The 230,686-nt window shown below is 56.6% G+C and carries 217 protein-coding genes, 12 tRNA genes, 1 pseudogene and 1 riboswitch (1 of these 231 cut by a window edge); of the genes and pseudogenes, 128 read left to right on the top strand and 102 right to left on the bottom strand.

All coding sequences use genetic code 11. The annotated features are described in order from the left end of the window. Together F3J31_RS07565 and F3J31_RS07560 are read left to right on the top strand one after the other, a co-directional pair. On the top strand, positions 1–526 hold the 3' portion of the coding sequence (locus F3J31_RS07565; RefSeq protein WP_167212284.1) for a fimbrial protein. It extends 464 nt beyond the left edge of the window; 526 of the gene's 990 nt are visible here — the last part of the coding sequence; its start codon lies beyond the left edge, outside the window; it ends in the stop codon at positions 524–526. Between the two features lie 5 nt (positions 527–531). Next, positions 532–1,035, top strand: a complete 504-nt coding sequence (locus F3J31_RS07560) for a fimbrial protein (RefSeq protein ID WP_048224368.1) — start codon at positions 532–534, stop codon at positions 1,033–1,035. Here the strand turns inward: F3J31_RS07560 and dinG are convergent. Then, a complete protein-coding gene (gene dinG, locus F3J31_RS07555; RefSeq protein ID WP_167212280.1) occupies positions 1,022–3,199 on the bottom strand; it encodes an ATP-dependent DNA helicase DinG in 2,178 nt (725 codons plus the stop codon). The two genes, F3J31_RS07560 and dinG, sit on opposite strands and share 14 nt — an antisense overlap. Before the next feature lie 97 nt (positions 3,200–3,296). After that, positions 3,297–4,676 carry an ATP-dependent RNA helicase RhlE gene (rhlE, locus tag F3J31_RS07550; RefSeq protein ID WP_045909499.1) on the bottom strand — a complete coding sequence of 460 codons (1,380 nt, stop codon included), beginning with the start codon at positions 4,674–4,676 and terminating at the stop codon, positions 3,297–3,299. A 205-nt stretch (positions 4,677–4,881) separates the two neighbouring features. Here rhlE and cecR point away from each other — a divergent pair, with 205 nt between their 5' ends. Genes cecR through F3J31_RS07525 form a run of 5 tightly spaced genes read left to right on the top strand, consistent with a single transcriptional unit; the run spans position 4,882 to position 10,522 of the window. Next, entirely contained in the window at positions 4,882–5,559 is a 678-nt protein-coding gene (gene cecR / locus F3J31_RS07545) for a transcriptional regulator CecR (RefSeq protein WP_167212277.1), read from the top strand. Continuing rightward, positions 5,556–6,551, top strand: coding sequence for a secretion protein HlyD (hlyD, locus tag F3J31_RS07540; RefSeq protein WP_048027006.1), 996 nt, complete (start codon positions 5,556–5,558; stop codon positions 6,549–6,551). The genes cecR and hlyD overlap by 4 nt, the downstream gene beginning before the upstream one ends. Beyond that, complete coding sequence (locus F3J31_RS07535; RefSeq protein WP_090392623.1) at positions 6,544–8,283, top strand: ATP-binding cassette domain-containing protein; 1,740 nt, start codon at positions 6,544–6,546, stop codon at positions 8,281–8,283. The genes hlyD and F3J31_RS07535 overlap by 8 nt, the downstream gene beginning before the upstream one ends. After that, positions 8,273–9,406: an ABC transporter permease gene (locus tag F3J31_RS07530; RefSeq protein WP_045909495.1), complete on the top strand. Its 1,134-nt coding sequence runs from the start codon at positions 8,273–8,275 to the stop codon at positions 9,404–9,406. Before F3J31_RS07535 ends, F3J31_RS07530 begins: the two co-directional genes overlap by 11 nt. Before the next feature lie 9 nt (positions 9,407–9,415). Continuing rightward, a complete protein-coding gene (locus F3J31_RS07525; protein ID WP_063621223.1) occupies positions 9,416–10,522 on the top strand; it encodes an ABC transporter permease in 1,107 nt (368 codons plus the stop codon). On the opposite strand, the gene F3J31_RS07520 is transcribed toward F3J31_RS07525, so the two are convergent. Continuing rightward, the gene (locus F3J31_RS07520; protein ID WP_023334980.1) at positions 10,484–10,894 is read right to left on the bottom strand and encodes a YbhQ family protein; all 411 of its coding nucleotides are present in this window, start codon (positions 10,892–10,894) and stop codon (positions 10,484–10,486) included. The two genes, F3J31_RS07525 and F3J31_RS07520, sit on opposite strands and share 39 nt — an antisense overlap. 133 nt (positions 10,895–11,027) lie before the next feature. Between F3J31_RS07520 and F3J31_RS07515 the strand changes: the two genes are divergently transcribed. Genes F3J31_RS07515 through F3J31_RS07505 form a run of 3 tightly spaced genes read left to right on the top strand, consistent with a single transcriptional unit; the run spans position 11,028 to position 13,986 of the window. After that, complete coding sequence (locus F3J31_RS07515; protein ID WP_111963824.1) at positions 11,028–11,789, top strand: endonuclease/exonuclease/phosphatase family protein; 762 nt, start codon at positions 11,028–11,030, stop codon at positions 11,787–11,789. Then, entirely contained in the window at positions 11,786–13,024 is a 1,239-nt protein-coding gene (clsB, locus tag F3J31_RS07510; protein ID WP_045909491.1) for a cardiolipin synthase ClsB, read from the top strand. Before F3J31_RS07515 ends, clsB begins: the two co-directional genes overlap by 4 nt. After that, positions 13,024–13,986 (top strand): YbhN family protein, encoded by a 963-nt coding sequence (locus F3J31_RS07505; protein ID WP_063621219.1) that lies wholly within the window; start codon positions 13,024–13,026, stop codon positions 13,984–13,986. Before clsB ends, F3J31_RS07505 begins: the two co-directional genes overlap by 1 nt. Before the next feature lie 89 nt (positions 13,987–14,075). On the opposite strand, the gene F3J31_RS07500 is transcribed toward F3J31_RS07505, so the two are convergent. The 6 genes from F3J31_RS07500 to moaA all read right to left on the bottom strand — a co-directional run bounded on the left by F3J31_RS07500 (position 14,076) and on the right by moaA (position 17,555). Next, positions 14,076–14,783 carry a Bax inhibitor-1/YccA family protein gene (locus F3J31_RS07500; protein WP_045909489.1) on the bottom strand — a complete coding sequence of 236 codons (708 nt, stop codon included), beginning with the start codon at positions 14,781–14,783 and terminating at the stop codon, positions 14,076–14,078. Positions 14,784–14,847: 64 nt separating this feature from the next. Next, positions 14,848–15,300: a molybdopterin synthase catalytic subunit MoaE gene (gene moaE / locus F3J31_RS07495; protein ID WP_167212274.1), complete on the bottom strand. Its 453-nt coding sequence runs from the start codon at positions 15,298–15,300 to the stop codon at positions 14,848–14,850. A gap of 1 nt (position 15,301) precedes the next feature. Beyond that, positions 15,302–15,547 (bottom strand): molybdopterin synthase sulfur carrier subunit, encoded by a 246-nt coding sequence (moaD, locus tag F3J31_RS07490; protein ID WP_048222134.1) that lies wholly within the window; start codon positions 15,545–15,547, stop codon positions 15,302–15,304. Further along, complete coding sequence (moaC, locus tag F3J31_RS07485) at positions 15,540–16,025, bottom strand: cyclic pyranopterin monophosphate synthase MoaC (RefSeq protein ID WP_008501142.1); 486 nt, start codon at positions 16,023–16,025, stop codon at positions 15,540–15,542. The genes moaD and moaC overlap by 8 nt, the downstream gene beginning before the upstream one ends. A 3-nt stretch (positions 16,026–16,028) precedes the next feature. After that, positions 16,029–16,541 carry a molybdenum cofactor biosynthesis protein B gene (gene moaB, locus F3J31_RS07480; protein ID WP_045403780.1) on the bottom strand — a complete coding sequence of 171 codons (513 nt, stop codon included), beginning with the start codon at positions 16,539–16,541 and terminating at the stop codon, positions 16,029–16,031. A gap of 24 nt (positions 16,542–16,565) precedes the next feature. Then, positions 16,566–17,555 carry a GTP 3',8-cyclase MoaA gene (gene moaA / locus F3J31_RS07475; RefSeq protein WP_053076358.1) on the bottom strand — a complete coding sequence of 330 codons (990 nt, stop codon included), beginning with the start codon at positions 17,553–17,555 and terminating at the stop codon, positions 16,566–16,568. Further along, a riboswitch (molybdenum cofactor riboswitch) is annotated at positions 17,543–17,677 on the bottom strand. (Overlaps the previous gene by 13 nt.) A gap of 225 nt (positions 17,678–17,902) precedes the next feature. Here moaA and yvcK point away from each other — a divergent pair. Beyond that, positions 17,903–18,811 (top strand): uridine diphosphate-N-acetylglucosamine-binding protein YvcK, encoded by a 909-nt coding sequence (gene yvcK, locus F3J31_RS07470; RefSeq protein WP_045909485.1) that lies wholly within the window; start codon positions 17,903–17,905, stop codon positions 18,809–18,811. A 65-nt stretch (positions 18,812–18,876) separates the two neighbouring features. On the opposite strand, the gene uvrB is transcribed toward yvcK, so the two are convergent. Next, positions 18,877–20,892: an excinuclease ABC subunit UvrB gene (gene uvrB, locus F3J31_RS07465; protein WP_167212272.1), complete on the bottom strand. Its 2,016-nt coding sequence runs from the start codon at positions 20,890–20,892 to the stop codon at positions 18,877–18,879. 752 nt (positions 20,893–21,644) lie between these two features. On the opposite strand from uvrB, the gene F3J31_RS07460 reads away from it, so the two are divergent. After that, complete coding sequence (locus tag F3J31_RS07460) at positions 21,645–22,367, top strand: ATP-binding cassette domain-containing protein (RefSeq protein ID WP_167212269.1); 723 nt, start codon at positions 21,645–21,647, stop codon at positions 22,365–22,367. On the opposite strand, the gene bioD is transcribed toward F3J31_RS07460, so the two are convergent. From bioD to bioB, 4 genes are read right to left on the bottom strand one after another with little or no spacing between them, the layout of a single operon-like run. After that, positions 22,330–23,031, bottom strand: a complete 702-nt coding sequence (gene bioD, locus F3J31_RS07455) for a dethiobiotin synthase (RefSeq protein ID WP_048026995.1) — start codon at positions 23,029–23,031, stop codon at positions 22,330–22,332. The two genes, F3J31_RS07460 and bioD, sit on opposite strands and share 38 nt — an antisense overlap. Then, positions 23,024–23,779: a malonyl-ACP O-methyltransferase BioC gene (gene bioC / locus F3J31_RS07450; protein WP_167212266.1), complete on the bottom strand. Its 756-nt coding sequence runs from the start codon at positions 23,777–23,779 to the stop codon at positions 23,024–23,026. Before bioC ends, bioD begins: the two co-directional genes overlap by 8 nt. Further along, positions 23,763–24,920, bottom strand: coding sequence for an 8-amino-7-oxononanoate synthase (bioF, locus tag F3J31_RS07445; protein ID WP_167212263.1), 1,158 nt, complete (start codon positions 24,918–24,920; stop codon positions 23,763–23,765). Before bioF ends, bioC begins: the two co-directional genes overlap by 17 nt. Next, entirely contained in the window at positions 24,917–25,957 is a 1,041-nt protein-coding gene (bioB, locus tag F3J31_RS07440) for a biotin synthase BioB (RefSeq protein ID WP_008501133.1), read from the bottom strand. The genes bioF and bioB overlap by 4 nt, the downstream gene beginning before the upstream one ends. A 68-nt stretch (positions 25,958–26,025) precedes the next feature. On the opposite strand from bioB, the gene bioA reads away from it, so the two are divergent. Continuing rightward, the gene (gene bioA, locus F3J31_RS07435) at positions 26,026–27,333 is read left to right on the top strand and encodes an adenosylmethionine--8-amino-7-oxononanoate transaminase (RefSeq protein WP_167212260.1); all 1,308 of its coding nucleotides are present in this window, start codon (positions 26,026–26,028) and stop codon (positions 27,331–27,333) included. Positions 27,334–27,381: 48 nt separating this feature from the next. Next, positions 27,382–27,858, top strand: a complete 477-nt coding sequence (locus F3J31_RS07430) for a kinase inhibitor (protein ID WP_008501131.1) — start codon at positions 27,382–27,384, stop codon at positions 27,856–27,858. Positions 27,859–27,942: 84 nt separating this feature from the next. Here F3J31_RS07430 and hutH read toward each other — a convergent pair whose 3' ends face one another. The 5 genes from hutH to hutI all read right to left on the bottom strand — a co-directional run bounded on the left by hutH (position 27,943) and on the right by hutI (position 34,187). Further along, entirely contained in the window at positions 27,943–29,463 is a 1,521-nt protein-coding gene (gene hutH, locus F3J31_RS07425; RefSeq protein ID WP_126535160.1) for a histidine ammonia-lyase, read from the bottom strand. Then, on the bottom strand, positions 29,460–31,148 hold the full coding sequence (gene hutU / locus F3J31_RS07420) for a urocanate hydratase (protein WP_167212257.1): 1,689 nt from the start codon (positions 31,146–31,148) through the stop codon (positions 29,460–29,462). The genes hutH and hutU overlap by 4 nt, the downstream gene beginning before the upstream one ends. Positions 31,149–31,274: 126 nt before the next feature. Further along, positions 31,275–32,009: a histidine utilization repressor gene (locus F3J31_RS07415; protein WP_111967050.1), complete on the bottom strand. Its 735-nt coding sequence runs from the start codon at positions 32,007–32,009 to the stop codon at positions 31,275–31,277. A 19-nt stretch (positions 32,010–32,028) separates the two neighbouring features. Then, positions 32,029–32,967, bottom strand: a complete 939-nt coding sequence (gene hutG / locus F3J31_RS07410; RefSeq protein ID WP_048222112.1) for a formimidoylglutamase — start codon at positions 32,965–32,967, stop codon at positions 32,029–32,031. Next, entirely contained in the window at positions 32,964–34,187 is a 1,224-nt protein-coding gene (hutI, locus tag F3J31_RS07405) for an imidazolonepropionase (protein ID WP_167212254.1), read from the bottom strand. Before hutI ends, hutG begins: the two co-directional genes overlap by 4 nt. A 224-nt stretch (positions 34,188–34,411) precedes the next feature. Here hutI and F3J31_RS07400 point away from each other — a divergent pair, with 224 nt between their 5' ends. Beyond that, a complete protein-coding gene (locus tag F3J31_RS07400; protein ID WP_167212251.1) occupies positions 34,412–35,695 on the top strand; it encodes a putative acyl-CoA thioester hydrolase in 1,284 nt (427 codons plus the stop codon). Between the two features lie 123 nt (positions 35,696–35,818). Here the strand turns inward: F3J31_RS07400 and pgl are convergent, their stop codons facing one another. After that, a complete protein-coding gene (pgl, locus tag F3J31_RS07395; protein WP_167212248.1) occupies positions 35,819–36,814 on the bottom strand; it encodes a 6-phosphogluconolactonase in 996 nt (331 codons plus the stop codon). A 140-nt stretch (positions 36,815–36,954) separates the two neighbouring features. Here pgl and F3J31_RS07390 point away from each other — a divergent pair, with 140 nt between their 5' ends. Further along, a complete protein-coding gene (locus tag F3J31_RS07390) occupies positions 36,955–37,773 on the top strand; it encodes a pyridoxal phosphatase (RefSeq protein WP_167212245.1) in 819 nt (272 codons plus the stop codon). Here the strand turns inward: F3J31_RS07390 and modC are convergent, their stop codons facing one another. The 4 genes from modC to F3J31_RS07370 form a co-directional block, all read right to left on the bottom strand. Continuing rightward, on the bottom strand, positions 37,774–38,832 hold the full coding sequence (gene modC / locus F3J31_RS07385) for a molybdenum ABC transporter ATP-binding protein ModC (protein ID WP_167212242.1): 1,059 nt from the start codon (positions 38,830–38,832) through the stop codon (positions 37,774–37,776). A gap of 2 nt (positions 38,833–38,834) precedes the next feature. Further along, positions 38,835–39,524, bottom strand: coding sequence for a molybdate ABC transporter permease subunit (gene modB, locus F3J31_RS07380; RefSeq protein ID WP_045909470.1), 690 nt, complete (start codon positions 39,522–39,524; stop codon positions 38,835–38,837). Beyond that, positions 39,524–40,297 carry a molybdate ABC transporter substrate-binding protein gene (gene modA / locus F3J31_RS07375; RefSeq protein WP_167212239.1) on the bottom strand — a complete coding sequence of 258 codons (774 nt, stop codon included), beginning with the start codon at positions 40,295–40,297 and terminating at the stop codon, positions 39,524–39,526. The genes modB and modA overlap by 1 nt, the downstream gene beginning before the upstream one ends. 178 nt (positions 40,298–40,475) lie before the next feature. Further along, a complete protein-coding gene (locus tag F3J31_RS07370; RefSeq protein WP_008501118.1) occupies positions 40,476–40,625 on the bottom strand; it encodes an AcrZ family multidrug efflux pump-associated protein in 150 nt (49 codons plus the stop codon). A 127-nt stretch (positions 40,626–40,752) separates the two neighbouring features. Between F3J31_RS07370 and modE the strand changes: the two genes are divergently transcribed. The 7 genes from modE (at position 40,753) to gpmA (ending at position 48,499) form a co-directional block, all read left to right on the top strand. Beyond that, a complete protein-coding gene (modE, locus tag F3J31_RS07365; RefSeq protein ID WP_167212236.1) occupies positions 40,753–41,541 on the top strand; it encodes a molybdenum-dependent transcriptional regulator in 789 nt (262 codons plus the stop codon). Positions 41,542–41,608: 67 nt separating this feature from the next. Next, entirely contained in the window at positions 41,609–43,081 is a 1,473-nt protein-coding gene (modF, locus tag F3J31_RS07360; protein ID WP_167212233.1) for a molybdate ABC transporter ATP-binding protein ModF, read from the top strand. A 201-nt stretch (positions 43,082–43,282) separates the two neighbouring features. Further along, the gene (gene galE / locus F3J31_RS07355; protein ID WP_048026980.1) at positions 43,283–44,299 is read left to right on the top strand and encodes a UDP-glucose 4-epimerase GalE; all 1,017 of its coding nucleotides are present in this window, start codon (positions 43,283–43,285) and stop codon (positions 44,297–44,299) included. A 9-nt stretch (positions 44,300–44,308) separates the two neighbouring features. Beyond that, the gene (gene galT, locus F3J31_RS07350) at positions 44,309–45,355 is read left to right on the top strand and encodes a galactose-1-phosphate uridylyltransferase (RefSeq protein ID WP_167212230.1); all 1,047 of its coding nucleotides are present in this window, start codon (positions 44,309–44,311) and stop codon (positions 45,353–45,355) included. Between the two features lie 2 nt (positions 45,356–45,357). Beyond that, positions 45,358–46,506, top strand: coding sequence for a galactokinase (gene galK, locus F3J31_RS07345; protein ID WP_167212227.1), 1,149 nt, complete (start codon positions 45,358–45,360; stop codon positions 46,504–46,506). Continuing rightward, on the top strand, positions 46,500–47,540 hold the full coding sequence (galM, locus tag F3J31_RS07340; protein WP_167212224.1) for a galactose-1-epimerase: 1,041 nt from the start codon (positions 46,500–46,502) through the stop codon (positions 47,538–47,540). The genes galK and galM overlap by 7 nt, the downstream gene beginning before the upstream one ends. Positions 47,541–47,746: 206 nt before the next feature. Further along, entirely contained in the window at positions 47,747–48,499 is a 753-nt protein-coding gene (gpmA, locus tag F3J31_RS07335; RefSeq protein WP_008501111.1) for a 2,3-diphosphoglycerate-dependent phosphoglycerate mutase, read from the top strand. Positions 48,500–48,559: 60 nt separating this feature from the next. Here the strand turns inward: gpmA and aroG are convergent, their stop codons facing one another. Next, the gene (aroG, locus tag F3J31_RS07330) at positions 48,560–49,612 is read right to left on the bottom strand and encodes a 3-deoxy-7-phosphoheptulonate synthase AroG (protein ID WP_008501110.1); all 1,053 of its coding nucleotides are present in this window, start codon (positions 49,610–49,612) and stop codon (positions 48,560–48,562) included. Between the two features lie 303 nt (positions 49,613–49,915). Between aroG and F3J31_RS07325 the strand changes: the two genes are divergently transcribed. Further along, entirely contained in the window at positions 49,916–50,296 is a 381-nt protein-coding gene (locus tag F3J31_RS07325; protein WP_167213139.1) for a protein YbgS, read from the top strand. 105 nt (positions 50,297–50,401) lie between these two features. Beyond that, the gene (zitB, locus tag F3J31_RS07320) at positions 50,402–51,340 is read left to right on the top strand and encodes a CDF family zinc transporter ZitB (RefSeq protein WP_167212221.1); all 939 of its coding nucleotides are present in this window, start codon (positions 50,402–50,404) and stop codon (positions 51,338–51,340) included. Here zitB and pnuC read toward each other — a convergent pair. The 26 genes from pnuC to sdhC all read right to left on the bottom strand — a co-directional run bounded on the left by pnuC (position 51,337) and on the right by sdhC (position 73,335). After that, positions 51,337–52,056, bottom strand: a complete 720-nt coding sequence (gene pnuC, locus F3J31_RS07315) for a nicotinamide riboside transporter PnuC (protein ID WP_048026975.1) — start codon at positions 52,054–52,056, stop codon at positions 51,337–51,339. The genes zitB and pnuC overlap by 4 nt on opposite strands. A gap of 22 nt (positions 52,057–52,078) precedes the next feature. Next, positions 52,079–53,122, bottom strand: a complete 1,044-nt coding sequence (gene nadA / locus F3J31_RS07310) for a quinolinate synthase NadA (RefSeq protein WP_008501105.1) — start codon at positions 53,120–53,122, stop codon at positions 52,079–52,081. Positions 53,123–53,313: 191 nt separating this feature from the next. Then, positions 53,314–53,389 (bottom strand) — tRNA-Lys (locus tag F3J31_RS07305). A 24-nt stretch (positions 53,390–53,413) separates the two neighbouring features. Further along, positions 53,414–53,489: transfer RNA gene (locus F3J31_RS07300), tRNA-Lys, on the bottom strand. A 46-nt stretch (positions 53,490–53,535) separates the two neighbouring features. Then, a tRNA-Lys gene (locus tag F3J31_RS07295) sits at positions 53,536–53,611 on the bottom strand. A 3-nt stretch (positions 53,612–53,614) separates the two neighbouring features. Further along, positions 53,615–53,690 (bottom strand) — tRNA-Val (locus F3J31_RS07290). Between the two features lie 127 nt (positions 53,691–53,817). Further along, positions 53,818–53,893 (bottom strand) — tRNA-Lys (locus F3J31_RS07285). Between the two features lie 161 nt (positions 53,894–54,054). Continuing rightward, the gene (gene cpoB, locus F3J31_RS07280; RefSeq protein WP_025912850.1) at positions 54,055–54,849 is read right to left on the bottom strand and encodes a cell division protein CpoB; all 795 of its coding nucleotides are present in this window, start codon (positions 54,847–54,849) and stop codon (positions 54,055–54,057) included. Between the two features lie 9 nt (positions 54,850–54,858). Next, positions 54,859–55,380, bottom strand: coding sequence for a peptidoglycan-associated lipoprotein Pal (gene pal / locus F3J31_RS07275; protein ID WP_003858578.1), 522 nt, complete (start codon positions 55,378–55,380; stop codon positions 54,859–54,861). Between the two features lie 35 nt (positions 55,381–55,415). Continuing rightward, positions 55,416–56,708, bottom strand: a complete 1,293-nt coding sequence (tolB, locus tag F3J31_RS07270; protein ID WP_008501103.1) for a Tol-Pal system beta propeller repeat protein TolB — start codon at positions 56,706–56,708, stop codon at positions 55,416–55,418. Positions 56,709–56,837: 129 nt separating this feature from the next. Further along, complete coding sequence (tolA, locus tag F3J31_RS07265; protein ID WP_167212218.1) at positions 56,838–58,109, bottom strand: cell envelope integrity protein TolA; 1,272 nt, start codon at positions 58,107–58,109, stop codon at positions 56,838–56,840. Between the two features lie 28 nt (positions 58,110–58,137). Beyond that, positions 58,138–58,566 (bottom strand): colicin uptake protein TolR, encoded by a 429-nt coding sequence (tolR, locus tag F3J31_RS07260; RefSeq protein ID WP_003858589.1) that lies wholly within the window; start codon positions 58,564–58,566, stop codon positions 58,138–58,140. A 3-nt stretch (positions 58,567–58,569) separates the two neighbouring features. Continuing rightward, positions 58,570–59,262 carry a Tol-Pal system protein TolQ gene (gene tolQ / locus F3J31_RS07255; protein WP_008501101.1) on the bottom strand — a complete coding sequence of 231 codons (693 nt, stop codon included), beginning with the start codon at positions 59,260–59,262 and terminating at the stop codon, positions 58,570–58,572. Then, a complete protein-coding gene (ybgC, locus tag F3J31_RS07250) occupies positions 59,259–59,663 on the bottom strand; it encodes a tol-pal system-associated acyl-CoA thioesterase (RefSeq protein ID WP_003858593.1) in 405 nt (134 codons plus the stop codon). Before ybgC ends, tolQ begins: the two co-directional genes overlap by 4 nt. Positions 59,664–59,811: 148 nt before the next feature. After that, a complete protein-coding gene (ybgE, locus tag F3J31_RS07245) occupies positions 59,812–60,102 on the bottom strand; it encodes a cyd operon protein YbgE (protein WP_008501100.1) in 291 nt (96 codons plus the stop codon). Further along, positions 60,102–60,215 (bottom strand): cytochrome bd-I oxidase subunit CydX, encoded by a 114-nt coding sequence (cydX, locus tag F3J31_RS07240; RefSeq protein ID WP_003858598.1) that lies wholly within the window; start codon positions 60,213–60,215, stop codon positions 60,102–60,104. Before cydX ends, ybgE begins: the two co-directional genes overlap by 1 nt. 14 nt (positions 60,216–60,229) lie before the next feature. Continuing rightward, positions 60,230–61,369: a cytochrome d ubiquinol oxidase subunit II gene (cydB, locus tag F3J31_RS07235; protein WP_048226125.1), complete on the bottom strand. Its 1,140-nt coding sequence runs from the start codon at positions 61,367–61,369 to the stop codon at positions 60,230–60,232. 15 nt (positions 61,370–61,384) lie between these two features. Next, positions 61,385–62,953: a cytochrome ubiquinol oxidase subunit I gene (gene cydA, locus F3J31_RS07230; RefSeq protein ID WP_008501098.1), complete on the bottom strand. Its 1,569-nt coding sequence runs from the start codon at positions 62,951–62,953 to the stop codon at positions 61,385–61,387. Positions 62,954–63,683: 730 nt separating this feature from the next. After that, on the bottom strand, positions 63,684–64,553 hold the full coding sequence (gene sucD / locus F3J31_RS07225; RefSeq protein WP_008501094.1) for a succinate--CoA ligase subunit alpha: 870 nt from the start codon (positions 64,551–64,553) through the stop codon (positions 63,684–63,686). Then, positions 64,553–65,719: an ADP-forming succinate--CoA ligase subunit beta gene (gene sucC, locus F3J31_RS07220; protein WP_006809579.1), complete on the bottom strand. Its 1,167-nt coding sequence runs from the start codon at positions 65,717–65,719 to the stop codon at positions 64,553–64,555. The genes sucD and sucC overlap by 1 nt, the downstream gene beginning before the upstream one ends. Positions 65,720–65,814: 95 nt before the next feature. Beyond that, positions 65,815–67,035, bottom strand: a complete 1,221-nt coding sequence (gene odhB / locus F3J31_RS07215) for a 2-oxoglutarate dehydrogenase complex dihydrolipoyllysine-residue succinyltransferase (protein ID WP_167212215.1) — start codon at positions 67,033–67,035, stop codon at positions 65,815–65,817. Positions 67,036–67,049: 14 nt separating this feature from the next. Then, positions 67,050–69,857 carry a 2-oxoglutarate dehydrogenase E1 component gene (gene sucA / locus F3J31_RS07210; RefSeq protein WP_008501092.1) on the bottom strand — a complete coding sequence of 936 codons (2,808 nt, stop codon included), beginning with the start codon at positions 69,855–69,857 and terminating at the stop codon, positions 67,050–67,052. Between the two features lie 234 nt (positions 69,858–70,091). Further along, complete coding sequence (gene sdhB, locus F3J31_RS07205; RefSeq protein WP_008501090.1) at positions 70,092–70,808, bottom strand: succinate dehydrogenase iron-sulfur subunit SdhB; 717 nt, start codon at positions 70,806–70,808, stop codon at positions 70,092–70,094. Between the two features lie 15 nt (positions 70,809–70,823). Continuing rightward, the gene (gene sdhA, locus F3J31_RS07200; protein WP_063453805.1) at positions 70,824–72,590 is read right to left on the bottom strand and encodes a succinate dehydrogenase flavoprotein subunit; all 1,767 of its coding nucleotides are present in this window, start codon (positions 72,588–72,590) and stop codon (positions 70,824–70,826) included. Then, on the bottom strand, positions 72,590–72,937 hold the full coding sequence (gene sdhD / locus F3J31_RS07195; RefSeq protein WP_008501088.1) for a succinate dehydrogenase membrane anchor subunit: 348 nt from the start codon (positions 72,935–72,937) through the stop codon (positions 72,590–72,592). Before sdhD ends, sdhA begins: the two co-directional genes overlap by 1 nt. Continuing rightward, positions 72,931–73,335, bottom strand: a complete 405-nt coding sequence (gene sdhC, locus F3J31_RS07190) for a succinate dehydrogenase cytochrome b556 subunit (protein ID WP_020684965.1) — start codon at positions 73,333–73,335, stop codon at positions 72,931–72,933. Before sdhC ends, sdhD begins: the two co-directional genes overlap by 7 nt. 639 nt (positions 73,336–73,974) lie before the next feature. Between sdhC and F3J31_RS07185 the strand changes: the two genes are divergently transcribed. Further along, positions 73,975–75,258, top strand: coding sequence for a citrate synthase (locus F3J31_RS07185; RefSeq protein WP_045909567.1), 1,284 nt, complete (start codon positions 73,975–73,977; stop codon positions 75,256–75,258). A gap of 85 nt (positions 75,259–75,343) precedes the next feature. Here F3J31_RS07185 and nei read toward each other — a convergent pair whose 3' ends face one another. From nei to F3J31_RS07150, 7 genes are all read right to left on the bottom strand, one after another. Further along, positions 75,344–76,135 carry an endonuclease VIII gene (gene nei / locus F3J31_RS07180; RefSeq protein WP_045909568.1) on the bottom strand — a complete coding sequence of 264 codons (792 nt, stop codon included), beginning with the start codon at positions 76,133–76,135 and terminating at the stop codon, positions 75,344–75,346. Between the two features lie 18 nt (positions 76,136–76,153). Next, a complete protein-coding gene (gene pxpA / locus F3J31_RS07175; protein ID WP_167212211.1) occupies positions 76,154–76,894 on the bottom strand; it encodes a 5-oxoprolinase subunit PxpA in 741 nt (246 codons plus the stop codon). After that, a complete protein-coding gene (pxpC, locus tag F3J31_RS07170) occupies positions 76,881–77,813 on the bottom strand; it encodes a 5-oxoprolinase subunit PxpC (RefSeq protein WP_045909570.1) in 933 nt (310 codons plus the stop codon). Before pxpC ends, pxpA begins: the two co-directional genes overlap by 14 nt. Beyond that, positions 77,807–78,463, bottom strand: coding sequence for a 5-oxoprolinase subunit PxpB (gene pxpB, locus F3J31_RS07165; protein WP_048226116.1), 657 nt, complete (start codon positions 78,461–78,463; stop codon positions 77,807–77,809). Before pxpB ends, pxpC begins: the two co-directional genes overlap by 7 nt. Before the next feature lie 14 nt (positions 78,464–78,477). Then, positions 78,478–79,221 carry a type 2 GTP cyclohydrolase I gene (locus F3J31_RS07160; RefSeq protein WP_045909572.1) on the bottom strand — a complete coding sequence of 248 codons (744 nt, stop codon included), beginning with the start codon at positions 79,219–79,221 and terminating at the stop codon, positions 78,478–78,480. Positions 79,222–79,231: 10 nt separating this feature from the next. After that, the gene (gene phrB, locus F3J31_RS07155) at positions 79,232–80,644 is read right to left on the bottom strand and encodes a deoxyribodipyrimidine photo-lyase (protein ID WP_167212208.1); all 1,413 of its coding nucleotides are present in this window, start codon (positions 80,642–80,644) and stop codon (positions 79,232–79,234) included. Between the two features lie 593 nt (positions 80,645–81,237). After that, a complete protein-coding gene (locus F3J31_RS07150; RefSeq protein ID WP_008501079.1) occupies positions 81,238–81,444 on the bottom strand; it encodes a YbfA family protein in 207 nt (68 codons plus the stop codon). A 309-nt stretch (positions 81,445–81,753) separates the two neighbouring features. Between F3J31_RS07150 and kdpF the strand changes: the two genes are divergently transcribed. The 9 genes from kdpF to potE all read left to right on the top strand — a co-directional run bounded on the left by kdpF (position 81,754) and on the right by potE (position 93,686). Further along, positions 81,754–81,843 (top strand): K(+)-transporting ATPase subunit F, encoded by a 90-nt coding sequence (gene kdpF / locus F3J31_RS23400; protein WP_014069365.1) that lies wholly within the window; start codon positions 81,754–81,756, stop codon positions 81,841–81,843. Continuing rightward, the gene (gene kdpA / locus F3J31_RS07140) at positions 81,843–83,522 is read left to right on the top strand and encodes a potassium-transporting ATPase subunit KdpA (protein WP_167212205.1); all 1,680 of its coding nucleotides are present in this window, start codon (positions 81,843–81,845) and stop codon (positions 83,520–83,522) included. Before kdpF ends, kdpA begins: the two co-directional genes overlap by 1 nt. Before the next feature lie 18 nt (positions 83,523–83,540). Then, positions 83,541–85,589 carry a potassium-transporting ATPase subunit KdpB gene (gene kdpB / locus F3J31_RS07135; RefSeq protein ID WP_167212202.1) on the top strand — a complete coding sequence of 683 codons (2,049 nt, stop codon included), beginning with the start codon at positions 83,541–83,543 and terminating at the stop codon, positions 85,587–85,589. Positions 85,590–85,601: 12 nt separating this feature from the next. Then, positions 85,602–86,177: a potassium-transporting ATPase subunit KdpC gene (gene kdpC, locus F3J31_RS07130; RefSeq protein WP_167212197.1), complete on the top strand. Its 576-nt coding sequence runs from the start codon at positions 85,602–85,604 to the stop codon at positions 86,175–86,177. Further along, positions 86,178–88,865, top strand: a complete 2,688-nt coding sequence (gene kdpD / locus F3J31_RS07125; protein ID WP_048226107.1) for a two-component system sensor histidine kinase KdpD — start codon at positions 86,178–86,180, stop codon at positions 88,863–88,865. Next, positions 88,862–89,539 (top strand): two-component system response regulator KdpE, encoded by a 678-nt coding sequence (gene kdpE / locus F3J31_RS07120; RefSeq protein WP_008501074.1) that lies wholly within the window; start codon positions 88,862–88,864, stop codon positions 89,537–89,539. The genes kdpD and kdpE overlap by 4 nt, the downstream gene beginning before the upstream one ends. Positions 89,540–89,818: 279 nt before the next feature. Further along, complete coding sequence (gene speFL, locus F3J31_RS07115; RefSeq protein ID WP_003858645.1) at positions 89,819–89,923, top strand: leader peptide SpeFL; 105 nt, start codon at positions 89,819–89,821, stop codon at positions 89,921–89,923. Positions 89,924–90,177: 254 nt separating this feature from the next. Beyond that, positions 90,178–92,376 carry an ornithine decarboxylase SpeF gene (gene speF, locus F3J31_RS07110; RefSeq protein ID WP_167212194.1) on the top strand — a complete coding sequence of 733 codons (2,199 nt, stop codon included), beginning with the start codon at positions 90,178–90,180 and terminating at the stop codon, positions 92,374–92,376. Further along, positions 92,373–93,686, top strand: coding sequence for a putrescine-ornithine antiporter (gene potE, locus F3J31_RS07105; protein ID WP_008501072.1), 1,314 nt, complete (start codon positions 92,373–92,375; stop codon positions 93,684–93,686). Before speF ends, potE begins: the two co-directional genes overlap by 4 nt. Positions 93,687–93,791: 105 nt before the next feature. Here the strand turns inward: potE and pgm are convergent, their stop codons facing one another. Continuing rightward, complete coding sequence (gene pgm, locus F3J31_RS07100) at positions 93,792–95,432, bottom strand: phosphoglucomutase (alpha-D-glucose-1,6-bisphosphate-dependent) (RefSeq protein WP_048026964.1); 1,641 nt, start codon at positions 95,430–95,432, stop codon at positions 93,792–93,794. A 24-nt stretch (positions 95,433–95,456) separates the two neighbouring features. After that, positions 95,457–96,005, bottom strand: a complete 549-nt coding sequence (gene seqA / locus F3J31_RS07095; protein WP_008501070.1) for a replication initiation negative regulator SeqA — start codon at positions 96,003–96,005, stop codon at positions 95,457–95,459. Positions 96,006–96,188: 183 nt separating this feature from the next. On the opposite strand from seqA, the gene ybfF reads away from it, so the two are divergent. The 4 genes from ybfF to fur all read left to right on the top strand — a co-directional run bounded on the left by ybfF (position 96,189) and on the right by fur (position 98,802). Next, on the top strand, positions 96,189–96,962 hold the full coding sequence (ybfF, locus tag F3J31_RS07090; protein WP_167212191.1) for an esterase: 774 nt from the start codon (positions 96,189–96,191) through the stop codon (positions 96,960–96,962). Between the two features lie 128 nt (positions 96,963–97,090). Continuing rightward, a complete protein-coding gene (ybfE, locus tag F3J31_RS07085; RefSeq protein ID WP_023310772.1) occupies positions 97,091–97,378 on the top strand; it encodes a LexA regulated protein in 288 nt (95 codons plus the stop codon). Positions 97,379–97,533: 155 nt separating this feature from the next. Continuing rightward, positions 97,534–98,064, top strand: coding sequence for a flavodoxin FldA (gene fldA, locus F3J31_RS07080; protein ID WP_008501067.1), 531 nt, complete (start codon positions 97,534–97,536; stop codon positions 98,062–98,064). Positions 98,065–98,355: 291 nt separating this feature from the next. Then, positions 98,356–98,802, top strand: coding sequence for a ferric iron uptake transcriptional regulator (gene fur, locus F3J31_RS07075; protein ID WP_014169146.1), 447 nt, complete (start codon positions 98,356–98,358; stop codon positions 98,800–98,802). Positions 98,803–98,893: 91 nt separating this feature from the next. Here fur and chiQ read toward each other — a convergent pair whose 3' ends face one another. From chiQ to nagE, 4 genes are all read right to left on the bottom strand, one after another. Continuing rightward, the gene (chiQ, locus tag F3J31_RS07070; RefSeq protein ID WP_045909866.1) at positions 98,894–99,220 is read right to left on the bottom strand and encodes a ChiQ/YbfN family lipoprotein; all 327 of its coding nucleotides are present in this window, start codon (positions 99,218–99,220) and stop codon (positions 98,894–98,896) included. A 47-nt stretch (positions 99,221–99,267) separates the two neighbouring features. Further along, positions 99,268–100,665 (bottom strand): chitoporin, encoded by a 1,398-nt coding sequence (chiP, locus tag F3J31_RS07065; protein WP_023293022.1) that lies wholly within the window; start codon positions 100,663–100,665, stop codon positions 99,268–99,270. Positions 100,666–101,111: 446 nt separating this feature from the next. Continuing rightward, positions 101,112–102,779: a glutamine--tRNA ligase gene (glnS, locus tag F3J31_RS07060; RefSeq protein ID WP_045909581.1), complete on the bottom strand. Its 1,668-nt coding sequence runs from the start codon at positions 102,777–102,779 to the stop codon at positions 101,112–101,114. A gap of 169 nt (positions 102,780–102,948) precedes the next feature. Then, positions 102,949–104,901 (bottom strand): PTS N-acetyl glucosamine transporter subunit IIABC, encoded by a 1,953-nt coding sequence (gene nagE, locus F3J31_RS07055; RefSeq protein WP_167212188.1) that lies wholly within the window; start codon positions 104,899–104,901, stop codon positions 102,949–102,951. 327 nt (positions 104,902–105,228) lie between these two features. Here nagE and nagB point away from each other — a divergent pair, with 327 nt between their 5' ends. The 12 genes from nagB to F3J31_RS06995 all read left to right on the top strand — a co-directional run bounded on the left by nagB (position 105,229) and on the right by F3J31_RS06995 (position 112,097). Further along, positions 105,229–106,029, top strand: a complete 801-nt coding sequence (nagB, locus tag F3J31_RS07050) for a glucosamine-6-phosphate deaminase (RefSeq protein ID WP_008501061.1) — start codon at positions 105,229–105,231, stop codon at positions 106,027–106,029. Between the two features lie 55 nt (positions 106,030–106,084). Further along, on the top strand, positions 106,085–107,233 hold the full coding sequence (gene nagA, locus F3J31_RS07045) for an N-acetylglucosamine-6-phosphate deacetylase (protein WP_167212185.1): 1,149 nt from the start codon (positions 106,085–106,087) through the stop codon (positions 107,231–107,233). A gap of 8 nt (positions 107,234–107,241) precedes the next feature. Beyond that, entirely contained in the window at positions 107,242–108,462 is a 1,221-nt protein-coding gene (locus tag F3J31_RS07040) for an N-acetylglucosamine repressor (protein ID WP_021242995.1), read from the top strand. Positions 108,463–108,508: 46 nt separating this feature from the next. Further along, a complete protein-coding gene (nagD, locus tag F3J31_RS07035; protein ID WP_008501057.1) occupies positions 108,509–109,261 on the top strand; it encodes a ribonucleotide monophosphatase NagD in 753 nt (250 codons plus the stop codon). Between the two features lie 249 nt (positions 109,262–109,510). Then, positions 109,511–111,175: an asparagine synthase B gene (gene asnB / locus F3J31_RS07030; RefSeq protein WP_021242994.1), complete on the top strand. Its 1,665-nt coding sequence runs from the start codon at positions 109,511–109,513 to the stop codon at positions 111,173–111,175. A gap of 226 nt (positions 111,176–111,401) precedes the next feature. After that, positions 111,402–111,478: transfer RNA gene (locus F3J31_RS07025), tRNA-Met, on the top strand. 8 nt (positions 111,479–111,486) lie between these two features. Then, a tRNA-Leu gene (locus F3J31_RS07020) sits at positions 111,487–111,571 on the top strand. 23 nt (positions 111,572–111,594) lie between these two features. After that, positions 111,595–111,669: transfer RNA gene (locus F3J31_RS07015), tRNA-Gln, on the top strand. A gap of 32 nt (positions 111,670–111,701) precedes the next feature. Continuing rightward, positions 111,702–111,776 (top strand) — tRNA-Gln (locus F3J31_RS07010). Positions 111,777–111,793: 17 nt separating this feature from the next. After that, positions 111,794–111,870: transfer RNA gene (locus tag F3J31_RS07005), tRNA-Met, on the top strand. Between the two features lie 41 nt (positions 111,871–111,911). After that, positions 111,912–111,986, top strand: a tRNA-Gln gene (locus tag F3J31_RS07000). Between the two features lie 36 nt (positions 111,987–112,022). Further along, positions 112,023–112,097 (top strand) — tRNA-Gln (locus F3J31_RS06995). Positions 112,098–112,210: 113 nt separating this feature from the next. Here F3J31_RS06995 and ubiF read toward each other — a convergent pair. Then, positions 112,211–113,386, bottom strand: a complete 1,176-nt coding sequence (gene ubiF / locus F3J31_RS06990; protein ID WP_167212182.1) for a 3-demethoxyubiquinol 3-hydroxylase — start codon at positions 113,384–113,386, stop codon at positions 112,211–112,213. Positions 113,387–113,521: 135 nt separating this feature from the next. On the opposite strand from ubiF, the gene miaB reads away from it, so the two are divergent. The 10 genes from miaB to rihA all read left to right on the top strand — a co-directional run bounded on the left by miaB (position 113,522) and on the right by rihA (position 123,804). Next, positions 113,522–114,946, top strand: coding sequence for a tRNA (N6-isopentenyl adenosine(37)-C2)-methylthiotransferase MiaB (gene miaB / locus F3J31_RS06985; RefSeq protein WP_167212179.1), 1,425 nt, complete (start codon positions 113,522–113,524; stop codon positions 114,944–114,946). A 163-nt stretch (positions 114,947–115,109) separates the two neighbouring features. Next, positions 115,110–116,156, top strand: coding sequence for a PhoH family protein (locus tag F3J31_RS06980; RefSeq protein ID WP_008501053.1), 1,047 nt, complete (start codon positions 115,110–115,112; stop codon positions 116,154–116,156). Beyond that, positions 116,153–116,620 carry an rRNA maturation RNase YbeY gene (ybeY, locus tag F3J31_RS06975; protein ID WP_008501052.1) on the top strand — a complete coding sequence of 156 codons (468 nt, stop codon included), beginning with the start codon at positions 116,153–116,155 and terminating at the stop codon, positions 116,618–116,620. The genes F3J31_RS06980 and ybeY overlap by 4 nt, the downstream gene beginning before the upstream one ends. 89 nt (positions 116,621–116,709) lie before the next feature. Then, positions 116,710–117,588: a CNNM family magnesium/cobalt transport protein CorC gene (corC, locus tag F3J31_RS06970; protein ID WP_021242574.1), complete on the top strand. Its 879-nt coding sequence runs from the start codon at positions 116,710–116,712 to the stop codon at positions 117,586–117,588. Between the two features lie 5 nt (positions 117,589–117,593). Beyond that, the gene (lnt, locus tag F3J31_RS06965) at positions 117,594–119,132 is read left to right on the top strand and encodes an apolipoprotein N-acyltransferase (RefSeq protein WP_167212176.1); all 1,539 of its coding nucleotides are present in this window, start codon (positions 117,594–117,596) and stop codon (positions 119,130–119,132) included. A 409-nt stretch (positions 119,133–119,541) separates the two neighbouring features. Further along, a complete protein-coding gene (locus F3J31_RS06960; RefSeq protein WP_023334902.1) occupies positions 119,542–120,447 on the top strand; it encodes an amino acid ABC transporter substrate-binding protein in 906 nt (301 codons plus the stop codon). A gap of 155 nt (positions 120,448–120,602) precedes the next feature. Further along, entirely contained in the window at positions 120,603–121,343 is a 741-nt protein-coding gene (gltJ, locus tag F3J31_RS06955; RefSeq protein ID WP_008501048.1) for a glutamate/aspartate ABC transporter permease GltJ, read from the top strand. Continuing rightward, positions 121,343–122,020, top strand: coding sequence for a glutamate/aspartate ABC transporter permease GltK (gene gltK / locus F3J31_RS06950; protein WP_063621151.1), 678 nt, complete (start codon positions 121,343–121,345; stop codon positions 122,018–122,020). Before gltJ ends, gltK begins: the two co-directional genes overlap by 1 nt. After that, positions 122,017–122,742, top strand: coding sequence for an amino acid ABC transporter ATP-binding protein (locus F3J31_RS06945; protein WP_014883001.1), 726 nt, complete (start codon positions 122,017–122,019; stop codon positions 122,740–122,742). The genes gltK and F3J31_RS06945 overlap by 4 nt, the downstream gene beginning before the upstream one ends. A 120-nt stretch (positions 122,743–122,862) precedes the next feature. Continuing rightward, positions 122,863–123,804 carry a pyrimidine-specific ribonucleoside hydrolase RihA gene (gene rihA / locus F3J31_RS06940; protein WP_167212173.1) on the top strand — a complete coding sequence of 314 codons (942 nt, stop codon included), beginning with the start codon at positions 122,863–122,865 and terminating at the stop codon, positions 123,802–123,804. Positions 123,805–123,950: 146 nt separating this feature from the next. Here the strand turns inward: rihA and F3J31_RS06935 are convergent, their stop codons facing one another. Further along, positions 123,951–124,433 carry a zinc ribbon-containing protein gene (locus F3J31_RS06935; protein ID WP_023617134.1) on the bottom strand — a complete coding sequence of 161 codons (483 nt, stop codon included), beginning with the start codon at positions 124,431–124,433 and terminating at the stop codon, positions 123,951–123,953. 214 nt (positions 124,434–124,647) lie between these two features. On the opposite strand from F3J31_RS06935, the gene leuS reads away from it, so the two are divergent. The 14 genes from leuS to lipA all read left to right on the top strand — a co-directional run bounded on the left by leuS (position 124,648) and on the right by lipA (position 139,610). Beyond that, positions 124,648–127,230, top strand: a complete 2,583-nt coding sequence (leuS, locus tag F3J31_RS06930; RefSeq protein WP_045909589.1) for a leucine--tRNA ligase — start codon at positions 124,648–124,650, stop codon at positions 127,228–127,230. 14 nt (positions 127,231–127,244) lie between these two features. After that, the gene (gene lptE / locus F3J31_RS06925; RefSeq protein ID WP_008501042.1) at positions 127,245–127,814 is read left to right on the top strand and encodes an LPS assembly lipoprotein LptE; all 570 of its coding nucleotides are present in this window, start codon (positions 127,245–127,247) and stop codon (positions 127,812–127,814) included. Beyond that, positions 127,814–128,845, top strand: coding sequence for a DNA polymerase III subunit delta (holA, locus tag F3J31_RS06920; protein WP_167213136.1), 1,032 nt, complete (start codon positions 127,814–127,816; stop codon positions 128,843–128,845). Before lptE ends, holA begins: the two co-directional genes overlap by 1 nt. Beyond that, complete coding sequence (gene nadD, locus F3J31_RS06915) at positions 128,838–129,503, top strand: nicotinate-nucleotide adenylyltransferase (RefSeq protein ID WP_025912714.1); 666 nt, start codon at positions 128,838–128,840, stop codon at positions 129,501–129,503. The genes holA and nadD overlap by 8 nt, the downstream gene beginning before the upstream one ends. A 269-nt stretch (positions 129,504–129,772) precedes the next feature. Next, complete coding sequence (gene rsfS, locus F3J31_RS06910) at positions 129,773–130,090, top strand: ribosome silencing factor (protein WP_023334893.1); 318 nt, start codon at positions 129,773–129,775, stop codon at positions 130,088–130,090. A 3-nt stretch (positions 130,091–130,093) separates the two neighbouring features. After that, complete coding sequence (gene rlmH / locus F3J31_RS06905; RefSeq protein ID WP_167212170.1) at positions 130,094–130,561, top strand: 23S rRNA (pseudouridine(1915)-N(3))-methyltransferase RlmH; 468 nt, start codon at positions 130,094–130,096, stop codon at positions 130,559–130,561. 28 nt (positions 130,562–130,589) lie between these two features. After that, entirely contained in the window at positions 130,590–132,491 is a 1,902-nt protein-coding gene (gene mrdA / locus F3J31_RS06900) for a peptidoglycan DD-transpeptidase MrdA (RefSeq protein ID WP_008501038.1), read from the top strand. Positions 132,492–132,493: 2 nt separating this feature from the next. Then, the gene (gene mrdB / locus F3J31_RS06895) at positions 132,494–133,606 is read left to right on the top strand and encodes a peptidoglycan glycosyltransferase MrdB (protein ID WP_008501037.1); all 1,113 of its coding nucleotides are present in this window, start codon (positions 132,494–132,496) and stop codon (positions 133,604–133,606) included. Positions 133,607–133,622: 16 nt separating this feature from the next. Beyond that, positions 133,623–134,735: an endolytic peptidoglycan transglycosylase RlpA gene (rlpA, locus tag F3J31_RS06890; protein ID WP_045909591.1), complete on the top strand. Its 1,113-nt coding sequence runs from the start codon at positions 133,623–133,625 to the stop codon at positions 134,733–134,735. 139 nt (positions 134,736–134,874) lie between these two features. Beyond that, complete coding sequence (gene dacA, locus F3J31_RS06885; RefSeq protein ID WP_008501035.1) at positions 134,875–136,086, top strand: D-alanyl-D-alanine carboxypeptidase DacA; 1,212 nt, start codon at positions 134,875–134,877, stop codon at positions 136,084–136,086. A 106-nt stretch (positions 136,087–136,192) separates the two neighbouring features. Continuing rightward, positions 136,193–136,456, top strand: a complete 264-nt coding sequence (gene ybeD / locus F3J31_RS06880) for a DUF493 family protein YbeD (protein WP_003858718.1) — start codon at positions 136,193–136,195, stop codon at positions 136,454–136,456. Between the two features lie 94 nt (positions 136,457–136,550). After that, positions 136,551–137,192: a lipoyl(octanoyl) transferase LipB gene (gene lipB / locus F3J31_RS06875; RefSeq protein ID WP_167212167.1), complete on the top strand. Its 642-nt coding sequence runs from the start codon at positions 136,551–136,553 to the stop codon at positions 137,190–137,192. A gap of 291 nt (positions 137,193–137,483) precedes the next feature. Beyond that, the gene (locus tag F3J31_RS06870; RefSeq protein WP_045909593.1) at positions 137,484–138,437 is read left to right on the top strand and encodes a YbeF family transcriptional regulator; all 954 of its coding nucleotides are present in this window, start codon (positions 137,484–137,486) and stop codon (positions 138,435–138,437) included. A gap of 207 nt (positions 138,438–138,644) precedes the next feature. Continuing rightward, positions 138,645–139,610: a lipoyl synthase gene (gene lipA, locus F3J31_RS06865; RefSeq protein ID WP_013097595.1), complete on the top strand. Its 966-nt coding sequence runs from the start codon at positions 138,645–138,647 to the stop codon at positions 139,608–139,610. A gap of 81 nt (positions 139,611–139,691) precedes the next feature. On the opposite strand, the gene tatE is transcribed toward lipA, so the two are convergent. After that, positions 139,692–139,895: a twin-arginine translocase subunit TatE gene (tatE, locus tag F3J31_RS06860; protein ID WP_023310742.1), complete on the bottom strand. Its 204-nt coding sequence runs from the start codon at positions 139,893–139,895 to the stop codon at positions 139,692–139,694. 125 nt (positions 139,896–140,020) lie between these two features. Further along, positions 140,021–140,809, bottom strand: a complete 789-nt coding sequence (locus F3J31_RS06855; protein WP_167212164.1) for a deaminated glutathione amidase — start codon at positions 140,807–140,809, stop codon at positions 140,021–140,023. 67 nt (positions 140,810–140,876) lie between these two features. On the opposite strand from F3J31_RS06855, the gene crcB reads away from it, so the two are divergent. Next, positions 140,877–141,260 carry a fluoride efflux transporter CrcB gene (gene crcB / locus F3J31_RS06850; RefSeq protein ID WP_024907010.1) on the top strand — a complete coding sequence of 128 codons (384 nt, stop codon included), beginning with the start codon at positions 140,877–140,879 and terminating at the stop codon, positions 141,258–141,260. Positions 141,261–141,479: 219 nt separating this feature from the next. Here crcB and cspE read toward each other — a convergent pair whose 3' ends face one another. Continuing rightward, on the bottom strand, positions 141,480–141,689 hold the full coding sequence (gene cspE / locus F3J31_RS06845; RefSeq protein ID WP_002439184.1) for a transcription antiterminator/RNA stability regulator CspE: 210 nt from the start codon (positions 141,687–141,689) through the stop codon (positions 141,480–141,482). 190 nt (positions 141,690–141,879) lie between these two features. Continuing rightward, entirely contained in the window at positions 141,880–142,497 is a 618-nt protein-coding gene (gene pagP / locus F3J31_RS06840) for a lipid IV(A) palmitoyltransferase PagP (RefSeq protein WP_080474221.1), read from the bottom strand. A gap of 395 nt (positions 142,498–142,892) precedes the next feature. Here pagP and dcuC point away from each other — a divergent pair, with 395 nt between their 5' ends. Both dcuC and rna read left to right on the top strand, forming a co-directional pair. Then, a complete protein-coding gene (dcuC, locus tag F3J31_RS06835) occupies positions 142,893–144,260 on the top strand; it encodes an anaerobic C4-dicarboxylate transporter DcuC (RefSeq protein WP_048026951.1) in 1,368 nt (455 codons plus the stop codon). Positions 144,261–144,354: 94 nt separating this feature from the next. Beyond that, positions 144,355–145,164, top strand: a complete 810-nt coding sequence (rna, locus tag F3J31_RS06830) for a ribonuclease I (RefSeq protein ID WP_167212161.1) — start codon at positions 144,355–144,357, stop codon at positions 145,162–145,164. Here the strand turns inward: rna and F3J31_RS06825 are convergent. Continuing rightward, on the bottom strand, positions 145,158–145,775 hold the full coding sequence (locus F3J31_RS06825; RefSeq protein WP_167212158.1) for a flavin reductase family protein: 618 nt from the start codon (positions 145,773–145,775) through the stop codon (positions 145,158–145,160). The two genes, rna and F3J31_RS06825, sit on opposite strands and share 7 nt — an antisense overlap. Positions 145,776–146,020: 245 nt before the next feature. Here F3J31_RS06825 and rnk point away from each other — a divergent pair, with 245 nt between their 5' ends. Then, positions 146,021–146,431, top strand: a complete 411-nt coding sequence (rnk, locus tag F3J31_RS06820) for a nucleoside diphosphate kinase regulator (protein ID WP_045261020.1) — start codon at positions 146,021–146,023, stop codon at positions 146,429–146,431. Between the two features lie 139 nt (positions 146,432–146,570). After that, a complete protein-coding gene (yldA, locus tag F3J31_RS23500; RefSeq protein ID WP_008501020.1) occupies positions 146,571–146,660 on the top strand; it encodes a small membrane protein YldA in 90 nt (29 codons plus the stop codon). Positions 146,661–146,670: 10 nt separating this feature from the next. Here yldA and F3J31_RS06815 read toward each other — a convergent pair whose 3' ends face one another. Beyond that, a complete protein-coding gene (locus F3J31_RS06815; RefSeq protein WP_045909599.1) occupies positions 146,671–147,909 on the bottom strand; it encodes a zinc-dependent alcohol dehydrogenase in 1,239 nt (412 codons plus the stop codon). Positions 147,910–148,089: 180 nt separating this feature from the next. On the opposite strand from F3J31_RS06815, the gene uspG reads away from it, so the two are divergent. Further along, positions 148,090–148,518: a universal stress protein UspG gene (gene uspG / locus F3J31_RS06810; RefSeq protein WP_023310731.1), complete on the top strand. Its 429-nt coding sequence runs from the start codon at positions 148,090–148,092 to the stop codon at positions 148,516–148,518. A gap of 60 nt (positions 148,519–148,578) precedes the next feature. On the opposite strand, the gene ahpF is transcribed toward uspG, so the two are convergent. Continuing rightward, positions 148,579–150,144: an alkyl hydroperoxide reductase subunit F gene (gene ahpF / locus F3J31_RS06805; protein WP_045909600.1), complete on the bottom strand. Its 1,566-nt coding sequence runs from the start codon at positions 150,142–150,144 to the stop codon at positions 148,579–148,581. Positions 150,145–150,331: 187 nt separating this feature from the next. Then, positions 150,332–150,895, bottom strand: a complete 564-nt coding sequence (gene ahpC / locus F3J31_RS06800; RefSeq protein WP_008501015.1) for an alkyl hydroperoxide reductase subunit C — start codon at positions 150,893–150,895, stop codon at positions 150,332–150,334. 675 nt (positions 150,896–151,570) lie between these two features. Between ahpC and F3J31_RS06795 the strand changes: the two genes are divergently transcribed. The 3 genes from F3J31_RS06795 (at position 151,571) to F3J31_RS06785 (ending at position 154,461) form a co-directional block, all read left to right on the top strand. Continuing rightward, complete coding sequence (locus F3J31_RS06795) at positions 151,571–152,470, top strand: LysR family transcriptional regulator (protein WP_063621137.1); 900 nt, start codon at positions 151,571–151,573, stop codon at positions 152,468–152,470. 156 nt (positions 152,471–152,626) lie between these two features. Then, on the top strand, positions 152,627–153,850 hold the full coding sequence (locus tag F3J31_RS06790) for a phosphoadenosine phosphosulfate reductase (protein WP_167212156.1): 1,224 nt from the start codon (positions 152,627–152,629) through the stop codon (positions 153,848–153,850). After that, positions 153,835–154,461 (top strand): ParB/RepB/Spo0J family partition protein, encoded by a 627-nt coding sequence (locus F3J31_RS06785; protein WP_045909603.1) that lies wholly within the window; start codon positions 153,835–153,837, stop codon positions 154,459–154,461. The genes F3J31_RS06790 and F3J31_RS06785 overlap by 16 nt, the downstream gene beginning before the upstream one ends. Here the strand turns inward: F3J31_RS06785 and F3J31_RS06780 are convergent, their stop codons facing one another. Next, on the bottom strand, positions 154,462–155,622 hold the full coding sequence (locus tag F3J31_RS06780; RefSeq protein ID WP_167212154.1) for a pyridoxal phosphate-dependent aminotransferase: 1,161 nt from the start codon (positions 155,620–155,622) through the stop codon (positions 154,462–154,464). Between the two features lie 123 nt (positions 155,623–155,745). On the opposite strand from F3J31_RS06780, the gene F3J31_RS06775 reads away from it, so the two are divergent. Genes F3J31_RS06775 through F3J31_RS06765 form a run of 3 tightly spaced genes read left to right on the top strand, consistent with a single transcriptional unit; the run spans position 155,746 to position 157,585 of the window. Next, the gene (locus F3J31_RS06775; protein WP_032656195.1) at positions 155,746–156,360 is read left to right on the top strand and encodes a methylthioribulose 1-phosphate dehydratase; all 615 of its coding nucleotides are present in this window, start codon (positions 155,746–155,748) and stop codon (positions 156,358–156,360) included. Then, positions 156,357–157,046, top strand: coding sequence for an acireductone synthase (gene mtnC / locus F3J31_RS06770; protein WP_167212151.1), 690 nt, complete (start codon positions 156,357–156,359; stop codon positions 157,044–157,046). Before F3J31_RS06775 ends, mtnC begins: the two co-directional genes overlap by 4 nt. Beyond that, positions 157,043–157,585: an acireductone dioxygenase gene (locus tag F3J31_RS06765; RefSeq protein ID WP_167212148.1), complete on the top strand. Its 543-nt coding sequence runs from the start codon at positions 157,043–157,045 to the stop codon at positions 157,583–157,585. The genes mtnC and F3J31_RS06765 overlap by 4 nt, the downstream gene beginning before the upstream one ends. Before the next feature lie 140 nt (positions 157,586–157,725). Here the strand turns inward: F3J31_RS06765 and F3J31_RS06760 are convergent, their stop codons facing one another. After that, positions 157,726–157,950 carry a helix-turn-helix transcriptional regulator gene (locus F3J31_RS06760; protein WP_048990019.1) on the bottom strand — a complete coding sequence of 75 codons (225 nt, stop codon included), beginning with the start codon at positions 157,948–157,950 and terminating at the stop codon, positions 157,726–157,728. A gap of 106 nt (positions 157,951–158,056) precedes the next feature. Between F3J31_RS06760 and F3J31_RS06755 the strand changes: the two genes are divergently transcribed. Beyond that, a complete protein-coding gene (locus tag F3J31_RS06755; protein ID WP_045325706.1) occupies positions 158,057–158,329 on the top strand; it encodes a helix-turn-helix transcriptional regulator in 273 nt (90 codons plus the stop codon). A gap of 35 nt (positions 158,330–158,364) precedes the next feature. Here F3J31_RS06755 and F3J31_RS06750 read toward each other — a convergent pair whose 3' ends face one another. Continuing rightward, positions 158,365–158,844 (bottom strand): SRPBCC family protein, encoded by a 480-nt coding sequence (locus tag F3J31_RS06750; protein WP_167212146.1) that lies wholly within the window; start codon positions 158,842–158,844, stop codon positions 158,365–158,367. 42 nt (positions 158,845–158,886) lie between these two features. After that, complete coding sequence (gene mtnA / locus F3J31_RS06745; RefSeq protein WP_167212142.1) at positions 158,887–159,903, bottom strand: S-methyl-5-thioribose-1-phosphate isomerase; 1,017 nt, start codon at positions 159,901–159,903, stop codon at positions 158,887–158,889. 104 nt (positions 159,904–160,007) lie between these two features. On the opposite strand from mtnA, the gene mtnK reads away from it, so the two are divergent. Beyond that, positions 160,008–161,207, top strand: a complete 1,200-nt coding sequence (gene mtnK / locus F3J31_RS06740) for an S-methyl-5-thioribose kinase (protein ID WP_045909608.1) — start codon at positions 160,008–160,010, stop codon at positions 161,205–161,207. Between the two features lie 92 nt (positions 161,208–161,299). On the opposite strand, the gene F3J31_RS06735 is transcribed toward mtnK, so the two are convergent. From F3J31_RS06735 to F3J31_RS06720, 4 genes are all read right to left on the bottom strand, one after another. Next, entirely contained in the window at positions 161,300–162,541 is a 1,242-nt protein-coding gene (locus F3J31_RS06735) for an LVIVD repeat-containing protein (protein ID WP_345790446.1), read from the bottom strand. Between the two features lie 93 nt (positions 162,542–162,634). Continuing rightward, positions 162,635–163,699 carry a sugar ABC transporter substrate-binding protein gene (locus F3J31_RS06730; protein ID WP_167212140.1) on the bottom strand — a complete coding sequence of 355 codons (1,065 nt, stop codon included), beginning with the start codon at positions 163,697–163,699 and terminating at the stop codon, positions 162,635–162,637. A 19-nt stretch (positions 163,700–163,718) separates the two neighbouring features. Next, the gene (locus tag F3J31_RS06725) at positions 163,719–164,714 is read right to left on the bottom strand and encodes an ABC transporter permease (RefSeq protein ID WP_167212137.1); all 996 of its coding nucleotides are present in this window, start codon (positions 164,712–164,714) and stop codon (positions 163,719–163,721) included. Further along, complete coding sequence (locus F3J31_RS06720) at positions 164,711–166,213, bottom strand: sugar ABC transporter ATP-binding protein (protein WP_167212134.1); 1,503 nt, start codon at positions 166,211–166,213, stop codon at positions 164,711–164,713. Before F3J31_RS06720 ends, F3J31_RS06725 begins: the two co-directional genes overlap by 4 nt. A 159-nt stretch (positions 166,214–166,372) precedes the next feature. On the opposite strand from F3J31_RS06720, the gene F3J31_RS06715 reads away from it, so the two are divergent. From F3J31_RS06715 to F3J31_RS06700, 4 genes are all read left to right on the top strand, one after another. Further along, entirely contained in the window at positions 166,373–167,461 is a 1,089-nt protein-coding gene (locus F3J31_RS06715) for an oxidoreductase (protein WP_167212131.1), read from the top strand. Positions 167,462–167,518: 57 nt separating this feature from the next. Then, complete coding sequence (locus F3J31_RS06710) at positions 167,519–168,262, top strand: 3-oxoacyl-ACP reductase family protein (RefSeq protein WP_045909613.1); 744 nt, start codon at positions 167,519–167,521, stop codon at positions 168,260–168,262. Between the two features lie 182 nt (positions 168,263–168,444). After that, the gene (locus tag F3J31_RS06705; RefSeq protein WP_167212127.1) at positions 168,445–168,750 is read left to right on the top strand and encodes a type II toxin-antitoxin system RelE/ParE family toxin; all 306 of its coding nucleotides are present in this window, start codon (positions 168,445–168,447) and stop codon (positions 168,748–168,750) included. Then, a complete protein-coding gene (locus F3J31_RS06700; RefSeq protein WP_045909615.1) occupies positions 168,722–169,126 on the top strand; it encodes a helix-turn-helix transcriptional regulator in 405 nt (134 codons plus the stop codon). Before F3J31_RS06705 ends, F3J31_RS06700 begins: the two co-directional genes overlap by 29 nt. On the opposite strand, the gene F3J31_RS06695 is transcribed toward F3J31_RS06700, so the two are convergent. From F3J31_RS06695 to entC, 7 genes are all read right to left on the bottom strand, one after another. Then, positions 169,123–169,320, bottom strand: coding sequence for a YbdD/YjiX family protein (locus F3J31_RS06695; protein WP_006809671.1), 198 nt, complete (start codon positions 169,318–169,320; stop codon positions 169,123–169,125). The two genes, F3J31_RS06700 and F3J31_RS06695, sit on opposite strands and share 4 nt — an antisense overlap. 60 nt (positions 169,321–169,380) lie before the next feature. Then, positions 169,381–171,486: a pyruvate/proton symporter CstA gene (gene cstA, locus F3J31_RS06690; protein WP_167212124.1), complete on the bottom strand. Its 2,106-nt coding sequence runs from the start codon at positions 171,484–171,486 to the stop codon at positions 169,381–169,383. A gap of 145 nt (positions 171,487–171,631) precedes the next feature. After that, entirely contained in the window at positions 171,632–172,045 is a 414-nt protein-coding gene (gene entH, locus F3J31_RS06685) for a proofreading thioesterase EntH (protein WP_167212121.1), read from the bottom strand. Beyond that, positions 172,046–172,798: a 2,3-dihydro-2,3-dihydroxybenzoate dehydrogenase EntA gene (gene entA, locus F3J31_RS06680; protein WP_167212118.1), complete on the bottom strand. Its 753-nt coding sequence runs from the start codon at positions 172,796–172,798 to the stop codon at positions 172,046–172,048. It lies immediately after the preceding gene. Then, complete coding sequence (locus F3J31_RS06675; protein ID WP_167212115.1) at positions 172,798–173,652, bottom strand: isochorismatase; 855 nt, start codon at positions 173,650–173,652, stop codon at positions 172,798–172,800. The genes entA and F3J31_RS06675 overlap by 1 nt, the downstream gene beginning before the upstream one ends. Positions 173,653–173,662: 10 nt before the next feature. Beyond that, positions 173,663–175,273 (bottom strand): (2,3-dihydroxybenzoyl)adenylate synthase EntE, encoded by a 1,611-nt coding sequence (gene entE / locus F3J31_RS06670; RefSeq protein WP_167212112.1) that lies wholly within the window; start codon positions 175,271–175,273, stop codon positions 173,663–173,665. Positions 175,274–175,282: 9 nt separating this feature from the next. Next, positions 175,283–176,458 carry an isochorismate synthase EntC gene (gene entC / locus F3J31_RS06665; protein ID WP_063621109.1) on the bottom strand — a complete coding sequence of 392 codons (1,176 nt, stop codon included), beginning with the start codon at positions 176,456–176,458 and terminating at the stop codon, positions 175,283–175,285. A gap of 188 nt (positions 176,459–176,646) precedes the next feature. Between entC and fepB the strand changes: the two genes are divergently transcribed. Then, positions 176,647–177,606 carry a Fe2+-enterobactin ABC transporter substrate-binding protein gene (fepB, locus tag F3J31_RS06660; RefSeq protein WP_048226041.1) on the top strand — a complete coding sequence of 320 codons (960 nt, stop codon included), beginning with the start codon at positions 176,647–176,649 and terminating at the stop codon, positions 177,604–177,606. Positions 177,607–177,689: 83 nt separating this feature from the next. On the opposite strand, the gene entS is transcribed toward fepB, so the two are convergent. Next, positions 177,690–178,925, bottom strand: a complete 1,236-nt coding sequence (gene entS / locus F3J31_RS06655; protein WP_167212109.1) for an enterobactin transporter EntS — start codon at positions 178,923–178,925, stop codon at positions 177,690–177,692. 108 nt (positions 178,926–179,033) lie between these two features. Between entS and fepD the strand changes: the two genes are divergently transcribed. From fepD to fepC, 3 genes are read left to right on the top strand one after another with little or no spacing between them, the layout of a single operon-like run. Next, positions 179,034–180,038 (top strand): Fe(3+)-siderophore ABC transporter permease, encoded by a 1,005-nt coding sequence (fepD, locus tag F3J31_RS06650; protein ID WP_167212107.1) that lies wholly within the window; start codon positions 179,034–179,036, stop codon positions 180,036–180,038. Further along, positions 180,035–181,027 carry an iron-enterobactin ABC transporter permease gene (gene fepG / locus F3J31_RS06645; RefSeq protein WP_167212104.1) on the top strand — a complete coding sequence of 331 codons (993 nt, stop codon included), beginning with the start codon at positions 180,035–180,037 and terminating at the stop codon, positions 181,025–181,027. The genes fepD and fepG overlap by 4 nt, the downstream gene beginning before the upstream one ends. Beyond that, entirely contained in the window at positions 181,024–181,818 is a 795-nt protein-coding gene (gene fepC, locus F3J31_RS06640) for an iron-enterobactin ABC transporter ATP-binding protein (protein WP_167212101.1), read from the top strand. The genes fepG and fepC overlap by 4 nt, the downstream gene beginning before the upstream one ends. Before the next feature lie 87 nt (positions 181,819–181,905). Here fepC and entF read toward each other — a convergent pair whose 3' ends face one another. The 3 genes from entF to fes are packed head-to-tail and all read right to left on the bottom strand — an operon-like array spanning position 181,906 to position 187,188. Then, positions 181,906–185,763: an enterobactin non-ribosomal peptide synthetase EntF gene (gene entF / locus F3J31_RS06635; RefSeq protein ID WP_167212099.1), complete on the bottom strand. Its 3,858-nt coding sequence runs from the start codon at positions 185,761–185,763 to the stop codon at positions 181,906–181,908. Continuing rightward, a complete protein-coding gene (locus tag F3J31_RS06630; RefSeq protein ID WP_167212096.1) occupies positions 185,760–185,972 on the bottom strand; it encodes an MbtH family NRPS accessory protein in 213 nt (70 codons plus the stop codon). The genes entF and F3J31_RS06630 overlap by 4 nt, the downstream gene beginning before the upstream one ends. A 10-nt stretch (positions 185,973–185,982) precedes the next feature. Further along, positions 185,983–187,188, bottom strand: coding sequence for an enterochelin esterase (fes, locus tag F3J31_RS06625; RefSeq protein WP_345790456.1), 1,206 nt, complete (start codon positions 187,186–187,188; stop codon positions 185,983–185,985). Between the two features lie 138 nt (positions 187,189–187,326). Between fes and F3J31_RS06620 the strand changes: the two genes are divergently transcribed. The 7 genes from F3J31_RS06620 to F3J31_RS06590 all read left to right on the top strand — a co-directional run bounded on the left by F3J31_RS06620 (position 187,327) and on the right by F3J31_RS06590 (position 196,977). Continuing rightward, complete coding sequence (locus tag F3J31_RS06620) at positions 187,327–189,576, top strand: TonB-dependent siderophore receptor (RefSeq protein ID WP_045909630.1); 2,250 nt, start codon at positions 187,327–187,329, stop codon at positions 189,574–189,576. A 162-nt stretch (positions 189,577–189,738) separates the two neighbouring features. Continuing rightward, positions 189,739–190,392, top strand: coding sequence for an enterobactin synthase subunit EntD (entD, locus tag F3J31_RS06615; protein ID WP_167212090.1), 654 nt, complete (start codon positions 189,739–189,741; stop codon positions 190,390–190,392). A gap of 349 nt (positions 190,393–190,741) precedes the next feature. Beyond that, complete coding sequence (locus F3J31_RS06610) at positions 190,742–190,960, top strand: hypothetical protein (RefSeq protein WP_045909632.1); 219 nt, start codon at positions 190,742–190,744, stop codon at positions 190,958–190,960. 140 nt (positions 190,961–191,100) lie between these two features. After that, the gene (locus F3J31_RS06605; protein ID WP_052714374.1) at positions 191,101–191,343 is read left to right on the top strand and encodes a hypothetical protein; all 243 of its coding nucleotides are present in this window, start codon (positions 191,101–191,103) and stop codon (positions 191,341–191,343) included. Between the two features lie 132 nt (positions 191,344–191,475). Next, positions 191,476–192,750 (top strand): HlyD family secretion protein, encoded by a 1,275-nt coding sequence (locus tag F3J31_RS06600; RefSeq protein ID WP_167212087.1) that lies wholly within the window; start codon positions 191,476–191,478, stop codon positions 192,748–192,750. Further along, positions 192,743–194,875 carry a peptidase domain-containing ABC transporter gene (locus tag F3J31_RS06595; RefSeq protein WP_167212085.1) on the top strand — a complete coding sequence of 711 codons (2,133 nt, stop codon included), beginning with the start codon at positions 192,743–192,745 and terminating at the stop codon, positions 194,873–194,875. Before F3J31_RS06600 ends, F3J31_RS06595 begins: the two co-directional genes overlap by 8 nt. Further along, a complete protein-coding gene (locus F3J31_RS06590) occupies positions 194,872–196,977 on the top strand; it encodes a prolyl oligopeptidase family serine peptidase (protein WP_167212082.1) in 2,106 nt (701 codons plus the stop codon). The genes F3J31_RS06595 and F3J31_RS06590 overlap by 4 nt, the downstream gene beginning before the upstream one ends. Before the next feature lie 46 nt (positions 196,978–197,023). On the opposite strand, the gene betT is transcribed toward F3J31_RS06590, so the two are convergent. Next, entirely contained in the window at positions 197,024–199,057 is a 2,034-nt protein-coding gene (betT, locus tag F3J31_RS06585) for a choline BCCT transporter BetT (protein WP_167212079.1), read from the bottom strand. A gap of 128 nt (positions 199,058–199,185) precedes the next feature. Between betT and betI the strand changes: the two genes are divergently transcribed. From betI to F3J31_RS06545, 8 genes are all read left to right on the top strand, one after another. Beyond that, complete coding sequence (gene betI / locus F3J31_RS06580; RefSeq protein ID WP_023343550.1) at positions 199,186–199,773, top strand: transcriptional regulator BetI; 588 nt, start codon at positions 199,186–199,188, stop codon at positions 199,771–199,773. 13 nt (positions 199,774–199,786) lie between these two features. Beyond that, positions 199,787–201,259: a betaine-aldehyde dehydrogenase gene (betB, locus tag F3J31_RS06575; RefSeq protein WP_032656123.1), complete on the top strand. Its 1,473-nt coding sequence runs from the start codon at positions 199,787–199,789 to the stop codon at positions 201,257–201,259. 13 nt (positions 201,260–201,272) lie between these two features. Next, positions 201,273–202,937: a choline dehydrogenase gene (gene betA, locus F3J31_RS06570; RefSeq protein ID WP_063621087.1), complete on the top strand. Its 1,665-nt coding sequence runs from the start codon at positions 201,273–201,275 to the stop codon at positions 202,935–202,937. A gap of 591 nt (positions 202,938–203,528) precedes the next feature. Further along, the gene (locus F3J31_RS06565; RefSeq protein ID WP_024906966.1) at positions 203,529–204,092 is read left to right on the top strand and encodes a fasciclin domain-containing protein; all 564 of its coding nucleotides are present in this window, start codon (positions 203,529–203,531) and stop codon (positions 204,090–204,092) included. A gap of 43 nt (positions 204,093–204,135) precedes the next feature. Continuing rightward, positions 204,136–204,690 carry a sigma-70 family RNA polymerase sigma factor gene (locus F3J31_RS06560; RefSeq protein ID WP_167212076.1) on the top strand — a complete coding sequence of 185 codons (555 nt, stop codon included), beginning with the start codon at positions 204,136–204,138 and terminating at the stop codon, positions 204,688–204,690. Beyond that, on the top strand, positions 204,687–205,334 hold the full coding sequence (locus tag F3J31_RS06555; protein WP_167213130.1) for an anti-sigma factor: 648 nt from the start codon (positions 204,687–204,689) through the stop codon (positions 205,332–205,334). The genes F3J31_RS06560 and F3J31_RS06555 overlap by 4 nt, the downstream gene beginning before the upstream one ends. A gap of 273 nt (positions 205,335–205,607) precedes the next feature. Then, positions 205,608–206,348 (top strand): SDR family oxidoreductase, encoded by a 741-nt coding sequence (locus F3J31_RS06550; RefSeq protein ID WP_048026922.1) that lies wholly within the window; start codon positions 205,608–205,610, stop codon positions 206,346–206,348. Between the two features lie 33 nt (positions 206,349–206,381). Then, on the top strand, positions 206,382–208,076 hold the full coding sequence (locus tag F3J31_RS06545) for a thiamine pyrophosphate-binding protein (RefSeq protein ID WP_167212073.1): 1,695 nt from the start codon (positions 206,382–206,384) through the stop codon (positions 208,074–208,076). A gap of 33 nt (positions 208,077–208,109) precedes the next feature. Here F3J31_RS06545 and F3J31_RS06540 read toward each other — a convergent pair whose 3' ends face one another. Further along, positions 208,110–208,808, bottom strand: coding sequence for a GNAT family protein (locus tag F3J31_RS06540; protein ID WP_157188743.1), 699 nt, complete (start codon positions 208,806–208,808; stop codon positions 208,110–208,112). Between the two features lie 201 nt (positions 208,809–209,009). Here F3J31_RS06540 and F3J31_RS06535 point away from each other — a divergent pair, with 201 nt between their 5' ends. From F3J31_RS06535 to F3J31_RS06515, 5 genes are all read left to right on the top strand, one after another. After that, positions 209,010–210,578, top strand: coding sequence for an ABC transporter substrate-binding protein (locus tag F3J31_RS06535; protein WP_167212070.1), 1,569 nt, complete (start codon positions 209,010–209,012; stop codon positions 210,576–210,578). 97 nt (positions 210,579–210,675) lie between these two features. Next, positions 210,676–211,689, top strand: a complete 1,014-nt coding sequence (locus F3J31_RS06530; protein WP_126534570.1) for an ABC transporter permease — start codon at positions 210,676–210,678, stop codon at positions 211,687–211,689. Continuing rightward, positions 211,689–212,522 carry an ABC transporter permease gene (locus tag F3J31_RS06525; protein ID WP_167212067.1) on the top strand — a complete coding sequence of 278 codons (834 nt, stop codon included), beginning with the start codon at positions 211,689–211,691 and terminating at the stop codon, positions 212,520–212,522. The genes F3J31_RS06530 and F3J31_RS06525 overlap by 1 nt, the downstream gene beginning before the upstream one ends. Further along, positions 212,515–213,351 (top strand): ABC transporter ATP-binding protein, encoded by an 837-nt coding sequence (locus tag F3J31_RS06520; RefSeq protein ID WP_167212064.1) that lies wholly within the window; start codon positions 212,515–212,517, stop codon positions 213,349–213,351. Before F3J31_RS06525 ends, F3J31_RS06520 begins: the two co-directional genes overlap by 8 nt. After that, on the top strand, positions 213,338–214,042 hold the full coding sequence (locus F3J31_RS06515; RefSeq protein ID WP_126534567.1) for an ABC transporter ATP-binding protein: 705 nt from the start codon (positions 213,338–213,340) through the stop codon (positions 214,040–214,042). Before F3J31_RS06520 ends, F3J31_RS06515 begins: the two co-directional genes overlap by 14 nt. Before the next feature lie 78 nt (positions 214,043–214,120). On the opposite strand, the gene F3J31_RS06510 is transcribed toward F3J31_RS06515, so the two are convergent. The 4 genes from F3J31_RS06510 to budA all read right to left on the bottom strand — a co-directional run bounded on the left by F3J31_RS06510 (position 214,121) and on the right by budA (position 217,989). Beyond that, on the bottom strand, positions 214,121–214,594 hold the full coding sequence (locus F3J31_RS06510; RefSeq protein WP_045909648.1) for a cold shock domain-containing protein: 474 nt from the start codon (positions 214,592–214,594) through the stop codon (positions 214,121–214,123). Between the two features lie 131 nt (positions 214,595–214,725). Continuing rightward, positions 214,726–215,496, bottom strand: a complete 771-nt coding sequence (locus tag F3J31_RS06505) for a (S)-acetoin forming diacetyl reductase (protein ID WP_045402003.1) — start codon at positions 215,494–215,496, stop codon at positions 214,726–214,728. Positions 215,497–215,516: 20 nt separating this feature from the next. Continuing rightward, on the bottom strand, positions 215,517–217,196 hold the full coding sequence (gene alsS / locus F3J31_RS06500; protein ID WP_024906953.1) for an acetolactate synthase AlsS: 1,680 nt from the start codon (positions 217,194–217,196) through the stop codon (positions 215,517–215,519). A 13-nt stretch (positions 217,197–217,209) separates the two neighbouring features. Further along, positions 217,210–217,989, bottom strand: a complete 780-nt coding sequence (gene budA, locus F3J31_RS06495) for an acetolactate decarboxylase (RefSeq protein ID WP_086374961.1) — start codon at positions 217,987–217,989, stop codon at positions 217,210–217,212. Between the two features lie 105 nt (positions 217,990–218,094). Between budA and F3J31_RS06490 the strand changes: the two genes are divergently transcribed. The 9 genes from F3J31_RS06490 to F3J31_RS06450 all read left to right on the top strand — a co-directional run bounded on the left by F3J31_RS06490 (position 218,095) and on the right by F3J31_RS06450 (position 226,225). Then, positions 218,095–218,976 (top strand): LysR family transcriptional regulator, encoded by an 882-nt coding sequence (locus F3J31_RS06490; protein WP_111967349.1) that lies wholly within the window; start codon positions 218,095–218,097, stop codon positions 218,974–218,976. A gap of 333 nt (positions 218,977–219,309) precedes the next feature. Beyond that, positions 219,310–220,167 (top strand): MurR/RpiR family transcriptional regulator, encoded by an 858-nt coding sequence (locus tag F3J31_RS06485; protein ID WP_167212061.1) that lies wholly within the window; start codon positions 219,310–219,312, stop codon positions 220,165–220,167. 127 nt (positions 220,168–220,294) lie between these two features. Further along, the gene (locus F3J31_RS06480; RefSeq protein WP_167212058.1) at positions 220,295–221,623 is read left to right on the top strand and encodes an aspartate aminotransferase family protein; all 1,329 of its coding nucleotides are present in this window, start codon (positions 220,295–220,297) and stop codon (positions 221,621–221,623) included. After that, complete coding sequence (locus F3J31_RS06475) at positions 221,620–222,174, top strand: carboxymuconolactone decarboxylase family protein (protein ID WP_175557789.1); 555 nt, start codon at positions 221,620–221,622, stop codon at positions 222,172–222,174. The genes F3J31_RS06480 and F3J31_RS06475 overlap by 4 nt, the downstream gene beginning before the upstream one ends. 125 nt (positions 222,175–222,299) lie before the next feature. Further along, a complete protein-coding gene (gene glnH / locus F3J31_RS06470) occupies positions 222,300–223,052 on the top strand; it encodes a glutamine ABC transporter substrate-binding protein GlnH (protein ID WP_045909654.1) in 753 nt (250 codons plus the stop codon). Between the two features lie 50 nt (positions 223,053–223,102). Continuing rightward, positions 223,103–223,759 (top strand): glutamine ABC transporter permease GlnP, encoded by a 657-nt coding sequence (gene glnP / locus F3J31_RS06465; RefSeq protein ID WP_024906945.1) that lies wholly within the window; start codon positions 223,103–223,105, stop codon positions 223,757–223,759. 2 nt (positions 223,760–223,761) lie between these two features. Continuing rightward, entirely contained in the window at positions 223,762–224,484 is a 723-nt protein-coding gene (gene glnQ / locus F3J31_RS06460; RefSeq protein WP_024906944.1) for a glutamine ABC transporter ATP-binding protein GlnQ, read from the top strand. Between the two features lie 21 nt (positions 224,485–224,505). Then, complete coding sequence (locus tag F3J31_RS06455) at positions 224,506–225,537, top strand: C45 family peptidase (protein WP_167212055.1); 1,032 nt, start codon at positions 224,506–224,508, stop codon at positions 225,535–225,537. A gap of 232 nt (positions 225,538–225,769) precedes the next feature. Then, a complete protein-coding gene (locus tag F3J31_RS06450; RefSeq protein ID WP_167212052.1) occupies positions 225,770–226,225 on the top strand; it encodes a hypothetical protein in 456 nt (151 codons plus the stop codon). A gap of 155 nt (positions 226,226–226,380) precedes the next feature. On the opposite strand, the gene F3J31_RS06445 is transcribed toward F3J31_RS06450, so the two are convergent. Continuing rightward, positions 226,381–226,683: a multidrug efflux SMR transporter gene (locus F3J31_RS06445; protein ID WP_167212049.1), complete on the bottom strand. Its 303-nt coding sequence runs from the start codon at positions 226,681–226,683 to the stop codon at positions 226,381–226,383. 383 nt (positions 226,684–227,066) lie between these two features. Between F3J31_RS06445 and F3J31_RS06440 the strand changes: the two genes are divergently transcribed. Then, positions 227,067–227,447 (top strand): hypothetical protein, encoded by a 381-nt coding sequence (locus F3J31_RS06440; RefSeq protein WP_167212048.1) that lies wholly within the window; start codon positions 227,067–227,069, stop codon positions 227,445–227,447. Positions 227,448–227,712: 265 nt separating this feature from the next. Next, on the top strand, positions 227,713–228,606 hold the full coding sequence (locus tag F3J31_RS06435) for an ion channel (protein ID WP_167212045.1): 894 nt from the start codon (positions 227,713–227,715) through the stop codon (positions 228,604–228,606). Between the two features lie 253 nt (positions 228,607–228,859). On the opposite strand, the gene dgt is transcribed toward F3J31_RS06435, so the two are convergent. Continuing rightward, on the bottom strand, positions 228,860–230,086 hold the full coding sequence (gene dgt / locus F3J31_RS06430) for a dGTP triphosphohydrolase (RefSeq protein ID WP_167212042.1): 1,227 nt from the start codon (positions 230,084–230,086) through the stop codon (positions 228,860–228,862). Between the two features lie 483 nt (positions 230,087–230,569). Then, positions 230,570–230,686: pseudogene (locus F3J31_RS23390) on the bottom strand (dihydrodipicolinate synthase family protein); the annotation flags it as partial.

Below are 230,686 nucleotides of genomic sequence, written 5' to 3'. Positions count from 1 at the left end.
GTCAGGCGCGCTGTCTATGGCGCAAACGAAATTTGGCATCGGCGTTTATCAACACGAAGGGATTGGTGATCCGAATACCCTCTCCTATGCCGGAAACGTGAATGTTCAGACTGTCACCTGCTCCGTTTCCCCTAAAAACCTCACCGTCAATTTAGGCGATTTTCCGGTCAGCGATTTTATCGGCATCGGCACGCTCTCCATGCCGGCACAGGAGTTTAACGTAACGGTCAACTGTAACGCCACGGTGCAGCCTGAAGTGAAAATCACCAGCGCTAACGGCTATGAGACCGGCTACGCTGGAGTGATCAAACTCACTCAGCAGCCCGGAATGGCCACCGGGCTCGGGGTGCGAATGTTATTCGACAACGATATCGCCACCTTCGATCAATACGTCACGACCTCCAGCAAGGCCGTTGCCAACCAGACGCTGGATATTCCTTTCCAGGTGCGCTACCAGCAAATCAGCGACGAGGTTACGCCCGGCCCGGCCAACACCGTTGCCACCATTACTCTGGCCTATAAGTGACGATGATGAAAAAAATTGTGCTTTTCGTTGGGATGGCCCTGATGACGCAGGCGTGGGCGGATGATATCCAGGTTCAGATGGTCGGGAACATCTATGCCAATACCTGCGTAATCGACAGCGCCAGCAAAAACTTAACCGTCGACCTCGGTCAGACAGCGTCCGGCAACTTTAAAGACGTGGGGGACACGGGCGAATGGAAAGAATTTTCGCTGAACGTCTCGCATTGTCCCAAAACGCTGACGCTGGCAACGGCCTTTTTCTATGGCCAGGCAGACAGCCTGCACCCGACAAAATTTGCCAACATCGGCAGCGCAAAAGGGCTGGCGCTTGAGCTGGCGGACCGGCAGGACAATATCCTCATCGCCCCGCAGGCGAGCTTTAACGCGCTGATTAATCAAAACGATCACACGGCCACCTTCCCTCTCGCCGCACGCTACTACGCCACCTCCATGCCGGTGAGCGCGGGGACGTTCAGTAGCGTGGTGCAGGTGACCTTCACTTACCAGTAGGACCGCGCCCCTTAGCACGGATGCTTTTCCTGCGCCCGGCGGTCAGTGTTGCCGGGCGTTTTTTTACCTCGGGCACCTCTGGCTGTTCAATCGGAAAGATCGGCAGCGCGTTTAACAAACGTTGGCCGTAATTTTTGGTGAGCAGACGTTTGTCATAAATCACCACCTCCCCCCAGCAGCCGTGGCTACGGATCAGACGCCCGACCTGCTGAATGAGATTAAACGACGCCGAAGGTAAACTTTGCACCTCAAACGGATAGCGATTGAGGCTTTTCAACCACTCGCCTTCGGTGATGACGACCGGGCTGTCGATGGGCGGGAAGGCAATTTTATGAATATGCACCTGCGTCAGGTAATCGCCCTTCAAATCCAGACCTTCCGCGAAGGACTGTAATCCCACCAGCACGCTGCGCTCGCCGTTATCGATACGTTTGCGGTGCGTTTCCACCAGCCGGTAGCGCGGCTGATCGCCCTGCACCAGCAGGAGTAAACGCAGATCGGTGACGTGCTCCAGGAAGCGCTGCATCGCGCGCCCGCTGGCAAACAGCACCAGCATGCCGGGGTATTTCCTGCTCTCAACCTGTTCCCGGAAGTAGGCCGCCATTTCCGCAATGTGCTGCTCTTCGTTGTCGATCAGCGGCTCGAATTTCATGCGCGGGATCACCAGCTTCCCCTGCTCGCAGTGGTTAAACGGCGAGTCCAGCGCGACAAAACGATCGCCCGCTTTCTCTTTAAGCCCGCTCATTTCCTGCAAACGCGAAAAACTGTTCAGGGAGCGCAGCGTGGCAGAGGTGACTACCACGTGCGGTACACTGCGCCAGATGAGCTTTTCCAGCTGATCGGCCACGCGGATGCCCACGCAGTGGAAAAACAGATGGACCTGCCCGTCGCGCACTTCCCGGGTGGCCCATTTGGTGACCGGCGCGCCCGACGCCTGCGCCATCGAGGCCAGCCGCCAGAGCTTGCTCTGCGCTTCAAACATGCCGAGCGCACGGTTCATTTGCAGAAGGATACGGTGCAGGCGCACCACGTCGTGCGAGCCGGTTTTCTCGCTGAGATCGTTTAAGAACATCTCCGCCAGCCCGCGCAGCTTTTCGAGATGCTTCGCCAGCTGCTGGCAAATCTCCATCACCTCGTCCGGCAGTTCGCCCATCGCAAAGCGGTGTTCCGCCTCCTGGGTTGCAGGAAGATAAAGATTCAGGATGTTGTTCAGCGACGCGATAAGGCTGTAAACCTCTTCGCAGTGGTCGCTCAGACGCTCCGGCACCGCCAACGGCGGCGTGGTTTTCGGCCGGAACTGTTCCATGCAGGTGGCGACAAGCTTGCAGAAGAGATCCAGCTGCAGGCGGAACCAGGGGGCGGTAATTTCTGCGCTCATCTCCAGCGCGTCGCGCGCCACGTCGGGCAGATGGTGGCCTTCGTCGAGCACCAGCAGCAGGTTTTTCGGCTCCGGCAGCACCGCTTCGCTCTCCAGCGCCGCCATCACCAGGGCGTGGTTAGCCACAACCACTTCGGCTTCCTGAATTTCACGCCGGGCGACAAAAAAAGGGCATTCGCGATAGTAGTGACAGTTGCGGTTCAGACAGCTGGCTTTGTCCGTGCTGAGCCTGCGCCACAAATCATCGCTGATGGCTTTATCAGTGTGATCGCGCAGGCCGTCCCATTTATAGCCATCGAGATCGCCTTTCAGCGTTGCGCAGAGCTCCTGCTCGGCTTTGTTGTTTGGCGTGAGATCGTCGTCGAGGAACGCCAGCAGATCCTGCTGCGACGCCTCGCTGCTGGCAAGCCCTGCCAGGTTACGCGGACAGACGTAGCGACCGCGACCAAAGGCGGCCGTAAACCGCAGATCGGGGATGATTTTGCGCAGCAGCGGTAAATCTTTGCTGAAGATCTGATCCTGCAGCGCCACGTTGGCGGTGCTGACCACCAGCGTTTTGTCCTCTTCCCGCGCGATGGCAATGCCGGGAATGAGATACGACAAGGTTTTCCCGACGCCGGTCGGGGCTTCAATCGCCAGATGTCGCCCGTCGTCCCCGGCGAGCGTTTTTGCCACGTCAGCAATCATCTGCCGCTGCGGCGCTCGGGGGATAAAATCGGGGATCTGCTGTTGTAGCGCCTTATACCATGCGCCAATTTGCGCCTTGAGCGCAGCGGTTAAAGCCATCGGAAAACCTGAAATACTGTATAAACAGCCACTATTGTGGCACTTTCTCTTCGCAGCCGCAAAAAGAAAAGCCCGGCTTTACGACCGGGCTTCCAGATTACTGCGGGTTAGCAGGCTTGCGCGGGCGGCGTCGGCGCTGCCCTTCTCCTGCCGGCTTGCCTTCGCCGCTGCGCCACGGATTGTCACCGGCCGGTTTGCTGTCGTTGCTACGACGCGGCGGTTTGCCCGCTGACTTCGGCGCGCCGCCTTCGGCACGACGCGGCTGCTGGCCGCGACCACCGCCGCCCTGACCGCGACCGCCCTGGCGACCGTTCTGAATCGGCTCGGCTTTGATCGACGGATCCACTTCATACCCCGGGGTTTCGATACGCGGGATCTCTTTCTTCAGCAGACGTTCGATATCGCGCAGCAGCTTGTGCTCGTCCACGCACACCAGAGAGAGCGCTTCGCCGGTTGCCGCCGCACGACCGGTACGGCCGATACGGTGCACGTAGTCTTCCGGCACGTTTGGCAGCTCGTAGTTCACCACGTGCGGCAGCTCTTCAATATCGAGGCCACGGGCAGCAATGTCGGTTGCCACCAGCACGCGGATATCGCCAGACTTGAAGTCCGCCAGCGCACGGGTACGCGCGCCCTGGCTCTTGTTGCCGTGGATCGCCGCGCTGCGGATGCCGTCTTTATTCAGCTGTTCCGCCAGGTGGTTCGCGCCGTGCTTGGTGCGGGTAAAGACCAGCACCTGCTGCCAGTTACCCTGGCCGATCATCTGGGAGAGCAGTTCGCGCTTGCGCTTTTTATCCACAAAGTGAACGTGCTGCGTCACCTGCTCAGAAGCGGTGTTGCGGCGCGCCACTTCCACTTCCAGCGGGTTATGCAGCAGCTTTTCCGCCAGCGCCTTGATCTCGTCGGAGAAGGTCGCGGAGAAGAGCAGATTCTGACGACGCGGTGGCAGCTTGGCCAGCACGCGGCGAATATCGTGAATAAAGCCCATGTCGAGCATGCGGTCGGCTTCGTCCAGCACCAGAATTTCGATGTTATCCAGCTTCACCGCGTTCTGGTGTTCCAGATCCAGCAGACGGCCCGGCGTTGCCACCAGCACGTCCACGCCGCCGCGCAGCTTCATCATCTGCGGGTTGATGCTGACACCGCCGAACACCACCAGCGAGCGAATGTTGAGATAGCGGCTATAGTCACGCACGTTCTCGCCAATCTGCGCGGCCAGTTCGCGGGTTGGGGTGAGGATCAGCGCACGAACCGGACGACGGCCTTTGGCGTGCGGCTGGTTTTTTACCAGCAGCTCTAACAGCGGCAGCGTAAAGCCCGCGGTTTTACCGGTGCCGGTCTGGGCGCTGGCCATCAGGTCACGGCCCTGAAGAACGGCAGGAATTGCCTGCTGCTGGATTGGGGTTGGCTCAACGTAGCCCTGCTCTGCGATCGCGCGCAGAATTTCCGGGTTCAGGCCAAGGGAATCAAAAGACATAAAAACTCCGAACCGCCCCGACCATCACAGGTGTAGTTTTCAGGGAGATATAACAATTAGGAGGACAAAAACCACAATGTCGCGAAGGGGCGGAGTGTAGCAGCTTTTGTGACGTGGCGCATAAAATATCCCTCTGCGTTCCCTCGACGTAAGCGTGAATCAGGCATAATCTTAATCAATCGATTGATTAATTTTTAATGCCGCCATGAATACAACACCCACAACAACCAAAGGTGAACAGGCCAAAAACCAGCTTATTGCCGCCGCGCTGGCGCAGTTTGGTGAGTATGGGCTGCATGCGACCACGCGCGATATCGCCGCGCTGGCCGGGCAAAACATTGCGGCGATTACCTACTATTTTGGCTCAAAAGAGGATTTATATCTCGCCTGCGCCGAGTGGATTGCCGATTTTATCGGCACGCATTTTCACCCGCACGTCGAGGAGGCCACCGCGCTGCTCAGCCAGCCGTCGCCCGATCGCGAGGCCATCCGCCAGCTGATCCTCAATGCCTGCCACAACATGATCCGCGTGCTGACACACGACGATACGCTCAACCTGAGCAAGTTTATCTCCCGCGAGCAGCTCTCCCCCACTGCCGCCTATCAGCGGGTACACGATCGGGTCATTGCCCCGATGCATACCCACCTGACCCGGCTGATCGCCGCCTATACCGGGCGGGATGCCAACGATACCGCGACAATTTTGCATACCCACGCCCTGCTGGGTGAAATCCTTGCCTTCCGTCTGGGCCGGGAAACCATCCTGTTACGCACCGGCTGGACACAATTTGATGAGGATAAAGCCGCGCAGATCGGTGAGGTGATCGCCTGTCATCTCGATCTGATCCTGCAAGGCTTAACGCAAAGGAGCCTGAAGTCATGAAAAAACCTGTCGCCATCATTCTGGTGGTTGTTGTTTTGCTTGCCGCGGGCGTCGGTGGATGGCTGTGGTACCAGAGCCATCAGGATAAAGGCCTGACGCTGTACGGTAACGTGGATATTCGCACGGTGAACATGAGCTTCCGCGTCGGCGGCCGTCTCGCCTCGCTGAGCGTTGACGAAGGCGATGCCATTAAAACCGGGCAGACGCTGGGGATGCTGGACAAAGCGCCCTATGAAAATGCGCTGCTGCAGGCCAAAGCGGGCGTCTCCGTTGCGCAGGCACAGTATGACCTGATGCTGGCCGGCTATCGCGACGAAGAGATCGCTCAGGCCGCAGCGGCCGTCAAACAGGCGCAGGCGGCCTATGACTACGCGCAGAACTTCTACGCTCGCCAGCAGGGGCTGTGGAAAAGCCGTACCATTTCCGCGAATGACCTGGAAAATGCGCGTTCCTCCCGCGACCAGGCGCAGGCAACGCTGAAATCCGCGCAGGATAAGTTAAGCCAGTACCACACCGGTAACCGCCCGCAGGATATCGCTCAGGCGAAAGCCAGCCTTGAACAGGCGCAGGCGCAACTAGCCCAGGCGGAGCTGGATCTGCACGACACCACGCTCATCGCACCGTCTGACGGCACGCTGATGACCCGCGCCGTGGAGCCGGGCAGCATGCTCAGCGCGGGCAGCACCGTGTTAACCCTCTCCCTGACCCGCCCGGTCTGGGTACGTGCCTACATTGATGAGCCTAATCTCGGCCAGATGCAGCCGGGCCGCGAGCTGCTGCTCTATACCGACGGTCGCCCGGACAAGCCGTATCACGGCAAGGTGGGCTTTGTCTCCCCTACCGCCGAATTCACGCCGAAAACAGTAGAAACGCCGGACCTGCGTACCGACCTGGTGTATCGCCTGCGCATCATCGTGACTGATGCGGATGACGCCCTGCGCCAGGGCATGCCCGTCACCGTAAAAGTGAATAGCGGGGAACGACATGAATGATGCGGTTATCCAGCTCAACAATCTGGTCAAACGCTTCGCAGGGATGGACAAACCGGCGGTCGCGCCGCTGAACTGCACCATCCAGAAAGGCTATGTCACCGGCCTGGTCGGCCCGGACGGTGCGGGAAAGACCACGCTGATGCGCATGCTGGCGGGGTTGCTGAAGCCGGATGAAGGATCGGCCAGCGTGCTGGGCCTTGACCCGATAAAAGATGACGGCGCGCTCCACGCCATGCTCGGCTATATGCCGCAGAAGTTTGGCCTGTATGAAGACCTGACGGTGATGGAAAACCTGAACCTGTACGCCGACCTGCGCAGCGTTACCGGCGAAGCCCGACAGAAGACCTTCGCCCGCCTGCTGGAATTTACCTCCCTCGGCCCGTTCACCGACCGGCTGGCGGGCAAGCTTTCCGGTGGGATGAAGCAGAAGCTGGGTCTGGCCTGCACGCTGGTGGGCGAGCCAAAAGTGCTGCTGCTGGACGAGCCCGGCGTGGGCGTCGACCCGATATCGCGCCGCGAGCTGTGGCAGATGGTGCACGAGCTGGCGGGCGACGGGATGTTGATTCTCTGGAGCACCTCCTACCTCGATGAAGCGGAACAGTGCCGGGACGTGCTGCTGATGAACGAAGGCGAACTGCTTTATCAGGGCGAGCCGACGACGCTGACGCAGAGCATGGCCGGGCGCAGCTTCCTGCTGCACAGCTCGCAGGCGTCCAACCGCTCGCTGCTGCAGCGGGTGCTCAAGCTGCCGCAGGTCAGCGACGGAATGATTCAGGGCCGCTCGGTGCGGGTCATCCTCAAAAAAGAGGCCACCGTCGACGATATTCGCCAGGCGCCCGGCATGCCTGAGATCGACATGGAAGAGACGGCGCCGCGTTTCGAAGATGCGTTTATTGACCTGCTGGGCGGCGCAGGGACATCAGAGTCTCCGCTTGGCGCAATCCTGCACACGGTGGACGGCACGCCGGGCGAAACGGTGATCGAAGCCAAATCCCTCACCAAAAAGTTCGGGGATTTCGCCGCCACCGATAACGTCAATTTCGCGGTAAAACGCGGCGAGATTTTTGGCCTGCTTGGACCGAACGGCGCGGGAAAATCGACCACCTTTAAGATGATGTGTGGCCTGCTGGTGCCGACGTCCGGCAAAGCGCTGGTGCTGGATATGGATCTGAAGGTCAGCTCCGGCAAGGCGCGCCAGCATCTGGGCTATATGGCGCAGAAGTTCTCGCTGTATGGCAACCTGACGGTCGAGCAGAATCTGCGCTTTTTCTCTGGCGTGTATGGCCTGCGCGGACGGGCGCAGAACGAGAAGATCCGCCGCATGAGCGACGCCTTCGGGTTAACGACGATTGCTTCCCACGCCACCGACGAACTGCCGCTCGGCTTTAAGCAGCGGCTGGCGCTGGCCTGCTCGCTGATGCACGAGCCGGATATTCTGTTTCTGGATGAGCCGACCTCCGGCGTTGATCCCCTCACCCGCCGCGAGTTCTGGCTGCATATCAACAGCATGGTGGAAAAAGGGGTGACCGTGATGGTGACCACCCACTTCATGGACGAGGCGGAGTACTGCGACCGCATCGGGCTGGTGTATCGCGGCAAGCTGATTGCCCACGGTACACCGGACGACCTGAAAAACCAGGCCGCCGACGATGAGGTCCCGGACCCGACCATGGAGCAGGCGTTTATCACTCTCATCCATGACTGGGATAAGGAGAATGCCCATGCGCAGTAACGCCATTTCCTGGCGCCGGGTGCGCGCGTTGTGCATAAAAGAGACGCGGCAGATCGTGCGTGACCCCAGCAGCTGGCTGATTGCGGTGGTGATCCCCCTGCTGCTGCTGTTTATCTTTGGCTACGGCATTAACCTGGACTCCAGCAAGCTGCGGGTTGGGATTTTGCTGGAGCAGCAGAGCGAGGAGGCGCTGGACTTCACCCACGCCATGACCGGCTCGCCCTACATTGACGCCACCATCAGCGACAATCGTCAGGAACTGATCCAGAAGATGCAGGCCGGGAAAATTCGCGGTCTGATCGTCATTCCGGTGGATTTTGCCGCCAATATGGCGCGGGCGAATACCGATGCGCCGATCCAGGTGATCACCGACGGCAGCGAGCCGAACACCGCGAACTTCGTGCAGGGCTACGCGGAGGGGATCTGGCAGCTCTGGCAGATGCAGCGGGCGGAAGATCGGGGTGAAGAATTTAAACCACTCATCGACGTACAGACGCGCTACTGGTTTAACCCCGCCGCCATCAGCCAGCACTTTATTATTCCGGGCGCGGTGACGATTATCATGACGGTCATTGGCGCGATTCTGACCTCGCTGGTGATCGCCCGCGAGTGGGAACGCGGCACTATGGAGGCGCTGCTTTCAACCGAAGTGACGCGCGTCGAGCTGCTGCTGTGCAAGCTTATTCCCTACTACTTCCTCGGCATGCTGGCGATGCTGCTCTGCATGCTGGTGTCCGTCTTTATCCTCGGCGTGCCGTATCGCGGCTCGCTGGTGGTGCTGTTCTTTATCACCAGCCTGTTTTTACTCAGCACGCTAGGGATGGGGCTGCTCATCTCCACCATCACCCGCAACCAGTTTAACGCGGCCCAGGTGGCCCTCAACGCCGCCTTTTTGCCGTCGATTATGCTGTCCGGCTTTATCTTCCAGATAGACAGCATGCCTGCCGTGATCCGCGCCGTGACCTACGTGATTCCGGCGCGCTATTTTGTTAGCACGCTGCAGAGCCTGTTCCTGGCAGGGAATATTCCGGTGGTGCTGATCGTCAACACGCTGTTTTTACTGGCGTCTGCGGCGATGTTTATCGGGTTAACGTGGATGAAAACCAAACGGCGGTTAGATTAAGGAGCGCGCATGTTTCACCGTTTATGGACGTTAATACGCAAAGAGCTGCAATCCCTGCTGCGCGAACCGCAAACCCGCGCCATTCTGGTGTTGCCGGTGCTGATCCAGGTTTTACTGTTCCCATTTGCCGCCACGCTGGAGGTGACCAACGCCACCATTGCCATTTACAACGAAGACAACGGCAAACATTCCGTCGAGTTAACGCAGCGCTTTGCGCGTGCGAAAGCCTTTACCCACATCCTGCTGCTGAAAAGCCCGCAGGAGATCCAGCCTACCATCGACACGCAAAAAGCGCTGCTGCTGGTGCGGTTCCCGGCAGATTTTTCCCGCAATCTGGATACCTTCCAGACCGCGCCGCTGCAGCTGATCCTCGACGGACGCAACTCCAACAGCGCCCAGATCGCGGCCAACTATCTGCAGCAGGTCGTGAAGGATTACCAGCAGGAGCTGATGGACGGCAAACCGAAGCCCAACAACAGCGAACTGGTGGTGCGCAACTGGTATAACCCGAATCTGGACTACAAGTGGTTTGTGGTGCCGTCGCTGATCGCCATGATCACCACCATCGGGGTGATGATCGTCACTTCCCTCTCCGTCGCCCGCGAGCGCGAACAGGGCACGCTGGATCAGTTGCTGGTCTCCCCGCTCGCCACCTGGCAAATTTTCGTCGGCAAAGCGGTGCCGGCGCTGATTGTCGCGACCTTTCAGGCCACCATCGTGCTGGGGGTGGGAATTTGGGCCTACCAGATCCCGTTCGCCGGATCGCTGGCGCTGTTTTACTTCACGATGGTGATTTACGGGCTGTCGCTGGTGGGGTTTGGGCTGCTGATTTCCGCACTCTGCTCGACGCAGCAGCAGGCGTTTATTGGGGTATTCGTCTTTATGATGCCCGCAATCCTGCTCTCGGGGTACGTCTCACCCGTCGAGAATATGCCGGTGTGGCTCCAGGATCTGACGTGGATAAACCCGATTCGCCACTTTACGGATATCACCAAGCAAATCTATCTGAAGGATGCGAGTCTGGATATTGTCTGGGGAAGTTTGTGGCCGCTACTGGTCATCGCGGCCACGACGGGCTCAGTGGCGTACGCGATGTTTAGACGCAACATCGCGTAGCTTTTTCTCTTTGGTCAGCAACGAGACCACCGCAGGCCCTGCGAGGATAGCCAGACCCGCCAGGGCCAGCAGCAGGTTGTTTTGCAGGACGCGTGACAGCAGCCACAGGACAATCATCGCTGCGCCAAAGTACCAGGTGGTGGTGAGCTCTTCGAGCACATCACCCACCTCACGCCAGCGCGCTTCATGGTGGCGCTGTAAGAACAGCATCGACAGCACGGTGACGCCGTAAAGGACGCATAGCCCCAGGCCAACACGCACCAGCGTGCCGCTCATCCAGCCCATCACCAGTACGGCCACGACCAGTAAATGCAACATTATCTGCCAGCAACTCAGGCCAGTTGCGACACGAACACGTTGTTGCCACTTCATGGCTTCTCTCCTGAAGGATTTTTCTCTGCTTAATCAGACTACCGCACTTTACGGAAAATTCCGTAACGCCGCATCTTTTTGTGACGCCGACTACACTTTATTTTCATTGGGATAGTCACTCAGGAAGGAGCTTATGACGAAAAAAATGCAGCATTTCTCGCTTAAAGTGCTGACGATAAACATTCATAAAGGCTTCACAGCATTTAACCGCCGCTTCATTTTACCGGAGCTGCGCGACGCGGTGCGCACCGTCAGCGCGGATATTGTCTGCCTGCAGGAGGTAATGGGTGCACACGAAGTGCATCCGCTTCACTTTGAGAACTGGCCCGACACGCCGCACTATGAATTTCTGGCCGACACCATGTGGAGTGATTATGCCTACGGCCGCAACGCGGTCTATCCGGAAGGGCATCACGGCAACGCGGTGCTGTCCCGCTACCCCATTGAACATTACGAGAACCGCGACGTTTCCGTCGGGGAGAGCGAAAAACGCGGCCTGCTGTACTGCCGCATTACCCCGCCCGACCTTGAGCTGCCCATCCACGTCGGCTGCGTTCACCTGGGCCTGCGCGAAGCCCATCGTCAGGCGCAGCTGAAAATGCTGGCCGAATGGACCAACGCGCTCCCCGAGGGTGAACCGGTAGTGGTGGCAGGCGATTTCAACGACTGGCGCCAGCGGGCCAACCACCCCCTGAAGGTGGAGGCCGGACTGGAGGAAATTTTCACCCGGGCGAACGGCAGGCCTGCGCGCACATTCCCGGTCCGTTTCCCGCTGTTGCGGCTTGACCGCATCTACGTAAAAAATGCCCATGCCAGCAGCCCGACCGCCCTGGCGCTCCTTAACTGGCGGCATCTTTCCGACCATGCCCCGCTCAGCGCGGAGATCCACCTATGAAATGTTCCTGGCAGGAAGGCAACCGGATCACGCTGCTGGTCAACGGGGACGAGTATTACCCGGCCGTGTTTAAGGCGATTGATCACGCCCAGCAGAAGGTAATCCTCGAAACCTTTATCTGGTTCGAAGACAACGTCGGCAAGCAGCTGCACAGCGTGCTGCTGCGCGCCGCACAGCGCGGCGTCAAAATTGAAGTACTGCTGGATGGCTACGGCTCGCCAGACCTCAGCGATGCGTTCGTCAATGAACTGACCGCCGCGGGGGTGGTGTTCCGCTACTACGATCCCGGCCCTCGCCTGTTCGGCATGCGTACCAACCTTTTCCGCCGGATGCACCGCAAAATTGTGGTGGTGGATGAGACGGTGGCGTTTGTCGGCGGCATTAACTACTCCGCTGAGCATATGTCCGACTACGGCCCGGAAGCGAAGCAGGATTACGCCATTCGCATTGAAGGCCCGGTGGTGCAGGACATCTTGCTGTTTGAGCTGGAGAACCTGCCGGGGAAAGAGGCCGTTCGCCGCTGGTGGCGACGCCGCCATCGCCCGGAAGAGAACCGGAAGCCCGGTGAAGCGCAGGCGCTTTTCGTCTGGCGCGACAACGGCGAGCACCGGGACGACATTGAACGTCACTACCTTAAGATGCTCGCCAACGCCAAGCGCGAAGTGATCATCGCCAACGCCTACTTCTTCCCGGGCTATCGCCTGCTGCATGCCATGCGAAATGCTGCAAGACGCGGCGTGCGCGTGAAGCTGATTGTCCAGGGCGAGCCGGATATGCCGATCGTCAAAGTCGGGGCGCGGCTGCTGTACAACTACCTGGTGAAGGGCGGCGTTCAGATCTACGAATACCGCCGTCGACCGCTGCACGGCAAAGTCGCGCTGATGGACGATCACTGGGCCACCGTGGGCTCCAGCAACCTCGATCCGCTGAGCCTGTCGCTTAACCTTGAAGCCAACCTGATCATTCACGACCGCCAGTTTAACCAGACCCTGCGGGATAACCTGCAGGCGTTGATCGTTAACGACTGCGTGCGCGTGGATGAGTCCATGGTCCCCAAACGCACCTGGTGGAACCTGGGCATCAGCGTGGTGGTGTTCCACTTTCTGCGGCATTTCCCGGCGATGGTCGGCTGGCTGCCAGCGCATACGCCGAAGCTGGCGCAGGTGGACCCGCCGGTACAACCCGAAATGGAAACCCAGGACCGCATAGAAGCGGAAGACGGAGGCAAACCCTGATGTCGAAATCGCATCCACGCTGGCGTCTGGCAAAAAAGATCCTCACCTGGGTATTCTTTATTGCCGTCGCGGTGCTGTTGGTGGTCTACGCGCAGAAAGTGGACTGGGAAGAGGTGTGGAAGGTTATCCGCAACTATAACCGGATGGTGCTGCTGGGCGCGACGGGGCTGGTTATCGTAAGCTACCTGATGTACGGCTGCTATGATCTGCTGGGTCGGGCCTACTGCGGCCACAAGCTGGCCAAACGTCAGGTAATGCTGGTGTCGTTTATCTGCTACGCCTTTAACCTGACGCTGAGCACCTGGGTCGGGGGGATTGGCATGCGCTATCGCCTCTACTCGCGGCTCGGCCTGCCGGGCGGGACCATCACGCGCATTTTTTCCCTGAGCATTACCACCAACTGGCTGGGCTATATTCTGCTCGGCGGGGTGATCTTCACCATCGGCGTGGTGCAGTTGCCCGCGCACTGGTATATCGATGAGGCCACGCTGCGGATTCTGGGCATCGTACTGCTGCTGATTATCGCCGTTTATCTGTGGGCCTGCGCCTTTGCCAGACGCCGTCATATGACCATTAAAGGGCAAAAGCTGGTCCTGCCCTCGTGGAAGTTTGCGGTGCTGCAGATGGCGGTTTCCAGCGCCAACTGGATGGCGATGGGAGCCATCATCTGGCTGCTGATCGGCGAGGACGTAAACTACTTCTTCGTGCTGGGCGTGCTGCTGGTGAGCAGTATTGCCGGGGTGATTGTGCATATTCCGGCGGGGATCGGCGTGCTGGAGGCGGTGTTTATTGCCCTGCTGGCCGGGGAGCATGTTTCTCAGGGAACGATTATCGCCGCCCTGCTGGCGTACCGCATGCTGTATTACTTCCTGCCGCTGGCGCTGGCAACGATCTGCTATCTGGTGCTGGAAAGTCGGGCGAAAAAGCTGCGGGCGAAGAATGAGAGGATGCTAGCGAAGTGAATAAGTCGGGTGGCGGCTTCGCCTTACCCGACCTACGGTTCGCGCTTCGTAGGCCGGGTAAGGCGAAACCGCCACCCGGCAAAGCAATCTTAACGACGGTTGCCAAGAATTCGCAGCAGCATCAGGAACAGGTTGATGAAGTCCAGATAGAGCGTCAGCGCGCCCAGAATCGAATATTTGCGCAGGTTTGAACTGTCGCGCACGTCGATCTGCTCGCCGATGTTTTTCAGCTTCTGGGTGTCATACGCCGTCAATCCAACGAAGATCACCACCCCGATGTAGGTCACGGCCCACATCAGCGCTTCGCTCTTCAGCCACAGGTTCACCAGTGACGCCAGCACAATCCCAATCAGCCCCATAAACAGCATGCTGCCGAAACCGCTCAGATCGCGCTTCGTGGTGTAACCGTACAGGCTCATCGCACCAAACATCCCGCCGGTGACCACGAAGGTGCTGGCGATGGATGAGTAGGTGTAAACGATAAAGATGCTGGAAAGCGTCAGCCCCGTTAGCGCCGAATAGAGCATAAACAGGGTCGTTGCCATGCCGGCACTCAGCTTGTGCACCAGACCCGAAAGCACAAACACCAGCGCCAGCTGCGCGATAATCAGCCCAAAGAAGGTGATTTTGCTGGAGAAGATAAACATCATCAGCTCCGGCGTGTTCGCCGCATACCACGCGATAAACGCGGTAAGCAGCAGGCCAACCGTCATCCAGCCGTACACCTGAGCCATATACGTCTGCAGGCCGCTACGGGTCTGCTGTACTATTGAATCGGAACGCGGAAATCGGTCCATGATTCACTCCTGATTAAGATTAAGTAGACACACTCGTTAAGAGTAACACATCCACGTAAACCGACTACCAACGGCTGGCGGCCTGTTTATCGCTATCGCGAGATTCTACCCAGCGATCGCCTTCCGGCGTGGCTTCGCGCTTCCAGAACGGGGCTTTGGTTTTGAGGAAATCCATAATGAACTCCCCGGCGGCAAACGCGCTGCCGCGGTGGGCGCTGGTCACCCCGACAAAGACAATCTCCTCGCCGGGCCACATCTCGCCGATGCGGTGAATCACAGTGACGCGCCCGAGCGGCCAGCGGCCCCGCGCCTCGTCGACAATCTCCGCCAGCGATTTTTCCGTCATGCCGGGATAATGCTCCAGCGTCAGCGCCTTCACGCTGTCACCGAGGTTATGGTTGCGCACTTTGCCGGTAAAGGTCACGACCGCGCCGTCTTCATCGCGTTCCGCCAGCCAGCTGTATTCGGTCCCCACGTTAAAACGCTCGGGGCTCACCAGAATTCGGGTTTCAGCCATCTTAGCCCCCTGTCACCGGCGGGAAGAAGGCCACTTCATCCCCGGCCTTCAGCGGATGGGTAAGCTCCACCAGCGTCTGGTTAACGGCGGCCAGCAGCTTCCCTTCATCGAGCGCCAGCGCCCAGCGGTCGCCCTGTGCCGCCAGATGCGCGCGCAGGGCCGCAACGTTTTCAAAAGAGGCATCCAGCGTCAGGCTGTCGGTATTGACCAGCTCGCGCACCTGCGCAAAAAAGAGCACCTTAATCATGGCTGTCCACCTTAAAATCACCGGATTTGCCACCGCTTTTTGCCAGCAGGCGAACCGGGCCAATCACCATATCTTTCTGCACCGCTTTGCACATGTCGTAGATGGTCAGCGCGGCAACGGAGGCCGCCGTCAGCGCCTCCATCTCCACGCCGGTTTTACCGGTTAAGCGGCACAGCGATTCAATCCGCACGCGATTGTGCTCCGGCTGGGCCTGCAGGTTCACCTCCACCTTGCTCAGCATCAGCGGATGGCACAGCGGGATGAGATCCCAGGTGCGCTTGGCGGCCTGAATACCCGCGATGCGCGCGGTCGCAAAGACATCACCCTTGTGATGGCTGCCGTCGATAATCATCGCCAGTGTTTCCGGCAGCATGGTGACGAACGCTTCCGCGCGCGCCTCGCGCACCGTTTCCGCTTTGGCGGAGACGTCAACCATATGCGCTTCGCCAGCGGCGTTAATGTGGGTCAGTTGTGACATAGCTTATTTCTTTAAATGGGGATGGAAATTACACGGACGGGTACGGGCATCCAGCTGCGGGGCGATGATGTTTTCCCACGCGGTTCGGCAGGCTTTCGTCGAGCCCGGCATGGCGAAAATCAGGGTTTTGTTCGCCACCCCGGCAACGGCGCGCGACTGCAGCGTGGAGGTGCCAATCTCTTCAAAGGAGAGCATGCGGAACACCTCGCCGAAGCCTTCCACCTCGCGGTCGAACAGCGGGAGCAGCGCTTCAGGCGCCTGATCGCCCGCGGTAAAGCCGGTGCCGCCGGTGATCAGCACCACCTGCACCTCATCACTGGCGATCCACTGCGAGACCTGCGCACGAATGGCGTAGCGGTTTTCCTTCACGATCGCTTTATCAACAATGTTATGCCCCGCGTCATGGGCCGCCTCGCGCAGCCAGTGGCCGGAGGTATCATCCTCTTCGCCACGGCGGTCGGAAACGGTAAGGATCGCAATGCGTGTCGGGATAAATTCTGCGCTGACCTGACTCATCTTCTGATTCCTTCTTAAGACTGGTTACCCGCCGATGTAAGACAGGTTCTGAGTAATGCCGGTATTGCCCTGATGCAGGAAGTGGGTCTGTTTTTTATGCGTCAGTGCTTCAGAAATGCGCGCTTCAAGCGCGTCCTGCTGCGCATCGTCTTCCAGCAGATCGCGAAGGTCCACGCCGCCGTCGCCGAACAAGCAGAGATGGAGTTTGCCCACGGAAGAGACGCGCAGGCGGTTGCAGCTGGCGCAGAAGTCTTTCTCGTAAGGCATGATAAGCCCGATCTCGCCTTCATAATCAGGATGGCAGAAGACCTGCGCCGGACCGTCGCTGCGCTGGCGGATCTGGTGGATCCAGCCGCGCCTGAGCAGTTCGTCGCGCAGCACCATGCCGGAGATGTGATGGCGGCGAAACAGCTCGCTGCCCTCACCGGTTTCCATCAGCTCAATAAAACGCAGCTGAATAGGGCGGGTTTTGATCCACGCCAGGAAGGTATCGAGCTGGTGATGGTTTACATCACGCATCAGCACCGTGTTGACTTTGACTTTTTCGAAGCCGGCCGCAAATGCCGCATCGATACCGTCCATGACCTGCTGGAATTTATCCTGGCCGGTAATGGCGTGAAACTGGCGGGCGTCCAGACTGTCCACGCTGACGTTAATAGCGGTTAAGCCCGCATCGCGCCAGGTGGCTACGTCGCGCGCCATACGGTAACCGTTGGTGGTCACCGCAATCTGGCGGATACGTTCGTTTTCACGCACGGCGGCAATGATGTCGGGGAAATCGCGGCGCAGCGAGGGTTCACCGCCGGTAAGGCGCACTTTTTCGGTGCCGAGTTCAGAGAAGGCGCGTGTGACGCGGCGCACTTCATCCACGGAGAGAAAGCCGTTATTGGTGACGCTGCCCGGTTTGTAGCCGTCGGGCAGGCAGTAGGTGCAACGGAAATTGCACACATCGGTAATCGACAGACGTAAGTAATAAAACTTACGCGCGAAAGCATCAGTAAGTTGTGAAGCCATGTACACCTTTCCAGATACGGGAGGCACAGTCATTTCTTTCTGTACCCTGGTGGCAAATTCGCCACGGCCAGAGCGCCATATCTTTCGACACAGGCACAAGGGCTAGAGTGTATGTTTTCAATGTTGAAAACGTGGTTAGGGCGATAGTAGCGCGGAAATTCGGACAGCGCCATTGTCGCTTTTCGCTATATAATTACGTATATAGCGAATCATTCGTCCATTTTCGCTACAGAATACCTAAAAATCGCACTTTCACATTGATATACGTCATTTTGCATCGGGTGAGGCATCGTCTTTTAGGGGTAGTTAGGTTACTGTTACGCGATCGAACGTGATAAGGAATACGTATGCGCAATCGCACTTTTGCGGATCTTGACCGAGTGGTCGCTCTTGGCGGAGGCCACGGCCTGGGCCGCGTCATGTCCTCATTGTCGTCACTCGGCTCAAGGCTGACAGGGATAGTGACCACCACCGACAACGGCGGCTCAACCGGGCGGATCAGACGTGCCGAAGGCGGCATTGCCTGGGGCGATATGCGCAACTGCCTGAACCAGTTAATTACCGAGCCGAGCGTCGCGTCGGCGATGTTTGAGTACCGTTTTGGCGGCAATGGCGAACTTTCCGGACATAACCTCGGAAATCTGATGTTAAAGGCGCTGGATCACCTGAGCGTAAGGCCTCTCGAAGCCATCAATCTGATCCGTAATCTGCTCAAAGTGGACGCATTCCTGATCCCCATGTCTGAACAACCGGTTGACTTGATGGCCATCGACGCCGAAGGGCATGAAGTTTACGGCGAGGTGAATATTGACCAGCTTCTGCTGCCGCCCAAAGAGCTGATGACTTACCCGAGCGTGCCGGCGACGCGTGAAGCCGTAGAAGCAATTGGCGACGCGGATTTAATTCTGATCGGTCCGGGCAGTTTTTACACCAGCCTGATGCCCATCTTGCTGGTGAAAGAGCTGGCGCAGGCGCTGCGTCGCACCCCTGCGCCAATGGTTTACATCGGTAACCTCGGGCGTGAACTGAGCCCGGCAGCCGCAAGCCTGTCGCTGTCGGATAAACTCAATTTGATGGAGCATTACGTCGGTAAGAAGATCATTGACGGCGTGGTGGTAGGGCCGAAGGTGGATGTATCCGGTATCGGCGATCGCCTGGTGGTGCAGGAGCCGCTGGAGGCCTCAGACATCAAGTATCGCCACGACCGCCATCTGCTGCGCGAGGCGCTGGAGAAGGCGATTCAGGCGCTGGGTTAGATTTGCGGCCTGATGCCCTCACCCCGGCCCTCTCCCACGGGGAGAGGGAGAAAACAATGCTTTACTCACGACGCCGCGATAAACAGATCCCGCAGCTGATGAAGCTGGTCGCGGATCTGCGCCGCCTCTTCAAACTCCAGGTTCTGCGCGTGCTGCATCATCTGCCCTTCCAGCTCGTGGATTTTCTGCTGCAGCGCTTTTGGCGTCAGCACGACGGTATCTTCTTCCACCACTGAACGCGCCTTGCCGCGGCCTTTCGCTTTGGTTTTGGCGATGTTCTGACCCAGCGCCAGAATATCCACCACCTTCTTGTTCAGCCCCTGCGGGGTAATGCCGTGTTCTTCGTTGTAGCGCTGCTGTTTCTCACGGCGGCGCTCCGTCTCACCAATCGCTTTCGCCATCGACGGGGTAATTTTGTCACCGTACAGAATCGCTTTACCGTTGACGTTACGCGCGGCGCGGCCAATGGTCTGAATCAGCGAACGCTCGGAACGCAGGAAGCCCTCTTTGTCCGCATCCAGAATCGCCACCAGCGAGACCTCCGGCATATCGAGACCTTCTCGCAGCAGGTTAATCCCTACCAGCACATCAAACTCGCCCAGACGCAGGTCGCGGATAATCTCCATGCGCTCCACGGTATCGATATCCGAGTGCAGATAACGCACCTTCTCGCCGTGCTCTTCAAGATACTCGGTCAGGTCTTCCGCCATACGCTTGGTGAGCGTGGTCACCAGCACGCGCTCGTTGATGGCGGAACGGGCGCGGATCTCAGAGAGCAGGTCGTCCACCTGCGTGGCTACCGGACGCACCTCGATAACCGGATCCAGCAGCCCGGTCGGACGTACCACCTGGTCAACCACCTCATCGCCCGATTTTTCCAGCTCATAGTTGCCCGGCGTGGCCGAGACGTAGATGGTTTGCGGCGCCAGCGCCTCAAACTCTTCAAACTTCATCGGACGGTTATCCAGCGCTGACGGCAGGCGGAATCCGTACTCCACCAGCGTCTCCTTACGCGCCCGGTCGCCACGGTACATCCCGCCGATCTGCGGGATCGTGACGTGGGATTCGTCGATCACCAGCAAACCGTCGGCCGGAAGGTAATCAAACAGCGTCGGTGGCGGCTCCCCCGGCCCGCGCCCGGAGAGGAAGCGGGAGTAGTTTTCAATGCCGGAGCAGTAGCCCAGCTCGTTCATCATCTCCAGGTCGAACTGGGTACGCTGACTCAGGCGCTGCTCTTCCAGCAGCTTATTGTTCGCCAGCAGCACCTTACGCCGCTCGGCCAGCTCCACTTTGATCTCTTCCATCGCCTGCACGATTCGCTCGCGCGGCGTCACGTAGTGCGTTTTCGGGTAGATGGTGAAGCGCTGGATCACCGACTCAACGTGTCCGGTCAGCGGGTCGAAGAGCGACAGGCGTTCAACCTCTTCGTCAAACAGCTCGACGCGCAGCGCCATATCGTCCGATTCTGCCGGGAAGATGTCGATCACTTCACCGCGCACGCGGAAGGTGCCGCGCTGGAAGGCCTGGTCGTTGCGGGTGTACTGCAGCTCCGCCAGGCGACGCAAAATCGCGCGCTGGTCGATGATCATCCCCTGCGTCAGGTGCAGCATCATCTTGAGATAGAGATCCGGATCGCCCAGACCGTAGATCGCGGAAACCGAGGCGACGACGATCACATCGCGACGCTCCAGCAGCGCCTTTGTGGCCGACAGTCGCATCTGCTCGATGTGTTCGTTCACCGAGGCATCTTTCTCAATGAAGGTGTCAGAGCTCGGCACATAGGCTTCAGGCTGGTAGTAATCGTAGTAGGAGACGAAATACTCTACCGCGTTTTCCGGGAAGAACTCTTTCATCTCGCCGTAAAGCTGCGCCGCCAGGGTTTTATTGGGCGCCAGCACCATCGTTGGGCGCTGGAGATCCGCAATCACGTTGGCAATGGTAAATGTTTTACCCGAGCCGGTTACCCCCAGCAGCGTCTGGTGCGCCAGCCCATCCTCCAGTCCTTCTTCCAGACGACGGATCGCCTCAGGCTGATCGCCAGATGGACGGAAAGCAGAACTCAATTTGAACGGTTTACTCATGGGCGACAACCTGATGACGTTATAAGCGGCAGGTGAGTAATTTTACTCCTTGTTGCCAGGAATGCCAGTAAAAAACACTGGATGAAAAACCAGTAGCATGTCAGGATATTTAGAGTAGCGCCTGAATGATTAGCGCGATAGCGACCAAAATTTGGACTGTGACAACATAAAACACCAGTCAGGTCAGGTTATCCCCAGAACTTTTTCTTTTTTAACATTTGTCAAGCCAGGTAATGATAGTTTTGTGGCAACCGGTGACACTTTCATGACGGGAATTGCTTTTATCTAAGCAATTAAAAACTAAACGATATTTTCTAAAGCCGCGTTTCGCGTCAATTTGGGCGTAAGCCGCGTCTTCTCTCGCTTATCGCGTGTTTTCTAACTCTAATGCACATGGTTATCCACAGGAATAGTGGATAACTGCTTCCAGCCCATACAGACTGGCGCTCCGCAAATTCCCGGATTTTCCCACGAGACGGCGGCAAAAAATTTTTATAGCTATTTTTTGCTGATTAACAGTTGCGTCATTCATAACCAACCGATGCGATCTTGCTCACATTTTCACCCTTTCGGGCTCTGCACCACAACTCACCACCGCCAGCACCGTCGATGTGCAAGCCCGGTTTTTATCCGCCGCGCTTCTGTGACTTATTCCTAAAAAAGTCGCTTTTTTAACCACTTTCCGCTTTATGGCAGGGGTTTTGCAGATTCATCCACGAGCCACACCTACACACATTTTTAAGGAGAGAAAGATGTTGAGTCTGCGTGCAGTGAATCAGTTTTACGGAAGTCAACATACGCTATGGAATGTGGATTTAGATTTTCCGCAAGGGATGTGTACAGGCGTCGTTGGCCTGCCGGGGATGGGGAAAACCACCCTCATGAATTGCATCGCCGGGAAAGTGCCCGTCGAAAGCGGCAGCATCATCTGGTATGAGGCGGGCGCGCCGCCGCGTGATTTGCTCCACCCGCCGTCAGAACAGCGTTCCGGGCCGGGGATTGGCTATGTCTCGCAGGACAGGCGGATCTTCTCTCAGCTAACGATTGAGGAGAACCTGCATATCGCCATGCGGGCGACGGGGAAACCTAATCCGGAGGCGAAAAATGACGTTTACGACCTGTTTCCGGGGCTCTATGGGGTGCGGCAAACCCGCGCTAACACGCTCTCTCCGGACGACCAGTATCAGCTGGCGCTGGCTAATGCGCTGGTAAACCGCCCTCACCTGCTGATCCTGGATGAACCCCTGCACGGCGCGGGGCACAGCGTTGCCCAGAAGCTGGTGCAGCTGCTGGGGCGATTAAACCGGGAGCTGGGTATGACGGTGCTGTTAGCGGAGCAGCAGCTGTCGTTTATCCGTCGGGTGGCGGACCGTTTCTGTATGCTCTATCGCGGGCGTAACGTGGCGCAGGGCCACGTTAACGAACTGGATGATGAGCTTATCGCTCACTGGATGTCGCGGGAAGCAAAACGCTGAGATCGAGATAACGTCCTGTTTCGGCATTTTCCGCGCCGTCAGCAAGCCATGGGATCTCCCCGAGGCACGGGGCGGGCAGGACGCGCCTGAGCGTCGCCAGATACTCCAGGTGTCGTTTACCCGGCGCAACCACGTCGTTGGCTATCCAGCCCGCCAGACGCAGCCCGGCCTGCTGTACGGCCTGCGCGGTCAACATGGCGTGATTGATGCAGCCCAGCTTGACGCCGACGACAAGAATGACCGGAAGCTGCTCGGCCTGCACCCAGTCAGCAAACGTCTGCGTGTCCGAAAGTGGCGTAAACCAGCCGCCAGCCCCTTCCACCAGCACCCAGTCGGCCTGATTTTCCAGCGTCCGCAGTCCGGCAGACAGCACGGCGAAATCAATCGGACGACCTTCATCGGCGCTGATAATGTGCGGCGAGGTCGGCTCGGCAAAGGTGTACGGATTCACCGCGGAATAGGCGAGTTCACGCGTGCTGTTACGCTGGAGCGCCAGCGCGTCGGTGTTGCGTAACCCTTCCGCCGTCATCTCGCTGCCGGACGCCACGGGCTTATACCCGGCGGTGTTTTTCCCGAGCAGCCGTGCCGCCTGCAGCAGCGCCGAGCTGGCCACCGTTTTGCCCACTTCTGTGTCCGTGCCGGTGACAAAATAACGTTCAGTCACGTTCGATAATCCCATGAAAAAGTTGATAGGAGAGCGGGAATTGACCCCGCTGCTGCGGCCAGGCCAGCTCAAGGCGCTGCAGCTGACCGCGGGTGAGCGGTTTTTTCTCGCGTCCGGTATGCAGGTGCGTGGCGCCTATGCCCTTCAGCGAACGCATGGCGCTGAACGCATCGCTAAAATTGAGCGTGATGGTCTGCACCACGCTGCGAGCGCGCCAGCCTGCCAGCGCCTGCGCCACCTGATCATGCGATAAAAACCGGTTAGCGTGCGGCTGTTCATCGACTGCCTGCCAGGCCTGATTCAGCTCCGGCAGCGAACTTTCCAGCAGGGTGGTAAACGCCACCTTCCCGCCCGGTCGCGCCACGCGATAAAGCTCACGCAAGGCCTGCGGCAGGCTGCTGCACCACTGAACCGCCAGATGACTCCAGACCAGATCAAACTGCGCGTCCGCCAGCGGGATCGCCTCGATATCGGCCAGCAGATAACGATCTGCTGCCTGCCGCTGGCGCGCCTCTTCCAGCATCTGTGCTGAGAGATCGATAGCCGTCACCTGGCTTCCCGCCCCGCGCCAGTAACGGCTGTTGCTGCCGGGACCACACCCGGCGTCCAGCACCTGGGGAAAACGGTTCTCGCCAAGCGCGGCCAGAAGCCCCTGCGCGCTCAGACGCTGCAGCTCATCATGCTGCGAATAGCTCTGCGCGGCGCGGCCAAATGCCGCCGCGATGGCCTGCTTATTCACCGGCATCATGGAGCGCCTCCAGCAACGTCTCAATATCCTGTCGTTCATGCGCCGCCGTCAGGGTTAAGCGCAGCCGCGCCGTGCCCGGTGGGACAGTGGGCGGGCGGATGGCCGTGACCCACATGCCGCGCTGGCGCAGCGCCTGTGCCAGAGCCAGCGCGCGGGCATTTTCACCGACAATCACCGGCTGGATAGCGCTCTGCGAATCGGTGCTGCGAAAGGGCAGCGCCGCGAGTCCCTGACGGAAGCGGGTGATATGCTCTGCCAGCCGCTGGCGACGCTCATCCCCTTCCGCGCTGCGTATCACCGCCAGCGACGCTGACAGCGCCACGGCCTGCGCCGGAGGCATGCTGGTGCTGTAAATCAGGTGTCGGGCAAACTGCAGCAGATAGTCGGCGACGGATTCGCTGCACAGCACGGCGGCACCGCTGACGCCAAAGCCTTTGCCGAAGGTGACAATCAGCAGTTCCGGCTTCACGTTTTGCTGATACGCGCTCCCGCGCCCTTCGTCGCCCATCACGCCAGCGCCGTGGGCATCGTCGACCAGCAGCCAGGCCTGCTGCCGCTTTGCGGCCTCGTGCAGCGCGGCAAGCGGCGCGCTGTCGCCGTCCATGCTGAACACCCCTTCCGTGACCGCCAACTGTTGTCCTTCGCAGGGTTTATTCAGCAGCGCAGCAAGCTGTCCCGCATCGTTATGGGCAAAACGCCGCAGCTGCGCCGGGCTTAAATTTGCCGCCTCCAGCAGGGAGGCGTGGCTCAGGCGGTCGGCAACAATGCGGTCCGCCTTCCCCATCAGGGCCGTGATGACCGCCTGGTTGGCGGCAAAGCCGGAGATAAACAGCAGCGCGCGCGGGTAGCCCAGCCAGTCGGCAAGCGCCTCTTCCAGCGCCTGATGCGCCGTGGTGTATCCGCTGACGTGTCCCGATCCGCCGCTGCCCACGCCAAACCGCTCCGCGCCCTGCTGCCAGGCGCGGATAATGGCCGGATGCTGGCTCAGCCCGAGATAGTCGTTGCTGGAGAAATTGCAGAACCGCTGGCCTTCACGGGTAAGAAAACGGCCCGCGCCGTTTTCCACCACCCTGCGAACGCGAAATGCCTCTGCCGCCCGACGGTCGTCGAGCGCAGAGTTGATACGTGCCTGCCAGGTCATACGGCTGCCGCGTTGTAGAACTGGTCGGTGTCGGCATTGAAAATCTGCTGCTCCAGCTGCTGCTGTTGCTCGTTATCGCCCGTCAGCACCTCGGTCTGATGCGGGTTCAGCCCCAGCTTGCGGAACAGCTGAACGTCTTTGTCCTCTTCCGGGTTAGGCGTGGTCAGCAGCTTGCAGCCGTAGAAGATGGAGTTGGCCCCGGCCATAAAGCACATCGCCTGGGTCTGCTCGTTCATCTGCTCGCGGCCCGCTGAGAGGCGAACGTAAGACGTTGGCATCATGATGCGCGCCACCGCGATGGTGCGGATAAAATCAAACGCATCCACGTCCTCGTTATCCGCCAGCGGCGTGCCCTTGACCTTCACCAGCATGTTGATCGGCACGCTTTCCGGCGGGGTCGGCAGGTTCGCCAGCTGCAGCAGCAGGCCCGCGCGGTCTTTCACCGTCTCGCCTAAGCCCACGATGCCGCCGGAACAGACCTTGATCCCCGCGTCACGCACTTTATCCAGCGTATCCAGACGCTCCTGGTAGGTACGCGTGGTGATGATATTGCCGTAAAATTCCGGCGAGGTGTCGAGGTTGTGGTTGTAGTAATCCAGCCCTGCGGCCGAGAGGCGCTGCGCCTGCTCTTCGTTGAGCGTACCGAGGGTCATGCAGGCTTCGAGGCCCATCTCCTTCACGCCCTTCACCATCTGCTCCAGGTACGGCATGTCGCGATCGTGCGGGTTCTTCCACGCCGCGCCCATGCAGAAGCGGGTTGAGCCAGCGTTTTTCGCCTTGCGCGCGGAGTCGAGGACCTGCTCCACTTCCATCAGGCGCTCTGACTCCAGACCGGTTTTGTAGCGCGCACTCTGCGGGCAATATTTGCAGTCTTCCGGGCAGGCGCCGGTCTTGATCGACAGCAAGGTGCTGACCTGAACATGGCGGGGATCGAAGTGCTGACGATGCACCTGTTGGGCTTCGAACATCAGCTCAAGGAAAGGTTTGTTGAATAATTCAGTAACTTGCGACATCGTCCAGCGTGCGTGGTGAGCCATCGGGCTTCTCCAAAGGGTTTTGTTAATTTTCGGTTCGGTTTATACTCGTAAACCTAAAACTTTTCAAAATGGTTTACAAGTCGATTATGACCCAGGACGATCTCGCCTTCGACAAGCAGCATATCTGGCACCCTTACACCTCCACGACCCGCCCCCTTCCCGTTTATCCGGTGGCCTCCGCCCACGGCTGCGAGCTGCACCTCGCCAGCGGCGAGCGCCTCGTTGACGGGATGTCCTCCTGGTGGGCGGCGATTCATGGGTACAACCACCCGCGCCTGAATGCGGCGATGAAGGCCCAGATTGACCAGATGTCGCACGTGATGTTTGGCGGGATCACCCATCAGCCCGCGGTGGATTTATGCCGCCGTCTGGTAGCGATGACGCCTGACTCGCTGGAGTGCGTATTCCTGGCGGATTCCGGCTCCGTGGCGGTGGAAGTGGCGATGAAAATGGCGCTGCAGTACTGGCATGCGAAGGGCGAAGCGCGCCAGCGTTTCCTCACCTTCCGCAACGGCTATCACGGGGATACCTTCGGGGCGATGTCGGTGTGCGATCCGGATAACTCCATGCACAGCCTGTGGAAGGGGTATCTGCCGGAAAACCTGTTCGCCCCGGCGCCGCAGAGCCGCTTCGACGGCGAGTGGAACGAGATGGACATGGTCGGCTTCGCGCGGCTGATGGCGGCACATCGTCACGAGATTGCTGCCGTCATTCTTGAACCGATCGTGCAGGGCGCGGGCGGAATGCGGATGTACCATCCGGAATGGCTGAGGCGTATTCGCAGAATGTGCGACCGCGAGGGCATTCTGCTGATTGCCGATGAGATCGCCACCGGCTTTGGCCGCACCGGCAAGCTGTTTGCCTGCGAACATGCGGGTATCGCCCCGGATATTCTGTGCCTCGGCAAAGCGCTGACGGGCGGCACCATGACGCTTTCCGCCACGCTCACGACCCGCCAGGTCGCCGACACCATCAGCGACGGCGAAGCAGGCTGCTTTATGCACGGCCCGACGTTTATGGGCAACCCCCTGGCCTGCGCGGTCGCAAGCGAAAGCCTGGCGATTCTGGCGAGCGGCGAGTGGCAGACGCAGGTTGCGGCGATTGAAGCGCAGCTGAAAGCGGAGCTGAGCGCCGCCTCGGGGGCGAATTTCGTGGCGGACGTGCGCGTGCTGGGCGCCATCGGGGTGATTGAAACCACTCATCCGGTGAATATGGCGGCGCTGCAGCGTTTCTTCGTGGATCAGGGCGTGTGGGTACGGCCTTTCGGCAAGCTTATCTACCTGATGCCGCCGTACAGCATTACTCCGGAGCAACTGCGTAAATTAACCGACGCGGTCGTAACAGCCGTTAACATCCCCGCGCATTTCACGATTTAACCCTATGCATTACACTTGCTGAACGAGCGATCAACGAGGGTAAACCGTATGAAAATCATCAGTAAAGATCTGCGCGACGGTGAAAAACTGCCGGAACGTCACGTTTTTAACGGCATGGGGTATCAGGGAGACAATATCTCCCCGCACCTGGCGTGGGACGAGGTTCCGGCAGGCACCAAAAGCTTTGTCGTGACCTGCTACGACCCGGATGCGCCTACTGGCTCCGGCTGGTGGCACTGGATTGTGGCGAACCTCCCTGCCGACACGCGCGTGCTGCCGCAGGGTTCCGGTTCAGACCTGGTTGCCCTGCCTGAAGGTGCCATTCAGACGCGCACTGACTTTGGTAAAGCGGGCTACGGCGGCGCGGCGCCACCAAAAGGGGAAACTCACCGCTATATCTTCACGGTGCACGCGCTGGATGTGGAGAAGATTGAGGTCGATGAAGGCGCGAGCGGCGCAATGGTCGGGTTTAACGTGCATTTCCATTCCCTGGGGAGCGCATCGATTACAGCGATGTATTCCTGAAAAAAGCCGGGTGGCGGCTACGCCTTACCCGGCCTACATTTCGCACGCGTAGGCCCGGTAAGCGCAGCGCCACCGGGCAAAAAATCACAGCACCGAAGGTAACAGTCCTACAAGGCTTCCCTCTTCCAGAAGCTGCATCGCCTTATCAATATCCGGGGCAAAGAAGCGGTCGTCATCGTAATGGGTGACGTGCTCGCGCAGCACCTGACGCGCCTGCTCCAGCAGCGGGCTGGATTTGAGCCCCTCACGCAGATCGATACCCTGACTCGCCGCCAGCCATTCCACCGCCAGCACACCGCGTGTGTTGGAGGCCATTTCCCAGAGACGACGCCCGGCAGCCGGTGCCATCGAAACGTGATCTTCCTGATTCGCCGAGGTTGGCAGGCTGTCCACGCTGTGCGGATGCGACAGCGCCTTGTTCTCGCTTGCCAGCGCTGCGGCCGTCACCTGAGCAATCATAAAGCCCGAGTTGACCCCGCCGTTACGCACCAGGAACGGTGGCAGCTGGGACATGTGTTTATCCATCATCAGCGCGATGCGGCGCTCGGACAACGCGCCGACTTCGGCAATCGCCAGTGCGATATTATCCGCCGCCATTGCCACAGGCTCGGCGTGGAAGTTACCGCCGGAGACCACCTCGTTTTCCTGAGCGAACACCAGCGGGTTATCGGACACCGCGTTGGCCTCCACCAGCAGCACCTCCGCCGCCTGGCGCAGCTGCGTCAGGCACGCGCCCATCACCTGCGGCTGGCAGCGCAGGGAATACGGATCCTGCACCTTTTCACAGTTGTGGTGTGAATCCGCGATCTCGCTGGTGTCGGTAAGCACGTGACGGTACATCGCGGCAGCATCAATCTGCCCACGCTGACCGCGCACCTCGTGGATGCGGGCATCGAACGGGCGACGCGAGCCCAGCACCGCTTCGGTAGTCAGCGCACCGCACACCACCGCCGAGGCAAACAGATCTTCCGCTTCAAACAGGCCGCGCAGCGCGAAGGCGGTCGACGCCTGGGTGCCGTTCAGCAGCGCCAGCCCCTCTTTCGCCGCCAGCGTGATCGGCGTTAAGCCAGCCTTTTTCAGCGCCTCTTTCGCCGGAAGCCACTCGCCCTGCCAGCGCGCTTTGCCTTCACCCAGCAGCAGCAGCGACATGTGCGCCAGCGGCGCGAGATCGCCGGAGGCCCCGACGGAGCCCTTCGCCGGGATCCACGGATAGACCTCCGCATTAACCAGCGCCATCAGCGCCTGGATCACGCTCAGGCGGATGCCGGAGAAACCGCGCGCCAGGCTGTTGATTTTGAGCACCATCATCAGACGGACAATCTCATCGTCAAGCGGCTGGCCGACGCCCGCCGCGTGCGACAACACCAGCGAACGCTGCAGGTTTTCCAGATCGTGCGTCGCGATGCGGGTCTGCGCCAGCAGCCCAAAGCCGGTATTAATCCCGTAAGCCGTGCGCCCTTCGGCAACGATGGCTTCAACGCAGGCCACGCTGTCGTTAATGGCGGCGTGGGCGCTTTCATCCAGCGAAAGGGTGACCGGCTGACGCCAGACGTTACGCAGCTGTTTGAGCGTCAGTGAGCCGGGAGTGAGGGTTAATGCGTTCATTCATGCTTTCCTTGTGTGGCAGGGATCATCGGCAGGTTAAGGCCCTGCTCTTTGGCACAGTCAATGGCAATCTCGTAACCCGCATCCGCGTGACGCATCACGCCGGTGGCCGGGTCGTTGTGGAGCACGCGAGCGATACGCGCGGCTGCTTCATCCGTTCCGTCACAGACAATAACCATCCCGGAATGCTGGGAGAAGCCCATCCCCACGCCGCCGCCGTGGTGCAGCGACACCCAGGTCGCGCCGCTGGCGGTATTCAGCAGGGCATTCAGCAACGGCCAGTCGGACACCGCATCCGAGCCGTCGCGCATGGCTTCCGTTTCACGGTTCGGGCTGGCAACGGAGCCGGAGTCCAGGTGGTCGCGGCCAATGACGATCGGCGCGGAGACTTCACCGCTGCGCACCATTTCGTTAAAGGCGAGGCCGAGTTTTTGACGCCACTCCAGCCCTACCCAGCAGATACGCGCTGGCAGGCCCTGGAAGTTAATGCGCTCGCGGGCCATGTCCAGCCAGTGGTGCAGGTGTTCGTCATCGGCGACGATTTCCTTCACTTTGGCGTCGGTTTTGTAGATATCTTCCGGATCACCGGACAGGGCAACCCAGCGGAACGGACCGATGCCGCGGCAGAACAGCGGACGGATATAGGCCGGAACGAAGCCGGGGAAATCGAAGGCGTTATTCACGCCCATCTCTTTCGCCATCTGGCGAATGTTGTTGCCGTAATCAAAGGTCGGAATACCCATCTGGCTGAAGGTCAGCATGGCGGAGACGTGCTCGGCCATGGAGCGTTTCGCGGCAAGCACCGTGCCTTCCGGATCGGTTTCCGCTTTTTGCTGGTAGGCTTCCCACGTCCAGCCTTTTGGCAGGTAACCGTGCAGCGGGTCATGGGCGCTGGTCTGGTCGGTGACCAGATCCGGACGCACGCCGCGGGCGACGAGTTCAGGAAGAATATCTGCCGCGTTGCCGCACAGAGCAATCGACACCGCTTTGCCTTCGGACGTGTATTTTTTGATGCGCGCCAGCGCGTCATCGAGATTCTCGGCCTGTTCGTCGACGTAACGGGTGCGCAGTCGGAAATCAATGCTGCTCTGCTGGCACTCAATGTTCAGAGAGCACGCGCCGGCCAGCGTGGCGGCCAGCGGCTGCGCGCCGCCCATGCCGCCCAGACCAGCGGTCAATACCCAGCGGCCTTTCAGCGAGCCGTTGTAGTGCTGGCGACCGGCCTCCACGAAGGTTTCGTAGGTGCCCTGCACGATCCCCTGGCTGCCGATGTAGATCCAGCTCCCGGCGGTCATCTGGCCATACATCGCCAGCCCTTTCGCGTCCAGTTCGTTGAAGTGTTCCCACGTTGCCCAGTGCGGCACGAGGTTAGAGTTGGCGATCAGCACGCGCGGGGCGTTTTTGTGCGTTTTAAACACGCCCACCGGCTTGCCGGACTGCACCAGCAAGGTTTCGTCGTGTTCGAGTTCGGTCAGGGATTTTACAATTGCGTCATAGCATTCCCAGTTGCGCGCAGCGCGGCCTATGCCGCCGTAAACCACCAGCTCGTGGGGGTTTTCCGCCACCTCAGGATCGAGGTTGTTCATCAACATGCGCAGCGGGGCTTCGGTGAGCCAGCTTTTGGCGGTAAGGGTGGTGCCGCGCGCGGCGCGGACGTCCTGCTGGCGGTATTTACCTGACGACATTGTGTGCTCCTATACGGGACAGATGATGCATTTAGATATACTTGTATAGACAAGCACACACAAGGTCGGATTTAACAAAAAAGATACAATTTTGTTATATTGCGTTAGCGATCACGCTTATAAAACTTATGACATAAAGTGGCCCTGCAGCCGGTAACGGTTACCCGGGAAAAGCAGCCGGGCATGCGACACAATGTGCGACGAGGACCAGGTTCGACGGCGGATCAGCAGGCACGGGTCGTGCTCTTTAATGCGCAGCCGCTCGCACTCCTGCGGCGTGGCGCGCACGGCTTCCACAATGTGCTCCCCTTCCGTCAGCGGTGCGACAAGCGAAAGATAGGCATGCGGCGTGGTGTGGGTGTAATCCTGGTTCAGATAGTCCGGTATCCGTTCGGCGTTAACGCAGCGATCTTCAATCTGCACCGGAATGTCGTTTTCGAAATGCACCATCACGGAGTGGAAGATGCGGCTTCCTTCTTTGACGTTCAGCTCTACCGCCTGCTCAGCGCTGGCCTGGGTCTCTTCGAGCACCAGCACCTCACAGCGGTGCTGATGATTACGCGCGGCAATTTCGTCCGCAATACTGCGGATTTCAAACAGGGCGGATTGCCCTTTCGGTTCCGCCACAAACGTCCCGACGCCCTGCAGACGCACCAGAAGCCCTTCGTCGGTCAGCTCGCGCAGCGCCCGGTTTACGGTCATCCGGCTAAAGCCAAACTGTGCCACCAGTTCGGCCTCCGAGGGAATGCGGTCGTGCGGCCGCCAGACGCCGGTGGCGATTTTTTCGCTGATCGCCTGCTTCACCTTTTCGTAGAAAGGTGCGGGAGAGCTCGACTGCGGCAGGGGTGAGCGTGAAAACATCGTGACTCCTTGAATAGTGTTATGCCCACCAGTGAGCAATTTGCCAGGCCAGGCGGGCGGCGAGCTTAGCGCCCTGCCCGTCCCGATCGTACTGCGGATTAAACTCTACCAGATCGGCGGCCTGGAGCTTACCGCTACGGCAGATATGTTCGATGACGGGGAGGAGATCCAGTGCCGGTATGCCTAACGCAGCCGGAGCGGAAACGGCAGGCATCTCGCTGGCGGGCAGCACGTCCAGATCGATCGTCAGGTAAACGCGATCGGCCTGCGCCAGCACACTTTCCAGCGCGGACAGTGCATCGCGCCTGAAATGGAGATCTTCCACCAGCGTGACGTTCAGGCGTTCGGCCTCATCCCACAGCGCCTGCGTGTTGGCCGCCCGGCTCACGCCAAAGCAGGCGTACTGAAATGCCCGCCCGCGCTCATCGCAGTAATGCGCCAACTGGCGAAACGGCGTGCCGGACGTCGCCCGCTCGGCCTTGCGCAGATCGAGATGGGCATCAAGGTTGATAATGACAACCCGCTCATTCGGGAAGGCGTCCAGCACGCCGCGACCGTGCGCCCACGCGGTTTCGTGTCCGCCGCCAAAGACCAGCGTGCGCATCCCGGAGCGCTGGCAGGCTGTCACGGCATCGCTTAACGTCTGCTGTGCCGCCTCAAGCTCGTCACCTTCAACGTAAACCGAGCCCATATCCGCCAGCCGATCGTGTCCCTGATGGCTGGCCATATTCGCCAGCGCCTTTCGCAGCATATCTGGCGCCTGCACGGCGCCGGGCCTGCCCTGATTGCGTTTTACCCCTGCATCACATTCAAAGCCTATCAGCGCAATGCCGGATGATAGCGGCGTGAACGCTCCCTGCTGCCGTATCGTCTGGAAAATGCGCGTTGCGTTGCTGGCCTCAGCGCTGTCGTCGCGCCCCTGCCAGACCGTTTCGGCTACGGGCCGCCATAACCTCATACTGCCTCCCCACGGAAAATACGTTGATAGAGCGGATTGCGTCCCGGCTCGTAGACCATCTCTACCGGATGGTGTGCATCCCAGACGATGAAATCAGCGACAAACCCGGCCCGCAGCTGTCCGTGGGTTTCACCGCGACCCAGCGCCTGCGCGGCATGCCGCGTGACGCCAGCCCAGGCCTCTTCAGGCGTCAGGCCAAACTGGACGCAGGCCATGTTCATCGCCAGATGCAGGCTGGCAAACGGGCTGGTACCGGGGTTATAGTCGGTCGCGACCGCCATCGGCACGCCCTGTTTTCTGAGCTGTTCAACCGGCGGACGCTGGCGCTCCTGCAGAAAATAGAACGCGCCCGGCAACAGGACCGCAACCGTGCCGCTTTGCGCCATCGCCTGAACGCCTGCGTCGTCAAGATATTCGATATGATCGGCGGAGAGTCCCTTATACCGGCTGACCAGCGCCGCACCGCCCTGATTCGACAGCTGCTCGACGTGCCCTTTCACCGGAATACCGAGCGCGGTCGCCGCCTTATAGAGGCGCTCGGTTTGCGACGGCGTAAAACCGACGTTTTCGCAGAACACGTCTACTGATTCGTATAACTCTTTTTGCCACAGCGTGGGCAATATCTGCTGACAGACCAGCGTGAGGTACGCATCCGGATCCTGTCGGTATTCCGGCGGAACCGCATGAGCCGCCAGCAGCGTTGGGCTGATATCAACCGGATTATTGAGGCTCAGCTGGCGCGCAACCTGCAGCATTTTCTCTTCGGCCTCGGCGTTGAGACCGTATCCGGATTTGATTTCAACCGTGGTGACACCTTCATTCATCAGACGCTGAAGCCGCTGCTGCGCCAGCTTAAGCAGGGTTTCGGGTGAGCTGCTGCGCGTCGCCGTCACGGTAGCGTTAATCCCGCCCCCCTGGGCGCTGATGGTTTGATAAGAGACACCGTTCAGACGCTGCTCCCACTCCGCCGCGCGATCGCCGCCAAACACCAGGTGGGTATGGCAGTCAATCAGGCCCGGCGTGACCAGACGTCCCTGAAGATCGACACAGTGACGGTGTCCGGCCGGAATGTCAGATTCAGGGATCACGGCCAGAAGGGTGTGGCCGCGTACGACCAGGGCATGTTGCTCTTTCAGTCCATAGGGCGCACAGACGTCCGGCGCCATTGTAGCCAGTCGCGCATTTCGCCATATCACATCGTCGGGATGAATCTGCTGCATGGGCATTCCACTTGTCATAGGTTGTATAGACATTTATTTTCATCTATTGTCTGCTGTCAACCGACTTTGCGGAAAATGTTATTTATTTGTGATCACTTACCCGCCGCCCCTGGGCTAAAAATGCAACTTTTACCCTTTTTATCTTCCCGTTTCGCTCAACTTAGTATAAAAAAGCAGGCTATTTCGTCTATCCCGTAAAGACTTGCATACCCAGGAGCTTCACCTTGAACATTTCCAGGATTTCCCGTCTGGCGTTAGCACTCGCCTTTGGCGTGACATTATCCGCATGCAGTTCAACCCCACCGGATCAGCGACCTTCTGAGCAGGTCGCGCCAGGTACGGCCTCCCGCCCGATTTTGTCCGCTGATGAAGCGAAGAACTTCGACCGTGCGCACTACTTCTCGTCGATGGATCCTAACGCTGCGCCGTGGACCCCGTCCTCGATTAACCTGCCGAAACAGCCTGACTTCGTGGTTGGCCCGGCGGGTGCGCAGGGCGTAACGCATACTTCGATTCAGGCTGCGGTAGATGCTGCCATCACGAAACACAGCGCGTCTCGCCAGTACATCGCGATCCTGCCAGGTGAATATGAAGGCACCGTGTATGTTCCGGCGGCACCGGGCAGCATTACGCTTTACGGTCTGGGCGAAAAAGCGATCGACGTAAAAATTGGCCTGGCGATTGATTCCGAAATCGACAGCAACACCTGGCGTCACCTGGTGAACCCGGCCGGTAAATATATGCCGGGTAAACCGGCGTGGTACATGTTTGATAACTGCCAGAGCAAGCGTGCCGCCACCATTGGCGTGATGTGCTCTGCGGTGTTCTGGTCCCAGAATAACGGTCTGCAGCTGCAGAACCTGACCATCCAGAATACCCTGGGTGACAGCGTTGACGCCGGTAACCACCAGGCCGTCGCGCTGCGCAGCGATGGCGATAAAGTGCAGATTAACAACGTCAACATCCTGGGTCGTCAGAACACCTTCTTCGTGACCAACAGCGGTGTACAGAACACGCTGCAGAATAATCGTCTGACCCGTACGCTGGTGACCAACAGCTACGTTGAAGGTGATGTGGATCTGGTGTCCGGCCGCGGCGCGGTGGTATTTGATAACACCGATTTCCGCGTGGTGAACTCACGCACTCAGCAGGAAGGTTACGTGTTTGCTCCGGCAACCCAGTCGAACCTCTTCTTCGGCTTCCTGGCCGTGAACAGCCGCTTTAACGCTGCCGGTGACGGCGTGGCGCAGCTGGGACGCTCCCTGGACGTGGACGCTGCGACCAACGGTCAGGTTGTGATCCGCGACAGCGTGATCAACGAAGGCTTCAACATGGCGAAACCGTGGGCGGATGCGGCGATCTCCAAACGTCCGTTCTCCGGCAATACCGGTGCGGTGGACAATAAAGGGAACGTGCAGCGTAACCTGAACGACGCTAACTTCAACCGCATGTGGGAGTACAACAACCGCGGTCTGGGTAGCAAAGTGGTTGCTGAGCCGAAGCAGTAAGCTGTCCTTTTGCCGGGTGGCGGCTTCGCCTTACCCGGCCTACAGGTTATGTAGGCCCGGTAAACGCAGTGCCACCGGGCATAAAAAAACCTCGCATTCGCGAGGTTTTTTGTTTTAAGCCGCTTAGTGAGCGTTAACCACCACCCACATCGGCCCCTGGCCTACGGCGTAGCGCCCTTTCTCTTCCAGCAGCCCCTGCTCGCCTTTAATTTCATACAGCGCGATGTGGTGGGATTTCTGCCCCGCCGCAATCAGGTATTTGCCGCTGTAATCGATATTAAAGCCGCGCGGCTGGGTTTCCGTCGGCTGGAAGCCTTCAACCGCCAGCACGCTGCCGTCTTCGGACACGCTAAACACGGTAATCAGGCTGGAGGTACGGTCACAGGCGTACAGATGACGGCCATCTGGCGTAATGTGGATATCTGCCGCCCAGCGGGTGTCGGAGAAATCAGACGGCATCATGTCCAGCGTCTGCACGCACTCAATCTGACCGTTTGGATCTTTCAGTTCCCATACGTCCACAGAGCTGTTCAGTTCGTTGACTACGTAGGCGTACTGCTGGTTCGGATGGAAGACCATATGACGCGGGCCTGCACCTTCTACCGTCGTGACTTCAGCCGGATTCTGCGCCACCAGGTGACCATCGTCGCTCAGGGTGAACAGGCAGATACGATCCTGCTTCAGCGCAGGCACCCACAGCGTGCGGTTATCCGGAGAGATATTCGCCGAGTGGCAGCCTTCAAGCCCTTCCACCACATCCACGGTTTCGACCGGAATGCCATCGTCAAGACGGGTTACGCTGACGCAACCCGCGTTATAAGAGCCGCTGAAGACAAAGTTGCCTTTACGATCGGTTGAGATATGGGTTGGGCTGCCCGGCAACGGGGCTTCGGCAGTGTAAGTCAGCGCGCCGTCGTCCGGAGAGATGCGATAGGTCAGCACGCGAAACTCCGGGCGCACACCCACGTACAAGAAACGTTTATCCGGGCTGATAACCATCGGTTGCACCTGACCTGGCACATCAACAACCTGAACCAGCGTGAGTGTCCCTTCGGTATTTAAACGCCAGACGTGGATCTGCTGGCTTTCAGGACTGGCGGTATAAACGGTTTGTTTCATGAATATTCACTCCTCACTGCGCATGAAAGTAGTTAACTTTTGACGGTGAATGCTGAATTGTCGACAGGAGTTTTGAAGCGTTCGCCTCTCGGTGTACCATCCCATCAAAACGTAAATTCAATATTAACCCGGAAAAACAAATGACCTCGCGTGTGATTGCTCTGGATTTAGACGGTACCTTACTGACGCCGCAAAAAACCCTTCTCCCCTCTTCTCTGGAAGCGCTTAAACGCGCACAGGAAGCGGGATATCAACTCCTTATCGTAACGGGTCGACATCACGTTGCCATTCACCCTTTTTATCAGGCACTGGCGTTAGATACACCTGCAATTTGTTGTAATGGCACTTATTTGTATGATTATCAGGCAAAAAAGGTTTTAGCCTCCGACCCGCTGCCGGTTCCCCAGGCGCTGCAACTGATTGATCTGCTGGATGAGCATGCCATTCACGGCCTGATGTATGTGGATAACGCAATGGTGTACGAGCGCCCAACCGGCCATGTGGTGCGCACCAGCAACTGGGCGTTGTCCCTGCCTGAAGCGCAGCGTCCGGTCTTTACTCAGGTATCCTCGCTGCGTCAGGCAGCCCAGGACGTTGAGGCTATCTGGAAATTCGCTCTGACGGATGAAGACACCACCAAACTGAATGCCTTCGCGAAACACGTGGAACAGACGCTGGGTCTGGAGTGCGAATGGTCCTGGCACGATCAGGTGGATATTGCCCACAAAGGCAACAGCAAAGGCAAGCGTCTGACGCAGTATGTGGAATCGCAGGGCTGGTCAATGCAGGACGCGATCGCCTTCGGCGACAACTACAACGACATCAGCATGCTGGAAGCTGCCGGTACGGGCGTGGCGATGGGCAATGCCGACGACGCGGTAAAAGCGCGCGCTAACGTGGTGATTGGCGACAACACCACCGACAGCATCGCGCAGTACATTTATACCCACCTGCTGTAATCAGGCGGTGATCGAGACGCTCTTGATTTGCGCGTAGAGCCACAGGCCAGGTTTGATCCCTAACTCATCCCTGGCCCACGGGCTGATGCGTGCCCAGAGCGTGCGGCTTCCCACCTCGAGCTTCACTTCCACCTGTCCGTTATCATCAAAACACTCCGCCACTTTGGCGCGCAGGATATTTCGAATACTGGTTTGCAGCGGCGGCTGCAGCACCAGCGAAACGTCAGATGCCTGAATACGAATACGCAGCGCGGACTGTAATGGCTTGTCGATCTTATTGACCCACAGGTGCTGATCGCCCAGCGCCAGCGCCGTCATCGCGTAGTGCGGGTGGTGTTCCAGCACGCTCACTTTCAGGATACTGCTTTGCTGTTCCCTGGGTAACCACGGGTGCATTACGCTGCTGCCCCACACCTCTTCCAGGTTGCCGAAGGCCTTGACGCTGCCCTCTTCCAGCACCAGCACTTTGTCGGCCAGATGGAGGATCTCATCCAGCGAATGGCTGACGTAGAGCATCGGAATATTAATTTCGCGCGTCAGGCGCTGTAGATAAGGCAGGAGCTCACGTTTGCGCGGAATATCCAGTGAGGCCAGCGGTTCGTCGAGCAGCAGCAGTTCGGGCGCGGTCAGCAACGCGCGGCCAATGGCCACGCGCTGTTTTTCTCCGCCGGAAAGCGAGGATGGCAGCCTGTCGAGCAGTGGCTCAATGCCTAAAAGCGTCACCAGTTTATCAAACTGTCCGGTCATGCTTTTCGCCATGCCGTAACGCAGGTTGCCGCGCACGCTGTAGTGCGGGAATAAACGCGCGTCCTGGAAAACATAGCCAATGCGGCGTTTATCCGGCGACAGATACACCTTGTTTTCCACGTCATTCAGAACGCGGTTATTCAATACAATCCGTCCTGACTGCGGGCGCGTCAGGCCGCTGATGGCATTTATCAGCGACGTTTTTCCCGCCCCCGACACGCCGAAAATGGCGGTGATACCGCTTGCAGGCAGCGTCTCGTTAAGCGTCAGGGTATGGTTTCCCAGCGTCTGAGTGAAATTCAGTTCCAGCATGCTTATTTCCCCATCCGCTCACGGCTGAGCCGCGCCAGCCATTCCGACACCAGCAGCGATACCAGGGCTAATACGATTGAGATGATACACAGCCGCGCCGCCGCGCCCTCTCCGCCCGGCGTTTGAATCAGGGTATACATGGCCGATGGAATGGTTCGCGTCTCGCCGGGAATGTTCGAGACAAAGGTGATTGTCGCGCCAAACTCGCCCAGCGAGCGGGCGAAGGCCAGTACCGTCCCGACAATAATGCCGGGTAACGTCAGGGGAAGCGTGATGGTGAAAAAGACGCGCCAGCGCCCGGCACCCAGCGTACGCGCCGCCTGTTCGAGCTTCATGTCCACGCCTTCCAGCGCGAGGCGGATCGCCCTCACCATCAGCGGGAATGACATTACCGCTGCCGCCAGTACCGCACCGCGCCAGCTAAAAGCGAACGTCAGCCCAAACCAGTCGTAGAGCTTCTCGCCGATAAAACCGCGCCGCCCCATCGAAACCAGCAGCAGATAACCGACCACCACGGGCGGCAACACGAGCGGAAGATGAAGCACGCTGTCGAGCAGCGCTTTGCCGGGAAACTGACAGCGAACCAGTAACCAGGCAAAGAAGATCCCAAAGGGCAAACTCAGCGCAACCGCCAGGGAAGAGACTTTAAGGCTCAGCAGAACAGCCTGCCATTCAGGATCGGTCAATATCATCAGTGAGTCGTAAATCCGTAACGTTTAAAGATTGCGGACGCTTCCGGCCCCTTCAGATAATCGCGGAAAGCCGTCACGGTCGCATTTTTATGTCCATCAACAATCGCAACAGGATATTCCACTTTCTTGTGGGAGTCTTCCGGGAACGTTGCCACCACTTTCACACCCTTACTGGCGACGGCATCAGAGCCATACACAATGCCCAGCGGGGCTTCGTTGCGTTCCACCAGCGCCAGCGCGCCGCGGACATCTTCCGCCGGAGCCAGCTTCGGCGACAATGTCTCCCACGCGCCCAGCTTTTGCAGCGCTTCTTTGGCGTAGATCCCGGCCGGAACGTGCTCCGGATCGCCCACCGCCAGACGCCCACCGTTCAGCAGACTTATCCAGTTGGTCTCTTTGTTGATGGTGAAGTCAGCCTGGACGCTGGCTTTTGGCGCCACGACAACCAGGCTATTCCCCAGCAGCGTTTCGCGGGTTGCCGCATCAATCGCTTTCTTCTCCACCGCGTAATCCATCCACTTCTGGTCAGCCGAGATGAACAGATCCGCCGGTGCGCCCGCTTCTATCTGGCGCGCCAGCGTCGAGGAAGAGGCAAACGAGGAGACCACCTCGACGTTTTTCTCTTTTTTATACGCCGCCGCGATATCCTGCAGCGCGTTGGTCAGCGACGCCGCCGCAAAGACCGTGATTTTACCGTCGTCCGCCAGCGCGTGGCCGGTAAGTGAAAGCGTCAGCGTTGCCCCTGCGAAAAGGCGTACCCAGGTACGTGCCATTTTTAACTCCTGTGAGTAGCGTTATATACACATTAATATAACGGTAACATCAGGGAGATCCCAGCGTTAAATCGTACCGCTGAAGAGGTAAACCGGCGTGATACGTTAAATATTATCGGCGAAAACGGGAAAATCTTGAGAGCAAAACGCCCGGGCAAGCCGGGCGTTTTGGGGGGAATCAATGCTGCTTTTTAGCCTGGTCTCTGTGACCAATGTTCGAAAAGACGTTGAACACTTCACCCAGGCCGTAGATGGCACCGAGGATGATGGCCATCACTACTGGTACCATGATCACGGCGAATACCAGACTTTTCAACAACTCTAACATGGTTTTCTCCAGATATTGTGAATAGCGTATTCTACCCTTTCAACTGAGAAAAACATCCCCTTTTGTGCGGTACCCTTTGCGCCCTGCACCATTTGGGTCACAATACCCTTTTTGCCAGGACACTGTTATGCAGGCCGAAATTCTCCTCACACTCCGACTTCAGCAAAAGCTTTTCGCCGATCCACGACGTATCGCCCTGCTTAAACAAATAGAACAAACGGGCTCGATTAGCCAGGGGGCGAAAAACGCGGGCATCAGCTATAAAAGCGCCTGGGACGCCATCAACGAAATGAACACCCTGAGCGAACAGCCGCTGGTGGACAGAGCCACGGGCGGCAAAGGTGGCGGCGGTGCGATCGTGACGCGTTATGGACAGCGCCTTATTCAGCTTTACGATCTGCTGGCCCAGATTCAGCAAAAAGCGTTCGATGTGTTAAGCGATGACGATAACGTGCCACTGGACAGTCTGCTGGCCGCCATTTCCCGCTTCTCGCTACAAACCAGCGCCCGCAATCAGTGGTTTGGAACGGTGACGGCACGCGATAATCTGCAGATACAGCAGCATATTGAGATCCTGCTTGCCGATGGCACCACCCGGCTAAAAGCCGCCATAACGGCGCAAAGCGCGGAACGTCTTGAACTGGATGAAGGTAAAGAGGTGCTGGTGCTGCTGAAAGCGCCGTGGGTCACTATTACGCGCGATCCCGACGCGGCAAAGGCAGCAGATAACCAGCTGCAGGGAACAATCAGCCACATCGAACGCGGCCAGGCGCAGTGCGAAGTGCTCCTGACCCTGGCAGACGGGCAACCGCTTTGCGCGACCCTACCGCTCAGCGAGTCGGACGACTTAGAAGAAGGTGCTGTCGTCACCGCGTATTTCAACGCGGACCGGGTGATTATCGCCACTTTGTGCTGAGCGCATTGACAATCGTACCGACAGTGCGTATCCCTGATATCTATTGCTGCAAAAACAGGGATAAATCATGTCATCATTGCATATTTCGCAAGGCACGTTTCGTCTTAGCGATACCCGAACGCTGACGATTGCTGATTTGACACTACGCGCGGGTGAAAGCTGGGCGTTTGTCGGCACCAACGGCAGCGGTAAATCTGCGCTGGCCCGTGCGCTGGCGGGAGAGCTCAACCTCCTCAAGGGCGAATACCAGAGCGACTTTACGCGCCTGACGCGCCTGTCGTTTGAACAACTGCAAAAGCTGGTCAGCGACGAGTGGCAGCGCAACAACACCGATTTGCTCAGCCCTGGCGAAGAGGATACCGGCCGTACGACCGCAGAAATTATACAGGATGAGGTGAAAGACCCTGCCCGCTGTGAGCGCCTGGCAGAACAGTTCGGTATCACCCCTCTGCTGAACCGGCGCTTTAAATACCTTTCGACCGGCGAGACGCGAAAAACGCTGCTTTGTCAGGCGCTGATGAGCCAACCTGAACTGCTTATTCTGGACGAACCGTTTGACGGTCTTGACGTGCAGTCCCGAGCGCAGCTGGCGTCTCTGCTGGCGTCGCTTAATCAGCAGGGATATACCCTCGTGCTGGTGCTTAACCGTTTTGATGAAATTCCGGAATTTATCCAGCACGCGGGCGTCCTGGCCGACTGTAACCTGACAGAGACCGGCGAAAAAACCGCGCTGCTTAAGCAGGCGCTGATTGCCCAGCTCGCCCACAGCGAACAGCTCGACGGTATTACTCTTCCGGAACCCGACGCCCCGTCGGCGCGCCACGCGCTTGATCCCCACCAGCCGCGCATCGTGCTGCGTGACGGGATGGTCGCTTATGACGATCGCCCGATCCTTAACCGCCTCAGCTGGACGGTCAATCCGGGCGAGCACTGGCAGATTGTCGGCCCCAACGGCGCGGGGAAATCCACGCTGCTGAGCCTGATCACCGGCGATCACCCGCAGGGTTATAGCAACGATCTGACGCTGTTCGGTCGGCGTCGCGGCAGCGGCGAAACCATCTGGGATATTAAAAAACATATCGGCTATGTCAGCAGCAGCCTGCATCTGGATTACCGGGTCAGTACCACGGTACGCAACGTGATCCTCTCCGGCTATTTTGATTCCATCGGTATTTATCAGGCGGTGTCGGACAAACAGCACAAGCTGGCCCAGCAGTGGCTGGATATCCTGGGCATGGACAACCGGGTCGCTGACGCGCCGTTTCATAGCCTGTCGTGGGGGCAACAGCGTCTGGCACTGATCGTTCGCGCGCTGGTGAAACACCCTACGCTGCTGATCCTCGACGAACCGCTGCAGGGACTCGACCCGTTGAACCGACAGCTTATCCGCCGCTTTGTGGACGTGCTGATTAGCGAAGGTGAAACGCAGCTGCTGTTTGTTTCACATCATGCCGAAGATGCCCCCTCCTGCATCACGCATCGACTGGAGTTTGTTCCGGATGGTGAGCACTATCGTTATCTGCAAAGCAAAATCGATTGACCTCCGGAGGGCACCGCCCTCCGTTTTTCAGATAACCTGCACTAATACATTGCTATCCCGTTGATCTACAATGCCTCATGGCAGCTGAAAATCGGATTTTAAAAACAGTGTAAACGATTCCACTATTTTATCCCATGTCACACTTTTTGCGTCTCTGTTATGCTATGGTTATTACATACCATAAGCCCAATGGAGCGAAATATGCGAGTTCTGGTAACAGGTGGTAGCGGTTACATCGGTAGTCATACCTGCGTGCAGCTGCTGCAAAACGGCCATGACGTCATCATTCTCGACAACCTGTGCAACAGTAAGCGCAGCGTGCTGCCTGTGATTGAACGTCTTGGCGGTAAACAACCGACTTTCGTGGAAGGCGACATCCGCAACGAAGCGTTGATGACCGAGATCCTTCACGACCACGCCATTGAAGCGGTGATCCACTTCGCGGGTCTGAAAGCCGTCGGGGAGTCCGTTGCAAAACCGCTCGAGTATTACGACAACAACGTCAACGGTACCCTGCGTCTCATCTCCGCCATGCGTGCGGCTAACGTCAAAAACTTCATCTTTAGCTCTTCCGCCACCGTCTACGGCGATCAGCCCAAGATTCCTTACGTTGAAAGCTTCCCGACCGGGACACCGCAGAGCCCGTACGGCAAAAGCAAGCTGATGGTGGAGCAGATCCTGACCGACCTGCAAAAAGCCCAGCCGGAGTGGAGCATCGCGCTGCTGCGCTACTTCAATCCGGTCGGTGCCCATCCGTCTGGCGATATGGGTGAAGATCCGCAGGGCATTCCGAACAACCTGATGCCGTATATCGCGCAGGTTGCCGTCGGTCGTCGCGATTCGCTGGCGATTTTTGGCAATGACTACCCCACCGAAGATGGCACTGGCGTGCGCGACTATATCCACGTGATGGATCTGGCAGACGGCCACGTTGCCGCCATGCAGCAGCTGGCGGATAAACCTGGCGTGCATATTTACAACCTCGGCGCCGGGGTCGGCAGCAGCGTGCTGGACGTGGTCAATGCCTTCAGCAAAGCCTGCGGCAAGCCGGTGAACTACCACTTCGCACCGCGTCGTGAGGGCGATCTGCCTGCTTACTGGGCCGACGCCACCAAAGCCGACAAAGAGCTTAACTGGCGTGTTACGCGCACGCTTGATGAAATGGCACAGGATACCTGGCACTGGCAGTCACGCCACCCGCAAGGCTATCCGGACTAAGGATCCGTCATGACGCAATTTAATCCCGTCGATCATCCGCATCGTCGCTTTAACCCGTTAAGCGGGCAATGGATTTTAGTTTCTCCACATCGCGCCAAGCGCCCCTGGCAGGGGGCGCAGGAGACGCCTGCAAAACAGACCTTACCGCAGCACGACCCGGACTGCTTCCTCTGTCCGGGCAATACGCGCGTGACCGGGGATAAAAACCCGGACTACCAAGGCACCTTCGTGTTTACCAACGATTTTGCCGCCCTGATGACCGACACGCCGGACGCGCCGGAAAGCCACGATCCGCTGATGCGCTGTGAAAGCGCGCGCGGTACCAGCCGCGTGATCTGCTTCTCTCCCGATCACAGCAAAACGCTGCCGGAGCTGAGCGTTGAGGCACTGAAAGAGGTGGTCAGCACCTGGCAGGCGCAAACTGCCGAGCTGGGTCAAACTTACCCATGGGTGCAGGTGTTTGAAAATAAAGGTGCGGCAATGGGCTGCTCCAACCCGCATCCGCATGGCCAGGTCTGGGCGAACAGCTTCCTGCCTAACGAAGCCGAGCGTGAAGACCGTCTGCAAAAAGCGTATTACGCGGAAAACGGCTCGCCGATGCTGGTGGATTACGCACAGCGTGAGAAGGCAGACGGCAGCCGTACCGTGGTGGAAACCGAACACTGGCTGGCCGTCGTCCCTTACTGGGCCGCCTGGCCGTTTGAGACGCTGCTGCTGCCGAAAGCACACGTGCTGCGCATCACCGAACTCAGCGATGCGCAGCGCGACGACCTTGCCCTGGCGCTGAAAAAACTGACCAGCCGTTATGACAACCTGTTCCAGTGCTCCTTCCCGTACTCCATGGGCTGGCACGGCGCACCGTTTAACGGCGAAGAGAATCCGCACTGGCAGCTGCATGCCCATTTCTATCCGCCGCTGCTGCGCTCTGCGACGGTGCGTAAATTTATGGTGGGCTACGAAATGCTGGCGGAAACCCAGCGTGATCTGACGGCGGAACAGGCGGCAGAACGTCTGCGTGCCGTTAGCGACGTCCACTATCGCGAATCAGGAGTTTAAAAATGAGTCTGAAAGATAAAACACAATCCCTGTTTGCTGAGAAATTTGGCTACCCTGCCACCCACATTATTCAGGCACCTGGTCGCGTTAACCTGATTGGTGAACACACCGACTACAACGACGGTTTTGTGCTGCCGTGCGCCATCGATTACCAGACGGTCATCAGCTGCGCGAAGCGCGACGACCGCCAGGTTCGCGTGATTGCGGCGGATTACGGTAATGAGACGGACGCGTTTTCCCTCGATGCCCCGATTGTGACGCACGACAGCCAGCAGTGGTCTAACTACGTGCGCGGCGTGGTGAAGCATCTGCAGAAGCGTAATAAAAACTTCGGCGGCGCCGATTTGGTCATCAGCGGCAACGTGCCGCAGGGGGCGGGCTTAAGCTCCTCTGCGTCTCTGGAGGTCGCCGTCGGCACCGTGTTCCAGCAGCTCTATCATTTACCGCTGGATGGCGCACAAATCGCTCTGAATGGTCAGGAAGCGGAAAACCAGTTCGTGGGTTGCAACTGCGGCATCATGGACCAGCTGATCTCCGCGCTGGGCAAAAAAGAACACGCGCTGCTGATCGACTGCCGCTCGCTTGGCACCAAAGCCGTTCCCCTGCCAAAAGGCGCGGCTGTCGTGATCATCAACAGCAACTTTAAGCGCACGCTGGTGGGCAGCGAGTACAACACCCGCCGCGAGCAGTGCGAAACTGGCGCCCGCTTCTTCCAGCAGCCCGCTCTGCGCGACGTGACGCTCAATGAATTTAACAAAGTGACGCACGAGCTGGATCCGATTGTCGCCAAACGCGTTCGTCACGTGCTGACGGAAAATGCCCGTACCGTTGAAGCCGCCTCCGCGCTGGCGAGAGGTGACCTGAAACGCATGGGTGAGCTGATGGCGGAATCTCACGCCTCCATGCGCGATGATTTTGAGATCACCGTTCCGCAAATCGACACCCTGGTGGAGATTGTCAAAGCGGTCATTGGCGACAAAGGCGGCGTACGCATGACGGGCGGCGGTTTTGGCGGCTGCATCGTTGCGCTGGTCCCGGAAGAGCTGGTCCCTGCCGTACAGGACGCCGTGGCGAAGCAGTACGAAGCGAAAACAGGTATCAAAGAAACCTTCTATGTTTGCAAAGCATCACAAGGAGCCGGACAGTGCTAAACGAAACACCTACCCTCGCACCGGATGGTCTGCCGTATCGCCTGTTAACCCTGCGCAACCGCGCGGGGATGGTGGTTACGCTTATGGACTGGGGTGCAACCCTGCTTTCAGCCCGCGTACCGATGCCGGACGGCAGCGTGCGCGAAACCCTGCTCGGCTGCGCATCGCCCGAGCAGTATGTTAATCAGTCCGCCTATCTGGGCGCATCCGTAGGACGCTATGCTAACCGCATCGCGAAGAGCCGCTTTGAGCTCGATGGCGTGCAGTACACTCTGCTTCCAAGCCAGGGTGAAAACCAGCTGCACGGCGGCCCGGAAGGCTTTGATAAACGCCGCTGGAAAATTGTTCGGCAAAACGATGGCGAAGTGCTGTTCTCGCTGGATTCGCAGGACGGCGATCAGGGCTTCCCGGGTAACCTTATCGCCTCTGCGCGCTTTACATTGACGGATGACAACCGTATTGCCATTGAATACCGGGCGACGGTCGACAAGCCGTGTCCGGTCAACCTGACCAATCACGCGTACTTTAATCTGGACGGTAACCAGTGCGACGTGCGTGAGCACAAGCTGCAGATCCTGGCGGATGCGTATCTGCCGGTTGATGAGATGGGCATTCCGTACCAGGGCCTCAAAGACGTGAGCGGCACCAGCTTTGACTTCCGCAGCGCGAAATCCATCGCCCAGGATTTCCTGAGCGATGACGACCAGCGCAAGGTGAAAGGTTACGATCACGCGTTCCTGCTGCAGGCCAAAGGTGATGTGAAACAACCTGCCGCACAGGTCTGGTCTGCGGATGAGAAGCTGCAGATGACGGTTTATACCACCGCCCCTGCCCTGCAGTTTTACTCAGGTAACTATCTCGGCGGCACAACGGCGCGCGAACACGAAGAGTACAGCGACTGGCAAGGCCTGGCGCTGGAGAGCGAGTTCCTGCCGGACAGCCCGAATCATCCGGAATGGCCGCAGCCGGACTGCGTGCTGCGCCCGGGTGAAGAGTACGTTAGCGTGACGGAATATCATTTTATTCCACATTAATCTTCAGCCCTCCCTCTGGAGGGCTTTTTTCTGCGCGCCTTGCTGAAAATAGCGCCGATCGCAGACAAAATCATAACCCTGGATTCACAAGCATCTTACACTCAGAGACTATTTTCGCTATGGTTAGGGTTAAGCGTTGCTGCTGGCACGGCCACGGCAATATAATGAGAATTGTTATCATTCTAAAAATGCTTGAGGAGTAAGAGATGGCTATTACTAAGCTGGTTCTGGTGCGTCACGGCGAAAGCCAGTGGAACAACGAAAACCGCTTTACCGGTTGGTACGACGTTGATCTGTCCGAGAAAGGCGTAAGCGAAGCAAAAGCAGCAGGTAAACTGCTGAAAGAAGAAGGCTTCAGCTTTGATTTTGCTTACACCTCTGTGCTGAAACGTGCCATCCACACCCTGTGGAACGTGCTGGACGAACTGGACCAGGCCTGGCTGCCGGTTGAGAAATCCTGGAAACTGAACGAGCGTCACTACGGTGCGCTGCAGGGCCTGAACAAAGCGGAAACCGCTGAGAAATACGGTGACGAGCAGGTTAAACAGTGGCGTCGCGGCTTCGCGGTCACCCCACCAGAGCTGACCAAAGATGACGAGCGCTACCCGGGCCACGACCCGCGTTACGCGAAACTGACCGACGCTGAGCTGCCAACCACCGAGAGCCTGGCGCTGACCATCGACCGCGTTGTGCCTTACTGGAACGAAACCATTCTGCCACGTCTGAAAAGCGGCGAGCGCGTGATTATCGCGGCTCACGGTAACTCCCTGCGTGCGCTGGTGAAATACCTGGACAACATGGGTGAAGACGAAATTCTCGAACTGAACATCCCAACTGGCGTACCGCTGGTGTATGAGTTCGACGAAAACTTCAAGCCAATCAAACACTACTACCTGGGTAACGCGGACGAAATCGCAGCGAAAGCGGCGGCCGTTGCGAACCAGGGTAAAGCGAAGTAATTTCGCTGACCATAAAAAAAGCGCGGAACCGTCCGCGCTTTTTTATTTGAGCCGTCAGAATTAACCGCGACGCGCTTTCACTGCGTTAGCCAGCTGGCGCAGGATGGCGTCGGTATCGTCCCAGCCGATGCAGGCATCGGTCACGCTCTTGCCATACACCAGCGGCTCGCTGCCTTCCAGGTTCTGGTTACCTTCAACCAGATGGCTTTCGATCATCACCCCAATTACCGCTTTCTCACCGCCGGCAATCTGCTGACAGACGTCTGCGCCCACTTCCATCTGCTTTTTAAACTGCTTGCTGGAGTTGGCGTGGCTGAAATCGATCATCACCTGCGGTGGCAGCCCGGCTTTTTCCAGCCCGACTTTGACTTCGGCCACATGTTTTGCGCTGTAGTTCGGCTCTTTGCCGCCGCGCAGAATGATATGGCAGTCACCGTTACCGCTGGTGTTAACGATGGCAGAGTGACCCCATTTGGTCACGGACAGGAAGCAGTGCGGTGCGCCCGCTGCGTTGATGGCGTCGATAGCCACCTTAATTGTGCCGTCAGTGCCGTTTTTGAACCCCACCGGACAAGAGAGACCGGACGCCAGCTCGCGGTGAACCTGAGATTCAGTAGTGCGGGCCCCAATTGCCCCCCAGCTCATCAGGTCTGCAAGGTATTGCGGCGTAATCATGTCCAGGAATTCACCGGCCGCAGGCAGGCCGCTGTCGTTGATCTCCAGCAGCAGCTTGCGCGCAATGCGCAGACCGTCGTTGATCTGGAAGCTGTTATCCATGTGCGGATCGTTAATCAGTCCTTTCCAGCCCACGGTGGTGCGCGGTTTTTCAAAATAGACGCGCATGACGATTTCCAGCTCGTCCTTCAGCTCTTCACGCAGGGTGAGCAGACGGGCTGCGTATTCTTTCGCGGCAGCAGGATCGTGAATCGAGCACGGGCCAATCACCACCAGAAGACGATCGTCATTACCTTTCAGGATCTTATGGATCGCTTTACGAGCATGAGAAACCGTGTTTGCGGCATTTTCAGTGGCGGGGAATTTCTCAAGGAGTGCTACAGGAGGTAATAACTCATTGATCTCTTTAATGCGTAAATCGTCGTTCTGATAATTCATTTTCTTTCCAGCTCTGCCATATCTTTAGTAATGAAAGCAATCCTTTCAATCTATCTTGTCGACCAGGAAGTGTAAACACGGTTTTACACTTCACGCAGATAATTCCTGGAATTCGCCTAAAAATCGCCACAAAATAGCGAAAAATGAGATCTAACCTAAGCTTTTTAACTGTAACAACCAATTTTAAACGCTTAAACGCGATTCCGTACTGACGTAAGTCCGTAAGGCGGAATCTTTCGCCTCAAAAAAGATGCACTGTTGGAGAATGTTATCCAGCGTAACGACAAGAACAGGAGCACCATGATGAAAATGACAAAACTGGCAACCCTCTTCCTGACCGCCACCCTTACCCTTGCCAGCGGCAGCGTCCTGGCCGCCGAAACGGGCACCTCAGAGAGCAACGGTGACGCGAATGCGGCTGCGGCGGCAGGTCAGCCTGCGCCTGATGCAAAACAGAATATTGCCCCGAATAACGTCGACAACGGCCAGATCAATACCGGCAATACCAACACGAGCGGCACCATGCTGCATCCAGACGGTAGCGGTTCCGGCACCATGAACCATGACAATATGAGTTCAGACGAGGTCCATAAGAACTCCATGTGTAAGGATGGCAAATGCCCGGACCCTAACGACAAAGTGGGTGACGACGCCAATACCAAAACGGATGGTACCACCCAGTAATTTGTATTCACCGTCAGAAAAAGGAGAGCCCAGGCTCTCCTTTCTTTTTGGAGTAACCTATTAAAAACGCTACACTAAAAACAATAACACTTCAGGAAAGCAGACATGGCGCACTCCCATTCCCACTCGCATGCACCCGGCAACGACAACGCTAAACGGCTGATGCTGGCCTTTGGCGTCACGGCAACGTTTATGATTATCGAGGTCATTGGCGGCCTGGTTTCCGGCTCTCTGGCGCTTCTGGCCGATGCCGGACATATGCTGACCGATGCCGCCGCCCTGCTCTTCGCCCTGCTGGCCGTGCAGTTTGCGCGTCGTCCTCCGAATACGCGCCACACCTTCGGCTGGCTGAGGCTGACCACCCTGGCCGCGTTTGTTAACGCCATTGCGCTGGTGGTCATTACCATGCTTATCGTCTGGGAGGCCATACAGCGCTTTCGACATCCACAGCCGATCGCCGGGGCGACAATGATGGTCATTGCCGTGGCAGGGTTGCTGGCGAATATTCTGGCCTTCTGGATCCTGCACCGCGGGAGCGGGGAAAAGAACCTCAACGTGCGCGCGGCGGCACTGCATGTGCTGGGGGATTTGCTCGGTTCAGTCGGGGCGATTGTCGCCGCGCTGGTGATCCTCTATACCGGCTGGACGCCTGTCGATCCGATTCTGTCCGTACTGGTGTCGTGTCTGGTCTTGCGTAGCGCCTGGCGGCTGCTGAAGGAGAGCGTGAACGAACTGCTTGAAGGGGCGCCAGCATCCCTGGACATCGACGAGCTGAAGCGTAACCTGCGCCGTACTGTCCCGGAAGTCCGTAATGTCCATCACGTGCACGTCTGGCTGGTGGGAGAGAAACCGGTCATGACGCTGCACGTCCAGGTGATCCCACCTCACGACCACGATGCGCTGCTCGATCGCATTCAGCACTTCCTGGAGCACCACTACGACATTAGCCACGCTACCGTCCAGATGGAGTATCAGCCCTGTAGCGGACCGGACTGCCACCTTAACGAGGCGCAGTCCGGTCATTCACATCATCATGACCACTAGCTTGAAAGCGCGCGAGAGCCTCGCTCACGCGCGCTGTTAATCCACATTCGGCTGCCGTTCAGCGCGATGAAGGTCAGCAGCAGATATTCCAGCGACATGGCATAGACGCCCTGCAGGGCGAAGATCGCCACGCTGATCACGTTGATGATGACCCACAGCAGCCAGTTCTCGACGTATTTACGGGTCATCAGAATCATTGCCGCAATCGACAGCACCATCATGCAGGAATCCCAGAACGGGAAAGCATCCGGCTGGAGTTCTGGCATCGTCACGTTCAGGCCGATGCCGGACATGACCGAAACGGCAACGCGGGTCAGGAAGGCAAACACCGGGTTGATGTAAACGGTCATTAAGCCAATGGCCACCACGCAGGCGACGAACCAGGCGATGGCTTTCGGCAGGGGCAGCCAGCGGATCTGCAACTCGGCCTCCTGCTGGCTGTTCTGACGCGACCAGGCATACCAGCCGTAAATATTGGCGGCAAAGAAGAACAGCTGCAAAAGCAGGCTGGCGTACAGCTGGATCTGGAAGAAGATAATCGCAAACAGCGTGACGTTAATCAGCCCGAACGCGTAGTTGCTGATCTTCTCCAGGCTTGCCAGCCAGATACACAATAAGCCCGCCAGTGTACCAACGGCCTCAATCCATGACAGGTCATAGCCACCTGCACCAATCGGTATATGAACCAGAATGTTATGTGTGCTAAAAAAATCCATCTTTTCCCCGGGGCGAGTTGAATTAAGTACGTAGTGTAGCCGCAAAATCCAGCATGCGGTTAAGCGGAATTAACGCGCCTTCACGCAGGGCGGCATCCACGTGGATTTCATGCGCCGCACCACCGGTTTCTAACCCTTCGGCAATTGCTTTCAAGCCGTTCATCGCCATCCAGGGACAATGCGCGCAGCTGCGACACGTTGCGCCCTCGCCCGCCGTTGGTGCTTCAAGCAGCTCTTTCTCCGGCACGGCCTGCTGCATCTTATAGAAGATACCGCGATCGGTCGCGACAATGAGCTGCTTGTGAGGCAACGTCCTGGCCGCGTTGATAAGCTGGCTGGTTGAGCCCACGGCATCCGCCATGTCGACAATTGACTGCGGTGACTCGGGGTGAACAAGAATGGCGGCGTCAGGATAAAGCGCCTTCATGCGCGCCAGCGCCTGAGTTTTGAATTCATCATGCACAATGCAGGCACCCTGCCAGCAAAGAACGTCAGCCCCCGTCTGCTTCTGAACATAATTGCCGAGATGACGATCAGGTGCCCAGATAATTTTCTCCCCCAGACTGTCCAGATGTTCAATCAGCTCAACGGCGATGCTCGACGTGACCACCCAGTCAGCCCGCGCTTTTACCGCCGCAGAGGTGTTAGCGTAGACCACCACGGTCCGGTCAGGATGAGCGTCACAGAAGGCCGTGAATTCGTCAATCGGACAGCCCAGATCCAGGGAACACTCCGCGTTAAGCGTGGGCATCAGAATGGTTTTTTCCGGGCTCAGAATCTTTGCCGTCTCGCCCATAAAACGCACGCCGGCAACCAGCAGCGTGGAAGCGGGATGTCGTGCACCGAAGCGCGCCATCTCCAGTGAGTCAGAAATGCAGCCGCCGGTCTCTTCCGCCAGCTGCTGAATTTCCGGGTCGGTGTAGTAATGGGCCACCATTACTGCATCGCGCTCTTTAAGAAGACGTTTGATCTTCTCGCGGTAGAACTGCTTTTCGTCCTGGCTCAGCGGGACAGGCTTTGGCGGAAACGGATAGATTGCGGCTTCAGGATCAAACATCACACTCATTATGGCTTCTCGTTTTACGGGCTTAACAATATTGCCTTTCATTTGCCTGACATAGCAAAACGCGTGGCAATTGTGTTTTGTATACTAAACAAGATAGCGAATCTGGCGTGAAAAGTCACCGGGAATAGATGGGCGGAGCATTTGTTGTACCGCAGATAGCAAAAAGGCGCCTTTAGGGCGCCTTTCTACACTGGTGGGTCGTGCAGGATTCGAACCTGCGACCAATTGATTAAAAGTCAACTGCTCTACCAACTGAGCTAACGACCCCTTGCGGGATTTTTTTCTTCGAAGTGGTGGGTCGTGCAGGATTCGAACCTGCGACCAATTGATTAAAAGTCAACTGCTCTACCAACTGAGCTAACGACCCATTCGGGTGCTGACTTCGAAGATTTTTACTCGGTACCACTTTAAAGTGGTGGGTCGTGCAGGATTCGAACCTGCGACCAATTGATTAAAAGTCAACTGCTCTACCAACTGAGCTAACGACCCGAGTGGTGGGTGATGACGGGCTCGAACCGCCGACCCCCTCCGTGTAAAGGAGATGCTCTACCAACTGAGCTAATCACCCACTCTGTACTGCCGGAACTGCGTTAAGTGGTGGGTCGTGCAGGATGACTCGGCTTCGCCTCGCCCTACGGGCCGTTGCTGACGCAACGTTATCCTTCACGTTTTACTACTACTTCCACCTGACTTAGTGGTGGGTCGTGCAGGATTCGAACCTGCGACCAATTGATTAAAAGTCAACTGCTCTACCAACTGAGCTAACGACCCACTTTTATGCTGCTTTCACGTTGTTTGATATCCCGTGGCAACGGCGGCATATATTACTGATTTAAGAATTCTGCGCAACAAAAATTTCGATGAAGATCACTTAACTGCTTAGTAATCATGCTGCACGACCAGAAATAACGCGATTTCTGGTCATGCGATAATCATCCCATCGAATTCAGACGTTTTTGCGCCTGCTTAGCACCTTCGGTACCCGGGAATTTTGCGACCACCTGCTGATAAACCGCTTTGGCTTTCGCGGTGTCGCCTTTGTCCTGCATGATCACGCCAACCTTATACATTGCATCTGGCGCTTTCGGCGATTTTGGGTAATTTTTCACCACTGAGGCAAAATAAAACGCCGCATCGTCCTTTTTACCCTTGTTGTAATTCAACTGACCGAGCCAGTAATTGGCATTTGGCTGATAAGTGGAATCAGGGTATTTCTTAACAAAGCTCTGAAACGCAGCAATCGCGTCATCCTGACGAGATTGATCCTGCACCAGGGCAATGGCCGCATTGTAGTCCGTATTCGCGTCACCGCTCTGTACAGGCGCGCCTGTTGAGGCTGACGTATCAGCAGATGGCGCTGGCGTAGACGTCGCCGCACCGCTCTGATCGCCTGCGGCTGGCTGTGCTGCTGCACCACCACTGCTCAGGCTATCGATCTGCAACAAGATTTGCTTCTGACGTTCCACAACCTGGTTAAGCTGATACTGGCTTTCCTGAATCTGACCGCGGAGAGAGTCAATATCATTCTGGTTATCGGAAAGTTGTTGCTGGAGTTGGGTTAAAAGCTGGCTGTGAGCGTTAGAAATACGCTCGAGTTGAGTGACCCGGTCTTCTACCGAGCCTGAGCCGACACTACTGATTGGTGCCTGAGCAAAAGCGGCCCAGGGGGCCGCTATTCCAACCAGTAACGACAGACTCAACAGATGATGTCTGAAGTTACTGCTCATGCAATTCTCTTAGTAAACCAGTACGGCACGACGGTTTTTGGAGTAAGCCGCTTCGTCGTGACCCAGTACTGCAGGTTTTTCTTTACCGTAAGAAACGATGGAGATCTGGTCAGCAGAAACGCCTTTACCCTGCAGGTACATTTTAACAGCGTTAGCACGACGTTCACCCAGGGAGATGTTGTACTCTGGAGTACCACGTTCGTCCGCGTGACCTTCTACGGTGACTTTGTAAGATGGGTTGCTACGCAGGAAGTTAGCGTGCGCATCCAGCATCGCAGCGAAGTCAGAACGGATGTCGTATTTATCCAGATCGAAGTAAACGATGTTGTTCTGCTGCAGCTGCTGCATCTGAAGACGCGCCTGCTCTTCAGAAGACATGTTGCCATTGCCGTTCGCGTCCATACCGGTGCCGGCACCCATCATGCCTTCGCCGCTCTGGTCATTGCTGGCGTTCTTGTTAGAAGAACACGCTGCGATTGCCATTACAGGCAGAGCGATCATCAGCCCCTTCAGCACTTTGTTCAGTTGCATTTCTATGATTCCTTTAGTAATCAATTAATTATTATTTACAGATACGGCGACCAGGCAGGTGATTTTACCTGTCCATCAGTAGCCGGAATACGCGCTTTGAAACGCCCATCTGTAGAAACCAGATTCAGCACAGATCCCATCCCCTGAGAAGAGCTGTAGATTACCATCGTGCCGTTAGGTGCCAGACTTGGCGTTTCATCCAGGAACGTTGACGACAGAACTTGAACGCCACCCGCTACCAGATCTTGTTTGGCAATGTGCTGCTGCCCACCGTTAGAGCTGACCATTACCATAAATTTACCGTCGCTGCTCACGTCTGAGTTCTGGTTCTGTGAACCTTCCCAGGTAATACGCTGCGGAGCACCGCCGTTGATGTTGACTTTATAGATTTGTGGACGGCCGGCCTGGTCAGAGGTAAACGCCAGGTTTTGACTGTCCGGGAACCATGAAGGTTCGGTGTTGTTGCTGCGACCGTCGGTCACCTGACGGATCTGGCCAGAGCCAATGTCCATCACGTACAGGTTCAGGCTACCGGTTTTAGACAACGCAAACGCCAGTTTAGAGCCGTCTGGAGAGAACGAAGGCGCACCGTTGTGACGTGGGAAAGACGCCACCTGACGAACCGCACCGTTTGCCAGCGTCTGGATAACCAGCGCAGAACGGCCGCTTTCGAAGGTGACATACGCCAGCTTAGAACCGTCCGGAGACCAGGCTGGAGACATCAGTGGCTGCGAAGAGCGTTTCACCAGGAACTGGTTGTAGCCATCGTAATCAGATACGCGCAGCTCATACGGGAATTGACCGCCGTTGGTCTGCACCACGTACGCGATACGGGTACGGAACGCACCTTTAATGCCGGTCAGTTTTTCAAATACCGCATCGCTGGCAGCGTGTGCTGCGTAGCGCAGGTACTGCTTAGTGACCTTGTAAGAATTCTGGGCCAGAACAGTACCTGGTGCACCGCCGGTATCCACCAGCTGCCAGGCCACGTTGTATGAACCGTCTGGATTAGGGGTAACCTGACCCACAACCACGGCATCAATACCCAGTGCAGACCATGCTGCAGGCTGTACTTCCTGCGCGCTACCCGGCTGCTGAGGCAGACGAGAACGATCTAACGGGTTGAATTTACCGCTGTTACGCAGGTCAGCCGCCACGATGCCACCGGCATCTTCAGGTGCAGCGCCAGGACCGGCCCACTGGAACGGAACAACACCGATTGGGCGTGCCGAGTCCACCCCCTGGGTGATCTCGATACGTACTTCTGCGTGCAGTACTGCTGCCCACAGCATTAAAAAACTAAATGCTACACGTAATGCCTGCTTCATCATATCTCCCTTATCCGGGTAACCTTACCCACGATAATTTAGCAGAATGTTAACAAACTCAAATAGACAAAACTACAAAGCCCGGTTACGACAATAGACTGTTTTTCATACTTCCGTAAGGAGAGTCGATTACAGCTTAAAGTCCAGTTTGGCATCTTTTATCTTTTCATAAACAGCCTCACTAGGCGGTTTAGGAATGTTCGCCGATCTTGCTGCGGCCAATGCTGCCTGACAAAGCGCAGGATCGCCCCCTTCAGACGTCACATTTTTCAATCGGCCATCTGGCGCAAGGTTGATATGCAGCACGCACTGTTTGCCCTGATAAAGGCTCGCATCAAACAGGCGACTCTGAATAGCCACCTGAATCTGCCTAGCGTAAGCGCTGATATCTGCCCCCGTAGCACCGCCGTTGGCACCCGAAGTACCGCTATCTTTAGACGGCTGACCACTTCCTTTCGCCCCACCGCCCGTTTTCGGCGCATTCTTACCGGAGCTCAAATCGCCCAGCAGATCGTCAACCCCTGCGGCGGCAGCGGCTTTTTCAGCGGCGGCAGCCTTTTTAGCAGCCGCTTTTTCAGCTGCTGCTTTCTTATCGGCAGCGGCCTTCTCAGCTGCAGCTTTTTTGTCAGCAGCGGCTTTTTCGGCGGCTGCCGCTTTTTCTGCCGCGGCTTTTTCTGCTGCAGCTTTCTCGGCAGCAGCCGCTTTCTTCGCGGCCTCGGCAGCAGCTTTCTTCTCTGCTTCCTGAGCGGCCTTCTTCGCGGCTTCCGCTTCTGCTTTCTTCTGAGCATCAGCTGCGGCTTTCTTAGCGGCTTCGGCTTCCGCTTTCTTCTGAGCATCAGCGGCGGCTTTCTTCGCGGCTTCGGCTTCCGCTTTCTTCTGGGCATCAGCAGCCGCTTTCTTCGCCGCTTCTGCCGCTAATTTCGCCTGGGCATCAGCCTGTGCTTTCGCGTCCGCTGCGGCTTTTGCTGCCGCCTCTTCCGCCTGCTTTTGCTGTTCCTGTGCTTTTTTCGCGGCCTCTTCGGCTTGTTTCTGCTGTTCTGCCTGCGCTTTCGCGGCTTCCTGCGCCTGCAAACGTTCTTTCTCAAGCTGCTTCAGACGCTCCTGCTCTGCGGCCTGCTTTTCACGCAGTTCTTCCGCTTGCTGTTGCGCCTGTTTTTCACGCTGCTCTTCAGCCCGTTTTGCACTCGCCTTCTGCTGTTGTTGGCGATTATAGTTCTGTACTACCGCACCGGGATCCACCATCACGGCGTCAATGGAAGACCCTCCACCGCCGCCGGCTGATGCATCAATATGCTCGTCGAACGAACTCCAGATCAGCGCTGCAAAAAGAATAACGTGCAGCACTGCGGAGACGATTATCGCTCGCTTAAGCTTGTCGTTCTGTTCGGTTGCCTTTGACACTATCGGTTCCCAAAAACTACGCGGATGATCAAATAGGTTGGGTCATTAAGCCAACTGACTTAACACCCGCACTATGTAGCAAGTTCAGCGCTTTAATAATTTCATCGTAGGGTACGTCTTTCGCGCCACCGATTAAGAAGACCGTTTTCGGATTTGACTCCAGGCGACGCTGCGCTTCGGCAATAACCTGCTCAGGTGGCAGTTGATCCATACGATCTTTCTCTACCACGACGCTGTATTGCCCTACGCCGGAAACCTCAATGATAACCGGAGGATCGTCATTGGTGCTCACCGCCTGTGATTCTGTCGCATCCGGCAGATCCACTTCCACGCTCTGGGTAATGATTGGCGCTGTTGCCATGAAGATCAGCAGCAGAACCAACAGGACGTCCAGCAGTGGAACGATATTGATTTCGGACTTGAGCTCGCGACGACCTCGTCCACGCGATCTGGCCATGGTTTACCCCTTGTTGCTCTCGGTGCTGGTAAACGCCTGACGGTGCAGAATCGCAGTGAACTCTTCCATAAAGTTGTCGTAGTTCAGTTCCAGTTTGTTCACGCGCTGGTTCAGACGGTTATAGGCCATAACCGCAGGAATTGCCGCAAACAGACCGATAGCGGTCGCAATCAGTGCTTCAGCGATACCCGGTGCAACCATCTGCAACGTCGCCTGCTTCACCGCGCCCAGCGCGATAAAGGCGTGCATGATCCCCCACACGGTACCAAACAGACCGATATACGGGCTGATGGAACCGACAGTACCGAGGAAAGGAATATGCGTTTCAAGGTTTTCCAGCTCGCGGTTCATCGAGATGCGCATCGCACGCGAGGCACCTTCCACCACCGCTTCCGGCGCATGATTGTTTGCACGATGCAGACGGGCGAACTCTTTGAAACCGCTATAGAAAATTTGCTCGGAGCCGGTCAGGTTTTCACGGCGCCCCTGGCTCTCCTGATACAGACGAGAAAGCTCAATGCCCGACCAGAACTTATCTTCGAACGCTTCTGCTTCACGGCCAGCGGCATTGAGGATACGCGTTCTCTGGATGATGATGGCCCAGGATGCGATTGAAAAACCAATCAAAATCAACATGATAAGTTTAACCAGAAGGCTTGCCTTCAGGAACAAATCAAGGATATTCATGTCAGTCACTGCTTAAACTCCGCGACAATAGACTTAGGAAGCGCACGAGGCTTCATTATGGTTGGATCAACACAAACAATCAGTACTTCAGCTGAGTTCAGTACGGTGTTCTCTGCGTTGACTATCCGCTGCGTGAAAACCAGTGAGGTTCCGCGCATTGATGTAATTTCAGTTTGGACTTCGAGCATATCGTCGAGTCTGGCAGGCGCAAAATACTCAAGCGTCATCTTGCGTACCACAAAGGCAACTCGCTCAGCCAACAGCACCTGTTGACTAAAGTGATGATGGCGCAGCATCTCTGTGCGTGCCCGTTCATAAAAAGCAACGTAGCTGGCGTGGTAAACCACACCACCGGCATCGGTATCTTCGTAATAGACACGAACCGGCCATCGAAACAGCGTTGTATTCACTTTACATCCCAGTAATGCAACAAAAGTTAGAGCTTTTAAACTTCGCTACTATACGCGCGGGAAAGATGGTTTGGAATGGGGGAAAGTAAACGGAGAGTAAATTTTTATGGGCTCGGGTAAGCCCATAACGTTAACGGACATTTCTTATTCAGAAGAAGAAGAAAATCAAACCGGCGAGAAGCACCAGATCGGCAATCAACGGGCAGAAAATTCCCTGCCAGTGAACGGCTTTCGGACGAAAGCCTACGCCGTGGATCACACCTGCGCACACCGCCCACATAATGAGGAAGCCGTGCCAGATTTCAAGCTCGCTGGTTTTCGCTGCAAAGCGCGAAGGGTCCCAGAAGATACAACCTGCCAGCAGTAATGCCATCACTAAAGAAAGCGCCCGTAACGGGCGCTTGTCCATTACCGCGTAAAGTTTCGCGATAATATTCATCAGTGTTTTTCTTCACCCGCTTTGGTCGCTTCTACATGCTCAAGCGCCAGGGCAGTGATGACACCAAATGCACAGGCAAGAAGCGTCCCTAAAATCCATGCGAAATACCACATATTCAGCTCCTTACTTAGTACATAGAGTGGGTGTTGCTTTCGATATGTTCTTTCGTGATACGACCGAACATTTTCCAGTAACACCAGATGGTGTAGGCCAGAACGATCGGAACGAACACGCAAGCAACATACGTCATCAGGTTCAGCGTCATATGGCTGGACGTTGCATCCCACATGGTCAGGCTAGCATTCAGCATGGTGCTGGATGGCATGACGAATGGGAACATCGCAATACCCGCCGTCAGGATAATGCATGCCAGGGTCAGTGAAGAGAACACGAACGCCAGCGCGCCTTTTTCCAGACGAGACGTCAGCACGGTCAGCAGCGGCAGCAGCACGCCCAGCGCCGGGATCGCCCACAGCACAGGGGTATTGTTGAAGTTCACCAGCCATGCCCCCGCCTGACGCGCCACTTCTTTGGTCAGCGGGTTAGACGGTGCGGTGTGGTTGATCGCAGACGTCACCACGTAGCCATCAATACCGTACACCACCCACACACCGGCCAGCGCGAAGCAGACCAGCGTAACCAGCGCAGCAACCTGAGCCGTCGCGCGAGAACGCAGATGCAGCTCACCCACGGTACGCATCTGCAGATAGGTTGCGCCCTGAGTGATGATCATCGCCACGCTCACAACACCGGCCAGCAGACCAAACGGATTCAGCAGCTGGAAGAAGTTACCGGTGTAGTAAAGACGCATGTATTCGTCCAGGTGGAACGGCACGCCCTGCAGCAGGTTACCGAACGCCACGCCAATCACCAGCGGTGGAACGAAGCTACCGATGAAGATGCCCCAGTCCCACATGTTACGCCAGCGGGTATCTTCAATCTTGGAACGGTAGTCGAAACCGACCGGACGGAAGAATAAAGAGGCCAGCACCAGAATCATCGCCACATAGAAACCGGAGAACGCAGCCGCGTAGACCATCGGCCAGGCAGCGAACAGCGCGCCGCCTGCGGTGATCAGCCACACCTGGTTACCGTCCCAGTGCGGGGCGATGGAGTTGATCATGATTCGACGCTCGGTGTCATTACGACCGAGGAAACGGGTGAGCATCCCCACCCCCATGTCGAAACCATCCGTGACGGCGAAACCGATCAGCAGAACGCCAACCAGCAGCCACCAGATAAAACGCAATACTTCATAATCGATCATTTGATGACTCCTGTCTTAGCGTGCCGGCTGAGTAGTCGCAGTGGACTGCTCGTAGTGATAGCGACCGGTTTTCAGGCTGCTTGGGCCAAGGCGCGCGAACTTGAACATCAGGAACAGTTCAGCCACCAGGAACAGGGTGTACAGACCACAAATCAGCAGCATGGAGAAGATCAGGTCGCCTGCGGTCAGGGACGAGTTCGCTACCGCCGTTGGCAGCACCTCACCGATCGCCCATGGCTGACGGCCATACTCCGCCACAAACCAGCCGGATTCAATTGCGATCCACGGCAGTGGAATACCGTACAGCGCAGTGCGCAGCAGCCATTTTTTCTCGCCGATACGGTTGCGAATCACGGACCAGAAGGACGCCGCAATGATCAGCAGCATGATGATGCCGCAGCCCACCATGATACGGAATGCGAAGTACAGTGGCGCAACGCGTGGAATCGAGTCTTTGGTTGCCATCTGGATTTGCGCTTCCGTCGCATCAGACACGTTCGGGGTATAACGCTTCAGCAGCAGACCGTAACCCAGATCTTTCTTCACATCGTTAAACTGGTCGCGAACGGCCTGGTCGGTAGAACCGGCACGCAGCTGTTCCAGCAGCGAGTAGGCTTTCATACCGTTACGGATACGTTCTTCGTGCTGCACCATCAGCTCTTTCAGACCCGTCACCTGCTTATCAACAGAACGGGTGGCGATGATACCCAGCGCGTAAGGGATTTGAATGGCGAAGCGGTTTTCCTGCGCGTCCTGATCCGGAATACCGAACAGCGTAAAGGCAGCAGGCGCCGGCTGGGTTTCCCATTCGGCTTCGATGGCGGCCAGTTTGGTTTTCTGCACGTCACCCATTTCGTAACCGGATTCATCACCCAGAACGATAACGGAGAGGATGGCAGCCATACCGAAGCTTGCAGCGATAGCAAAGGAGCGCTTAGCAAACGCGAAGTCACGACCGCGCAGCATATAGTAAGAACTGATGCCCAGTACAAACATCGCGCCGCACACATAGCCAGAAGCGACGGTGTGAACGAATTTAACCTGAGCAACCGGGTTCAGGACCAGCTCGGCAAAGCTGACCATCTCCATACGCATGGTTTCGAAGTTGAAATCAGACGCGATAGGGTTCTGCATCCAACCGTTCGCGACCAGGATCCACAGCGCGGACAGGTTCGAACCTAATGCCACCAGCCAGGTCACCGCCATATGCTGGACTTTACCCAGACGGTCCCAACCGAAGAAGAACAGACCTACAAAGGTGGATTCGAGGAAGAATGCCATCAGACCTTCAATGGCCAGCGGCGCACCGAAGATATCCCCGACATAGTGGGAATAGTAAGACCAGTTAGTCCCGAACTGGAACTCCATGGTCAGACCGGTTGCCACGCCCAGTGCGAAGTTGATACCAAACAACTTGCCCCAGAACTTGGTCATATCTTTATAAATCTGTTTGCCGGAGAGAACGTATACCGTTTCCATGATGGCCAGCAGGAACGCCATACCGAGCGTCAGTGGCACAAACAGGAAGTGGTACATCGCGGTCAAGGCAAACTGTAAGCGCGACAGTTCGACTATATCTAACATTATGACTCCTTGCTCATCGCATGAAGACTCCGAGAGTGAACCCCATCAAAGCGATCCACACGCATGCCCCAATAAAAATTATTCGCATCCTTGTCGTCGTTATTACCCTGAGGGAGGATAAAAACGATGACGTGAGGTTACAAATACGTTAATAAAAAACTCAAATTGATCCCGCAAATATAATACGCTGCAAAACCCTTACAATAAACAGGTTTTTATAGAGTCACATTTACGTTTTTCGACGGTGATCAATTTATAGCAAAATTACCACTTTTCGGCCATTTTGATCGGGGACAATTTAGCGCTTTTCAGCACCTTTTTCCAAGGATTAAACATTGATTTAAATCAAAAACAATCCGTTATGTTAATTGTGTTTTGATGTGGTGAACATGGTAAAAACCATGTTAAAGATATGTATATGAAATACAATTAAGGTTATCGAATCGAATGATGAATATAAACAGAAGTGATTTTTATTAACTCAGTAGCGCTTAATGACTGATTTATTCAGGACATAAATTTTAGTGCGTTTTTCATTTTTTTCCATCTGCCCTCTTAAAGGCAAATAAATAACAATTATTTTACTTTTGCATCCTCTGTAATTAACACCACTTTGTGACTATTGCATGACACCCGGCAGGCAATAAAAAAGGCCGCTTTACAGCGGCCAACCATGTCGAAACGGACATTTTTATACTGCAACGCCCCCCTTTCGGGGAGCAGAGAGGACTTACTTAATGATGGATTTCAGTGCTTCGCCGATATCCGCCAGGCTGCGAACGGTCTTCACGCCTGCGGCTTCCAGCGCTGCGAATTTCTCATCAGCCGTACCCTTACCACCTGCGATGATCGCGCCAGCGTGACCCATACGCTTGCCTTTCGGCGCGGTCACACCCGCGATGTAACCCACTACTGGCTTGGTCACGTGTTCTTTGATGTAAGCAGCCGCTTCTTCTTCCGCGCTACCACCGATCTCACCGATCATCACGATCGCTTCGGTCTGTGGATCTTCCTGGAACAGTTTCAGGATGTCGATGAAGTTAGAACCCGGGATTGGGTCACCGCCGATGCCCACGCAGGTGGACTGGCCGAAGCCGTAGTCGGTGGTCTGCTTAACCGCTTCATAGGTCAGGGTACCGGAACGGGACACGATGCCCACTTTACCCGGCTTGTGAATGTGGCCCGGCATGATGCCGATTTTGCATTCGCCCGGGGTGATAACGCCTGGGCAGTTCGGGCCGATCATGCGCACGCCAGCTTCATCCAGCTTCACCTTCACGGTCAGCATATCCAGCGTCGGGATGCCTTCAGTGATGGTGATGATCAGTTTGATGCCTGCGTCGATCGCTTCCAGAATAGAGTCTTTGCAGAACGGCGCCGGAACGTAGATCACGGTCGCGGTTGCGCCCGTCGCTTCTACGGCTTCACGCACGGTGTTGAACACCGGCAGGCCCAGGTGGGTGGTGCCACCTTTACCTGGCGTTACGCCGCCAACCATCTGCGTGCCGTAGGCAATCGCCTGTTCGGAGTGGAAAGTCCCCTGGCTACCGGTGAAGCCCTGGCAGATAACCTTGGTATCTTTATTAATTAAAACTGACATTATTTCCCCTCCACTGCGGCAACAACCTGCTGAGCTGCATCCGTCAGACTTTTCGCTGCAATAATATTCAGGCCGCTGTCAGCCAGTTTTTTCGCGCCGAGTTCAGCGTTGTTACCTTCCAGACGCACAACCACCGGAACGTTAACACCTACTTCTTCTACTGCGCCGATGATACCGTCGGCGATCAGGTCACAACGGACGATACCGCCGAAGATGTTAACCAGAACGGCCTTCACGTTGTCGTCGGAGAGAATGATTTTGAACGCTTCGGTTACGCGCTCTTTGGTTGCGCCACCGCCCACGTCGAGGAAGTTTGCTGGCTCACCGCCGTGCAGCTTAACGATGTCCATGGTGCCCATCGCCAGGCCCGCACCGTTAACCATACAGCCGATGTTACCGTCCAGCGCCACGTAGTTCAGTTCCCACTGTGCCGCCTGCGCTTCACGCGGGTCTTCCTGAGACTGGTCGCGCATTTCGCGCAGATCCGGCTGGCGGAACAGCGCGTTGCCATCAGCGCCCAGCTTGCCGTCGAGGCAGATCAGATCGCCCTGGGTCGTGATCACCAGCGGGTTGATCTCGATCAGCGCCAGATCGCGCTCCAGGAAGATGGTCGCCAGACCCATGAAGATCTTGGTGAACTGCTGAACCAGTTTGCCTTCCAGACCCAGCTTGAACGCCAGCTCGCGACCCTGGTAAGGCATTGGGCCTGCCAGCGGATCGATAGCCACTTTGTGGATCAGGTGTGGGGTTTCTTCCGCCACTTTTTCGATTTCCACGCCGCCTTCGGTAGACGCCATGAACACCACGCGACGGGAGCTACGGTCAACCACCGCGCCCAGATAAAGTTCTTTCGCGATATCGGTCGCCGCTTCCACCAGGATCTGGTTAACCGGCTGGCCGTTCGCATCTGTCTGGTACGTTACCAGACGCTTACCGAGCCAATGTTCAGCAAACGCACGAATCTCTTCTTTGCTCTTAACAACCTTCACACCGCCCGCTTTACCACGGCCACCAGCGTGAACCTGACACTTAACTACCCACGGGCCGGAACCGATTTTAGATGCGGCTTCTTCTGCTTCACGCGGGGTAGTACAGGCATAACCCACCGGAGCCGGTAAGCCATACCGGGCAAACAGCTGTTTGGCCTGATATTCATGTAAGTTCATGTGTTCTATCCATCCTTCAGGGTAATCGTTATCTTCAAACCTGTAGACCGGCGCAGCGTGTGCCGGTCCACGGGGCAGGTGATGCTAAATCGTGACTAGACGTCCAGCAGCAGACGCGTTGGATCTTCCAGCAGCTCTTTAATGGCAACCAGGAAGCCCACGGACTCGCGGCCGTCGATCAGGCGGTGGTCATAAGAGAGCGCCAGGTACATCATCGGCAGGATCTCAACTTTACCGTCTACCGCCATAGGACGATCTTTAATGGCATGCATACCCAGGATCGCGCTCTGCGGCGGGTTAATGATCGGGGTAGACATCAGCGAGCCGAATACGCCGCCGTTGGTAATGGTGAAGTTACCGCCGGTCAGGTCGTCTACGGTCAGCTTGCCGTCGCGGCCTTTCACAGCCAGCTCTTTAATGTTTTTCTCGATGTCAGCCATACCCAGGGTATCCACATCACGCAGAACCGGGGTCACCAGGCCACGTGGGGTCGAAACCGCCATGCTGACGTCGAAGTAGTTGTGGTAAACCACGTCATCGCCATCGATGGACGCGTTCACTTCCGGGTAGCGTTTCAGCGCTTCAACCACCGCCTTCACGTAGAAGGACATAAAGCCCAGACGGATACCGTGACGTTTTTCAAACGCGTCACCGTACTGCTTACGCAGGTCCATGATTGGCTTCATGTTCACTTCGTTGAAGGTGGTCAGCATCGCGGTAGAGTTTTTCGCTTCCAGCAGACGCTCGGCCACGCGCTTACGCAGGCGGGTCATTGGCACGCGTTTTTCGCAGCGTGCGCCCAGCGCAGGCTGTGCTGCCGGTGCTGCCGCAGGGGCTTTCGCTTCTGCCTGAGCTGGCGCTTTCGCCAGATGCTTGTCGATGTCTTCGCGGGTCAGACGACCGCCCACACCGGTGCCTTTAATGGCTGCCGGGTCAAGGCTGTGTTCCGCCAGCAGGCGACGGATCGCCGGGCTGAGGGCGTCGTTAGACTGCTCTTCCAGAGAGGCCTGCTGGCGCTGCGCTGGCGTAGACGCTTTCTCTTCAGATTTCGCGCTGGACTCTTTGCCCGCGCTGTTGCCTTCACGCAGGCGACCCAGGATCTGACGAGAAGTCACGGTGGTACCTTCATCTTCCAGCACCGCGTCCAGAACGCCATCCGCCGAAGCCGGTACTTCCAGTACCACTTTGTCAGTTTCGATTTCTACCAGCACTTCATCGCGCTTAACGGCATCGCCTGGTTTTTTGTGCCAGGTAGCGACGGTCGCATCTGCTACAGATTCAGGCAGGTCGGGAACAAGAATATCTACGCTACTCATTATGTATCCTTTAATTAATCGACGTTCAGCGCGTCATTGACCAGATCTTGTTGCTGCTTCTGGTGAACGGACATATACCCTACCGCCGGAGAGGCGGAGGCCGGGCGACCTGCATAGCGCAGGGCTGACCCAAATGGAATCACTTCACGGAAATGATGCTGGCTGCAGTACCATGCGCCCTGGTTGAGCGGCTCTTCCTGACACCAGACAAAATCATGAACGTGAGCGTACGGTTTCAGCGCTTCCTGCACCGCCTGGTGCGGGAACGGATAAAGCTGTTCGATACGCACGATGGCGACATCTTTCTGATCGTTCTTACGGCGCTGTTCCAGCAGGTCGTAATAAACCTTACCAGAACACATCACCACACGCTTCACGGCCTGCGGATCCAGCTCGTCAATTTCACCGATGGCTGGCAGGAAGGTACCGTTGGCCAGCTCTTCCAGGCTGGACACCGCCAGCGGGTGACGCAGCAGGGATTTCGGCGACATGACCACCAGCGGACGACGCATACCGCGCAGCGCCTGACGACGCAGCATGTGGTAAACCTGAGCCGGGGTGGACGGTACGCAAACCTGCATGTTCTGCTCAGCGCAGAGCTGCAGATAACGTTCCAGACGCGCGGAGGAGTGCTCCGGACCCTGGCCTTCATAGCCGTGCGGCAGCAGCATCACCAGGCCACACATACGGCCCCATTTCTGCTCGCCGGAGGAGATGAACTGGTCGATAACCACCTGCGCACCGTTGGCGAAGTCGCCGAACTGCGCTTCCCAGATGGTCAGGGTGCGCGGTTCTGCCGTGGCGTAACCGTACTCGAAAGCCAGTACCGCTTCTTCAGACAGCACGGAGTCCCAGACCTTGAACTGGCCCTGACCGTTGTGCACGTGCTGCAGCGGGGTGTAGGTTGAACCGTTAGACTGGTTGTGAACGACCGCGTGACGGTGGAAGAAGGTTCCACGGCCCGCATCTTCACCGGACAGACGCACAGGAATGCCTTCGTCAACCAGCGTCGCGTAAGCCAGCGTTTCCGCGCCGCCCCAGTCGAACAGCTTCTCGCCTGCCGCCATGGCCTGACGGTCAGCATAAATTTTCGCTACGCGAGATTGCATTTCGATAGCGTCCGGCACGGTGCTGATGCGTTTAGCCAGCTCCTGCAGGCGCTTCATCTCCACCTTGTTCGGGTAGCTCTCATCCCACTCGTGGTTGAGGTACGGCGACCAGGTAAAGGAGTGCATGTTCATCGGGCGCAGCTCTTTCACTACGCACTCACCCGCATCCAGTGCGTCGCGGTAAAGGTTGACCATTTCGGTCGCATCTTCCAGCGTCGCCACTTTGTCGCTCTCCAGCTTGTCAGCATAGATTTTGCGCGGGGTCGGGTGTTTTTTGATTTTCTGGTACATCAGCGGCTGGGTTGCACTTGGCTCATCCGCTTCGTTGTGGCCGTGACGGCGGTAGCAGAAGAGGTCAATGAACACATCGCGTTTGAAGGTGTTACGGAAGTCCAGCGCCAGACGGGTAACGAAAGCCACGGCTTCCGGGTCATCCGCGTTAACGTGGAAGATCGGCGCCTGCACCATCTTACCGATGTCGGTGCAGTACGGGGTAGAACGCGCGTCCAGCGGGTTAGAGGTGGTGAAGCCCACCTGGTTGTTGATTACGATGCGAACGGTACCGCCCACTTCATAACCACGCGCTTTGGACATGTTCAGGGTTTCCTGCACCACGCCCTGCCCTGTGACCGCCGCATCACCGTGGATGGTGATTGGCAGAACTTTATTGCTGCTTGGCTCGTCCAGACGATCCAGACGCGCGCGCACGGAACCGATAACCACCGGGCTGACGATTTCCAGGTGTGACGGGTTAAACGCCAGCGCCAGGTGAACCAGACCGCCTTCGGTTTCGATATCAGACGAGAAGCCCATGTGGTACTTCACGTCGCCAGTGCCGAGGTGCTCTTTATGTTTGCCCGCGAATTCGTCGAACAGGTCCTGCGGTTTTTTACCCAGCACGTTGACCAGTACGTTCAGACGACCACGGTGTGCCATGCCCAGCACCACTTCACGGGTGCCGCTCTTGCCTGCGTGACGAATCAGCTCTTTCAGCATCGGCACCAGGGCGTCACCGCCTTCCAGCGAGAAGCGTTTCGCGCCCGGGAACTTCGCACCCAGATAGCGCTCAAGGCCTTCCGCTGCGGTCAGTTCGCTGAGGAAGCGTTTTTTCTCGTCAGCCGAGAAGGTCGCGTGGCCCGCCACGGATTCGATGCGCTGCTGGATCCAGCGCTTCTCTTCGGTAGAGGTAATGTGCATGTATTCCGCGCCGATGGAGCCGCAGTAGGTTTGCTTGAGCGCGTCAATCAGATCGCCCAGCTTCATCGTGTCTTTGCCGATGGCAAAGGAACCTACGTTAAAGCTTTCCTGGAAATCGGCCTCGGTCAGATCGTGATACGCCGGATCGAGATCGGCCACACGATCTTGTTTCCACAGTCCCAGCGGATCGAGATTCGCATGCTGGTGACCACGGAAGCGATAAGCGTTGATAAGCTGCAGGACTTTAACCTGCTTCGCATTGGTGTCAGGGTCGGAAATCGCAGAAGAGTAACGTGAGGCATCCTTCGCCAGACGACGGAAATAATCACGTGTTTTGGAATGGAATTGATCCGGTTTGACCCCTGTACCAGGCAACTGCTGGAACATGGAACGCCAGTTTGCGTCCACTGAGTCAGGATCGGTTAAGAAGTCTTCATAGAGCTGTTCTATCCAGCTCTGGTTGGCACCAGAGAGGTAAGAAGAGTCCAGCCAGGCTTTCATTGCGCCGTTCTGCATCGTGATCCCTTAAGCATTTTTATGCTTACTTTCGCCGTAGAAACTACCACGCACACCACGTGTACGTGCCGGGGTTCACCTGCGAGCTCTTTGTGGCCCGCGAAGGAACCTTTAGAAACTGTCTAGACTTCAGGGCAGTTTTTAAAGGTTTCTGCATTTTGCCCGGTGGCGCTACGCTTACCGGGCCTACAGTTTCGTAGGCCGGATAAGCGCAGCGCCATCCGGCAAATTTACTTACGCACTGCGCTGCAGCAGCATCGACTTAATATGGCCGATGGCACGCGTCGGGTTCAGCCCCTTCGGACACACACTGACGCAGTTCATGATGCTATGGCAGCGGAATACGCTGAAAGCGTCACTCAGTCCTTCCAGACGGCTGTCGGTTTCCGTGTCGCGGCTATCGATCAGGAAGCGATAGGCAGCCAGCAGACCGGCAGGGCCGATAAACTTGTCCGGGTTCCACCAGAACGACGGGCAGGACGTAGAACAGCATGCGCAGAGAATACACTCGTACAGACCATCGAGTTTTTCACGCTGCTCAGGAGACTGTAAGTGCTCACGAGCAGGTGGATTTTGCCCATTATTCAATAAGTAAGGCTTAATCTTCTCATATTGTGCATAGAATTGCCCCATGTCTACCACCAAATCACGCACGACCGGCAGGCCTGGCAGAGGACGGATAACAATTTTCTGACCAGGACGCTGCAACGCTGAAATTGGCGTGATGCAGGCCAGGCCATTTTTGCCGTTCATATTCACACCGTCAGAGCCACACACCCCTTCACGGCAGGAGCGGCGGAACGACAGGGTTGGATCTTTTTCTTTCAGCTGGATTAAGGCATCCAGCAGCATCATGTCACGACCTTCTTCCGCTTCCAGCGTGTAATCCTGCATGCGCGGAGCGTCGTCTACATCCGGGTTATAACGATAAACTGAGAATTCGAGTTTCATTATCCTGTCTCCGCATTAGTAAGTACGAATCTTCGGCGGGAACGCCGGACGCAGTTTCGGTTCCATGTTGACGCTACGACGCGTCATGGTTTCCGACTCTGGCAGATACAGGGAATGGCACAGCCAGTTTTCGTCATCACGATCCGGGAAGTCGAAGCGGCTATGCGCGCCACGGCTTTCGGTACGGAAGTTTGCCGACATCGCGGTCGCGAACGCGGTTTCCATCAGGTTATCCAGCTCCAGGCACTCAACGCGCTGGGTGTTGAACTCGCTGGAGGTATCGTCCAGACGGGCATTTTTCAGACGCTCGCGGATCGCTTTCAGCTGCTCAAGACCTTTAGCCATCGCGTCGCCTTCACGGAATACCGAGAAGTTGTGCTGCATGCATTCCTGCAGCGCTTTGCGGATTTCCACCGGATCTTCGCCGTTACGGTTGCCGTTCCAGCGGTTGAGGCGCTCAAGAGAGGCATCAATTTCGTCGTCGGTTGCGTCACGCAGCGCGCCCTGCTCGGCAATGGATTCCTGCAGATGCAGACCCACCGCACGACCAAACACCACCAGATCCAGCAGCGAATTGCCGCCCAGACGGTTTGCCCCGTGTACGGATACGCAGGCAATTTCGCCCACCGCGAACAGGCCAGGAATGACCACGTCTTCGCCCTGCTCGTTCACGGTCAGCGCCTGACCGGTCACTTTGGTAGGAATACCGCCCATCATGTAGTGGCAGGTTGGGATAACCGGAATCGGCTCTTTCACCGGATCGACGTGCGCGAAGGTGCGGGACAGTTCCAGAATGCCCGGCAGACGGGACTCCAGCACTTCTTTACCCAGATGGTCGAGTTTCAGCTTCGCGTGTGGACCCCATGGGCCGTCGCAGCCGCGGCCTTCACGGATTTCGATCATGATGGAACGCGCCACCACGTCACGACCCGCCAGATCTTTCGCATTCGGAGCATAACGCTCCATGAAGCGCTCGCCGTGTTTGTTCAGCAGGTAGCCACCTTCACCACGGCAGCCTTCCGTCACCAGAACGCCCGCACCAGCGATACCGGTTGGGTGGAACTGCCACATCTCCATATCCTGCACCGGCACGCCCGCGCGGATAGCCATACCGACACCGTCACCGGTGTTGATGTGGGCGTTGGTGGTGGACTGGTAAATACGGCCTGCACCGCCGGTCGCCAGCACGGTAGCGCGGGCTTTGAAGTAAACCACTTCACCGGTTTCGATACACAGCGCGGTACAGCCAACAATTGCGCCATCGGCGTTTTTCACCAGATCCAGCGCATACCACTCGGAGAAGATGGTGGTGTGGTTTTTCAGGTTCTGCTGATACAGGGTGTGCAGCAGCGCGTGACCGGTACGGTCAGCCGCCGCCGCGGTGCGTGCCGCCTGCTCGCCGCCGAAGTTTTTCGACTGGCCGCCAAACGGACGCTGATAGATGGTGCCATTTTCCAGACGGGAGAACGGCAGACCCATATGGTCCAGCTCCAGAATCGCTTCCGGGCCGGTTTTACACATATATTCGATGGCATCCTGGTCGCCGATGTAATCGGAACCTTTTACCGTGTCATACATGTGCCATTCCCAGTTATCTTCATGGGAGTTACCCAGCGCAACGGTGATACCGCCCTGCGCGGATACAGTGTGGGAACGGGTCGGGAAAACTTTAGAGAGCAGCGCACAGCTCTGGCCGCTCTGGGAAATTTGCAGTGCGGCACGCATACCTGCGCCACCGGCACCAATCACAACAGCATCAAATTCTCTGACTGGCAGTTTCATTACACACCCCACACCACAACGAATCCATAAATAACGTAAACCACCAGTGCAACGACAATGGCCAGCTGCAGTGGGAGGCGAATCGCCAGCGGTTTAACGTAATCGGTCAACACCTGCCACATGCCAATCCAGGCATGAATAAGGATGGAGAACAGGGCCAGCAGGGTGAACACTTTGGTGAAGGCGGATCCGAAGAACCCACTCCAGATTTCCCACGTCAGCGTGCCGCTGGTCGCGAAGAAACCGATCATATAGATGATGTAGAGAGTGAGAACGATGGCGGTAGCACGGACCAGAATGAAGTCATGTACGCCGTTGCGTCCTAATGCGGAGGCGTTGCTTACCATACGAGAACTCCTGCGAGAAGTGAAAGCACGACTGTAATCACAAATGAAATGTTAGCGGAGCGTTTTCCGGCTTCGAAGGTCTCTTCCAGGTAGCCAAAGTCCATCAGCATATGGCGAACACCCACCACAACGTGGTACGCCAGTGCGGTCAGAATGCCCCACATGATGAATTTCACGAAGAAGCTGTTCATGATGGCTGAGGCCTGGAGGAATCCTTCAGGGGAAGAGAGGCTGGTGCCCAGTAACCACAGCAGAATACCGACCGCCACAAACGTAATCACACCAGAAACACGGTGCAGAATGGACGCTATTGCTGTTACGGGGAACCGGATCGTTTTGAGATCCAGATTGACAGGTCTTTGTTTTTTCACATTTCTTATCATGAATAACGCCCACATGCTGTTCTTATTGTTTCCTTCCTCCGGACTGCGATGCGGGTCAGACAGCGTTCCTTTTCTATAACTGCGCGTCATGCAAAACAGTGCTTCCAGATGCTTAAACGACACATTACAACGCTGGGTGGCTCGGGATTGCAGGGTGTTCCGGAGACCTGGCGGCAGTATAGGCCGTTCACAAAATCATTACAATTAACCTACATACAGTTTGTCGGGTTTTCTCTGGAACAGTGATCAGGGTCACGATAACAACATCTTTTTAATTTTTAATCATCTGATTTGACAAATGTTAAACAATATTGTTACAAACGTCATCAGAAAAGGCATATAATGCGCAAAAGTTATGAGGTCTCTCTTTCACCTGACAAATAGTTATGTAACAGTGTGATGGTATTGACCGAAGTTATCAGGACAGTTATTAGTGATATACAGGTTTGAATAATTCGGACTGCAAAAACGCTGATTTGCTGTTGTTTCACTGATATTTCATTCGTTTACCTGCAAGGCGCCATAGCTCTGTACCCTGGTTTGTCCTCGTGAGCTGAGCGGTAAGCCAAATAACAATCTGGTAACGGTGATTAACAGCTGAAAGCAAATCCGGTAAAGCGCAGTCTTAAGCATAAGGCGCTAAGGAGACCGTAAATGGCTGATACAAAGGCAACGCTCACCCTAAATGGTGACACTGCTATTGAACTGGATGTGCTAAAAGGCACGCTCGGTCAGGATGTTATTGATATCCGTACGCTGGGTTCCAAAGGGATGTTTACCTTTGACCCTGGATTTACCTCTACCGCATCTTGCGAATCCAAAATCACCTTCATTGACGGTGACGAAGGTATCCTGCTCCATCGCGGCTTCCCTATCGATCAGTTAGCCACCGAATCCAACTATCTGGAAGTGTGCTACATCCTGCTGAACGGCGAAAAACCGACGCAGGCCCAGTTCGATGAATTTAAAACCACCGTGACCCGTCACACCATGATCCATGAGCAGATTACCCGTCTGTTCCATGCGTTCCGTCGTGACTCTCACCCAATGGCGGTGATGTGTGGGATTACCGGTGCACTGGCAGCGTTTTACCACGACTCCCTTGACGTGAATAATCCGCGTCACCGTGAAATCGCCGCTTACCGTCTGCTGTCCAAAATGCCTACCATGGCGGCAATGTGTTACAAATACTCCATCGGTCAGCCGTTTGTGTATCCGCGCAACGACCTCTCCTACGCGGGCAACTTCCTGCGCATGATGTTCTCCACGCCGTGCGAAGAGTACGAAGTGAACCCGGTTCTGGAACGCGCGATGGACCGTATTCTGATCCTGCATGCTGACCACGAACAGAACGCCTCTACCTCCACCGTCCGTACCGCAGGCTCTTCAGGCGCGAACCCGTTCGCCTGTATCGCTGCGGGCATCGCCTCCCTGTGGGGACCGGCGCACGGCGGCGCGAACGAAGCGGCACTGAAGATGCTGGAAGAGATCAGCACCGTTGAGCATATTCCTGAGTTCGTGCGTCGCGCGAAAGACAAGAATGATTCCTTCCGCCTGATGGGCTTCGGTCACCGTGTTTACAAAAACTACGACCCACGCGCCACCGTGATGCGTGAGACCTGCCACGAAGTGCTGAAAGAGCTGGGTACCAAAGATGACCTGCTGGAAGTGGCGATGGAGCTGGAACACATCGCGCTGAACGACCCGTACTTCATCGAGAAGAAACTCTACCCGAACGTCGATTTCTACTCTGGCATTATTCTGAAAGCGATGGGCATTCCGTCTTCCATGTTCACCGTCATCTTCGCGATGGCCCGTACCGTAGGCTGGATTGCGCACTGGAACGAAATGCACAGCGAAGGCATGAAGATCGCCCGTCCTCGTCAGCTGTATACCGGCTACGAGCAGCGTGATTTTAAGTCTGACCTGAAGCGCTAAAAGTTAAGCCCGGTGGCGCTACCGCTTACCGGGCCTACAAATGCGAAACGTAGGCCGGGTAAGGCGTAGCCGCCACCCGGCTTTTTTACATCTGGCATCCTGGACACCAGTAAAACGGTCTGGAAGAGATCGTAGCCTTCTCAATCACACCGCCGCACCGCTCGCACTTTTTCCCCGCCCGATGAAACACCTTGAACCGGAACAGCGCCCCGTGGTGCTTGTTTTCATCTACGATGCCGCGCGTGTTGTACGATAGTCGCGGGATGTCCAGCAGCGCGTGGGACAGCGCCTCCAGCTGTTCATCGCTCAGTTGAGAGGCTTTATGCTGCGGCGCCAGCCCGACTTCCCAGAGGATTTCCACCCGCAGGTAGTTGCCAAGCCCGGCCAGAAACGCCTGGTCAAGAAACAGGCCGGAAAACTGCCGGTTGCGGAATGTGGGCGATAGCAGTCGGGCTTTCACATCGCTCGCCGTCAGACGCATATCCAGCACGTCCGGCCCCACTCGCTGTAGAAACGGGTGCGTGAGGAGTTGCTCCGGCGTTAACATTTCGATATCAGAGGCGCTATAGAGCAGGATCGCCTTATCGGCCGTTTGCAGCCTGACGCGCAGCACGCGGGTAGTCTGCGGCTGTTCACCCGCCTCCACCACTCGCCAGACGCCGTAAAGCTGGTTATGGCTATATAACGTCAGGTTATGGGAGAAATGCGTGAGCAGTGCTTTGCCGCGCGTTTCAATATGCGTTACCGACTGCCCCACCAGCTGTGATTCAAACGGTTTCAGTTGAGGAAAAGCAAACCAGACCTCCGTCAGGGGTTTGCCCTTTATCGCCGCCTCGAGGCTATCCGCCGCGCGGCGGATCTCCGGGCCTTCTGGCATTTTTCTGTCCTTTCATGATTAGTCTGCGCTGACAAGAATGCCCTCTTCAGAGAACGCTGCCCGCAAGCGGCGCGCGAACTGGAGCGCATGCTCGCCATCACCATGTAAACATACCGTATCAGCCTGAACGTGCGCCGATGTGCCATCCACGGCGGTCACTCGCCCGGCGCGCACCATCTCCAGCGTCTGCGCCAGCGCTTGACCTTCGTCCGTTATCAACGCACCAGCTTGCGTACGCGGTACAAGACTGCCATCGGGTTGATAACCCCGGTCGGCAAAGACCTCCTGCCGCGTGGTTAACCCCAGGCGCTCGCCGGCGCGAATAAGCTCGCTGCCTGCCAGCCCCACAAGGATCAGCTGCGGGTTGCAATCACGTACCGCGCGGGCAATCGCCTCCGCCAGCGCCGGATCTTTTGCCGCCTGGTTATAGAGCATGCCGTGCGGCTTCACGTGGCGCAGCACGCCCTTCCCGGCGCGAACCATCGCCTCCAGCGCGCCGATCTGGTAGAGCACCTGAGCGTAGACCGTCTCAGGCGGCAGGTCCATCGCGGTGCGGCCAAAGTTTTCCCGGTCAGGGAAGCTCGGGTGAGCGCCAATCGCCACGCCATTTTTGATGGCATGACGCACGCTCTCTAGCATGGTTTGCGCATCGCCTGCGTGAAAGCCGCAGGCGATATTGACCGAGGAGACCAGCGTCATCAGCGCCGCATCGGCGCTGCCGCCCTCGCCCAGATCGGCATTCAAATCAATCTTTACCATCGAGCCTCCACGCCAGCTGTTCGAGATAGCGCTGCTGATCCTGCCGCGCCTTTAGCGCCTCCTCCAGCGAACACTGCACGAAGTGAATCGGCTGTCCAAGGGGAATTTGCGCCAGATGGTAGCGATCGGCTTCAATAATGCAGGCAATTCGCGGATAACCGCCCGTCGTCTGCGCGTCGTTCATTAAGACGATCGGTTGCCCGTTGCCCGGCACCTGAATAACCCCAGGCAGTAAACCGTGGGAAAGCAGTTCCCTGTCGGTCGTCCGGATCAGCGGTTGCCCCTGCAGGCGGTAGCCCATACGGTTACTCTGCGGACTGAGCTTCCACGGCGAGCGCCAGAAGGACTCTTTTGAGGCCTCTTCGAACTCATGATATTCCGGCCCCGGTAAGGCGCGGATCTGGTTTCCCCAGAGAAGTTGTTTCACCCCCTGCGCCGTCGAGAAGTGACGCGAGGAGGGCTTAATCGCCAGGCGATCGCCATCGCGCAACAAACGTCCTTCGTGACCACCAATCCCGGCTTTCTGATCGGTACTGGATGAGCCCAGCACCTCAGGCACATCAATGCCGCCAGCCACCGCGAGATAGCTACGCACGCCGTGCAAAGGACGCTTTAAGGTCAGACGCTGTCCGGCTTTCGCCCGCAGACGCCAGCCGGTCCACACCGCTTTGCCGTCCAGCGTGGCATCACAGCCTGCACCGGTGAGTGCGAACCAGGTCTCCTGACCAAACTCAATGACACACTGGCCGAGCGTAATTTCGAGCGCCGCCGTGCTGCCGGGGTTGCCCACCAGCACGTTAGCGATTTCCAGCGCAGGACGGTCCAGCGCGCCACAATAGCTCACGCCCGACTGGCGCATGCCAAAGCGGCCGGCATCCTGTACGGAGGTATAAAGCCCGGCGCGAATAAGCGTTAACATACCCCCTCCTTCTGCGGGATAAAGCGAAGGGTATCGCCCGGGCGCAGGAGTATTGGCGACGCCAGCCCGGGGTCAAATAACGGGGTGGCGGTATGCCCAATAAGCTGCCAACCACCGGGCGAAGTCAGCGGATATACGCCAGTCTGCTCGCCACCAATCGCGACCGTCCCCGCCGGTACGCTCAGACGCGGTTCAGCGCGGCGCGGCGTATGCAGCCGGGGAGATAATCCCCCCAGATACGGGAATCCGGGCTGGAATCCCAGGAACCAGACGACGTAATCCACCGAACTGTGCAACTCAACAACCTGCTTTTCGGTGAGTCCGCAATGGTCTGCGACCACACCAAGATCCGGTCCCCCCGTACCGCCATAAACGACCGGGATCTCAATGGCACGCGATTCCGGCTCCAGCGCCTCGCTCTCTTCCCACCAGCGCTGTAAACGTTCAATGGCATCCAGCGCCAGCGTATGCGGACTACGCAGCACCACCGTGATGTTATTCATCCCCGGAATGGCTTCAACCACGTCCGGCAGATCGACCAGACGCTGGGTTAGCCGCCAGATACGCTTTTGCGTGGCAAGGGTTACCGGCGGCTCGAGCTCCAGAACCACTGCCGTTTCTCCCAGAAGATAACAACGCGCTCGCTGCACTCAGGCACCTCTCATCAGGCCGGATTAGGGATATCAATAAAGGTTACATCCAGATCGGTATTTTCCGTCAGCCACTCGCTGAGGGCACGAATACCGCCGCGCTCGGTGGCATGATGCCCGGCCGCGTAGAAATGCAGCCCCTGTTCACGTGCCGAATGAATGGTCTGCTCGGAAACCTCGCCGGTGATAAAGGCATCGACACCGAAGCGCGCGGCGCTGTCGATAAAGCCCTGCCCGCCCCCGGTGCACCAGGCAACACGCTTCACCGTATCCGGACCGGTATCGCCGCTCCACAGTGGACGACGCCCCAGGCGCGCTTCAATCCACGAGGCCAGCTCCAGTCCGGGAACCGGCATCGCCAGCTCGCCCCACGGCACCAGCGGCTCGATTTCGCCCATTACGGTGATCCCCAACAGTCGGGCAAGCTGAACGTTGTTGCCAAGCTCCGGGTGCGCGTCCAGCGGCAGGTGGTAACCGTACAGGTTGATGTCATTTGCCAGCAACGTTTTCAGGCGGTTGCGCTTCATGCCGCGAATAATCGGTGATTCGTTTTTCCAGAAGTAACCGTGATGGACAATCACCGCATCGGCTTCCTGACGGACAGCCTCGTCCAGCAGTGCCTGGCTTGCCGTGACGCCGGTGATAATTTTCTGCACCGTTTCGCGCCCTTCTACCTGCAGGCCATTTGGACCGTAGTCGCTAAAGGAGGCAGTATTGAGTTTTTCGTTAATCAGGCGTTCCAGTTCGCTGTTTTTCATCATCACTCTCTTATGCTTTGCGGGCCGCTTCGTACGCTGCCAGCGTGGCGACACGCGCCTGTTTATGGTCAACGATCGGACGGGGATAATTCAGTTTTACACGCTGTTTATCCGCCCATGCCCACGGTTCGTGGATCGCTTTAGCCGGTATCTCTTTTAGTTCAGGGAGCCAGCGGCGGATAAACTCGCCGTTCTCATCAAATTTTTGTCCCTGAGTGGTTGGATTAAAAATCCGGAAATAGGGAGCCGCATCGGTGCCCGTAGAGGCCGCCCACTGCCAGCCGCCGTTATTCGCGGCGAGATCGCCGTCGATCAGCTGAGAAATAAAATAGCGCTCTCCGATACGCCAGTCGATAAGCAGATCCTTCACCAGAAAACTCGCGGTAATCATTCGCAGGCGGTTGTGCATCCACCCCGTCTCATTGAGCTGACGCATCGCGGCATCAACAATCGGATAGCCCGTCTCCCCTTTTTTCCAGGCCTGTAAAAGTGCCTCATCATGCTGCCATTTTACGTTGTCGGTCCAGGGAATGAACGGACGATGCTTACAGAGATCGGGATGATACGTCATCAGATGGCGGTAGAACTCACGCCAGATAAGCTCGTTCAGCCAGACAGTACCGGTGCCCCCATCCAGCGCCTGCGGCTGCTCGGCCAGAAGACGGTGTAAACACTGGCGAGGAGAGATCGCGCCCAGCGCCAGACAGGCCGACAGGCGGCTGGTGCCCTCGATGGCCGGAAAATCCCGCCGCGCGTCGTAGTTGGCCGCGTCCTGTTTGCAGAACTGGCGGAGCTGCGCGATGGCCGCTTTTTCATCGGCGGGGAACAGCGCTTTATCAAACGGCTCCTGTGGGTAGTCAAACGTCAGTTCAGACAGGTCCTTCAGGGGTTCGCCCCTCGCGGCAGGCGCGGCAACGCACTCCGGCAGCGACTCTTTCAGACGCTTGATAAAGGCATTTTTAAACGGAGTGAAAACTTTATACATTTCACGGTTGCCGGTCATCACGCTGCCCGGCGCCAGCATCACGCTGTCATCAAATCCTTCACAGACCACATCTTCCAGTATCTTCTCCAGCTGACGGTCGCGCTGCTGCTCGTTGAATTCGTACTGATAGTTGTAAAAAAGATGCGTGACGTTGTGCTGCTTACAGGTCTCCTGTACCGTCTGCAGCTGTGCGGCAAAATCACTTACCTCTTTATAAATCAGCGGTATGCCTTTTCCGGCAAGCGAATGCTGCAGATCGGTCAGATACGCACGCAGCAAGGCCGCCTGGCGTGGCGCCATATCATGCTGCCGCCACTGCTCGGGCGTAGCCACAAACAGAGCCAGTACGTTAGCGTCTTTGGCGCGGCAGGCCGCCGCTAGGGCGATGTTGTCATGTACGCGCAGGTCCGCGCGAAACCAAACCAGATGGGTGGGCATAAAACTCCAGGCAAATATCCATTATGTCCGTAAGGGCATGCCGTAAAAGGAAAAAGCATGCATTGAACTACTTTGCCATGAAGTGTAGACGGGATGAAATAAAAAAGGCCGCCCAAGGCGGCCTTAACGCTACTTGTCCTGCGCTATCGTGCTAAATGCAACAAACCCGATCGGTTCATCACTTTTGACAACGAGTACGCTGGCGACAATGAACGCGATGCAAAAATAGCGTTTCATTATGCGGTCCCTGCTGCTAACCGCTCCACCGTTCACCACCGGTGATAAGTCGGTGGACACAAGCTCTGACGAGAGCCTGACTTACGGTTGTGGTCACGCCTTTCCCGGGACCGGTGCTCATGTGCGAGATGGCGGAAAGGGACGCTGCATAGTAGTTGGCCCTGGCGTAAAACGTAATCCACCGAAAAGGTTTTTAAGAATATATTTAGGGAGTTGCAGTTTGATTACTTAAGGACCCGAGATATTCTTTTAAGCCTCTGACGAGAGCTTGAAAACCACCCAACGGACCGCGAATCCCGAGGGATAAAAAAACCGCCACATTGCTGTTGGCGGTTTTTTTATTGCTGTGTGTACTCTTAGTAGAAGTCGCAGGTCGCTTTCTCGGCCTGATCCATCCATACCGGCTTCTCGCTGGTTTTCGCCCAGACGCGGTGCAGATAGCTATAAAAACGTGCACGATCTTTCCAGAACAGCATCACCGGCAGAGCCAGCACGCCAGCCACTACGGCGAAAGCGCGGCGCATGAACACGATATGAGCCGGAAACTCTTTATAAAGATCCATATTTTTCTCCCCTATAGTTGGCCGGAAACGTCATCCGGAAAATTCAAAATCTGTGACCTGGCTAAAATAATATCGCTTTGTTTGTAATTTTACTACTCATCCGACCACTTATTTTCGTCCGTTTAGCCAAAATTTACATTCACGCCGTAATTAAGTTACAAAAAAGTTAACGATTTACTTATCAATAGTTAAATTGTGGGCTTTGCCATTTTTATACTTTTTTTACACCCACCCTTCTCATTTTTGCGAAATCTTTGCGCCATAAATCCTACCGTTAGCACAACAACAAAAGTCACCCGGAGGTGGATTGTGAGTGCAGGTCTTATTGCCGGCATCGTGCTGGTGTTCCTGTTATTGGGTTATCTGGTTTATGCCCTGATTAATGCGGAGGCATTCTGATGGCTGCTCAGGCGTTTTTGCTTATTGCCAGTTTCTTAGTGGTGTTGTTCGTCCTGGCAAGACCACTGGGCTCGGGGCTGGCACGGCTGATCAATAACGTTCCCCTGCCCGGCACGGGAAGCGTTGAAAAAGGGATCTGGCGCGTACTGGGTGTAGACGATCGGGAGATGAACTGGCGTGACTATCTGATCGCCATTCTGCTGCTGAACATTGTCGGACTCATTGCGCTTTTTGCCATGCTGATGTTGCAGGGTATCCTGCCGCTGAATCCGCAACAATTACCGGGCCTGTCCTGGCATCTTGCGCTGAACACGGCAGTCAGTTTTGTCACCAACACCAACTGGCAGTCCTATTCCGGTGAAACCACGCTCAGCTACTTCAGCCAGATGGTCGGATTAACCGTGCAGAACTTCCTCTCTGCCGCCAGCGGTATTGCGGTGATCTTCGCGCTGACGCGTGCGTTTGCACGTCAGAAAGTGAGTACGTTAGGTAACGCATGGGTAGACCTGACGCGCATTACGCTGTGGATCCTGCTGCCGATTGCGCTGCTGATCGCGCTGTTCTTCATTCAGCAGGGCAGCCTGCAAAACCTGCTGCCTTACGCACCTTATACCTCGCTGGAAGGCGCAAAACAGCTCCTGCCGATGGGGCCAGTGGCGTCGCAGGAAGCCATCAAAATGCTCGGGACGAACGGTGGCGGCTTCTTCAACGCCAACTCCTCGCACCCGTTTGAAAACCCTACCGCCCTGACCAATTTTGTGCAGATGCTGGCGATTTTCCTGATCCCCGCCGCGCTCTGCTTTGCCTTTGGCGACGTGGTTAACGATCGCCGTCAGGGGCGTACCCTGCTCTGGACCATGTCGCTTATCTTTGTGGTCTGTGTTGCACTGGTGATGTGGGCCGAATGGCAGGGTAATCCGCACTTCCTCTCACTCGGGGCCGATAGTGCAATCAATATGGAAGGTAAAGAGAGCCGCTTTGGCATTCTCGCCAGCAGCCTGTATGCGGTGGTCACCACGGCAGCGTCGTGCGGGGCCGTCAATGCCATGCATGATTCCTTTACGGCGCTGGGCGGCATGATCCCGATGTGGCTGATGCAGATTGGCGAGGTGGTGTTTGGCGGCGTGGGCTCCGGTCTTTACGGTATGCTGCTGTTCGTGCTGCTGGCGGTGTTTATTGCCGGTCTGATGATTGGCCGCACCCCGGAATATCTGGGTAAAAAAATCGACGTCCGCGAGATGAAATTAACCGCGCTGGCAATCCTGGTCACCCCGACTCTCGTGCTGCTCGGCACCGCGCTGGCGCTGATGACCGAGGCCGGACGCAGCGGCATCTTTAACCCCGGCATTCACGGTTTTAGTGAAGTGCTGTATGCCGTCTCCTCTGCCGCCAACAACAACGGCAGCGCCTTTGCAGGCTTAAGCGCCAACTCTCCGTTCTGGAACTGTCTGCTGGCGTTCTGCATGTTCGTGGGCCGCTTCGGGATCATTGTGCCGGTTATGGCGATAGCCGGATCGCTGGTGAACAAAAAAATCCAACCGACCACTACCGGGACATTACCGACCCACGGCGCGCTGTTTATCGGCCTGCTGACGGGCACCGTGTTGCTGGTCGGCGCCCTGACCTTTATCCCCGCCCTCGCGTTAGGCCCGGTCGCGGAATACCTCTCTTTACGCTGATTTTGCGGAGAAATTGTCATGAGTCGTAAACAACTGGCCCTGTTCGAACCGTCATTAGTTCGCCAGGCGCTCATGGATGCGGTGAAAAAGCTGAGCCCGCGCGTGCAGTGGCACAACCCGGTGATGTTTATCGTCTGGGCGGGAAGCGTCCTGACCACCGCCCTGGCGATTGCCATGGGAACGGGCCATATGCCGGGAAATGCGATGTTTACCGGCGCCATCAGCCTGTGGCTGTGGTTTACCGTGCTGTTCGCCAACTTTGCGGAAGCGCTGGCGGAAGGCCGGAGTAAAGCCCAGGCCAACAGCCTGAAAGGGGTGAAAAAAACCGCCTTCGCGCGCAAGTTACGTGAACCGAAATACGGTTCCCAGATGGACCACGTTCCGGCGGATGAACTGCGTAAAGGCGATGTGGTGCTGGTGGAAGCCGGTGACATCATCCCTTGCGACGGCGAAGTCATTGAAGGGGGCGCATCGGTGGATGAAAGCGCCATCACCGGCGAATCCGCGCCGGTGATCCGTGAGTCCGGCGGCGATTTCGCCTCCGTGACGGGCGGGACGCGCATTCTCTCCGACTGGCTGGTGATCCAGTGCAGCGTTAACCCGGGTGAAACCTTCCTCGACCGGATGATCGCCATGGTGGAAGGCGCACAGCGCCGTAAAACGCCAAACGAGATTGCCCTGACCATCCTGCTGGTGGCCCTGACCATTGTCTTCCTGCTGGCAACCGCCACGCTGTGGCCATTCTCCGCCTATGGCGGCACCGCGGTCACCGTCACGGTGCTGGTGGCGCTGCTGGTTTGTCTGATCCCTACCACCATCGGCGGCCTGCTGTCGGCCATCGGCGTGGCTGGCATGAGCCGTATGCTCGGTGCCAACGTCATAGCCACCAGCGGGCGTGCCGTAGAAGCCGCCGGTGACGTGGATGTGTTGCTGCTGGATAAAACCGGCACCATTACCCTCGGTAACCGCCAGGCGTCTGATTTCTTACCCGCCCCGGGCGTGGATGAAAAAACGCTGGCGGATGCCGCCCAGCTCTCATCCCTTGCCGATGAAACCCCGGAAGGCCGCAGTATTGTGATCCTCGCCAAGCAGCGCTTTAACCTGCGCCAGCGCGACGTTCAGAGCCTGCACGCCACCTTCGTTCCCTTCACGGCGCAAACCCGCATGAGCGGAATTAACATTCAGGATCGCATGATCCGTAAAGGCTCGGTTGACGCGATTCGCCGCCACATTGAGGCCAACAACGGTCACTTCCCGCCGGAAGTGGACAGTCTGGTCGAAAGCGTGGCCCGTCAGGGGGCGACGCCGCTGGTGGTGGCCGAAGGCGCGCGCGTGCTCGGGGTGATTGCGCTGAAGGATATCGTCAAAGGCGGCATCAAGGAGCGCTTTGCCCAGCTGCGTAAGATGGGGATCAAAACGGTGATGATCACCGGGGATAACCGTCTTACCGCCGCGGCGATTGCTGCCGAAGCGGGCGTGGATGATTTCCTTTCCGAAGCCACCCCGGAAGCCAAGCTGGCACTGATTCGTCAGTATCAGGCGGAAGGCCGTCTGGTGGCGATGACCGGCGACGGGACCAACGATGCCCCTGCCCTCGCACAAGCCGACGTGGCGGTGGCGATGAACTCCGGAACCCAGGCAGCAAAAGAGGCGGGCAACATGGTCGACCTCGACTCTAACCCGACCAAGCTGATTGAGGTGGTGCACATCGGCAAGCAGATGCTGATGACGCGCGGGTCGCTGACCACGTTCAGCATCGCAAACGACGTGGCGAAATATTTCGCCATCATTCCGGCCGCGTTTGCCGCGACCTATCCGCAATTAAATGCCCTGAACGTGATGCACCTGCACTCTCCGGCCTCGGCCATTCTGAGCGCAGTCATCTTTAACGCCCTGATTATTGTCTTCCTGATCCCGCTGGCGCTGAAGGGCGTGAGCTACAAGCCGCTCACGGCGGCCGCCATGCTGCGCCGTAACCTGTGGATTTATGGCCTGGGCGGGCTGGTGGTGCCCTTCGTCGGTATCAAGGTTATCGACCTGCTGTTGACGCTGTTCGGCCTGGTTTAAAAGGTGAATCAAATGACCATGTTACGCCCCGCTATACTTCTGTTTATTCTGCTGTCTCTCATTACCGGCGGGCTGTACCCGCTGGTGACCACCGCGCTGGGCCAGTGGTGGTTTAAGGATCAGGCTAACGGCTCGCTGATACTGCAAAACGGTGAAAACCGCGGCTCTCGCCTGATTGGTCAGAACTTTACGGATGCCCGCTACTTCCAGGGACGCCCTTCCGCCACTGCCGAAAGCCCGTATAATCCGATGGCATCCGGCGGCAGCAACCTGGCGGGCAGCAACCCTGAACTGGACAAAGCCGTCGCGGAGCGCGTAGCAGCCCTGCGCGCCGCGAATCCGCAGGCCAGCCGTGACGTCCCCGTGGAGCTGGTGACCGCCTCGGCCAGCGGGCTGGACTACAGCCTGACGCCGGCAGCGGCTGCATGGCAGATCCCGCGCGTTGCCGCTGCCCGTCAGCTGACCGTCGAACAGGTGAGCCAGTTGGTGGCAGAGCACACGCAAAAGCCGCTGGTCAGCTTCATCGGCATGCCCGTGGTAAATATTGTTGAGCTGAATCTGGCGCTGGACGCGCTAAGGAAAAACTAAATGACCGACGAGCCCATGCGCCCGGATCCGGACAGGCTGCTCGAACAAACAGCTGAAGCCCATCGCGGCAAACTGAAAATTTTCTTCGGCGCCTGCGCGGGCGTCGGGAAAACCTTCGCCATGCTGACGGAAGCCCAGCGGCTTCGGGCGCAGGGGCTCGATATTCTGATCGGCGTGGTTGAAACCCACGGACGTAAAGAGACAGCATCACTGCTGAAGGGGCTGGCTACCCAGCCGCCCCGCCGCATCAGCCATCGCGGTCGGTTAGTCACTGAATTCGATCTCGATGCCGCCCTCGCCCGCCGTCCCGCGCTTATCCTGATGGACGAGCTGGCGCACAGCAATGCGCCTGGCTCACGCCATCCAAAACGCTGGCAGGATGTTGAAGAATTACTTGAAGCCGGTATCGATGTGTTCACCACGGTAAACGTTCAGCATCTCGAAAGCCTGAACGACGTGGTCAGCGGCGTGACCGGCATTCAGGTGCGCGAGACGGTGCCCGATCCCTTCTTTGATTCCGCGGACGAGGTGGTGCTGGTCGACCTTCCGCCCGATGATTTGCGCCAGCGCCTGCACGAAGGCAAAGTGTATATCGCCGGTCAGGCCGAGCGCGCCATCGAACATTTCTTCCGTAAAGGCAACCTGATAGCCCTGCGCGAGCTGGCCCTGCGCCGAACCGCCGACCGGGTGGACGATCAGATGCGCGCCTGGCGCGACCTGCAGGGCCAGGAACGCGTCTGGCACACGCGGGATGCCATCCTGCTGTGCGTGGGCCACGGCAGCGGCAACGAAAAGCTTGTCCGCACCGCCGCACGCCTGGCGGCCAAATTTGGCAGCGTCTGGCATGCGGTGTATGTCGAAACGCCGCAGCTGCACGCGCTGCCCGAAAACCAGCGTCGCGCGATCCTGAGTTCGCTGCGCCTGGCGCAGGAGTTGGGCGCGGAGACCGCCACCCTTTCCGATCCGCAGGAAGATAAAGCGATTCTGCGCTACGCGCGCGAGCATAACCTGGGGAAAATCGTCATTGGCCGTCGCCAGCATCGCCGCTGGTTTAGCCGCGAATCCTTTGCCGACAAGCTGGCCCGTCGTGCGCCGGATCTGGATCTGGTGATCGTGGCGCTGGACGACAAACCTACCCCCTTGCCCAATCGCGCGCCGGACAGCCGCACCTTCAGCGATAAATGGCGCATTCAGCTCCGCGGCTGTCTTGTCGCCGTCGTGCTCTGCGCCCTGATTACCGTGATTGCCAGCCAGTGGCTGATCGCGTTTGATGCCGCCAACCTGGTGATGATCTACCTCCTGGGCGTGGTGGTGGTGGCCCTCTTTTACGGGCGCTGGCCGTCGGTCCTGGCGACGGTTGTTAACGTCATCAGCTTCGATCTGTTCTTTATTGCCCCCCGCGGGACGCTGGCCGTCTCGGACGTACAGTACATCCTCACCTTCGCGGTGATGCTCACCGTCGGGCTGGTGATCGGGAATCTGACGGCGGGCGTGCGCTATCAGGCGCGTATCGCCCGCTATCGCGAACAGCGTACGCGCCATCTCTACGAGATGTCGAAATCGCTGGCGGTGGGCCGTACGCCGCTGGATATCGTGCAGACCAGCGAGCAGTTTATTCGCTCGACGTTTCATGCCAGCAACCTGATTTTACTTCCGGACGAACACGGCAAGCTGCGCCCGCTCACGTCCGCCACTGGCATGACCCCCTGGGACGAGGCCATCGCGCGCTGGAGCTTTGACAAAGGCTTACCGGCGGGCGCGGGGACGGACACCCTCCCCGGCGTGCCCTATCAAATTCTGCCGCTGCGCAGTGCCGATAAAAATCAGGGGCTGGTCATCGTGGAGCCTTCCAACCTGCGCCAGCTGATGATCCCCGAACAGCAGCGTTTACTGGAGACGTTTACGCTGCTGGTTGCCAGCGCGCTGGAACGACTGGCCCTCACCGCCAGCGAGGAACAGGCCCGGCTGGCGAGCGAGCGTGAAAGCATTCGTAACTCGCTGCTGGCGGCGCTGTCTCACGATCTGCGTACCCCGCTCACCGTCCTGTTCGGTCAGTCAGAAATTCTGACGCTGGACCTGGCGGCGGAAGGCTCGAAGCATGCCCTTCAGGCCAGCGAGATCCGCCAGCATGTGCTGAATACCACGCGCCTGGTGAATAACCTGCTCGACATGGCGCGTATCCAGTCGGGCGGATTTAACCTCAAAAAAGAGTGGCTCACGCTGGAAGAGGTGGTGGGCAGCGCGCTGAAAATGCTCGAGCCGGGCCTGGGCGGGCGGCATATTGCGCTGAACATGCCCGAGCCCCTGACCTTAATTCACGTTGATGGACCCTTGTTCGAGCGGGTGCTGATCAACCTGCTGGAAAATGCCGCCAAATATGCGGGTGCCAGTGCTCAGATTGGGGTGGATGCGACGGTGGAAGATGGCACGCTTCGCCTTAACGTCTGGGATACCGGCCCCGGCATTCCAGCCGGGCAGGAGTTGGCTATTTTCGAGAAATTTGCACGCGGCAATAAGGAGTCGGCCATTCCGGGCGTGGGGCTGGGGCTGGCAATATGTCAGGCGATCATTGACGTTCACGGCGGGTCCATTTCCGCAGAGAATCGTCCCGAAGGCGGCGCACGTTTTTGTGTTACACTTCCTCTGGAAACCCCGCCAGAACTTAATGAATTACCAGAGGATTTGTGATCAACGTTCTGATTGTTGAAGATGAGATCGCCATTAGCCGTTTTCTGCGCGCTGCGCTGGAAGGAGACGGTCTGCGCGTCCATGATGCGGGTACGCTTCAGCGGGGTTTAATTGAAGCCGCCACCCGCAAGCCGGACCTGGTGATCCTCGATCTTGGACTCCCGGACGGCGACGGCATCGATTTTATTCGTGAAGTCCGGCAGTGGAGCCAGATGCCGATCCTCGTGCTCTCCGCACGTACGGAAGAGACGGATAAAATCGCCGCGCTGGATGCCGGGGCGGATGACTATCTGATTAAACCATTTGGTATCGGCGAGCTACAGGCTCGCCTTCGCGTGGCGCTGCGCCGCCACAGCGCCACCACGCCTGCCGATCCAACCTACACGTTTGGGGATATCCGGGTTGACCTGGCCGCGCGGCGCATTGTGCGCGGCGAAGAGGAAATTCACCTCACGCCCATTGAATTTCGCCTGCTCGCCGTGCTGCTTAACAATCACGGCAAGGTTCTCACCCAGCGCCAGCTGTTAAGTCAGGTGTGGGGACCCAACGCCGTGGAACATAGTCACTATTTACGCATATATATGGGACACCTTCGTCAGAAACTCGAAGTCGACCCCGCTCGCCCTCGCCATTTATTAACTGAAACCGGTATCGGTTATCGGTTTATGCTCTGAATAACTATTCATTTTATTTTTAAATAGAATTTAAACCTCTCAGAAAATATGTCAAAAATAATCCAGTTAGTGTTTATTCGGATTATTTATGCCCTTTTAAAACATTGATAAAACATCCTGTTAACTCGTCGATAACAAATCAGAGTTTTGATCTGCGATATTCATCAAAAACGACTATTTATTTCTAAAATGATCGGTTAACGGTGATCTTCTTCACAGTTAATCGCCTTTTCCTGGATAAAATGACCGTGCTTTCAATTACTGAAAGGAAAATGAATCATGGAAAACAACAATCGTTTAATGCCCCATATAAGGCGGACAACACATATCATGATGTTTGCCCACCGAAACTGCTTTGACTTTCATCTCTTTAATGCCCGGTAGTCCTTCGACTTCTGGCGCACTCGCTTACAGGTTACCCTGAAACATCTTATTTTACAGGCTATTGCCTGTGAATTCGTGCGCTCATTCATTTTGATTCAGACTCATCCGCACCGGGCGGACTGAATTTCAATCATCAAAAAAGCAATGTACTGATTTTAATCAGCGGCCACCCTTTGCTTTTTTTCCGGAAAATTATCGATTTCTTTCTTGCAAGAAATCGAGGGACGCTTATTACCTAAAATAAAGAGAGAAAGATGAAAAGTTTAAAAATCGCAGCCAGCCGTGCATGCCCGGATTGCTTTACCACCCAGCGTGAACTGGTGGATGTAAGAACCTCTGATTATATCGACGTTGCCGCTATTGTGCTGGCGGTCAGTGATATTACCGACGGGATACTGGAGGAAATAGAAGCCACCGGATTTGGCATTCCTGTTTTTGTTGCGACGCATAAAGAAGAGATCATTCCGGCAGACTATTTATCGCGCATTCATGGCGTATTTGAGTATTCAGACACCAGCAACGACTTTTATGGACGCCAGCTGGAAGCGGCTGCCCTGCGGTATGAAACCCAGCTGCGCCCGCCGTTTTTCCGCGCCCTGGTCGACTACGTGAAGCAGGGCAACAGCGCGTTTGACTGCCCGGGCCATCAGGGCGGCCAGTTCTTCCGCCGCCATCCTGCCGGTAATCAGTTCGTTGATTTCTTTGGCGAGACGCTTTTCCGCGCCGATCTGTGCAACGCCGACGTCGCAATGGGCGATCTGCTGATTCACGAGGGCGCGCCGTGCATTGCGCAGCAACATGCGGCGAAGGTCTTTAATGCCGATAAGACCTACTTCGTGCTTAACGGCACCTCGTCATCTAACAAAGTGGTGCTTAACGCCCTGCTCACCCCCGGCGACCTGGTGCTGTTCGACCGTAACAACCACAAATCCAACCATCACGGTGCCCTCCTCCAGGCAGGCGCAACGCCGGTCTATTTGGAAACGGCGCGCAACCCGTACGGCTTTATCGGCGGCATTGACGCCCACTGTTTTGAAGAAAGCTATCTACGCGAGCTGGTGGCAGAGGTGGCGCCTGGCCGTGCGCGCGATGCGCGTCCGTTCCGTCTGGCGGTGATCCAACTGGGCACCTACGATGGCACCATCTACAACGCCCGTCAGGTGGTGGATAAGATTGGGCATCTGTGTGATTACATCCTGTTTGACTCCGCCTGGGTGGGTTACGAGCAGTTTATCCCGATGATGGCCGACTGCTCTCCGCTGCTGCTGGAGCTGAACGAAAACGATCCGGGGATTTTGGTTACCCAGTCCGTGCATAAACAGCAGGCTGGCTTCTCGCAGACCTCGCAAATTCACAAGAAAGACAGCCACATCAAAGGCCAGCAGCGCTATGTCCCGCATAAGCGGCTGAATAATGCCTTTATGATGCACGCCTCCACCAGCCCGTTCTATCCGCTGTTTGCCGCGCTGGACATCAACGCCCGTATGCATGAAGGCCAGAGCGGCCGCAACATGTGGATGGACTGCGTGGTGAACGGTATTGAAGCGCGTAAGCTAATCCTGGAGAACTGCCGGTATCTGCGCCCCTTCGTGCCGGAGACAGTGGATGGCCGTCCGTGGGAAAGCTGGGACACGGCGGAGATTGCGACCAATCTGCGCTTCTTCCACTTCGTACCGGGTGAAAACTGGCACGCTTTTGAAGGTTACGCTGAGCATCAGTATTTTATCGACCCGTGCAAGCTGCTGCTGACCACGCCGGGCATTAACGCCCGCACTGGCGAGTATGACGATTTCGGCGTGCCCGCCACCATCCTCGCCAACTTCCTGCGTGAAAACGGCATCGTGCCGGAGAAATGCGATCTCAACTCGATCCTGTTCCTGCTCACGCCTGCGGAAGATATGGGCAAACTGCAGCAGCTGGTGGCGCAGCTGGTGCGCTTCGAAAAACTGCTCGAGTGCGATGCTCCGCTGAAAGACGTCCTGCCTTCTCTCTACAAACAACATCCGGAACGTTACGCGGATTACACCCTGCGTCAGATCTGCCAGGAGATGCATGACCTGTACGCCCGTCACAACGTGAAACAGCTGCAGAAAGAGATGTTCCGCAAGTCCCATTTCCCACGCGTGATGATGAACCCGCAGGACGCGAACTATGCCTATCTGCGCGGAGAAGTGGAACTGGTCTCCCTTCGCGACGCGGAAGGCCGCATCGCCGCGGAAGGCGCCCTGCCTTATCCGCCGGGGGTGCTATGCGTTGTCCCTGGGGAGGTCTGGGGCGGCTCCGTGCTGCGCTACTTCACCGCGCTGGAAGAAGGCATCAACCTGCTGCCGGGCTTTGCGCCGGAGCTGCAGGGTGTGTACGTCGAGGAGTGTGAGGGCCGTAAACAGGTTCGCTGTAACGTCATCAAACAACCCGCCGCTCAGCCCGCGCTGCTGAAAGGAGAGAAATTATGAGTAAGTCCAATAAGATGGGCGTGGTGCAGCTGACCATCCTCACCATGGTGAACATGATGGGCTCCGGCATCATCATGCTGCCCACCAAGCTTGCCGAAGTAGGAACCATTTCAATCATCTCCTGGCTGGTGACCGCCGTCGGCTCGATGGCGCTGGCGTGGGCATTTGCCAAGTGCGGGATGTTCAGCCGCAAGTCAGGCGGCATGGGAGGCTACGCCGAGTATGCCTTTGGCAAGTCGGGCAACTTTATGGCCAACTATACCTATGGAGTATCACTGCTGATCGCCAACGTGGCGATTGCCATCTCCGCCGTGGGCTACGGTACGGAGCTGTTTGGCGCGACGCTCAGCCCGGTACAGATTGGTTTAGCCACCATCGGCGTGCTGTGGATCTGCACCGTGGCTAACTTTGGCGGCGCGCGTATCACCGGACAGCTCAGCAGCATCACTGTCTGGGGCGTGATTATTCCGGTTGTCGGCCTGTGCATCATCGGCTGGTTCTGGTTCAGCCCGACCCTGTACGCCAACTCCTGGAACCCGCACCATGTGCCGTTCTTCAGCGCAGTCGGCTCTTCTATCGCCATGACGCTCTGGGCCTTCCTCGGTCTGGAATCCGCCTGCGCGAACGCAGAAGTCGTTGATAATCCGGAAAAGAACGTCCCGATTGCAGTCCTCGGCGGTACGCTGGGCGCGGCGGTGATCTATATCGTCTCGACGAACGTCATTGCGGGCATCGTTCCGAACATGGATCTGGCCAACTCCACTGCGCCGTTCGGGCTGGCCTTCGCGCAGATGTTCACGCCGGAAGTCGGGAAAGTGATTATGGGTCTGATGGTCATGTCGTGCTGCGGTTCACTCCTTGGCTGGCAGTTCACCATCGCGCAGGTGTTTAAATCCTCGGCTGATGAAGGTTACTTCCCAAAAATCTTCTCCCGCGTCACCAAAGCCGATGCGCCGGTGCAGGGCATGCTGGCGATTGTCATCTTCCAGAGTGGATTGTCGCTGATGACCATTAGCCCGTCGCTGAACAGCCAGTTCAACGTGCTGGTCAACCTGGCGGTCGTGACGAATATCATTCCGTATATCCTGTCGATGGCGGCGCTGGTGATTATTCAGAAAGTCGCGAAGGTGGATCCACGCAAAGCGCGTGCGGCCAATATCGTGGCGCTGATTGGGGCAATCTATAGCTTCTACGCGCTCTATTCCTCCGGCCAGGAAGCGATGCTGTATGGCGCGATGGTGACCTTTATGGGCTGGACGCTGTACGGTCTGGTGTCACCGCGGTTTGAATTGAAGAATAAGCACAGTTAGGTAAAAGCAAAACGGCAACCCATGGGTTGCCGTTTTTAGTGTTTTCTCCCTCTCCCTGTGGGAGAGGGCCGGGGGTGAGGGCATCAGCCCGCACCCGAACACCACTTACGCGTTTTTCAGCACTTCGCTGACAATCTCTACCGCTTCTTTCTCAATCTGCTGACGATGCTCAGCGCCGAGGAAGCTTTCGCAATAGATTTTATACGCATCTTCCGTGCCGGATGGACGCGCAGCGAACCAGCCGTTTTCGGTCATTACTTTCAGCCCACCAATGGAGGCGCCGTTACCCGGTGCCGCCGTCAGACGCGCGGTGATCGGGTCACCGGCCAGGGTGCTTGCGCTGACCATCTCAGGAGAGAGTTTGGACAGGGCTGCTTTCTGGGCTGACGTTGCGCTGGCCTGAATACGGTTATAGCTTGGCGCACCAAAGCGTGCCGCCAGGTCGTTGTAATGTTCCTGCGGGTTTTTACCGGTGACCGCGGTGATTTCCGCCGCCAGCAGGCACATGATGATGCCGTCTTTATCGGTTGACCACGGCGTGCCGTCGAAGCGCAGGAAAGAAGCTCCCGCGCTCTCTTCACCACCGAAGCCAAAGCTGCCGTCGTGCAGACCGTCAACAAACCATTTGAAGCCCACCGGCACTTCCACCAGCTTGCGGCCCAGCGCGTCCACCACGCGGTCGATCATCGCGGAGGAAACCAGCGTTTTACCGACAGCCACCTCTTTGCCCCACTGCGGACGGTGCTGGAACAGGTAGTTAATCGCGACTGCCAGATAGTGGTTCGGGTTCATCAGCCCGGCAGGAGTGACGATACCGTGGCGGTCGTAATCCGGGTCGTTAGCAAACGCCAGATCGAATTTATCACGCAGCGCCAGCAGGCCCGCCATTGCGCACTCGGAGGAGCAGTCCATGCGGATCGCGCCGTCTTTGTCCAGGTGCATAAAACGGAAGGTCTGATCGACGTGATCGTTCACGATGGTCAGATCCAGCTTGTAGTGCTCGGCAATACGTTTCCAGTATTCAATACCGGAGCCGCCCAGCGGATCCACCCCCAGCTTCAGGCCAGCTTTCTGGATGGCCGCCATATCGACGATATCCGCCAGACCTTCCACGAACGGCTGAACCAGATCCTGCTCTTTTACGTGGCCGGACGCCATGGCCGCATCCAGAGAGATGCGCTTCACGCCTTTCAGACCGTCGGCCAGCAAGGCGTTCGCACGATCTTCAACCACTTTGGTGACGTTGGTGTCTGCCGGGCCACCGTTAGGCGGGTTGTATTTGATGCCGCCATCTTCCGGTGGGTTGTGGGATGGCGTGATAACGATACCGTCAGCCAGCGCGCCACCTTTTTTGTTGTGTACCAGGATGGCGTTAGACACCGCAGGCGTTGGGGTGAAGCCGTTGTTCTCCTGAACAATCACATCAACGCCGTTCGCTGTCAGAACTTCCAGCACGGAAATAAAGGCCGGTTCAGACAGGGCATGGGTATCTTTCCCCACGTAGCACGGACCGGTAACGCCGTTTTTAGCGCGCTCTTCCGCAATGGCCTGAGCAATGGCCAGAATATGCGGTTCGTTAAAGCTGTGGCGCGCCGCGCTGCCGCGGTGACCAGATGTACCAAACTTCACTGCGTGTTCTGCGTTGCCCACGACCGGCTTCAGCACGTAATACTGCGCGGTCAGCTGAGCGACGTTAATCAAATCGCTTTGTTGTGCAGGTTGGCCTGCACGGCTGTGATTTGCCATTACCGGGTCCTTCTGATGCAAGGGTTAAATTGTACCGCAAACCTTTTCAATCAATTCCGCCGGGAACTGCATGGACTGCATGATGTGTTCAATCATGCTGCACTTGCGGCCCGTATTGGTATTGGTGATCACCCAGTACGGGGTGCCAGGAACATGTTTGGGTTTGGTTTGATTGCCATTTTGCAGCAGCGTCTGCTCGTCGCCCGCGAAGTAGACGCGAGTACGACCATGCAGCGACTCGGTCGCTTCAGCAAACGCTTTGTTATCCAGTGAATAAAGTGTAGACAGCACCAGCATAAAGCGGTTAACCGCCTTTTTCTGCTCCGCGTATTCATCGGAGAGCAGCAGCTCGCGCATCGCGCGCACTTTATCTTTTGCCGGCGTCACGGCAGGTTTTGCTTGTGCAACAACGCTTGGCTGAGACACGACATCTTTAGTGACTGGGGTAGCAGGCTGTGAAGCGGCGGAAATTTTAAGCATGCGCCGTAAAATGTCGGACGCGCTCTCCCCGATATGCCGCGTCTGGCTGGCAATATACTGATAGAGTTCGTCATCAACTTCGATTGTTTTCATCTTAATCCAGTGCGATATCTTATCTGAATACAAGTCATTGGGATTATAAGGTCAAATCCCAACAGCGGATAGCGTCAAACCAGGTTGGCGGCAAAAGTCAGATTAAACTGGAACCTTGCAGCCGGGCGGCAGAATGGTCAACATGATACCCTAACCTGACATACGTAAAAAAAGAACTTTGCCATGAAATTGAATACCCGAGCGCAAACTGCACAATCGCCGAACAATAATTCTCCCATCGTACTGGTTCACGGGCTTTTTGGCAGCCTGGATAACCTGGGCGTGCTGGCGCGCGATCTGGTTACCGATCACGATATCTTACAGGTCGATATGCGCAATCACGGTCTTTCCGGCCGTTCCGACGAGATGACCTACGCCGCGATGGCGCAGGATCTGCTGGATACGCTGGATGCCAACGATCTGCAAAAGGTCACCCTCATCGGGCATTCAATGGGCGGCAAAGCGGTGATGGCCCTGACGGCGCTGGCCCCGGAGCGTATTAACGGCCTGGTGGTGATTGATGTTGCGCCCGTGGATTACGACGTGCGCCGTCACGACGAGATTTTTGCCGCCATCAATGCGGTCACCGAAGCGGGTGTCGCGACCCGCCAGCAGGCAGCTACCGTCATGCGTGAGCATCTTGATGAAGAAGGCGTCGTGCAGTTCCTGCTGAAGTCGTTTGTTGACGGCCAGTGGCGTTTTAACGTGCCGGTGCTCTGGAACCAGTACAACAATATTGTGGGCTGGCAAACCGTACCCGCCTGGCCGCACCCTACCCTCTTTATTCGCGGCGGTAACTCCCCTTACGTTACCGACGCGTACCGCGACGCCATACTGGCGCAATTCCCGCAGGCTCGCGCCCACGTCATTGCCGGAGCCGGGCACTGGGTGCATGCGGAAAAACCTGACGCCGTACTGCGCGCCATTCGCCGCTATCTTACTGATACTGCAAATTGATTAAAAAGAGAGCGACTGGATGGCTGCGGGCTTCCAGTCGTTGGCGCGCCGTTTTTGGTGATGTATGATGGCGCGCTTATCGCCCGGGCATTAGCAGGGCGGCGTGTTTCCCCCGAAGTCTCAGAATCATGGCCAAAGAACAAACGGACCGTACGACACTAGATCTGTTCGCGAATGAGCGTCGCCCGGGACGACCGAAGACGAATCCGCTTTCGCGCGATGAACAGCTGCGTATCAATAAACGCAATCAGCTTAAACGCGATAAAAATCGTGGGCTTAAGCGTGTCGAACTGAAGCTCAACGCTGACGCGGTCGATGCACTTAACGAGCTGGCCGAGGCGCGAAATATCAGCCGCAGCGAGCTCATTGAAGAGATGCTGATCGCCCAGCTTGAGACATTGCGCGGCCAGGCATAAGTCTGAAAATTCCCTTAATTACCCTTTTCATGTAGCACAGAGTGCAGTCCTGCGCGATAGCTGTTTCCGCAGGGTTGCCAGTTCTGCTATTATTGCCCTTATCCGTGGCCGAATTGCGCCACCATACTATTAAGTTTCAAGAGGTTATTTTACTCATGGCAATCATCGGCATTTTCTTTGGCAGTGATACCGGCAATACCGAAAATATCGCGAAAAACATTCAAAAACAGCTCGGTAAAGACGTTGCTGATGTGCATGACATCGCCAAGAGCAGCAAAGAAGATCTCGAAGGCTATGACATTCTGCTGCTGGGTATTCCGACCTGGTACTACGGTGAAGCCCAGTGTGACTGGGATGATTTCTTCCCGACGCTGGAAGAAGTGGACTTCAACGGTAAGCTGGTCGCCCTGTTTGGCTGCGGCGATCAGGAAGACTACGCCGAATACTTCTGTGACGCGCTGGGTACCATCCGCGACATCATTGAGCCGAATGGCGCAGTGATCGTCGGCCACTGGCCGACCGCCGGTTACCACTTCGAAGCGTCTAAAGGCCTGGCCGATGACGATCACTTCGTGGGCCTGGCCATCGACGAAGACCGTCAGCCAGAACTGACCGCAGAGCGCGTTGAGAAATGGGTTAAGCAGATCCGTGAAGAACTGCACCTGGACGATATTCTTAACGCCTGATTTTTTTCGCGGCGCAACGGCGGTTGCGCCCGTGCACCAGGTCAAACCGATTAAATTAATTGCTACAATCTTTTAACTTTTTCGCCCAGACCTGTACAATGTCTCCCTGATAAAATGTGGTTTTCCATCGAGCAAGTTTGTTGGTGATACCCCATTTTTATAAGCATATTTTGCCTGAGACTTGCAGTTTTCATTTAGCCATGGCAGTTCTATAATGAGACGCATTATCCCAGGTGCATTTTCTGTCACTTCCTACAGAAGTGAATCGTTTAGCAACAGGACAGATTCCGCATGACTGACAACAATACCGCATTAAAGAAGGCTGGCCTGAAAGTTACGCTTCCTCGGTTAAAAATCCTCGAAGTGCTTCAGGGTCCAGACAATCACCATGTCAGTGCGGAAGACCTTTATAAACGTCTTATCGACATGGGTGAAGAGATTGGGCTGGCTACCGTCTATCGCGTGCTGAACCAGTTTGATGACGCGGGCATTGTCACCCGTCATAATTTCGAAGGCGGTAAATCTGTCTTCGAACTGACCCAGCAGCAGCACCACGATCACCTGATCTGCCTCGACTGTGGCAAGGTCATTGAATTTAGCGATGATTCCATCGAAGCGCGCCAGCGTGAAATCGCCGCGCGTCACGGTATCCGCCTCACCAACCACAGCCTGTACCTTTACGGTCACTGCGCTGAAGGCGACTGCCGTGAAGATGACCACGCGCACGACGCAAAATAAGCGAGTATTCATACTCTGAGCCAGCCGCAAGGTTGGCTTTTTTTTGCCAGAAAAAAGCCCGGTGGCGCAGCGCCACCGGGCGTAAAGCAACTTATTTATTGTTATTGCGTATCTCGTTCCAGATCTTGTCGCAACGCTTCGCCACTTCCTGATCGTTACCGGTTTTACGCGCCTGGATACAGGCCTGGTAATCCATCACCCGGACATTTTCCTGCGTCGCAAACTGCTCGTGCGCTTTTTCTTTCTTCAGCACATTCAGCACGCTCTGGCAGGCTTCAATTTTCTCCGGCGAGCCTTCCGCAGTATTAATACAGGCGCTGTAGGCCTCCCTGAGACGGGAGTCCTCTTTCGGTGCCTGAGTCTGGGCACACGCCACCAGCCCCGATGCCAACAGCGCGACGATTACGATTTTTTTCATCATATGCAGTCTCCGGTCCGGCAGGAGCTGACCCGCCGGACGATTCATCAGAAGATGGTGAACGGTGCGATAACCATGAATTTCACATCACGTTCATCCTGGAAGATGTTGCCGTAACCGCCCGCGTAGCTCGGGATATCGGAGTGGTTGTCGTACTGGGTGAAGTGCAGTTTGAACATCGTGCCTTTCGCGCGGCCATCCTGCAGGGTATAGATTGCATCCAGGCTGTAGGAAGACTCTTTCAGGCGATAGTTTGGATCGTAGTAAGCATCCGGTGTTGCCATGTCGGCAGGTTTTGCATCCCAGGCGTAAGCGTAAGACGCGCCCACCGCCCAGCCAGGCAGGTTCCAGTTTTTCAGATCGTACATTGCGCCGAAGAAGACCGCTTTCTCACCGTCGGCGTTGAAGTCGGAGCGGTTATCCCACCAGATATCAAGACGACCGTTGGAGGAGGCGTAGGTCGGGGTCATACGCTGCAGGAAGTAGCCCTGCTGCCCTTCCGCTTTCACCCATGTGCCTTCCAGACGCAAATCAACCTGACCGACCTTGTAGCCAAAGGTGAGCGCCTGCAGCCACGCGGTGCCGTCGTAGATATCGTTGACACCACCGTTACTGACTTTGTCGCGCGTACCGTAGAACTGGTAGCTGGTACTCAACGGGCTACCCGCGATATCGAACTTATAGCTGGCCTTGGCAAAATATTGATCGATATACCCTTGCGCCTGGCCAAATGCCGCTTCGAGAACCAGATCGTTTTTGAAGTCGTATTTCGCCCCCAGCGAGTGGAGGTAATCGACCTTGGTTTTCTTGTCGTTCTGGTAGAACTTGTCCATCTCAATGTGCCACGGTGCTTTGTACTCGTTGGTCCACATATAGGAGAAGCTCAGCGCACCCGCATCGCCGTAGTCAAAGTTAGCCCCTGCTTCCGCCCCCTGATAGGTACCCGGCATAAAGCTCCAGTGTGGGGCTAACAGCGTCTGGCCAGTTGGCTGAATATACCCCCCACGCGCCCAGACCGGGCCGTATTTGAATTTCGCTGCGGCTTTGTAAAGGCTAATACCGCTCTTATCCCCGGACCAGTCTTCATCATAGGCTTTGTTGCTGGAGGAGAAGGCGATTTCGTTCGGGTGGCCGCTGTCGCCGTTTTCCGCCATTTCGATCGCGGTGAACGCGGCAATATCCAAACCGAACATATCCGCGGCGTAGCCTGACTGGAAGTCCAGGTTGGCGTTCCAGGTGGAGTGCGAGAGGTTGGTTTTATATTTATCCTCAGTGACGTCTTTACGGTCACGCTCACGCTGCCAGTAATAAATACCGCCCGTGAGGGTAGAATCTTCGATGAAACCCGCTGCTTTTGCCTCTGGCGCAATCACCAGCCCCGACATTGCTGTCACACCGGCAATAGCCAGCGCCAGCGCACTACGTTTGCCACTGAACGTACGCATAGATTATTCCTCTTTGACGAATTAAAACGCCTGAAACGGCGTAAATAAAAAAGACCAAATGGTCAGGGGTAGTTTTAAATACCCTCGAATTAACTACCGTCTTTAGGTTATTTTTCGCGACGCGAATTATCAATGCTTTTCAGCGGGCAAAAGTCAGGATTATGACGAAGTGCACATAATTGGTAGTGCTTTGTTACATTTACAGGAAGGCGAGGAATGACGGGTAATTCTCAGGTTTTTCAGTGGCCAGGCGTGAGATTGCGCTCCTTTTTTATCACCTTTTTAATTTTGGCAATGACACAAACTTTTTTTTAAAAAATAAGTAGCACCTCATTGACCTGTTATTTTCAGAACGCCTCTTTAGTCCCTGGCTTAATACTCTGATCGTTAAATAAAAAAACGCCACATAATGCGGCGTTTGTCTCTCATTGACCAGAGCAGGAATATTATTCGCCGATCTTCGTCCAGGTATCACGCAGGCCTACGGTACGGTTAAATACCGGTTTTTCCGCCGTGCTGTAACGGCTGTCCAGGCAGAAGTAACCTTCACGTTCGAACTGGAACGCTTTGCCCGCTTCAGCCGCTTTCAGGGACGGCTCCGCATAACCCTGCTTAATCACCAGCGATTCCGGGTTGATGGTCGCCAGGAAGTCTTCCGCCGCACCTGGGTTAGGCACGCTGAACAGACGATCGTAAAGGCGGATCTCGACCGGCAGCGCGTGGGTTGCGCTCACCCAGTGGATAACGCCCTTCACCTTGCGGCCATCCGCCGGATCTTTACTCAGCGTCTCAGCGTCATAAGAACAGAAGATGGTGGTGATATTCCCTTCCGCATCTTTTTCAACGCGCTCGGCTTTGATGACGTAAGCATTACGCAGACGCACTTCTTTACCCAGCACCAGACGCTTGTACTGCTTGTTGGCTTCTTCACGGAAGTCAGCGCGGTCAATCCAGATCTCGCCGCTGAACGGCACGTCACGGCTTCCCATTTCCGGTTTGTTCGGATGGTTAGGCATGGAGACCAGTTCACTCTCGCCCTGCGGATAGTTCTCGATGACCAGTTTTACCGGATCGATAACGGCCATCGCGCGCGGGGCGTTTTCGTTGAGATCTTCGCGAATGCAGGATTCCAGCGAGGCCATCTCAATGGTGTTGTCCTGCTTGGTCACGCCGATACGCTTGCAGAATTCACGGATTGACGCCGCGGTGTAACCACGACGGCGCAGACCGGAGATGGTCGGCATACGCGGGTCATCCCAGCCTTCAACGTGCTTGTCGGTCACCAGCAGGTTCAGCTTACGCTTGGACATCACGGTGTATTCCAGATTCAGACGAGAGAACTCGTACTGGCGCGGATGCACCGGAATGGTGATGTTATCCAGCACCCAGTCGTACAGACGACGGTTATCCTGGAACTCCAGCGTACACAGCGAGTGGGTGATGCCTTCCAGCGCATCGCTAATGCAGTGGGTGAAGTCGTACATCGGGTAGATGCACCACTTGTTGCCAGTCTGGTGGTGTTCAGCGAACTTAATACGATACAGCACCGGATCGCGCATCACGATGAACGGCGATGCCATGTCAATTTTGGCACGCAGGCAGGCTTTGCCTTCTTCGAAACCACCGGCACGCATTTTTTCAAACAGCGCCAGGTTCTCTTCCACGCTGCGATCGCGGAACGGGCTGTTTTTGCCCGGCGCGGTCAGCGTGCCGCGGTACTCACGGATCTCATCTGCAGACAGTTCGTCAACATACGCCAGACCTTTGTTGATAAGCTCTACCGCGTAGGCATACAGCTGATCAAAGTAGTCAGAGGAGTAGCAGATATCGCCAGACCAGTTGAAGCCCAGCCATTGCACGTCATTCTTGATGGACTCAACGTATTCGATGTCTTCTTTTACTGGGTTGGTGTCATCGAAACGCAGGTTGCACTGTCCCTGGTAGTCTTGTGCAATACCAAAGTTCAGGCAGATGGACTTCGCATGCCCGATATGCAGGTAGCCGTTCGGCTCCGGCGGGAAACGGGTATGAATTGTGGTGTGCTTACCACTGGCCAGATCTTCATCGATGATCTGACGAATAAAGTTACTCGGGCGGGCTTCAGCCTCACTCATCGTGGATTCCTCAAAGCGTAAACAACGTATAACGGCATATGATCTTATAAGCCGGACGTAGTGACAACCCTTAAAACGTCTCTGAAGAAAATAATGGGGGCTTTTGCTGCAAAAAAAAGCGGCGGAGGATATCCCCCGCCGCTTAAGGCATGACTCTACTCAGGAGCGATTACTTGCCTTTAATCTCGTACAGCGGGGTTTGACCCGCAACAACCTGACCTTTCGCCTGGATGACCAGACCGCTGAAGTCGTCGATGTTGCTGCAAACCACCGGGCTAATCATGGAACGCGCGTTGGCATTCAGGAAGTCCAGATCCATTTCCAGAATCGGCTGCCCGGCCACCACTTCAGCGCCCTCTTCCACCAGGCGAGTAAAGCCCTGACCATTCAGCGCAACGGTATCGATACCCATGTGGACAACGATCTCCGCGCCCTTTTCGGTTTCGAGGCAGAACGCGTGGTTGGTGTTGAAGATTTTCACGATGGTACCGGCAGCAGGAGACACCACGGTTTTATCCGTTGGTTTCACCGCCACACCGTCACCGACCGCTTTGCTGGCGAACGCTTCATCAGGGACCTGCTCAAGGTCAACCACGTCACCCGTTACCGGAGAGACCAGCGCGACCACCGTCACGGCGTTAGGCACGGCCTGCGGCTTCGCTACCGGGGCAGCCGTCGACGCAGGTGCGCTGTCGGTTGATGCCGCCGCGACCGGTCCACGGGCAACCACTTTCTTCATTTCGTCACCGATGGATTCCGCTTTGGCGCCCACGATAACCTGGATAGTTTGTTTGTTCAGTTTAACCACGCCCGATGCACCAAGGCGTTTACACATTGCGTCGCTGACGCGCGCAGAGTCACCCACCGTCAGACGCAGACGGGTGATGCAGGCGTCAATGGCTTTCAGGTTGTCAGTCCCCCCGACGGCAGCAATATAGCTGGTCGCCAGCTGAGTCAGACCCTCTTCGGTATTGCTGTTGGCTTCGTTGGTGACTACTTCGTCTTTGGTGTCCTCGCGGCCCGGCGTTTTGAGGTTAAACATACGAATAACCGCAGTGAACAGCACGAAGTAGATGACGAAGAAGACCAGACCCATTACCACCAGCATCCAGACGTTCTTGCTTGCCGCCGGCAGGTTGTACATCAACACGTAGTCGATCGCGCCTGCAGAGAAGGAGAAGCCAGCATGGATACCCAGCAGGGTCGCCACAAACAGGCTGATACCGGTAAGTACCGCATGCATGAGGTACAGCACCGGCGCCAGGAACATGAACAGGAATTCCAGCGGCTCGGTTACGCCGGTCAGGAACGCGGTAATCGCAACGGACAGCAGCATGCCGCCAACCATTGGGCGACGCGCTTTTGGCGCAGCCAGGTACATTGCCAGCGCAGCGCCCGGCAGACCAAACATCATGATTGGGAAGAAGCCAGACATGAACATGCCTGCGGTGCCGTCACCCGCGTAGAAGCGGTTGATGTCGCCGTGGAATACGGTGCCCGCAGCATTGGTGAACTCACCAATCTGGAACCATGCGATAGTGTTCAGCACCTGATGCAGACCGGTTGGGATCAGCAGACGGTTGATAAAACCAAAGATACCTGAGCCCACTGCACCCGCTGAAACAATCCACTCACCGCCCGCATGGATCGCATGCTGTACCGGTGGCCAGACGTAGCCAAAGATAGCGGCCAGAACCAGACAGAAGAAGCCCGTCGCGATCGGCACGAAACGTTTGCCGCCAAAGAAACTCAGGAAGTCTGGCAGCTTAATGTTTGCCCAGCGGTTGTACACAGCACCACCGACCAGACCGGTAATGATACCTGCCAGCACGCCCATGTTGATTTCTGGGTTAATCGTTACCATCGCTTTCGTCAGGATGAAATAACCGACTGCCCCTGCCAGCGCTGCAGCACCCGCGCTGTCTTTTGACCAGCTTGAGGCAACACCGATGGCGAAAATCAGCGCCAGGTTGTCAAAAATAGCACCGCCAGCCTGAGCAATAAACGGTACGTTAAGAAGATCGGGTTGCCCGAATCGCAGCAGCAATGCTGCAACCGGTAGCACGGCGATAGGGAGCTGCAAAGCCCTACCGAGGCGCTGGAAAAAACCTAAAATATTCATCCTATTCCCCCTACGAGACCCGTTTTTCAGGCTCGCGCATAAACTATGTTTTTATTGTGTCACGAACGATAGATACCGTTGATAATTCACTGGCAGTCTGAGTGTGTGAAAAATTAATTCGTATCGCAAATTAAACACCTATTTTTTGTGATTTTTGTCACCAAATATCGTATTCAGCCCTCCCTTACACTGGCTAACAGCGAAAACTTATTTTATCATTCAAAAAATCAAGACGGATTGATCCGGCCTGAAAGTTTCCAGGTTACGCTTTAGTATCAGGTTCCGAAGCCATCCGCCCACTCTTCTACTTAAACTTTGAGGTGAACAATGAGACTGATTCCCCTGGCAACTGCTGAACAAGTCGGTAAATGGGCCGCTCGCCATATCGTAAACCGCATTAACGCGTTCAAGCCGACCGCCGATCGTCCTTTCGTTCTTGGCCTTCCAACCGGCGGCACGCCGCTGACCGCCTACAAGGCGCTGGTTGAGATGCATAAAGCAGGCCAGGTTAGCTTCAAACATGTTGTGACCTTCAATATGGATGAATACGTTGGCTTACCGAAAGACCATCCGGAAAGCTACCATAGCTTTATGCACCGCAATTTCTTTGATCACGTTGATATCCCTGCTGAAAATATTAACCTGCTGAATGGAAACGCGCCGGATATTGACGCAGAATGCCGTCAGTATGAAGAAAAAATCCGTTCCTACGGTAAAATCCATCTGTTCATGGGTGGCGTAGGTAATGACGGTCATATCGCGTTTAACGAACCGGCGTCCTCTCTGGCTTCTCGTACCCGTATTAAAACGCTGACCCATGACACGCGCGTGGCAAACTCCCGCTTCTTTGACGGTGACGTTAACCAGGTTCCAAAATACGCCCTGACCGTAGGCGTAGGCACCCTGCTGGATGCCGAAGAAGTGATGATTCTGGTGCTGGGCGGCGTGAAAGCGCAGGCGCTCCAGGCTGCTGTTGAAGGCAATGTTAACCATATGTGGACCATCAGCTGTCTGCAGCTGCATCCTAAATCCGTCATCGTCTGCGACGAGCCGTCCACGATGGAGCTGAAGGTTAAGACGCTGAAATACTTCAACGAGTTAGAAGCCGAGAACATCAAAGGTCTGTAATTGAATAACCGCCTCTTTCTCAAGAGGCGGCCGCTTTTTTTAACCGGGGGTCGTTATGTACGCTTTAACCCACGGTCGGATTTATACCGGCCATGAAATTCTGGATGACCACGCGATTGTTATCGCGAATGGCCTGATTGAACGTGTTTGCCCGCTGGCAGAACTGCCGCCGGAGATTGAACAGCGCTCACTCAATGGAGCAGTAATCTCCCCCGGTTTCATCGACGTACAGCTCAACGGCTGCGGCGGTGTGCAATTCAATGATACCGCCGATGCGGTAACGGTCGAAACGCTGGAGATCATGCAGAAAGCCAACGAGAAATCGGGCTGCACCAGCTATCTGCCGACGCTCATCACCAGCAGTGATGACCTGATGAAGCAGGGTATCCGCGTGATGCGCGAATATCTGGCCAAACACCCGAATCAGGCGCTCGGTCTGCACCTTGAAGGGCCATGGCTGAACATGGTCAAGAAAGGAACGCATAACCCGGATTACGTGCGTAAGCCCGATGCGGAGCTGGTTGACTACATGTGTGCCAACGCCGATGTGATCACCAAAGTGACGCTGGCACCGGAAATGACCGGCACGGACGTCATCAGCAAGCTGGCCGCTGCCGGAATTGTGGTTTCAGCAGGCCACTCAAACGCCACGCTGAAAGAAGCGAAAGCCGGTTTCCGCGCGGGCATTACCTTCGCGACGCACCTGTATAACGCCATGCCGTATATCACGGGGCGTGAACCGGGTCTGGTCGGGGCGATTCTGGATGAGCCAGACGTCTACTGCGGCATTATCGCGGACGGCTTACACGTCGATTACACCAACATTCGCAATGCCAAGCGGCTGAAAGGTGACAAGCTTTGCCTGGTGACGGACGCTACCGCGCCGGCAGGTGCAAATATTGAGCAGTTCATTTTTGCCGGTAAAACAATATACTACCGCAATGGACTGTGTGTGGATGAAAACGGTACGCTGAGCGGTTCCTCTTTGACCATGATTGAAGGGGTACGTAACCTGGTTGAGCACTGCGGGATTGCGCTTGAGGAAGTCCTGCGCATGGCAACCCTTTATCCGGCCCGCGCAATCGGCGTGGATAAACAGCTCGGCGGAATTGCACCAGGTATGGTTGCAAACCTGACGGTATTCACACACGATTATAAAATTATTAAGACCATCGTTAATGGTAACGAGGTCGTCACTGAGTAAGTAAAAGTATGACACCTGGCGGACAAGCTCAAATCGGTAATGTCGATCTCGTTAAACAACTTAACAGTGCGGCGGTGTATCGCCTGATTGACCAACACGGACCCATCTCGCGGATTCAGATAGCCGAACAAAGCCAGCTTGCTCCCGCCAGCGTGACAAAAATTACCCGCCAGCTCATTGAGCGCGGTCTGATCAAAGAAGTCGATCAGCAGGCCTCCACCGGGGGCCGCCGCGCCATCTCTATTATTACCGAAACCCGCAATTTCCAGGCGATTGGCGTCCGGCTCGGCCGTCATGACACCACGCTCACGCTGTACGATCTGAGCAGCAAAGCCATTGCGGAAGAGCATTATCCCCTTCCGGAGCGCACCCAGGAGACGCTGGAGCATGCGCTGCTGAATACTATCGCGCAGTTTATTGAAAGCTGTCAGCGCAAGATCCGCGAACTCATCGCCATCTCGGTGATACTGCCCGGTCTGGTCGACCCGGAAAGCGGCGTGATCCGCTATATGCCGCACATTCAGGTTGAAAACTGGGGGCTGGTCGACGCGCTGGAAAAGCGCTTCAAGGTGACCTGCTTTGTGGGCCATGACATCCGCTCTCTGGCGCTGGCAGAGCACTACTTTGGTGCGAGCCAGGACTGCGAAGACTCTATTCTGGTGCGCGTCCACCGCGGTACGGGTGCAGGCATTATCTCTAACGGCCGAATCTTTATTGGGCGCAACGGTAACGTCGGTGAGATCGGCCACATTCAGGTTGAGCCCCTCGGGGAGCGCTGCCACTGCGGCAACTTTGGCTGTCTTGAAACCATCGCCGCCAACACGGCCATCGAGCAGCGCGTTCGCCATCTGCTTGAACAGGGTTATCAAAGCCGCGTCACGCTGGACGACTGCAAGATAGGCACCATCTGCAAAGCCGCTAATAAAGGCGACGCGCTGGCCTGTGAAGTGATCGAGCAGGTGGGGCGCCATCTGGGGAAAACCATCGCCATCGCCATTAACCTGTTTAACCCACAAAAAGTGGTGATCGCCGGTGAAATTGTGGAAGCGGAAAAGGTGCTGCTCCCCGCGATTGAAGGCTGTATTAACACCCAGGCGCTGAAAGCATTCCGCCAGAATCTTCCGGTGGTTCGTTCAAAGCTTGACCATCGATCGGCGATTGGCGCGTTCGCGCTGGTCAAACGCGCCATGCTCAACGGAATTCTGCTGCAGCATTTGCTGGAAAGTTGATCGGACCTTATAGTAACGCCTTCTTTTTTTTAATGTCGGACTGTCCATGACCATTAAGAATGTAATTTGTGATATCGACGGCGTGCTGATGCACGACAACGTTGCCGTGCCGGGTGCTGCGGAGTTTCTTCACCGCATCATCGACAAAGGAATGCCTCTGGTTCTTCTCACGAACTACCCTTCTCAGACCGGTCAGGATCTGGCAAACCGCTTTGCCACGGCAGGGGTCGACGTCCCGGACAGCGTGTTTTATACCTCGGCGATGGCCACGGCGGATTTTCTGAAACGTCAGGAAGGAAAAAAAGCCTATGTGGTCGGTGAAGGCGCGCTGATCCATGAGCTGTATAAAGCGGGCTTTACCATCACCGACGTCAACCCGGATTTTGTGATTGTGGGTGAAACGCGCTCCTACAACTGGGAGATGATGCATAAGGCATCCTTCTTTGTGGCTAACGGCGCGCGCTTTATTGCGACCAACCCGGATACCCACGGTCGTGGTTTTTATCCGGCCTGCGGTGCGCTGTGTGCCGGTATCGAGAAGATCTCCGGGCGCAAGCCGTTCTACGTCGGCAAGCCCAGCCCGTGGATCATCCGTGCCGCACTCAACAAGATGCAGGCCCACTCAGAAGAGACCGTGATTGTCGGCGACAACCTGCGCACCGATATTCTTGCCGGTTTCCAGGCAGGTCTGGAGACGATTCTGGTCCTGTCAGGCGTCTCTCAGCTTGATGACATTGACTCAATGCCGTTCCGTCCAAGCTGGATTTACCCCTCCGTCGATGAAATTGACATCATCTGATACCGAACCACGCCTCAGGGCGTGGTTTTTTATTTTCTCGCCTGCAAAACACGTCCACATCTAAAGAAAAAGCACCTTCATTGCATAATCATCAATAAAAGCGCTCTTGGCATACGCATTTTTCACCGATCCGCAACCACCATTGCACTATTTCCGTTTTCACCCGTAAAACGCTTGCGCGCCCTGCCCCTTTGCGGCATTTTCATAAGCAAGCAACATTACAAAGCAACAGGGTTAACGGAGAAGGTTATGTGTTCAATTTTTGGCGTACTGGATATTAAAACTGACGCGGGCGAACTGCGTAAAAAGGCACTCGAACTGTCCCGCCTGATGCGCCATCGCGGACCGGACTGGTCAGGCGTTTACGCCAGTGACAAAGCGATTCTGGCTCACGAACGTCTGTCTATTGTTGACGTCAACGCCGGTGCACAGCCGCTGTATAACGAGAAAAAAACGCACGCGCTGGCTGTCAACGGTGAGATCTACAACCATCAGGCACTGCGCGCCGAGTACGGCGACCGCTACGCGTTCCAGACCGGGTCCGACTGTGAAGTGATCCTGGCGCTGTATCAGGAGAAAGGTCCAGAGTTTCTGGATGACCTGCAGGGTATGTTTGCCTTTGCCCTGTACGACAGCGAAAAAGACGCTTACCTGATTGGCCGTGACCACATCGGTATTATCCCGCTGTACATGGGCCACGATGAACACGGCAACTTCTACGTTGCCTCTGAAATGAAAGCCCTGGTGCCGGTCTGCCGCACCATCAAAGAGTTCCCGGCGGGTAGCTACCTGTGGAGTAAAGACGGCGAGATCCGTCCATACTACCAGCGTGACTGGTTCGATTACGACGCGGTAAAAGACAACGTCACGGACAAAGCCGAGCTGCGTCAGGCGTTGGAAGACTCCGTGAAAAGCCACCTGATGTCAGACGTACCTTACGGCGTACTGCTCTCTGGCGGTCTGGACTCCTCCGTGATCTCCGCAATCACCAAGAAATTCGCGGCCCGTCGCGTGGAAGATCAGGAGCGCTCAGAAGCCTGGTGGCCACAGCTGCACTCCTTTGCCGTGGGCCTGGAAGGCGCGCCGGATCTGAAAGCCGCGCAGGAAGTCGCAAACCACCTTGGCACCGTGCACCATGAAATTCACTTCACCGTGCAGGAAGGCCTGGATGCGATCCGCGATGTGATCTATCACATCGAAACCTATGACGTAACGACCATCCGCGCTTCAACGCCGATGTACCTGATGTCGCGTAAGATCAAGGCGATGGGCATCAAGATGGTGCTCTCCGGTGAAGGTTCTGACGAAGTGTTTGGTGGCTACCTGTACTTCCACAAAGCGCCAAACGCCAAAGAGCTGCACGAAGAGACCGTGCGTAAACTGCAGGCGCTGCATATGTTTGACTGTGCGCGTGCCAACAAAGCGATGTCGGCATGGGGTGTCGAAGCGCGCGTGCCGTTCCTGGATAAGAAATTCCTCGACGTGGCGATGCGCATCAACCCGCAGGACAAGATGTGCGGCAATGGAAAAATGGAAAAACATATCCTGCGTGAATGTTTTGAATCCTACCTGCCAGCGAGCGTGGCATGGCGTCAGAAAGAGCAGTTCTCCGATGGCGTAGGCTACAGCTGGATCGACACCCTGAAAGAGGTGGCGGCGAAACAGGTTTCTGACCAACAACTGGAAACCGCAAGCTTCCGCTTCCCGTACAACACGCCGGGATCGAAAGAAGCGTATCTCTACCGTGAAATCTTTGAAGAATTGTTCCCGGTACCGAGCGCTGCGGAGTGTGTGCCGGGTGGCCCGTCCGTCGCCTGCTCGTCTGCCAAAGCGATCGAATGGGATGAATCGTTCAAATCCATGAACGATCCGTCAGGACGTGCGGTAGGCGTTCACCAGTCAGCCTACAAATAATCGTGTATTTCATCATCAGGCCCTGCGGGGCCTGATTTTTTTTGCCCCGCTTTTGCACAGCTAAAACCGATTAATAACCAATAATTGCCGAATATTCGGTCACGCTGTTCGCAACCTAACCAAACAGTCACATTCCGGCTATTTTCGTTGAAAAAGGTGTTGACGCTGCAAGGGTCTATACGCATAATGCGCCCCGCAACGCCGATAAGGTAACGCGAAAAAAGATGGCTACGTAGCTCAGTTGGTTAGAGCACATCACTCATAATGATGGGGTCACAGGTTCGAATCCCGTCGTAGCCACCATCTTTTTTGCGGGAGTGGCGAAATTGGTAGACGCACCAGATTTAGGTTCTGGCGCCGCAAGGTGTGCGAGTTCAAGTCTCGCCTCCCGCACCATTCCCGGGTAAGCGTTGCACGGATGGGGTATCGCCAAGCGGTAAGGCACCGGTTTTTGATACCGGCATTCCCTGGTTCGAATCCAGGTACCCCAGCCATATTTCTTCGATTTTGCGGTTCTCCGCGGTATTGGGGTATCGCCAAGCGGTAAGGCACCGGTTTTTGATACCGGCATTCCCTGGTTCGAATCCAGGTACCCCAGCCATCGAAGATTGCAGTACTGGCTACGTAGCTCAGTTGGTTAGAGCACATCACTCATAATGATGGGGTCACAGGTTCGAATCCCGTCGTAGCCACCAAATTTAGATTATCGATGTTGTTCGGTAATGAAAAAAATTGTTGGGGTATCGCCAAGCGGTAAGGCACCGGATTCTGATTCCGGCATTCCGAGGTTCGAATCCTCGTACCCCAGCCAATTTAAAAAGTCGTTAAGCAGCTTGTTTAACGCAATTGGGGTGTCGCCAAGCGGTAAGGCTCTGGTTTCTGATACCAGCATTCCGGGGTTCGAATCCCTGCACCCCAGCCACTTAGTAACAAAAAAGCCCGCTCTGCGGGCTTTTTTGTTTTTGTACAAAATTGTGCGACCTGATTCACCCTAACCCTCTCCCCAAAGGGGCGAGGGAAAAGTCGGAGCAAAGATTAAAGTCCGAGGGCGTACTTCAGGGCCTGACGCTTCAGGCCACCGGCGCGTTCCGCTGCCATCAGACCTATGTTACGCAGAATACGCACCGGGGCTACGTCATTGCTAAACCCGGCATAGAACAGATCCATTCCCGACTGCATGAGGAAGTTATCCGCCATACGCCGCGTCTGATAACGCTTCAGCACCTGATGGCTGGCCCAGTTTTCCGCGTGTCCGCGGGCGCTGCCCAGCACATCCAGTAAGGCATCGACATCGCGATACCCCAGGTTCACGCCCTGCCCGGCCAACGGATGAATGGTGTGTGCCGCATCCCCCACCAGCGCTAAGCCTTCGCGGGCATACTGCAACGCATGACGGCGCGTGAGCGGGAACGCCCCGGCGGCGACCGGCGTGACGTGTCCCAGACGGCTCGGGAAGTGCAGCAGAATTTCGCGCTGCAGCTGTTCCATGTTCATTCCCTGCAACTGGCGAATGCGCGCCGGTTTGTCGTACCACACCAGCGACGCCCAGTTATCGAAGAGCGGTAAAAAGGCGTGCGGGCCGTTCGGCGTAAAGTGCTGCCAGGTGCTTTCACCCGGCGCATTCTCGCACCTGGCGGTAATCAGCATACAGGACTGTTCATACTGCCAGGCATGAACCCCGATCCCCGCCATCTGTCTGACCTGCGAGTTAGCGCCATCCGCCCCGATGACCAGCTTCACGGACAGCTCATCGCCGCTGTCGAGCGTCAGTAGATAGCCGCTCTCGTGAGGATGCAGCGCCTTAAGCGACGCAGGAACGCGCAGCGTCACCTTCGGGTGCGCCTCCAGCGCCTGCCAGAGCGCCAGCTGGAGCACGTTGTTTTCCACCATATAGCCCAGGCGCGGCAGCTTCAGCTCAGCGGCATCAAACGCGACGTGGGCATTTTCCCATTCCCAGGTTTCAAGACGGCTGTAAGGATGAGCGCGCATCGCCAGCACCGTCTCCCAGACGCCCAGCCCGCGCAGCAGATCGACGGACGACGCGCTGATAGCGGATATGCGCACATCCGGTTTACTGGCAGGATCGTAGGCTGGCGGAGCCGCCTGTTCGATTACCGTTACCTCAAATCCCTGCTGCGCCAGCCCCAGCGCCAGCGCGCCGCCGACCATACCGCCGCCGACAATGGCAACTTCGGTGTGTTGGAGTGTCATGGTCAATTTTCCTTATTGGAGAATCCCTTAAGTTTACCGGATTTTTGCGGTCCTGAGACACACAACCTTCATACTGGTCACAACCCCACCAAAGCATTACAATACGCGGCTTGCAATCCTGAGCTGAGCAAGTCGATGACTAAAAAACTCCATATAAAAACCTGGGGCTGTCAGATGAACGAATACGATTCATCCAAGATGGCCGATCTGCTGGACACCACCCACGGATACCAGCTGACTGAAAATGCGAAAGAAGCCGATGTGCTGCTGCTGAACACCTGTTCAATTCGTGAAAAAGCGCAGGAAAAAGTCTTTCACGTGTTAGGCCGCTGGAAACTTCTTAAACGAAAAAATCCGGACCTGATCATCGGCGTGGGCGGCTGCGTCGCGTCGCAGGAAGGCAAGCTGATCCGCCAGAGAGCCCCGTATGTGGACATTGTCTTTGGCCCTCAGACCCTGCACCGTCTGCCGGAGATGATCAATCAGGTTCGCGGTAACCGTAGCCCGGTCGTTGACGTCAGCTTCCCGGAAATCGAAAAATTTGACCGTCTGCCTGAGCCACGTGCCGATGGCCCGACCGCCTTCGTCTCCATCATGGAAGGCTGCAACAAATACTGCACGTACTGCGTGGTGCCGTACACCCGTGGTGAAGAGGTCAGCCGCCCGGCAGATGACATTCTGTTTGAAATCGCGCAGCTTGCAGCGCAGGGTGTGCGAGAAGTGAACCTGCTGGGCCAGAACGTTAACGCCTGGCGCGGTGAGAACTACGACGGCACGACCGGCAGCTTTGCCGAGTTGCTGCGTCTGGTGGCCGCGATTGACGGCATCGACCGCATTCGCTTTACCACCAGCCATCCGATGGAATTTACCGACGACATTATTGACGTCTATCGCGATACGCCAGAGCTGGTGAGCTTCCTGCACCTGCCGATCCAGTGCGGCTCGGACCGCGTGCTGAACCTGATGGGCCGCCCGCATACGGTGCTGGAGTATAAATCCACCATCCGCAAGCTGCGTGAAGCGCGTCCGGATATCCAGATTAGCTCTGACTTTATCGTCGGCTTCCCTGGCGAAACCGCTGATGACTTCGAGCGCACCATGAAGCTCATCGGCGAAGTGAACTTTGACGTCAGCTACAGCTTCATCTTCTCCGCGCGTCCTGGAACACCGGCGGCCGATATGGTTGACGATGTGCCGGAAGAAGAGAAAAAGCAGCGTCTGTATATTCTGCAGGAGCGTATCAACCAGCAGGCCAACGCCTGGAGCCGCCGCATGCTCGGCACCGTTCAGCGCATTCTGGTGGAAGGCACCTCCCGCAAGAGCATTATGGAACTCTCTGGTCGTACCGAAAATAACCGCGTGGTGAACTTTGAAGGCACCCCGGATATGATCGGTAAGTTTGTGGACGTCGAGATTGTCGAAGTGCTGACCAACTCGCTGCGCGCGAAGGTCGTCCGCACCGAAGACGAAATGGGCCTGCGTATCGCACAGTCACCGCAATCCGTGATCTCGCGTACCCGCAAAGAAAACGATTCTGGCGTTGGGATTTACCAGCCCTAATCCTTCAGGCCTGCCTCTTTTGGCAGGCCTTGTATTTCCTCTCATCGCCCCCAATATCTTCCGCAACGCTTGCGCCTTTATTCTGTGGCGTGAATAATTTCGGTAATGACCGTTTTATTACGCCTGTCGCAACGGATCAGTTAACCAATCAAAGAGGAACAGTTTGAACATAGATACGCGTGAAATTAGCCTTGAGCCAGCAGACAACGCTCGCCTGCTGAGCCTGTGCGGGCCGTTTGATGACAACATCAAACAACTGGAGCGACGTCTGGGTATCGAAATCAATCGTCGCGATAATCATTTCAAACTCACCGGACGCCCTATCTGCGTCAACGCCGCTGCGGACATTCTGCGTAGCCTGTATGTCGACACCTCCCCCATGCGCGGCGAAATTCAGGATATCGAACCGGAGCAGATTCACCTCGCCATTAAAGAGGCGCGCGTGCTTGAGCAAAGCGCGGAGAGCGTGCCGGACTATGGCAAGGCGATCAACATTAAGACCAAGCGTGGCGTCATCAAGCCGCGTACGCCAAACCAGGCGCAGTACATCGCCAATATTCTCGACCACGACATCACCTTCGGCGTGGGGCCGGCGGGTACGGGTAAAACCTATCTTGCCGTTGCCGCAGCGGTCGATGCGCTGGAGCGTCAGGAGATCCGACGTATCCTGCTGACCCGCCCTGCCGTTGAAGCCGGTGAAAAACTGGGCTTCCTGCCGGGCGATCTGAGCCAGAAGGTCGATCCGTATCTGCGTCCTTTATACGATGCGCTGTTCGAAATGCTGGGCTTTGAGAAGGTCGAGAAGCTCATTGAGCGTAACGTGATCGAAGTGGCCCCGCTCGCCTACATGCGCGGCCGCACGCTGAACGATGCGTTCATCATTCTCGATGAGAGCCAGAACACCACCATCGAACAGATGAAGATGTTCCTGACGCGTATTGGCTTTAACTCGAAAGCGGTGATTACCGGCGACGTCACCCAGATTGACCTGCCGCGCAGCACCAAATCGGGCCTGCGCCACGCCATCGAAGTGCTGGCCGAGGTCGACGAAATCAGCTTTAACTTCTTCCACAGTGAAGACGTGGTACGCCACCCGGTGGTCGCGCGTATCGTTAACGCTTATGAAGCCTGGGAAGAGGCGGATCAGAAGCGTAAGGCCGAACTGGCCGCAGAACGTAAGCGCGAAGCGCAGGAGCAAGAACAGAAATGAGTCAGGTGATCCTCGATTTACAGCTGGCCTGTGAAGACAATTCCGGCATGCCAGATGAGGCACAGTTTCAGAAATGGCTGGATGCCGTTATCCCGCAGTTTCAGGAAGAATCAGAAGTCACGATTCGCCTGGTGGATGAAGCAGAAAGCCATGAGCTTAACCTGACCTATCGCGGGAAAGATAAGCCGACCAACGTGCTCTCTTTCCCGTTCGAAGCCCCACCGGGCATCGAGATGCCGCTGTTGGGCGATCTGATCATCTGCCGTCAGGTGGTTGAACAGGAAGCCAAAGAGCAGCAGAAACCCCTTGAAGCCCACTGGGCGCACATGGTGGTACACGGCAGCCTGCATCTGCTCGGCTACGATCATATTGAAGACGACGAAGCGGAAGAGATGGAGTCCCTCGAGACAGAGATAATGCTTGCTCTGGGCTATGAGGATCCGTACATTGCCGAGAAAGAATAGTCCGTCACCTGACTGACTAACCCGCCGCCACGAAAGGACATCGCGTGGCGGTAAACGTTGAACTAACAAGAGAACCCTTAACAAACGCCATGAGCGACGACAATTCACACAGTAGCGACACGACAACCAGTAAAAAGGGATTTTTCTCCCTCATTCTGAACCAGCTTTTCCACGGCGAACCCAAAAACCGTGATGAACTGCTGGAGCTGATTCGTGATTCCGGGCAGAACGACCTTATCGACGAAGATACGCGCGAAATGCTCGAAGGGGTTATGGACATCGCCGACCAGCGCGTTCGCGATATCATGATCCCCCGCTCGCAGATGATCACCCTGAAACGTAACCAGACCCTGGACGAGTGCCTCGATGTGATCATCGAATCCGCCCACTCGCGTTTCCCGGTCATCAGCGAAGATAAAGATCACATCGAAGGGATTTTGATGGCGAAAGATCTGCTGCCGTTTATGCGCAGCGATGCCGAAGCCTTCAGCATGGAAAAAGTGTTACGCCAGGCCGTGGTTGTGCCGGAAAGTAAACGTGTGGACCGGATGCTGAAAGAATTTCGCTCTCAGCGTTACCACATGGCGATTGTTATTGATGAATTTGGTGGCGTCTCCGGTCTGGTCACGATCGAGGATATCCTTGAGCTGATCGTGGGCGAAATCGAAGATGAGTATGACGAAGAAGAGGATATCGACTTCCGTCAGCTCAGCCGCCACACCTGGACCGTGCGTGCGCTGGCCTCCATCGAGGACTTCAACGACGCCTTCGGAACCCACTTCAGCGACGAAGAGGTCGATACCATTGGCGGGCTGGTGATGCAGGCCTTTGGCCATCTCCCGGCGCGCGGTGAGACCGTTGACATCGACGGTTACCAGTTCAAAGTAGCTATGGCCGACAGCCGACGTATTATACAGGTTCATGTCAGAACGCCGGACGACTCACCGGTGCCAAAACTGGAAGATTAATGTAAATGGCATTTGCCCCATTGCTTGAACGCCAGCGCGTCCGTTTGCTGCTGGCGCTGTTACTCGGAGCCAGCGGTACGCTGGCTTTTTCTCCTTACGATATCTGGCCTGCGGCCATACTCTCCCTGATGGGGCTTCAGGGTCTGACCCTGAACCGTCGTCCGGTACAGGCTGCAGCTATCGGCTACTTCTGGGGACTGGGGCTGTTTGGCTCAGGTATTAACTGGGTCTACGTCAGCATCGCCCAGTTTGGCGGTATGCCGGGCCCGGTAAACGTCTTCCTGGTGGTACTGCTCGCCGCCTATCTCTCGCTCTATACTGGCCTGTTCGCCGGCATCCTTTCTCGCCTGTGGCCCAAAACCAGCTGGCTGCGCGTCGCGATTGCCGCACCGGTGGTCTGGCAAATCACGGAATTCCTGCGCGGCTGGGTGCTGACCGGCTTCCCGTGGCTGCAGTTCGGCTACAGTCAGATTGACGGCCCGCTCAAAGGCCTGGCGCCGGTCATGGGCGTTGAGGCCATTAACTTCCTGCTCATGGTGGTCAGCGGCCTGTTGGTCCTGGCGCTGGTCACGCGCGGCTGGAAGCCGCTGGCTGTGGCGCTGGTGCTGTTCGCTCTTCCCTTCCCGCTGCGCTATATCCAGTGGTTCACGCCTGAGCCCGCGCGCGCTATGCAGGTTTCCATGGTTCAGGGGAACATCCCGCAGTCTATGAAGTGGGACGAGAAAGAGCTGCTGAATACGCTGAAGATCTACGCCAACGCCACCGAAGAGGTGATGGGTAAATCGCAGCTGATTATCTGGCCGGAGTCTGCCATTCCCGATCTGGAGATCAACCAGCAGCCGTTCCTCAACATGATGAACGACCTGCTGCTCTCGCGTGGCAGCACGCTGATCACCGGGATTGTCGATGCGCGTCTGAATCAGCAGAACCGCTACGACACTTACAACACCATCATTACGCTCGGCAAAGACAGCGAATACAGCTACCACTCCACTGACCGGTACAACAAGAACCACCTGGTGCCGTTTGGTGAATTTGTGCCGCTGGAGTCGATTCTGCGCCCGCTGGCCCCGTTCTTCGATCTGCCGATGTCCTCCTTCAGCCGCGGCCCGTACGTTCAGCCTCAGTTGCACGCGCACGGCGTTGCCCTGACGGCGGCCATCTGCTACGAAATCATCCTCGGCGAGCAGGTGCGCGATAACTTCCGTCCGGATACGGACTATCTGCTGACCATCTCTAACGATGCCTGGTTTGGTAAGTCAATCGGCCCGTGGCAGCACTTCCAGATGGCACGCATGCGCTCCCTGGAGCTGGCGCGTCCGTTACTGCGCAGCACCAACAACGGTATCACCGCCGTGATTGGCCCGCAGGGTGAAATCCAGGCCATGATCCCACAGTTCACCCGTGAGGTACTGACCACTCACGTCACCCCGACCACGGGGCTGACGCCATACGCCCGTACCGGCAACTGGCCGCTGTGGATCCTGACCGCGCTGTTCGGCTTTGGCGCGGTGCTGATGAGCCTGCGCCAGCGTCGTAAATAACCTTCCCTTCTGTTGCCGGGTGGCGGCTACGCCTTACCCGGCCTACCTTCAACATTTCCGTTCCCGTAGCTCGGGTAAGGCGCAGCCGCCACCCGACAATTCCCTCCAGACTTCAATTCTGGCACGCCTATTGCTTTGTTTATTCAGGTAAACGCAGTTTGGCTTAACGTGCAACTTTGTCGCACCAGCGTAGATCATCGGTAGCACCGAAACGGTGCAACGGGAGATATTTGCCTCTGAATGGTGCGGCGCGCTTCGCAAAAATAAACAATAACGCAGCAAAATCTTTACATTAAGCCAGACTAAATGTTAACAAGCTTGCATAACACTGCACTCGCATTGCGCGAGATATAACAACATCACAATGGGTATCAATGCGTCTCTGGCGCTGATAAGAAAGGAGTTGGGTATGCAATTACGTAAACTGGCCACAGCAATGCTGGTTATGGGAATGTCTGCAGGCGTGGTTCACGCTGAAGATGCGCCAGCAGCAGGCAGCACTCTCGACAAGATTGCCAAAAACGGCGTCATCGTGGTCGGCCACCGTGAATCTTCTGTCCCGTTCTCTTACTACGACAACACGCAAAAAGTCGTGGGCTATTCACAGGATTACTCCAACGCTATCGTTGAAGCCGTGAAGAAAAAGCTGAACAAACCTGACCTGCAGGTGAAGCTGATCCCAATCACTTCACAGAACCGTATTCCACTGCTGCAAAACGGCACCTTTGATTTCGAGTGTGGCTCCACCACCAACAACCTCGAGCGTCAGAAACAGGCAGCCTTCTCTGACACCATCTTTGTTGTAGGCACCCGCCTGCTGACGAAGAAAGGCGGTGAGATTAAAGACTTCGCTGACCTGAAAGGCAAAGCGGTCGTTGTCACCTCCGGTACCACGTCTGAAGTGCTGCTGCACAAGCTGAACGACGAGAAGAAAATGGATATGCGCATCATCAGCGCGAAAGACCATGGCGACTCCTTCCGTACCCTGGAAAGCGGCCGTGCCGTCGCGTTTATGATGGATGATGCCCTGCTGGCGGGCGAGCGTGCGAAAGCGAAGAAACCTGACAACTGGGATATCGTCGGCACCGCGCAGTCGAAAGAAGCCTACGGCTGTATGCTGCGTAAAGACGATCCGCAGTTCAAAAAGCTGATCGATGACACCATCGCTCAGGTGCAGACCTCCGGCGAAGCGGAAAAATGGTTCGACAAATGGTTCAAGAACCCAATTCCACCTAAAAACCTGAACATGAATTTTGAACTGTCTGAAGACATGAAAGCGCTGTTCAAATCTCCAAATGACAAGGCTCTTAACTAATTAGAACAACAGGGGCGGGATCTCCTGCCCTCTCGATTGTCGGGAAGCATGGACAGACTATACGTTGAGTGGTCGTTCCCCACTCAGCGCGAAAAATGAGCTTCTCACCAATCTTCGAGGGTAGCGCTGCTACCCTTTTTTTTCTGGAGTTTATTATGTCAATCGACTGGAACTGGGGCATATTTCTGCAACAAGCCCCGTTCGGCAACACCACCTATCTTGGCTGGCTGTGGAGCGGCTTTCAGGTCACCGTGGCATTATCGATAACGGCGTGGATCATCGCGTTTCTTGTCGGTTCTCTGTTCGGTATTCTGCGCACCGTCCCTAACCGTTTTCTTTCAACGCTTGGCACCCTCTATGTGGAACTGTTCCGTAACGTTCCGCTGATCGTGCAATTCTTTACCTGGTATCTGGTTATCCCGGAACTGCTGCCGGAAAATATTGGCATGTGGTTCAAGTCGGAACTGGATCCGAATGTGCAGTTCTTTGTCTCCTCCATGATGTGTCTGGGGCTGTTTACCGCTGCGCGCGTTTGCGAGCAGGTGCGTGCCGCCATTCAGTCATTACCCCGTGGACAAAAAAATGCGGGTCTGGCGATGGGATTAACCCTGCCACAAACCTACCGCTACGTGCTGCTGCCTAACGCCTACCGCGTCATCGTTCCGCCGATGACCTCCGAGATGATGAACCTGGTGAAAAACTCGGCCATCGCCTCAACCATCGGCCTGGTCGATATGGCTGCACAGGCGGGCAAGCTGCTGGATTACTCCGCTCACGCGTGGGAATCCTTCACCGCGATCACGCTCGCCTACGTTCTGATTAACGCTTTCATCATGCTGGTGATGAACCTGGTTGAACGCAAAATTCGCCTGCCGGGCAACATGGGGGGCAAATAATGTACGAATTTGACTGGAGTTCTATCGTTCCATCCATGCCTTATCTGCTTGATGGACTGATGATTACCTTAAAAATCACCGTCATTGCCATCGTCGTCGGTATTGTCTGGGGCACCCTGCTGGCCGTCATGCGCCTGTCGAGCTTTAAGCCGCTCGCCTGGTTCGCGACCGCCTACGTTAACGTGTTCCGCTCCATCCCGCTGGTAATGGTGCTGCTGTGGTTTTACCTGATCGTGCCCGGCTTCCTGCAAAACGTACTGGGGCTGTCGCCGAAAACCGATATCCGTCTGATCTCGGCGATGGTGGCGTTCTCGATGTTTGAGGCCGCTTACTACTCGGAGATTATCCGTGCGGGCATTCAGAGTATCTCCCGCGGGCAATCCAGCGCCGCGCTGGCGCTGGGGATGACGCACTGGCAGTCCATGCAGCTCATTATTCTGCCGCAGGCGTTTCGCGCCATGGTTCCGCTCCTGCTGACCCAGGGTATCGTGCTGTTCCAGGATACCTCTCTGGTCTACGTGCTGAGCCTGGCAGACTTCTTCCGTACCGCGTCAACCATCGGTGAGCGTGATGGTACGCAGGTTGAGATGGTGCTCTTTGCGGGTGCGGTCTATTTTGTGATTAGTTTAAGCGCGTCGCTGTTGGTCAGCTGGCTGAAGAAAAGGACGGTACAATGATTTCCCTGAAAAATGTTTCTAAATGGTATGGGCACTTTCAGGTGCTGACCGACTGCTCCACCGAAGTGAAAAAAGGCGACGTGGTAGTGGTGTGCGGACCGTCCGGTTCCGGTAAATCGACGCTGATCAAAACCGTCAATGGTCTGGAGCCGGTCCAGCAGGGCGAGATCGTCGTCAACGGTACCAAAGTCAACGACAAGAAAACCAATCTTGCCCAGCTTCGCTCTCACGTTGGTATGGTGTTCCAGCATTTTGAGCTGTTCCCTCACCTCTCCATTATTGAGAACCTGACCCTGGCCCAGGTGAAAGTGCTCAAGCGTGATAAAAAAGCGTCGCGCGAGAAAGGTCTGAAGCTCCTGGAACGCGTTGGCCTCTCTGCGCATGCCGATAAGTTCCCGGCGCAGCTCTCCGGCGGCCAACAGCAGCGTGTGGCGATCGCCCGCGCACTGTGCATGGATCCGGTTGCCATGCTGTTTGATGAGCCAACGTCGGCGCTCGATCCGGAGATGATCAACGAAGTGCTGGACGTAATGGTCGAACTGGCGCACGAAGGGATGACCATGATGGTGGTGACCCACGAAATGGGCTTCGCCCGTAAGGTGGCCAACCGAGTGATCTTTATGGACGAAGGGAAAATTGTCGAAGATTCCCCGAAAGAGGAGTTCTTCGCCAACCCGAAATCCGAACGTGCGAAAGATTTCCTCGCCAAAATCCTGCACTAATCTTCTCGGTGCGCAATCTGCGGATTGCGCACTGCTTCACGCTTTAGCTCTCTTTATCTATTCGGCGTCACATTGCAGCGTTAACCTTGTCACAAAATAACGCTATGAATGGAGAACGCTATGGCACAACCCATCATTTTCGATTGCGATCCGGGTCATGATGACGCGATCGCGCTCGTTCTTGCACTTGCCTCCCCTGAACTCGACGTCAAAGCCGTCACCTCTTCCGCCGGAAACCAGACGCCGGATAAAACCCTGCGTAACGTTTTGCGCATGCTGACGCTGCTCGGGCGCACCGATATTCCCGTCGCCGGTGGCGCCCTCAAGCCCCTGATGCGTGAGTTAATTATCGCGGATAACGTGCATGGTGAAAGCGGGCTGGACGGTCCGGCGCTGCCTGAGCCGGGCTTCACGCCGCAAAACTGCACCGCCGTGGAGCTGATGGCGAAGGTGCTGCGCGAGAGCGCGGAACCCGTGACGCTGGTGGCTACCGGGCCGCAAACCAACGTCGCGCTGCTGCTGAACAGCCACCCTGAACTGCACAGCAAAATCGCCCGTATCGTCATCATGGGCGGGGCCATGGGTCTGGGAAACTGGACGCCGTCCGCAGAATTCAACATTTTTGTCGACCCGGAAGCGGCGGAGATCGTCTTCCAGTCCGGTTTGCCCGTCGTGATGGCGGGGCTGGACGTGACCCATCGCGCGCAGATTATGGCTGACGACATTGAGCGCTTCCGTGCCGTGGGTAATCCGGTCGCGACAACCGTGGCTGAGCTGCTCGACTTCTTTATGGAGTATCACAAAGCCGAGAAATGGGGATTCCACGGCGCGCCGCTGCACGATCCATGCACCATTGCCTGGCTATTAAAGCCGGAGATGTTTACCACGGTCCACAGGTGGGTTGGCGTTGAAACTCAGGGGAAATACACCCAGGGGATGACGGTGGTGGACTACTTCTCGCTGACGGGAAATAAGCCGAATACCACGGTGATGGTGGATATTGAACGTGAGGCGTTTGTGGATTTGCTGGCGGAGAGGCTGGATTACTATAGTGCAGCCTGATGCCCTCACCCCTACCCTCTCCCACGGGGAGAGGGAGCAAACACTAAAAACGGCAACGGGGTTGCCGTTTTGCTTTTACCTTTTGCGGCCTGATGCCCTCACCCCGGCCCTCTCCCACGGGAGAGGGCGCAAACCTGCGCTTTTACCTAGGGCTCAAACGGCCGACGCTGGAACTGATCGTGGCCGCATTTCGGACACAGCGACAGAACCTCCGGCGTATACACCGCAATATGGTGGTGGCAATTCTCGCACACCAGATTTCCCAGCCCGACCACCTCACCGCTGTGGTACACACCGTGGTGGTTCAAATCCTGAAAGACTTCACGCCACTCCAGCTGCGTTTTATCCGTGATATCGGCCAGCTCCTGCCACAGGCTCTCTTTGATCACCCGCATGAAAACGCTGTCCGTGACCTCCTCCTGGCTCTCCTGGTAGCTGCGCGCGAACTCTTCCAGATCGCGACGCACGGCACGCGTCACCTCTTCCACTTCGGTTCGCGTTAACTCACCCGTTTGCGACACGCGGGCACGCGCCTGCTCCACCAGCGCATCGATATCGCGCTCGCCGTTACGCAGCCGTTCCGTCAGTGTCGCCACCAGTTCGCGGTAAAATTGAGCAACCTTGTTCATCATTTTGCCTCCCGGGTAAGTAACTATTTCTAATAATAGACCTTATTTCATCGCCGCTTTGTCAGGTGAAGCACAGACCCGGTAAATTCCTGCAAAGCGCATTTGTGCGAAAGGCTGTTTTGACGCGGGCGTTTGGGCTATGCTATGCGGATCTGAATTACCACATCCATTGGCTACATTTGTAGCTGTATTGAAAACAGGACCACTGGCTGCCATGCAAGAGCAATACCGCCCGGAAGAGATAGAATCAAAAGTCCAGCAACACTGGGACGAGAAGCGCACCTTTGAAGTAACCGAAGACGAGAGCAAAGAGAAGTATTACTGCCTGTCGATGCTTCCCTATCCTTCTGGTCGACTACACATGGGCCACGTGCGTAACTACACCATTGGTGATGTGATTGCGCGTTACCAGCGCATGCTGGGTAAAAACGTTCTGCAACCCATCGGTTGGGATGCGTTCGGTCTGCCTGCGGAAGGCGCGGCGGTAAAAAATAATACGGCGCCGGCACCGTGGACGTATGACAACATCGCGTACATGAAAAACCAGCTCAAAATGCTGGGCTTCGGCTATGACTGGAGCCGCGAGCTGGCAACCTGTACGCCGGAATACTACCGCTGGGAACAGAAGTTCTTCACCGAGCTGTACAAAAAAGGCCTGGTGTACAAGAAGACCTCTGCCGTTAACTGGTGCCCGAATGACCAGACCGTTCTCGCGAACGAACAGGTTATCGATGGCTGCTGCTGGCGCTGTGACACCAAAGTAGAGCGTAAAGAGATCCCGCAGTGGTTTATCAAAATCACCGCTTATGCTGATGAGCTGCTGAACGATCTGGATAATCTGGACCACTGGCCAGATACCGTTAAGACCATGCAGCGCAACTGGATCGGCCGTTCTGAAGGCGTGGAAATTACCTTCAACGTTGAGAACTACGACCAGACCCTGACCGTCTACACCACCCGTCCGGACACCTTCATGGGCGCGACCTACCTGGCCGTGGCCGCAGGTCACCCGCTGGCGCAGAAAGCGGCAGAAAACAATCCGGAACTGGCTACCTTCATCGACGAATGCCGCAACACCAAAGTGGCCGAAGCCGATATGGCAACGATGGAGAAAAAAGGCGTTGATACCGGCTTTAAAGCCATTCACCCGCTGACGGGCGAAGCGATCCCTGTCTGGGCCGCCAACTTCGTACTGATGGAATACGGCACGGGCGCCGTGATGGCCGTTCCGGGTCACGACCAGCGCGACTACGAATTTGCCACCAAATATGGCCTGACCATCAAGCCAGTTATTCTGGCGGCTGACGGTTCTGAACCAGACCTGTCCGAACACGCGCTGACCGAAAAAGGGACCTTGTTCAACTCCGGCGAGTTCAGCGGTCTGAGCTTCGAAGAGGGCTTCAACGCCATCGCCGACAAGCTGGCCTCCCTTGGCGTGGGCGAGCGTAAAGTTAACTTCCGTCTGCGCGACTGGGGTGTTTCCCGTCAGCGTTACTGGGGTGCGCCAATTCCAATGGTGACGCTGGAAGATGGCACCGTGATGCCAACGCCAGAAGATCAGTTGCCGGTGATCCTGCCGGAAGACGTCGTCATGGACGGCATCACCAGCCCGATCAAAGCCGATCCTGAGTGGGCTAAAACCACCGTCAACGGCCAGCCTGCGCTGCGCGAAACCGACACCTTTGACACCTTTATGGAGTCATCCTGGTACTATGCACGCTACACCTGCCCGCAGTATCAGGATGGCATGCTGGATTCCAACGCGGCGAACTACTGGCTGCCGGTAGATATCTACATCGGTGGTATCGAACACGCCATCATGCACCTGCTCTACTTCCGCTTCTTCCACAAGCTGATGCGCGATGCGGGCATGGTGAACTCTGACGAACCTGCAAAACAGCTGCTGTGCCAGGGCATGGTGCTGGCGGATGCCTTCTATTACGTCGGTGCAAACGGCGAGCGTAACTGGGTTTCTCCGGTTGACGCGATCGTTGAACGCGACGAGAAGGGCCGTATCGTGAAGGCCAAAGACGCCGAAGGTCATGAGCTGGTCTACACCGGCATGAGCAAGATGTCTAAGTCGAAAAACAACGGTATCGATCCGCAGGTGATGGTTGAGCGTTACGGTGCGGATACCGTGCGTCTGTTCATGATGTTTGCATCTCCGGCAGACATGACGCTGGAGTGGCAGGAGTCTGGCGTAGAAGGCGCAAACCGCTTCCTGAAACGCGTCTGGAAACTGGTTTACGAGCACACCTCACTGGGCGATGCCCCGGCGCTGAACGCCGCCGCACTGACTGAAGATCAGCAGGCGCTGCGTCGTGATGTTCATAAAACGATTGCGAAAGTGACCGATGATATTGGTCGTCGTCAGACCTTCAATACCGCAATTGCGGCTATTATGGAACTGATGAACAAGCTGGCGAAAGCCCCGCAGGACGGCGAGCAGGATCGTGCCTTAATGCGTGAAGCACTGCTGGCCGTCGTTCGCATGCTGAACCCGTTCACGCCGCACGTTAGCTTTACCCTGTGGCAGGAACTGAAAGGCGAAGGCGATATCGACAACGCGCCGTGGCCGCAGGCTGACGAAGCCGCGATGGTGGAAAACACCACGCTGGTCGTAGTCCAGGTGAACGGCAAAGTCCGCGGTAAAATTACCGTGGCGGTCGATGCAACCGAAGAACAGGTTCGCGAGCGCGCGGGCCAGGAACCACTGGTCGCTAAATATCTTGAGGGCGTTACCGTACGTAAAGTGATCTACGTACCGGGTAAACTGCTGAATCTGGTCGTTGGCTAAGCGCGGGAGGAAACGTGCGACAACTGGCAACAATACTCTTATCTCTGGCGGTGCTTGTCACCGCTGGCTGTGGCTGGCACCTGCGCAATACCACGGCGGTGCCTGCTCAGATGAAAACCATGATCTTTGATTCCGGGGATCCGAATGGTCCACTCAGCCGGGCAATTCGCAATCAGCTGCGCCTCAACGGCGTTGAGCTTGTTGAGAAACAGACGCTGCGTCAGGATGTACCGTCTCTGCGTGTGACAGGAAGTGGTCTGTCGAGAGATACCGCGTCTATCTTCCAGGATGGCCGTACCGCAGAGTATCAAATGGTGTTGACGGTCAACGCGGCAGTTCTGATCCCGGGTAAAGACATCTATCCGATCAGTACGAAAGTGTACCGTTCGTTCTTCGATAACCCGCAGACGGCGCTGGCTAAAGATGCCGAACAGCAGATTATCATCAACGAAATGTACGACAAGGCGGCGGAACAGCTGATCCGTAAACTGCCTAGTATTGCAGCGTCAACCAAACAAGGATCTGACATTGTTGATAAACCGGTTGATGGCACGCTTCCTGCTGCTAACTCTCTGGGTAAATGATGATCAGGCTGTATCCTGAACAACTCCGCGCGCAGCTCAATGAAGGGCTGCGCGCGGCGTATCTGCTTCTTGGAAACGATCCGTTATTGCTTCAGGAAAGCCTGGATGCCGTGCGGCATGCCGCCGCCGCGCAGGGCTTTGATGAACATCACACCGTCCAGTTGGATAACAACACCGACTGGAACGCTCTCTTCTCGCTCTGTCAGGCGATGAGCCTGTTCGCATCGCGCCAGACAATTCAGATCCTGCTGCCGGAGAACGGCCCTAACGCGGCGATAAACGAGCAGCTCGCAACGCTGGTCAGCCTCTTACACAGCGATCTGCTCCTTATTGCGCGTGGCAACAAGCTGACCAAAGCGCAGGAAAACGCGGCCTGGTTTACCCAACTTGCGACCCACGCGGTGCTGGTCACCTGTCAGACGCCTGAGCAGGCACATCTGCCTAAATGGGTCGCCGCGAGAGCGAAACAGCACAACCTTCAGCTGGATGACGCGGCGAATCAGTTGCTCTGCTACTGCTATGAAGGTAACCTGCTGGCCCTGGCGCAGGCGCTTGACAGACTCTCCCTGCTCTGGCCGGACGGCAAGCTGACCTTGCCGCGCGTCGAGCAGGCCGTTAACGACGCGGCGCACTTCACGCCGTTCCACTGGGTGGACGCGCTGCTGTCGGCAAAAAGTAAACGCGCCCTGCATATTCTGCAGCAGCTGCGCCTCGAAGGCAGCGAACCGGTTATTCTGCTGCGAACCCTGCAGCGCGAATTACTGCTGCTGATTACGCTCAAGCGTCAGTCTGCCCATACGCCTTTGCGTTCGCTGTTTGATAAACACCGGGTGTGGCAAAATCGCCGGGCTTTGACCACCGAGGCCATCAACCGCCTGAGTCATGAACAGCTTCGCCAGGCGGTACAGCTTCTGATGCGCGCCGAGCTTACGCTCAAGCAAGATTACGGCCAGTCGGTCTGGGCGGAGCTGGAAAGCCTTTCTCTGCTGCTCTGCCACAAGGCGCTGGCAGACGTTTTTATTGATGGATAGTATGCATTCTTTACAGGCCCTGTATGGCGGCACCTTCGACCCGGTACACTACGGGCATCTGAAGCCGGTTGAAATTCTGGCGAATCTGATCGGCCTTCAGCGCGTTACCATCATGCCCAATAATGTCCCGCCCCACCGTCCACAGCCCGAGGCGACCAGCGAGCAGCGAAAAGAGATGCTTGCCCTGGCCATCGCAGATAAGCCGCTCTTCCGGCTTGACGAGCGTGAGCTGCGTCGCGACACACCCTCCTGGACCTCGCAGACGCTTCAGGAGTGGCGCGCAGAACAGGGGCCAGACCAGCCGCTGGCTTTTATCATCGGTCAGGATTCCCTGCTGAACTTCCCCACATGGCATAAATATGAAACCATTCTGGAGAACAGCCATCTGCTCGTCTGCCGCCGTCCTGGCTATCCGCTGACCATGCGCGAAGCACAGTACCAGCAGTGGCTGGAAGATCATCTCACCGCCAATGTTGAAGATCTCCACAATCAGCCTGCCGGGAAGATTTATCTGGCGGAAACGCCGTGGTTCGATATCTCTGCGACTCTCATTCGCGAGCGTTTACAGCAGGGTTTAGCATGTGACGATCTGCTCCCCGCACCGGTGCTGGCCTATATCCATACGCACGGTTTGTATCAGAAAAGCGCAGATGAATAGCGGGAAGGCATAAAAAGCGGCTTATTGTTTATCCTGCCTTGACAGGGTAAGCCATACTGTTATTCTCCGCTGCCAGACTTTCCCGCCAGTCATTGCTTTACAGAAATTGTTTTACAAAAATGGCGATGCAATCTCAGGCGGAGGGTGGGATGATACCCGCCTTCAAAAGCCTGGCCGGAGACATTTGTCCCGACACAGGTATGAGTTCAGGTATACTGCCTGGCTACGAATTCAAAGTTTTACAATCTCATTCACCCCAGGGGGAAAACTTGCAGGGTAAAGCACTCCAGGATTTTGTTATTGACAAAATTGATGACCTGAAAGGTCAGGACATCATCGCGATTGACGTGAAGGGTAAATCCAGTATTACCGACTGCATGATTATCTGCACCGGTACGTCCACGCGTCATGTTGTTTCGATTGCCGATCACGTGGTTCAGGAATCGCGTGCAGCAGGGCTGTTACCGCTGGGTGTTGAAGGTGAAGCGACGGCTGACTGGGTGGTTGTCGATCTCGGCGATGTGATTGTCCACGTCATGCAGGACGAGAGTCGTCGCCTGTATGAACTGGAAAAACTCTGGGGTTAATGCGTGAAGTTGCAGCTGGTCGCCGTCGGCACCAAAATGCCGGACTGGGTACAAACCGCTTTTACTGAATATCTGCGTCGTTTTCCAAAAGACATGCCGTTCGAACTGGTGGAAATTCCCGCCGGTAAGCGCGGCAAGAACGCCGATATCAAACGTATTCTCGATAAAGAGGGCGAACTGATGCTGGCTGCCGCAGGCAAGAACCGCATCGTCACCCTCGATATTCCAGGAAAACCCTGGGATACGCCGCAGCTGGCGCACGAACTGGAGCGCTGGAAGCAGGATGGTCGTGACGTCAGTCTGTTGATTGGCGGGCCTGAAGGGTTATCCCCTGCCTGCAAAGCGGCAGCAGAACAAAGTTGGTCCCTCTCCGCGCTGACGCTTCCCCACCCGCTCGTTCGGGTACTGGTGGCAGAAAGCCTGTATCGCGCGTGGAGCATTACTACCAACCACCCCTATCACCGCGAGTAATGACTGACCAGGGTAGATTAAGCAGCGGATGAAACTACAGAATTCTTTTCGCGACTATACGGCTGAGTCCGCGCTGTTTGTGCGCCGGGCGCTGGTCGCCTTCACCGGGATTTTGCTGCTTACCGGCGTGCTGATCGCCAACCTTTATAATCTGCAAATTGTCCGCTTTACCGATTACCAGACGCGTTCCAACGAAAACCGTATCAAGCTGGTACCTATCGCACCCAGCCGCGGCATTATTTACGATCGTAACGGCACCCCGCTGGCGTTAAACCGCACCATCTATCAAATCGAGATGATGCCGGAAAAAGTCGATAATGTTCAGGATACGCTGGAAGCGCTGAAAAGCGTTGTTGACCTTAACGACGACGATATCGCCGCCTTTAAAAAAGAACGCGCCCGCTCACACCGATTCACCTCCATCCCGGTTAAAACCAACCTGACGGAAGTCCAGGTGGCCCGCTTTGCGGTGAACCAGTACCGTTTCCCCGGCGTGGAAGTAAAAGGTTACAAGCGTCGCTACTACCCCTACGGCTCCGCGCTGACGCATGTGATTGGCTACGTCTCCAAGATTAACGACAAAGACGTCGACCGCCTCGATAAAGACGGCAAGCTGGCGAACTACGCCGCAACGCATGATATCGGTAAGCTGGGCATTGAACGCTACTACGAAGATGTCCTGCACGGGCAAACCGGCTATGAAGAGGTTGAGGTTAATAACCGTGGCCGCGTGATTCGCCAGCTTAAAGAGGTACCGCCGCAGGCGGGGCATGACGTCTATCTGACCCTCGACCTTAAGCTGCAGCAGTATATTGAAACCCTGCTGGCGGGCAGCCGTGCAGCCGTTGTGGTCACCGATCCTCGAACCGGCGGCATCCTGGCGATGGTGTCAATGCCAAGCTATGACCCGAACCTGTTTGTTGACGGCATTTCCAGTAAAGACTACTCCGGTCTGCTGAATGACCCCAACACGCCGCTGGTGAACCGCGCGACGCAAGGGGTTTACCCACCGGCATCAACGGTTAAACCGTACGTGGCGGTCTCTGCTCTGAGTGCTGGCGTCATCAACCGCAATACCAGCCTGTTTGACCCGGGCTGGTGGCAGCTGCCGGGTTCAGATAAGCGCTATCGCGACTGGAAAAAATGGGGCCACGGTCATCTGAACGTCACCAAATCGCTGGAGGAGTCTGCGGATACCTTCTTCTATCAGGTGGCGTATGACATGGGGATCGACCGCCTGTCAGAGTGGATGAGCAAATTCGGCTACGGACACTACACCGGCGTTGACCTTGCGGAAGAACGCTCCGGCAACATGCCGACGCGCGAATGGAAGCTGAAGCGCTTTAAAAAGCCGTGGTATCAGGGCGACACCATTCCGGTGGGTATCGGTCAGGGCTACTGGACGGCAACGCCGCTTCAGATGAACAAAGCCATGATGATCCTCATCAATGACGGCGTGGTGAAAGTGCCGCATCTGCTGCAGAGTACGGTTGAAGACGGCAAAAAAGTGCCGTGGAACCAGCCGCACGAAGCCCCAGTGGGTGACATTCATTCCGGCTTCTGGGAAATCGCGAAAGACGGTATGTACGGCGTGGCAAACCGCCCGAACGGTACCGCACACAAGTATTTCGCCGGGACGCCGTACAAAGTGGCGGCTAAGTCCGGTACTGCGCAGGTATTTGGCCTGAAAGCCAACGAAACCTATAACGCGCACCGCATTGCCGAACGTCTGCGTGACCATAAGCTGATGACGGCGTTTGCCCCTTATGACAACCCGCAGGTCGCGGTGGCAATGATTCTGGAGAACGGCGGTGCCGGGCCTGCAGTAGGGACCATCATGCGCCAGATCCTTGACCACATCATGCTGGGTGATAACAACACCGAACTGCCGGCTGAAAACCCGGCCGCCGCTGCGGCGGAGGACCAATAATCATGACGGATAATCCAAATAAAAAATCGCTGTGGGACAAAATCCACATCGACCCAGCCATGCTGCTGATCCTGCTGGCTCTGCTGGTTTACAGTGCGCTGGTTATCTGGAGCGCCAGCGGCCAGGACATCGGGATGATGGAGCGCAAAATCGGCCAGATCGCCATGGGCCTGATCATTATGGTGGTGATGGCGCAGATCCCGCCGCGCGTTTACGAAGGCTGGGCGCCCTATCTCTACATCTTCTGTATTATTTTGCTGGTTGCGGTCGATGCGTTTGGTGCCATTTCAAAAGGGGCGCAGCGCTGGCTGGATTTGGGTATTGTCCGCTTCCAGCCCTCGGAGATTGCCAAAATCGCCGTTCCACTGATGGTGGCACGCTTTATCAACCGCGACGTCTGTCCGCCGTCTCTGAAGAATACCGCTATCGCGCTGGTGCTGATTTTCCTGCCAACGCTGCTGGTTGCGGCACAGCCTGACCTTGGCACCTCAATCCTTATCGCGCTCTCCGGCCTGTTTGTCCTCTTCCTGTCGGGCCTGAGCTGGCGCCTGATTGGCATCGCGGTGGTGCTGATTGCGGCGTTCATCCCTATTCTCTGGTTCTTCCTGATGCATGATTACCAGCGCCAGCGCGTCATGATGCTGCTCGATCCGGAAACCGATCCGCTGGGCGCGGGCTATCATATTATTCAGTCCAAGATTGCGATTGGCTCCGGCGGCCTGCGCGGGAAAGGCTGGCTGCACGGTACGCAGTCGCAGCTGGAATTTTTACCGGAACGCCACACCGACTTTATCTTTGCCGTACTGGCGGAAGAGCTGGGGCTGGTGGGCATCTTAATACTCCTGGCGCTATACGTTCTGCTGATCATGCGGGGATTGTGGATTGCAGCACGCGCGCAAACGACCTTTGGTCGCGTCATGGCTGGCGGGTTGATGCTGATTTTATTCGTTTATGTCTTCGTAAATATTGGTATGGTGAGTGGTATTCTGCCGGTGGTAGGCGTACCGCTGCCGCTGGTGAGTTACGGGGGCTCGGCACTGATCGTGTTGATGGCCGGGTTTGGTATCGTGATGTCGATCCATACCCACAGAAAAATGTTGTCAAAAAGCGTATAAAAATAAGGGGATCGGAATGCGTAAGCAGTGGCTGGGGATCTGCATTGCGGCAAGTTTACTTGCGGCCTGCACAAGTGATGATGGTCAGCAACAGGCAACCGTCGCGCCGCCGCAGCCTGCGGTGTGTAATGGCCCAATCGTTGAAATCAGCGGTGCCGATCCCGTTTATGAACCGCTGAATGCCAGTGCCAATCAGGATTACGAGCGCGACGGCAAAAGCTATAAAATTGTTCAGGATCCTTCCCGTTTCAGTCAGGCGGGCTTTGCCGCCATTTACGATGCCGAGCCAGGCAGTAACCTGACGGCCTCCGGGGAGACGTTCGACCCTATGCAGCTGACGGCGGCACACCCAACGCTGCCGATCCCGAGCTACGCCCGTATCACCAACCTGGCAAACGGCCGTATGATTGTCGTGCGTATCAACGACCGCGGCCCGTACGGAAATGACCGGGTGATCTCCCTGTCTCGCGCGTCAGCCGATCGTCTGAATACCTCGAACAACACCAAAGTCCGTATTGACCCGATTATCGTGGCACAGGATGGTTCGCTGTCCGGGCCAGGTACAGCGTGTACGACGGTGGCGAAACAGACCTATGCCCTGCCCGACCGCCCAAATCTTGACGGCGGAATGGGCAGCGTCTCTTCTCCGGCCGAGCCTGCTCAGCCGGGGGGAGAAATACGCCCAATCAGCAATGACACGCTGCAAAGCGACGATTCAACGGGCGCACCGGTAAAGAGTAGCGGCTTTCTTGGCGCACCGACGACCTTAGCCTCGGGCGTGCTGGAAGGCAGTGAGCCTACCCCAGCCCCCGCTCCCGTTGCTGCGCCAGCGACCCAGTCGGCTCCCGTAACGGCGCCCGCGGCCACGCAAAGTGCAGCGGTGACGGCTCCAACAGCGGCCAGCGGCAGCTATGTGGTTCAGGTCGGCGCAGTGAGCGATCAGGCCCGGGCCAAACAGTATCAACAGCGTCTGAGCCAGCAGTTTGGCGTACCAGGACGCGTTGAGCAGAACGGTGCGGTCTGGCGCATTCAGATGGGGCCGTTTGCCAGCAAATCGCAGGCAGCCTCCCTGCAGCAGCGTCTGCAGAATGAAGCTCAGCTTCAGTCATTTATCGCTGTTGCGAAATAATTAACCGGCGGTATCCGAATTGTCAGTTTGTGTAAAACACATTCACAAACTCATGCTTAAAGTCGGATGCCTGCCTGAATAGCATTTGCTATAGTAAGGCACTTTTTTTAATTCCATCACGGATGTCGTAGTTCTGACCATGAAGACCACTTTTTCTGCTCGTTTTGTGCAGCGCATGGCGCTGACCACGGCCCTTTGCGCGGCTGCGCTCTCTGCAGCTCACGCCGATGACCTGAATATCAAGACCATGATCCCTGGCGTTCCGCAAATCGACGCGGAATCCTACATCCTGATCGATTACAACTCTGGCAAAGTGCTGGCAGAACAGAATGCCGATGCCCGCCGTGACCCGGCCAGCCTGACCAAAATGATGACCAGCTACGTTATCGGCCAGGCGATGAAGGCAGGTAAATTCAAAGAAACGGATCTGGTCACCATTGGTAACGATGCGTGGGCGACCGGGAACCCGGTCTTTAAAGGTTCCTCTCTGATGTTCCTGAAACCGGGTATGCAGGTTCCTGTTTCCCAGCTGATTCGCGGTATCAACCTGCAATCGGGTAACGATGCCTGCGTGGCGATGGCCGATTTCGCCGCCGGTAGCCAGGATGCCTTCGTGGGCCTGATGAACAGCTACGTGAACGCGCTGGGTCTGAAAAACAGCCATTTCCAGACCGTACACGGCCTGGACGCAGACGGTCAGTACAGCTCCGCACGTGATATGGCGCTGATTGGCCAGGCGCTGATCCGCGATGTCCCTAATGAGTACTCTATCTATAAAGAGAAAGAGTTCACCTTCAACGGTATCCGTCAGACCAACCGTAACGGCCTGCTGTGGGATAACAGCCTGAACGTTGACGGCATCAAAACCGGTCACACCGACAAAGCGGGCTACAACCTGGTCGCCTCCGCCACTGAAGGCCAGATGCGTCTGATCTCTGCCGTGATGGGGGGGCGCACCTTTAAAGGCCGTGAAACAGAAAGCAAGAAGCTGCTGACCTGGGGCTTCCGTTTCTTCGAAACCGTGAATCCACTGAAAGCAGGCAAAGAGTTTGCGTCTGAACCCGTCTGGTTCGGCGACAACGACCGTGCTTCTCTCGGCGTTGATAAAGACCTCTACCTGACCATTCCGCGCGGTCGTATGAAGGATCTGAAAGCCAGCTACGTACTGAACAGCACCGAGCTGCACGCCCCGCTGCAGAAAAACCAGGTTGTGGGTACCATCAACTTCCAGCTGGATGGTAAAACGATCGATCAGCGTCCGCTGGTGGTCCTGCAAGAAATTCCTGAAGGCAATTTCTTCGGCAAAATCATTGATTACATTAAATTGATGTTCCACCACTGGTTTGGTTAAAAATTGAACACTTGAAAGTGTGATTTTGATCCCCATATACTAAGTATCCTGATAACTCCCACCTGACGTGGGAGTTATTATTTTTTGACGTTACGCCGGAGCTGACATGAAAACCAAACTTAACGAACTGCTTGAATTCCCTACCCCATTTACCTACAAAGTAATGGGTCTGGCGAAACCTGAGCTGGTTGATCAGGTGGTTGAAGTGGTACAGCGCCATGCGCCGGGTGACTACTCTCCGTCAGTAAAACCAAGCAGCAAGGGCAACTACCACTCGGTTTCTATTACCATCACTGCGACACACATTGAGCAGGTTGAGACGCTTTACGAAGAGCTCGGCAATATCGAAATCGTTCGTATGGTGCTGTAGTCCCTTTGCGGTTACCCGGTTTGCCGGGTAACCCCTCTCCCCGCTGTGATATACTCCCGCATACCTTTTGTCCCTCGTCTTCGGAGACGCAGTTTTGTATCAGGATAAAATTCTGGTCCGTCACCTCGGGCTGCAACCTTACGAGCCTGTCTCCCAGGCTATGCATGACTTCACCGATTCACGCGATGATACAACCCCCGATGAGATCTGGCTGGTCGAACACCTGCCGGTCTTTACGCAGGGTCAGGCGGGAAAAGCAGAACATTTATTAATGACGGGCGACATCCCGGTTATCCAGAGCGATCGCGGCGGCCAGGTCACGTACCATGGGCCCGGGCAGCAGGTGATGTACGTCCTGCTCAATCTGAAGCGCAGAAAGCTGGGCGTCCGTGAGCTGGTTACCCTACTGGAACAAACCGTCGTCAACACGCTGGCGGAATATGGTATTAATGCGCATCCGCGTGCCGATGCGCCTGGGGTTTACGTTGGGGAAATGAAGATCTGCTCTCTGGGGCTGCGTATTCGTAAAGGCTGCTCATTCCACGGCCTGGCATTGAATATTAATATGGATCTTGCCCCTTTCCAGCGCATAAACCCCTGCGGCTACGCCGGTATGGAAATGACGCAAGTGCGCCAGTGGGTTGAAACCGCTACGCCAGACACTATTCGCCCCGTGCTTTTGAAGAACGTGTTAGCGCTACTTAACAATCCCCCGCACGAATATATCCCTGCTTAATATATCCCACAACAGGGCTCGCTAATTTGGCGGGCCACCGTTTATTTACCGTTTTTGCACTTTACAATAATCCACAGATTCTATATTTTCGAAGCGCCCGAATATTACCGCTACATATTATTTAGCCTCCAGCAAGCACGGCAAACACGGCATAAGTAACGTGAGCAATTATCACACAAGAGTTTGCTTTTGATAAACAAGTGAAACAAAACCAACACTTTACGAATCTCTACAAGCATAATAAATAAATTCAACTATCATTCATATTGTGAATGTATACGGAGTGAAAGCGTGGAGTATAATAATTTACCAGCCAAACGACTGAATGAACCTGGTGGCGAAGACAAGCCGCAAATTTTTCGGACTTTACGTAATATTGATCTCAATTTACTGACTATTTTTGAGGCAGTATATGTCCATAAGGGTATCGTTAACGCTGCGAAAATTCTTAATCTCACGCCATCAGCAATTAGCCAGTCCATCCAAAAGCTACGCGCTATATTTCCTGACCCGTTATTTATCCGTAAGGGCCAGGGGGTAACGCCGACGGCCTACGCCACGCATCTCCATGAGTACATCAGCCAGGGGCTGGAGTCGATTCTGGGCGCACTGGATTTAACCGGGAGCTACGATAAGCAGAGAACCATCACCATCGGCTGTTCCCCTTCGGTGGGTGTGCTGGTCATGCCTGCGATCTTCCAGGCCGTGAAAGAGCATGCTCCGCAGCTCCTGCTTCGCAATGTGCCTCTCCATGAACCTGACGTTCAGCTTGCCCAGTTCCAGACGGACCTGATTATTGAAAGCGGCAGCTTCAGCGCCAGAGCGCTGGGACAAAATGTGCTCTATACGGATAACCTGGTGCTGGTTTGCCGGCAGCAGCATCCGGTTCTCAGCGAACCACTGACCCTCGAAAACCTGCGCAACTACGACCACTCGTCTTTTATGACCGAAGGGCAGTCTAACCATGCCCTTCGTCAGCGTATTGATGAAATTTTCCCGGAACGTCAGATCAGCTTCAGCAGTTACAATATGTTCACCACCGCCTCTCTGATCGGCAGCAGCGATATGCTGTGCGTGATGCCATCACGCCTGTATAACCTGCTCCGGAAGTGCTGGCCGCTGGACAGCATTCCCCTCAGTCAGCTTAATGCGGAATCAGTTGAGATTTCACTGCATTACAACAAGCTGAGTTTGCGCGATCCGGTCCTGGAAAACGTCATCCGCATTATCCGTCAGGCCTTCTGACAGGTTGAGCCAGCATAAGCCCCTGTGACAGGCAGGGCAAAAGGCACAAAACAACAACTATTTTACAAATTGGCGATCTGGCAGGCTGCTTTAACGACCGTTTCAATGATATACTGCCTGTCGTTCGTTCAAAAATAGTTGATAAATACAACATTCCCTTGAATTGAAACGCTTTCCTTCGATATTCGCAACTGGAACACGCACGCTATGAGTAAACCCATTGTGATGGAACGCGGTGTTAAATACCGCGATGCCGATAAAATGGCCCTTATCCCGGTTAAAAACGTGGCTACAGAGCGCGAGGCGCTGTTAAGAAAACCGGAATGGATGAAAATCAAACTTCCGGCCGACTCTTCGCGTATCCAGGGGATCAAAGCGGCGATGCGCAAGAATGGCCTTCACTCCGTTTGTGAAGAAGCCTCTTGTCCGAACCTTGCTGAATGTTTCAATCACGGTACCGCGACGTTTATGATTCTGGGTGCGATCTGTACCCGCCGCTGCCCGTTCTGCGATGTTGCTCATGGCCGTCCGGTCGCACCTGATGCTAACGAACCTCAGAAGCTGGCGCAGACTATCGCCGACATGGCGCTGCGCTATGTGGTTATCACGTCCGTTGACCGTGACGATCTGCGCGACGGCGGAGCGCAGCACTTCGCTGACTGTATTACGGCCATTCGCGAGAAAAGCCCAAACATCAAAATCGAGACGCTGGTGCCTGACTTCCGCGGCCGTATGGACCGCGCGCTGGATATCCTGACCGCGACGCCACCGGATGTGTTTAACCACAACCTGGAGAACGTGCCGCGTCTCTACCGTCAGGTGCGCCCGGGCGCTGACTATAACTGGTCTCTGAAACTGCTGGAGCGTTTCAAAGAAGCGCATCCGCATATTCCGACCAAGTCAGGCCTGATGGTGGGTCTGGGTGAAACTAACGATGAAATCATCGAGGTGATGCGCGATCTTCGCCGCCACGGTGTGACCATGCTGACCCTGGGCCAGTATCTGCAGCCAAGCCGTCACCACCTGCCGGTACAGCGCTACGTGAGCCCGGACGAGTTTGATGAAATGAAAGCCGAAGCGATGGCGATGGGCTTCACCCACGCAGCCTGCGGCCCATTCGTTCGCTCCTCATACCATGCCGATATGCAGGCTAAAGGCGAAGAAGTTAAATAAAGCTGTAATATTCATTTACAGTAATACAAAAAAACCGGCCTCATGAGCCGGTTTTTTTTCGCAAGCACTCAGGCGTTGCTGTCACTCTTTGTGAGAAAGCTTATCTGCCGGGACGTCATCCTCAGCGCTTTTCTTCGCGGCTGCATCATCGTCGTTCATCGCTTTCTTAAAGCCTTTGATGGCAGCCCCCAGGTCACCACCCAGCGTGCGTAACTTCTTGGTACCAAACAGCAGGACGACCAGTGCGGCAACCACCAGCAGTTTGGTAATACTAATCTCACCCATAGATACCTTCTTTACTTAAAACAGGCTGCATTCAGCGCCAAAACCTGATTGTATTAACGGTCATTTAGCGCGTGCACACAATAGCAATCTGTAACAAGGTGAATCAAGCATTGTTGAAAAAAACATCACAATAATTGCGGTGGCGCAAACCGACGATTGCGAAGAACAGGTAATTGCTGACGTGCAAGCGCAATTCTGTCTATGTTTATCTCCGCCACCAGCAAATCCGGCGCTTCCGCAGCGGCGGCAATCGTCACACCCAGCGGATCGACCACCCTGCTTTGCCCGATGTTTTTCGTGCCGCACTCTCCTGCAGCAACGACATAGCAGGTGGTATCCAGCGCGCGTGCCGCCAGCAGCGTTGCCCAGTGGTGCTCTTTTAACGGTCCTTTGACCCACGCGGCAGGCAGTACCAGTACGTCCGCGCCCTGCAGCGCCAGATGGAGCGCCAGCTCCGGAAAACGCAGGTCATAGCACGTCATCAGCCCGATCTTGAATCCGTCAATCTCCAGAAGCGGTGGGATACTGTCTCCGGGGTCAACGCGCTGCGACTCCTGAATGCTGAACGCATCATAGAGATGCAGCTTGGCGTAACGTGCGACAATGGCTCCGCCGCGAATCGCCACCAGCGTATTCACTGCACGGCCCGGCGTTGAGGGAACATGGATCGTTAAGATCGTCGTCATCGTATTGCCCCCGCTCTGGGCGAGCAGTTGCTGTAAAAATTCACCGTCCAGCGGTTGCGCGGACTTCACCGATAAATCCGGATCATTATCATCCCTGGCCAGCAGCGCCTCGGGGAGCACCAGCAGCGATGCGCCTTTCTGCCGGGCCTGCATCATCAGGTTGACGCATGTCATCGCATTCGCCTGCCAGTCTGGCGTGACCGCAAATTGCCCTACCGCAACATACATATTTGTCCCCTCATCATAAACGGCGTTAAACTCGCTTCTCTTACACATCAAATAGCAGGTATTTAGCGTGTTACAACTACTTTTAGCCGTTTTTATTGGTGGGGGAACGGGTAGCGTTGCGCGATGGTTTCTGAGTATGCGGTTTAACCCGCTGCATCAGGCGATTCCCATGGGGACACTGGCTGCAAACCTGATTGGTGCCTTTATCATTGGCATGGGGCTGGCCTGGTTTAACCGAATGACGCACATTGATCCAATGTGGAAAGTCCTGATTACCACCGGCTTCTGCGGCGGATTAACCACCTTTTCGACGTTCTCTGCGGAAGTGGTGTTTCTCTTTCAGGAAGGCCGTATCGGCTGGGCGCTGGCGAATATCGCAATTAACATGCTCGGCTCGTTTGCGATGACGGGGATCGCATTTTGGCTTTTTTCCTCCGCAAGCACGCATTAACAGACGGACCGTTAATGTTGGCTTAATTTTTCTCTGTCACTCTGAGTGCAGTACTGAACGAGGGTGACAGAATGAAACAGAGTCTGATGAGCGCAGGCATGGTGTTGTTGAGCGTGCTGATCGTTGCAAGCTTCCTGAAAATGTATCTGCTTGGCTGATTCAAAACGAAAAAAACCCGCTCAGTGAGCGGGTTTTGAAATTCTTGCTGACGCGTCTGAATTACAGAGCGATTACGTTAGCAGCAGAAGGGCCTTTGGCACCGTTAGTGATTTCGAACTCTACACGCTGACCTTCAGCCAGAGTTTTGAAACCATTAGACTGGATTGCAGAGAAGTGTACGAACACGTCTTTGCTGCCATCTTCAGGAGTAATGAAACCGAATCCTTTGGACTCATTAAACCACTTAACGTTACCTTTAATCTTAGACATCAAAATTACCTTTACATTAAAAAACGACACAAATGCTGTGTCGGTTACCAGTACATCAATTGTGAGACCTTTTGTCCAGCGGATCTTTGATAAAAAGTGACTAAAGTCGCGTTAATTTTCACTGGCCGATTTTTATCGTTTATGAATCAACGCCTGCACGTTTTTTCACCAGACTATGACGTTTTTTCAGTTAAAACTGAAAACGCATCCAGGCGAAGTAAACGTTACCGTTGTTATACGTGCCCGGAATGTAGGTCATCTGGAACGTTGCGGGACCGTAGCCGATAGAAGCCAAAGGCAGCAGCACCGGGATCGGAATGTAGTTCCAGTTGTCACGCGCGGTGACCCCCGCGGTGTAGCCCAACCCAACATGGAAGTTCTCGTCGGCTAGCGGGCGCCAGGTTTTCTCCCAGCCGTAGCCTCCAATCGGCTCCCATTTATTAAAGGAGTCTTTAAAGGCCATCAGATAGATGCCATGCCAGTTTCCCTTTTCGTCCCAGCGCGACTGACCAAAACCGGCGCCCCACGGACGCTCGTTGTATTTATCGGTCTTCTCTTTGTCATATGCAAAACGCGCATGCCACGTTATTGCCGGAACATAGAGATCATAATGTTCCGGCGACGTCCAGGTCTGGGAGACATTATCCGTAAAGGTTGAGAACCATCCTTTATCCGTCGCGTTGTCCTCTGCCTGTGCAACAGAAGAAAACGTTAACTGCCCAAAAATAAACAATAAAATTGAGAAAAATGTATTACGTACGATCACAATGCAATTACCATTCTTAGTATTCGAGGCAAAGTTTACCATAAAATAGTTGAATCGAAGCTTAACGGCATCAGCGTTATTCCTAATTATTCGGCCTTTTTCCGGGAATATTCTTAATAAAACCGGACAGCAAGGTCGAATAAGCACATACAGGGTGGGCCTTTAGCCTGTTTCACCTTCTTTATCAGCAACATGCCGCATTATACAAAATATTAACAATCTGTTATCATTGTAAGGACATATTGCGCTATTTCTGACGGTCAAGACCCGCATGGCATAAATGTATGAGCCATGGCAAAAACACGGTTGTTCTGCTCTCTAGTCGTCTGTTTATTGATTTTAATCAGCAAGAACAGGCCATTTATTCGGCACATTTTCATCCTTCTTTTTTTTATTGATTTTTTGTGCTCCATAGCAGCAGAGATACAGGGGAAATCATGCTTACGTTATTCGAGCTCCTTATTGGAGTCGTCGTCATTGTCGGTGTCGCACGCTACATCATTAAAGGCTACTCGGCCACGGGCGTATTATTTGTTGGCGGTTTAACGCTGCTGATTATCAGCGCACTGATGGGGCATCAGGTGTTGCCTGCCAGCGCAACCAGCACCGGTTACACCGCCACCGATATTGTGGAATATATTAAAATATTGCTCATGAGCCGCGGCGGTGACCTGGGCATGATGATCATGATGCTGTGCGGTTTTGCGGCCTACATGACTCATATCGGCGCCAACGACATGGTCGTTAAGCTTGCCTCCAAACCCCTACAATACATCAACTCGCCGTATCTGCTGATGGTCGCCGCCTATTTCCTCGCCTGCCTGATGTCACTGGCCGTTTCGTCGGCTACCGGACTTGGCGTACTGCTGATGGCCACGCTGTTCCCGGTCATGGTGAACGTTGGTATCAGCCGCGGCGCGGCAGCAGCCATTTGCGCGTCTCCGGCTGCGATTATTCTCTCTCCGACCTCCGGCGACGTCGTGCTGGCGGCAAAGGCTGCGGAGATGTCGCTCATCGACTTCGCCTTTAAAACCACGCTGCCGATCTCAATCGTTGCCATAGTGGGCATGGGTATCGCGCATTTCTTCTGGCAGCGCTATCTCGATAAGAAAGAAAACATCAGCCATGAAATGATGGACGTGAGTGAAATCACCACCACCGCTCCCGCGTTTTATGCCATTCTGCCCTTCACGCCGATTATTGGGGTGCTGATTTTTGACGGCAAATGGGGCCCGCAACTGCACATTATCACCATTCTGGTTATCTGCATGCTGCTGGCTGCCGTGCTGGAATTTGTGCGTGGTTTTAACACGCAAAAGGTGTTCTCGGGTCTGGAAGTTGCCTATCGCGGCATGGCGGATGCCTTCGCTGGCGTGGTGATGCTGCTGGTGGCCGCGGGCGTTTTTGCCCAGGGTCTGAGCACCATCGGCTTTATCCAGAGCCTGATCTCTATCGCCACCTCGTTCGGATCGGCCAGTATTATCCTGATGCTGGTCCTGGTGGTACTCACCATGCTGGCGGCGATGACCACCGGTTCCGGTAATGCGCCTTTCTACGCTTTCGTTGAGATGATCCCGAAACTGGCCCACTCCTCCGGTATTAACCCGGCCTATCTCTCCATTCCCATGCTGCAGGCGTCAAACCTGGGCCGTACCATCTCCCCGGTATCAGGCGTGGTGGTTGCCGTTGCCGGGATGGCAAAAATCTCACCATTCGAAGTGGTAAAACGCACCTCCGTACCCGTTCTGGTTGGGCTGATTATCGTAATTATCGCCACGGAGGTGCTGGTTCCCGGCGCAGCCTAACCTAAATTAGGGATATCCAGAAAGCGCCTGCGGGCGCTTTTTGTGCTTTAATAACCCCCAGAAATTAATCACGCTCATTCGATCAGGAAATCATATGTTCAGGAAGGATATTGTTATCCCGTCTGGCGCAATCGCGCTTGCACTCTGTGTCTTCTCCACACAGGCAGAACCGCTCAAGGCAACCCAGTATGGCGATTTCGATCGCTATGTGCTGGCTCTGTCCTGGCAAACCGGGTTTTGCCAGAGCATGGTCGAGCGCAACCGCAATGAACCTGACGAATGTCGCCTGCAAAAAGAGCGCGAAAATAAAGCCGATTTTCTGACCGTTCACGGATTATGGCCCGGCCTGCCGAAATCCATTGCCGCACGCGGGGTAGATGAGCGTCGCTGGATGCGTTTCGGTTGCGCCACGCGTCCCATTCCGAACATGCCGGAAGTGAAGGCCAGCCGCAAATGCGAAGCCGCCGAAACCGGGCTGTCGCTTTCCGCTGCCGCAAAGCTCAACGACGTGATGCCGGGCGCGGGCGGTAACTCCTGCCTGGAGCGTTACGAATACGCTAAACACGGCGTCTGCTTTGGTTTCGATCCCGATGCCTATTTCGGCACGATGGTGCGGATGAATCAGGAAATTAAAAACAGTGCGGTCGGTAAATTCCTTGCCGGTCACTACGGGAAAACCGTCACTCGCAGCGATTTTGACAGTGCCGTGGCCAGGAGCTGGGGCAAAAAGAACGTCAAAGCGTTCAAGCTGACCTGCAGCGGCAACCCGGCTTATCTGACTGAGATGCAGATTTCGCTGAAGGCAGACACCATTAACAACCCGCTTTCTGCGACCTCATTTGCCCCGCAGCCACATCCGGGTAACTGCGGTAAACAATTTGTGATTGATAAAGCCGGCTACTGATCCACCGTTGGGCGCACCATATCAAACCGGTTTTCATCGCTGATGCCATAGTACGCCGTCGGCCCACCCGCACGCAGGATGGGCTGCGCTTTCGCCGTCTGGTATATCCCCTCTTCCAGCAGCGTTTCGGCAATATGGATACCGACCACTTCCCCCAGCACCAGCCACGTGTCTACCGGCGTACCGTCAGCCCCCGTCAACTGAATGCACTGCGACAGGCGACACTCAAAATTCACCGGGCTTTCTGCAACGCGAGGGGCGTTCACCAGCTGGCTGGCCGCTGTCGTGAGCCCGGCAAAGCTAAATTCATCCCGGTCGTGGGGAAGCATCGCGGAGGTTTGATTCATCGCCTGGGCAAGATCGCGCGTTGCCAGATTCCAGACAAACTCTTTTGTCTCAGTAATATTACGCACGCTGTCCTTCCAGCCATTGCTGGAAAAGCCGATGATCGGTGGGCGATAGTTAAAGCAGTTAAAGAAGCTGTACGGTGCGAGATTCAGCTGACCGGCCTTATCGCATGAGGAGATCCAGCCTATCGGACGCGGACCAATAATGGCGTTCAGCGGGTCATGCGGCAGGCCGTGTCCCTGAGACGGTTGATAGAAGTACATAATTCTCTCTCGTTGGCGGGCAACGCCCGGATTCAGGACACTCAGCGTAACGTATTCCGCCAGGAATGAAGACTGAATAAATTTCAGCAAAATTCATATGGCCCATGAATGTGACTTTCATCACTTCAAACTTGCGCGCTCAGCCAGTATCATCGGGAGAGTTAAACCCTCGCTGCCAGACGGCGAGGGTTTTCTTTTGGATCAGTTTCTGCGTAAGACGCAGCATTAACGACATGGAGTAAAAAATGTCCAGACCTACCATTATCATCAATGAGCTCGACGCAGAACGTATCGACAGGCTGCTGGAAAAAGCGGAGTTCGCCTCGCTCCCCGTGGCCGACGCCCTGAATGAGGAGCTCGACCGGGCACAGATGTGCACGCCTGAGACGATGCCGCATAACGTGGTCACCATGAACAGCCAGGTGAAATTCCGCAACCTGACCACCGGTGAAGAGTTGACCCGTACGCTGGTTTACCCCGCTCAGATGACCGACAGCAGCGCACAGCTATCTGTTCTGGCGCCTGTGGGTGCCGCACTGCTGGGGCTGCGTACGGGGGATACGATCCACTGGGAATTGCCGGGCGGTGCCTCGACCCATCTGGAAGTGCTGGAGCTGCTCTACCAGCCAGAAGCCGCGGGCGATTACCTGCGTTAATCTCTTCTGAATAAGCGCCTACCCGCTTTGCACAGAGGATGCAGCCGCATCCTCTTTCCGCAAATTCACCCGATTTTCCTATACCGCGCAAAATGGCCTTAATCCACGCTTAATCTGTTTTGGTGCCGCGGGGACGGTCATGAGTGAGATAGGCGTTATCACACTTATCTTTCTGATTTTTGTGGCGATTATCGTCACGGCCGTGCTCTATCTTGAACGCCACTGGTAAGCGAACATTCTCAGGCCACCCCACCCGGGAAGGCGTTCACCAGTCCCTTAACGGTCTGCTCTGCGGCTTCGGGCGTGTCTGCCCCCGGGACCAGAATCACCTTCCGGCACTCCTCCTCCCGTTTTTCGAAAATCTTATAGGCACGCTCCGCATCCGCAAGGGGGAGATAATGGGTCACGATCTCTTCCGGCGTAAGCAGCCCTTTTTCGATCAGCGGTAAAAGTTCCCCCAGCCAGGCATGGACGTGCGTCTGGCCCATCTTAAACGTCAGCCCCTTATCAAAGGCATCGCCAAACAGGAAGCCATGGATAAACCCTGCGTATACGCCGGGTACGCTGACCACCCCGCCGCGCCGCACGGCAGCAATGCACTGACGCAACGCTTTGCCGCTGCTGCCTTCAATTTTAAGATTGCTGAGGATCGTTTCCGTGGTGCTGCCTTTCGCTTCAAACCCGACCGCATCAATCACAGCGTCAACGCCGCGCTGGCCCGCGGTCTGCTCGATGATTTTTTCCGCGGCGTCGTTGTCATCATCGAAGTTGATGGGAATTGCACCGTATCGTGCCTCGGCAAATCGCAACCGGTAAGGATGGTGATCGATGACAAAGATCTGCTCAGCCCCCAGCAGCCGCGCACAGGCAATGGTCAGTAGCCCCACCGGCCCGGCACCGAAAACGGCTACGCTTGAGCCTTTTTCAATCTGTGCATTTTTTGCCGCCTGCCAGGCCGTGGGCAAAATGTCGGAAAGGAAAAGCGCTTTATCATCAGAAAGAAGCTGCGGGACTTTAAACGGCCCGACGTTCCCCTTTGGCACGCGAACGTATTCCGCCTGTCCCCCCGGCACACCGCCGTAGAGGTGGCTATAGCCAAACAGCGCTGCCGGCGCGGGGATTTGCTTTTTGTTCAGTGCAGCACCCTGCCCGGCGTTGGTATTCTCACAGGCCGCGTATTGCTGCAGACGACAGAAGAAACAGTCTCCGCAGGCGATGACAAAAGGGATCACCACGCGATCCCCTTTTTGCAAATTCTTGACCTCTGCACCGCACTCGACGATTTCCCCCATAAACTCATGGCCAAAAATATCGCCGTGCTGCACCTTCGGGATCTTTCCGCGGTAGAGATGCAAATCGGAGCCGCAGATAGCCGTGGCCGTGACGCGCAGAATGATATCGTCGGGCTGTTCGATGATGGGGTCGGGGACATTCTCGACGCGAACATGGTGTGGACCGTGATACGTAAGTGCTTTCATGCGACCTCCGAAAGGTTCCAGGTAAGTGTATAAGGGTAGCTACCCCTGAAGGTCTGCCCGTGAATACGGTTCTTTTGAGATTTATCCTGGCAAGATAAGAAAACTGACGGGGCGCTTACAGAAACCATGACTATTTTGTGGTTGAATGAGTACAGCGTTTATAAACAAGGAGAAACGGGTATGTATCAGAGAATCATTATGCCGGTTGATGTTTTTGAGATGGAGTTGAGCGACAAGGCCGTACGCCACGCGGAGTTCCTGGCGCAGCAGGACGGGGTCATCCATCTGTTGCACGTGCTCCCGGGCTCCGCCAGCCTGAGCCTGCACCGCTTTGCTGCCGATGTGCGCCGCTTCGAAGAGCATCTGCAGCACGAGGCGGAAACGCGCCTGCAAACCATGGTCAGCCACTTCAGTATCGACCCTTCACGGATCAAAACGCACGTCAGATTCGGCAGCGTACGTGATGCGGTAAATGAACTGGCGAACGAGCTGAAAGCAGACGTGGTGGTCATCGGTTCGCGCAACCCTTCTATTACCACGCATCTGCTGGGATCTAACGCCTCCAGCGTGATCCGCCACACGCATATACCGGTGATGGTCGTCAGATAAAAAAAGAGGCCACCTTTCGGTGGCCTCTCGCTATTGCAGGTGTAGCCTTACTTTCTTTTCTTATGCGGTTTTGGTGCGGATCAGGTAGTCAAACGCGCTCAGAGACGCCTTCGCCCCTTCACCCGTGGCGATAATGATCTGTTTGTACGGCACGGTGGTGCAGTCGCCCGCCGCAAACACGCCCTTCACGCTGGTTTCACACTTCGCATCAATGATGATTTCGCCCATGCGGTTGCGCTCAATCGCGCCTTCCAGCCAGGTGGTGTTTGGCAGCAGACCAATCTGCACGAAGATCCCTGAAAGCTGCACGCTGTGCACGTCGCCACTCACGCGGTCGCGGTATTCCAGACCGGTCACCTTGCTGCCGTCACCCTTCACTTCCGTGGTCTGCGCGTTCAGTATGATGTCGACGTTTTTCAGGCTGCGAACTTTGTCCTGCAGCACCTGGTCGGCTTTCATTTCTGGCGCGAACTCCAGCAGGGTGACGTGTTCAACAATCCCCGCCAGGTCGATAGCCGCTTCCACGCCGGAGTTTCCGCCGCCGATCACCGCCACGCGCTTGCCTTTGAACAGCGGGCCGTCGCAGTGCGGGCAGTAGGTCACGCCTTTGGTGCGATACTGATCTTCACCCGGGACGTTCATGTTGCGCCATTTCGCCCCGGTGGCAATGATGATGCTGCGTGCTTTCAGCACCGCGCCGGAGGCGGTTTCAATCTGGTGTAACCCCCCCTCAACCGCAGCAGGTACCAACTTGCTGGCGCTCTGGCTGTCGATCACGTCTACGTCGTAATCGCTGACGTGCGCCTTCAGCGCGCCGGCCAGTTTCTGGCCTTCGGTTTTCGGCACGGAGATATAGTTTTCAATGTCCACGGTATCCAGTACCTGGCCACCGAAGCGCTCGCCCATCAGGCCGGTACGGATCCCTTTACGCGCGGAGTACACTGCCGCCGCCGCGCCCGCCGGACCGGAACCGACAATCAGCACGTCATAGGCATCACGTTTGTTCAGCGCTTCTGCGGCACGTTTTTCGGCACCGGTATCCACTTTGGCGACGATTTCCGTCAGCGTCATACGACCCTGACCGAATTCCTGACCGTTCAGATACACCGCCGGAACGCCCATCACGTTGCGATCGGTGATTTCATTCTGGAAGGTACCGCCGTCAATTGCCGTGTGCTTGATGCGCGGGTTGAGGACCGACATCAGGTTCAGCGCCTGCACCACGTCCGGACAGTTGTGGCAGGAGAGCGAGTAATAGGTTTCAAACTCAAAATCACCGTCGATATCGCGGATCTGCTCCAGCAGCGCCTGCGCCTCTTTCGACGGATGACCGCCGGTCCACAGCAGCGCCAGCACCAGCGAGGTAAATTCATGCCCCAGCGGCGAGCCGGCAAAACGCGGCCCCAGCTCAGAGCCTGGGTTAGTAATCAGGAAAGAAGGCTTACGGACGTTAAGCGAGTTATCTTCTTTGAAGGTCACTTTTGGCGACAGTTCGGCGATCTCAGCCAGCAGTTCTTTGATCTCTGCCGATTTCGCGCTGTCGTCCAGCGTGGCAATCAGCTCAACGGGTTTAGTCAGTTTCTCAAGGTAGGCCTTGAGCTGGGTTTTCATATTTGTGTCGAGCATTATTCTTCCCTCTCTTAAGACGTCATCATGCAAGCTGCCTTATGCGGGCGGCCTGAATGCAACTTGCATCATGGTGCTGGAATAAAATGGGCGCGGGTGCGCCCATTGATTGCCGGGTGGCACTTCGTTTACCCGGCCTACGATACTGTAGGCCTGTGCAAGCGTAGCGCCGCCAGGCTTTACAGACTTAGATCTTGCCGACCAGGTCCAGAGATGGTGCCAGCGTTGCTTCGCCTTCTTTCCATTTAGCCGGGCACACTTCACCTGGGTGAGAAGCGACATACTGCGCTGCTTTCACTTTACGCAGCAGGTCAGACGCATCACGGCCGATACCTTCAGCGGTAACTTCGATAGCCTGGATAATGCCCTGCGGGTCAACGACGAAGGTCGCGCGGTCTGCCAGGCCTTCATCTTCACGCATGTTGTCGAAGTTACGGGTCAGGGCGCCAGTCGGGTCACCGATCATCGCGTATTTGATTTTGGCGATGGTTTCAGAGCTGCTGTGCCACGCTTTGTGGGTGAAGTGGGTATCGGTAGACACAGAGTAAACGTCTACGCCCAGCTTCTGCAGTTCGTCGTAATGGTCAGCCACGTCGCCCAGTTCGGTCGGGCAAACGAAGGTGAAGTCAGCCGGATAGAAGAAGAAGACGCTCCAGCGACCTTCGGTATCTTTCTCGGTTACTTCGATGAACTCACCGTTTTTGAACGCCTGGTTTTTGAAAGGTTTAATTTTAGTGTTAATCAAAGACATCTGTACTTCCTCCGTGTTTTCGTTGAGATGTAAGGTAACCAACTTTATCCATCGGGGCTAATGCGTATGCTTTATCAAATCAATCAGCCAAACCTTACAACTCCAACAAGACAACGTTGTGAACTGAATTAACGGAAAGCCTGAACGTAAAAAGGCCGCCCTGGTGGGCGGCCCTGATACCTGAACTTTCCACAGGAACTTTCAGTGCCAGCCTGGACTGGCGTTGCGTTGCGCTCTACATACCTTATATCAGGCCGTAACAGCGGTTTGATTACAGCACCGGTTTTCAGTTTGGGCAATCCGTCACGCCGGCATTCCGCCCTATGGCTGCGATAGGTTTTACCGAATAACGCTCGCGTCTGCCCGACGCAACGAAAGAATTAATAATGAGAATGGATTGCAATAAGTGGTCAGACTGGTAGCCAGCGCTAAAGTGGCAATAATGCGTCACAGCGAATGTATAACCGGGAGTGCTTATTTGAGCACAACGCCGCACGTTTTAAAGATAAAAATATCTTAATAACGGCTGAAGTTCTATTTCAATAATCCAGCCTCGTGATATATTAAGCTTGAATTCAAAATATAATAAGCAGGTTAATCACAAGGATTGTAAATGATTAACTTCGAACTATAGTTATCAGTTATGAGATGACAACAACACACTCAGGATGATCCATGGCAAATCTTTATGACCTTAAAAAATTCGATCTCAATCTGTTAGTCATTTTTGAGTGCATTTATCAGCACCTCAGCATTAGCAAGGCAGCGGAAACACTCTATATCACGCCCTCTGCGGTGAGCCAGTCACTGCAACGCCTGCGTACGCAGCTGAATGACCCGCTTTTTATTCGTTCAGGTAAAGGTATCACCCCGACGACCGTGGGGATCAACCTGCATCATCATCTGGAAGAAAACCTTAATCATATTGAACAGACCATCAATATCCTGAATAACGCGCAGATCAAAAAGAGCTTTGTCATCTACTGCCCGCAGATTCTGGTCCAGGGGCGATTGGGCGACCTGCTAAGGTCTCTGCTTGCGGACGGAAATTACGAGATAGAACATAATGATGTGGTCTTATCGCCTGAGTCGGCCGAGGATCTGCTCGCCTACCGCAAGGCCGATCTGGTGTTTAGTTTTGCGCCGGTTAACAGCCGCTCTATCGTCTGTACCCGCTTTATCCAGTTTTCGGCACAGCTGGTCTGCTGCAAAGAGCACCCCCGCCTTGGCGATAGCGCAACGCTTGAGGAGCTCTGCCAGGAAAAATTCACGCTGATGCGCAGCCAGGAGAACGGCATAAAGGACTTCCAGCAGCAATCGAACGTTCTCCTTCCGGAACGGAATTTCTGCTTCCGCAGCGACTCGCTGATTTCGATTATGAATATTATTGGCATGAGTGATTTAGTCGGTTTTGTTCCAACCGCAATGTTTGAGCGATATAAAGACATTCTCAACCTGAAGCGCGTCGCCTTGCCTTTCACGGTTCCGAAATTAGATATTTTTATGCTATATAATCGTTCAGCGTTAAACAGCAGCGTGTTTTCGCAATTCATTGAAAAAATCGAAGTGGAATAATTTCCGATATTGCCCGAATACTTTTTAATTACATTTGGGCAACAATCCAGGCATGGATAAATCGCATTATTCCGGTTTCGCTTTAATATCTTTACTATTCATGTTTAATTAGCGTAAATAAAAGCCCCGACAGTCATCCTCAGGAAGAGATTGCACATGTCACTGTATAAACATCCCCTGCAGCTTAACGTGCTGGAGGCCGCGCAGGCGCGCATCGACTGGACGTTCGCCACTTTTTCCCGCATCTGCGTCTCCTTTTCCGGCGGCAAAGACTCCACCGTCATGCTGCATCTCACCGCGCAAATGGCCCGGGCGCAAAAGCGAAAAATCAGCGTGCTGTTTATAGACTGGGAGGCTCAGTTCTCCTGCACCATTGAGCACGTTAATGCGCTACGCGAATGCTACCGGGACGTCATCGAGCACTTTTACTGGGTGGCGCTTCCGCTGACCACGCAGAATTCGCTCTCACAGTATCAGCCGGAATGGCAGTGCTGGGCGCCGGGCGTGCACTGGGTGCGCCAGCCGCCGGAAGATGCCATCACCGCTGCCGATTATTTTGATTTTTACCAGGCGGGAATGACCTTTGAAGCGTTTGTCCGCTCGTTTTCCGACTGGTTTGCCCTGCACCGGCCAGCAGCCATGCTGGTAGGCATCCGCGCCGATGAATCCTACAACCGGTTTTTGACCATTGCCAACAACCGCAAGCAGCGCTTCGCGGACGATAAGCCCTGGACAACCACCGCCCCCGGCGGGCACGCGTGGTACGTCTATCCTCTCTACGACTGGAAAACCGCAGACATCTGGACATGGTTTGCAAAATCCGGGTGCAGCTATAACCCGCTCTACAACCTCATGTTTCAGGCGGGCGTCCCGCCGCGCTATATGCGCATCTGCGAACCCTTCGGCCCGGAACAGCGCCAGGGGCTCTGGCTCTATCACGTTCTCGAGCCCGAGCGCTGGGCCGCGATGTGCGAGCGCGTCAGCGGCGTGCGCAGCGGCGGTATCTACGCCGGGCAGGACAACCATTTTTACGGCCACCGCAAAATCCTCAAACCCGGGCACCTCGGCTGGCGCGACTACGCCATGCTCCTGCTGGACAGCATGCCGCAAAACACGGCTGAGCATTACCGCAATAAAATCGCGATCTATCTGCACTGGTATCAAAAGAGAGGCATGCCGGATATTCCCGAGACGCAGGAGGGCGATATCGGCGCCAAAGACATCCCCTCATGGCGCCGTATTTGTAAGGTTTTACTTAATAATGACTACTGGTGCAGGGCGCTGTCGTTCAGCCCAAATAAACCCAAACATTATCAGCGCTACAGCGACAGAGTGAAGGCGAAACGCAAGGAGTGGGGCATTTTATGCGACAAAGAATAATTACCGAGATCGAAACGTACCTGCAGTCACTTTCCGAAGAGGATCGGATTAACGCCATCAATGCCTTTCGTGAAGCGATCCATCGACACAGTCCTTTTCGTGAGCAACCGATAGACTGCGTGCTCTGGATCAAACAGGACGCGATTATCGCTAACGACTACAACCCCAATAACGTTGCCCCTCCAGAAAAACGGCTGCTCACCAGGTCGCTGGAACTCGATGGCTTCACCCAACCTCTTGTCGTAACGGAAAGTGAACCGCAACATTACGAAATTGTGGATGGTTTCCATCGCCATGAAATCGGCAAAAATCGGGCGGCGTTAAAGCGTCAGCTCAAGGGATATCTCCCCGTCACCTGCCTGCGCCAGGACCGACAGGAAAAGCATGACCGTATGGCCGCCACGATCCGTCACAACCGGGCGCGGGGTCGGCACCAGATTAACGCCATGTCAGAGATCGTGCGCGAACTGGCACAGCTCGGCTGGAATGATGAGCGAATTGGCAAAGAGCTCGGAATGGACAGCGACGAGGTGCTGCGCCTCAAGCAAATCAACGGTCTGCTGGCGCTGTTTGCAGACCGTCGCTATTCCGAAGCCTGGACGGTGAAATAATCAGAGCGTGTTCAAACGCTCTGCCGCCGCCAGCAGCGTCGATTCCTGCTTGGCAAAGCAAAGACGGATCAGCTTGTGTGGGAAGGGATCGGCGCAGAATACCGACAGCGGAATGGCGGCCACTCCCACCTCTTTTGTCAACCACTGGCAAAAGCTGACGTCATCCAGATCGGAAATCGCACTGTAGTCCGCGAGCAGGAAATAGGTTCCTTCAGACGGCAAAATTTCCAGGCGGCTTTGACTCAGCGCCGTCACGAACAGATCCCGACGTTCACGGTAGAAACGCGGCAGCGCGCGATAATGCTCGGGCTCCGCGCGCAGCATATCCGCCAGGGCTAGTTGAGCCGGCGTGTTCACGGCAAAGGTCAGGTACTGATGTACCTTGCGCAGCTCAGCGCTAATGGCGGCCGGTGCGACGCAGTAGCCCACTTTCCAGCCGGTCATATGGTAGGTCTTACCGAACGACGAGACGGCGATAGCGCGCTCGCGAAGCTGCGGATGGGCCAGCACGCTGGCGTGTCCCTCTTCTGCAAAGCAGATGTGCTCGTAAACTTCATCGCTCAGCACGTAAATTTCACGTTCAGCAATGGCCTGCCACAGCGCGGCGAAGTCCGTTTTCTGCCATACCGTCGCGGACGGGTTATGCGGGGTATTCAGGATCACCAGACGGGTTTTATCACTCAGCAGCGCAGCAAATGCCTGCCAGTCAGGGCGGAAATGCGGTGGCTGTAACGCCACGCGTTTCACCACGCCGCCGGAAAGTTCAACCGCAGGCGCATAGCTGTCGTAGCTCGGGTCAAAGCAGATCACTTCATCGCCCGCGCGCACCAGCGCGGTGATGGCCGCGTACAGCGCTTCGGTCGCCCCTGCCGTCACCGTGATGTCGCTGTTCGCATCGGGCTTATGACCATACAGCTCAGCCGTTTTGTCGGCAATGGCTTCCCGCAGCGCCTGTACGCCCGTCATTGGCGCATACTGATTCGCCCCCTGCGCCACGTGATACGCTAAACGCGCCTGCAGATAAGCCGGGCCGTCGAAATCCGGGAACCCCTGCGAAAGGTTAATGGCGTTGTGCTGCTGCGCCAGAGCGCTCATCTGCGTAAAGATGGTGGTACCGAGATTGGGAAGTTTACTTTGCGGAATCAAGGCGTTAATGCTCATTGTGTTGTGCCTGCTTGTAATACTTATGTTGCTGCCACTATAACACGATGTTAGTCTTTGGCAATCAAGACGCTTAGACGTCTAAACAATATGAATATTCCTGTCCGAGAGGGTAAAAGGAAAATGACAGACAACCTGCAACTCACGCATCTGGTCGACGCCTGCCGCTGGATCGGCGCCAAAGGCTGGGCACCCGCCACTGGCGGCAACATGTCGGTGCGTCAGGACGAACATCTCTGCTGGCTCAGCGAATCCGGCAAAGACAAAGGTAGCCTCACAACCGATGACTTTCTGCAGGTGGAGATCGCCACCAACCGCGCGCCGTCCGGTCGTAAACCGTCGGCGGAGACCGGGCTGCACACGCTGATTTATCGTCTGTTCCCTGAGGCCAACGCCGTCCTGCACGTTCACACGGTTAACGCCACGGTGCTGTCCCGTCTGGTCAAAGAAGCCGAGCTCAGCATCAGCGGCTTTGAGATGCAAAAATCCCTCACCGGACAGACTACGCATCTGGACACGGTGGCTATTCCGGTCTTCGATAACGACCAGGATATTGACGCCCTCGCCTCACGAATCGCCCATTACGCGCAGGAACGTCCGCTTAATTATGGTTTTCTTCTGCGTGGCCATGGCTTAACCTGCTGGGGACGCGATGTGGCCGAAGCCCGCCGTCATCTGGAAGGACTGGAATTCCTGTTTGAATGTGAAATGCGTTTACGACAACTGGAGAGAGTATGATTCGCGCGATTGTGACGGATATTGAAGGGACCACCAGCGATATTCGTTTTGTCCATGATGTTTTGTTCCCCTACGCGCGTGAGCGGCTGGCGGCCTTCGTGACCGCTCAGCAGTACGCCGAGCCGGTGAAATCCATTCTGGACAACCTGCGTGATGAAATCGCTAACCCACACGCCAGCGTCAGCGAGCTTATCGACGCCCTGTTTGCCTTTATGGATGAAGACCGCAAATCGACCGCGCTCAAAGCGCTGCAGGGGATCATCTGGCATGACGGCTACGTCAACGGCGACTTTACCGGCCATCTCTACCCGGACGTGCTGCCCGCGCTGGAAAAATGGAAAGCGCAAGGGATTGATCTCTATGTTTATTCCTCTGGCTCCGTCGCTGCGCAGAAACTGTTATTTGGCTACAGCGACGAAGGTGATATTACTCATCTGTTCAGCGGCTATTTCGACACCCACATCGGCGCCAAGCGCGAGGTGCAGTCTTATCAGAACATTGCGGCGCAAACGGGCATAGCCCCGTCGCAGATCCTCTTCCTCTCCGATATTCATCAGGAGCTGGACGCGGCTGAACAGGCAGGTTTTCGTACCCTGCAGCTGATTCGCGGTGATGATGACGGCGCAAGCCACCACCATCAGGTCCACCAGTTTGACGAGATTAACCCGGAGAAGATCCCTTCATGAGCACATTGACCATTTATTCCGACAAAGACGCCAGTCAACACCAGTGGCACAGCACCGACGCCGCCGAGATTGCCCAACAGCTCAACGCGAAAGGCGTGCGGTTTGAACGCTGGGCGGCGGATCGCGATTTAGGACACGATCCCGCCCCTGAAGCCGTGATCGCGGCGTATCAACATGCGATCGACAAACTGGTCGCAGAGAAGGGTTACCAGAGCTGGGACGTGATCAGCCTGCGCGCCGATAATCCGCAGAAAGACGCGCTGCGCGCGAAGTTCCTGAACGAACACACCCACGGCGAAGACGAAGTACGCTTTTTCGTAGAAGGCGCGGGCTTGTTCTGCCTGCACATTGGCGATGAGGTGTATCAGGTGCTGTGCGAGAAAAACGACCTGATCTCCGTGCCCGCAGGCACGCCGCACTGGTTTGATATGGGCTCAGAGCCGAACTTTACCGCCATTCGTATTTTCGATAACCCGGAAGGCTGGGTGGCCCAGTTTACCGGTAACGCCATTGCGGATGCGTATCCGCGCCTCGCTTGATCTTTTCGCCCTCTCACTGTGAACTGAGGGAACCACACAAAGTCATGCGAGCACTGTGCTATCCCCTCGCCCCTCCGGGGAGAGGGTTAGGGTGAGGGGAACATACGGCTCAGGTGGTCAGTTCCATATTCAGGCATTAATTAAATACTGGTGATGATCCTCTGCACATCAGCGCCAACCAGCCTCGCCAGATGCACAAACTCCACCACATCTAACCTGCGCTCACCGTTTTCCACTTTTGCAATAAACGATTGTGGTTTACCCAGCGCCTCAGCAAGCTGCGCCTGAGTAATGCCCTTCTCTTTACGCGCTTTCTTCAACGCATTGATAACTCGCTGATATTCATCCGAATAAACTGAGGCCATTGTTCCGATTCCATACAAATATCCTGAAATCGAATATCCTCCTATTGCCTTTTTATCCCAAAACAGGATAATTGAGCGCGTAATGAGCACACGTAAGGAGGACACTATGCGTCATCAGAACTGGCATCCTGCCGATATCATTGCCGCACTAAAGAAACATGGAACAAGCCTGGCTGCGTTGTCCCGAAAGGCTGGCCTTTCCTCATCCACATTGGCAAACGCGCTTACCCGACCGTGGCCCAAAGGTGAATTGCTTATCGCTCAGGCGCTAGACATTCCACCCGATGTGATATGGCCGGAAAGATATTTTGACGAAAAGGGAGCGCCAGTATTTCGTCAGATGAGGAATACCAAAAAGAGAAACCTTTCTTCGACTTGATCAATGAATTCTCCCCCTCACCCCAACCCTCTCCCTCAAGGGAGAGGGGGTCGAAGAGACTTCACATACTCCACCAGCTGATCCAGCACTATCCCCCACCCTTCGTGGAAGCCCATCTGCTCGTGCTGCTCGCGGATTTCCTTCGTGGGGTGGCGCGCAATCGCCGTATAGCGGGTTTTGCCCTCGCCCACCTCTTCCAGCAGCAGGATCGCCGTCATAAACGGCTTCTCGGCCGGTTTCCAGCCTTCGGTATAGCCGTCGGTAAAGACCAGCTTTTTTCCCGGGTCGATTTCAAGGAACACACCCCGGTTATCCATCCGCTGACCGTCCACCTCAAACACGGTGTTGAACCGTCCGCCCACGCGGAGGTCAAGGTCGCATTCGGTCACCTTATGGGGAGCAGGAATGAAGAAGTTTTTGATATGCTCGGGCGTAGTCCAGCAGAGCCACAGCAGGTCGCGCGGGGCATCCACCACGCGCTCCAGTTTTAAGTCTGTTTCAGGATCGAGCGTCACGATATTGTCCTCTTAAGGGAACCCCTTAAAGGATAGCCGGACTCAGGCGAATTTGCCGTTTGCCACCGATTCCGGCGTGACCACACCCGTATCCAGCACCCAGCCGCTAATCAGCGAGGCGGGCGTTACGTCAAACGCCGGGTTGTAAACTTGCGCGTTTTCCGGCGCCCACTGCACCGCGCCAAAGCTTCCGGCGACGCCCGTCACCTCGCTGGCGGCGCGCTGCTCAATCGGGATCGCGTCGCCGTTTGGGCAATCCGGGTCGAGGGTCGTTTGCGGCGCGGCCACGTAGAACGGGATGCCGTGGAATTTTGCCAACACCGCCAGGGAATAGGTGCCAATCTTGTTCGCTACATCGCCGTTGGCAGCAATGCGGTCTGCACCCACCCACACGGCGTCCACCTGCCCTTTCGCCATCAGGCTGGCGGCCATAGAATCGGTAATCAGCTGATACGGCACGCTCAGCTCGCCGAGCTCCCACGCGGTCAATCTACCGCCCTGCAGCAGCGGACGGGTTTCATCGACCCAGACGTTGCTGACCTTGCCTTCCTGGTGCGCGCGAGCAATCACCCCCAGCGCGGTGCCGACACCCGCCGTTGCCAGCCCGCCGGTGTTGCAGTGGGTCAACAGGCGGCTGCCGGGCTTCACCAGCGCGCTGCCCGCTCTCGCAATGGCGTCACAGAGTCGTTTGTCTTCGTCGATCAGGCGCAGCGCCTCCGCCACCAGCGCCGGAACATACTCTTCCTGCCACAGCGCCAGCTTCATGCGGTCAAGGTTGTTCATCAGGTTCACCGCCGTCGGGCGGGATGCGCGCAGGGTTTCCAGCGCAACCGCCAGCTCGTCACGGCTTTTGCCGTTTTCCGCCAGCAGCGCCAGCAGCAGACTTGCAGAGAGACCGATCAGCGGCGCGCCGCGCACCCGCAGGGCGTGAATATGCCCCACCAGCGCCTCTACCGTTGAGGCATCCAGCCAGCGTTTCTCCTGCGGAAGGGCCTGCTGGTCGAGAATAAAGAGCTGATTATCCGCTACCCGCAGGCTGGTCGTCTGTAATGTCTGCATGTCGTTAATTCCCTGTTGCGTTGTTGTAGCACATTGTGTCAGGATGAAATCCAGATGTATAGACGTCTACATGTCTTTATTAGCAAACCCGTGAGGAGCAGGCCATGTCGCAATACCGTACCTTTACCGCTCAGGACGCCGTGGAATATGCCAGGCAGTTTGGCGGCCTTGACGATCCTTCATCGCTGGTGGAGGCGCAGGAGGTAGGCGACGGCAACCTCAATCTGGTGTTCAAAATCTTCGACAGCGCGGGCGTGAGCCGCATCATCGTTAAGCAGGCGCTGCCCTACGTGCGCTGCGTCGGAGAGTCCTGGCCGCTGACGCTGGACCGCGCCCGTCTGGAGGCGCAAACCCTGGTCGAGCACTACCGGCACAGCCCGCAGCACACGGTGAAAATCCACCACTTTGACCCGGAACTGGCGGTGATGGTGATGGAAGATCTCTCCAGCCATCGCATCTGGCGCGGCGAGCTGATCAAAAATAATTATTACCCTCAGGCGGCGCGTCAGCTGGGTGAATACCTCGCGCACGCGCTGTTCCACACCAGCGATTTCTACCTGCACCCGCACGAGAAAAAAGCGCAGGTGGCGAAATTCATCAACCCGGAGATGTGCGAGATCACCGAAGATCTGTTCTTCAACGATCCGTACCAGATCCACGAACGCAACAGCTACCCGGCAGAGCTGGAAAATGACGTCGCCGCGCTGCGCGACGACGCCCAGCTGAAAATTGCCGTGGCCTCCCTGAAGCATCGCTTCTTTTCTCAGGCTGAAGCCCTGCTGCACGGAGACATTCACAGCGGCTCGATTTTTGTGGCCGACGGTAGCCTAAAGGCCATCGACGCCGAGTTCGGCTATTTCGGCCCGATGGGCTTTGACGTCGGCACCGCCATCGGCAACCTGCTGCTTAACTTCTGCGGCCTGCCGGGGCACCTGGGCATTCGCGATGCCGCCGCCGCCCGCGAACAGCGCCTGACCGATATTCAGGAACTGTGGAACACCTTCGCGGAGCGCTTCCAGGCGCTGGCACACGAGAAAACACGCGACGCCGCGCTCAGCGCGCCGGGCTATGCCTCCGCCTTCCTGAAAAAGGTCTGGCATGATGCCATCGGTTTCTGCGGCACCGAGCTGATTCGCCGCAGCGTCGGGCTTTCCCACGTCGCGGATATCGACACCATTCAGGACGAGGCGATGCGCCACGAATGCCTTCGCCACGCGATAACGCTCGGCAAGGCGCTGATTGTTATTGCCGACCGTATCGACAGCGCGGAAGATCTGGTGGCGCGAGTGCGGCAGTACAGCTGAGTGCCGGCTTTGTGCCCGGTGGCGCTGCGCTTACCGGGCCTACGGCTGCAAAATGTAGGCCGGGTAAGGCGAAGCCACCACCCGGCAAAAACTCATCCCAAATACTCAATCACCGACAGCCCACCGTTATAATCCGTGCTGTAGATAATTCCCTGCGCATCCACGAACACGTCACACGACTGGATCACCTGCGGGCGATTCGGGCGGGTATCCATCATTTTCGCCGGCGCGGCAGGCACCAGCGCCCCCGTTTCAACCGGACGATACGGATTGGAAATGTCATACGCGCGCACGCCCGCATTCTGATACGTGGCAAAAATCAGCGTGGAGCTGACAAAGCTCCCCGGCCGGTTTTCGTGCAGGTTGTGCGGCCCGAAATGCGCCCCTTTCGCCACGTAGTCAGTTTCGTCCGGCTGCGGGAAGGTAGAGATGCTTATCGGGTTCGACGGCTCGCGGATATCAAACAGCCAGATGAGCTTCTCCCCGTCCTCCTGGTTGTCGAGCACCGCTTCATCCAGCACCACCAGCAGATCGCGGTCCGGCAGCGGCAGCGCGGTGTGCGTGCCACCGCCAAACGGCGGACTCCAGTTACGGTGGCTAATGAGCTTAGGCCGGGTACGATCCTTCACGTCCAGCAGCGTCAGGCCGCCGTCGCGCCAGCTGCCGTACGCAGTATCGCCGGCAATAATCGCATGGTGGAGCGCGTAGCGTTTCCCTTCCGGCCAGTTCGGCTGTTCACCTTCGGCCTGGTTCATCCCCGGCAGCCACCAGCGCCCTGCCACCTCAGGCTTACGCGGGTCGGCCAGATCGATCGTCAGAAAGATGTAGTCGGTAAAACCGTCGATCAGCGCCGACACGTACGCCCAGCGGCCACCGACGTACCAGATGCGGTGAATGCCAATTCCGCTCAGCGACAGAAAGCCGATTTCGCGCGGCCTGTCCGGCGTGGAGATATCAAACACGCGCAGCCCGGCGCTCCAGCCTTTGTCCTGCACGTCGCGGACAGTCTCGCCCACCTGGCGGGTGTAGTAGACCTTTTCGTCGGCAAAGCGGGCATCGGCAAACAGATCCCGGGCGTTGATGACCAGCAGCAGGTCATCATGCGCCTGCAGATGCACGTTCCAGGTGCCGGGCGGCGCGGGCACGTAGCCCACCGCTTTCGGTTTTTTCGGGTCGCGCACGTCGACAATCGAAAAGCCCTGCGACACCATATGGCCGATATAAGCGAAACCGCGGTGCACCATCAGTTGCACGCCGTCCGGGCGACCGCCCTGATCGCTATGGCCAATCAGCCGCATGTTGCGGCTGTATTCGGGAGGGGGTAAATGAGTCACCTTGAGCTCCTTTCGCCCGGTGGCGCTGCGCTTACCGGGCCTACGGGTGCGAAATGTAGGCCGGGTAAGGCGCAGCCGCCACCCGGCTGGGTTTTATTTATTCTTCGCTTCCAGCGTCGCAAACCACGGCGCGATAAAATCTTCCGTCTGGCCCCAGCCCGGAATGATTTTCCCCAGCGACGCCACGTTCACCGCACCCGACTGGGCGGTCAGCAGCGCCTGTGGAATAGCGGCAGCCTTAAAATCGTAGGTCGCAGGCGTGGCTTCCCCGGCAATCTTGTTCGCCACCAGACGCACGTTGGTCGCGCCAATCAGCTTCGGATCCACCGCCACGCTCACTTTCCACGGGCTGCCCGGCTCGCGCATCAGCTGCAGATCCTGGTTGGAGATGTCGATACTGTAGAGTTTGATCTCGGTACGCCCGTTCTCTTTCAGCGCTTTGTACGCGCCCTGGCTGAAGGCGTCCCAGGTTCCCCAGATGGCGTCGATTTTACCTTTCGGGTATTTCGCGAGGATCGCACCCACCTTGTTGGCGGTGTCGCCCTGCACGTCAGAGGAGACCGCGCCGATAGACTCCAGCTCTTTGATGTCCGGGTACTGTTTTTGCAACTCTTTATACGCCGCCTGACGACGCTCCATCGGCGGGAAGCCCGCCACCCACAGCTTGACGATATTGGCCTTGCCGTTGAAATCTTTCGCCAGTTGGCCGAAGGAGAGGTTCGTCAGGGAGGCATCGTCCTGCTGGGTGACGGTCACACCCGGGATCTCGCCATTAACTGCCGTATCAAAGACGGCGACCTTAATCCCGGCGTCCACCGCCTTCTTCACCAGCGCGGTGGAGTACGGATCGCGGCCCTGAGACAAGATAATCCCGTCGTACTTCTGGCTGATGGCCTGGTTCACGAAGTCCTGGAATTTGGCGTCGTCCCCGTTGCTTAAAAAGGTGCTGACCTTAAAGCCAAGCTTCTTCCCTTCCTGAATGGCTCCGGCAATAAACTGCGTGGTGTTGTCGTCTGAGCCGAGGTTACGGATCACCGCGATGCGAATGGGGCCGTCGTGGTTGGCAATGGCCGCCGGAAGCGGTGCGGGCGTGGCCGCGAAGCCAGGCAGAGCGGTGAATAACCCTAATGCCACCAAAGAGAGTGCAATCTTTTTCATTTTTTATCCCGTTGTGTTGTCAGCTTTTTTGTATGTACGTAATCGCCAGCGCTACCGCGAGCACCAGCCCTTTTATAATGTCCATGGCGTAATACGGCACGGAGAGCATCACCAGCCCGTTCGACAGCACGCCGAGAATAACCGCCCCCACCAGGGTCCCCAGCGCATTCGGCTTGCCGGACCCGGCCAGCGAGAAGCCGATCCACGCCGCCGCCACCGCATCCATCAGGTAACCGCCGCCCGCGTTTACCTGCGACGAGCCAATGCGCGAGGCCAGCAAAATCCCGCCCAGGCCCGCCAGCAGGGAGGCAATCACGTAGGCCGCCACCTTGTAGCGGGTGGTGCGAATCCCCGAGAGGCGCGCCGCCTCCGGGTTGCCGCCAATGGCGTACATCCGACGACCGTGAGTGGTGAGCGACAGCCCCAGCTGCGCCAGAACTGTCACCACCAGCATGATGATCACGATCGTCGGCACCTGCCCCAGCAGGCTGAACGTCGCCGGAATGGTGCCTTCCGCCATGTCACCGCTCGGCAGCACCATGTTCTCGGTAATCGACCCGCCGTAGCTGTAGGTCATCGCCACGCCCTGGATCACAAACAGGCTGGCCAGCGTCGCGAGCATGTCCGGAATGCGCAGGATGACGATCAGAAAGGCGTTAAACAGACCCACCAGCGTGCAGAGCGCGAGGGTGATCAGAATCGACTCGGTGGTGCCGAAGCCGTGCCAGACGAAAAGGGAAATCACCAGCGCGTTCGCCAGCGACGCGGTCGATCCTACGGAGAGATCGAACCCGCCGATGGTCAGCGATATCGACACGCCGATGGCTATCACCGTCACGATGGCAATCGAACGCAGAATATTGATGATGTTGTTTGGATCGAGGAAGCTGTCCGACGCCAGGCCAAAGACGGCCACCAGCGCGACGACGGTTAACAGCATGCCCCACTTGTAGAGAAAATCGAAAATCTGCTGACGGCCAGACGCCGTCGCGTTTACTGAAAGGGCCTTGCTCACGACGCCGTTCCTCCGGTTGAATAATAAAGTAGTGTCTCTTCACGGGCCTCGGCCCCGGCGATTTCCGCCACGATGCGCCCGTCCCACAGCACGCAGATGCGGTCGCACAGCCCGACCAGCTCGGCAAACTCGCCGGAGGCGTAAATCACCCCTTTGCCCTCACGCGCCAGGCCGTCGATCAACTGGAACAGATCGGTTTTGGCCTTCACGTCCACGCCTTTGGTCGGCTCGTCGAAGATCAGCACACTCGCGTCATTGCGCAGCCACTTGCCGATGGCGACCTTCTGCTGGTTGCCGCCGGACAAACGTCGCAAAACCTGTCCGGGACCGCGGGCGCGCACGCCGACGCGGGCGATCACCTCCTCCGCCCAGCGCCACGCCTGACGATGGCCGAACAGGCTCCAGCGCGAGAAGCTGTTATCGGCGCACACGGCAAGGTTCATGCTCACCGGCTCGTCGATAAAAATGCCCTCTTTACGCCGCTCTTCCGGCACCAGCGCCAGGCCGCGCAGCACCGAGTCCGCCGGATCGCGCGGCTGCCAGGGCTGTTGATTCAACTCACCGCGCGACACGCGGCTTTTGCTGGCGCCAAACAGCGCCTTACAGAGTTCGGTTTTGCCCGCGCCCGCCAGCCCGGCAATACCGAGAATTTCGCCCTTACGCAGGTGCAAGGAGATATCTTTCAGCAGCGCGTCGTCGTGCAGCCCTTCTACCCGCAGCAACGTTTCGTCGCCGTGCGGCGGCCGCGCGGGCGGGTAGATATCGCTCAGCACGTGGCCGAGCATCTTCTCGACGATCGCTTCGCCGCTGAGATCGGCCATCGGGCCGGACTCGATCAGCTTGCCGTCGCGCAGCACCGTCAGGGTGTCGCAGATGGCCTTCAGCTCGTGAATGCGGTGGGAGATAAACACCACGCCGATGCCCTGCTGCTTTAACCGTCTCACCACCGCAAACAGGCGCTCGCTCTCGTGCGCGTCCAGCGGCGCGGTGGGCTCATCAAGAATGAGAAAACGGCAGTGGTGGGACAGGGCGCGCGCCAGCAAAATCTGTTGCTTTTCGGCAAGCGTGCAGGTGTCGATGGAACGGCGTACGTCCAGAGCAACATCCAGCTGCGCCAGCGCCTGTCTCGCCTGCTGGCGGACGGTGCGCCAGCGGAAGCGATGCCCCGGCTGCGCCAGCTGGTCGAGCATGATGTTCTCGGCGATGCTTAACCCCGGGATCAGCGCCACGTCCACCTCCTGCTGCACAAGGTGGATGCCCAGCCGTTTGGCGTCGAGCGGTTCGCGGATGCTTACCGGCTGGTTATTGATGGATATTTCGCCTTCATAGTGGTCGTGCGTCCCGCACAGCACCGCCATCAGCGTCGATTTCCCCGCGCCGTTGGCGCCGGTCAGCGCATGTACCGATCCGCCGGTTAAGGTGAAGTTCACGCGCGACAGCGCCTGAAACCCGGAAAAGGCCAGGCTGATACCGCGCATTTCAAGGCGACTGGAAACCATCCGCGTAAATCCTTCATAACTCTTCTGATTTATCGAATTTTTCACAGCTCCGGTTGACTGACAACGACGGAAAAGGCATAAGTTAAAGCGAAATATTATTAGCCATCCGGATGTCCAGACATAACATCGGGTTAGCGCTTGCTAAAAAAGGACAACACCATGAGCAACACCGATATCCGCGTCGTGCCTGGCCCGGCGAACTACTTCTCCCATCCCGGAAGCCTTGCGCATCTGAATGACTTCTTTACCCAGGAGCAGCTTTCCCGCGCGGTGTGGATTTACGGCGAGCGCGCTATCGACGGCGCGCGCCCTTTCCTGCCGGAGAGCTTTCACGCGCCGGGGGCGAAACACCTGCTGTTTAAAGGCCACTGCAGCGAGCGCGACGTCATCCATCTGGTGAACGAATCCGGCAGTGACGCCAGCGTGGTGATTGGCGTCGGCGGCGGTGCGGTGCTGGATACCGTCAAGGCCGTGGCGCGTCGTCTGGGCGTGCCGTTCGTGGGTATCCCCACCATTGCCGCTACCTGCGCGGCATGGACCCCGCTCTCCGTCTGGTACAACGATGCCGGGCAGGCGCTGCATTTTGAGATCTTCGATGACGCCAACTTCCTGGTGCTGGTAGAGCCACAGATCATTCTCAACGCACCCGCGGAATACCTGCTGGCGGGTATCGGCGATACGCTGGCGAAGTGGTACGAAGCGGTAGTGCTTGCTCCGCAGCCTGAAAACCTGCCGCTGACCGTGCGGCTGGGCATCAACGGCGCGCTGGCGATCCGCGACGTGCTGCTGGAGCACAGTGAGGAAGCGCTGGCCGACCAGCAGCGCGGCGAACAGACGCAGGTCTTTCGGGACGTGGTGGATGCGATAATCGCCGGCGGCGGGATGGTCGGCGGTCTGGGTGAGCGCTATACCCGCGTGGCGGCGGCGCATGCGGTACACAACGGTTTAACCGTGCTGCCGCAGACGGAAAAATACCTCCACGGCACCAAGGTGGCCTACGGCATTCTGGTGCAAAGCGCCCTGCTCGGCCAGGACGACGTGCTGGCACAGCTGGTCTCAGCGTATCGACGTTTTAACCTGCCGACCACGCTTCGCGCGCTGGAGGTCGATATTCACAACCGCGACGAGCTGGATAGGGTGATTGCCCACACCCTGCGTCCGGTGGAGTCAATTCATTATCTGCCGGTGACGTTAACGCCTGAGGTTCTGCGCGCGGCGTTTGAGAAGGTGGAATACTTCAGCCGTTAATCTCCCTGACCGTCTATACCTAATGATGATTCTTACCACTCTCGTCACGAGGTCATCATGCAGATCGATTTAACAGGTAAAAAGGCGCTGGTTACCGGTGCCAGCCGCGGGTTGGGTCGGGCTATTGCACTGTCGCTGGCACGCGCCGGTGCGGATGTGATTATTACGTATGAAAAATCTGCCGATAAAGCCCAGGCGGTCGCTGAGGAGATTAAGGCGCTGGGACGACACAGCGAAGCTGTGCAGGCCGACAGCGCCAGCGCGCAGGCGATTCAGGATGCCGTTACCCATGCGGCGCGTTCCCTTGGCGGGCTGGACATTCTGGTCAACAACGCGGGTATCGCGCGCGGCGGCCCGCTTGAGTCCATGACCCTGGCGGACATTGACGCGCTCATCAACGTCAACATTCGCGGCGTGGTGATCGCCATTCAGGAAGCGCTGGTGCACATGTCCGACGGCGGGCGCATTATCAACATCGGCAGCTGTCTGGCCAACCGCGTGGCGATGCCGGGTATTGCCGTTTACTCGATGACCAAGTCTGCCCTTAACTCCCTCACCCGCGGCCTGGCGCGCGATCTGGGCCCGCGCGGTATTACCGTTAACCTTGTCCACCCCGGCCCCACCAACAGCGATATGAACCCGGAAGACGGCGAACAGGCGGAAGCCCAGCGCCAGATGATCGCAGTCGGCCACTACGGCCAGCCGGAAGACATCGCGGCGGCGGTCACCTTCCTTGCCAGCCCGGCTGCGGGGCAGATCTCCGGCACAGGGCTGGATGTCGACGGCGGGTTGAACGCCTGATCGCATATTTCCTGCAAGCCTCTGTCGCCCGGCAGAGGCCTTCTCAAGCCGCCTCGACGGTTTGCGTTTTGCCTCTTACCTGTTTTTTTTCTCCGCTCTACAGTACCCATAAGAAATTCGGAATTTATCTAATAGTCTTATTATTTCCTTATATTTTGTGTGGGCGTACAGTGGAGGTACGGATGAAGATTGTCTGGTCCAATGGTGCAAAGAAGGCGTTTTCAAAGATTGACGAGCGGTATCAGCACCGCATTGAGGTAAAGCTTAATGAGCTGGATGACCGTTCAGCTCCCCAGCCCGATATCAAAAAAATATCGGCGACCGAAAATCATTTCCGGCTACGCGTTGGCGATTACCGCATCATCTATACGCTTCGGGACGATCCCGATAACCATTGTTATGTTTTAGCCGTCAAGCGCAGAACTTCAACGACTTACCTGCATGAGGAGAGTGCCACCTATGGCTGTACAGCTAATCAAGGACGATAACGGGAAAACGCAGTACGCCGTTATTCCCTATCACGAATATTTTCGTATGCTCTTACAGATGTCAGAAATTGACGACGAAACCGATGACGATCTGGAGGATATTGAGGTCGAACACGATAGTCTGGATGACGTGGAATTGCCCGGAGAAGTGTGCAGCATCATGACCTGGCAGAACGTCAGCCTGCAGGCCGCGTGGCGTATCCTACGCGGGCTATCCCAGCAGGAGGTGGCGGAGAAACTGGGCATCAGCCAGTCCGCCGTGTCGCAGCTGGAAGCGCTGGACTCCCGTCCGCAAAAGCGCACCCGTGAAAAGCTGGCAGCGATCTACGGCTGCAAGCAGGAGCAGATCAGCCTCTATTTACCGAAAGAGGGTTAACAGCACTTCGCCCCGCCCTTGCCGCCGTAACGGGCGTCCTGGCGGTCACGGAAAAATTCTTCGTAGGTCATTGGCGTCTGGTCCGGATGATTGACACGCATATGCTCGACGTAGTTGTCGTAGTCCGGCACGCCAATCATCATTTTGGCGGCCTGGCCCAGGTACTTACCGGCTTTGGAAAGGGTGTCAAACATGATTCTGATCTCACAGGGAATGCAGGCCGGGTAAGGCGAAGCCGCCACCCGGCACAAAGGTTAGTGCGCCCCTTTCGCCTGGGTCACAATCTCTTCCAGGTTTTCAGGCATTAGCTCATACGGCGTCTCTTTCGCCGTTGGCGTGTCGACTTTCAATGCCGCCAGCGCGGTCTTGAGAGAATACAACGCCAGCACCACGACCACCACCATAAAGAAGATGGTCAGCCCGGCGTCCAGACGGTTGTTAAACACCAGCTGCGACAGCTGTGATTCGGTGTACTGTGCCGGGATCTTGCCGCTGTCGATCATCGCCTGGAACTTGTTGGCAATTGCCAGGAAGCCCACCTTATTATCCGGACTGAAGGCCTTCTGCCAGCCCGCCGTCAGGGTACAGATCAGCAGCCACGCGGTAGGCACCAGCGCCACCCACGCATAGCGCTGGCGCTTCATCTTGAACAGCACCACCGCGCAGAGCATCAGCGCCATGCCCGCCAGCATCTGGTTGGCGATACCGAACAGCGGCCACAGGGTGTTAATCCCGCCCAGCGGATCGACCACGCCCTGATGCAGGAAATAGCCCCACGCCAGTACGCACAGTGCCGTCGCCAGCAGGTTAGCCGGGAGCGAGTCGGTCCGCTTCAGGTTCGGGGAGATGACGCCCAGCAGATCCTGCAGCATAAAGCGCGCCGCACGGGTTCCCGCATCCACCGCCGTCAGGATAAACAGCGCTTCAAACAGAATGGCGAAGTGATACCAGAACGACACGTCCATCAGCCCGCCCAGCGCGCCGTGGAGAATATACGCCATGCCCACCGCCAGCGTCGGCGCCCCGCCCGCGCGGGAGATTATGGACTGCTCGCCCACTTCGCTGGCGATGCTCGTCAACGTATCAGGGGTAATCGCGAAGCCCCAGCCGCTCACCACCTGCGCGGCAGATGCCACCACGTCAACGGTACCGGCAGGAGCCAGGACCGCCATCGGGCTGTTCATCGCGAAGTAGACGCCCGGGTCGATAATGCAGGCGGAGACCAGCGCCATGATGGCCACGAAGGACTCCATCAGCATGCCGCCGTAGCCGATCAGGCAGGCCTGATTTTCATTCGCCAGCATCTTCGGCGTCGTCCCGGAGGCGATCAGCGCGTGGAAGCCCGACACCGCACCGCAGGCAATGGTAATAAACAGGAACGGGAACAGATTCCCGGTCCAGACCGGGCCGGTACCGTCGATAAATTTGGTTAATGCTGGCATGGTCAGGGTCGGGCGCATAATCAGAATACCGATTGCCAGCCCGACGATGGTGCCGATTTTCAGGAACGTTGAAAGGTAGTCGCGCGGGGCCAGCAGCAGCCACACCGGCAGCACCGCCGCCACAAAGCCGTAGCCCACCAGCATCCAGGTCAGCTGTACGCCGGTAAAGTCGAAGAACGGCGCCCAGGTCGGGCTTTCCGCCACCCAGCCGCCGGAGATAATGGCGAACACGAGCAACACCAGACCAATCACCGACACTTCACCAATGCGGCCCGGACGCAGGTAGCGGATGTAGATCCCCATGAACAGCGCCAGCGGAATGGTAAAGGCTACGGTATACGTTCCCCACGGGCTGTGGGTCAACGCTTTCACCACGATCATCGCCAGCACCGCGAGGATGATCACCATGATCATAAAGGTCGCCACCAGCGCAATCACCCCGGCAGTGGCCCCCATCTCCTCTTTCACCAGCTCCCCCAGCGAACGTCCGTCGCGGCGGGTGGAGACGAACAGCACCATAAAGTCCTGCACCGCCCCCGCCAGCACCACCCCGGCGAGGATCCAGATCATCCCCGGCAGGTAGCCCATTTGCGCCGCCAGCACCGGGCCCACCAGCGGGCCTGCTCCGGCGATCGCCGCAAAATGGTGACCGAACAGCACTTTCTTGTCGGTCGGCACGTAGTCCAGACCGTCGTTATGGCGGACGGCAGGCGTCATGCGGGTGCTATCGACCGCCAGAACATTTTTAGCGATATAGCGGCCATAAAAACGATAGGCGATCAGGTAAACGCAGACCGAGGCAACGACGATCCAGAGCGCGTTGATCTGCTCCCCCCGGTTGAGGGCGATGTAGCCCAGGGCAAAGGCTCCCACAACGGAGAGCCCTGCCCATGTAAGGTATTTCCCTGAGTTGTTCATAGTTGTTGTCCGTTGTTGTGAAACAGTGAGATGTTACATTTTGTTTCTAGAACAACCGGAAAAATTTAACAACTTTGAAACGCAATAATGCGTGGTCAAACCAGAGATTTACACCACAGTGTTAAGCCGATCACTTTGATCTGAGTTAGCCCAGCACCATCGTACTCAACCGGCAGGTACAGCACCGCCGCCCCTGCTCGTTGAAAACCACAATCTCCCAACTCTGGCTCGAACGCCCAAGATGCAGCGGCTGACACACGCCACGAACCGTGCCGTGGGATACCGCCCGATGATGCGTGGCGTTCAGCTCCGTTCCCACCACGCTCTGCCCGTCGCGGGTCATCAGAAATCCGGCCATTGAGCCGAGCGTTTCCGCCAGCGCCGCCGAGGCCCCGCCGTGGAGCAGGCCAAACGGCTGATGGGTACGCGCATCCACCGGCATCTCCGCTTCCAGCGTGTCATCCCCGAGGTGGGTATAGACAATGCCCAGGTTCGCCACCAGGGTATTCACGCTGGTGGCGTTCAGTTCCTCAAGCGATAAATGACGTTTCCAGATCATTTACGCCCCCAGCGTGGAGCCGCCGTCCACCACGATATCCTGCAGGGTGATATGGCTGGCGGCATCGGAGGCAAGGAACAGCACGGTCGCAGCTATCTCCTGAGGACGGGCAATTTTGCCCAGCGGAATACCGAGCTTAAACTGCTCGCCGAAGCCGCGAATGCGCTGCTGCTCCGCATCGTCGCTTTTCCACAGGGTGCGCTGCATATCGGTGTCCGTTGAGCCCGGCGACACCAGATTGCAGCGCACGCCGCTGCCTGCCAGCTCCAGCCCGACGGTCAGGGCCAGGCTTTTCAGCGCCGCTTTCGATGCGCCATAGGCGCTCATGCCGATGCGCGGCGTGTGCGCCGCATCGGACGCCACGGTCACAATCGCCCCGCCCTGCTGACGGCGGAACTGGCCCATGGTCTGCTGGAACAGATTGAACGCGCCGCCAACGTTGACCGCAAAGGTGTCCTGCCAGTCCTTCTGCGAGAGCTGGTCCGTCGCCCCCATGCGCAGAATGCCCGCCGCGTTGACCAGCACGTCCAGCCGTTCGAGCGAAGCCAGTACGCGCCCGCACACCTCATGCACCTGCGCGGCATCCGCCACGTCCAGCGTTTCGGTGGCAAACGGATAGTGATCCTGCGCGAAGGCCAAATCGAACCCAGTCACCTGCGCGCCGGCTTCGGCAAACGCTATTGCGGTCGCGTAGCCAATCCCCTTCCCCGCGCCCGTCACCCAGACGGTTTTACCGGTGAAATCAAAACGCATCACTTCACCTCGCGGGAAAGCAGCGCCCACCAGGCGTCGAGGGTCGGATTTTTCGCCAGCATCACGAAGTCGATATCGCCGTGTACTTTGCGCCAGCGGGCGGCCAGCGCCATCATGCGTACCGAATCCAGGCCGTAGTCGATCAGGTTTTCGTCATCCATCGGCTCGTCGGACTCATCCAGCAGCGGCAGAATAAGCTCGCGCAGCGCGGCCTTCGAGGCCGGAACGGACGGCAGCAGTTCGTCGGTCATCACCACGCGACCCGAGCGGCCGGCTACATAGTTCAGCGACATCAGGTGCTCATCACGGGTGAAATCCGCCAGCGCGTCGGCAATGAAGAACGGCTTAATGTCGCGCATAAAGGCGTCGGTGGCGGTGGTCATGCAGCCGATGTGGGCGTAGACGCCGGTAATCAGCAGTTGGTTGCGGCCCGTCTCTTTCAGCATCTGCTCCAGCGGCGAGCGGTGGAACGCGCTGTAGCGCCACTTCACCAGCACCGTGTCCGCTTCGTCCGGCGCCAGCTCGGCGGCGATGCGCTGCTGCTCCGGCGAACGGGTCAGCCCCGGGCCCCACATGTCGTTCAGCAGGGCGCGATCGTCATCGCTCTGCTCTTTTGGCTGCGCGGTGTAGTACACCGGGATATTGTGTTCTTTGCACCAGGCGCGCAGTCTGGCGATGTTCGCCACCACCTGCTGCATCATCTCGCTGTTTTCGCCCCAGAAGTTCAGGAAATACTCCTGCATATCGTGGATCAGCAGCGCCGCGCGCTCGGGCTCAAACGCCCAGTTCACCTTACTGGTCGGCAGCTCTGCGGCGGTCGGCAGCGCGTAAGCGGTTAATTTTGGAATGGCCATACTCTGTTCCTCAGCCCCGGGCGCGTTCAGCAAGCCGCAGGCGCAACTGTTTCTTATCGACTTTGCCGACCGGCGTCAGCGGGAGCGCATCCACGCTCTCCACGCGGTCCGGCAGCTTGAATTCGGCGACGCCCTGCTCGCGCAGGAAGCGACGCACCTCAACCGCGCGCAGGGGCTGTTTCACCACCAGATACGCGCAGCTCTTCTCACCCAGCAGGCTATCCTCCATGCTCACCAGCGCGGCGTGGATCACCGACTCATGGCGCAGCAGCAGGTTCTCGATCTCTTCGGCAGCAATCTTCTCTCCGCCGCGGTTGATCTGATCTTTCTCGCGCCCCTGCACGGTGATGTAGCCCTGCTCGTCAATGGCGATCAGATCCCCGGAGCAATAAAAGCCGTCGGCGTCGAAGGCGCTGGCGTTGTGTTCCGGGCTGTTGAAATAGCCGCGGAAGGTGTACGGGCCGCGCGTCATCAGGCGCCCGACTTCCCCGCGCGGCAGCGGGTTGCCGTGCTCGTCCGCCACCCACACTTCGTCGTCCGGGCACATCGGTCGGCCCTGGGTGTTGATGATGCGTTCCGGCGCGTCGTCGAGCGCGGTGTAGTTCACCAGCCCTTCTGCCATGCCGAACACCTGCTGCAGCTGGCAGCCGATTTCTGCCGGAATGCGCGCCGCGAGCGTGGCGGAGAGGCGTGCGCCACCCACCTGGAGCAGCTTCAGCGACGCAAGCTGCGCGTTGCCCGCGCCGTCGGCAATCGCCTGTAGCCAGAGGCTTACCGCCGGGGGCACCAGCGAAGTGACGTTAATCTGATGCCGTTCAATCAGCGGGAAGCAGAGCGTGGCGCTCGGATCGTTCGCCAGCACCACGCAGCCGCCCGCGGTAAAGACGCCTAACGACCCCGGCGAGCTCATGGCGTAGTTGTGCGCCGCGGGCAGCGCGTTCAGATACCGGGTATGCGCAGTGATACCGCAGATCTCGTTGCTGCGGCGAATGCTGTAGTCGTAGTCGTTGTGCGTCCGCGGGATCAGCTTCGGCGTGCCGGTGCTGCCGCCGGAGAGCTGGAAGAACGCCACTTCGTCGGCGGGCGTCGGGTTAGGGATAAAATTGTCCGCCGGACGCGTAATCGCCGCGTCCAGGGCATATTCACCCTTATCGCCGCGCAGGAGCACGACGCGCACCGAGCGATGCTCATCCACAAAGGCATGAAGAAAATCATCGCTCGCAAACAGCGCATGGTCGCGATCGGCGATCAGCGCGGCGGGGTTGATCTGCGCCGCATAGGCGTTCAGCTCGCTGCGCTGGTGGCTAAAGAGCGCGTTGACCGGCGCGACGCCGATTTGCAGCAGCGCGAAGAAGGTCATGTAGAACTCTGCCACGTTGCCAAGCTGCACCAGCGCCGTCTCGCCACGCTGCAGCCCACGCGCCTGAAGGGCTGAGGCCAGGTTGTTCACGGCCTGATTCAGCGCGCGGTAGGTAATGTGGCGATCGCCATCGATAATCGCCACCGCATCGCTGTCCGCCCGATCCGTCAGGATGTGGGTCAACGGCAGATCCTGCCAGTAGCCTTTTTCACGGTAGCGGCGGGCAAATGCCTCAGGCCAGCGGGTAAAGGGAATGGTCATGAGTCTTCCTTAGTGCAAACCAAACACGTTGAGCATGGTGGAGAGCTTCACGCCCGTCTCGCGCCACTCGCCCACCGGGGAGGAGGCAGGCACAATGCCCGCACCGGCAAACAGGCGAACGGTATTTTCACGAAGACGCGCGCAGCGGATGGTCACCACCCACTCGCCGTTGCCTTCGCTGTCGCACCAGCCAACGATGCCGCCAAACAGCTCGCGGTCGAACGGCTCCAGCTCGGCAATCAGCTCTTTCGCGGCCTGATGCGGGAAGCCGCTCAGCGCCGGGGTCGGGTGCAGCAGGCAGGCCAGGGTCAGGGCGTTCTCGTTTTCACGCGCCTCGCCTTCCACCGGCGTCGCCAGATGCCACAGCGTCGGCGTGGTAATCAACTGAGGAGAATCAGGCATGCTGAGATGGTGGCTGCGCGGTGCCAGAATGGCCCTCATCGCCTGGGTGACCAGGTCGTGCTCGTGACGGTCCTTTTCGGAGGCCAGCAGCTTATTGCCCGCTTCGCGATCCAGCACGTCGTCCGGCTGACGGCGCGCGGAGCCTGCCAGCGGCAGCGAGCTAAAGTGCGCCCCCTCTTTGCGCAGCAACAGCTCCGGGCTGGCGCCCAGCAGCACGCCGCCGTCTTCCAGCGGCACGTGGAAGTTGAAGCTCGCCGGGTTCTGGGCGATCAGGCGCTCCATCAGGGCGCCGCTGTCCATGCGTTTGTCGGTCGCGATATCAATCAGGCGAGACAGCACCACCTTGTTCACCTGCGGCGTGGCGGTCAGCGACGCGGCGCGAGCGACCATCTCTTCGAAGACGGGCTGCGGCGGGATCTCGGTGCGTTGTGCCACCTTCAGCGCCTGCGCGCCGGAAAAATAACGTGCGGACTGCTGACGTGCGGGACGGGAAAAGGTTTCCCAGCGTTGCGGAATAAACAGCGACGAGGGCTTGCGGGTGTCGAACGGGATCGCCCCCACCATCACCGGGTGAGCAATACCGCTGGCTTTTGCCGTGCGGAAGGCCTGGGCTAATTTTTGCTGGAAGCGACCCGCCGGATCGTCACCGCCGACGGCGGGTTCACTGAAGCGGGCAAAGCAGCCGGACGTGGTAAAGCTGCGGTAAGGCGACATAAAGAAAAAACGGTCTGATTCCAGCGTGGTTGCGGCGTGCTGAACTTCCTCAGCCAGGGACGTATCCATATCATCCTCCTCAAAATGATAAAAGAAGCAATAATGATTATCATTTATATTTTCGTCGGCTAACCTAATCCCACATCGCTTCGCTGTCAACCGTCGGGCAAATAACTTGTGCGACAAAAGCTTGCATCCCGGTGCGGTAACTATGAAAATGAGAAGCATTATCTTCAACGAAAACAGGATCCCGCGCTGTGAAATTCCCTGCCGTTTTCCGTAATCCCCTGCTTTTATTCGTGCTTTTTGTTTTAGGACTTACCTCAGCCGCTGCCGCCGACTGGCCGCGTCAGGTGACTGACAGCCGCGGGGTTCATACCCTTGAGCACAAACCGACGCGCATTGTCTCCACCAGCGTGACCTTAACCGGCTCCCTGCTGGCCATTGACGCACCGGTCGTCGCCAGCGGCGCAACCACGCCGAACAACCGCGTGGCGGATGGACAGGGTTTCCTGCGCCAGTGGGGCGATATCGCGAAGCAGCGCAAGGTAGCGCGGCTGTACATTGGCGAGCCGAGCGCCGAAGCGGTGGCCGCACAAATGCCGGACCTGATTTTGATCAGCGCTACCGGCGGGGATTCCGCGCTGGCGCTGTACGATCAGCTTTCCGCCATTGCACCGACGCTTATCATCAACTACGACGACAAGAGCTGGCAGGCGCTGCTGACCCAGCTGGGCACGATAACCGGACACGAAAAGCAGGCCGCCGGGCGCATAGCCGCGTTTGATACGCAGCTCGCGCAGGTGAAACAGCAAATGACGCTGCCGCCGCAGCCGGTGAACGCCATCGTCTACACCGCCGCCGCGCATTCCGCCAACCTGTGGACCGCCGAATCGGCGCAGGGCAAGCTGCTGCACCAGCTGGGCTTTACGCTGGCGGACCTGCCTGCCGGGTTGCAGACCTCAACAAGCCAGGGCAAGCGCCACGACATTATCCAGCTGGGCGGTGAAAACCTGGCGACGGGACTGAACGGCGAAGGGCTGTTTGTGTTTGCCGGTGACGAGAAAGACGTGGCGGCGATTTACGCTAACCCGCTGCTGGCGCACCTGCCGTCGGTGAAAAACAAGCGCGTGTGGGCGTTAGGAACTGAGACGTTCCGCCTGGATTATTACAGCGCGATGTTGGTGTTGCAGCGTTTAGAGGCAATTTTCGGGTAATGTATGCGCCCGGTGGCGCTTCGCTTACCGGGCCTACGGGTGCAAAATGTAGGCCGGGTAAGGCGCAGCCGCCACCCGGCAAATCACACAGGGGCACTCTCCTGCCTGAACCGGCGCAACTCCACCAGCGCCACCAATAAGATCACACCAACCATCGCTAACACAAACCCGCTGCTGCTCGCCGACGCCACCGGGCTCATTATCGCCCCCAGCCCGCCGAGGATCGCCGCGCCGATGGCATCGCCCGTGACGTTCTGCGCGGTCCACAGGCCGTTGATGCGCCCGAGCATCCCTTCCGGCGTCTGGGTCTGGATCAGGGTGTACTGCAAGAGCGAGCTGATGGCGCTCAGCCAGCCAAAGATCACCAGACACATCACCCCGAGCGCCCAGACCGGCATCAGGCTAAAGAAGCCAATGGCGATAAACGAGGCCAGCGTGGCAAGCAGCATAATCAGCCCCGGACGCGCGCTCTGCGCCAGGTTGCCGCTGGTCAGCGCCCCGCAGGCCGCGCCGAGCGGAATCGCGGCGTACAGCAGGCCAATCTCCGAGGCGCTCATCCGCCACTCTCCCGCTAACGCCGGATACAGCACGCGCACGGCGCTCGCCATGGTCAGCAGGCCGCCAAGCAGCGCAATGCCGCCAATCAGCGGGTTACTGAACAGAAAACGAATAGCGGCCATCAGTGATGTCAGCGGATGCTCGCGCGGCTGCGGCGGAGGTGGCAGCAGCGGCAGGCGCAGCAGCGTCAACGTGGTGATAAAGGTCCCCGCCGCCGCCAGGCCGTAGTTCCATGCCACGTTGCCAGTTGCCAGCAGCAGGCCGCCGACCATCGGCGAAATCACCGAGCCGAGGCGCACGGTGAGCATGGTGATTGCCCCCGCCTGCATCAGATTTTCTCGCCCGACCAGCGCGGGCGTCGCCGCCAGAAGCGCCGTCACGCCTAAGGAGGCAAAGAAACCGTCCCACAGCCCGAGGGCATATATGGCAATCAGCGACGGCTCCGGCAGCATGGCGTTCAGACACAGCCCGATAAAGCCCACGCCGCAGGTGCCGCGCGCCAGCAGGATCAGCTTTTTACGCTCGTAGCGGTCCGCCAGCACGCCGCCGACCATCAGACCGATGAACATCGCCCCGCCGGTTAACGTCACCGATAACCCCACCAGCCAGCTGGAGTGCGTCATAGTCTGGATCTGGACCGGTACGGCCACGCCGAGCAGGCCGAGGGATAAAATGGAGATAAAACGAGCGATAAAGACGGCGCGATACGCCGGGTGCGTTTTGAGCAGGCTGAGGTTGAGCAGCCAGGATTTTTGATTCATGACAAAGCCTTGAGTGTAATTCTACCCATTCCATGGGCGCACATGCTAACATAGCCAAATAAGATAGATAACGATAATCACTATCATTATCAAGTCATGGATGTTGCTATGTCGTTTTCCTCTTCTTCGGTGCGCGCCATTGCCGTGCCCGTTTTATTGCTGCTATTGAGCCTGGCGATTGCGCTCAGCCTGCTGGTCGGCGCCAAGCCGCTGCCCGCCTCCGTTATCGTTGATGCGCTCTCAGGCACCTGTCAGAGCGCCGACTGCGTCATCGTGCTCGACGCCCGCCTGCCCCGCACCCTTGCCGGACTGCTGGCCGGTGGCGCGCTCGGCCTTGCCGGTGCGTTGATGCAAACCCTTACCCGTAACCCGCTGGCGGACCCCGGCATTCTCGGCGTGAACTCCGGTGCCAGCTTTGCCATCGTGCTCGGCGCGGCGCTGTTCGGCTTCACCTCTCCGTCTGAGCAGCTGGTAATGGCCTTCTGCGGCGCGCTGGTCGCCTCGCTGGTGGTGGCGTTTACCGGCAGCCAGGGCGGCGGACAGCTGAGCCCGGTACGCCTGACGCTGGCGGGCGTGGCGCTTGCCGCGGTGCTGGAAGGCTTGTCCAACGGCATCGCCCTGCTCAACCCGGACGTTTACGACCAGCTGCGCTTCTGGCAGGCCGGCTCGCTGGATATCCGCACCCTTGAAACCCTGAAAGTGGTGGCGATCCCGGTGATGGTTGCCGCCGCCGTAGCGCTGTCGTTAAGCCGGGCGCTGAACAGCCTGAGCCTCGGCAGCGACACCGCCACCGCCCTCGGCAACCGCGTGGCGCGCACGCAGCTGACGGGCCTGCTGGCCATCACCGTACTGTGCGGCAGCGCGACCGCCGTGGTTGGCCCGATTGCCTTTATCGGCCTGATGATGCCCCATATGGCGCGCTGGCTGGTGGGGGCGGATCACCGCTGGTCCCTGCCGGTCACGCTGCTGGCGACCCCTGCCCTGCTGCTGTTTGCCGACGTGCTGGGCCGCCTGCTGGTGCCGGGCGAGCTGCGCGTCTCGGTGGTCAGCGCCTTTATCGGTGCGCCGGTGCTGATCTTCCTGGTACGACGCAGACGCGGAGGTGGCGCATGATGGCCCCGTCCCGGCGTTTAGTCGCCTGCGTCTCCCTGCTGGTTATCGCCATTCTGCTGCTGGCAACGTGGAGCCTCAGAAGCGGCGCGGTGACGCTCGATTTCACCCAGGTGTTTAACGCCCTCACCGGCAGCGCGCCGCGCAATATCACCCTGGTTGTCACCGAATGGCGACTGCCGCGCGTGGCGATGGCCATTCTGGTGGGCGCGGCGCTCGGCGTCAGCGGTGCGATTTTCCAGTCGCTGATGCGCAACCCACTCGGCAGCCCGGACGTGATGGGCCTCAATACCGGGGCCTGGAGCGGCGTGCTGGTGGCGATGGTGCTGTTCGGGCAGCACCTGACGGCCATCACCTTTACGGCGATGGCGGGCGGCATTCTGACGTCCTTACTCATCTGGGCGCTGGCCTGGCGCAACGGCATCGACACTTTCCGGCTGATCATTATCGGTATTGGCATCCGTGCGATGCTGATGGCCTTTAACACATGGCTGCTGCTGCAGGCCTCGCTGGAAACGGCGCTTTCCGCCGGGCTGTGGTACGCGGGCTCCCTCAACGGCCTGACGTGGGGCAAAACCTGGCCCGCGGCACCACTGATTGTGCTGATGTTTATCGGCGCGCTGCTGCTGGTACGGCGCATGCGGCTGCTGGAGATGGGCGACGACAGCGCCTGCGCGCTGGGCGTGGGCGTTGAGCGCTCGCGCCTGATGCTGATGCTGGTCGCCGTACTGCTGACCGCCGCCTCCACCGCCATCGCCGGGCCGATCTCATTTATCGCCCTTGTCGCGCCGCATATCGCACGACGTCTTAGCGGAACGGCGCGCTGGGGCTTGACCCAGGCGGCGCTGTGCGGCGCGCTGCTGCTGCTGGCCGCCGATCTCTGCGCCCAGCGGCTGTTTATGCCTTACCAGCTTCCGGTGGGCGTGGTGACCGTCAGCCTCGGCGGCATCTACCTTATCGTCTTGCTCGTTCAGGAGTCTCGCAAGAAATGACAGATTCAACCACCCGCTTGCGCGGCGAAAATCTCACCCTCGCTTACGGCAAAAAAATTATTGCCCGTGATTTATCCGTCGCCATTCCGGACGGCCACTTCACGGCGATTATCGGCCCGAACGGCTGCGGGAAATCGACCCTGCTGCGCACCCTGAGCCGCCTGATGACGCCGGTTGCGGGGAGCGTGCTTCTCGACGGCGAGCAGATCCAGCGCTTCGCCAGCAAAGAGGTGGCCAGGCGCATCGGGCTGCTGGCGCAAAACGCCACCACGCCGGGGGACATCACGGTTCAGGAGCTGGTCTCGCGCGGGCGCTATCCGCACCAGCCGCTGTTTACCCGCTGGCGTAAAGAGGACGACGAGGCGGTGAACCGCGCGATGCAGGCGACGGGCATTACCGATCTCGCTCAGCAAAGCGTGGATACCCTTTCCGGCGGACAGCGTCAGCGCGCGTGGATCGCGATGGTGCTGGCGCAGGAGACCTCCATCATGCTGCTGGACGAGCCGACGACCTGGCTGGATATCAGCCATCAGATCGACCTGCTGGAGCTGCTGAGCGAGCTGAACCGCGCGCAGGGGTACACCCTGGCGGCGGTGCTGCACGATTTAAACCAGGCGTGCCGCTACGCCACGCACCTGATTGCCTTGCGAGACGGGGAGATTGTGGCCCAGGGTGCGCCGAAAGAGATTGTCACGCCGGAGCTGATCGCGCGGATCTACGGCCTGCGGTGCATGATAATCGACGATCCGGTAGCGGGAACGCCGCTGGTGGTGCCGTTAGGTCGACGGTAATTGCCGGGTGGCGGCTACGCCTTACCCGGCCTACACTCGGCTCCCGTAGGCCGGGTAAGGCGTAGCCGCCACCCGGCGCTTTTGACGTTACCCCAAAATATTCTTCAACACCGGCCCTATCTTCTCAAACGCCTGCGGTGAAATGATATCCACGTGGGCGCAATCCTGGCTGTACACCTCAAGCTCCGACACCCACGGCGCCCACGCGGCCTGCGGATCCATGGTTCGCGTGCGCTCGGCGACAAACAGCGTCGCTTTGCCGTCAAAGCGCGCGCTGTGCGCCGTGGTGAGCAGCCGCACCGCGTCGGCGTAGTTGCCTTCAATCGCGTTAAACAGCTCGCTGGAGCCCTGCCCCTGCTGGGCGGCGATAAACGCCTGACGTTCCCGCTCGATCTCTGCCAAGACCGCCGGGTCGAGGCCGTTAGCCTCTTTTTCCGCCCAGTTCTGGGTTTCCGGCGGCCAGGTATCCAGCAGGCCGAGGAACGAAACCGCTTCACCCTGCTCGCGTAGGCGGGCCGCAATCCCCTGCGCCAGCGTGCCGCCGAGGGAATAACCGAACAGGTAATACGGCCCCTGCGGCTGCTGCTTACGTAACGTAAACAGGTGGCGCTCAATCACCCCATCCAGATCCGCACACTGCTGCATCGGCCCGTCCGGGCGCGGCGACTGAATGCCGACGATTGACCAGCGCGGGCTGAGGTAGCGCGCCAGCACGCTAAACTGCCAGGCGAAGCCGGACGCCGGATGGAAGCAGAACAGCGTCGGGCCGTCGCCCTCACGCAGCGGCAGAAGCGTTTCATACCCCAGACGCTGCGCCTGCTCGTCACTCATCTGCGAGTCCAGCAGGGCGCTAAGCTTGCTGACCGTCGAGGCGACCATAATCTGCCCCGGCGTGACCTTGCGGTTGAACGCACGGCTGAGCTGCGCCGCCAGACGCATAGCCAGCAGCGAGTGGCCGCCGAGGGCAAAGAAATCCGCCTCAATGTCGTTGATCTCGCAGCCCAGCAGCGCGGCAAACGCCTGCGCGACGGCGATTTCGGTTTCGCTTTCCGGGGCCCGTCCGGACGTTTTACCGGTCAGTTCCGGCAGCGGCAGCGCCTTGCGATCCAGCTTGCCGTTGGCGCTCAGCGGCAGCGCGCTGATTTGCAGCAGCACCACCGGCACCATATGCGGCGGCAGCTGGGTTTTGAGCGATTCCAGCAGCGCGTCGCGGTCCAGCGGTAAGCCGGATTCAGAAACCACGTACCCCACCAGCTGGCGAGCATCGCCGCCCGTTGCCGCCGCATGGTTGAAGACGCAGGCGTGCGCCACGGCCTGGGCCACGTCCGGCAGCAACAGCATCGCCCGGTCGATTTCACCCAGCTCGATGCGCTGGCCGCGAATTTTAAGCTGGTCGTCGCTGCGGCCCAGATATTCCACCGCGCCGTTATCCAGCCAGCGGGCAACGTCGCCGGTGCGGTACATCCGCTCGCCCGGCGCAAACGGGTCGGCGATAAAGCGGCTGGCAGTGAGATCCGGACGGCCAAGATACCCCTGCGCCAGCTGAATGCCGGTGAGGTAGAGATCGCCCGCCACGCCGAACGGCACCGGGCGCATCATCGCATCCAGAATGCGCAGCCCCGTGTTCCACACCGGGAAGCCGATCGGCACGCTGTTACCTTCCACCGCCGCCAGCTCAGGCCCAAACGCCGGATACCAGCTGACGTCCACCGCCGCTTCCGTCGGGCCATAAAGATTGTGCAGCGGCACGCGGGTCAGCTGTTCCCACTCGCGGCACAGCGCCGTCGGCAGCGCTTCGCCGCTGCAGAACACCTGCTTCAGCGTTTTGCAGCAGGCGACGTTTTCCGGCGTCAGCGAGGCAACAAACGCCGCCAGCATCGACGGCACGAAGTGGGTAGTGGTCACGCCATAGTGGGCGAAGAAGCTTTGCATCGCCTGCGGATCGCGGTGCGCGTCCGGCTCGGCCATCACCAGCTTCGCCCCGGCGATAAACGGCCACCAGAACTCCCACACCGACACATCAAAGCTGCACGGCGTTTTCTGCGCCACCATGTCAAACGCCGTCAGTGGATAATGATCCTGCATCCACTTCAGGCGGTTAACGATGGCAGTATGGCCGACCATGACCCCTTTTGGACGCCCGGTCGAGCCGGAGGTAAAGATGATGTACGCCGTCTGCTCCGGCTTCGCCAGACGCAGCGGTTCAGCACCCGCGGTCGGTAATAGTGTGTTGTAACTAAAAGTCTCGACGGAGAGATCGCTAAAGCGCGGAAGCTGTTCGTCAGTGGTAATGAGCAGAGACGGCTTCGCGTCCTCAAGCATCATCCGCAGGCGATCGTCCGGGTAGCCGGTGTCGAGCGGTAGCCACGCGGCGCCCGCCTCCACAATGCCGTGCAGCGCTAACGTCAGGAATACCGAGCGCGGCAGGGCCACCGCCACGCTGTCGCCCGGCTTCACGCCGCGCGCACGCAGCAGGTTTGCCAGCGCGATGACCTGCTCGCGCATCTGGCGATAACTGAGTTCAACGTGCGCATCCGCCAGCGCCGGGGCGTCCGGCGTTTTGCTCGCCTGTTCCGCCACCAGATCCGCGAGCGTAGTGGACGGCAGCGCCAGTCCGGTATCGTTGATGCGCGCCAGTTGGGCATATTCCTGTTCAGAAACGGTTTCCACCTCGCCGCAGCGCAGGTCCGGGTTGGCTGCAAATTGCCTCAGCATCGCGTTCAGGCGCGCGACGTGACGCGTCAGCGTCGCCTCGTCGTAGCGCTGTTTATTGGCGAGGATCTCAATGCTCAACCCGCCCTGCTCGTCCGGGAACAGCGCCAGTTCCAGATCGTTCACCGGGCCGGTCGCCAGCGTGTGGGTGATGGCCTCCACGCCGTCGATATCCAGCTGGTAGTCGAACACTTTCACGTTCAGCACCGGGCCGAACAGCGCTTCATCGCCCGCCGCTTTCCCACTGTCGCGCACGATCTGCTCGGCGTCGTAGCGCTGGTGGCGACGCATTTTTTTCAGCTGGTTCGCCAGGCGCAGCGCCAGCGAGGGCAGGCTCTCCTGCGGATCGATATTGATCGCCAGCGGCAGGACGTTAAGCACCGGCCCGGTCGCGGTCAGGGCTGCGGACCCCATCCTTCGCATAAAGATAAACCCGGCGGCGTAGTCCAGCCGTCCGGTGAGGCGCCCCAGCCACAGCGCCACCAGCGCAAGCGCCAGGTCGGTGCGCTGTACCTTTTCTGCCGCCTGCGCAAGCTGGCTAAAAGCACGAGCGTCGGCGGCGATTTTCAGGCGCAGGATATCCGTTGTCGCGGCACGACCCGGCAGCGGCGCGGAGGAGAGCGAGACCGGAGAAGGCAGCTGTTTGCGCTGCTCGGCCCAGAACGCGCCGTCGCGCGGGTACGCCTCGCTGTCGCGATAGCGCTGGTACTCGTCCACCACCTCTGCAAATGGGGTAAACGGGGATTCAGGCGTGGGGTCGCCCTTTTTCCACGCGGCATAAATTGCAGCGATCTGGCGGGTAATGGCCGGGAAGCTGAAGCCATCCACTACCAGATGATGATACCGCTGATACCAGTACCAGTGGTTGTCACCGACCTGAATCAGCTGGTGAAACGCCAGCGGCTGACCGCTGTCGACGCGCAGGTTCTGGTTAAGATCGGATTCCATCAGCGCCACGGCGGCGGCGTGGGAATCAACGCGAACAACGGACGGTTCCGGCAGAATGAAGGTCTCATCCACCCACTGCCACACCTCACCGTTTTCTTCTGCAAAACGCATGCGCAGGGTATCGGCCTGCAGCATGCCTTCCGCAATGGCTTTAACCAGCAGTGGCGCATCGATATCGCCTTTCAGCTCGGTGTAGTGCGCCACGCTCCAGGCGTTTGGCAGCGTGGACAGCTGTTCCGCCATCCAGATCCCCGGCTGGGCGGCGACGAGAGGAAGACGGTTCATGCGTTCTCCCCCACAAAGTAAGACGGCTCAAGCGTCCGCCAGCGTTCCGCCAGCCACTGCTGGCACGCCTCCTGCGACTGTGCTTCACACACTATGCGCCACCCTGCCGGCAGTTCGCACTGCTGCGGCCACAGGCTGTACTGCCCCTGGTCGTTTTGCAATATGGCGAACTGTCCCTGCGGATTATCGAAAGGATTGCTGAATTCCATACAGACTCCGTTAGTGAATAAGCGGCTGCCAGAGGGTCATCAGCCCCTGCGTCAGCCCACCGCGCCAGCAAAGCGCATCGTGTCCGCCGTCAACCTGACGCCAGATAACCGGTTGGTGTGTGTGCAGTTCGGCGTAAATCGCCTGATTCGCGCGGAAGATGAGCGGCTCGTTGCGCCCGGCCTCAAGAATGATGCGTAACCCGCGAGGAGATATTTCACCGGCTTTAAGTTGTTCGATTAACAGCCCGTCCTGCTGCCCGCCGCGGTGTGGCCACCAGCAGGAGCCGGACTGGCTAAGCACGCAGCCAAAACGCTGCGGCCAGTGGAGGCCAGCATAAAGCGACGCGAGACCGCCAAAGCTCTGGCCAGCCACCACCGTACGGTCGGCGCGGTCGCTAAACGGCGCGCATTGTTGGACAAGGGGGAGAAGTTCTTCCTGCACCGCCAGCCAGAAATCGGGATTGCACGGCAGCTCGCGATTGCGATGCTCCATATCGATAACATCGATTAAGACGTAGACCGCAGGCGGTAATTTGCGCTCGGCGGTGAGAGACGCCAGCGCAGGCCAGACCGGCATACTTTCGGCCCAGAACTGCCCGTCGAGCAGCACCGCCAGGGGACGTTCCGGGTCGTCGCCCCCGGTAGTGAAAATCCAGACGCGACGGCGATTTTTCAGGCGCGCGCTTTCCCACTCAATGCAGACTGGCGGCTGATACGGCGTATCGGGATGATTCCACCCCGGCTGAACGGGCGCTCCCGGCATCTCCAGCGCGGAGACGGCATGGCCGCGCCCGCCGCGCCAGCTTTGCGGATTCAGCGGGTCGGAAACCGCGTGCGGCAGCAGCTTGCGCCACCCTTCGCGCAGCGCCATGCGCTCCGGCTGCTCGCCTTCAAACACGACGCTGGCAAAATCGTTTTCATTCACAGAAGGGATAAAACAGTAGCTTCCGCGCCACTCGGGGCTGAAATCGCCCTGCCACTGCCAGACGTCGGTATCGGGAATGCGTTCGAGAGACTGCGGGCGGGCATTTTGGTGGTGATCGGTCACGCCGGTGACGTAGAGCCAGACGCGTTTGATCGGTGACGTTCTTTGCGTTCCTGCCGGGTCACGCCACCAGAACGTGACGCGATAGTTTCCCTTTTCCGGCGTCCATTCAGGCCCGTTTTTCGACTGCCACCACGCTTCACTTCCCGTTGTTAACGCCGTCACCCTTATAACCTCATGTTTAACAGTCTTTTTTGTTTGAGAGCAAATTTTATTGATAATATTATTGATAACTATTTGCATTTGCAATAGCGTAGTGCCCGCGCTGTGGGAAGCGCTCATAAAACAACCACAAAAGCAGGACGTACAATGAATAAGAAGATTCACTCTCTGGCCTTGCTGGTCAATTTAGGGATTTACGGCGTCGCGCTGCCCGCTCTGGCAGACGACAACACCGCCTCTGCGCAGCACGAAGACACGATGGTGATCACCGCCGCCGAGCAGAATCTGCAGGCGCCGGGGGTATCGACCATCACCGCCGATGAGATACGTAAAAACCCGCCCGCGCGGGACGTGGCTGAAATCATCCGCACCATGCCGGGCGTTAACCTGACCGGTAACTCCACCAGCGGCCAGCGCGGGAATAACCGTCAGATTGATATCCGCGGCATGGGGCCAGAAAACACCCTGATCCTGATCGACGGTAAGCCGGTGACCAGCCGAAACTCCATCCGTCTGGGCTGGCGCGGCGAGCGCGACACCCGCGGAGATACCGGCTGGGTGCCGCCGGAGATGATCGAGCGCATCGAAGTGATCCGCGGTCCGGCCGCCGCGCGCTATGGCAACGGCGCGGCAGGTGGCGTGGTGAACATCATCACCAAAAAATTCGACGACCAGTGGCACGGCTCCTGGAACACCTACCTGAATGCGCCTGAGCACAAGGATGAAGGTTCCACCAAGCGCACCAACTTCAGCCTGAGCGGCCCGCTGGGCGGCGACTTCAGCTTCCGCATGTTCGGCAATCTGGACAAAACCCAGGCCGACGCGTGGGACATCAACCAGGGTCACCAGTCTGACCGAACCGGTGCCTACGCCGACACGCTGCCCGCGGGCCGTGAAGGGGTGGAAAATAAAGACATCAACGGCGTGGTGCGCTGGGACTTTGCGCCGATGCAGTCTCTGGAATTTGAGGCGGGCTACAGCCGCCAGAACAACCTCTACGCCGGTGATACCCAGAACACCAACAACGACAACAGCTCCAGCGGTCTGGTGAAAAAGAACTACGGCAAAGAGACCAACCGTATCTATCGCCAGAACTTCGCGGTGACCTGGAACGGCGGCTGGGATAACGGCATTACCACCAGCAACTGGGCGCAGTACGAGCACACCCGCAACTCCCGTCTGGGCGAAGGGCTGGCGGGCGGTCTGGAAGGCCTGTTCAACAGTAATAAATTCACCGACACCGATCTGGCCGACGTGATGCTGCACAGTGAAATCAACCTGCCGATTGATTTCCTCGTTAACCAGAACCTGACGCTCGGCACCGAGTGGAACCAGCAGCGCATGAAGGACTCGACCTCCTTCACCCAAACCCAGCAGGGCGGCACCATTCCGGGCATGAGCAATGACCGCAGCCCGTACACGTCGGCAGAGATTTTCTCTCTGTTCGCCGAAAACAACATGGAGCTGACCGACAGCACCATGCTGACCCCTGCCCTGCGCTTCGACCATCACACCATCGTCGGCAACAACTGGAGCCCGTCACTTAACCTGTCGCAGGGTCTGGGGGATGACTTCACGCTGAAGATGGGGATCGCCCGCGCCTATAAGGCGCCGAGCCTGTACCAGACTAACCCGAACTACCTGCTCTACAGCAAAGGCCAGGGCTGCTACGCCAGCTCCGACGGCGTGGGCTGCTACATGATGGGTAACGACGACCTTAAGGCCGAAACCAGCATCAACAAAGAGATTGGCCTGGAGTGGAAACACGACGGCTGGCTGGCGGGCGTCACCTGGTTCCGCAACGACTACCGCGACAAGATTGAAGCGGGCTACGCGCCGATTGGTCACACCTCTTCCGGTAAAGTGCAGACGGATATCTACCAGTGGGAAAACGTACCGAAGGCGGTGGTGGAAGGTCTGGAAGGCTCCCTGAACGTGCCGGTCAGCGACACGATTAACTGGACCAACAACATCACCTACATGCTGCAGAGCAAGAACAAGGAGACTGGCGACCGTCTGTCGATCATTCCGGAGTACACGCTGAACTCAACCCTGAGCTGGCAGGTGCATCAGGACGTGTCACTCCAGTCGACCTTTACCTGGTACGGCAAGCAGCAGCCGAAGAAGTACAACTACAAAGGTCAGCCTGTCACCGGGTCTGAGAAAGACGAAGTCAGCCCGTACAGCATCGTTGGTCTGAGCGCAACCTGGGACATGACCAAAAACGTCAGCCTGACCGGCGGCGTGGATAACGTCTTCGACAAACGCCAGTGGCGCGCGGGTAATGCCCAGACCACGGGCAACGCCACCACCGGTGCGTATATGTACGGCGCGGGGGCTTATACCTATAATGAGCCAGGCCGCACGTGGTATATGAGCGTGAATACGCGTTTCTGATAAAGGCAACAACGCCTCCCTCTCCCTGTGGGAGAGGGCTGGGGTGAGGACGAGGTGAAAGCAAAACGGCAACCCCGTTGCCGTTTTTAGTGTTTGCTCCCTCTCCCCGTTGGAGAGGGCCGGGGTGAGGGCATCAGGCCGCACAATTCTGAAGGAAAAACCATGCACACAACCCACACCACGTTCATTCTCGCCGGCCACACCGTTCACCACGTCACCTTCGACCCAACCACCTTCACCGACGCCGATCTCCTCTGGCTCCCCCACCACGCCGAGCTTGCAAACGCCGGGCGCAAACGCAAAGCCGAGCATCTGGCAGGCCGCATCGCCGCCGCGCATGCCTTACCTGACCACACCGTGCCCGGCATCGGCCCCAGCGGTGAACCTCTCTGGGCTGACGGCGTTTCAGGGAGCATCACCCACTGCAGCACGCAGGCGATGGCGGTTGCCGTCCGTCATCCTGATGCGCTTGTGGGTATTGATTGCGAAGCCATTCTTCCTGAACGTGAAGCCCGCGAAATCCAGGACGGCATCATTGATGCACAGGAAGCGATGTGCCTGACACGCTCGGGCTACCCCTTTGCGCTGGCGTTGACGCTTGCATTCAGCGCCAAAGAGAGTCTGTTTAAAGCACTGTTCCCTACGGCAAGGCGCTACATGGGATTCGACTGTGCACAGGTCACGGCGTTGAATCAGCAAACTATCGCGTTGACGCTCAGCCATCCGGCGGGCCGTTATCAGCAGGGAAAATGCTTTAGCCTCGCCTGGCAACGTGTTAATGGAGAGGTATATACCATGATTGTCGTTCAGGAATAATGCTGTCCTGTTTATTGCTCCAGCCATTTAGTTTTAATTAATACCAGATGAATAATAACAAAACCATCCTCCCCTATAGCCACCAATCAAATAAACGTACACCCACCGAGAAAAAATGTTAAGCCCCTCCCTACCATTTATAATAGCCACCAAAATTTTCCTTGAGCATTTAAAAGTATGCGAGCAGGTTTTTTTCATAACAGAACTCAGCCATAAAACCTCGAGCCAGATCAAAAATACCAAGATAAAAAAATCAATAAACACAAAATAAATCATTTCAATTTTATAATTTTAGGAACATTATGCTTTCGCTGTTTTACATTAACTCAATATCACTAAGGAAAGTATAATGCGTGAATTAAACCAAAATGAAATGAGCAGTGTCGCTGGTGGAATTGGTGCTGGTAACGGGAACGGTAATCACAGTGGTAACGGCAATGGTAACAGTGGCGGTAACGGTGGTACCTGTAACGGCGGCAATGGTGGTAATGGTGGCCGTGGGGGTAATGGCGGCAACGGCGGTAATGGCGGAAACTGTGGTGGTGGTAATAATGGCGGACGCCGTTAATCACCCTTAACAGCGAATACGACGGCTCACGATAGATTTTTATTGTGGGCCATTGTGAAGGATGTACTTATTTCATCAGGAGATGAAAATGCGAAAATTACTGAATTCTGAGATGCAGCTTATTTCCGGAGGATCACAATGTGACGGCGGTAATGGCGGCAATGGGGGCGCCGGTGGGAACGGAGGTCGTGGAGGAAACGGTGGCACGTGTGGGTCAGGCAATGGCGGCAACGGCGGCAATGGTGGACGTGGAGGTAACGGAGGAGATGGCGGTAACGGTGGCCCAGGCGGGAAAGGGGGCAAAGGCGGAAAAGGAGGTCCCGGAGGACATGACGGACGCAATGGAAAAGATGGCTGAATCTTTACCGGGTCAACATTACTGACTGAGAGCTAATGGCCAGGACAGTCAGTGAACGTTTTGGAACAGGTGGAATAACCAGGCGCCATTCAGCTAAAAATGATCGCCTGGAATCAGGCTAAATCTAAAGACTTGCTTTACAAAAGGAATAGCATGCGTGTATCGCCAACAAGCGGTTGAATACAAAAAAATGCGATGGCAGGGAAAGGCCTTATTACTACCTGGTATTCCAATTTGGCTTGTTGCCGGATTATCTGCTTTTTTTATTGTTGCCTTTATCGTTTTCATTTTGACATTCAGCTATACAAGAAGGATCACAGTGATGGGTGAGATATCCACGTATCCCCGCTCATCAAATGTGTATGCCAGTGTCCAGGGCGTTGTAGTTAAACAGTTTGTCACTGAAGGTCAACTGCTCAAAACAGGCGATGCTATCTACATGATAGATGTTAGTAAAAGCACGCGTAGCGGTGTTGTGAGTGATAACCAGCGAATGGATGTCGATAACCAACTTACACGTATTGCTCAAATCACGGATCTTCTTCAGGAGAATAAAAGAAACACTCTGGAAATGCTAAAAAAACAAAAAGAGCAATACAGTGCGGCCCTCAAACGATCCTCAGACATTATCGCACAAGCCCAGGAAGGCATTCGCGTCATGAAAACGAACATGGAAAACTATCGGCATTATCAAGCGCGCGGACTTATCACGCAGGATCAGTTGATAAACCAGATAGCCTTATACTACGAGCGACAAAATAATATGCTTAATTTGTCTGCTCAAAGCGATCAGAACGCGTTGCAGGTGACCACTCTCGAAAGCCAGATTCAAACTCAGGCTGCCGAATTTGATAACCAGATCCACCAGATGGAGCTTCAGCGCTACGAGCTGCAAAAAGAGCGTCTAAATATTGATGCCGGGGGCGCAATTATCATCCGGGCAATGTCTGACGGGCGGGTAGACTCCCTGAGCGTTACTGTTGGGCAGATGATCAAACCTGGCGACAGCCTCCTGCAAATTATCCCTCTGACTATCGATCATTTTTCTCTTGTCACATGGGTGCCTAATGATGCCGTCCCCTACCTTTCTCCTGGCGACCGGGTGAACATTCGCTATGAGGCGTTTCCGGCACAAAAATTTGGCATGTTTGGGGGCTCCATTTCGGTTATCTCGCGTTCCCCTGCCTCCCCTCAGGAGATGCAAACCTATCAGGGGGCACTTAAAGCGACCTCACCCGGGGCCGCCCCTTACTACAAAATTATTATCAGGCCTGACAGACAAAACATTGCCTATGCGGGCAAACGTCTGAGTTTAGGCAATGGTATGCAGGCTCAAAGCACCTTATTTCTGGAAAAAAGAAAAATCTACCAGTGGATGCTTTCACCCTTCTACGATATGAAAAATAGCGCCGGGGGTCCGGTAAATGAGTAAACGCTCTCTTAAAACCCTCATCGAACAGCTGGATCTCCAGTTGCGCTCCCGGGTTCCGCTGGTCCACCAGACGGAATCGTCAGAGTGCGGCCTGGCCTGCCTCGCGATGATCTGTAGCCACTATGGCAAACAGAGCAACCTCATCGCCCTGCGTCAACAATTTAACCTGTCGGCACGGGGCACCACACTGGCAGGCATGACGCAAATTGCTGAACAACTTGGACTCGCAACACGCTGTTTATCCCTCGATCTCAATGAACTCAGCGCGCTTAAGACTCCTTGCATTCTGCACTGGGATTTTAACCATTTTGTGGTACTCGTCAGCGTGAAGCAGAATCGAGCCATACTTCACGACCCCGCTCGGGGGAGAAGAAAAGTAGGTATGGAGGAGATGTCGAAATACTTCACCGGCATAGCGCTCGAAGTATGGCCCGGAAGTACATTTGCCGCACAGCCAACAAGCCATCAGTTCAGCCTAAGGTCCCTGGCCGCGAAGGTGCACGGCCTTAAGGGAATGTTAGGCAAAATATTTTTCTATTCGCTCATTATTGAAACCATCAACCTGCTTATACCGATAGGCACTCAACTCGCCCTGGATCATGCTATTCCCGCCGCAGATATGGGCTTGTTAACGGTGATTTGTATCGGCCTGTTTCTCTTTACTTTACTGCGCGTGGCGTTGAGTGCTTTACGTTCATGGTCCTCGCTGATAATGACGACGCTTATCAATGTGCAGTGGCAGTCCGGGCTTTTTACCCATCTCGTGCGGCTGCCTCTAAGCTATTTTGAGCGGCGCAAGCTGGGCGATATTCAGTCGCGCTTTGGATCACTGAACACGCTTCGAGAAACTTTTACCAGCAGCATCATTGGGGCACTTATCGATGGAACCATGATGATGGGTGTCATCGTGATGATGATACTTTATGGCGGCTGGCTGACTGGCGTAGTCATAGGCTTTACTGCGCTGTATGTTCTGACCAGACTAATGACCTACAGTACCTATCGCGAGTTATCGGAAGAAACCCTCATCAGAGATGCCCGCACCCGGTCCTATTTCATGGAAACGTTGTACGGTATCGCGACCGTAAAAATGCAGGGTTTGAGTGAGAGACGCGGCACTCACTGGTTAAATCTGGAAATTGACACGATCAATACAGAGATAAAAATCACCAAAATGGATCTGCTTTTTGGTGGGGTAAACGCTTTTATTATTGCCTGCGAACAAATAACAATGTTATGGCTGGGTTCAAAACTCATCATAGAAAACGCGATGACAATTGGGATGTTCATCGCTTTTGGCGTGTTCAGAGAACAATTTGCCGACAGAATCTGGTCACTGACAAATTTTCTGATGAAGTTGCGCATGATGCATCTTCATAACGAACGCGTATCCGATATTGCGCTTAACGTAAGAGAAATGAAAAAGCCTGACAGAGAAATCATAAATACCATGCAACCTGTTACTCTTGAAACCCATGCGCTGAGCTATCGCTATGACGAGCATTCCGCTGATGTTTTTCGCAATCTCTCATTCAAGGTTTCAGCAGGTGAAAGCGTGGCGATTACAGGACCGTCAGGAGCGGGGAAAACCACGCTTATGAGAGTACTTTGTGGGTTATTTGAACCACTTTCGGGCTCCGTCACAATCGACGGTTATGACATTCAACAGCTGGGTTTAAACAACTATCGTAAAATTATCGGCTGCGTTATGCAGGATGATAAGTTGTTCTCTGGATCAATCAGGGAAAATATTTGTGGCTTTGATGATAAAGGCGATAAGGAGTGGATGGAAGCCTGCGCCCGCGCCAGCTATATCCATGACGTGATTATAAAAATGCCTATGGGATACGAGACCCTAATTGGTGAACTCGGTGAAGGATTATCAGGTGGACAAAAACAGCGACTCTTTATTGCGCGCGCGCTATATCGCAAACCCGGAATATTATTTATGGATGAAGCGACCAGCGCGCTGGATGAAGAGAGTGAGAGCTATGTCAATGCAGCCATCAAAAAGTTAAACATCACACGCATTATCATCGCGCACAGAAAATCAACTATCGCATCCGCTGAACGTGTGATTCAACTAGCGCCACTAACAGAACAACATGAGCCCAGCCAGAAATGAAACATTGCCTGATACCGAGAATAAAACCTATCAGCAAGCAGATAATTATTACTATCCTCGCATTTTTCGGCTGTCTCTTTTTCGCTCATGCTAACGAAAATCCCTATGAGGATGGCATGGATCCTTATCATTGGATGGAAACTCACCCCCAACAGACTGCTCGCTGGTTAAATCAACGCTCAAACCAGACGGTTAAGACACTGCACGCCCTTCCATGGAGAAACGCGCTGACGAAAAGGTTAAGCGAGCTGGAGAATACGGCTCCGACTATTTCTGATATTTATGATGCGGGACAAAATCGTTTTTATCTACGCTCAACGGTCGAACACCCATACCTGCGGCTGTTTGTAAGACAGAAGAGCAAACCGGAACGGGTGCTCATCGATCCGCCTGTTGGCTATGGGATTAATTTTTTTAGCCCTTCACATGATGGTCGCTACGTGGCTTTTGGGCTCTCAAGAAACGGGACTGAAAGTACGAGAATTACCGTTATCCGGGTTGTGGATAATGTCGTATTAGATACGCATATACCCGACGTTCGCTATCCCAGCGTTGTCTGGGCCGCGGATAATCAGTCCTTTTATTATAGTCTCAACACGATCACTCAGGATTCAGGACGACAAACCTGCGGCAAGGTCTACCTCCATCGTATAGGGCACGACAGAGACGTTATGACGTTTGACTGGCGCACGCTCCCTGAACTCGCACAAAAAGCCTGCGAAAACGTTAATCTGTACACCTCTCCTGATTCTGAATATCTGATTGTTAACGTTTCAAAATCCATCAGTGGTTATGGAGGCTACCTTTTTGCCGCTAAAAAAGACGCGGATGACAACAGCACACTCACCTGGAACAAAATTGTTGATACCGATAAAAATGTTTCTGCCTTTGTTTATTTCGGGAAGTGGATTTATCTGGCGAGCTATAACGCCTTCTCAGGCTATGATATTTCACGCATAAATCTGGCGGCTCCTGCCTCCACCAAAGAACCCGTGATGAGCTGGTCGAACGGAGAGTTAACACAGTTAAGCCTGAGTAGGGATTCACTTTATGTGGCTTATCATAACGCCGGAAGCAGTAAATTCATGCGTATTCCGTTTGCTGATATCAGTCACCACCAGGCAATTCCGGTCCCTGCAGATGAAGACGTGAGTGCGATATTTGCCAGCAGCGATAGTCAGGACATTCTCTTCACCCGTCAGGGCTGGCTTAATCCCCCCGTCATTTATCATTATCAACCTGCGGATAACATTCTCCAGAAAACAGAGTTAATACCGCCATTAAGCCAGCCCCTGACAGACTATGTGACGGACGAAAAATGGGTCACTACAGCAGAGAATGTTCGCGTCCCACTGACTCTCATATACCGTAAAGGCATTGCGCGCGATGGTTCGGTCCCTACCTGGTTGACGGCTTATGGCGCGTACGGCGTGAGTACGTTTCCTTCATTCGATCTGACCCGTCTGCTCTGGCTGGAACAAGGCGGTATTCTCGCTATCGCGCATGTACGCGGAGGCGGTGAAATGGGCCCTGAATGGCACGAAGCAGGAAGAGCGGATAAGAAAGAAAATTCCATTTCCGATTTTATCCGTTGCGCGGAATATCTTATCGACAGTCGCTACACCTCACCGTCAAAACTGGCAATCGGGGGTGAAAGCGCGGGGGGAATTATCGTGGGTATGGCGATGACACGTCGCCCGGAACTGTTTTCCGCAGTGGCCATAGACGCCGGGATGCTGAATACCAGCCGACTGGGTAACATTCCGATAGGCGTGATGAACTATGACGAACTGGGATCGCCGCTGACGCCGTCAGGCAGGCTAAACTTATTGAAAATAGATGCTTACCGGCATCTGGTACCTGAAAAACGTTATCCTCCCGTGCTGTTAACCGTGGGCCTTCATGACCAGCGCGTTTCTCCGTGGCAAACAGCAAAATTCGCCGCCCGTTTAGAGGAGATCGGCTCGCCGCGCAGCGTGCTGGTTCTGGCTTACCGTCAGGGAGGACACAGTGCGGCAACCTATGCCGAGGCCGATTCAAAATTAGTCGACACGGTAAGTTTCTTTATCTGGAAAACCGGTCTTCACGTTCAGGACAGGTGAAAGCGGCACCCGTTACGGGTGCCCTGTCATTCATACACGAAATGGTTCAAACATCCGGGAACATCACGCTATTCCCCGGCGCTTCCCTGTGCAGGTGGATAAAGTTCAGGTGCCGTTCATACTGGTCCAGAATATCCGTAATCACCTGCTCCTTGCTGTAGTCCATCAAATCATTGCCCTGACTTCCTTCCAGCAGGAAGGTCTCAAGCCGGTAGTAGGTCGACTTCCCACTGCGCGCCCGGTAGGTAAAGCCGGGGACCGAGTACTGCTGTGGCCAGATCTGGTAGACAAAATTCTGCTCGTCGCCCATGTGCACCAGCAGGTCCAGGTGCCCCAGGGTCTCGCCCTCCTCCGGTGGCAGGTTTTTCAGCTCCACGTAGGCGCCGCGCAGCTTCAGCTCCTGCGCCACCTCTTCCATTGCCGGGAAGCAGACCGTCTCCATCATCTGTTTGGTGTAGCGCGTGCCCGGGTAGTTCATCAGGCGCGACAGGCGTTTCTTCCAGCTCAGCCTGTCCTGGGCCCCCATCGGACGCGGTGCGGTGTCGCGGCTGGCGCTGACGCGGCGGTAATCTTCCACCTTGAGCGATTTATACAGCCCGGCCATCACGAAGAAGATAACGAAGCTGAACGGCAGCCCCATGATCACCGTGGTGTTCTGCAACGCCGAGATGCCGTTGGTCATCAGCATGCCGAGCGTCAGCAGGCCGATGGCGACGGACCAGAAGATGCGCAGCCAGTTCGGCGCATCGCTGTTGATGTCTTTGAGCTTCGAGGTGAAGTTGCCCAGCACCAGCGCGCCGGAATCCGCTGAGGTGACGTAAAACAGCAGGCCGGTAATGGTCGCTACGGAGGCGCTAAAGGTGAACGCCGGGTACTGCGCCAGCAGGCTGTAGAAGCCGCGCTCCGGGTGCGCCATCGCTTCCTGTGCAAAGGTTGCGTTGCCGTGGATGATCTCATGGAGCGCGCTGTTGCCGAACACCGACAGCCACAGCAGGGTAAAGGTGAACGGGATAATCAGCGTGCCCATCACAAACTGACGGATGGTGCGACCACGTGAAATACGCGCCAGGAACAGGCCGACAAACGGTGACCACGCCACCCACCACGCCCAGAAGAACAGCGTCCAGTTGTTCATCCACTCCACCGGGCGATCAAAGGCGAAGCTGTTCAGCGTCATGCCCATAAAGCGGTTCACGTAGTCGCCCACGTTCAGCACTAAGGCATTGAGCAGGAACGAGGTGTCGCCCATAAACAGCACGAACAGGATCAGGCCCAGCGCCAGCGCCACGTTCAGCTCGGAGAGCACGCGGATGCCCTTATCGACGCCCGACGTCACCGAAATGGTGGCGATAATGACGGAGAGCGCAATCAGCGCCGCTTTCGCCGCCATCGAATCCGGAATATCAAACAGCACGCTCAGCCCGTAGTTGAGCTGCACCACGCCAATCCCGAGCGTTGTCGCGATGCCGAAGATGGTGCCGATCACCGCCGCAATGTCGACGCTGTGGCCAATCGGACCGTTGATCTTTTTACCGAAAATCGGGTACAGCGCGGAGCGGATGGTGAGGGGCAAATTATAACGATAGCTAAAGTATCCCAGCGCCATCCCCATCAGGGCGTACATTGACCAGCCGGTCAGGCCGTAGTGGAACAGCGTCCAGACCATTGCCTGGCGTGCGGCCTCCATCGTCTGCCCTGCCCCTTCCGGGGGCTGCATATACTGCGTGACCGGTTCCGCCACGGAGAAGAACATCAGGTCGATGCCGATGCCCGCGGCAAACAGCATCGCGGCCCAGCTCAGCAGGCTGAACTCGGGCTTGGACTGCTCGGGACCGAGCTTAACGGAGCCGAAGCGCGAGCAGGCAATGCAGACCACAAAGACAATATAGAGCGTCGCCGCCAGCAGGTAGTACCAGCCGAAGGTCTTTGACACCCAGTTCAGGGTGCGCCCAATCCACTCGGCAGAAAAATCGCGAAATAAGATCGTTGTCAGGGAAAACAACAAAATCAGCCCGGCGGACGTATAAAAAACGACCGGGTTGATTTTGTCTTTTTCTCTGTCCTGTGAAAGGTCTGTCATCCAGTATCCTCACTGTTTTTGTAACTATTAAAATCCAAATCCGCAACAATTAAGACACATTTTATATTGAACGTCCAATCAAAAACCGCTTTAATGGTTAACCAACGCTGATGAATGGAGTGGCAAAAATGCCCAAAGTGGGGATGCAGCCGATCCGGCGCAGGCAGCTTATCGACGCCACGCTGGAAGCAATAAATGAAGTGGGAATGCACGACGCGACGATCGCGCAGATCGCCCGTCGGGCGGGCGTTTCCACGGGGATCATCAGTCACTATTTCAAAGACAAAAATGGTCTGCTGGAAGCGACCATGCGCGACATCACCGGCCAGCTGCGCGATGCGGTATTAAGCCGCCTGCACGCCCTGCCGAACGGCAGCGCGGAGCAGCGTCTGCAGGCGATTGTCGGCGGTAACTTTGATGAAACCCAGGTGAGCAGCGCGGCGATGAAGGCCTGGCTGGCCTTCTGGGCAAGCAGCATGCACCAGCCGATGCTCTACCGCCTGCAGCAGGTGAGCAGCCGCCGCCTGCTGTCGAACCTGGTGTACGAGTTCCGCCGCGAGCTTCCGCGCGAGCAGGCCCAGGAGGCGGGCTACGGGCTGGCGGCGCTGATCGACGGGCTGTGGCTGCGCGCCGCGCTGAGCGGCAAGCCGCTGGATAAGACCCTGGCGCAGTCACTGACCAGCCACTTTATCAGCCAGCATTTACCGACCGAATAACCGAGGAGAATTTATGTCCCGAATGGCAGAACAGCAGCTTTATATCAATGGTGGTTATACATCGGCCACCAGCGGTCGCACCTTCGAGACCATCAACCCGGCCAACGGTGAAGTCCTGGCGACCGTTCAGGCCGCCGGGCGCGAAGATGTCGATCGCGCCGTAGAAAGCGCAACGCGCGGGCAAAAAGTCTGGGCGGCGATGACCGCCATGGAGCGCTCTCGCATCCTGCGTCGCGCCGTCGACATCCTGCGCGAGCGCAACGACGATCTGGCAAAGCTGGAAACCCTCGACACCGGTAAAGCGTATTCCGAAACCTCAACCGTGGATATCGTCACCGGTGCGGACGTGCTGGAGTACTACGCGGGTCTGATCCCGGCGCTGGAAGGCAGCCAGATCCCCTTGCGCGAGACCTCATTCGTCTATACCCGCCGCGAGCCGCTGGGCGTGGTGGCGGGCATCGGCGCATGGAACTACCCGATCCAGATCGCCCTGTGGAAATCCGCCCCGGCGCTGGCGGCGGGCAACGCAATGATCTTCAAGCCGAGCGAAGTGACGCCGCTTACCGCCCTGAAACTTGCCGAGATCTACACCGAAGCGGGCCTGCCGGACGGCGTATTTAACGTCCTGCCTGGCGTGGGCGCGGAGACCGGCCAGTACCTGACCGAGCATCCGGGCATCGCCAAAGTCTCCTTTACCGGCGGCGTCGCCAGCGGCAAAAAGGTGATGGCGAACGCCGCGGCCTCCTCCCTGAAAGAGGTGACGATGGAGCTGGGCGGCAAATCGCCGCTGATTATTTTTGACGATGCGGATCTGGATCTCGCGGCGGACATCGCCATGATGGCCAACTTCTTCAGCTCCGGCCAGGTGTGCACCAACGGCACCCGCGTGTTTGTTCCGGCTAAGTTCAAAGCCGCGTTTGAGCAGAAAATCGTTGAGCGCGTGGGCCGCATCCGCGCGGGCGATCTGTTCGATGAAGCTACCAACTTTGGTCCGATGGTCAGCTTCCCGCACCGCGACAGCGTGATGCGCTACATCGCCAAAGGCAAAGAGGAAGGCGCGCGCGTGCTGTGCGGCGGCGACGTGCTGAAGGGCGAAGGCTTCGATAACGGCGCGTGGGTGGCCCCGACCGTGTTCACCGACTGCACCGACGAGATGACCATCGTGCGCGAAGAGATCTTCGGCCCGGTGATGTCCATCCTCACCTATGAGTCCATTGAGGAAGCCATTCGCCGCGCCAACGACACCGACTACGGGCTGGCGGCAGGCATCGTCACGGCCGACCTGAACCGCGCCCACGGCGCCATTCATCAGCTCGAGGCGGGCATCTGCTGGATCAACACCTGGGGTGAATCCGCTGCAGAGATGCCGGTCGGCGGCTACAAGCACTCCGGCATTGGCCGCGAGAATGGCGTGATGACGCTGCAGAGCTACACCCAGGTGAAGTCCATCCAGGTTGAGATGGGTAAATTCCAGTCCATATTTTAACCGGGAGGTTTATTTGCAATTTGACTACATCATTATCGGGGCCGGCTCTGCCGGCAACGTGCTGGCTACACGACTGACTGAAGATCCGAACACCACCGTCCTGCTGCTTGAAGCGGGCGGGCCGGATTACCGCTTTGACTTCCGCACCCAGATGCCCGCCGCGCTGGCGTTCCCGCTGCAGGGCAAGCGCTACAACTGGGCGTACGAAACCGAACCAGAGCCGTACATGAACAACCGCCGCATGGAGTGCGGGCGCGGCAAAGGGCTGGGCGGCTCGTCGCTGATCAACGGCATGTGCTACATCCGCGGTAACGCAATGGACCTTGACCACTGGGCGAAAGAGCCGGGCCTGGAGCACTGGAGCTACCTCAACTGCCTGCCCTACTACCGCAAGGCAGAGACCCGCGACGTGGGGCCGAACGACTACCACGGCGGCGACGGTCCGGTGAGCGTCACCACTTCGAAACCGGGCGTGAACCCGCTGTTTGAGGCAATGGTGGAGGCGGGCGTGCAGGCGGGCTATCCGCGCACCGACGATCTCAACGGCTATCAGCAGGAAGGCTTCGGCCCGATGGACCGCACGGTCACGCCGCAGGGCCGACGCGCCAGCACCGCGCGCGGCTATCTGGATCAGGCGAAACCGCGCCCAAACCTGACCATCCGCACCCACGCCATGACCGATCGCATCCTCTTTGAGGGCAAGCGCGCGGTGGGCGTCGAGTGGCTGGAGGGTGAAAGCACCATCCCATCCAAAGCGACGGCAAAAAAAGAAGTGCTGCTGAGCGCCGGGGCGATTGCCTCCCCGCAGATCCTCCAGCGCTCCGGCGTGGGCAACGCTGACCTGCTGAAACAGTTCGATATCCCGCTGGTACACGATCTGCCCGGCGTGGGCGAAAACCTGCAGGATCACCTGGAGATGTACCTCCAGTACGAATGTAAAGAGCCGGTCTCCCTCTATCCTGCCCTGCAGTGGTGGAACCAGCCGAAGATTGGCGCCGAGTGGCTGTTTGGCGGCACCGGCGTGGGCGCGAGCAACCACTTCGAAGCGGGTGGGTTTATCCGCAGCCGTGAAGAGTTTGAGTGGCCGAACATTCAGTACCACTTCCTGCCGGTGGCGATTAACTACAACGGCTCGAACGCGGTGAAAGAACATGGCTTCCAGTGCCACGTCGGCTCCATGCGCTCCCCGAGCCGTGGGCACGTGCGCATCCAGTCGCGCGATCCGCACCAGCATCCGGCGATCCTGTTCAACTACATGTCCCACGAGCAGGACTGGCAGGAGTTTCGCGATGCGATCCGCATTACCCGCGAGATCATGCACCAGCCCGCGTTGGACAAGTACCGCGGCCGTGAAATCAGTCCGGGTATAGACTGCCAGACCGACGAGCAGTTGGACGAGTTCGTGCGCAACCACGCCGAAACCGCCTTCCACCCGTGCGGCACCTGCAAGATGGGTTACGACGAGATGGCGGTGGTCGACGGCGAAGGCCGCGTTCACGGGCTGGAAGGGCTGCGCGTGGTAGATGCGTCGATTATGCCGCAGATCATCACCGGCAACCTGAACGCCACCACCATTATGATCGGCGAAAAGATTGCCGACGCCATTCGCGGACGCGAGCCGCTGGCGAAGAGCACGGCCGCGTATTATGTGGCGAACGGGGCACCTGTTCGTCGCTGAGGATATTTCTCCTCACCCTGGCCCTCTTCCCATAGGCTGAGGGATCCCCAGTAATTTTAAGCAGCATCAATAACGTTGTTTAAGAACGACTGAAGCCTTTCAGCGATGCCCTGGTCCGGCTGTAAATCGCTGAGGCGTTTCCTGCAGGCCGGGGCGAGGCGCATGGATGCGCCGAGAGGGCGGGCTTTACAGGGACGTTACCTCCGCCCGTCCCCGATAAGCCGGAAGGAATAAGCCGAGGGCACCGCGTAGCGGCGATTTACCGCCGGGAGCCCGGGTCGCCAGGGTGGTGGCGACTGAGCCACCCTGGCACGTTCACAGGTTATGGGGTTACAGAGTAGCAAGGAACATAAAGTGAACGGAATGACCACAACAGCTGTATGTTCCCCTCACCCTAACCCTCTCCCCGGAGGGGCGAGGGGACTGTTCCGTGCTGGCATTACTTTGTGGGGCCCCCTCAGCTCCATAGGGGAGAGGGGATTAACCTCCCCCTTCAAAAATTTATTTTTATTTTCCTGCATCCAGTTTCCACCCGCCCCTCGTATATCAGTCTGTGAGCAACCCCTTTGCTCCCCAATCCGAGGAAAGATGATGAAAAAGCTAACCCGTGTTGCATTCGTAACCAGCGCTTTACTCTTCTGTGCAGGCGCATCAGCCGCCATGACGTCAGGCTCCGTGATGGTGGGCGGAGCGGAAATGTTCCCGAGCAAAAATATTGTTGAAAACGCCATAAACTCGAAAGATCACACCACGCTGGTAGCCGCCGTCAAAGCGGCAGGACTGGTGGACACGCTTCAGAGCAAAGGGCCATTCACCGTGTTTGCGCCGACCAATGCGGCGTTTGCGAAATTGCCTGCCGGCACGGTCGAGAACCTGGTCAAACCCGAAAACAAAGCCACGCTCACCAGCATCCTGACCTATCACGTGGTCGCCGGTAATTACGATATGAAAGCGCTGGAGCAGAAAATTAAACAGGGCGGCGGCCACGCGGAGCTGAAAACCGTTAACGGTCAGCCGCTGTGGATCATGAGCAACGGTCCGCACAATATTCAGCTTAAGGACGGTAAAGGCAATGTGGCGAACATTAGCACCTATGACGTTCATCAAAAAAACGGCGTGATCGATGTGATTGATACCGTCCTGATGCCTAAGTAGTTGTCTATACTTCGGAAGTGTGACGTTGCCTTCCGGGAAAAACATGGATAACGCGCTGGCTGAACAGCAACTAAAATTAATGCAGGCGGTCGCAAACGGCGATCGCCGTGCATTTGAACAACTTTATCGACTCACGTCGCCACACCTGTTTGCCGTCGCGCTGCGCATGCTGCGTGACCGCGCGTGGGCAGAAGAGATCCTTCACGACTGTTTTATCACCGTCTGGAGTAAAGCCGAAACCTACAACGCTGCACTGAGCTCCCCGATGACCTGGCTTACGCACATTGTGCGCAACCGCTGTATCGACTGGCTGCGCAGCGGGCAAACCCGCGCTACCGACCGCGAGACGGCGTATAACGACGCGATTCTGCCTTGCGAGAACGATGAGCAGAATAACTGGCACGACGATGTGCAGGCAGAACGGCTCAGGCAGTGTCTCGAACATTTGAGCAGCGAACAGCGCCAGAGCATTACGCTCGCCTACTATCAGGGAATGTCTCACAGCGACATTGCCGACTGGCTCCAGCAGCCTCTGGGCTCGGTGAAAAGCTGGATACGTCGGGCAATGGACCATCTTCGGGAGTGTGTCGGGCTATGAATGACGCAGAAAAACGCGACGACATGCTGGCAGCAGAGTATGCCCTCGGCACGCTGCGGGGAGGAGCGCGGCTTCAGTTCCAGAAAAGGGTCCTCCATGAACCCGCTCTGGCCGCCCGCGTGGCGTACTGGCAGGAAATGTTCAGCACGCTGGATAGTCATCTTGTGCCCGTCCCGCCACCCGAGACGGTGTGGAAGAGAATCGCCCTCGATCTGCCGCCCAAAAAGCCTTTACGCAAAAGTCGGCCTTATGTCGGCTGGATGGCTGCGGCCTCCCTCGCCGCCCTGTCGGTCGTTGCCTGGTATGCCATCCGTACCCCGGAACTCGCTCCGCTGATGGTACTCAACGATACCCAACAGCACGGACAGTGGGTCGTCAGCGCGGACGCCAGCCGTCAGCACCTGAGCATTGCCCCTCTTCGACCAACGGCTGTCGAGGCGCAACACAGCCTGCAGCTTTGGCTGATCCCAGGCGGGCAGGCGCCGGTATCCATGGGGCTGCTGCATAACGACATCCCCACACGCGTCACTCTCAGGAACACAACGCTCCCTCCTGACGCCACGATAGCCATAAGCCTTGAACCAGAGGGCGGCTCGCCCACTGGACTCCCCACAGGCCCGGTGCTTTACAGTGGCAAATTATAATCCTCAGGCCCTGTTCGCAGGGCCGCTATCGTGACCCGATTTCATTTATGTACTATTCTCGGTTACCTATAAGAATTAAATATTAGGTCTGCAATTAATTTAATTATTAAAAAACGACATTGACAGACTCTTCCGTACTCCATTAAGTTTTAAACGAACATCATTTTATTCCCGATACACAATATATCCAAAACCGCGTTAATGAATTTGTCATTATTCATTAACGCTTCTCTGCCTTTTATTTTTTGCATCACTCAATAGCGAGATAAGATCATGAATAATAGTGCAAACAAGGTTGTTGTCATTACCGGTGCCAGCAGCGGTATTGGTCAGGCGATTGCCCTCCATTTAGCGAATAACGCGTTTTCGCTGGTGCTGGTGGCGCGCCGTCTGGACAGAATTAATGCCCTGGTGGATCAGATTATTCAGCAAGGCGGCAAGGCTATTGCCGTCAAGGCCGATGTCACCCGTCAGGAAGAGGTTCAGCGCGCCATTGACGCTGCCGTTGACGCCTACCAGCGCGTGGATGTGCTGATCAACAACGCGGGCTTTATGGCTATCGCTCCCCTCAGCGAGCTGAAAACCGACGAATGGGACAAGATGATTGATACCAATCTGAAAGGGGTACTGTACGGCATCGCTGCCGCTTTCCCGGTGTTCCAGCGTCAGGGCAGCGGGCATTTTATTAACGTTGCCTCCGTCGCGGGCATCAAGGTGCTGGCGCCTGGCGGCGTGGTGTACAGCGCCACGAAATTCGCCGTCCGCGCGCTGAGTGAAGGCTTACGTCAGGAGGCGGGTAAAACCCTCCGCACGACGCTTATTTCGCCCGGTGCCGTCGAGAGCGAACTGCAATTCGGTAGCTCTGACGAAGAGAGCAAAAAATTTCTCCATGAGTTTTATAAGCAGGCTATTCCGGCTGACGCGATTGCCCGCGCGGTTTTATTTGCTATTGAACAGCCTGGCGACGTTGATATTAATGAAATTGTTGTTCGTCCAACGCAGGAAGAATTTTAGCCTGGGTTAAATAATACTGAATGAGGTGTCAGTATGATTAAATCATTAACGTCCTTATCAGATCTCAATATGCGAACGGGTGCCGATATTCTCCTTGAAGTGCTGGAGAGTGAAGGCGTGGAATATATTTTTGGCAACCCCGGTACCACCGAGCTTCCGCTCATTGATGCCCTGCTTCGCCATGAAAATATTCATTATATTCTGGCGCTACAGGAGAGCACCGTGGTGGCAATTGCTGACGGCTATGCGAAAGCCTCCGGCAAAACGGGCTTTATCAATTTGCATACCGCGAGCGGCCTCGGGCACGGCATGGGGAATCTCATTAATTCGCGGATCATGAAAACCCCGCTGGTTGTCACCGTCGGACAGCAGGATACGCGACACTACGTGCGCGACCCGCTCCTGTACGATGATATTGTTTCCATTGGCTCCCCGGTCATGAAATGGGCGCAGGAGGTCACCAGCGCCGACCAGCTCCCGGTGCTGGTGCGCCGGGCGTTTCATGCTGCCAGCTATCCTCCGGCTGGTCCGGTGCTGCTCTCTCTGCCAATGAACGTGATGGAAGAGCTGAGCGACGCCGGGATACAAACGGCCTCTAAAGTGAACTACCACACCGTGGCGGGCTCGCTGGACGAGCTGGCCGAAGAACTGAGCCAGGTTACGCCCGGCAGGATCATGATTGTGGCAGGCGATGAGGTGCACTCCAGCGGCTCGACGCAGGAGATTGTCCAGCTGGCGGAAGCGCTCAGCGCCCACGTCTACGGCTCCTCCTGGCCGCTGAATTTACCTTTTCCCACTCAGCACGCGCTCTGGCGGGGCAATATGCCCACCACCGCCAGCGAAATCGCCAGCATCATCAATGCCTACGATGCCGTATTCATCATCGGCGGCAGAAGCCTGATCACCATTTTGTACAGCGAGGGCGAGGCCATTCCGGCGACCTGCGCGGTGTATCAGCTCTCGGCGGATATGCACGAACTTGGCCGCACCTATGCCACTCGCCTTTCGGTGATGGGGGATATCAAATTGTCCCTGCACGAACTGCTGCCGAAGCTTGAGCAGCGCCTGATCGCCAGCAGGCTGGTCCACCAGCGGCTGCTGGTTGCGGCCCGCGACGAACGGGAGAAGGAGTGGCAGCAGCAGGAGGAACGTCTGGCCGCCGAGCGGCTACGCCCGGCGATCTCCCCGATGGTCGCAGCCTGGGAAGTCATCCGATCCATTCCGGCGGGTACCACCATCGTTGATGAGGCGATAGCGACCGCCAGGCATGTCCGCCGGTTCATCTCTGACCAGCAGCACCAGCGCTACTACTTTATGCGCGGCGGCGGGCTGGGCTGGGGGATGCCTGCCTCAGTAGGGCACTCGCTGGGACGCGGACGGGAGCCGGTGGTCTGCCTGATAGGTGACGGAGCCTCCCTGTACTCGCCGCAGGCGCTCTGGACGGCGGCACACGAAAATCTGCCGGTCACCTTTATCGTCATGAATAACAGGGAGTACAACATCCTGAAAAACTTTATGAAGAGCCAGGCTGACTACAGCTCAACGCGGCTGGGGCGTTTTATCGGGATGGACCTGGTGAACCCGCATATCGATTTTCAGTCGCTGGCCACCGCCATGGGCGTCCACTGCTGCCGGGTAACCGAGGCTGCCGATATCGCCGAAGCGGTAGCGCGCGGGCTACAGTCAGGAAAAACCAACCTGATTGAAATCGCGATTTCCGCGGATTAGCCGCGCGTTTACGCTGTACCCTACATAAAAAACTTATAACCGAAACGCCTCAAGGCGCCTTATCTGACGCCCGTCGTCGTCAAAATTCTCCGCCGCCAGCCAGGCGCGCAGCTCCGCATCTCTTTGCGGCCATTCGCCGTCAATAATAGAAAGCATATCGCTGTCGCGGTTGCGCCCTTTGCGCACCAGCTTCTGGCGCAGGCGCCCTTCCCAGACAAACCCCAGCCGCTCCGCCGCCCTGCGCGACGCCACGTTCATCGAATCGCACTTCCACTCGAGGCGCCGGTAGCCGTGCTCAAACGCATTTTTCAGCAGCAGCCACACCGTTTCAGTGCCGATGCGGGAACCTTTCATCTTACGCGACCAGGTGACATGTCCTATCTCAACCGACCCCAGCAGCCGCTCGTTAGCCATATAGCTCACCAGCCCCACCGCCCGTTCGGTGCGTAAGTCAATGACGGCAAACGGCACAAGCTCATCATCCATGACCTTCGCCATGATCCAGTGCGCGGTGGCTTCCACGCTCGTGGGCTGCGTGCTGGCAAGCCACGTCCAGTCGCTGTCGTCGCCCAGCGCGTAGGCCTCATAGAGATCGGCCGCGTGGCGATCGGCGTCCAGCGGCTCCAGGCGACAATACTGGCCGAACAGCGGCGTGCGGGTTAACGCGCGCGCGCCTTTCCAGTCGGGAACGATATCGTTAACGGTTTGACCATGTTGATTGATTTCGGGCACGGCGATGACTCCCTGAAAGGTAAGGCATTTGTTATAGCAGGTTAAAAAGCAGGCGAAAAGCAGCGTGTTTTAATAGCCCGAGCGCATGCGATATTCCCGGAAGGCATAAGTAAAGCTGAATTTCGACTTTGTGGAATGTCACAGTCGCCCTAACGTAGCGGAGCATAAAACAATCACAATATATTCTTCTCAGGGATCGCTATGACAAAAAAACTGTTGCCGTTACTGGTGCTGGCTGCGCTCTCAGGCGCAGCCCACGCCGCTACGCCGCCCAACACGCTGGTGGTTGCCCAGGGGCTTGATGATATCGTGAGCCTCGACCCGGCCGAAGCCAACGAGCTCTCCAGCATCCAGACCGTGCCGAGCCTGTACCAGCGTCTGGTACAGCCGGACCGCGATAATCCGGAAAAAATCACGCCGATTCTGGCAGAAAGCTGGGAAGCGGACGCGGCAGCAAAAACCCTGACCATCAAGCTTAAACCCGATGCGAAATTCGCCTCCGGCAATCCGCTGCGCCCGGAAGACGTGATCTTCTCTTATACCCGCGCCGTGACGCTGAACAAATCCCCGGCCTTTATCCTCAACGTGCTGGGCTGGGAGGCGAGCAACATCGCCAGCCAGCTGAAGAAAGTGGACGATCATACCCTCCAGCTTCACTGGACGGCGGACGTCAGCCCGTCGGTGGCGCTGAATATTCTCTCCACGCCGATTGCCTCCATCGTCGATGAAAAAGAGGTCGCCGCGAACGTGAAGAATAATGACTTCGGTAACGCGTGGCTGAAAATGCACTCGGCGGGCAGCGGCGCATTCAAAATGCGCGTCTATCAGCCGCATCAGGCCATCGTGCTGGAAGCTAACGACTCCGCGCCCGGCGGCGCGCCGAAGCTCAAAAGCATCATCATTAAAAACGTCCCCGATCCGGCTTCACGCCGCCTGCTGATCCAGCAGGGGGACGCGGACGTGGCGCGCGATCTGGGTGCAGATCAGATAAGCGCCCTGGACGGCAAGCCGGGTGTGAAGGTGCTGAGCATTCCGTCCGCCGAGCAGAATTACCTGGTGTTTAACACCGGCAACAGCGCCAATCCGCTGCTTAATAACCCGGCCTTCTGGGAAGCGTCGCGCTGGCTGGTCGATTATGACGGCATCACGAAGAACCTGCTGAAAGGCCAGTATTTTGTTCATCAGAGCTTCCTGCCGGTCGGCCTGCCGGGCGCGCTGGAAGATAATCCGTTTAAATTTGACCCGGCAAAAGCGAAAGCCATTCTCGCCAAAGCGGGCATTAAGGACGCGCACTTCACGCTGGACGTGGAGAACAAGCCGCCGTTTATCACCATCGCCCAGTCGATGCAGGCGAGCTTCGCTCAGGGTGGCGTGAAGGTGGATCTGCTGCCTGCCGCCGGGAGCCAGGTCTATGCCCGCGTGCGCGCTAAGCAGCATCAGGCGGCGATTCGTCTGTGGATCCCGGACTACTTCGATGCGCACTCTAACGCCAGCGCCTTCGCGTGGAACGACGGGAAGTCCAGCACCGTGGCTGGCCTGAACGGCTGGAAAATTCCGGAGCTGAACAAGGCCACGCTGGCGGCGGTTGCCGAACCGGATCCGGCGAAGCGTCTGGATCTGTACAAGAAAATGCAGGAACAGCTGCAGCAGAGCTCGCCGTACGTGTTCGTCGATCAGGGCAAAACCCAGATCGTGGTGCGCGATAACGTGAAGGGGTATCAGCAGGGGCTGAACGCGGATATGGTCTGGTACGATCGCGTCACGAAATAGCCCTTGTTGCCGGGTGGCGCTGCGCTGACCCGGCCTGTGTTCTCGGTTTTTGTAGGCCGGGTAAGGCGAAGCCGCACCCGGCATGAAGAGATTTCCCATGCCACATCTTTCCACCCGCGTGCTTCAGGGCCTGCTGACCCTGCTGCTCACGCTCTTCGGGCTGCTGCTCGTCACGTTTGCGCTCTCGGCGTTTTCACCGGTCGATCGCGTGCTGCAGATCGTCGGGGATCACGCCAGCCAGTCGACGTACGATCAGGTTCGCCACCAGCTTGGGCTGGATCGTCCCCTGCCCGTGCAGTTCTGGCACTACCTGCAAAACCTTGCCCACGGTGATTTGGGCACCGCCAGCGCCACCGGGCAGCCGGTGCTGCAGGATCTACTGCACGCCTTCCCCGCCACGCTGGAGCTGGCAACGCTGGCGCTAATTATCGGCACGGTACTCGGCGTGATTGCGGGTGTGCTGTGCGCCCGCTACGCCGGTTCGCCACTGGACTTAGCGATCAGAACGCTCACCCTGCTCGGCAACTCGGTGCCGATTTTCTGGCTTGGCCTGCTGATGCTGGCCCTGTTCTACGCGAAGCTGCAGTGGAGCGCGGGCCCCGGCAGGCTGGACGATATCTGGCAGTTCACCGTCGAGCCACGCACCGGCTTTGCGCTGATAGATACCTGGCTTTCCGGCGATCGCGAGGCATTCCGCAACGCCCTTAGCCACCTGGTGCTGCCGGTGCTGTTGCTGGCCTATTACTCGCTGGCAAGCATTACTCGCCTGACCCGCTCCGCCTGCCTCGGCGAAATGAACAAGGAGTACATCCTCCTTGCCCGCGCCAAGGGCGCCGGGGAGATGACCATTCTGCTGCGCCACGTGCTGCCGAACATTCGCAGTACCCTGCTGACGGTGATTGCCCTGGCCTACACCAGCATGCTGGAAGGTGCGGTATTAACAGAGACCGTGTTCTCGTGGCCGGGCATCGGACGCTATCTCACCACCGCCCTGTTCGCCGGAGACACCACCGCGGTCATGGGCGGCACGCTGCTGATTGGCGTCTGCTTTGTGCTGATCAATAACCTTACCGACCTGCTTGTGCGGGCGACCGATCCCAGGGTGCGCTGATGCCGTTTTATCTCTTCTTACGCCGCCTGCGCCGCTCCCCTGCCGCCGTTTGCGGACTGATTGCCATCGTGCTGCTGGTGTTTATTGCCCTGTTCGCCCCGTGGCTGGCACCGGTTGATCCGAACTGGCAGGACGCCGCCGCGCGCCTGCAGGCACCGACCGGCCTGCACTGGCTGGGCACCGACGGCTACGGGCGGGATCTGCTCTCGCGCCTGATTTACGGCACGCGTCCGGCGCTCGGGCTGGTGGCCCTGGTGACGGTTATTACCCTGCCCGCCGGGCTGCTGGTGGGCATTTTGTCCGGCTACTACGGCGGCTGGATGGAGCGTATCCTGATGCGCTTCACCGACGTGGTGATGTCAATGCCGCGCCTGATCCTCGCCTTCGCATTTGTCGCGATGCTCGGTCCGGGGCTGGTCAACGGCGCGCTGGCGCTGGCCTTAACCACCTGGCCTGCTTACGCGCGGCAGGCGCGGAGCGAGATCCAGCGTCTGCGCCACAGCGATTATCTGGCCGCCGCCGAGATGATGGGGATCCGCGGCCTGCGCCTGCTGGTCGGCCATATTCTGCCCCTGTGCCTGCCCTCCGCGATTGTGCGGCTGGCGCTGGATCTGGCGGGGATTATTCTGGCAGCCGCCGGTCTCGGCTTCCTCGGCCTTGGCGCACGTCCGCCCATGGCCGAATGGGGGGCGATGATTGCGGACGGCATGCAGGTCATTTTCGACCAGTGGTGGATTGCCGCCATTCCGGGCGGAGCCATCCTGTTTGCCAGCCTGGCGTTTAACCTGTTAGGCGATGGCCTGCGCGACGTACTGGAGCCACAGCATGACTGAACACCGCGTCATCGTCGATGCGCTGAATATCGACTACCCTGCCGCACGCGTGGTCAACAACCTGAGCTTTACGCTTGGCAACGAGCGGCTGGCGCTGGTGGGGGAATCCGGCTCCGGCAAGTCCATGTCCGCCCGCGCCCTGATGGGTCTGGTGCGCAAACCCGGTATCGTAAGCGCCAACCGGCTTAACGTACTGGGCAACGACCTGCTGACCCTGAGCGCCCGCCGCTGGCAGGCGCTGCGCGGCAACGGCATTGCGATGGTCTTGCAGGATCCGCGTTACGCCCTTAATCCCGTCAAAAGCGTCGTCGCCCAGCTTGATGAGGCGCTCACGCTGCATCAGCGCCTGTCGCGCCCGGAGCGTGCGGCGCGTATTCACGACATCCTCCGCGCCGTCGGGCTGAGCGAGAACGTGCTGTCACGCTACCCCGGTGAGCTTTCCGGGGGCATGGGCCAGCGGGTGATGATTGCGATTGCGCTGATCAACAACCCGCAGGTGCTGATTGCCGACGAACCGACCTCCGCGCTGGATGCGCGCCTGCGCAACCAGATCCTCGAGCTGCTGGTGCAGCAGTGCGAAGAACGCCAGATGGCGATGCTGTTAATCAGCCACGATCTGCCGCTGGTGGCGGAGCACTGCGACCGCGTGCTGGTGATGTATCAGGGCGAAAAGGTGGATGAGATGACAGCGAGCCAGCTCCCGCAGGCGACGCATCCGTACACGCGCACCCTGTGGACCTGTCGTCCAGACGCCCATACTTATGGACAGATGCTGCCGACGCTCGACCGTTCACAGCCGTGGAAGGAGGCCAACGATGGCGCTCGTTGAGGTTAACCAGGTGCAGGTCACCTTCGGGGAAAAAACGGCGGTCTCTGCCGCCAGCTTTAGCATTGAGAGAGGCGAAACGTTCAGCCTGATTGGCGAATCCGGCTGCGGCAAATCGACCCTTCTGCGCGTGCTGGCTGGGCTGCAGCGCGACTGGCGCGGCAGTATTGCGCTGCTGGGAGAAGCGTTAACGCCAGGGCGACGTTTTGAAGGCGAGCTTCGCCGCAACGTGCAGATGGTGTTTCAGGATCCGTGGGCGTCGCTGCACCCGAACCACACCATTGCGCGCACGCTGTCGGAGCCGTTAAGCATCCACGGCGAGACGCAGATCGCGGAAAAGGTGGCCAATGCGCTGCACGAGGTGGGGCTCTCCGCCGACGCGGGCAGGCGCTACCCGCACCAGCTTTCCGGCGGCCAGCGTCAGCGCGTTGCCATTGCCCGCGCGCTGCTGCTGCGCCCGCAGCTTCTGTTGCTGGATGAACCGACCTCGGCGCTGGATATGTCGGTACAGGCGGAAATCCTGAACCTGCTTAACCGCCTGAAGGCCGAGCATGAGATGACCTATCTGCTGGTCAGTCACGACGCGGATGTGATTGCCCATATGTCCGACCGGGCGGCATTGATGGCGCACGGGAAGATCCAGAAGGTGTTTGACCGTGAGGCGATGTTACGGGGCGAGCACAGGATGGGTTAAGTGCGTGCGGCGGTGCCCGGTGGCGCGTTGATGGTTTTTCGTAGGCCGGGTAAGGCGTCGCCGCCACCCGGCAAACAATTACTTCAGCAGTTTCACCGTGGCATCAATGTCGATCTCATCTTCGGTGAAGATCAGCGTCGTATTCTGGAAGGTGGTGATCGCCAGCTTCTTCACCGTGCGCATTTCGCCCGGCTTTTTATCAGATTTCGGCTTGATGCTGTTCATCAGCAGCCCCACCGACAGCACCGCATTTTCTTTGTCGATTTTGGTATCCGCGGGCTCTTCTTCGTTGAACACCACGAAGGATTTGATCGAGGTGAGCTTCACGCGCTCGCCTGCGATATAGAGATGTTTGCTTTCGGGGATCACCTTCACCGCGTAGGCGGAAAGGCCTTTGTTGTTGGTGGTTGGCTCGAAGGTCACCGCGGCATCTTTCTTAATCAGATCGGGGTTCGCGACCTTAATCACATGAAAATAGCGGTTGTCGCCGTTTTCATCTTTGATAAATCCAAAGCCTTTATCTTTAAACCACGTTGTGATTGTACCGTTCATCGCTGTTACCGCCTGTCAGATCGTAATGACTAAAGTTTTGCAGCGCGCAGTGTAATGCACAATGGCGGAGGAGACAAAAAAAAGCCCCTGCACGGGTGCAGGGGAAAACTCATGTCAGAGCTTATTAGAATTTAGTTGAACACCATCCCACCATCGATGAGCAGAGACTGGCCGGTCATGTAGTCGGAATCCGGTCCCGCTAGGTATGAAACGCAGGCAGCGACATCTTCCGGTTCGGACAGGCGGCCAAGCGTGATGCGTTTGGCAAAGGTTTCGGTCCCGTAGCCCAGCGGTTTACCCGCCGCCTCGGAGACCTGACGGTCGATCTCTGCCCACATCGGCGTTTTCACGATGCCCGGGCAGTAGGCGTTAACGGTGATCCCCAGCGGAGCAAGATCCCGCGCGGCGGTCTGGGTCAAGCCGCGTACCGCGAACTTGCTGGAACTGTAGACGGCCAGCTCCGGGTTGCCGGTGTGGCCCGCCTGGGAGCAGGCGTTGATAATTTTGCCCCCGTGCCCCTCTTTGCGGAACGCGTCAATCGCGGCCTGGATCCCCCAGATCACCCCTTTCACGTTAATGTTGTAGACCTTGTCGACAATCTCCGGCGTGATGGACTCGATCGGCGTGGACGGCGCGATCCCGGCGTTATTGACGATCACGTTGAAGCCGCCCAGCGCGGTGCGGGCTTTCTCCACCGCCGCAAATACCTGCTCGCGGTCAGAGACGTCCACCTTCACGGCGACGGCATTACCGCCGTTACGGATGATTTCATCGGCGACGGCTCTTGCCGTTTCCACGTTATAGTCGGCGATGGCGACGGCAAATCCATCCTTCACCAGGCGAAGCGCAATTGCTTTACCAATCCCCTGGCCTGAGCCTGTTACGAGAGCAACTTTTTGCATTTCTCTGTCCTTATGTTGAGTCACAAAATCTGGCTGAGATGGAGCTGGCCCATCAGCAGCGGGTTATCGCTGTAGTCGACGGGAATGGCCACCACGGCCGGGCCATCCACATCCATTGCCGCACGCAGCGTGGGTTCGAGCGCGTCGGCGCTCTCCACGGCAAAGCCTTTCGCGCCAAAGGCGTCGGCATAGACTTTGAAATCGACCGGGCCGAACTCGACGCCGGAAAGACGCTGGTATTTTTTCTCTTCCTGAATGGCAACCATGTTGTAGCCGTTATCCACCCAGATGATGTGCAGCACGTTAGCGTTGAGGCGCACCGCGGTTTCCAGCTCCATGCTCGACTGCAGGAAGCCGCCGTCGCCGGAGACCGACACCACCTTGCGGCTCGGGTTGACCAGCCACGCGCCAATGGCCCACGGCAGCGCGACGCCCATGGTCTGCTGACCGTTGGAGATCATCACCTGACGCGCCCGGAAGCTGTAGAGGTAGCGGGCGATCCAGATGTGGAAGCTGCCCATATCCACGGTGAGCGTCACGTCGTTATTGACGATGTCCTGCATGGCGCGCACGATGCGCAGCGGATGCAGGGCAAACTGATTAAGCGAGGCGCCGCGACGATCGAGCAGATCGCGCTGATGCTGGCGGTCGACCAGAATTTCGGAGGCCCGCTGGCTTAGCTCAAGCTTATGGTCGATACGGTTAGCGAGCTGATTCAGGGTTTCGGCGATGTCCCCCACCAGCTCCAGATCCGGCACGTAGTTACGTTCTTCATAGGCTGGCAGCACATCAATGTGCACCAGCGTGGCGTCGCCGCTGTTCCACATGGACGGCTCGTACTCCACCGGGCTGTAGCCGATGCAGATAATCAGATCCGCCAGATGGAGCAGCCGGTCACCCGCCTGGTTATTGAACAGACCGACGCGTCCGGCGAAGCGGGTGAAGTGCTCCTGATTCACCGCCCCGGCGGCCTGATAGGTGCTGGTGACCGGAATACGGCTTTTCTCCAGCAGCTTGCGCAGCGCGGCGCTGTTGGCGGGCTGGCTCGCCATCAGCCCCAGCAGGATGACCGGGTTTTTGGCCTTTTCGATAAGCTTCGCCACGTCGTTGATGGCGGATTCCGGTGCCGGCCCCATCAGCGCGGGACCGCTGGCGGGTAAAATCGCCCCCGTGGCGGGCTGATCGACAATATCCTGCGGCAGGCTGACGAAGGCGCCCCCCGGCCTGCCGTGCTCGGCGGCGCGAAACGCGTTGGAAACCACCTCAGCAATTGCGTCCGGCGCACTCACCTCCACGGCGTATTTGGTGACCGGGCTGAACATGGCGACGGTGTCCATGCTCTGGTGCACCAGCTTCGCTTTATCCGCCCGCTTCACCGCCCCGCCCAGCGCCACCACCGGGTCGCCTTCGCTGTTGGCGGTGGCAATGCCGGTGATCAGGTTGGAACAGCCGGGCCCGGAGGTCACCAGCGCCACCCCGGCCTTGCCGGTCAGACGCCCTACCGCCGCCGCCATAAACGCCGCGTTGGCTTCGTGACGCACCGGAATAATCTCGATGGAGGAGTCCAGCAGGGAGTCAAAGACCTTGTCGATTTTCGCCCCCGGGATCCCGAACACCTGCTTCACGCCCTGCGCTTCCAGCTGGCCGACAACCAAATCGGCGCCGTGCGCCCACTGACGTGACTGTTTCTCACTGTTCACGGTAGTTCTCCTGTTAGTTTTCGACGGCACGGATCGCCGCATCCAGATTGCTGGGGTGAAGGTTGGCCTGTAAAAACGCGCTATCGGCGGGCAGGTCGATCATCAGCTTGTGAATTTCACCGAAGGTGAGCACGCCGCTCTCCAGCTGGTAGTCGAGCAGATGCCCCCCGCCCTGACGGTCGTCGGTAATGAAATGTTCGTGGTAGCCCGCCACGTTGATGCCCTGCATATGCTGCGGCGTGCGGAACCCGACCAGCACCCCTTCACGCTGGTTAAAGCGGAACACCGGCTGGTCGTCCAGCACGTCGGTCATCGCGCGGTACGGCGGCTTCTGGCGCGGTACTGTGCGGGTGTGGGCATGGCGGAAGTTGCCGTCAATGCGCAACGCGCAGAACAGGTTATCGGAGGGGATCTGCTGGTCGATCGCGTCGTGGATCTGCTGACGGCTGACCGGCGCATTGAAGGTGATCCGATACTGCGGCTGGAACCAGGTCATCACCGCAAACGGCGTTTTTTGCTCCGGCTTCGCGGCCCGGGCGCTGCCGTCGGCGCGCAGCTGGTACACCTGGCTGCTGAAGGCGATCATTTCGCCGTCCAGCTCGTTGAAGGTGCCCAGACCAAAGTCACCGTGTGCCAGCAGATCGGCGATGGTGGTCTCTCCTTCATACACGCCGCTTAGCAGGGCGCTCATTAGCGATGTCTGATAGATCACGCTGTCAGGATGCTGAGCAGAGAACCCGCGCAGGGTCTCGCACAGACTGGCTTCACAGTCGCAGGCAGATGAATGCACCATCATGCTCGTCCTCTTCAACTTTATTTAGAAAGGTTAAATAAATGTTGACCCGATTCAGCAGAGAGTTCCAATATAGAAACCATGCTGGTTTGAGACGTTTTAGATATGGAACTTCGTTATCTGCGGTATTTTGTCGCGGTTGCACGCGAGCGACACTTCACCAGGGCGGCCGAAGCGCTGGGTATTTCGCAGCCTCCTCTGAGTCAGCAGATCAAACGGCTCGAAGAGGAAGTGGGCACGCCGCTGTTCAGGCGCCTGACGCGGGGCGTGGAGCTGACCGAAGCGGGAGAAGCCTTCTATGAGGACGCCTGCAAGATCTTGGCGCTGAGCGATGCCGCGCTGGAGAAAGCCCGCGGCATCGCGCGCGGGCTGAACGGCAACCTGTCGATTGGCATCACCAGCTCCGACGCTTTTCATCCCAAAATCTTTACCCTGATTCGCCAGTTTCAGGTGCAGAACATGGCGGTGCAGGTTCATCAGGTGGAAGCCAATATGTCGTCCCTGACGACGATGCTGGCGGAGGGTGAACTGGATATCGCCTTCGTGCGCCTGCCGTGCGAGAGCAGCAAGGCGTTCGAGTTAAAAATCCTCGACCGGGAGCCGATGGTGGTGGCGCTGCATCGCGATCATCCGCTGGCGACGTGCGATTCGCTGGCGTTAGAGCAGCTTCGGGATACGCCGGTGGTGCTGTTCCCGCAGGAGGTCGCGCCGGGCCTGTACGACCGGGTTCACGGCTGCTGCGAGCGGGCCGGGATTGACGTGCAGCACGCGCTGCAGTCGTCTCAGCTTTCCTCCTCCCTGAGCATGGTTTCCGCAGGCGGTGGGTTTGCGCTGGTGCCGAAATCCATGGCGGCTATATCTCCGCCGAATGTCACCTATCACACGCTGAGTTCACCGGAGCTGTATACCGACATCGCGCTCTGCTGGCGGCGCTTTGAACGCTCACGGACGGTGAAGCGGTTTTTGACGATGCTGAGCGAGGGGTGACGGCCGTGCTGCTGTGCCCGGCGGCGCTTCGCTTGCGCGGGCCTACGGTTCGTGTCGCTTTTCTTTTGTAGGCCGGGTAAGGCGTAGCCGCCACCCGGCAATACCAGTCTCCGGTGTTAACTCCAGATATCGTTCTCTGCTATGGCTTAAGAGGACAATTCTGGCGTTCAGGATGGTTTCGCACGTCTGATACCCCTGTTCAGTTCCCCGTTGACTTATTTACGCTGTGTTTTCATCATCCGTTTCCGGGACAACGCGAGTCCGTTCAGTCTGCGAAGATCGAACGTCACTTGACAACAGCAGCGCTAACCTTAAACAGCGGGACTATTTGCTATGAATCCAAGGGAAAATATTGTCAGTACATTCAGTGAGTTGTCTGCGGAATTACAGCGTGCTGCCGAGTTCTCGCTACAGAATACCAATCAACTGGTCGTGCTATCGATGCGTGCCTTCGCCAGTGAAGCCGGTGTAAAACCCGCTACGCTGCTGCGGCTAGCGCAACGATTAGGCTACAACGGCTGGGGTGAACTCAAGGACGCATTCATCGATGAACTCGGGCTGCGCAATGATACATATGTATCCAAAGCCGAGAAGCTGATCGCCAAAGGCACTCAGCCGCAGCTGTATGAAGAGGTGTTTCAGGCGCATCAGGCCAATTTGGCTTTCACACAGCATGAGAACCATCAGGCCATGGAGCAGGCCGTATCGCTGCTGGACGCGGCTGAGAATGTCTATATTTGCGGCTTCCGGGCCAGCTTTCCTATCGCCTGGTCGCTGTTTTATGTCTATCGACTGTTCAATCGGCAGGCGTCGTTAATTGATGGTCTGGCAAGCAACATCGAGGTGTTCACCCGCGAATTAACAGCACAAGATTGCCTGTTACTCACCAGTTTTGCCCCCTATTCCCGTGAGTCGCTCGATGTCCTGCGCGCGGCCCAGCAGGCAGGCGCGACGATCGTTGCCATCACGGATTCTCCCGTCTCGCCATTAGCCCAGGCTGCCGATTGCACGCTGCTGTTCTCCATAGACAGCCCGTCGTTTTTCCCTTCCGTGGTGTCCGGCATGGGGCTGGCCGAGTGTTTACTGGCGATGCTGGTCGCGCGCCATGGTCGAGATGCAGTGAATAAAATCGAAAATGCTGAACGCTACCTTATTAACTCTGGTGCCTATGTGGTGCCCGGGAAATCCTGAAAAATAATTCATTTGCATCCGGCATAAGAAAACAGAATGCATTTGAATCAAAATGAAATTGACGTGATACAAATGAATCCTGCATGATGCGCTTCATTAGCACAGCGCATTCAGGAGCAGGACCAGCATGACCCATATCATTCACCGCAGTCTACGCAGCACGCCCGCCGTGGCGGTACGCGCCCAGGGGGCGTACATTTTTGATGCACAGGGAAAACAGTATCTGGATGCCTGCGGTGGCGCCGCCGTTTCCTGTTTAGGCCACGCGCATCCTGACGTGCTGGCTGCGATGCATCGCCAGATCGATCAACTGGCCTATGCCCACACCAGTTTTTTTACCAGCGACACCGTTGAGCAGCTTGCTGAACAGCTGACGCGCACGGCGCCTGGCGATCTTAACTATGCCTATTTCGTTTCGGGCGGTTCGGAAGCGGTTGAAACCGCGCTCAAGCTGGCGCGCCAGTATTTTGTTGAGATCGGCCAGCCGTCGCGCACCAAATTTATCGCCCGTAAGCAAAGCTATCATGGCAATACCCTTGGGGCGCTCGCGGTGGGAGGCAACGAATGGCGCCGCCGCCAGTTTGCTCCCTTGTTGATCGACGTGATCCGCGTTTCGGCCTGCAATGAGTATCGCGACCGCCGCGCTGACGAAACCCAGCAGCAATACACCACGCGTCTGCTCAACGAGCTGGAGCACGCCATTATTGAGGCCGGTCCCGACACCATTATTGGTTTCTGTGCAGAAACCGTGGTGGGGGCCACCACCGGCGCCACCCCGCCAACCCCGGGCTATCTTAAAGGTGTACGCAACCTGTGTGATAAATACGGCATCCTCTACATCGCGGATGAAGTCATGTGCGGCATGGGACGCACCGGCACATTGCATGCGTTTGAACAGGATGATGTGGTGCCGGATTTGGTGACCATCGCGAAGGGGCTGGGGGGCGGCTATCAGCCGATTGGCGCAGTATTAGCGAGCGAGAAGATTGTCTCAGCCCTGCAGGCCGGTAGCGGTCTGTTCCAGCACGGGCACACCTACATTTGCCACGCGACCGCCGCGTCCGCAGCCCTGGCCGTGCAGCAGGTGATTGCACGTGACAATATGCTGCAGGCGGTGAGGCAACAGGGGGATTACCTGCACAGCGCATTGCGTGAAGTGCTGGGGGAATTACCGCACGTTGGTGATACGCGTGGACGCGGCTTGTTTGCGGGCGTTGAGCTGGTACGCGATAAAGAGAGCAAAACCCCCTTTGATCCTGCCCAGAAGCTGCATGCAGCCATCAAAGCAAACTGTATGTCGCGTGGGCTGATGGTCTATCCAATGGGTGGAACTATTGACGGCCAGTATGGCGACCATATCCTGATCGCACCACCGTTTATCGTCACGCCTGGCCAGCTCGACTTTGTGGTCGACACGCTGAACACCGTGATTCGCGAAGAGACCAGCAAATTATGATCAATCGTTTACCGCCGCTGGCGGAGCATGAGTGGGACGACCAGCAGCGCGCGTTGGCCGAAGAGATAATCAACGGGCCCCGCGGTGCGCTGCTGCCACCTTTCGAGCCGCTGCTGCGCAGCCCAGAGCTTATGGCGCATGCACAACGCATGGGGGAATACCTGCGTTATCGCAGCGCGCTGGGGCAGCGCCTGTCTGAACTGGCGATTTTGATGACCGCGCGTCACTGGTCGCAGCCTGTGGAGTGGGCGATTCATGCGCCGATAGCGCGCGAGAAAGGTATATCTGCCGCGGCGGTGCAAGCGATTAATGAAAAGCGTCTTCCAGAGGATCTGCAACCGGATGAATGGGCGGTCTATCACTTTTGCAAGGAATTGCAGGAGCAGCAGAAGGTCAGCGATGCCACCTGGCAGCACGCTATCGCGCTGTGGGGCGAGAAAGGCGTGGTGGATCTGATCGGCATCAATGGCTATTACAGTTTTCTCTCAATGGTAATGAACGGCGCGCAGACGCCGGTACCCGACACCCGGGATGAGATTATTCCCGCATAAGCTTTCGCTTTAACTTTGGCGCATGAAAGTGCGCCCTGCATATCAACGTTTTATTTTCCCACCCCGCAGATGTATTTCGCCGGGTGACATTCATGCACGCTACTTCACTGACGCCGAGGGTTATCATGTCTGGATTATTAACTAAATTAAAAGTTACGTTAGCGCTGGTCGCTTGCTCCGCCAGTTTTGTGGCACAAGCGCAGGATAAATTAACGGTTGGCGTTGATACCGCCTTTGTCCCCTTTGAATTTAAACAAGGCGATAAATACGTCGGCTTTGATATTGATTTGTGGGATGCCATCGCCAAAAAAATGGATGTCAGCTACGAATTACGCCCGATGGACTTCGGGGGACTGATTCCGGGTTTGCAATCACGTAATCTGGATGTCGCCATGGCGGGCATTACGATAACCGACGCGCGTAAACAGGTCGTCGATTTCAGCGACGGTTATTATGATGCTGATTTATTAATGGCGGTGAAAAGCAGCGATAATACCATTACTAAATTCAGCGATTTAGCAGGAAAGAAAGTGGGATTAAAGCAGGGAACGGCGGCGGCGAGCTTTATGAAAAGCAAATATAAGGCGAACTATGTTGAATTCCCAAATATCGACAACGCCTATCTTGATTTGCAGGCAGGTAACCTTGATGCCGTGGTACATGATTCCCCCAATGTGCTCTATTACGTAAAAACGGCGGGTGATGGCAAAGTGAAATCGACCGGCGAGACTGACAGCATTCTGCCACAGCATTACGGTTTTGCCATGCAGAAGAACAGCAGCCTGACGCCGAAGATCAACGCCGCACTGCAGGCGTTACGTGCGGACGGAACTTACAACAAGATTTACGTGAAGTGGTTTGCTAAACAGCCAAAATAATCCCGCCAGGTCGGAGCGATCCGACCTCGTTGCATCTTAACGGGTAACATATGAATTTCGACAGTAAATATATTTGGGAGTCCCTGCCGCTGCTGTTGCAAGGACTACAGCTGACGCTGATTATTTCATTATCAGGTTTATTGGGTGGTTTTGTTATTGGCCTGCTGGCGGGAACCTGCCGGGCGCTCGGAGGGAAAATATCAAAAACAGTCTCGTTAGTTTTTGTCGAGTTAATCCGCGGAACGCCTATTATGGTGCAAGTGATGTTTATTTACTTCGCACTCCCCATGGTGTTACCGATTCATATCGACCCGGTAACGGCGGCCATTACGACCATTGTGATTAACTCGGGTGCTTATATTGCAGAAATCACCCGAGGGGCGATCCTCTCGATTAATAAAGGTTTTAGAGAGGCCAGCCTGGCAATGGGATTATCCCAGCGTAGCACGCTATGGCATGTCATTATGCCGCTGGCATTACGCCGTATGATCCCTGCGTTGGGTAATCAGTGGATTATCAGTATTAAAGACACCTCGCTGTTTATTGTGATTGGTGTGGCGGAATTGACTCGTCAGGGGCAAGAAATTATTGCCGGTAATTTCCGCGCGCTGGAAGTCTGGACCGCAGTGGCAATGATCTACCTGCTGGTGACGCTGTGCCTGAGTTTCCTGCTGAAGCAACTGGAGAAGAGGATCCATATTTTATGAGCATGGTTGAATTTAGCGCAGTGTCGAAAAATTTCGGCGCCACTCAGGTACTGCACGACATCAATTTAAAAATTGATGCTGGCGAAGTCGTGGTGATCATCGGCCCTTCCGGTTCGGGCAAATCGACGCTGCTGCGCTGCATTAACAAGCTGGAGGAAATTTCCTCCGGCACGCTGCTGGTAGCGGGAATGCATATTACCGATCCTCACGCTAACGAATGTGATATCCGCCGTGAAGCCGGGATGGTGTTTCAGCAGTTCCATCTGTTCCCCCATCTGACGGCGCTGGAGAATGTGATGTTTGGTCCGGTTCGCGTACGCAAACAGAGCAAAGCCGCCGCGCGGGAACAGGCGCTGGCGCTGCTGGACCGCGTTGGCTTACGCGAACGCGCCAGTCACTACCCATCAGAGCTCTCTGGCGGTCAGCAGCAACGCGTGGCCATTGCCAGAGCCCTGGCGGTGAAACCGAAAATGATGCTGTTCGATGAGCCGACCTCAGCGCTGGACCCCGAATTACGGCATGAGGTGCTGAAAGTCATGCGCTCGCTGGCCGAAGAAGGCATGACCATGGTGATTGTGACCCATGAAATCGGCTTCGCCCGCGATGTGGCATCCCGGCTCATCTTTATTGATGGCGGTACCATTGCCGAAGATGGTCCACCTGATATGCTGCTGAATAGCAGTCGCAATCCCCGCCTGAAAGAATTTTTGCAACACGTATCCTGAACAGAAGTGAATAACAACACTATGAAAAAAATCGACATTCGTGGTTCCGCTTTTGCAGTAGGTCAGGCGCTTGGCGCGTTCGGACGCGAGGCCTGGCATGCAAAACTGACGCAAACGGCGTTGTGGCAAACCGTTACCGCCATGAAAGACGCAGAACAGACCCGGAGCATGCGTTCGCGGGTCCAGTCTCAGTATCCCCTGATCTGGCAGGAGCTGGAGGGATTGGCCGCGGGTCTGGATGCACCGTTTGATGAGGTGTTTGCCTGGAACTGCCGCGGCGATCTGGTGCGCTCAACCTCTGATGGCTGCACCACGGTAGCGGGAAGCACCGCGGAGGGAGAGCTGATTATCGCGCATAATGAAGACGGTTTCCCGCAGCTTCGCAATGACTGCGCCATCGTCAGCATCACCCCGGATGACGGCCTGGCGTTCACCAGTTTCGCTTATCCGGGATCGATTTGCGGACACACCTTCGCCGTAAACGAAAAGGGTGTGGTGAATACGGTGAATAACATACGCGCTTTGCACCGTCCGGACGGCATGCCGCGCCAGATACTTGCCCGCGCTGCGCTGAATGCCGCCAGCTTGGACGAAGCTATCACTATACTGACCTCATCACCACGCGCCGGAGCCTTTCATCATACGCTGGGACAAATGGGAGACAGCCGGCTGTTTAGCGTGGAGGCGACGGGAACAGGCTGTTCCGTCACGCCGCTACGGGACGTTTTCGCCCATGCTAATCACCTTATCCACCCTCAGCTTGATGCTGTTGAGCAGGTGATCACTGACAGCTCCCGGTCACGCCAGCAGCGGCTAAACGCCTGGCTGGAGACGCAATCTCACCTTGATGGTGCAGCGGCACTGGGTATTCTTTCAGACCAGCATGATCCCGCGCTCCCGATTTATCGTCTCTCGCCACACGACCCGGATGAAGAGAACACGCTGGCCACGGCCATTTTTACCCTGAGTACGTCGCAGATAAAATGGCAGATATTCACACACGATCGGCAAAAACCCATTTTACAGCAGGAAGGTCCGGCGGCGCTGCGCTAGCGCGGGCCTACAGGGCTGTGATTTTTGTAGGCCGGGTCAGGCGTAGCCGCCACCCGGCAATGCCCTTCTGGAAGCCGCCTCGCAAACCTGCAAGCAACCTTATGTAATTCAGGGGCATCCCCTTTCCTTCCTTTTTTCACCGCCGTAAAGTGCCTGCGTTGCGGCACATCCGTAACCGGGCGTAGGAACCCGTTAGCATAACATGACATTTTTTGGACAAAGAGGATGCTAAATGGCGACTACCCCTGAATTTTCCTACACGCTTTCTGAGGAAAGCGCTGTTCATCAGCTCATCACCTACCCCATTTCCGATTCTGCGGATCTCTTCGAACTGGCCGATGCCTGCGCCGCTTACGTAAGCGTACTGGTGGAAACTGACGATGCGGTGACGTTTGCCGCGCTTTGTAAGCAATTACTGGCTGCGCTCAAACGGCTGCGCGAGTGCTGTGACTCGGAACTTCCGCCGTATCTGGTTGAACAGCTGATTACGGGGGAAAAGATTGCTTCCTGCGTGCCGGACTGCTGGCAAGAGACGACGTTGCAGGTGGATTATGCCGTAGCGTTAACGCTGGCGGTGATGGGCGGGACGCTCCCTGTAAACGTGGCGAAAGAACTGACCGGGCTGCTGCATGATATGGTCTGGCTGCTGGCGGAGTTTGTGAAGGAGCCTTATATCACGGCGCACTGAGGTGGATGATGGGAGGCTGGAGTTCTGCAGGATAAAAAGCAGGGCTTTGACCTTACTAAAAGAATAGCGTTGTTTGTTGAATGTCCGTTAGGCGCTGTGAGTTCAATAGGTGATGCTGCTGGGTCAGATTGCCCCAGCCCAACACTGCGGATATCTCAGGATGCCAGTTTCATCATAATAAGGCCCGCTACAATCACCACCGCAGCGAGTATGCGCTTCGGCGTTGCTGGTTCTCCAAGAAAATACAGACCAGCAACAAATGAGCCTACTGCTCCTATCCCAGTCCAGATGGTATAAGCCGCTCTCAGCGGTAATGAGCGCATTGCCGCTGAGAGTAAGGCAAAACTTGCTATCATGCCGACGAAAGTCACTATCGAGTACAGTGGGCGGGTAAATCCATCGGACAACTTCATTGCATAAGCCCATACAACTTCAAGTAAACCTGCAGTAACCAGCATTCGTCAGGCCATAATTTCTACTCCTAGGGCGCTCAGGGCTCTACGGCCGCAGCCCAACGGGCCGCCAATTCTGTTCGTCGACCACTTGTAAGGCATATGGTACCAACAATGGGCATACCGTAATCATTACGCCCCACTTTCTGCCAGAACCGGGGCATTCAGTCTATTTTCTATGCGACCTAGACAGTTCAGTGATTACCCCCAGCTCTACTGACAGGGAAAAATCAGCTGTTAAGTAATCCTCCATCTGTGACCTTAGTTATTCCTTCCCTTTAATCCACGACCAACCGGACAGACTAAAATTTATTCCCAATGACAAAATTTTACCTAAAGAATCGCGTATTCTGCTCGATAACTACTTAATCACTAACGGAGATAAAACAATGAAATGTTGCTGCGGATTAAAATACTTCTTTTTCCTCATGTTGTTATTCACTCAATTTGCAAACGCAAAATCCCCCTGCTACAAGTTGGCGACTACGGCATTTTTCAACAGCAACCTTGCACCGACCGTTTCAACACCCGATAGCTTGAAAGATGCAAATCTTGAAATGACTGATGGTGAAACATTCTGCAAACGTCTTGTTCAGGCCGTAAAAACGAAGAAAACAACAACCGGGATACTGAGACAAAAAGCGGATGACATGCTTAAGGCTGCAAAAAACGACTTTGAGCACAATGGCGATATGGATCAACTTGAACTTGCGAAATATCACTATGAGCTGACCGTTGGCTCTGCCAATATTGCAGAAGAACAGCCTTAATTTTCCTTTCTATTATTTAGAGAGCTTATGGGACCATCAGCGATGATGACTGCCGCCTCGCATGATGAATAAAAAATATTTAACCGGCAGCTATGAGCGATCTGTGGACACTACTCACAGCATTCTGTGGGAGTCAACGGGCAGCAGGTCAGCCAAGTAGCAGGCACCAACTGGAGGATATTGAATGCGTATACTCAAAAAAATGCATTTCCTCTGGCTATTTTGTTAAACTGTGAGCAAATGAAGAAAATAATTTATTATCACTATGAAAATTAAAAACAAAGCAGCATTAACCTATTCTCTGATAATTGTATTTTTTGCTGTAGTATACTATTGGACTTGGTTAGCTTATCCAGACTCATTCATAAAAAATAACGCTCTGAACTCTACTCCTATTCATAATGCTATAAATTTAGCATTTTCGTATAATGGTGAAAATCATGAGGATTATGAGGTTATTTCAAACGAGGTTTTTTCCAAAGAGACATTGAAAGAAAAAAAAGAATTTGACAGAATAATTAGTCAAAACATTAAGCTTGAAAGTATATTATCCCAGCAAGAATCAAAACTAAAATTAATAAACGTAAATCTGTCAAAAGCATGGGCTAAGAATACACAGTCCTATGTGGACGAAGCGTCTCTAAAAATTCACAAGGAGCTGAATGTTAAAGAAGGCGAGCTTAAAGCTATATTGTCACTGAAGAATAAAATTCAAGAAAGCCAGTTTGATATTATGTTGGCTGATAAAAACATCGAAATATCGAAAATTAAACTCAGGATAGCAACTTTAGAACGCGATGCTTTAGAGTATGTTTTATCACATGCTGGTGACTTCAATGATCCAAAGATCGTTTCTGAATTAAATACCACCAATAAAATAATAGATGACGCGAGATCTAAATTAATTATAAATAATAAAAAAATAATTAAAATAAAAAATAATGTGCAAGATTTGTTGAGTAAACGTCAAAAGGAAGATCTCAATTTTTGGGATTTCGCTTTTTACAGCATTGGAATATCAACAACAACTACATTTGGTGATTTAGTCGCTAACTCAAGATTAATCAGAATGCTAGTTTGCATACAGCTGTTGTTATCTATTTTAGTGCTAGCCAACGTAACTCAAAGTTTTTTGTCAAAAAATAAGAAATCACTATGAACCATAGGGCCTAACTATTATTAGATGACCACGTATGCTGTCGGCACAGGGCTGCTGTTGCAGCCCTGAAAATCTTAAAAGATATCTCTAACCGCAATGCCCGGATAACGGGCTGAGCTATCTAGTTTTTATTGCCCAACAGAAGTTGGATATCCTAGAGGATCTTAGTGTTGTCAACATCACACACAATGACCTCTTAAAGATCTTATATTAGTATTGCCGACAGTATTCGCACCTCTGGGATCTAATTATTCTATTTCTTGCAATGCGTTTCCCATTCTTTTATAGCAAACGTATCCATCATGCCGGAAATATAGTCAACCACCGCCCGCTTTTTCTTGTCCATAAATTCATCAGTGTCTTTTTTTGGCAAGGAAAACTTAAGTTCAGGGGAGAGGAACTTATAATTCTCATCCTTGTTATAGAAAACATATAAATCATTGATTATCATATTCCCTCTGAACTCATAGGTGAGTATATTACGTTTTCTCATGATGACTTTAAAAAGTAGCTTTTTAAGACCTTCAGATAAGGCATTCAGATTTCCGAATCCAAGCTCATGAAAGCCATTTTTGTTCTTTATTACAGAAATGTCCGTGACGAGGCGATTGACAATATTGGAGGTCAATTCCTTACGAAAAATCATTGCAAACTCTTCTGAGGTCTTGAGTGAAATTGCCTGAAAGGCTGTTTCTTTTGACTGAATGACAAGATCCCTAAACTGGTCTAACGCGCCTTTGAAATCGTCAGAAATAAGAAATTCATACTCAATGTCTTCGATCGTGACCATGTTTCTGCTTAGGGCATCTTCTAGATCATGTGCTGCATAGGCAATTTCATCCGCGAGATCCATTATCTGCGCATCAATCGTTTTCTCTCCAGGTTTTAGATCGAGTTGCTTTTCAGAAAGCAGCTTATTGTAAAATTCAAAGTCGTCATCATAAATGAATTTGTTAGCAGTAGAGCGGATATTGGGATACTTAATAACCGAAAGCAAGCTGCGGTGAGTCAGATTCAAGCCACTACAGTCTGCATATTTTTTTTCAAGTTTCCTAAGTATGCGTAGCGCCTGCGCGTTACCTTCGTAACCACCAATATCCTTAGACAGTTCGTTAAGCAGTTTTTCACCTGAATGACCAAATGGAGGATTGCCGATATCATGCGCGAGAGCTGCCAGCTCAACCACCACGGGATGAACCAGTTCGAGATCTGATGCGATACTTCTGGCGATTTGCGCTACCTCAAGACTGTGCGTTAATCTGTTTCTGTTGAATTTTTCAGGATCGACTTCAAAAAGCTGCATCTTTCCCTGTAATCTACGAAATGATGATGAATATAGAATTCGTGCGTAATCACGCTGATAGTCATCTCGATTTCTTACTTTAAGAATGGCACCAGAGTGTTCTCTAGTATCTGCCAAGGTGTTGATCAACTTTTGCTCTTGCTCTTTCGCAAATGCTTTTAGTTCATTGTCGTACATATTTCCTCCTTGCTGTGTAGAACATTAAGCTAGAATACAGGATGAATAAGCTTGGTAGCTATGTTCTATGAGGTGATTATTTATTAATGAGTACTGCCTATTACCGCAATTTCAAAATGCAAAGCTTAGTCTACTTCTTATTGACGGACATAGCACATCTCTGTGCGACTTCCGCTTTTGGCACGGAGTGGACGGCTTCACTGAGCAGAAAGTCCACTGTGATGGAAGACCTGTCATGCTTCCCTATGGAACAGGTTCTCAATGATGGCATCACTTAATAATGAAGGGAAGCAAGCCAACGAATCATAACAGGAAAGCCCATTATACACGTGTATAATGGGCTTTCCTGTTATGACATGGCGAACTTAGCTGGAGGTCCGCAGTTAGCGAAGAGCGGACCTAAAGAACTTGTGTCAAACATCTGACGATTGATCCCCCACCAGGTTTCAAAAGGACCGGTAGACACCCCGTCTTGCGGAGAGATCACTTCAGCTCCAGCATGCTTATCACATGGGCAATATCCGCGATATCACCAGCTGACAATGGTTGCAGAGGTCGAGGCAGGCAATCCATGTCGGTAAGCCCAAGCACACCAGCAGC

Origin of the sequence: Enterobacter sp. Acro-832 (assembly GCF_011752745.1) — a bacterium.
GTDB lineage: Bacteria > Pseudomonadota > Gammaproteobacteria > Enterobacterales > Enterobacteriaceae > Enterobacter > Enterobacter quasiroggenkampii.
This window is presented reverse-complemented; position numbering and strand designations above follow the sequence as displayed.

Coding starts and splice junctions, on each gene's coding strand:
- rna (WP_167212161.1), top strand. CDS start 144,355: ATGTTCAGGAAGGATATTGTTATCCCGTCTGGCGCAATCGCGCTTGCA.
- rnk (WP_045261020.1), top strand. CDS start 146,021: ATGTCCAGACCTACCATTATCATCAATGAGCTCGACGCAGAACGTATC.
- F3J31_RS06715 (WP_167212131.1), top strand. CDS start 166,373: ATGAGCAACACCGATATCCGCGTCGTGCCTGGCCCGGCGAACTACTTC.
- glnP (WP_024906945.1), top strand. CDS start 223,103: ATGAATTTCGACAGTAAATATATTTGGGAGTCCCTGCCGCTGCTGTTG.
- speFL (WP_003858645.1), top strand. CDS start 89,819: ATGGAAAACAACAATCGTTTAATGCCCCATATAAGGCGGACAACACAT.
- F3J31_RS07370 (WP_008501118.1), bottom strand. CDS start 40,625: ATGTTAGAGTTGTTGAAAAGTCTGGTATTCGCCGTGATCATGGTACCA.
- fepC (WP_167212101.1), top strand. CDS start 181,024: ATGACAGATTCAACCACCCGCTTGCGCGGCGAAAATCTCACCCTCGCT.
- hutH (WP_126535160.1), bottom strand. CDS start 29,463: ATGAACGCATTAACCCTCACTCCCGGCTCACTGACGCTCAAACAGCTG.
- ybeY (WP_008501052.1), top strand. CDS start 116,153: ATGAGTCAGGTGATCCTCGATTTACAGCTGGCCTGTGAAGACAATTCC.
- nei (WP_045909568.1), bottom strand. CDS start 76,135: ATGCCAGAAGGCCCGGAGATCCGCCGCGCGGCGGATAGCCTCGAGGCG.
- F3J31_RS06760 (WP_048990019.1), bottom strand. CDS start 157,950: ATGGCCTCAGTTTATTCGGATGAATATCAGCGAGTTATCAATGCGTTG.
- moaB (WP_045403780.1), bottom strand. CDS start 16,541: ATGAGTCAGGTCAGCGCAGAATTTATCCCGACACGCATTGCGATCCTT.
- kdpC (WP_167212197.1), top strand. CDS start 85,602: ATGACCATGTTACGCCCCGCTATACTTCTGTTTATTCTGCTGTCTCTC.
- F3J31_RS06610 (WP_045909632.1), top strand. CDS start 190,742: ATGCGTGAATTAAACCAAAATGAAATGAGCAGTGTCGCTGGTGGAATT.
- entS (WP_167212109.1), bottom strand. CDS start 178,925: ATGAATCAAAAATCCTGGCTGCTCAACCTCAGCCTGCTCAAAACGCAC.
- F3J31_RS06795 (WP_063621137.1), top strand. CDS start 151,571: ATGGCAAATCTTTATGACCTTAAAAAATTCGATCTCAATCTGTTAGTC.
- F3J31_RS06710 (WP_045909613.1), top strand. CDS start 167,519: ATGCAGATCGATTTAACAGGTAAAAAGGCGCTGGTTACCGGTGCCAGC.
- nagB (WP_008501061.1), top strand. CDS start 105,229: ATGAGACTGATTCCCCTGGCAACTGCTGAACAAGTCGGTAAATGGGCC.
- moaC (WP_008501142.1), bottom strand. CDS start 16,025: ATGTCACAACTGACCCACATTAACGCCGCTGGCGAAGCGCATATGGTT.
- corC (WP_021242574.1), top strand. CDS start 116,710: ATGAGCGACGACAATTCACACAGTAGCGACACGACAACCAGTAAAAAG.
- mtnC (WP_167212151.1), top strand. CDS start 156,357: ATGATTCGCGCGATTGTGACGGATATTGAAGGGACCACCAGCGATATT.
- fldA (WP_008501067.1), top strand. CDS start 97,534: ATGGCAATCATCGGCATTTTCTTTGGCAGTGATACCGGCAATACCGAA.
- gltK (WP_063621151.1), top strand. CDS start 121,343: ATGTACGAATTTGACTGGAGTTCTATCGTTCCATCCATGCCTTATCTG.
- ubiF (WP_167212182.1), bottom strand. CDS start 113,386: ATGACACTCCAACACACCGAAGTTGCCATTGTCGGCGGCGGTATGGTC.
- modB (WP_045909470.1), bottom strand. CDS start 39,524: ATGATATTGACCGATCCTGAATGGCAGGCTGTTCTGCTGAGCCTTAAA.
- sucC (WP_006809579.1), bottom strand. CDS start 65,719: ATGAACTTACATGAATATCAGGCCAAACAGCTGTTTGCCCGGTATGGC.
- pagP (WP_080474221.1), bottom strand. CDS start 142,497: ATGGTAAACTTTGCCTCGAATACTAAGAATGGTAATTGCATTGTGATC.
- dacA (WP_008501035.1), top strand. CDS start 134,875: ATGAAGACCACTTTTTCTGCTCGTTTTGTGCAGCGCATGGCGCTGACC.
- kdpA (WP_167212205.1), top strand. CDS start 81,843: ATGGCTGCTCAGGCGTTTTTGCTTATTGCCAGTTTCTTAGTGGTGTTG.
- F3J31_RS07150 (WP_008501079.1), bottom strand. CDS start 81,444: ATGGATCTTTATAAAGAGTTTCCGGCTCATATCGTGTTCATGCGCCGC.
- sdhB (WP_008501090.1), bottom strand. CDS start 70,808: ATGAAACTCGAATTCTCAGTTTATCGTTATAACCCGGATGTAGACGAC.
- cydB (WP_048226125.1), bottom strand. CDS start 61,369: ATGATCGATTATGAAGTATTGCGTTTTATCTGGTGGCTGCTGGTTGGC.
- fepG (WP_167212104.1), top strand. CDS start 180,035: ATGATGGCCCCGTCCCGGCGTTTAGTCGCCTGCGTCTCCCTGCTGGTT.
- F3J31_RS06815 (WP_045909599.1), bottom strand. CDS start 147,909: ATGAAAGCACTTACGTATCACGGTCCACACCATGTTCGCGTCGAGAAT.
- kdpD (WP_048226107.1), top strand. CDS start 86,178: ATGACCGACGAGCCCATGCGCCCGGATCCGGACAGGCTGCTCGAACAA.
- F3J31_RS06520 (WP_167212064.1), top strand. CDS start 212,515: ATGACTGAACACCGCGTCATCGTCGATGCGCTGAATATCGACTACCCT.
- ybgE (WP_008501100.1), bottom strand. CDS start 60,102: ATGAATATTATCGCGAAACTTTACGCGGTAATGGACAAGCGCCCGTTA.
- mrdA (WP_008501038.1), top strand. CDS start 130,590: ATGAAACTACAGAATTCTTTTCGCGACTATACGGCTGAGTCCGCGCTG.
- F3J31_RS06565 (WP_024906966.1), top strand. CDS start 203,529: ATGAAAAAGCTAACCCGTGTTGCATTCGTAACCAGCGCTTTACTCTTC.
- F3J31_RS06590 (WP_167212082.1), top strand. CDS start 194,872: ATGAAACATTGCCTGATACCGAGAATAAAACCTATCAGCAAGCAGATA.
- betB (WP_032656123.1), top strand. CDS start 199,787: ATGTCCCGAATGGCAGAACAGCAGCTTTATATCAATGGTGGTTATACA.
- F3J31_RS06435 (WP_167212045.1), top strand. CDS start 227,713: ATGAAAATTAAAAACAAAGCAGCATTAACCTATTCTCTGATAATTGTA.
- dcuC (WP_048026951.1), top strand. CDS start 142,893: ATGCTTACGTTATTCGAGCTCCTTATTGGAGTCGTCGTCATTGTCGGT.
- tolB (WP_008501103.1), bottom strand. CDS start 56,708: ATGAAGCAGGCATTACGTGTAGCATTTAGTTTTTTAATGCTGTGGGCA.
- chiP (WP_023293022.1), bottom strand. CDS start 100,665: ATGCGTACGTTCAGTGGCAAACGTAGTGCGCTGGCGCTGGCTATTGCC.
- glnH (WP_045909654.1), top strand. CDS start 222,300: ATGTCTGGATTATTAACTAAATTAAAAGTTACGTTAGCGCTGGTCGCT.
- F3J31_RS06545 (WP_167212073.1), top strand. CDS start 206,382: ATGATTAAATCATTAACGTCCTTATCAGATCTCAATATGCGAACGGGT.
- F3J31_RS06675 (WP_167212115.1), bottom strand. CDS start 173,652: ATGGCCATTCCAAAATTAACCGCTTACGCGCTGCCGACCGCCGCAGAG.
- F3J31_RS07515 (WP_111963824.1), top strand. CDS start 11,028: ATGACGAAAAAAATGCAGCATTTCTCGCTTAAAGTGCTGACGATAAAC.
- F3J31_RS06525 (WP_167212067.1), top strand. CDS start 211,689: ATGCCGTTTTATCTCTTCTTACGCCGCCTGCGCCGCTCCCCTGCCGCC.
- ybeD (WP_003858718.1), top strand. CDS start 136,193: ATGAAAACCAAACTTAACGAACTGCTTGAATTCCCTACCCCATTTACC.
- galT (WP_167212230.1), top strand. CDS start 44,309: ATGACGCAATTTAATCCCGTCGATCATCCGCATCGTCGCTTTAACCCG.
- yldA (WP_008501020.1), top strand. CDS start 146,571: ATGAGTGAGATAGGCGTTATCACACTTATCTTTCTGATTTTTGTGGCG.
- F3J31_RS07160 (WP_045909572.1), bottom strand. CDS start 79,221: ATGAAAAACAGCGAACTGGAACGCCTGATTAACGAAAAACTCAATACT.
- F3J31_RS07325 (WP_167213139.1), top strand. CDS start 49,916: ATGAAAATGACAAAACTGGCAACCCTCTTCCTGACCGCCACCCTTACC.
- gltJ (WP_008501048.1), top strand. CDS start 120,603: ATGTCAATCGACTGGAACTGGGGCATATTTCTGCAACAAGCCCCGTTC.
- bioC (WP_167212266.1), bottom strand. CDS start 23,779: ATGATGCCGGTGAATAAGCAGGCCATCGCGGCGGCATTTGGCCGCGCC.
- F3J31_RS07430 (WP_008501131.1), top strand. CDS start 27,382: ATGAAAATCATCAGTAAAGATCTGCGCGACGGTGAAAAACTGCCGGAA.
- ybfF (WP_167212191.1), top strand. CDS start 96,189: ATGAAATTGAATACCCGAGCGCAAACTGCACAATCGCCGAACAATAAT.
- entC (WP_063621109.1), bottom strand. CDS start 176,458: ATGGATACGTCCCTGGCTGAGGAAGTTCAGCACGCCGCAACCACGCTG.
- F3J31_RS06765 (WP_167212148.1), top strand. CDS start 157,043: ATGAGCACATTGACCATTTATTCCGACAAAGACGCCAGTCAACACCAG.
- rihA (WP_167212173.1), top strand. CDS start 122,863: ATGGCACAACCCATCATTTTCGATTGCGATCCGGGTCATGATGACGCG.
- F3J31_RS06730 (WP_167212140.1), bottom strand. CDS start 163,699: ATGAAAAAGATTGCACTCTCTTTGGTGGCATTAGGGTTATTCACCGCT.
- modA (WP_167212239.1), bottom strand. CDS start 40,297: ATGGCACGTACCTGGGTACGCCTTTTCGCAGGGGCAACGCTGACGCTT.
- F3J31_RS06630 (WP_167212096.1), bottom strand. CDS start 185,972: ATGGAATTCAGCAATCCTTTCGATAATCCGCAGGGACAGTTCGCCATA.
- F3J31_RS06475 (WP_175557789.1), top strand. CDS start 221,620: ATGATCAATCGTTTACCGCCGCTGGCGGAGCATGAGTGGGACGACCAG.
- yvcK (WP_045909485.1), top strand. CDS start 17,903: ATGCGCAATCGCACTTTTGCGGATCTTGACCGAGTGGTCGCTCTTGGC.
- cecR (WP_167212277.1), top strand. CDS start 4,882: ATGAATACAACACCCACAACAACCAAAGGTGAACAGGCCAAAAACCAG.
- betT (WP_167212079.1), bottom strand. CDS start 199,057: ATGACAGACCTTTCACAGGACAGAGAAAAAGACAAAATCAACCCGGTC.
- hutU (WP_167212257.1), bottom strand. CDS start 31,148: ATGTCGTCAGGTAAATACCGCCAGCAGGACGTCCGCGCCGCGCGCGGC.
- kdpB (WP_167212202.1), top strand. CDS start 83,541: ATGAGTCGTAAACAACTGGCCCTGTTCGAACCGTCATTAGTTCGCCAG.
- F3J31_RS07390 (WP_167212245.1), top strand. CDS start 36,955: ATGACCTCGCGTGTGATTGCTCTGGATTTAGACGGTACCTTACTGACG.
- F3J31_RS06505 (WP_045402003.1), bottom strand. CDS start 215,496: ATGCAAAAAGTTGCTCTCGTAACAGGCTCAGGCCAGGGGATTGGTAAA.
- aroG (WP_008501110.1), bottom strand. CDS start 49,612: ATGAATTATCAGAACGACGATTTACGCATTAAAGAGATCAATGAGTTA.
- cydX (WP_003858598.1), bottom strand. CDS start 60,215: ATGTGGTATTTCGCATGGATTTTAGGGACGCTTCTTGCCTGTGCATTT.
- bioA (WP_167212260.1), top strand. CDS start 26,026: ATGGTTTACAAGTCGATTATGACCCAGGACGATCTCGCCTTCGACAAG.
- F3J31_RS07520 (WP_023334980.1), bottom strand. CDS start 10,894: ATGAAGTGGCAACAACGTGTTCGTGTCGCAACTGGCCTGAGTTGCTGG.
- F3J31_RS06490 (WP_111967349.1), top strand. CDS start 218,095: ATGGAACTTCGTTATCTGCGGTATTTTGTCGCGGTTGCACGCGAGCGA.
- F3J31_RS06935 (WP_023617134.1), bottom strand. CDS start 124,433: ATGAACAAGGTTGCTCAATTTTACCGCGAACTGGTGGCGACACTGACG.
- F3J31_RS07505 (WP_063621219.1), top strand. CDS start 13,024: ATGTCGAAATCGCATCCACGCTGGCGTCTGGCAAAAAAGATCCTCACC.
- gpmA (WP_008501111.1), top strand. CDS start 47,747: ATGGCTATTACTAAGCTGGTTCTGGTGCGTCACGGCGAAAGCCAGTGG.
- cstA (WP_167212124.1), bottom strand. CDS start 171,486: ATGAACAACTCAGGGAAATACCTTACATGGGCAGGGCTCTCCGTTGTG.
- pxpC (WP_045909570.1), bottom strand. CDS start 77,813: ATGTTAACGCTTATTCGCGCCGGGCTTTATACCTCCGTACAGGATGCC.
- F3J31_RS06945 (WP_014883001.1), top strand. CDS start 122,017: ATGATTTCCCTGAAAAATGTTTCTAAATGGTATGGGCACTTTCAGGTG.
- fepD (WP_167212107.1), top strand. CDS start 179,034: ATGTCGTTTTCCTCTTCTTCGGTGCGCGCCATTGCCGTGCCCGTTTTA.
- fur (WP_014169146.1), top strand. CDS start 98,356: ATGACTGACAACAATACCGCATTAAAGAAGGCTGGCCTGAAAGTTACG.
- F3J31_RS07185 (WP_045909567.1), top strand. CDS start 73,975: ATGGCTGATACAAAGGCAACGCTCACCCTAAATGGTGACACTGCTATT.
- F3J31_RS06530 (WP_126534570.1), top strand. CDS start 210,676: ATGCCACATCTTTCCACCCGCGTGCTTCAGGGCCTGCTGACCCTGCTG.
- miaB (WP_167212179.1), top strand. CDS start 113,522: ATGACTAAAAAACTCCATATAAAAACCTGGGGCTGTCAGATGAACGAA.
- F3J31_RS07040 (WP_021242995.1), top strand. CDS start 107,242: ATGACACCTGGCGGACAAGCTCAAATCGGTAATGTCGATCTCGTTAAA.
- hutI (WP_167212254.1), bottom strand. CDS start 34,187: ATGCAGCAGATTCATCCCGACGATGTGATATGGCGAAATGCGCGACTG.
- F3J31_RS06695 (WP_006809671.1), bottom strand. CDS start 169,320: ATGTTTGACACCCTTTCCAAAGCCGGTAAGTACCTGGGCCAGGCCGCC.
- tatE (WP_023310742.1), bottom strand. CDS start 139,895: ATGGGTGAGATTAGTATTACCAAACTGCTGGTGGTTGCCGCACTGGTC.
- nagE (WP_167212188.1), bottom strand. CDS start 104,901: ATGAATATTTTAGGTTTTTTCCAGCGCCTCGGTAGGGCTTTGCAGCTC.
- F3J31_RS06855 (WP_167212164.1), bottom strand. CDS start 140,809: ATGTATGTTGCGGTAGGGCAATTTGCGGTCACGCCAGACTGGCAGGCG.
- cpoB (WP_025912850.1), bottom strand. CDS start 54,849: ATGAGCAGTAACTTCAGACATCATCTGTTGAGTCTGTCGTTACTGGTT.
- chiQ (WP_045909866.1), bottom strand. CDS start 99,220: ATGAAAAAAATCGTAATCGTCGCGCTGTTGGCATCGGGGCTGGTGGCG.
- odhB (WP_167212215.1), bottom strand. CDS start 67,035: ATGAGTAGCGTAGATATTCTTGTTCCCGACCTGCCTGAATCTGTAGCA.
- seqA (WP_008501070.1), bottom strand. CDS start 96,005: ATGAAAACAATCGAAGTTGATGACGAACTCTATCAGTATATTGCCAGC.
- sdhC (WP_020684965.1), bottom strand. CDS start 73,335: ATGTGGGCGTTATTCATGATAAGAAATGTGAAAAAACAAAGACCTGTC.
- bioF (WP_167212263.1), bottom strand. CDS start 24,920: ATGACCTGGCAGGCACGTATCAACTCTGCGCTCGACGACCGTCGGGCG.
- modE (WP_167212236.1), top strand. CDS start 40,753: ATGCAGGCCGAAATTCTCCTCACACTCCGACTTCAGCAAAAGCTTTTC.
- leuS (WP_045909589.1), top strand. CDS start 124,648: ATGCAAGAGCAATACCGCCCGGAAGAGATAGAATCAAAAGTCCAGCAA.
- F3J31_RS07500 (WP_045909489.1), bottom strand. CDS start 14,783: ATGGACCGATTTCCGCGTTCCGATTCAATAGTACAGCAGACCCGTAGC.
- phrB (WP_167212208.1), bottom strand. CDS start 80,644: ATGCCCACCCATCTGGTTTGGTTTCGCGCGGACCTGCGCGTACATGAC.
- rhlE (WP_045909499.1), bottom strand. CDS start 4,676: ATGTCTTTTGATTCCCTTGGCCTGAACCCGGAAATTCTGCGCGCGATC.
- F3J31_RS06755 (WP_045325706.1), top strand. CDS start 158,057: ATGCGTCATCAGAACTGGCATCCTGCCGATATCATTGCCGCACTAAAG.
- asnB (WP_021242994.1), top strand. CDS start 109,511: ATGTGTTCAATTTTTGGCGTACTGGATATTAAAACTGACGCGGGCGAA.
- zitB (WP_167212221.1), top strand. CDS start 50,402: ATGGCGCACTCCCATTCCCACTCGCATGCACCCGGCAACGACAACGCT.
- pgm (WP_048026964.1), bottom strand. CDS start 95,432: ATGGCAAATCACAGCCGTGCAGGCCAACCTGCACAACAAAGCGATTTG.
- rlpA (WP_045909591.1), top strand. CDS start 133,623: ATGCGTAAGCAGTGGCTGGGGATCTGCATTGCGGCAAGTTTACTTGCG.
- ahpC (WP_008501015.1), bottom strand. CDS start 150,895: ATGTCTTTGATTAACACTAAAATTAAACCTTTCAAAAACCAGGCGTTC.
- F3J31_RS06480 (WP_167212058.1), top strand. CDS start 220,295: ATGACCCATATCATTCACCGCAGTCTACGCAGCACGCCCGCCGTGGCG.
- dinG (WP_167212280.1), bottom strand. CDS start 3,199: ATGGCTTTAACCGCTGCGCTCAAGGCGCAAATTGGCGCATGGTATAAG.
- hlyD (WP_048027006.1), top strand. CDS start 5,556: ATGAAAAAACCTGTCGCCATCATTCTGGTGGTTGTTGTTTTGCTTGCC.
- bioB (WP_008501133.1), bottom strand. CDS start 25,957: ATGGCTCACCACGCACGCTGGACGATGTCGCAAGTTACTGAATTATTC.
- F3J31_RS06775 (WP_032656195.1), top strand. CDS start 155,746: ATGACAGACAACCTGCAACTCACGCATCTGGTCGACGCCTGCCGCTGG.
- modF (WP_167212233.1), top strand. CDS start 41,609: ATGTCATCATTGCATATTTCGCAAGGCACGTTTCGTCTTAGCGATACC.
- nadA (WP_008501105.1), bottom strand. CDS start 53,122: ATGAGTGTGATGTTTGATCCTGAAGCCGCAATCTATCCGTTTCCGCCA.
- uspG (WP_023310731.1), top strand. CDS start 148,090: ATGTATCAGAGAATCATTATGCCGGTTGATGTTTTTGAGATGGAGTTG.
- cydA (WP_008501098.1), bottom strand. CDS start 62,953: ATGTTAGATATAGTCGAACTGTCGCGCTTACAGTTTGCCTTGACCGCG.
- F3J31_RS07530 (WP_045909495.1), top strand. CDS start 8,273: ATGCGCAGTAACGCCATTTCCTGGCGCCGGGTGCGCGCGTTGTGCATA.
- ybfE (WP_023310772.1), top strand. CDS start 97,091: ATGGCCAAAGAACAAACGGACCGTACGACACTAGATCTGTTCGCGAAT.
- F3J31_RS06720 (WP_167212134.1), bottom strand. CDS start 166,213: ATGGTTTCCAGTCGCCTTGAAATGCGCGGTATCAGCCTGGCCTTTTCC.
- pgl (WP_167212248.1), bottom strand. CDS start 36,814: ATGAAACAAACCGTTTATACCGCCAGTCCTGAAAGCCAGCAGATCCAC.
- mtnA (WP_167212142.1), bottom strand. CDS start 159,903: ATGCAGACATTACAGACGACCAGCCTGCGGGTAGCGGATAATCAGCTC.
- F3J31_RS06780 (WP_167212154.1), bottom strand. CDS start 155,622: ATGAGCATTAACGCCTTGATTCCGCAAAGTAAACTTCCCAATCTCGGT.
- F3J31_RS06555 (WP_167213130.1), top strand. CDS start 204,687: ATGAATGACGCAGAAAAACGCGACGACATGCTGGCAGCAGAGTATGCC.
- galE (WP_048026980.1), top strand. CDS start 43,283: ATGCGAGTTCTGGTAACAGGTGGTAGCGGTTACATCGGTAGTCATACC.
- galK (WP_167212227.1), top strand. CDS start 45,358: ATGAGTCTGAAAGATAAAACACAATCCCTGTTTGCTGAGAAATTTGGC.
- betI (WP_023343550.1), top strand. CDS start 199,186: ATGCCCAAAGTGGGGATGCAGCCGATCCGGCGCAGGCAGCTTATCGAC.
- glnS (WP_045909581.1), bottom strand. CDS start 102,779: ATGAGTGAGGCTGAAGCCCGCCCGAGTAACTTTATTCGTCAGATCATC.
- F3J31_RS06445 (WP_167212049.1), bottom strand. CDS start 226,683: ATGCTGGTTACTGCAGGTTTACTTGAAGTTGTATGGGCTTATGCAATG.
- F3J31_RS06535 (WP_167212070.1), top strand. CDS start 209,010: ATGACAAAAAAACTGTTGCCGTTACTGGTGCTGGCTGCGCTCTCAGGC.
- F3J31_RS06700 (WP_045909615.1), top strand. CDS start 168,722: ATGGCTGTACAGCTAATCAAGGACGATAACGGGAAAACGCAGTACGCC.
- mrdB (WP_008501037.1), top strand. CDS start 132,494: ATGACGGATAATCCAAATAAAAAATCGCTGTGGGACAAAATCCACATC.
- F3J31_RS06705 (WP_167212127.1), top strand. CDS start 168,445: ATGAAGATTGTCTGGTCCAATGGTGCAAAGAAGGCGTTTTCAAAGATT.
- clsB (WP_045909491.1), top strand. CDS start 11,786: ATGAAATGTTCCTGGCAGGAAGGCAACCGGATCACGCTGCTGGTCAAC.
- sucD (WP_008501094.1), bottom strand. CDS start 64,553: ATGTCAGTTTTAATTAATAAAGATACCAAGGTTATCTGCCAGGGCTTC.
- F3J31_RS06785 (WP_045909603.1), top strand. CDS start 153,835: ATGCGACAAAGAATAATTACCGAGATCGAAACGTACCTGCAGTCACTT.
- sucA (WP_008501092.1), bottom strand. CDS start 69,857: ATGCAGAACGGCGCAATGAAAGCCTGGCTGGACTCTTCTTACCTCTCT.
- pxpA (WP_167212211.1), bottom strand. CDS start 76,894: ATGGTAAAGATTGATTTGAATGCCGATCTGGGCGAGGGCGGCAGCGCC.
- dgt (WP_167212042.1), bottom strand. CDS start 230,086: ATGTACGACAATGAACTAAAAGCATTTGCGAAAGAGCAAGAGCAAAAG.
- F3J31_RS07525 (WP_063621223.1), top strand. CDS start 9,416: ATGTTTCACCGTTTATGGACGTTAATACGCAAAGAGCTGCAATCCCTG.
- lnt (WP_167212176.1), top strand. CDS start 117,594: ATGGCATTTGCCCCATTGCTTGAACGCCAGCGCGTCCGTTTGCTGCTG.
- ahpF (WP_045909600.1), bottom strand. CDS start 150,144: ATGCTCGACACAAATATGAAAACCCAGCTCAAGGCCTACCTTGAGAAA.
- F3J31_RS06450 (WP_167212052.1), top strand. CDS start 225,770: ATGGCGACTACCCCTGAATTTTCCTACACGCTTTCTGAGGAAAGCGCT.
- F3J31_RS06440 (WP_167212048.1), top strand. CDS start 227,067: ATGAAATGTTGCTGCGGATTAAAATACTTCTTTTTCCTCATGTTGTTA.
- pal (WP_003858578.1), bottom strand. CDS start 55,380: ATGCAACTGAACAAAGTGCTGAAGGGGCTGATGATCGCTCTGCCTGTA.
- lipA (WP_013097595.1), top strand. CDS start 138,645: ATGAGTAAACCCATTGTGATGGAACGCGGTGTTAAATACCGCGATGCC.
- F3J31_RS07460 (WP_167212269.1), top strand. CDS start 21,645: ATGTTGAGTCTGCGTGCAGTGAATCAGTTTTACGGAAGTCAACATACG.
- F3J31_RS06595 (WP_167212085.1), top strand. CDS start 192,743: ATGAGTAAACGCTCTCTTAAAACCCTCATCGAACAGCTGGATCTCCAG.
- F3J31_RS06560 (WP_167212076.1), top strand. CDS start 204,136: ATGGATAACGCGCTGGCTGAACAGCAACTAAAATTAATGCAGGCGGTC.
- moaE (WP_167212274.1), bottom strand. CDS start 15,300: ATGGCTGAAACCCGAATTCTGGTGAGCCCCGAGCGTTTTAACGTGGGG.
- entH (WP_167212121.1), bottom strand. CDS start 172,045: ATGATCTGGAAACGTCATTTATCGCTTGAGGAACTGAACGCCACCAGC.
- cspE (WP_002439184.1), bottom strand. CDS start 141,689: ATGTCTAAGATTAAAGGTAACGTTAAGTGGTTTAATGAGTCCAAAGGA.
- F3J31_RS06515 (WP_126534567.1), top strand. CDS start 213,338: ATGGCGCTCGTTGAGGTTAACCAGGTGCAGGTCACCTTCGGGGAAAAA.
- tolR (WP_003858589.1), bottom strand. CDS start 58,566: ATGGCCAGATCGCGTGGACGAGGTCGTCGCGAGCTCAAGTCCGAAATC.
- budA (WP_086374961.1), bottom strand. CDS start 217,989: ATGGTGCATTCATCTGCCTGCGACTGTGAAGCCAGTCTGTGCGAGACC.
- F3J31_RS06550 (WP_048026922.1), top strand. CDS start 205,608: ATGAATAATAGTGCAAACAAGGTTGTTGTCATTACCGGTGCCAGCAGC.
- sdhD (WP_008501088.1), bottom strand. CDS start 72,937: ATGGTAAGCAACGCCTCCGCATTAGGACGCAACGGCGTACATGACTTC.
- F3J31_RS06825 (WP_167212158.1), bottom strand. CDS start 145,775: ATGTACTTCTATCAACCGTCTCAGGGACACGGCCTGCCGCATGACCCG.
- entF (WP_167212099.1), bottom strand. CDS start 185,763: ATGAACCGTCTTCCTCTCGTCGCCGCCCAGCCGGGGATCTGGATGGCG.
- F3J31_RS06960 (WP_023334902.1), top strand. CDS start 119,542: ATGCAATTACGTAAACTGGCCACAGCAATGCTGGTTATGGGAATGTCT.
- nagD (WP_008501057.1), top strand. CDS start 108,509: ATGACCATTAAGAATGTAATTTGTGATATCGACGGCGTGCTGATGCAC.
- F3J31_RS06485 (WP_167212061.1), top strand. CDS start 219,310: ATGAATCCAAGGGAAAATATTGTCAGTACATTCAGTGAGTTGTCTGCG.
- F3J31_RS06790 (WP_167212156.1), top strand. CDS start 152,627: ATGTCACTGTATAAACATCCCCTGCAGCTTAACGTGCTGGAGGCCGCG.
- uvrB (WP_167212272.1), bottom strand. CDS start 20,892: ATGAGTAAACCGTTCAAATTGAGTTCTGCTTTCCGTCCATCTGGCGAT.
- glnQ (WP_024906944.1), top strand. CDS start 223,762: ATGGTTGAATTTAGCGCAGTGTCGAAAAATTTCGGCGCCACTCAGGTA.
- F3J31_RS06455 (WP_167212055.1), top strand. CDS start 224,506: ATGAAAAAAATCGACATTCGTGGTTCCGCTTTTGCAGTAGGTCAGGCG.
- entD (WP_167212090.1), top strand. CDS start 189,739: ATGCACACAACCCACACCACGTTCATTCTCGCCGGCCACACCGTTCAC.
- sdhA (WP_063453805.1), bottom strand. CDS start 72,590: ATGAAACTGCCAGTCAGAGAATTTGATGCTGTTGTGATTGGTGCCGGT.
- hutG (WP_048222112.1), bottom strand. CDS start 32,967: ATGAGGTTATGGCGGCCCGTAGCCGAAACGGTCTGGCAGGGGCGCGAC.
- modC (WP_167212242.1), bottom strand. CDS start 38,832: ATGCTGGAACTGAATTTCACTCAGACGCTGGGAAACCATACCCTGACG.
- pnuC (WP_048026975.1), bottom strand. CDS start 52,056: ATGGATTTTTTTAGCACACATAACATTCTGGTTCATATACCGATTGGT.
- holA (WP_167213136.1), top strand. CDS start 127,814: ATGATCAGGCTGTATCCTGAACAACTCCGCGCGCAGCTCAATGAAGGG.
- F3J31_RS06620 (WP_045909630.1), top strand. CDS start 187,327: ATGAATAAGAAGATTCACTCTCTGGCCTTGCTGGTCAATTTAGGGATT.
- moaD (WP_048222134.1), bottom strand. CDS start 15,547: ATGATTAAGGTGCTCTTTTTTGCGCAGGTGCGCGAGCTGGTCAATACC.
- mtnK (WP_045909608.1), top strand. CDS start 160,008: ATGTCGCAATACCGTACCTTTACCGCTCAGGACGCCGTGGAATATGCC.
- F3J31_RS06510 (WP_045909648.1), bottom strand. CDS start 214,594: ATGAACGGTACAATCACAACGTGGTTTAAAGATAAAGGCTTTGGATTT.
- entE (WP_167212112.1), bottom strand. CDS start 175,273: ATGACCATTCCCTTTACCCGCTGGCCTGAGGCATTTGCCCGCCGCTAC.
- moaA (WP_053076358.1), bottom strand. CDS start 17,555: ATGGCTTCACAACTTACTGATGCTTTCGCGCGTAAGTTTTATTACTTA.
- entA (WP_167212118.1), bottom strand. CDS start 172,798: ATGCGTTTTGATTTCACCGGTAAAACCGTCTGGGTGACGGGCGCGGGG.
- F3J31_RS07560 (WP_048224368.1), top strand. CDS start 532: ATGAAAAAAATTGTGCTTTTCGTTGGGATGGCCCTGATGACGCAGGCG.
- potE (WP_008501072.1), top strand. CDS start 92,373: ATGAGTAAGTCCAATAAGATGGGCGTGGTGCAGCTGACCATCCTCACC.
- nadD (WP_025912714.1), top strand. CDS start 128,838: ATGGATAGTATGCATTCTTTACAGGCCCTGTATGGCGGCACCTTCGAC.
- F3J31_RS07415 (WP_111967050.1), bottom strand. CDS start 32,009: ATGTTTTCACGCTCACCCCTGCCGCAGTCGAGCTCTCCCGCACCTTTC.
- speF (WP_167212194.1), top strand. CDS start 90,178: ATGAAAAGTTTAAAAATCGCAGCCAGCCGTGCATGCCCGGATTGCTTT.
- nagA (WP_167212185.1), top strand. CDS start 106,085: ATGTACGCTTTAACCCACGGTCGGATTTATACCGGCCATGAAATTCTG.
- F3J31_RS07535 (WP_090392623.1), top strand. CDS start 6,544: ATGAATGATGCGGTTATCCAGCTCAACAATCTGGTCAAACGCTTCGCA.